The organism is Ruegeria sp. AL12, assembly GCF_056540885.1.
This window is the reverse complement of record NZ_JBQFXN010000005.1, coordinates 1-224,563: the sequence shown is the minus strand read 5'-3', so window position 1 is coordinate 224,563 and position 224,563 is coordinate 1. Positions and strand designations below refer to the sequence as shown.

Sequence of the window (224,563 nt, the reverse complement as noted above, 5' to 3'; positions counted from 1 at the left end):
AGGACGAATATGATGCGGGCAAGGCGGCTGGTGAAAAGCTGGCCTCGATGGGTGGAACCAATGCGATCTGTGTCAACCACGAGGTCGGCAACGTATCACTTGACCTGCGCTGTGAAGGCTTCACCGAAGGGTTCGGCGGTAAAGTAACCGTTCTGCCGACCTCGAACGATCCGTCCGAGATCGAGTCCAAAGTTGCCGCCGCGCTGGCCGCTGACGAAAGCGTCGATACCGTTATGGCGCTGGGCGCAAGCTCGGCCGGCGAGCCTTCGGTCGCTGCGGCCAAAGCCTCGGGGCGGGATTTGAATGTTGCCTCTTTCGACCTGTCGGCCAACTTCCTCCAGTCAATCGTGGATGGTGACGCGGCCTTTGCCATCGACCAGCAGCAGTACCTTCAGGGCTACCTGTCGGTGAACTTCATGGGTCTGCACGCCAAATACGGCCTGATGCCGGGCGGCGACGTGCCTTCGGGTCCAAACCTGATCACGCAGGACAAGGCCGCACAGGTCATCGAACTGTCCGCGCAAGGTATCCGCTGATTTCGGCGCGGCTCGACAAACAACAGGATCGGCGCCAACGCGCCGGTCTCACCGAATTGGGAGGAAACCATGAGTGAATCAGCGCCCGTCCTGTCGGACGAAAGGGTCAAGAAAGAACCATTCCTGACCAAACTGATGAAAAGACCCGAGCTGGGCGCCATTGCAGGCGCGGTTCTGGTATTCGTGTTCTTTGCGATTACCGCAGATGAATCGATGTTCACTCTGGCCGGTGTCATGAACTTCATGACCCCCGCGGCACAGTTGGGTATCCTGGCGATCGGTGCGGCACTGCTGATGATCGGTGGAGAGTTCGACCTGTCGATTGGATCGATGGTCGCGTTCTCGGGGCTGTTTTTCGGCGTCTGCGTCGTGACCTGGCAATTGCCGCTGATCTTTGCCATCCCGATGACATTCGTATTTGCGGCCTGTGTCGGTGCGATTAACGGCAACATCGTGATCCGCTCGGGCCTGCCTTCGTTCATTGTAACGCTGGCGTTTCTGTTCATCCTTCGTGGCCTGTCACTGGTGGGTCTGAAAATGGCGACAGGCGGTTCGACCCAGTTGCGCGGTGTGCGCGACGCGGTCGAAAACGACTGGCTGGCCCCGTTCTTTTCGGGCGAAGCATTCGGCAGCCTGTTCGCATGGCTGGCCGCCAACGGCATGATCGATACATTCAAAAGCGGCGCGCCCAAGGTCCCGGGAATTCCGGTCGAAATCCTGTGGTTCATCGTCATTACACTGGCGGCAACCTACGTGCTGCTGCGCACCCCGGTGGGGAACTGGATTTTCGCCTCGGGTGGGGACAGCACGGCTGCATCCAATTCAGGTGTTCCGGTGAATCGCGTCAAGGTTTCACTGTTCATGCTGACGGCCTGCTGCGCCGCCCTTGTGGCGATCATTACCGTCATGGACGCGGGCTCGACCGATGCGCGGCGGGGGTTCCAGAAAGAATTCGAGGCGATCATCGCTGCGGTGATCGGCGGCTGCCTGCTGACCGGCGGGTACGGCTCGGCCATCGGGGCTTTCTTCGGCTCGATCATCTTTGGAATGGTCGTCATCGGACTGACCTATACCGACTTTGATCAGGATTGGTTCCAGGTCTTCCTGGGGGCCATGCTGTTGATTGCCGTTCTGTTCAACAACGCGATCCGCAAGCGCGTAACCGGGGAGCGCTGATATGACCGAAGACACCAAGTTCCACCATGGCGATGCCGTCGACGATCAGGCGCCCATCGTTCAGATGAAAGACATCGAAAAGCACTTTGGCAATATCATCGCGCTTGCTGGCGTCAGCTTTGACGTCAAGCCCGGGGAATGCCATTGCCTGCTGGGCGACAACGGCGCGGGCAAGTCCACCTTCATCAAGACCATGTCCGGGGTGCACAAACCCACCAAGGGCGAGATTTTGTTCGAAGGTCAGCCGCTGCATTTCGACACGCCGCGTGACGCGATGGAAGCGGGCATCGCGACCGTGTTTCAGGATCTTGCGATGATCCCGCTGATGAGCGTAACGCGCAATTTCTTCATGGGGCGCGAACCCACCAAGGGCAAAGGGTTGTTCAAGCGGTTCGATGTGGATCATGCAAACGAAGTCTGCATGGAAGAGATGCGCAAGATGGGCATCAATCTGCGCGCGCCGGATCAGGCGGTTGGGACATTGTCCGGCGGCGAACGTCAGACGGTGGCCATCGCGCGGGCGGTGTATTTCGGTGCCAAGATCCTGATCCTCGACGAACCGACCTCGGCGCTTGGTGTGCGTCAGACGTCGAATGTTCTTGCCACGATCGACCGGGTGCGCAGCCAGGGTGTCGGCGTGGTTTTCATCAGCCACAACGTGCGCCATGCGCTGGCGGTGGGTGATCGTTTTACCGTACTGAACCGCGGCAAAACTCTGGGCACTGCCAAACGCGGTGAAATCACACCCGAAGAGTTGCAGGACCTGATGGCCGGCGGTCAGGAAATGGCCGAGCTTGAGGGATCGCTGGGCGGTACTGTCTAAAGCAAAACGCTCGGATGCCCTCACGGGGGCATCCATCGGGCGGTGGCACCTGACGCCACTCTGATTTCAGGCTCTGACAAAAGGCCTGACACCTTCGAAAATGAGAAAACCCGCGGACCGCCGATGGCGGCTCCGAGTTGAAAGGGATCATGATGAGCAAAACAGTCCGATTGACCGCGGCGCAGGCTCTGGTGCGCTATCTCGGGGCGCAGATGAACGAGGCCGGAGAGCCGTTCATCGCAGGTGTGTGGGCGATCTTCGGCCATGGCAACGTGGCAGGTCTGGGCGAGGCGCTGCATGGGGTGAAAGACCGTCTTCCCACCTATCGCGGTCACAACGAACAGACCATGGCACACAGCGCGATTGCTTATGCCAAGCAGTTGGGCCGGCGGCGCGCCATGGCGGTGACGTCATCAATCGGACCGGGGGCCACCAACATGGTTACGGCCGCTGCTCTGGCCCACGTGAACCGTCTGCCTGTTCTGTTGCTGCCCGGCGATGTATTTGCGACGCGTGGCCCCGATCCGGTTTTGCAGCAACCCGAAGTGTTCTCGGATGGAACCATCAGTGCGAATGATTGTTTCAGACCGGTCAGCCGGTATTTCGACCGCATCACCCGCCCGGAACATCTGCTGACGGCTCTGCCGCGCGCCTTCCGCACGATGACGGACCCGGCGGATTGCGGCCCGGCGACGCTGGCCTTTTGTCAGGATGTGCAGGCCGAAGCATATGACTATCCCGAAAGCTTCTTTGAGCCACGCGTTTGGTATCAGCGCCGCATTCGCCCGGATGAGGGGGAACTGGCGCGCGCCGTCGCCGCGATCAAGGCCGCCAAGCGCCCCGTTATCGTTGCTGGCGGAGGTGTGCATTATTCGGACGCAACCGCCACATTGCAGCGTTTTGCCGAGGCACACAATGTCCCCGTGGCCGAGACACAGGCCGGCAAGTCCGCATTGGCCTGGGATCATCCGCTCAACCTTGGCCCTGTTGGTGTGACCGGGGGCGAACCTGCCAACGACATCTGCGCAAAGGCGGATCTTGTGCTGGGCGTCGGCACCCGGTTTCAGGACTTCACCACCGGGTCATGGGGTTTGTTCGCGAACCCCGAGCGCGAGTTGATTAGCTTGAACACTGCCGCCTATGACGCCGAAAAGCACGGAGCGATGCCGTTGCAGGCCGACGCTCGGGTTGGTCTGGATGAGCTCAGAGAAGCGCTGGGCGGCCATCGCGCGCCGGATCTGCCTGCGGCATTGAAATCTGATTGGTTTGGCAAAGTTGATGCGCTGACGGATGCCCCGACGGACAGCAATGCGCTGCCAACGGATATGCAGGTGATCGGCGCCGTGCAGCGGGCCGCCAAGGAAAACACTGTTGCGATGTGCGCTGCCGGCACGATGCCGGGTGAGCTGCACAAGCTTTGGAAGGCACCACGCCCCGGTGCCTATCACATGGAATATGGTTTCAGCTGCATGGGGTACGAGATCGCTGGTGCCATGGGCATCAAGATGGCCCAGCCCGACCGCGACGTGATCTGCTTTACCGGTGATGGCACTTATATGATGGCCAACTCGGAAATGGCGACGGCGGCGATGATGGGGATTTCGTTCACCGTTGTCGTCACGGACAACCGCGGGTTTGGTTGCATCAACCGTCTGCAAATGGGGACAGGCGGGGCCGAGTTCAACAACCTTCTCGACCACACTGTGCATGAGACAAAATCAGCCATCGATTTTGCCGCCCATGCGGCAGCGATGGGGGCGACTTCGGTCAAGGTCAGTTCGATTGCCGAACTTGAAGACGCGCTGGCCAAACGCGATGAGGTCAAAGGCCCCTATGTCGTGGTGATCGACACCGATCCCTACCCATCGACCGAATATGGCGGAACCTGGTGGGAAGTGGCGGTGCCCGAGGTCAGCACCCGCCCCGAAGTGAATGAAAAGCGCGCGGCCTATGAAGCCGCCATCAAGGAAAGAAACACGAAATGAGCGTGAAGATCGGCATCTCTCCGATTGCCTGGCAGAATGACGACCTGCCGGACCTGACCGCAGCTTACACGATGGAGCAGGCGCTGAAAGAAGCGCGCGAGATCGGCTATACAGGTGTCGAACGAGGCCAGAGGATGCCCGCCGACACCGAAGGGTTGCGGGCCTATCTGGACGCAAATGACATCGCGCTGTGCGGGGGGTGGTGCTCGGGCAGCACGCTGGTCAACGACCTGCACGCCGAGATCGCCGTGGTGCGTGAACAGGTCGAACAATTCGTTGCGCTGAACAGCCCGTGCATCGTCTATGCCGAATGTTCCAATACCGTCCAGGGACAGATCGGAACGCCTGTCAATGATCGCCCCAAATTGTCGCGGGACGAGGTTCTGGCCTATGCGGGCAGGCTGACCGAACTTGCCAAGTGGATGGCAGATCAGGGCATGCCCATGGCCTATCACCATCACATGGGCACGATCATCGAAAGTGAAGATGAGGTGAACTGGCTGATGGAGGGGTCAGGCCCCGAATTGAGCCTGTGTTTCGATACGGGCCATCTGCTGTTTGGTGGCGGCGATGTGATGGCCACGCTGAACCGTTGGGGCGATCGGGTGCATCACGTGCATTTCAAGGATATCCGCCCTGAAATCGTACAGGACACGCGTGAGAACAATCGCAGTTTTCTGGATGCGGTGATCGCGGGCGCGTTCACCGTGCCGGGTGACGGTTGCATCGACTTTCAGGCCGTGGCCAATGCGCTGAAAGCAATGGATTACAGCGGCTGGATCGTGGTCGAGGCAGAGCAGGACCCGGCCAAGGCGCCGCCCTATGAGTACTCGAAAATGGGCTTTGACCACATCGTCGAGGTTTGCGGTCAGGCAGGATTGGAGATCAAAGCGTAACAACCCGCCTTTCGGGGCAACACCGAAGCCATGAAAGAGGAGAAAAATCATGGTGAATCAAGAACTCAGTTTCGTCGGCTATTTCGACCGGGAATCCTGTGATCTGGACGAATTCAAGGTGTTGACCTCGCAGACTCTTTCCGCCGAGACGGTGCCTTTTGCCGCCTCGGTAGAAAAGAACGTGCCCGTCTATGATATGCAGGCACTGAGTCCCGGTTTGGAACGGCCTGATACGCGCAGGGCCTTGCTGGCGGAATGGGGCCGGGTACTGGGCAAATCCGCCGGTGTGATCGCCCTGAAAGGGGCGTATCCCGACACGTCGATCATTGATCGGGCGACGGATGTGTTTCGTGAAATCATCGAAGAAGAACGCCAGGGTGGCGCCGGTGAGGGCGATCATTTTGCCGCGTCCGGCGCGAATGACCGGGTGTGGAACGCGCTGCAAAAGCAATGCCTGCGCGACCCCGAGGGCTTTGCGCTCTATTTCGGGAACACGGTGGTTGCGGCGGCATGTGAAGCGTGGCTTGGCCCGAACTATCAGGTTACTGCTCAGATCAATCAGGTGCGCCCCGGTGGCAAGGCGCAACAGGCGCATCGGGATTATCACCTTGGGTTTCAAAGCGCCGAAAACGCGGCCAGGTATCCTGCACAGGCTCATCTGGTGACGGCCTCGCTGACCCTGCAAGGGGCGGTTGCGCATTGTGACATGCCGGTGGAAAGCGGGCCGACCAAGTTGTTGCCGTTTTCGCAGCTCTACCCGCCGGGCTATCTGGCGTTCCACGATGAAGCACACCGGGCGCATTTCGAAGACAGCTGTATCCAGTTGCCATTGGAAAAGGGGGACGCGGTGTTCTTCAATCCGGCGCTGTTCCATGCGGCGGGCGCGAACAGCAGCGCCGACATCAATCGCATGGCAAACCTGCTGCAAATCTCATCTGCCTTCGGGCGCGCGATGGAGTCGGTGGATCGGCGGGCGATGTCCTTGGCGCTGTTCCCGTCTCTGATCGCCTTGAAACAGCGCGGGGCGCTGGACGCAGCGCAGGTGGAGGCTGCAATTGCGGCCACGGCTGAGGGCTATCCCTTCCCGACCAATCTGGACACGGACCCGCCTGTGGGAGGTAACGCACCGGAAAGCCAGGCGGATATTCTGCGTCGCGCGGTTGCAGAAGGATGGACCGAGGCGCAGCTGGCCCAGTCCCTATCGGCCCGGAACCAAAGGCAAGCTGCCTGAATTCAACACAGGCGGGCACTCGGGGGCCGCCCAAGAAGGAGAACAAGAATGGCAGACCTGCTGAAGAAACCGATCGGAACCCACGGCAAGGTACATGACATCACTCCGTCAAGCGCTGGATGGAATTATGTGGGCTTCGGGCTTTATCATTTAAAGGCCGGGGATCGCGCAAACGAAGTGACCGCAGATCGCGAAGTCATTCTGGTGATGGTCGAAGGCAAGGCGCGGATCACCGGGGCCGGACAGGATTGGGGCATTTTGGGCGACCGGATGAGTGTATTCGAAAAAACACCGCCGCATTGCCTGTATCTGCCCAACGGAACCGAGTGGGAGGCCGTGGCGGAAACCGACTGCGTTGTGGCCATCTGTTCGGCGCCGGGTAAGGGCGGTCATACGGCGCGGCGCATTGGACCCGATGGCATAACCCTGACTGAACGTGGAAAGGGCGTAAACACACGCTATATCAACAACATCGCGATGGAGGCCGAGGATTACGCCGACAGCCTGCTTGTGACCGAGGTGTTCACGCCGAATGGCCACTGGTCGTCCTATCCCAGCCACCGCCACGACGAGGATGACTATCCCCGCATCACCTATCTGGAAGAGACCTACTACCACCGCCTGAACCCGTCGAACGGGTTTGGGATCCAGCGGGTTTACACCGATGACGGCCAGTTGGATGAGACGATGGCGGTATCCGATGGCGACGTTGTCACTGTCCCGCGTGGCCATCACCCTTGCGGTGCGCCCTATGGGTTCGAGATGTACTATCTGAACGTCATGGCCGGACCGCTGCGGAAATGGCGGTTCGTGCCGGCCCCCGAGGTCGAATGGATCATGGAGCGTGACGGATGAGCCATACTTTCGCCAATTACCCAAGCCTTGCAGGTAAGACGGTTTTCATCACCGGAGGCGCCGGCGGAATTGGCGCGGAAACCGTTCGGGCCTTTGCCGAACAGGGGGCAAAGGTTGGGTTTTTGGACCTCAACGCCGATGCCGGACTTGCTTTGCTTTCCGAGCTGGACGGAGAGCATGCATTCGCCCAATGCGATCTGCGCAACATTGACGAGATGAACGCCGCAATAGGGCAACTGGTGGAAGAGCTGTGCGAGGCGGATGTGCTGGTGAACAACGCGGCCCGGGATGACCGGCACGACTGGCGCGACGTTACGCCCGACTATTGGGATGAGCGCATGGCGACCAATATCCGCCATATGTTCTTTGCCATTCAGTCGGTGGCACCCGGAATGATCGCCAAAGGTGCAGGTTCGATCATCAATATCGGGTCGAATTCGTGGTGGGAGGCCGGGGCGGGTTTCCCTGCCTATGCCACTGCGAAATCGGCGGTGCATGGACTGACCCGTACCATGGCGCGCGAACTGGGCGATCACCGCATCCGCGTCAACACGGTCGTGCCCGGCTGGATCATGACGCAGCGCCAGAAAGACCTGTGGGTCACACCCGAGGCGCTGGCCAAGCAGATCGACCGTCAGTGCCTGCCCGACCCGATCGACCCGGTCTATGTGGCGCGGATGGTGCTGTTTCTGGCCTCGGACGACGCGGCCATGTGCAGCGCCGGGAACTTCATGGTCGAAGGCGGGTCGATCTGAGCCCTCACATTCCGAAAGGTGGTTCGATGACTCAACCGTTCGAACTGGCAGCTTGCGCCGAGATGCTGTGGCTGGACAGGCCGATGGATTGGCGTGCCGCCCGGCTGGCCGAGATGGGGTTCGGCGTCGGGCTGTGGAACTGGCCGGAGCTCGATATTCCCAGGCTGGTCGCAACCGGTGCCCGTTTCACCATCATGAACGGCTATCTTCAAGGGCGGCTGGCTGATGATGACGGGGCCGAGATGCTGCTGGCCTCGGCCGCCGAAACAATTCAGGTCGGCAAGCGTCTGGGCGTTGCGCGTCTGAACCTGCACGGCACCGGGTTGGGTGACGGTGGCATACCGATCTGGCAGCATGACGAGGTCACAGGGCCGATGTGGCTCAAGGCCAGGGACACCCTGAACCGGATCTGTGATCTGGCCGAGGCCAACAATGTGGTGTTCACGCTTGAAAACCTGAACCTGCTGGACCATCCCGGCTGTCCGTTCGGGTCAACGGCGGACGTGCTTTCATTGGTTTCGTCGGTTGATCGTCCGCAGTTGCGGATCAATCTCGACCTCTACCATACCCAGATCGGCGAGGGGGATCTGATCCGCTGGTGTGAAAAATGCCTGCCCTGGATCGGAGAGGTGCAGGTGGCCGACAATCCCGGTCGGTGCGAGCCCGGAACCGGCGAGATCAACTATGCCGCCGTGGCGCGTGCGTTGAACGAATTGGGTTATCGTGGCCCTGTCGGGATGGAAGCCTTCGCCGCAGGCGACCCGGAAGACGCGCTAAACGCCTTCCGGTCGGCATTCACGCTCTGAGCGTCACCGCTGCGGTGGCGCACCAAAGGCGCGGATCACGGTGCGGGCAGCGGCCATGACCGGATCGTGAGTTTCCTTCAGGATCGTCACCCGGTCGAACCGGTCGGGGTCGCGGTTCACGGCGTCGCGCAGCGCGGCGCCGAAGGCCATGCGCAGCTCGGTCCCGATATTGAATTTGCAGATGGAGGTCTCGCGCGCCAGCCGTGCGCGCTGTTCCACGGGCACGCCCGATCCGCCATGGATCACCAGCGGCACGTTGGTCATGGAGTCGATCTGGCGGATACGGTCCTCGTCCAGACCGCCTTCCTTGTTTTCCTGCAAATGCACGTTCCCGACCGAGATCGCCATCGCATCCACGCCGGTCTGGGCGGCGAAGGTCGCTGCCTCGTCCGGGTCGGTTCCGGCCGAGCCTTCGCCCCCGGAATAGCCGACGAAGCCGATCTCGCCCTCGCACGAGATCCCGGCGGCATGGGCCATTTCGGCAATCGCGGCGGTTTCATCGATGTTCTGCTGCAAGGGCTTGCGCGACCCGTCGAACATCAGCGATGTGAACCCGCTGTCCAGCGCGATCTTGCAATCCTCGAAGGTGTAGCCGTGATCCAGATGCGCCACCACGGGCACCGAGGCGTTTTCGGCCAGATACCGGAACATCTTGCCCAGGATCGGCAGCGGCGTGTGCTCGCGGCAGCTGGGTCCGGCTTGCAGGATCACCGGGGCGTTCTCGGCCTCGGCGGCGGCGACATAGGCGCGCATGTCCTCCCAGCCCAGCGTCACCAGGCCGCCGACGGCATAGCCCTGTTCGTAGGCGGGTTGCAGGACGTCTTTGAGCGTAACAAGGGTCATTTGAACTTGGCGATCATGTCTTTGATGCCCGGGATCGTTTCGATCTGATAGGCATGGGTGGGTTGGAAATACTGCACCAGCGACCGCTGGGTCAGCCCGCCGAGGATGGTGAAGTAATACATCTCGTATCCCGGCAGCACGCAGCAGGGGTGATAGCCCTTGTCGATGCAGATCGTGGAGCCATCGACGATGTGATAGGCATCGCCCGGCTCGTTGTCCTCGCGTTGCAGCATCTGTAGACCCGAGCCCCAGTTGGGTTTGAAGCGGAAATTGTAGGTTTCGTCATGCCGGGTCTCGTCCGGCAGGCGGTTGGTGTCGTGCTTGTGGCTGGGAAAGCCCGACCAGCCGCCCTGACCCACGGTGAACAACTCGCTGACCAACAGGCGGCCGACCTTGTCATGCTGCTTCTGGCCCAGGATATGCTTGATCTTGCGATGGGTCTTGGTGTCGTCGCTGCCATATTGCACCAGGTCATGCTCGCGCACGTCGAACGGATCCAGCACCTTGTCATACTTTGCGCCTGCCACGAACACCTCGGCCGTCTCTGACACGCAGACCATCTGCGCCCGTGCCCCCGACGGGACATAGGCGCCCTCGGGCTCGCCATCCCAGACATCTTCGCCCCGGTTGCCCAGATGAGCAAAGCGCACGCCTTCGACGTCCACGTCGACGCTGCCGGTGGCGGGCACGATGCAGGTTTCGTAACCCGGGACCTTGTATTCGAAGGCCTCGCCCTTTTTCAGTTTGACGATGTTGAAATAGTTCAGCGGAACCGTCGGATCATCGGCGTCTACGATGGGTTTGTTCTGATTGTCATAGGGCGCGATATGCATGGTACTCTCCTATGTGGTCGGGCCGGGATGCGAAGCGAGGAACGCGTCCAGTTCTGGTGTCGTTGGCATGGCGGGTGCGCAACCGGGATGCGACACCACGATCGACGCGCAGGCCGAACCGCGCATGACCGCGTCTTTCAGATCGTGCCCCGCCGCGATCGAGGCCAGCAGCCCGGCCATGAAACTGTCGCCAGCCCCGTTGGGTTTGACGGCCGTAACCGGGTAAATACCGGTTCGCAGCTCTTGCCCGTCCACAAAGGTGACAGCACCTTTTTCGCCCATCTTGTAGATGACGATCCGACCCGGTTTTTGGGCAAGTTCCTGCGCTTTGGCAAAACCCTTTTCGATGCCGCCGGCCATGAATCCGAATTCTTCGTCGTTGCCGACGATCAGGTTGCTGGCTTCGCCAGCCCGCGACAGAACTTCGGCAGCCACCTCGGCCGAGGGCCAGCTGTATGGGCGGTAATCGATGTCGAAGATGATCGGCAGGCCTGCGCTTCGGGCGCTCTCGAAGGCCCGGAATGTGGCGCTGCGCGACGGTTCGGACGCAAAGACCGTTCCAGCCGAGATGATTGCCGAGAATGACGAATAATCGACCCTGTCCATGTCCTCTTTGGTGACCTGGAAATCAACGGCCCCGTTGCGATAGATCACATTCTGAAAATCCTCGGTCCGGCTTTCGTAAACCGCCAGAGACATGCGGTATTCGCCGCCCAGAACGCGGATGTAGGATGTGTCCACACCGTAATGCCGCAACCGGTTCAGACAGAACCGCCCAATCGCATCGTCCGAGACCGACGTGATCAGCGACGCCTCGCTGCCCAACTTGACCAGCCCGGCACAAATATTGGCGGAGGAACCACCAAGGTCGGCATGAAACGTGCTGGCATCCTCGCTTTTGACGCCGATCGGGTCGGCGTACAGGTCCATGCCTGCGCGACCCAGAACGGCGAAGCGGTTTCCTTTGATACCATCCATCAAAGCGCTCAAGTTTTGTCCTCCGGCAGAAAGGGTCGGCAAAGTTTGGACCTTGCGTTGAATCGATTCACACGATACTGATTTTGCAACCGGTTGCAAATGATATGTTCGGAGCCGTTGCAGATGCCTAAAATCGGAATTGGAATCGTCGGCGGCGGCTATATGGGCAAGGCCCATTCCGTGGCCATGTCAGCGGTCGGTGCGGTGTTCAACACGGCATTGCGACCCCGGCTCGAGGTCATTTGTGCGTCCAGCCCTGAAAGCGCCGAACGTTACAGGACAGCCTATGGGTTTGACAAAGCGACCGATGATTGGCGGGTATTGGTTGAGGATCCTAGGGTCGAGGCAATTGTCATCGCCTCTCCTCAATCGACACATCGCCAGATTGCCGAAGCGGCGTTTGAATTGGGTAAACCGGTCTTGTGTGAAAAACCACTGGGCGCATCCCTTGACGACAGTCTGGCCATGGTTGCTGCTGCCGAAGCGTCTGGCGCGGTCAACATGGTGGGGTTCAACTATGTTCGTACACCTGCGACCCAATACGCCCGCCAGCTTATTGCCAATGGTGAAATCGGGGATATCACCTGGTTCCGGGGGGAGCACACCGAGGATTTCTATGCCGACCCGCACGCTCCTGCCTCCTGGCGTACGACGGGCATGGCCAATGGCACCATCGGAGATCTGGCACCGCATATGGTCAACGGTGCATTGGCGCTGGTTGGTCCGATCGCGCAAGTGATGGCGGATGTTGAAACGGTTCACAAAACCCGACCGGGCGGTGAGGTGACAAATGACGACCATGCCCAGATGATGTGCCGTTTTGAAAATGGCGTTATGGGCAACCTGTATTTCAGCCGCGTCGCGACGGGGCGAAAAATGGGCTATGCTTATGAAATATCGGGAACAAAGGGCGCCATCCGGTTCGACCAGGAGGACCAGAACGCGCTGTGGTTGTATAAGCGGGAAGGGCCCGAAGCGTCCCGTGGGTTCACAAAAATCCTGACAAGCCCGGCGCATCCGGATTACGAGCCTTTCTGCCAGGGTCCGGGCCACGGAACAGGCTATCAGGACCAGATCATTATCGAGGCCAAAGATTTTCTTCAGGCCATCCACACCGAAAAAGCCGCTTGGCCGACCTTTCGCGACGGGCATGAGGTCAACCGGGTGCTTGCCGCCGCCTTGGCATCGTCAGAGCAGCGGCAGTGGAAAGACATCCGCGATTTCTGATCGCTCAAACAAAAAAGTTCTAATGAGAGACGATGACCATGGCTAAGTTGAGATGGGGCATGATCGGTGGTGGTGAAGGCAGCCAGATTGGCCCCGCGCACCGCTTGGGGGCACAGGCTGACGGGCTGTTTGAATTTGCTGCTGGTGCGCTGGATCACCGGCCCGAAGCGGGCCGGGAATACGCGCAGCGATTGGGCGTTGCCGCCGATCGTGCCTATGGCGACTGGCAAGAGATGCTGGCGGGTGAGAAGGACCGAGAAGACCGGATCGATCTGGTGACAATCGCCACGCCGAATTCGACACATTTCGAGATCGCCAAGGCCTATCTTGAAGCGGGCTTCAATGTCTTGTGTGAAAAACCGATGACAATGACTGTGGAAGAGGGTGAGGAAATAGTCAGCGTCGCCGAAGCATCGGGAAAGATCTGCGCGGTGAACTACTGCTATTCCGCCTATCCGATGGTGCGGCAGGCCCGCGCTATGGTGCGCTCGGGCGAGATCGGACGGGTGCGTCTTGTGGTGACCAATTTCAGCCACGGCCATCATGGGGATGCCACCGATGCGGACAATCCGCGCGTGCGCTGGCGCTATGACCCTGCGATGGCAGGGGTTTCCGGGCAGTTCGCCGATTGCGGTATCCACGCCCTGCATATGGCCAGCTTTATCTGTGATGACGAGGTGAAGACGCTTTCGGCTGATATGGCCTCAACGATCGCAAGCCGGGAACTGGAAGACGATGCAATGATCAACTTCCGTATGGAAGGCGGCACAGTCGGGCGTCTTTGGACATCTTCCGTGGCGATCGGGCGCCAGCATGGCTTTGACATACAGGTCTTTGGCGAAACCGGCGGGTTGCGCTGGGCGTCAGAGCAACCCAACCAGTTGATCTACACCCCGGTAGGAGGGCGCACCCAGATCATCGAAAAAGGCGAGGGGGGTCTGCATGATGAAGTGCGACGCCTGTCTCGGGTCGCCATCGCGCACCCCGAGGGATTCCCGCTGGCCGTTGCCAATATCTATTGCGATCTGGCGGATGCGATCCGCGGTGAAAGCCGGGATGGCCTGCCCAACGCAGCGGATGGCGTGCGATCGATCGCAGCGGTGCACGCGGCTGTTGCGTCGGGCAAAGCAGATGGTGCCTGGCAGGACGCCCGCCCGCCGATGTTCCGCTGATCAGGGGCAGGGCCGCAACGTGCCCCGCTCGACCACCCGACAGGGGAAAATCCGTGCCTCGGGGTAGCGATCGGGCGTCTTCAGCATCTCTTCGACCAGATCGACCGACGAGGTGATGATCTGCTTGATCGGCTGATGGATGGTCGTCAGGTTGATATATTCCCAGCGCGACATCTCCATGTCGTTCAGGCCGATGATCCCGATATCGGTGCCCGGTTTCAGCCCGTGATCGGCCAGCGCCGACAGCGCCCCAATCGACAGGATGTCGTCGCCGCAGAAATAGGCCTGCGCCGGCTCACCGGCCAGCAGGCGCAGCATCTCGGCCCGGCCGGCCTCGAAGGAATAAGCCCCGGCGAAGGAGTGGTTGACCGGAATCTGCGGATGGTTGGCCATTTCTTCGATAAAGCCCCGCTGCCGGTCCAGGGACGAGGTCGCATCCTGCGGCCCGCCCAGATAGCCCACGCTGGCATAACCCCGGGCGACCAGCTCGCGCGCGGCCATGCGCCCGCATTCCACATTGTCGATCCCGACCACATGCACCTCGGGCGAGGTGGCAGACCGGCCGAACGTGTGCACCACCGGTACGCCAGCATCGTGGAACGCCTTGGCAAAGCTGGGCGGCAAGGTCGACGAGGCGACGATCACCGCATCCACCGAGTATTGCCGCAGCATGCGTACGGAATTGGCGGGCTCGGTCTCGTCCGTCAGGTTCACGATCAGTGGTCGCAGGCCGCGTTCCTGCAAGGCGCGTGTAAACTGGTCGAAGACTTCCAGAAAGATCGGGTTGTGAAAGTTGTTCGAAATCAACCCGATCAGCTTGGTGCGCCCGGTCGTCAGAGACGAAGCCAGAGCATTGGGGCTGTAGCCCAGCTCACGGGCCGCCTTTTCAACCTTGCTGCGCGTTTTTGCGGAAACCGAGGCACCTTCGGTAAAGGTGCGCGACACGGCGGACCGTGAAACGCCAGCCAAGGCGGCCACGTCTTTCAGGGTCACACTCACGCTGCGGGACTCCGATAACAGCGAGGCAGGAAAGCAGGTAAGTTTGGCATTGCCCCAGCATTATGCATCATCGACCTGAACTTGCAACCGGTTGCAACGCCGCCACGTCGATTCAACCGTGTTTGAGCGTCGAAATTCAGAAGGTAAAAAGGTGGGTGAAGAGACACTCGAACTCCTGACATCTTCAGCGTAACCGAAGCGCCTTTTCCAATCCGCAGATGTACCCAAGCGCCGTCTTGCACTGCCGCCAAGCGCACAGGTTCCCAGAGATGCCTGGTGTTGTCAGCGATTTGAAGTTGCACAAACTGCGGAACGGTTCAAGGGCATATCCTTTCCTGCCGCTTTCAAGATCACGTCCGATCGAGCCGCAACAGGCATGCGTGACGGCGCATGCGTTGCCAAAAGGGCCATCGGGCAATTGCTTTTTCAACCTTTGGTATTGATCCATGAACGTGGCGCAAATCATGGCCATCCCTTGGTGGACATACATGAGAGAGGCAGTGGAACGCCAACCCGCCCATTCGCAGCGCAGTTGCTATCCAAGACGGAATTTTGTTGGCGTCACACCGGTCTGGCTTCGAAAAAACCGAGTGAAGTGGGACTTGTCGGAATAGCCAAGCATGAGGCCGATCTCGGCAACTGTCATTTTGCTTTCTCTGAGGTGCTCCTTGGCGACATCGACCCGCAGACGCCTTACCTCTCGGGGAAGTGTTGTCTGATGTTTCTGAAGTGCTTTCAGGAACCGCTCGGGCTGGATACCCAGCAATCCGGCCACAACCTCCGGCCCCAGCTCTGACTCATCCAGTTTTCCGCGCAGGACAGACCGCAAAGCGGCCACTACGGTGACGTCTTCATTGTGTCGAATCGTGTCTGTCGGCGTTTCGGACTCCTCTGCCGCATGGTGTAGAAACAACCATTCCACGGGAAAACTGATCTGCATTCCGGGGTTGGGTCCAAGGCCGACTTCGATACCTTTGTAACCGCGTGGCAAGCCAAGGATGTATCTGCTTTCCCATCGCACCCGGGACGGATCCCACGCGTTTCCGACCACGCTTTGCAACAGGCGCACATAGATGGCAGCTCCAAACCCGGTAACCTGAACGGGCGGAACGGTTGGTTCTTGTTGCCGTGCGATCCGATAGATCGCTTTGTCTGCTTCCACGACAAGACTGTGCCGGACGGCGTTGGACTCTTGTGGAACAAGCCTTACGAACCGGGCAAAAAACTCGAACAGAGTGTTCGAGGATTGCAGCGACCGGGCGAATGGCGGCCATCCTTGCAGGTCAAATGTCTCTCCTACATTCAGGCCAAGGTATCGATCCCCTGACAACTCTGAGAAGGCATTCAACAGACCATAGACCAGTTCTGAGTGGACATAGACAGATGGGTCGGACAGCAGGTCGGCCTTCAAGCCGACCTGATCCAAGGCCGGTTGCGGATTGATCCCGCGGTCGGTGAGATATTGCAGAAACGGGGCGGCCAGCGCGAGGCGGATAAAGCCTTCGCTATGCGCTTCAGAAGTGGAGCTGAGTGGCACGCCCGTCACCCTTGTTAAAACCGATGGTTTCGTTCAGTGGCCTTTTTTGCGGTCACATTCGCACATGTTAGTCCAAAAGTGGCAACCCGCCCAAGAGTTTTCGGGCTACGTTTGGTAAAACGTGAATGTGAAGGGAAGACCTATGACCAACATGCGAATGTCCATTTGCCCGGCGGTAGTGGTCGCGGCAGTTTTTGGTTTTTCGGCGGCTGCGCAGGCTCAGGATCAAGAAGATCCTCAAACGCTGTTTACCAATGTGCACGTCTTTGATGGCGTGAATGAGCAACGTATCGAGAATGCAAATGTTCTGGTCGAGGGCAACCTGATCAAGACTGTTTCAACCGAAGCGGTGGACGCGCCCAACGCCGTTGTGATTGACGGCGGGGGGCGGACGTTGAGCCCGGGCTTTGTCGAGAACCATGCCCATTTGATGTTGATGGGGCCTACGCTGCCAGCGATGGAAGCCAACACAACATGGGAGGACTTCGCCATTCACGGTGCACGAATGGCTGAGATGTATCTCATGCAAGGTTTTACCACGGTCAGAGACGCCGGGGGGGCCAATGGTGGGTTGCGCAGGGCAATTGACTCGGGGCAAATCGATGGCCCCCGTTATTACCCGTCTGGCGCATTTATAGGAACGCGAGGTGGTCACGCTGACTTTGCGAATTTCACCGCGCCGCCGGGTTCAGAGACCAACATGAGCCGCCTAAACTTGGCGCAAGAGGTTAGCGGCGTCGATGACGTTTATAAATTCGCGCGTAACAATTTCCGCATGGGCGCAACGCAGTTGAAATTCATGCAATCCGGCGGTGTCGTTTCAGCCTTCGATCCATGGCAATTGCTTGCTGGATCGCCCGAGGAAATCAGGGCCGCCGTGCAGGTCGCCAATGAATATGGCAGCTATGTCATGGCGCATTCCTATCGTAAGGAGGCAATCCTTAGTGCGCTGGACGCGGGTGTGATGTCGATTGAACATGGTTTCTCGTTCGACTGTGACATTGCCCAGGTCATGAACGAAAAAGGGGCCTACATTACCACGAACCTGACAGCCTTCGATCCCGGATTGCTCGATATTCCGGCAGTGGCAAACGTTCCCTCGAGCCTTGCCAAAGCAAAATCGGCCTCGGCGACATTTGCAGGCTACATCGATAATATGAAAGAATGCCCGGTAAAGCGGGGGTTCCAGACTGACTGTGTTGGCTCAGTCGAAGCGTGCAATATTCAGATTGCCTACGAGAAACACCTGAACAATGAATTTTTTGGGCCCTATCAGTCGATGGTCACTTTGACGTCGATCGGTGGCGAGATCGTGGCGCTGTCCGGCGATTTCATGAACCCGTATACGGACGGAAAACTGGGTGTGATCGAGGAAGGGGCTTATGCGGATATCCTGCTGATCGACGGAAACCCTCTTGAAGACTTTTCCGTCGTTGGAACCGGGGATCAATGGTTTGGCGCCGACCCGAGGCCGGAAAGCCCGGAAACGATCCGACTGATTATGAAGGACGGTGTGATATACAAGAACACACTGGACTAACCAAAAAAACGGTTGGAGAGATTTGATGTTCCCTTGGTTTCGCGCCGCAGTTTTCGCTGGCTTGGTCCTGAGCGGTCATTCCGCAATGGCAACGCCCCATGCGACGCTTGACTGGTCTGACCTTCCGGACCCGTCGGTGCAGGTGTTCGATGACCCTTATCGTGATCTGAGCCCTGAACAGTTTGACGATGTGCTCTTCGTCGTGCGCTTGCGCGGCAGGTTGCAGCAGGATGTCGGCAGCCTTGAGGAAAGACAGAAATGGCATGAGCTTCTGACCGAGACTGAAGACGCCTTGGCCGAGGGGGGCGTTGATGTCGACTGGCTGCTCGATCAGCGAGAGTATGTGAAAGAGCGGCGAAGAAAGGCAGGAACAAACGGAAATCCGCAACTCGATGGCCAGAGTGTTACGCTGACCGGCTTTGCCATTCCCGCGCCGAACGATCCGGACGGGCGAGCGGTTGCATATTTGGTGCCAGAACGCGGGATGTGCAGCCACATGCCCCCGCCTCCGCCCAATCAGATGATCCGGGTGCGGTTGAACGGCGACTGGGCCCCCAGTTACTTCCATGAACCCGTTCGGCTCACAGGTAGGCTGACGATTGAACCCTCGGTTCAGAACATGATGGTCGTGGATGGGCTCGTGCCGATGAATGCAACCTTCAAATTGGAGACGGACAGCGTTGAAACGCTGGAAAACAAGGCCGACGGTCTGGAATGGAGACAGCGCGCAGCCGATCGCGTCCGAGCTGCTGGCAATCGTAAAACTGGCGGCGCAAAGGCGTCGGAATGATAAGGCGCCTTGTTGCCGCATTGAGTATTACCTGCGCGGGTACGGCGTCTGCGCAGGGGTTGTCCGGGCCTTCTTCGGTCGAGGCCGAGCTGAAACCTGGCGATGGCCTGACCGATCCGCAATACCGTTCCGAATTTCCGCGCAACATCGCGCCGGGTTGGTTTCGGTGGAAAGACAGGCTGGCCGAGAGCGGATTTCGGTTCAGCGTGGATTACCTGGCGTTGGGTCAATCCACGAACGCCGATTTGGGAACTGGTGAAGCCGCAGGTGGAATCGCTCGTATCTACGGCAGTTGGCAGGCAACCGAGCGGGGCTCTCTGACATTCAAAATCGAAGATCGGCACGGATACACCGACGTTGCCCCGCAATTCCTTGGGCTGGACGGGGGCGCATTGTCGATCACCGGGACGGCCTTCAACGACAGTGGTTTGTTGCTGACCAACCTGTTCTGGACCCAAAGGGCCGAAAACGGCGCATGGACGCTGCAAGTCGGCCAGATCGATGTGACGGACTTTGTGGATATCTATGGGTTGGTCAGCCCCTACAGCGGGTTCCAAAACCTGTCGTTCAACACCAATCCGACAATCAACACGCCCAACCAGGGAATTGGCATTGCCGGTGGGATAAAGCTGAACGAAAACTTCTACGCCGTTGCCAGCGTTGCAGACGCAAACGCCGATCCGTCTGATCCAAGTCTTGACGTGTTCAGCGACGGCAATCTCTTCAAATCGTTTGAGATTGGCTACACGTCCGGCTTTGATCGCATCTATTTCGACAATGTCCACCTGACCCTCTGGCATGCAGATGCGGCCGACGATGGCAGCCGTGCAGAAGATTATGGGGCCGTGTTTTCCGCGGCTTGGTTTGTCGAAAACAAATGGATGCCGTTCTTTCGGGCAGGGGCGTCGAAAGGCACGGCAGCGCTGTATGATCGTTCGGTTTCTGCCGGGCTGGGCTATTACGGTCGAAACACCGATCTGGCCGGTTTGGGTTTGAACTGGGCCGAAGCAAGAAACATCGACGGCGATCAGTTCACGCTGGAAGCATTCTATCGCTTTTCAATCTCACCCGGTCTGCAAATTACGCCGTCACTACAGTTCATTTCCAATCCGCTGCTGAACCCCAATCAGGATAGCATCACGTTGTTCAGCCTGCGAACCCGGATCGTTTTTTGATGCGGCTCGAAAGCAGCAACTCACACGAAACCAATTTGGGAGGCTCAGTCATGAAAACTTGGTTGGCCGCAAGCGCCATTGCAATCGTATCCGGCGCCGCGCTGCACGCGAGCGAGGAAAGCAAGACATGGGATGCGTCGGATGAGGCGAAGCAATTTGTGAAGGACACAATCGTGCTTGGCATGTTGGCCAGCCCCTACGGCACAGGCTGGACTGAAGACGAACAACTGCACACTTACTTCGCGCGGGCTCGGGACAACGGAATAACAGGTCATGAGATGACGCTGGCCGCAGCGGATATGTCTTTTGAGACCTTTCTTGATCAGCACTACCACTTCCGGTCGGCGATGGCGCAACAGCCAGAGAATTACCTGATCGTGAATGAAACCCGCGATATCGAAGCCGCCCATATTCAAGGCAAGACGGCGGTCATCTGGAACAGCCAGACGGCGACGATTCTGGATGGCGACCTGAGGAAGATGGCGTTGCTCAAGGATGTGGGGATCAAGAGTATGATCCTGGCCTACAACGATATCTTCCGCACCGGGTCGGGGCAGTTGGCGGCCTATAACGGGCGCGATATCGGTCTGACCCCTTGGGGCAAGTCGGTGATCGATGAAATGGTGCGTTTCGGCATCCTACTGGACCTTAGCCACACGGGTTCCAAAACGGCCAACGACGCCATGGACTACATGGACGAAAACTATCCCGGCGTGCCTTATGTTTACACGCATTCGGTTCCTGCCGGCCTTTACGCAAACGAACCCGGTGCGACGCCACGCGGGTGTTATCGGGCCATTCCCGATGACGAGGCCCTGCGTGCGGCCAAATCGGGCGGCTATGTGTCTCCGACATTCACTGAATGGATGATGGACGGCGTTTGGCCTGAAGATATCTCACCCAAGCAAGCCGCCGACATGATCGACTACTATGTCCAACTTGTTGGGGTCGACCACGTTGGGATCGCAACCGACGACATGTTCTCGACTGAATTGGTTGTGCAGTTCGCGACTGCATACGCAAGCATGTATGATGATGGCGGCTACATGATCGACGCGTTCAACAAAGGGGCGACCGGCAACGGTGAGCTGGCCAAAATCCTTGCGGCAATCACCGATGATCTCTGGGCCAGGGGTTATTCCGATGAAGACCTCGAAAAGATCTATGGCGGCAACAAGATGCGGGTTTACGCGCAAGTCTGGGAAGGCAAGCCCCCCGAACAATTTCTGAAAGAATACCCCGAGCGTCTGCGTCTCAGACAGGAACTGCGAGAAGGGTTTTATTCGCGATAGACGTTCAGGACCCGCATCAAAGATGTTTGGCCCCGGCCGGGGAAATGATCAGCAATTTTGGGGGAATGATGGTGGGTAATGAGAGATTCGAACTCCCATGCCTACCCAACAAAGAACCTATTTTATAGCGCTTTTTAGCCGCTGCCTTGATTGTTATGTGCTCCTCCAATGTACCGAAGGTCAACACTCGTCGGCTGGCCAGCATCAACAATCAAAAGCGCGTAACCTGACTAGATGAGGCGCTTAGGTGCAATGTGTGGAACGGAATACAGTTCCGAACCTGCTTAAAAGTGACTTAACTGAGGGTATTTCCAAGTGTCTTTGTGGCTCGATATTTGCTACCAAGTGTCCATTGCGACAAGTTGCTACTTGGCTCTACTCATCAACAATTGTTAGTCTCATTTCGAGACCGTTTGAGAGTTTTCGCGTCAGTGCTTACTTTCGGGTTTCAAAAAGCAAAAAACAAAAAATTTGATAGTGGAAAATGTTCAAGCGACTAGTTTTCGCCGGGGTATTTCTCGTGCTTTCAGGCTGCGCTGAGTCAATAATGCAATCATATGTCGGGCGAGATATTACAGACGTAATACTCGACTACGGTCAGCCAGATAACGTGGTCAAGCTCCCAGATGGACGTTTTGCGTTTCAGTGGAGCAACACGACGTCCCATACGGCATCAACGACAACAAATGTCTACGGCTACGGAAACAACGCTACCGCCTACACGTACGGTGGTGGAACGACTTATTCGGAGTGCCTGTACACCTTATTCGCGAAACCAAATCCACAAGATAGCTTTACAGTGATCGGCTATAAAAAACCGACTTTGATGTGTGCATAGTTTAACCTGTATCGCTAGAGCGGGACTGCCAAAGTTAGAGACGGTCCCTTTTGGCTTTGTGGCACTCCAAAATGAAAAATGTGTAGATATGACGGGTCGCTTGTGTGGCTGACGCTTGAAGCGCGTTGGGCGGACGCAAGCCGGTGCTACGGCCAATCAAGTATCGGAAGTATCGGTGCAAAGGACAGTTTCTAGGCTCCAAACTCAGTGATTTACAGCCAGAATGGGACTGTAGCAGCGAGAGCGATGCCCGAAGATCTCCCCCTCAGCAAGCGCTCTCGCGGTAACCGTTCTGTCTTAGCTGTAAATCGATGAGCCGGGAGCCTAAGAAATTGCGCCTGCGCTTGCGTTCGGCCCAACTTGCGCACCGCCTTCAAACGATTTGCCAGCTTTGACCGAAGCCAGACCAAAGGCTGTTTTGGGCAGGCTGTGTTCTTTACGCCAGACTTGGGTCAGGCGTCAATCGCGTACAAGATGGCCGCCATCCACATCCAGAACGGAGCCGGTTAAAAACCTGTTCGTCATCGCCATGATCACGGCTTGCGCGATGTCCTCGGCCTCTCCGACGCGTCCCACAGGCAGGCTGCCACCAACCTGCGCATACATGCCTTCACGTGCCTCTTCCGACATTGCGGCATAGGCTTCGGTTGCGACCATGCCGGGGCTGATGCAATTCACCCGCGCCCGTCCGGACAGCTCCAGCGCCAACCCCTTCGCCAACGCCTCGACCGCGGCATTTACGGCGCCGAGGCCCGTGGCCCCGGCGGATGGGCGACGGCTGAGCACACCGGAAAAGAATGTGATGGAGCCGCCTTTGACCAACACGGGCAACACTTCGCGCGCAGCCAAATAGGGGCCGACAAACTTGGCCTCAAACATGGCGCGCAGATTGTCTGTGGGCAGATCGGTGAACGCACCATGCGCAGCACTTGAGGCTGAGATCACCAGGTGATCCACCGGGCCCAGTACAACAGCCCATGATTTCACGCCGGTCTCATCGGTTGTATCGACCGGTGCAATCTGCACCCCGCCGCCGATCTCGTCTGCCGCCGCATGCAGCTTGGCAGCACTGCGGCTTGCGATTGTGATCTTTGCCCCGAGGGCGGTGGCCATCTTTGCAGTTGCCTTCCCCATACCGCTGCTACCGCCGACAATCACAATGTGCTTGCCTTTCAGGGCGGTTTCGAAAACCGTGCTCATTTCTATGGCTCCTTTTTTGTTGGATTGATCAGTCGATACTCAGCACCAGCTTGCCGGTGGTTTCACCGGCTTCCAGTCGGCGGTGCGCCTCGGCGGCTTGGGCAATGGGCAGGGCGGTGACCTGCGGGCGCAGAATTCCCGTCTCAAGCAGATCAAACACTGTGGCCATATCCGCGCTAAACTGATCGGGGCGATTGACGAGATAGGTGTATATATCGCTGACACGGACCGAGACGGATTTCTGGAAGTGCTTCGCCAAGTCCTTGGCAAAACTGCCTGCGGGCGGACCGGCAAGAAATCCGAACAAAACTGCGGTACCCAGAGGCGCCAGCACATCGAAATCTGATTTCAGAGACTCTCCGGAAACCGGGTTCAGCGTCAGGTCCACGCCGCACCCGCCGGTGATTTCCATCACTCGCTCGGTGACGTTCTCAGTGCGATAATCAATGACGTGATCGGCACCTTGATCTTTGGCATACCCAACCTTGTCGGTGCTGGTCGAGGCGATCGCCGTCATGCCCAGATGTTTCGCGATCTGTAGGGCCATAGTCCCTACGCCCCCGGCTGCCGCGTGAACCAGCACGGACTTGCCTGCCATTGCGCCACCCAAATTGACCAGCATGTGATAGGCGGTCATCCCGTTGACAGGGATAGCGGCCGCGGTTTCGAAGTCCTTGGTTTCGGCCAGCCGGGTGACATAGGGCGCTGCGATCACCGAATGGGTCCCGTACCCACCGGCACCAATCGGCCCCATCCACGCCACTCGGTCTCCGACAGAGAAGCCTTCGACCCCCTCACCCAGCGCCTCTACAATTCCGGCCCCCTCGACACCAGGTACATGAGGCAGCTCAGGCATCATGCCCTCGGGCATCTCACCGCGACGGATGATCGTGTCGATGAAGTTGACCGCCCCGGCCTTGTTGCGGATCAGGATTTCTCCGGCATCGGGGGTCGGGGTCGCCTTGTCAGTTTCGCGCAAAACGTCCGGTTTGCCGGTCTGGGTGATTTCAACGGCGAAAGGCATGAGCTGTCTCCTTCTGTTGCGCAGAAGGTAGAGGTCACGTCATCGGAAGATAATAGTTGATATCGGAAGATATAATCCCAAAATTAGAATAATGATCTACAACGACCTTGCCCTGTTTGCTGTCGTCGCCAACCATCTCAGCTTTTCCAGGGCTGCGGACCGCCTGGGTATACCCCTCAGCCGGGTCAGCCGAAGGATTGCAGAGTTGGAAGGCCATCTGGGCACCAAACTGTTCGAGCGGACAACCCGCCAGGTTCGCCTGACGGAAGAGGGCCGCCGCCTTCTGGATCGATGCCAGGACCCGATTGAGTCGTTGCAGGGTATCGCGGGTTTTACCGACGATACCAGACGCCAGAGCATCCGCATCACGGCGCCTCCGTTGGCCGCGCGCACGACCATAGGCCCTCGGCTGTTGGATTTTGCGGAGCAGAATCCGGATGTGGCACTTGAGGTGACCACGACCAACATCATGTTGGATTTCTTTCGCGACAATATCGACCTGGCCTTTCGGGTCGGCCCGTTGACAGATTCCAGCCTTGTCGCGAAACGGCTCTGGTCGGTTCCCTATTGCTTTTGTGCGGGACAGGGCTTCATTCGGGAGCGTGCGTTGGACGGGCCGATATACAGACCGGACTTTCTTGCTTTGCCCGCCCTGACAGCTGGTCAGCCCTGGGTGCTTGAGAGCGGGGAAACTCTGCAACTGAAGCACACCGCGCACAGTTTAACGGACCTTGATGTCATTGCTCAGGCGGCCCGCCGCAACCTGGGTGTCGCGATGCTGCCTTTGGATATGGTGGACGGAGACCTGCAACGGCTTGAGGTCACGGACACTATCCCTTTGACGCGGGATATGTTCGCAGTCTACCCCAGTCGTCGCCTTTTGCCCGCGCGGGTGAGGAAGCTGATTGATTTTATGGCGCCAGGATAAACCTACCAATCAATCGCAACGCCGTCGCGAAAGAACCCTCCGGTCGGGCCGCCTTTCGGCAAGGTCGCGGCCCAGACAACGCCCTTGGCACCCTCAGAAATCGGACGTCCTCCGCCGCCCATATCTGTTGCGACCCAACCGGGGCACACGGCGTTAACGAGAATGTCCTGAGGTTTCAACGCGGCAGCGGTCTTGAGGGTGAGCGCGTTCAAAGCCGCTTTGGAAACGCCGTAACCGGGTGTGCCGGCGGACATGCTGTTCAGCGACCCCGCGCCAGATGAGACGTTGACGATCCGGGCATCCGTGACGCGTTGCAACAGTGGCACCGCCGCAATCGTGGTATCCCAAGGGCCGAAAAGGTTCGTATCAAACGCGCGGCGAACCCGATCCAGATCGGCGAGGTGGACCTGTTGGTCGGTGTCATAGTCCACACCCGCATTGTTCACCAGAACATCAAGACGACCGTAGCTAGGTTCAACCATCAAAAAGAAGGCGGCAGCGACAGAGTCCGGACTTGAGACATCCAATTCCAAGGCTTCCGCCGCATATCCGATTTCATCCGCAGCAGCCTGCCCTTTCGCCAGATCGCGCGCACCGATCAGAACCCTCATGCCGTGGTCTTGCGCCAATTGGCGGGAAACTTCTTTACCGATACCGCGATTGGCGCCGGTCACGAGTGCGATGCGCTGACTGGTCATGGTTACTCCTTCAATTCGCCTCGGCCGCGCGCTGGCCGGCAAGAGCCACAAGCCCACGGTCACCGGATTCCCAGATTGCCGTCATGGTCATTGATGTGACAACCCAGCGATCGTCTGATTTTTCAAGCTCATAGTCATAGCGGCCGCCCAGCACCCACAAGCCGTCATCAAGACGATGGGTTGCTGTGAAATCAGCCTGTGCCGTGGCGGATGTATCGGACAGAGAGGTGATCGTATGATTGGTCACCATATGATGCGTCGCGTCGAAACCGGGCAAGAAAGCGGACCAACCCGCCACAAGCTCATCAGCGGGTTGCGTGACTGCGTCTCCGCCCCAGAGGCTGGTATAATCCGTCGTGACAGTATCGGAAAACGCGCCGCGCACGCGGGTCCAGTCGTGGCGGTCAGCACCTGCCGCGATACCGGTGATTGCGGTCGAGATGTCCGCTTGCTGTTCAGCAAAAGCCGCGGTTCCGATCATGGAGACGGCAGCAAGAGTCGATGTGAGTTTTCTACGCATGGGGATGCTCCGAATAGATGAAGGTGGACGCCGAATGACTGCTCGGCGTCCAGACAGGGCTTAGTTGCTCGAACCGGCGCGGAAGTGGTCAGCGACGGTATCGGCCGCGCGGGTGACATCCTCAGGATTGTCGTAGAAGTCGAACTGCGTGACATCCTCCAGCCATTGCGCGGTCGCATCGCCTGTGAAACCGGCAAGGAAGGTTTGAACGCCCTGTGGGATCGCCGCGCTTTCCGAGTGCACAATGGCCAGTGGCTTATCCAATCGCTGCGGATTGTCGGCGGGATGATAGGTCAGCCAGCCTTCCCAGCCTGCATTGTTCCACTTGTCGTCATATTCCGGGATCGCGCCACGGTCGGCCTCATAGTAGTATCCGCCGATCGGCATCAGCACGCCCTCGGCGCCCTCTGGGCCTGCCGCCGGAATGATCTGGCCACCAGCGGCCTCGGCGGCGTGGGACACCTCAATCAGCCCGGCGACACCTTCTGCACCGCCATAGACTGCCTCGACGATCTCTTCATTCTGCAACCATGGTGCAACCAAGCCCAGCCGCTGAACCAGCGGGTTGCCGGAGACCGCATCGACCATGTAGCCAGCCGAGGCGCAGATCCCCAGACCGTTGATGTGATCGGCGTCCACTTCGGGAAGGGTCGCGACGAAATCGATTGCGGCTTTGATGTCCGATGTCTTGGCCTCGGGGCTTTCAACAAAGCGCACGTTGTTCGGCAGATCGCCCGATTTTCCCCAACCGCGGAAATCAAAGGTGAAGGCGGCAAAGCCGCGCTCGGCCATCTCGCGCGCATAGTTGGCGGGCATCTGTTCCTGAACCGAGGTCCAGGCCCCGGTCACGACGACCGTCGGCAGCGGTTCAGATCCGCGCTCTTCCGGCAGGTACAGTGTGCCGGACAGGGTGGCGCCTTCGTTCTCGAATGTAACGGTGCGGGTTTCAACCTGCGCGACGGCGGCCGTCGACGCCATAAGTGCTGCGGCGGTGTTCAAAGCGAGGGTGTTCATAGCGATATCTCCCAAAGTCTTTCTGGATGGGCACAAGCCCGATGACACCTGAGATACGCTGTCGACGGCAGGCATACTTGTACCGGACTGCCGCGTTTTTGAAAGATTCTGCTTCAGACAGCATTTGCCGCACGAAATGCGCGGGGGGTCTGCCCTACTACCTGTTTGAAACTGCGCGTGAAATGCGCCTGATCTGAGAACCCACAGGCCATGGCGATATCCCCCAGAGGGCGCGCCGGGTCTTCCATCATCTTCATCGCCTGCTCGACCCGGTAGGCCATGACATATTGTATGGGAGTCGAGCCCAGCGTCTCCTTGAAAACCCGCGCGAAATGCGAGGGGCTCATGCCCGCCTCGGACGCCATCTGATCGACGGTGATCGTCTGATCCAAACGGTCCTGAACGTAGGCCAGCACCCGTTGATAGTGCTGAGAGGTAAAGCGCGCGGACAGCTCGACCTCTTCAGCGCGGCGTTTGCCGTATTTCTGCAGCAGCTTGACCAGAAATACCCGGCTCATGGCTTCGAACATTACCGCAGATGACATATCGTCCGTTGCAAGTGCATCGCGCAAAATGACGCCTGCAGCACATAGGTCAGGGTCGTAAAACTGCGGCTGATCGTGAAACTGCTCCGGCGCCAACAGCATACCGAGTTCCGACTGCGCAAAGCGCTGGACTTTGCCCGGATGCAAGGTGATCACGATCACGTCGGACTGTCCGTACCACCGCCAACCTGACCGCATGCCTGCCGGGGTCACGATGACTTCGTCCTTGCGAAAGGTGAAATCACGCAGTGTCCCATCTCGCCAGTTTTGAACACGATGCCCATTTTCCTGAAGGTTCAGAAGGACATGATGTTCTGCAAAAACTTCCTCGGGCATCCGATCAGGTTCGGCCCGAAAATACCGCACTGACATCAAACCAGCCGCCGAAGGGCGCTGCATCGCATCGCTGTTCAAAAGCGGTTCTGACGGATAGATATCAGCGTATCTCAAAGGCAATGAACGGCTCCGGCTGGCAACATAGATAGATTTGCAGGTATCCGCATCGCGGACAACATTCGATAAGTTGGGCCAACTGGTACAGGATCAAACACCTTGCTGGCGTTATATGTGGTCGTTGAACAGCCTACGCGACATCATTGATCAGCACTGACGGGGGACATACATGAAAAAAACGGGTGTGAGACTCTGGTGGTCGTCAGGAACGGGTTTATGTCTGAAAGCATAACACCGGCGTCTCAGAAGAGCGCTAGCTTTGTTCCGCCAGGCAGCCTTTCGTACTCGTTCCACCGAACGGCCACAACTCAACCATAGATCGCTTGACCCAACATCGGTTTTATCGACGTTGGCGGTTTGTTATGACGCGGAAAATTAGCCGACGGTTGCGAGGCCGGTCGTTCAGAACATAGTCCGGCAACAACCGCAATGCGCAACGAAGCACCAGTTCGCTGCAACCGCAAAGAGTACCCTTTGATATTGAAGAGTTTAGGGCTTCTAAATGCTGGAAACGACTTACAGGGCTATGGGAAGCTCAAGTGTAACGCTTGCTCCTTTTCCGACTTGGTTGATTGCAACCACTCCTCCATGGCGTTTTGCCACCGCTGAGACAATTGACAATCCAAGGCCGCTGCCTTCCGAGTACTCTAGCTGCGAAAACCGACTGAATGCTGCTTCGCTTTGGGCGGGTGAAAGACCAGTTCCGTCATCGGCCACAGTAAGATTGACATTTCCTCCGTCACAGAAGAGCACAATTGAAATTCGGCTCAACTTAGCGCCACCATGCTTAACTGCATTGTCCAGCAGGTTTTTGATGGCCTCAGTCAAAAATACCCGATCCCCTGTTAACATGATTGCAGACTCCGGCATCGTGACCTCAAAATCGATCCCATTTGCCAGAATGTGTACGCCCATCTCTGCACAAGCTTCTTCCACGACCAAGCGGAAATCAATCTTTTCCATCTGATCCTGATGCGTAGGTTGCCGCAGCCGTTCCAGTGATAACAGCTGTTCTGCCACAGTGGCCGAGTTCTTTGCTGCTGCCACAAGCTCGACAATGCGTTTGTCCCTGTCTTCATCCGTTTTTGCATCTCGCAGCGCCTCGGCCATGGACTGGACTGCGGCTGCTGGATTTCGCAGTTGATGCGCAGCTTCTGAGATAAACACTTGATGGGCGTTAATACTGTCTTCGACCTGCCCAAACAGCCGGTTCAGGGTCTGAACAATGCCACGGACTTCGGTCGGGACCGGGCGTTTTATCTTGCTGAGGTCGTCGGGCGAACGCAGGTCAATGGCGTCCTGCAAATCCAGCAACGGTCGCAGGCCGCGCGCTACGCCGAACCAGACGACAAAGCCAAGGGTGGCCATTAGGATGCCCATAAGTATAGCTGCTCGGATCGACAATTCGTTGGCAAACGCGTTGCGATCCGCGATGCGTTGCCATGCGGTGACCGTCGCATCTCCTACCAGGTTATCCAGTGTGACCCGTTCGGTCATTTTCAATACGCGCACCGGCTCGTTACGATAGACAGCTTCGAAAAACTGGGGTTGGTAAACGTCCTGTTCTGTCGGGTTTGCCGAGGCAGGTGGATATGCGTAACCGGTTACGTAGATACCGCCGGGTCCGGTCACGTGGTAAAAAATCTCTCCCCCCGATGCATCGCGGATTAAGCTGCGGGTGGTGGGCGATAAAGCATCGCCGTCTGACACCGCCACATCGCGCGAGATCGCCAGACCAGCAGATAACAGGCTGTCGTCAAAAAGCTCTTGCGCCGTTTCCCGGGCAACCGTGTAGCGCCAATATCCAAGCAGAATCGCGAGCAACACCAAGGGTGTCAGGATCAGAATGAACAGCCTAAGCCGGAGCGAACCATGCCTGATCACTTCTGCACCTCAAGCAGATACCCAAGACCGCGGGCGGTTTTGATCCTAATGCCAAGGTTCTGAAGGCGTTTGCGCAATCGCGATACATGAGGTTCAACGGCAGAGTCTTCGACATCCGCACCCACGCCATAGACATAGTCAGTCAGTTGGCCCTTGGGGACAATTCTGCCGCGCCGTTCCAGCAGGCATTCAAGCACAGCCATTTCTCGGCGTGGCACGTCAAGCACCTGTCCCTTTACGCTGACCTGCCGCGCGGTGCGGTCAAATTCCAGTTCTCCGATGGTCTCTTGCGAGCCGTAATCCAGTTGCTTGCGACGAGACAGGGCGCGGATGCGCGCCTCGAGCTCGTCCATCTCGAAAGGTTTGACCAGGTAGTCGTCAGCGCCCATATCCAGACCAGACACTCGGTCACTGGTCTCGGTGCGCGCGGTCAGCAGAATAACCGGGGCGCTGTCACCCCGGTTGCGCAACGACCGCAAGATTTCAAGCCCTGACCGACCCGGAAGGTTGATGTCCAGAACGATCAGGTCCGCGCCTTCCTGCTCTAGATACAGTTCGGCTGCATCGCCATCTGTCAGTACATCAGCAGCATGGCCCCGATCCCGCAAGCGATAGGCAATGGCGTTGGCGAGGGTCTCATTATCCTCGACGATGACGATCCGCATTCGGGCTCCCGCAAGTTTCGCGCAAGGTTGGCGCTCCATGATTGCCAGATGGGAGGGAGAATCAACCCCACAGTTCTATTTGCGATCACGGTGGCGCGGAGGGCGCCGACGTGGTTGTCTGGTCAACAGGGAGGAACCAATGGCCATTTCCAACTTCACCCGTCGCGCCGTCGTGGGGCTGATCGCCGCCGCCGGTATCGCAGCACCCGCCGCAGCCGAGGTCGATTTCTCGGGCAAGACCATTGAATGGGTCATCCCGTTTTCGGAAACCGGCGGGTCTGCCAAATGGGCCAACTTCTTTGCGCCGCTTCTGTCCGAGGCGCTGCCGGGTCAACCGACCGTGGTCGTGAAATTCATGCCGGGCGCTGGTTCGACCAAGGGTGCGAACTGGTTTCAGGAGCAAAGCCATGATGACGGTACGCTGCTGTTCGGTACCTCGGGTTCAACTCAATTCCCGTATCTGCTGAACGATCCGCGCGTGCGTTATGAATATAACGACTGGATTCCGGTCATGGCATCGGGAACCGGTGGCGTCGCCTATCTGAACGCAGAAGATGGTGCCAAGTTTGATGGATCGGCAAATGCACTGAAAGACACAAATTTCATCTATGGCTCTCAAGGCGCAACCCGTCTGGACCTTGTGCCGTTGCTTGCATGGCAGATGCTAGGCATGAACGTTGAGCCTGTCTTTGGCATCAAAGGCCGTGGAGACGGACGCCTGATGTTCGAACGTGGAGAGGCCAACATCGATTATCAAACCTCCTCGGGCTATCTGGGCGGTTCGGCGCCGCTGGTCGAGGCTGGTCAGGCCGTGCCGATGATGACATGGGGTGCCTTGGATGCAGACGGCAACATCGTGCGCGATCCGACTTTCCCGGATATCCCGACTTTCAAAGAGGTCTGCGAGGCGACCGATGGCTGTGAAACCAGCGGTGAAGCATGGGACGCATGGAAAGCCTTCTTCGTGGCGGGCTTCCCGGTTCAGAAACTGGCCTTCTTGCCCGGTGACACGCCACAAGAGGTCGTCGATGCCTACACCGCGGCGTTCCAAGCTGTAACCGAGCGTGGTGACTTTGCAGACATTTCGTCCAAACGCGTAGGCAAGTATCCGGTGTTCGTCGGCGACGGCTCAAAAGCTGCGCTGCAAACCGCGACCAATGTGGATGACAATGCCAAGCAATATGTCCTGAACTGGCTGAAGGAAGCCTATGGTGTCGAGTTGAACTAAGCCGACACGTCGTCGCGCGCCCAACGAAGGGCGCGCGCTTTTCTACATACAAGACAATTTATGAAAGGCGGCCGCTATGGAGGTTTTCGCCACCGCTCTACCTGCGCTTGGTGATGCGTGGGGTCTGATCCTGCAACCCATCGTTCTGGGCTATCTCGTGCTCGGCGTCGTTATGGGGCTGGCCGTAGGTGTTTTCCCGGGGCTTGGAGGCATTGCCGGCCTGTCGCTCTTGCTCCCTTTCATGTTCGGCATGGACCCGATCCTGGGTCTGGCCCTGATGATCGGGATGGTGGCGGTGGTTCCGACCTCTGACACTTTCGCATCGGTTCTGATGGGCATCCCCGGCAGTTCGGCATCGCAGGCCACAGTGCTGGATGGCTTCCCCATGGCCAAAAAGGGCGAGGCCGCGCGGGCGCTGTCGGCGGCCTTTTCCTCGTCCCTGTTCGGAGGGCTGGTCGGCGCGACCTTTCTGACCATGTTCATTCTGATCGCGCGCCCAATCGTTCTGGCCTTTGGACTGCCCGAGATGTTGATGATCACTATTCTCGGCCTGTCGATGGTCGCCATTTTGGCAGGACGTATCCCACTGAAAGGCGTCGCCGCCGCCGGTCTGGGCCTGATGGTAGGCACAATTGGCGAGGCCGATGCTGGTGGATCGCTTCGGATGGCGACCTATGACATTCCCTATCTGACCGATGGCTTGAAACTTGTCATTGTCGGTTTGGGTATTTTTGCGGTGCCCGAAATCGTCTCGCTGCTGCGGCAGGATCGGTCGATTGCGAAAGGCGCCTCGATAGGTGCTGGATGGCTGGACGGCGTCAAAGACTGGTTTGCGAATATCTGGCTGTCGGTCCGCTGTTCGATCATCGGGGTCGTCGTCGGCGTCATTCCGGGCCTCGGCGGTTCGGTCGTTGACTGGATCGCTTATGGTCATTCGGTTCAAACCACCAAGGACAAAAGTAATTTCGGCAAAGGCGAAGTGCGCGGGGTCATCGGCCCGGAAAGCTCGAACAACGCCAAGGAAGGCGGCGGTCTGGTGCCGACGCTTCTGTTCGGAATTCCGGGCTCGGGCTCGATGGCAATCTTCATTGGTGCGGTTGCGTTGCTGGGGTCGGGAGATATCGAAGTCGGTCCGAGCATGCTTCAGGACAATCTCGACATCACCTATTCGATCGTCTGGCTGTTGGCGCTGGCCAACGTGGTGGGCACCATCCTGTGCATCGCGGCCTCGGGCGGGATCGCCAAGCTGACCACGATCCGCTTTACCTATCTGGCGCCGTTCCTGTTCATGTTGATCAGCTTTGCAGCCTTCCAATCCGGTCAGAACTTCGAAGACCTGCTGGCCTTGTTTGTGATTGGTTTGATCGGCATCTTCTTGCGTCGGTTCGACTGGTCGCGCCCGGCTTTCCTGATCGGCTTTGTTCTGTCGAACCCGGTTGAAAAGTTCACCAATCAGGCCTTCCAGATAGCATCGTTCCGTTTCCGAAAGAGCTTTGGCGAAGGGATGGAATATGTCTTCAGCCCCATCGTCATTGTCTTGATCGTCGTCACGGTTGCCTCGGTTATTCTGGGCATCCGGCAAGCCAAGATGATCATGGCCGAGGGTGAGGTTCAGGCAGGTACAAAGCGTGCGCCATTGGTCTTTCTACTGGTGATCATGGCCTATCTGATCGTGGCTTTGGTCAATGCTAACATGATCCCTGACTACAACATGACCGACAAAATCATCCCCCTAGTGATCGGCTGTATCTCTTTGTTCTGCTGCGTGATCCTGCTGATCCAGATGATGCGGCGGCCCGAGGGCGACGCGATCTTTGCGGACAAGGAAATTGCGGGTGAGGACGCCAGTGCCCCCCATGGATTGTGGTCCACGCTGGCTTGGTTCGCTGGTCTCATCGCGGCGACATGGGTGGTGGGGTTCATCCTTGCATTGCTGGGTTTCCTGATGGCGTTTTTCCGCATTCGGGCGGGGGCCAGCTGGCAGATGGCGCTGATCCTGACCGCCTGCGGTATCGGCTTTATGTGCCTGATGGCGGGTGCTCTGAACCGCGATTTCCCACCTGGACTGTTACAGGACATGGTCAGTTTGCCCTGGCCATTGAAATGAGCAGCCCGATGACATCGCTCGGCCTGTGTACCGGGCCGGGCAGAAGAAACACCACTCAGTCTTGGCCAGGGGGGACCCGATGACCCAAACAGCAATCCCATATGTATTCATGCGGGGCGGAACCTCTCGGGGCCCGTATTTCCGCCGCTCGGATTTGCCCGAGGATCTGGACACTTTGGCCAAAGTGCTGATCGCTGCCCTCGGGGCCGGGCAATCGCTGAACATTGATGGCATCGGCGGTGGCGCGGCGGTCACGACCAAGGTCGCGATGCTGTCGGTCAGCGAGGATGACTGGGCCGATATCGACTATTTCTTCGCGCAGGTTGCGGTCGAGGATAAGTTGGTCGACTTCAAACCAACTTGCGGCAACATCCTGTCCGGTGTCGCCCCCGCTGCAATCGAAATGGGGTTGTTTGAGCCCCAAGGCGATGAAACCGAAATCCGTATCCGGGCGGTCAACACCGGGGCCCGTGTAGTGGCCCGGATTCAGACACCCGGGGGAAGGCTGACCTATGAGGGTGATACAGGCATTGCCGGGGTGCCCGGCCAATCTGCACCGGTGCAGCTGAGTTTCATGGGGGTGGTTGGGTCAGCAACCGGTGCTTTCCTGCCCACCGGCAACCTGCGTGACACAGTACAGGGGATCGAACTGACTTGCATGGACGTCGCTATGCCAATGGCCATTGCCTGCGCCGCCGACTTCGGACTGACGGGTTATGAAAGCGCCGAGGATCTGGACGCCAACCGCGCCTTTTTTGACCGGATGGAAGCCGTTCGGATCGAAGCCGGGGAACGGATGGGGATGGGGGATGTGTCCAAATCCGTGACCCCCAAATTCGGCCTTGTAGCTCCTGCCAAAGCGGGCGGAACGCTTGCAGTGCGGTATTTCATGCCGTGGAAGACCCACCCGACCATGGCGGTTACCGGTGCGCAGTGCATGGCGTCCTGCGCTTTGACGCCCGGCACGGTCGCGGACGGTTTGCTGGATCGCCCGACGACAAGCCCGGCTGAAGTCATATTGGAACATGCCTCGGGCACGATCGACGTATTGGTGGATTTCACCACTGAGAATGGGTTCACTGTAAACGCAGCAGGCTTGGTTCGTACCGCGCGCAAGTTGGCAGACGGCCATGTGTACGTTCCACAATCCGTGTGGAAAGGGAGTTGATTTGGCATTTCCAAATTGGTATACCTTTGTATACAAATGGGAGGGGTTATGGTGGACGACTACTCGGAATGCCTCGATATCGCGCGTCAGGAGCTCCGGTTGGCGCAAGCTGCCTTGCGGCGGGATATGGCCGAATACCCCACGCCAATCGCGGGATGCGACGAGCAATTCAATCATCTGTTGGACCAAAGCGAACGCGTCCGAAACGCGCTGGGAGCACTCGACCTGCAGCATTTTGTGCCGACACCCAGACAACTGACCACCGGGCAGAGTATAGAAAGCCGATGAAAGTACACATTCTGGACGATTGGTTCGACACGCTGCGTGGGCTGCCATGTTTTGAGAGGCTCAACGGTCATGAAGTGACGGTGTGGACGGATCATGTCGAGGATCTTGACATCTTGGCCAAGCGTTTGCAGGAGGCTCAGGTGCTGGTGCTGTTCCGAGAGCGGACCAAAGTCACGCGCGCCTTGCTGGAAAAGTTGCCGAATTTGCAGCTGATCAGCCAGCGCAGCGTCTATCCCCATGTTGATGTGCCGGCCTGTACAGATCAGGGTGTTTTATTGTGTTCGAATATGCATAGCGGCACGCCGTCTTATGCTGCGGCGGAACTCACATGGGCGCTGATCATGGCTGGGATGCGGGATTTGCCCGCTCAGATGGCCTCGGTCAAGGCAGGGCACTGGCAGGCAGGGGTAGGCAAGACACTACGCGGTCGTCAATTGGGGCTCTATGGTTACGGCCGTATCGCGCGTGCGGTTGCGGGTTATGCCGAGGCGTTCGGAATGAATGTCGTTTGGTGGTCGTCCGATGAAGGTCGGTCGCGTGCGCAAGCGGATGGCGCTAGGGTCGCGCCGAGCCGCGAGGCGTTTTTTGCCGATAGTGATGTTGTTTCGATCCATGTGCGCCTGAAACCGGACACGCGTGCGATCATTACCGCATCGGATTTTGCGCAGATGCAGCCCGGGGCGATCTTCGTGAACACTTCACGGGCCGGGCTGATTGCTCCGGGCGCTTTGCTTGAAGCGCTAAACGCCGGTCGCCCCGGCAAAGCCGCGATTGATGTATTCGATTCCGAGCCACTGACTGACGCGACCGATCCTTTGCTGGCACATCCCAACCTGCTCGCGACGCCGCATATTGGTTTTGTGACCGAGGATGAGTTCGACCTGCAATTTGCCGATATCTTCGATCAGGTAAATGCTTACGCAGACGGCGCGCCGATCCACATGATCAACCCCGAGGTTTGGACCACCGTAGAATAAGATTGGCGGCGATGGGCGCGCCGATGATCACCAGCACAATCCTTGTCAGATGGTGAGTGATCACAAAGCCCAGGTCCGCGCCTGAAACGATGGCCAGAACTGTCATCTCGGCCTGCCCGCCGGGCGCGAAGGCCAGAAACGCCTCGACCGGCTTGCCAAGCCCTAACGTGGTGACAACAGCAGTGAAGGCCGCCGCCAACACGGCCAGGACAACCACATAGGCGCAACCCGCTGCCACGACCTTGCGCAATTCCACCCAGGTGACACCGACAAACTTCACTCCGATTCCGCAACCGATGAAGAATTGCGCGGCCAGGATGGCCTCGCGCGGGGGGCGGGTATGGATGAAGTCCCCGAGTGACAAAGCAGCTGTCAGGATCATCGGTCCCAGGATCGACGCGCCGAAGAGACCGATGCGCTCGCCGCCCTTCCAGCCGATAAAGGCGGCCAACACCATCAGGGCCAGTTCGTGAACCGGCAGGGCGTGTGCGGGTTCACCGATTGGGTTGGTCAATTCAGCGCCATAGAAAACAGTCAGAAATAGCGGGGCCAACGTCACTATGATCAGCACGCGTGTGCCGTGGATCAGCGACAACGTGCGCGGATTGGCACCCGCCTCGGATCCGAAGATGATCATGTCCTGCAACCCGCCGGGCATGGCAGCATAAAAAGCGGTTGTAGTATCGAAGCCCCAAACCTTGCGGAAGAATGGCACTCCGACCAGTGCGATCAGCAGGATAAAGAACGGAACCAGCGCAATCGACGCGGCCATTTTCGGCAATTCGGCAAACAGGGCCGGAGTGATCGATGCTCCCACGGCAACGCCCAGGATAGTGCGTGCCGCCACCGAGACCTGCCCGAATCCCTCCATCGGCGCATGCGCCAGGGCTGCAATCAGACAGGCGCTCATTGGGCCGAACAGGAAGGGCAGGGGCAAATTCATTAACCAGAATGCTCCGGTGCCCAACACTGCAAGTGCGAAGGTCACTGCACGTTTTTTCGCTGAGGAGGGTGCGTTGATCTGGGTGGACAAAATGTAGATTCCGGTGCGGTTGACTTAGTGTGTATCCAAATGTATACAAATGGACGCAATAACACAAGTGAGCGCGTGATGACCCTGCAGGACGACCCGTTACAGCCAGGCCCACAAGGCAATTCCGCCTATCAGCGCCTGCTGGATGAGATTCGCGAAGGTAGCCTGCCGCCCGGCGAACGCCTGCGCGAGATAGAGTTGTCCGAGAGGTTGGGAGTTAGCCGCACGCCTGTGCGCGAAGCGATCCGACAGCTGGAAGCGGATGGCTTGGTAACACATATCCCCCGTCAAGGCGCGACGGTACGCAGCCTGGATTACGCCGAAGTGATGGAGCTCTATGAGATGCGCGCTGTGCTCGAGGGAACTGCGGCCCGTCTGGCGGCAAGGGCGGCGTCCGATGTCGAACTGGATGAGCTGGATGTGCTGAATGACCGGCTGGCCGAGGCAGGCACCGGCCCGGAGGCCGCGCGGATCAATCGGATTTTCCATGCGACGCTTCTGGATGCGGCCAAGAACCGGTTTCTGGCTAAATCCATGTTGTCTTTACAAAAGGCGTTGCTGATCCTGGGCCCGTCGCAATTGTTGGACGGCGACCGAGCCGAGGCCGCAGTAGCCGAACACCGCCTTATCATGGCCGCCTTGAAAGCCCGGGATGGCGCGGCGGCTGAAAATGAGATGCGCGCTCATATCCACGCAGCACAACGCATGCGCATTCGCGCCTTGCAGGAGCGCGACCGAACAACGGACCAAACTCAATAGGCGGAAACCACATGGCCACCCAAAAGGAAGCCTACGATATCGCTGTGATTGGCGGAGGTAACGCCGCCCTGTGCGCTGCGATGACCGCCGCCGAAGCAGGCGCGCGCGTTCTGATCCTTGAAACGGCGCCCAAACCCTATCGTGGCGGAAACTCGCGCCATACCCGAAACTTTCGCTGCATGCATTCCAGCCCTTTAGGCCCGCTGGTCGAGGAATACAGCGAAGACGAATACCTGTCAGATTTGCTCAAGGTTACCGGGGGTAAAACCGACAAAGATCTGGCGCGCCTCGCAATTCGCACGTCTGAGGAATGTCTTCCCTGGATGGAGGAGCACGGGGTTCGGTTCCAGCCCTCTTTGTCGGGGACGCTATCGCTGGCGCGGACGAATGCGTTCTTTATGGGCGGCGGTAAATCGCTGGTAAATGCCTATTACCGGACAGCAGCGAAGCTGGGCGTCGAAGTCCTGTACGAAGCCGCCGTCACGCATCTTGAATTGAACGGAGACCGGATTGAATGGGTAGACTTCACCTGCGAAGGCCAATCCCATCGCATAACGCCCAAAGCGGTCATCGTCGCTTCGGGCGGCTTTCAGGCTGACACCGATTGGCTGACGCGTGCGTGGGGACCTGCGGCACGCAACTTCCTGATCCGGGGCACACCCTATAACCGGGGTGTCGTGCTGGCCGATCTTCTGGATCAAGGCGTTGAGAGCGTTGGAGACCCGACCCAATGCCACGCCGTTGCCGTCGACGGGCGTGCTCCGAAATTCGATGGCGGCATCGTCACCCGCCTGGACTGCGTTCCATTCTCAATTGTTGTCAACAAAGATGCCGAGCGGTTCTATGACGAGGGCGAGGACGTCTGGCCAAAGCGTTACGCGATCTGGGGTCGCTTGGTCGCAGCCCAGCCGGATCAGGTGGGCTATGTGATCATTGATGCCAAATCGCTGAATCTGTTCATGCCGTCGGTTTTTCCGCCGTTAAAGGCGGACACGCTCGAGGAACTGGCCAAAGCGATGGGTCTGCCCGCCGATAAACTGACCACGACCGTCGCAGAATTCAATGCCGCCTGCGGTGACACAAGTGGCTTTCATCCAACAGAATTGGACGGAGTTTCAACTACCGGCCTGACGCCACCCAAAACCAATTGGGCGCGCCCGATCACCGAACCTCCTTACTATGGCTACTCGCTGCGCACCGGTGTGACCTTCACATATCTGGGGCTCAAGGTGGATGAATCTGCGCAATGTTCATTGTCAAACGGCAAAATCCAGAACCTCTGGGCGGCAGGCGAAACCATGGCTGGGTCGATTTTGGGGCAGGGTTATCTGGCCGGGTTCGGCATGACCATCGGAACCGTCTTCGGACGCATTGCAGGACGAGAGGCCGCTTCTTATGCGAACTGAACTGATACAGGAAGCCCGCCGTCAGGCTGAGATCTGCAATGCCTGCCGGTATTGCGAAGGCTATTGCTCGGTCTTTCCGTCGCTTCACGCTGAACGCGCATTCTCGGACGGCGATATCACGCAATTGGCCAATCTCTGCCATAACTGCAGAGGATGTTACTATGCCTGCCAATATACGGCGCCGCATGAGTTCGACCTCAACCTGCCGAAGGCTCTGGCCGAGGTCCGGCGCGACAGTTGGGAAAGCTTCGCCTGGCCGCAACCAGTGGCGCGCTGCTTCCATAGCCATGGTGGAGCGATCGCCCTGGCTCTGGTCGTCGGCTTCACGCTTATTTTTTGGGCCATTCGCGCGATCGGCTCGACCGGAGGCGAAGGCTTCTACTCTGTCCTCTCTCACAATGCGATGGTGTTGATTTTTGCTCCGGCATTCCTTCTGCCGTTGTTCAGCATTGGCATCAGCTTGCGGCGCTATTGGCACGCAGTTGGAGGCCAGCCGATCCAACTGGGCGACTTGAAAGCCGCGCTAAGTCGAACGGCCAAAATGCAGGACCTGGCTGCTGGCCACGGGGAGGGTTGCAATTTCGAGGACGAAGACCGTTTTAGCCAGGCCCGCCGCCACGTGCATCATGCGATAATGTACGGGTTTCTGCTGTGTTTTGCTTCGACTTCGGTGGCGACGATCATGCATTATGGGTTCGATCTGCACGCACCTTACCGGTTCTGGTCATTGCCGAAGCTGTTTGGAGTCACAGGGGGCGTTTTGCTCACTGTTGGCTGCTACATGATGGTCCGGCTGAAACACAAGTCAGACCGCAATCTCGGCGATGTTTCAGCTTGGGGCGGAGAAATCGGATTTATACTACTGCTTGGGTTTGTAGCGTTGAGCGGGCTTGTTCTTTACGCTTTCGGTTCATCCGCAGTAATGCCTGCGCTGCTTGCCGTCCATCTGGGGTCGGTCCTCGCGTTCTTCCTTCTTACGCCTTACACAAAAATGGCGCACGGTTTCTATCGGCTTGCTGCCCTTGTCAGGGATGCACAACGAAAAAGAGATGTGTCGGTGGTCCGCTAGCAGCCCGCATTTCCTGAGTGAGGCAAAGGAAAACGCATTTATTATCGAAGGACGCGGTGTCGCGGGTGGCAGCCAACGTCCCGAAGGGTTCGCGTGAATATTTCTCAGCGGCACTGAAAGATACCGCCACGAAAGGTGCGGAATTGATGGAAAAGCTTGGAGTCGCGCGTGGTAAAGCCTTTGCGCCAATCGAAAACAGAATGACGAAAAATCTATGAATTAGGTGCCTCTGAACGGCAGAGCCGATGACAGGTGTCGACAGATTGGCATCTTCGTTCTGAGCGTTAATTCCTTTCTGGAATCATTAACCCCCCCTTCTTCACTAAAAGGTCGACAATTGCGCCGACTCCTTTTTTGTGACGAAGGGACGTGAACAAAAAGGGCCGCCCTTTGCGCATTCTGGCTGCATCTCTATCCATGACCTCCAGTGAAGCGCCAACATGCGGCGCCAGATCGGTCTTGTTTATGACCAGGATGTCGGATTTCGTTATTGCCGGTCCGCCTTTTCGCGGGATTTCCTCTCCTGCTGCGACGTCGATCACATAGATTGTAAGGTCTGCGAGTTCTGGACTGAATGTAGCCGACAGGTTGTCGCCGCCACTTTCGATCAGAACGATGTCAAGATCGGGATGCCGGTTTCGCATTTCAGCGACCGCTGCAAGGTTTATCGATGCATCTTCACGGATAGCTGTATGTGGGCAACCCCCCGTTTCGACACCGATGATCCTGTCTCTTGGCAAGACCTGCAAGCGCATCAGCGCCTCGGCGTCTTCCTGAGTGTAAATATCATTGGTGATAACGCCCACTGAACAAACATCGCGCAGGGTTTCAGATAGGGCAGCCGTCAAGGTGGTCTTTCCGGCTCCAACCGGACCACCGATGCCAACGCGAAGAGGGCCGTTCATACTGCTCATGTTCGGAATATCCTTGAATACTGTATTTCGTGTCTCATCGACGCGATGTCCGTCAGGAACGCAGTCGAACTCAATTCGTTCAAGCCTGCCATTTGCGCTTGTTCAGCGATACGAGCACATAGCGGTGTCAAATTACGGATCAGTTTTTGAGCGTCGGTTTGCCCCAGCGGCACAAGGCGCGTTGCGCACGCGACCAAGTTGCTTGCAAATGCTTGTAGATACAGCTGTGTCGTTAACAGTATGGGAAGGCTCTGCAGATGCGCGGCGTAGCCCACAGACACTGGGTAGGAAAGCCGTTGGATGTCTAAATCCCAGACGTCTCCTGTGACGGTCCCGAATGCCTGCCCCAGCAATTCGGTTTCCATTTTTCTTTCCGATGATGCGCAGATCGCCCGTGCCTTGGTATCAACGCTGATAAGCTCATCATTATCCTGGGCGTTGTAAGCGGACACTACGAACAGAGCGTCATTCCATCCCGACCCATGTTCCAGCACATCAGAAATCCAGGCTTCGGCGTCTTGGGAGCTGGCGACTGCTCCTTCGTCAATTGCAGCTTCCAACCCATGAGAATAAGCAAAGCCCCCCACAGGGTATGCCGGAGACAACCACTGGGTCAGAGTCAGGATATCGGCGTCAGTGGGCGTGGCCATGTGTTCTGCCATGGCCATAGGCTCCGCCTTCGGGGTTGAACGGTTCGTGCACCTCGCGCACTGTGGCCCCGATTTTCAAAAGCATGTCTCGGATCACATGATCGACCTGGATCAACAGACGATCCTTTTCGATCTGGCAGGGCGTGTGGCGATTGCCGATATGCCATGCGATACGTGCCAGATCAGGAGCCGAGACCTCCAGCAAGGCTTCGGGCGCGGCCTGGATTTCAACCGCGCGCCCGTCGTCCAAGATCAGCGCGCCGCCGTGATCCAGTGAGGTTGTCTGAGCCAGGTCGACCAGAATCTGTTCGCCGCTTTCGCATGTTAAAACCTTTCGGCGCAAAAACCGATCGTCATAGGTCAACGACAGGCAATCGGCAGTGTCGTCGTGCATGTGATCCGAGTAACGGCGTGCGGTGCAGAGCAGGGCGGTCATACCGTCGCCTCCTCTGGAGCAGAAATGGTCAGAGCCAGATCGAATCCGAAAACACCCGATGCACGATCCGTTCGCGTGATAGGCCGCGTTTTTGCAACTCTTCGTCGCTGAGCGATTGCAGGAATTCGACTTGCCGCACGCGCGATTGAGCTTCGGCCACACTGATCAGAGCCCCATAGATTGATGATCCGATGGACGCGATCAGACCGGGCAGCGAAAAGCCTGCGTGTGATTGTGTTGCTGAGTGTGCCATTTGGACCCTCGTAAACGTTGGTCCTCCCTTGAGCATTAATATCTGTCATATCGGCCTCACGTTGAAGTGGGTGTTTGGTCATTTCTGCCTTGCGCACGGTGCAATGCAGCATAATTTTTAGTCAGAACATAAAATATCGCTGTGCCATCGGCAGCACTTCGGCCGGTTGGCAGGTCAGCAATTCACCGTCTGCCCGGACCTCATAGGTTTCCGGATCAACTTCAACATGCGGCGTCGCGTTGTTGAGCAAAAGATCCTGTTTGCCAATCTCTCGTGTGTTTTGGACAGCGACGGTCTGCTTCGCCAAGCCCAGTGTATCGCCAATCCTGTCGGCCTGTGCGGCCTCAGAGACAAATGTGATTGCCGAATGCTCGACCGAGCGGCCATAGGCCCCGAACATCGGGCGGCTATAGACTGGTTGCGGTGTGGGGATCGACGCGTTTGGGTCACCCATTTGGGCACAAGCAATCGTACCGCCCAGCAAAACCATCTCGGGTTTCACACCAAAAAAGGCAGGGTTCCATAGAACAAGATCAGCACGTTTGCCTTCTTCGATACTGCCAATCTCGCGGCTCAGGCCATGAGCAATGGCCGGGTTGATCGTGTATTTGGCGATATAGCGTCTGACGCGCAGGTTGTCGTTTTCGCCTGTTTCCTCGGGAAGGCGCCCGCGCTGTTTCTTCATTTTGTCGGCGGTTTGCCACGTCCGGATCAACACCTCGCCCACGCGGCCCATAGCCTGACTGTCGGACGCAATGATGCTGAACGCGCCCATGTCGTGCAGGATATCTTCAGCCGCGATGGTCTCACGCCGGATGCGGCTTTCAGCAAAAGCCACGTCCTCGGGGATGGATTTGTCGAGGTGATGGCAGACCATCAGCATGTCCAGATGTTCCTCGACCGTGTTCACCGTAAAAGGCCGCGTGGGGTTGGTAGAGGAGGGCAGGACATGGTCCTCACCGCAGATTTTGATGATATCTGGTGCGTGGCCGCCGCCCGCGCCTTCAGTGTGGAAAGCGTGGATAGTCCGACCCTTTATCGCGGCAACCGTGTTTTCAACAAACCCGGATTCGTTGAGCGTGTCAGTGTGGATCATCACCTGAACGTCCATCGCGTCAGCGACCGAAAGGCAGCAATCGATGGCCGCCGGGGTCGTACCCCAGTCCTCGTGCAGTTTCAGGGCACAAGCCCCGGCTTTGACCTGTTCCTCCAAAGCAGCGGGAAGCGAAGCATTTCCCTTGCCTGCAAAAGCAAGATTCATGGGAAAAGCATCCGCCGCCTGCAACATCCGGCCAATATGCCACGGGCCCGGGGTACATGTGGTCGCCAGAGTGCCATGTGCCGGGCCGGTGCCACCGCCAAGCATGGTCGTCAGGCCAGAATGCAGCGCGTCCTCGATCTGTTGCGGGCAGATGAAGTGAATATGGCTGTCGAACCCGCCAGCCGTCAGGATGCGACCTTCGCCCGCGATGGCCTCTGTGCCGGGACCGATGATGATGTCTACTCCGGGTTGCGTATCTGGATTTCCGGCCTTGCCGATCTTGGCGATGCACCCGTCCTTCAGACCGACATCCGCCTTGTAGATGCCCGAGTGATCCACGATCAGAGCATTGGTGATCACAGTGTCCACGGCACCTTCGGCACGCGTGGTCTGAGACTGCCCCATCCCATCTCGAATGACTTTGCCGCCACCGAACTTGACCTCTTCACCATAGACATCTTCGCGGTGGCCCGTTTCACTGAAACGCGCAGTTGTTGCGCGCTCCACGATAAGGTCTTTTTCTACCTCGATGATCAGATCGGTATCTGCCAATCGTACTTTGTCGCCGACCGTTGGGCCGAACATGGAGGCATAGTCACTCCGACTGATCTTGCCCGGCATCTTTCAGAGCCCCCATGATATGCATATTGAAACCGTAAATGTGCCGGCGCCCTTCAAATGGCACCAGAATAACTTCGCGAGTTTGGCCTGGCTCAAATCGCACCGCGGTACCCGCCGGGATGTCCAGCCGCATACCCAAAGCTGCATACCGATCAAAATCCAGGGCCGAGTTTGCTTCAGAAAAATGGTAGTGGCTGCCGACCTGTATGGGTCGATCGCCGGTATTGGCGACAATAACAAGACGGGTGCTGCGTCCCGCGTTCAACGTCAGAGAGCCTTCGGCAGGAATGATCTCGCCCGGAATCATTTCGGCAGCTTCAAAATCACGGTTATGGCGATGACCCCAATCAAAGCCAACCCAACTGCAAGCGCGGTGTAATCGCTGCCATGGGCGTGAATATGGGTATCCGAATGGGCCGTGGCCGGACCAGCCAGAATGAGAGCGGGAAACAGCATGCGGATCATGGGTGACTCCTTTGGAAATTAGCGAATGGGGTTGTGGACAGTCACAAGTTTTGTGCCATCCGGGAAAGTGGCTTCGACCTGCACCTCGTGGATCATCTCGGGCACGCCTTCCATGCAGTGTTCCCGAGAGATCACTTCAGCCCCAGCTTGCATCATGTCGGCGACCGAACGGCCATCGCGCGCGCCTTCGACCACGGCATCGGTAATCAACGCAATGGCCTCGGGGTGATTCAGCTTGACGCCACGCGCCAGCCGTTTGCGAGCGACCTCGGCGGCCATGGCCACCAGTAGTTTGTCTTTTTCACGAGGGGTCAGGTTCATGTCAAAGCATCCAGCATCGGGGTAATGTGTCGTTGTTCAGCCGGCGCAGAACCGGCATCAATGTGCGGCGCAGTGCAAAGCTGTCGCCGGCCAGAATGCGAATGACCAGTAGGTCTTTCCGGATCAGAGTTGCCCCGGCGGCGTCCGGTAGCAATTCCCTGACAGGCTCCAGATGACCTTCGGCGGAACCCGACATTAAGACGATCAGGGCCATCGCCCCTGCGCCGTTTGCAATATGCCGCTTAGCCAAGTGAGTGTGCCAATCACCAGCAAACCTAATCGCATCGAGAAACACCGGCGTTCCTTCGCGCCAAATCTCGATTTGATCGCGCAAGCGGATTTCAGTCAACGTTTCACCCATGGCGACGCGTCCAAAAACAAGCGGTTCCACCATCAGCATTTCGGCATCCGGTGACAGGTCGATCCTGAGGCGCCGGTCCAACGCACTGCCATTGTAAAGAATGGTCTCTTGCGGCAACCAGTTCAGCCGGGCTCCAGCCTCTACCGTCAAATGATTTGTAACCTGGCCCCATTCTTTGGGCTGGGCCTTGTAAGCGCGCTCGCAAGCTTGCGTAGTCAAGTTCAGTGCCGTGCCTTTTGCTGCCTTGCAAGAAAACCGAAATGAATCTCCTCCGGTCACTCCGCCTGCCGAGTTTAGCAGAACCGCATCAAGTTCAGGTGTCGTGGTTCTGGGGAATAGGCATTTGAAAGACCCAGATTGGCGAAACTTATTCAGCACGGTCCTGTTGCCCAATTGCGTGGTGCTTAAGCTGACGGTGCCTGCTGCGCGCGGTGGTACTGCGCTGTGCGCGGGTAATATGGTTGCAACTTGTGTAATAGGGCACCTACAGCGCTTCGGTTTGCTGCCACCTGTTTCTCTGTTGAAGTATCGGAACACTAACTTGCAGCGTCGGAATCTGCTTAATTTCCCATCATATGATTAAATTTTAGACAGCAACCATTGGCTTGGATGAAAAAATATGCGCATCTCGCCGATTTCCCAAATTGGGTTAAAGGTAAGTTGGGGAGGCTTCGTTTTCCTGAAGGATGGGCGGAAAGCTGTACTCAGCTATCCGCACGATTGCCACAGTGCGTCTTCCCGTTCGCAGGCTTTCATCAGCTTCAGGTAAACGCGCAACACAGGCTTCATTGACGCGCCAGCAGCGAGCTCAGAATGAAATCCTCCATGCTTCCAGCGATTTTGCTCATGGGCGTTTCCGACAGGACGCTGCGATACGCGCTTCCTTCCAGAACCTCTATCACCAATTGCGACGCCTGTAGCGGATCCGGAACAGCGCGCAGATCTCCTGCGTCAACTCCGCGTTTCACTACTTCTTCAAGCGCCTCGGTCAGTCTGGCTCGGTTTTCGACGAACAGTCGCGCGATATCCGGTTGACGAACGGCTTCGCTCGAAATCTCCAAGGTGAGGATGACGTTCTCCGGCGCAGCCAGATAGTTGGCGTAGGCCTTGATGAACTTTTTCAACACTTTGGGTGCGGGTGCATTTGAATTCAGGACTTTCAGAAACGGCTCCAGCTCGCGGCGTTCAAGCATCGCGATTTCCACAAGCACGTCATGCTTGCCGCGAAAATGGTTGTAGAGGTTTCCAAGGCTGACGCCCGCCCGCGATGCGATATCGCGGACGCCGGTCTGATGATAGCCGCGTTCGAGAAAACACATAACGGCGGCCTCCAAAATCTGGTTGCGGCGCTTGGCTGTTGCCTTTTCCCGGGTGGACCCTGGTTTTTTGGTGTTTTCGGGCATTTTGGTTTTTTCATATTGAACGAACGATCGTTCACAATATATGACATCCAATCGTGCCCCACAAGGCGCAATGGTTCAGGCGGCTCAGGAAAAACAGGACAATGACAGACAAAACCTCAGAAGCTCAGCGAAGACCAGCCCGACGATGGCTCTGGATTGGATTGTCGCTGATGCTGTTTGTGGCGGTCGTCATCCTGTTATTTGACGCGGAAGATACGGTTGATGTTCAGGCAGCAAACACCTCACCTCCGCCACCGACCGTCTCTGTCGTAACTGTTGTTCCGGAAACCGTGCAGGCGCGTGTTTCTGCATTTGCCGAAGTTCGGCCTCGTTGGGATGCCGAGCTGCGGTCTGCTGTGTCCGGGCGCATCACCGCAGTCCATGCCGGCGCTTTGGCCGGGACACAGGTGGAAGGGGGCGACCCTTTGTTTTCAATCGAAAATGCCCCCTATCAAAGCGCCGTTGCAGCCGCCGAGATGGAGCTTGAGCGAGCGGAGCTTGCACTGTTGCGCGCGCAGAACAACGTAACCGTCGCGAAACGGCAGTTCGAACGAGACGGGGTGGAACCGCCAAACAAATTGGCCGTGAACCTGCCGCAATTGCGCGTCGCCGAAAAAACCGTTGCAGCGGCGCAGGCACGCCTGAATGCGGCGAGAAATGACCTGAAGGACGCAGAAATTGTTGCCCCGTTTTCAGGCTTTGTCACCCGTCGTTTTGCCAGCCTTGGCCAGACGGTCAACCCGGGCGATCCCCTGATACACCTGTCGGACAACCGGCAATTCGAACTGGTTGCCGGGTTCAGCCAAGCGGATTGGGCGCTGTTCGATCATCCGATCTCTGGCGTTGCTGCTGACCTGACGCACCGTTCGGGCGAAAACCTGGGTCAGGCACGCGTCCGGCGTGGAGGCGGTTTTCTGGATCAGGACACACGACAGGTGCGCGTCTTTTTGGATGTCGCAAACCCCGGTGACGGCATACTCGCCGGAGACTTTCTGAAAGTGCACATTCCCGGACGGCGAATTGCTGACACCGTGACCCTGCCGGAAAGCGCCCTGACGCGCGCGGGGTACATTTGGATAGTGGATGAAAACGACCACCTTGAGAGGTTCAGCCCGAACATCCTGTTCCGCAGCGAAGGTGCTGTCACGATACAGACGCCCGACGGGAACGGCCCATGGCGCGTGGCCAAGACACCTTTGGCCTCGTTTCTGCCGGGTCAGCGCGTCACGCCGCTGTCGGATGGGGGTTGAGCCATGCACGCGCTGACATCCTGGTTTATCCGCAACCCTGTCGCCGCCAATCTGATGATGGCGCTGATCCTCTTTCTTGGGGTGCAGACGCTGCTGAATATTCGGATCGAGGGCTTCCCTCGCATACCTGCGGAAAGCGTTACGATTTCGATCGAGTTCCCGGACGCCACTGCCGAACAGGTCGATGAATTGGTGACCCACAAAGTTGAGCAGGCGCTGGAAGGGTTGGAGGGCGTGCGCAGTGTGACTTCGCGATCCCAAAACGATCTGAGTGTCGTGACCGTCCGCCGCGCGGGTGGCCAGAAACTGCAAGCCGTTCTGGATCGTGTCCGCATTCGCATCGATGGGTTGACCGATCTGCCCGATACCGCGCGCCGCCCTGTGATCGAAGCGTCGGGTTTCGATTTTCCAGCGCTCTATCTGAACCTTTACGGCGAAACAGACCCGGCCACATTGCAGAGCCTGGCGCAGCGCCTGAAAGAAGAGCTGCTGGCGCAACCGGAATTGTCCCGGCTGCAAATCTGGGGTCTGATCCCGCGGGAACTGCGCATCGAAATCGACCCTGCGCTGCTGCGCCACTATGGCCTGACCGTCGCGGATGTGACCCGCGCAATCGAGGAAAACTCGGTGGCATTTCAGGCAGGCCGTTTGCGGACCGAGGGCGGCACGATCTATCTGCGGGCCGATGATCGCGCAAAATACGCTCCTGAATACGCGGCCCTGCCGATCATCGAACGTGACGACGGGTCTTTTGTGCCCTTGGGTGATATCGCCAAGATCGAAGACGGGTTTCAGGACGGCGAGTACCTGTTTCGGCTGAACGGCAAGCCAACCGTCGGGATGGAGGTTCTGGTCGGGCAGAAAGAGAACCTGCTGACGATCAGTGACGTTGTGCGCCGCACGGTGGATGAGTTCAGCCGCCAGTTGCCGTCGCAGGTTCAGGTCGAGGTCTGGGGCGACAGCGCCGGCTATATCTCGGACCGGCTGGCGCTGTTGCGGTCCAACGGGGTGCAGGGGCTGATCCTTGTGACCTTGATGCTGTCGGTGTTTCTGAACGTGCGCCTGGCCTTCTGGGTCGCCATGGGCATTCCGGTTTCGGTCATGGGGGCCATAGCCGTTTCGGGTTCAAAATGGGTGGATTATTCTCTGAACGATGTCACCACCTTTGGTCTGATCATCGCCTTGGGCATTCTGGTTGATGACGCCGTTGTGGTTGGTGAAAGCGTTTTCGAAGAACGCCGCAATGGCAAAGACCCGATAAGAGACACGGAACGCGGCGTGCATCGCGTGGCGGTTGCGACTGTCTTTGGCGTGCTGACCACAATCGCGGCCTTTTTCCCGATGCTGTTAATCGACAATCCGCTGGGTAAGGTGCTGGCCGGGTTTGCGGGGATCGTGATCCTGACGCTGATCTTCTCGCTCATCGAAAGCAAATTCATCCTGCCCGCCCATCTGGCGCAGGTTTCGATGGGGCAAGATCGTAGGTACCTTTTGACCCGCCTCTGGGGTCAGGTACAGGATATTGCACAGGGCGGCTTGGACTGGGTGCGGGATTGCATCTACCAGCCTTTACTCGTTGCGGCGGTGCGACAGCGTTACGCCGTACTGATCCTGTTCATTGCCGCTGCAACGTTGGGGCTTGGCCTTATGTACAAGGGCAAAGTCAAGACGGTGTTCTTTCCCGAGGTGCCCGGACAGGTCATCACGATGAATCTGGAAATGGACGCCCGCGCGCCCTTTGCTTTGACCCGCACTAATGTGGACCGGATCGAAGCTACGTTGAATGGCCTGAACGCCGAGCTTGCCGAGGACGCAGGTATGGCCACGCCACCCGTTCAGACGGTGTTCAGCATCATCAACAGCGCTGGTAGCGCGCAAATATACGCCGAGATGATCCCGGTGGCCGAACGCCCGGACGTTCCGATCCTGACTGTTGTTCGTGAATGGCGCGACCGGGTTGGTGCGGTCGAAGGCGCGACCGAGTTGGAGTTCACCGGATCGGAAACGCTCGCCGGGGGCTTCCGCATACGGTTGGCGTCAAAAGACGAAGACCTGCTGCGACAAGCCAGCGTCGAGATGAAAGACTTTCTGTCGAAAATCGAGGGCGTGGCGAATGTGCGGGATGGGCTGGCGGGCGGCCAGCCCGAGCTGAAACTCCGCCTGCGCCCGGACGCACGGCATCTAGGATTCAATGCCGAGGCTCTGGCCCGACAGATTGGCTATGGGTTTGGCGGGGCCGAGGTGACCAAGGTCAGGCGCGATTGGGCCGAAGTTCGCGTGGTCGTACAGAACGCGCGGGAAAACCGCGATACTCTGGCCGATCTGATGCAGACCCAATTGCGCAGCGCATCCGGTGCTTGGGTACCGCTCGAGACGGTTGCTGAGATCGAAGGCGCCTACACTTCTGGCACTGTCGATCGCCGCGACGGCAAGCGCATGAACATCGTGGCCGCGTCCATCGACCGCGATCGTGTCGCCCCCGAAGAGGTTGGTCAGGCGGTGTTCGATCAGCTGGTTCCGAAACTCCGCGCCAAGTATCCCAGCCTAGCAGTCCTGCCTGCCGGCGAACTGGAAGAGATGGCTGATATCAGCGATGGCCTGAAACGTGCGCTGCTGCTGGCGGCGGTTCTGATTTATGTGCTGATGGCCGTGCCGCTGAAAAGCTATTGGCAGCCGTTCGTCATTCTAGCCATTGTCCCCTTTGGCTTTATCGCGGCCGCCGTCGGGCACCTGATCATGGATGTTTCACTGTCGCTGTTTTCGTTTTTCGGCATGCTGGCGCTGACCGGTGTGATCGTGAACGACAGTCTGGTCATGATCACCCGATACAATCAGGCGCGCGAGGAAGGCCAGCCCGTGGATCTGTCCCTGAAGAGCGCAGGTATTGGACGTTTCAAGGCAATATTTCTGACCACCGCAACGACGGTGATCGGCCTGCTGCCTTTGCTGACCGAAACATCCGAGCAGGCGCAGTATCTGATCCCTGCCGCCATTTCTCTGGCTTTTGGGGAACTGTTCGGCACCGCCCTCATGCTGCTGCTGGTGCCGGTGCTGATTGCCATTACCGAAGATGTCCTTGTCGTCTTCAAGCCAGCCCCGCCGCACCCTTCCGGAGAAAGGACACAGTCATGACACGTAGCATTCTGGCCCCCGCATTCGCCCTGATGGCGCTTGCAACGCCTGCCGCATCTGATGGTCTGAACGTGATTGTGGAGGGTATCCGCAACGCCAAGGGAAACATTGTGATCCTCGTTTTCGACGACGCGCGCGCCTTTGACGGTTTGGATGTCCAGAGCGCGATTGACTACGCCCAGGTTCCGTCCCGCAAAGGCAGTGTCAGCCATGAGTTTCCCGACCTGACGGCCGGCCCTTATGCTGTGCTGCTGTTTCACGACGAAAACAAGGACGAAGACCTGAACATGACCGAGACGAAGCTTTTGGAGGGGCTGGGTTCAACCGGCGCCCCGAACCCTCAGGACTTGCCTGATTTCAGGGCCGCCTCGGTCTGGCCGGGCGATGTCCGCGTTCGTGTCCACTATGATCCGTGATGCCGCATGCTGAGGAATAGAAAACTGACTATAGGCACGTTGCTGAGCGTGTTTCGGTGGCGTGTCGGGATCACCTGGTTTCTGATACTGTCGGAAACTGCATTAACCGTGTTGATCCCGCTGTTCATCGGCTTTGCCATCGATGGATTGCTGCGCGGACAGTTTCAGCCCTTTGTGCATTTGGGCGCTCTCATGGTCGCCCTCACGCTGATCGGCGTGATCCGGCGGATATACGATACGCGCGTCTACGGAACGATCCGCGTCGAGCTGGGCAAGGCGCTTGCTGCGCGTTTTTCAAACCTGCCGATTTCTTCGTTGAACGCCCGGATCGGAATGGGGCGCGAACTGGCCGACTTTCTGGAAGAGATCCTGCCTTCGGCAATTTCAGGAATCATCCAGTTCGTCGTCTCAGCAATATTGCTGTTTTACTTCTCGCCGGTGCTGGCTCTGTCAGCCTGCGGGGTGCTTGTGGGAATGATATGCATCTACGCCCTGTTTCATTCGACGTTCTGGCAATGGAACCGGGCCCTGAATGAGCAGATGGAACATCAGGTCAGCATTCTGGAGCAACGCCGCGTCCGCCCGGTGCTTGTCCACCTGACGAAACTGCGTCGTTTCGAAGTGAAGCTCTCGGATACCGAAGCCTACCTGTACGGTGTGATCTTCGTTCTGCTGATAGGTCTGATCCTGTTCAACCTGTGGTTCGCGACGCAAAATCTGGATGCGACACCCGGAATGATCTTTTCGATTGTCAGCTACTCATGGGAATTTGCTGAAGCCGCGCTTGCTTTGCCGATCACGTTCCAATCCTGGTCCCGGCTGTCCGAAATCACGGTCCGATTGCAGAGAGGATGATCAGATTTTCAAACTGCAAGTTGCGTGGAACAGGTGTTGCAATAAGGTGTTGGTCTTCTCGTGACCGCTGTTGAACCACCCTCCAGCATGCGGCAGGGCAGCTTTTTGTGGCAAATACCCTGTGCGATTGCTCTGCGGCAAAACTGTCAGAGGCCTGTAACGCGGGAAAAGCAGATTTCGAAACAATGGCAGTGTCTCTGCGCAGGTCAGAGTGTTGAATGGAATGTCGTATAGGCTGTAGCTTTGCCAAGACAGCGTCGGCGGGATCTTTCCGGCCGGGAAGGATCAGCCAAGCCAGCCTATCTGCAATTGCTTAGGTTCAGGCTGTATAACGCCTGAGAACGTTATGCGTGATTTGCTGAGTGGTGCGATCCTTCCACTTGAGACCCAGGAACCAATAGATGGTGCCCGCGCAGAAGACCTCGCCCTGGCCTTCGATCAGCTGCGCCCAACCAGTTTGCGAAACCGTGTCCTAGCGCGATACGATGTATTGCTCGGCCACCGTGGCGCCTATGCTGGGCGATGTGATACGGGCCGCGTTCGGATCAATATCTTTGTTGAAAGCGCTGACCTTGATTTCGATCCCGTCTCCTCGACGGCAGCAGAACCGTGAGGAGTACCCGATCAAAGGTCATTCAAGCCCCGGTTCGGACTGTCGGGCCTCAACCTTGGTTGTGACGTTGTTGCAGGCAGCGCCCAGCATCGCAGGCGATGCGGCCACGCTCATGGAGGCTTTCAAAAAGCCGCGGCGGCTAAGGTGGTCAGTAATCAAAGCAGAGGTTTTTTGTGCACGGTGATTTGTCCAGCTGGGTTGGAATGCGGTTGGCACATCGGTCAATCGATCCGCAAAAAAACCACACCAGGTCAAAGCCTAAAAAGCCAGTTGCTACCGGGTTGAACAATATCGGGGCAAACACTGGCGCCGATGCGTTCAAAGATTGCCTTAGAACATTACCTTCCTCGGCATTCCATTGGCTTGTGCCTCGCGGAATCTTGTCCAAGCCTTGGGGAGTGGCCCAGTGTTGTCTTGACTGCATAGGTTGTCGTTGGCGCGCGGGCAGGTTCCGCGTGCCATCCAGGCTTCACTCTTGCCAGCTCATGAAGACCTGCCGCGCCTTTTCGCTTTCGGGGCGCAGGTTCTCGATGCCGCCATAGGGGACGTCTTTACCGATTTCCGAGTTCGGATACTTGGCGATCATCTTCTGATGTCGCTTGATCATGTCCTGGAACGATGCGCCGGCCCAGAGGGAATACCCGACCAGCGGATGCAGTTCGCGCGGGTCGCGGTAGATGTTGTACGTTGGCGCGGCGGCTCCGGGCGCGCCCGGCGCAGGCAGGTGCATCTTGAACTCCTGTTTCACGACCGAGCGAAGAACCGGGCCCTCGTACACATAAACGTAGTCGCGGCGTCCATTGCCTTCGCCTTCCAGCAGCAGGGCCGTCTGATCGATCCCATCGATCACCCGATCACGCGGGATATAGTCAGTGGCGCCAGCGATACGCGCCATCGTCGTGTAGATATCCGAGACATGAAAAATGTCACCGGCGGCGCTGTCAGCCTCGATCACACCGGGCCAGCGAATGAATGCATCCGTGCGCACACCCCCTTCGAGATGTTGGGTCTTGCCGCCGCGATAGATCAGTTGGTTCAGCCCGGATGTTCCTTCGTAATGGTACATCAACCCGTTGTCGGCCATGATCATGACGATGGTGTTGCCCGCCTCGCCGGTCTTCTCCAGCGTGTCGAGAATTTCGCCGATCCAACCGTCCAGAAGCTGCAACTTGTCCGCGTGGAAGCCTCCGTTGCGTGACAGCGCCTGATCGGGATAGACAAAGTTCAGCGGATAAAGCGGCCAGTATTGCAGGAAAAACGGCTCATCCAAGGCTGCGACACGCCCGAGCTGTTCAATGGCCTGCGTCTGGTAGCGCTCGTTCATCTCTTCGTATTTGGCTTGGGTCCATTCTTCACCTGCGGCCATGTCAACCTCGCGGGCTTGCCCTCCGGCCTCGGCTTCGACACCTGTAACCAAACCATAGGGCTTGAAACGCTCATCCAGCAGAAGGGCATTGTTCTGTCCCGACGCGTGGTATCCCAACATGTTGTTCGCCTGCATCGCCTCGCGGGTCATCAGGCTCAGCTGCACCTGCTGATGCAGCGGGAAGGCCGCCCAGTCAAAGCCCTGATTGTGCGGATAGGCCTCTTCGATATCGCCCTGATGCCATTTGCCGACATGCGAGGTGTTGTAGCCTGCCTGTTTCAGGATTTCCGGCAGCGTCACTTCGCTGGCAGGAAGCCCTTCCCCCACCAAAGCCACTTTCACCTCTTCCACGCCGGCCCGGATCGGGTGGCGCCCGGTCAGCATGGCCGTTCGAGTGGGCGTGCACGACGGCTCGGTATACATCCGCATCAACGACATGCCTTCGCTGGCAAAGTCATTGATATTCGGGGTTTCAATGCCCATCACATAGTTGAGTTTGCGTTCGCCCATCTGGCCAAAGCTGATGTCATCGATGAGGATGTACAGGAAATTCGGGGATTTGCCGCCGTTGGCTTCCCGAATTTCAGCCAGCCTCGCATCAATCTCGACGTCCTGCGCATCCCATTGCTCGCCAAATTGGGCGCGCAGGAACGCGAATTCACCGTCATGCACAATCGCGTCTTGTTGTGCGGCCGATTGTGTGGTGCTCAACGCTGCTAGCAAACAGGCTGCGATGCCAGTCCTTTGGACAACATTAGTCATTCTTCGTTCCCCCTTTGGTGCTCCGGAAGTTCATTGCCTGAACAATCAGGTCGCGACACTTTGCTGAAAGAGATTGGTTTGAATGATGCGCCAGCTCAGATAACCGCTGGTGTTCTGGTGGCGTTAGAAACGTCACCACGCGCTCTGATCGGGCATCAGCCTCCGGAAGCCGTGGTCGGCCCATGGTGGCGAGGTTTGTAGTTTTTGCTGACACTTGACTCCCCGCGGTTCGAATTCGCTACATTACCGGTAAAGTGTCAGGCTCTGGGAATGGACCACATCAAGAATTCGCCAAATTCGCAAAAGGGTGTCCCTTCCGTATCAGACGGGGTTACGCCCACAGCCGTGCTGAATTTCGAACACCCCAACAAAATCGGGGAAATCACGCCGTGGGAGATAGACTTCCGACAGCTCGATCCCGGTCGGTTGTCGACGTCCATAAGGGTGCGCTCAGGGCGATCGGTCTCCGCTCTCAGCATCGCGATGAACCAACGCGTTCATCAACGTGGTGTTTCGCCCAAGGGCTGGATGACGTTCGGGATTCCGTCAAATGGTGCGGTCGACAAATGGCAGGCAAAGGACGTAACCGATAACGCATTCCTGTCCTTCGGTGACAGTGATGGGTTTGACGGTATTTCGACGGCCGGTTTCACGGGAAATGTCATTTCCTTCCAAACCCAAAGATTGGAGAATTTTGCAGAGTCCTGCGGATTTCACCTGGCGCGCGACAACCCGGATGCCCACAGACTGAGGTCCAAAGCAGGTTTGGCCAGCATGGCGAATCTGGAGGGTCGCGTAGCCGGGCTTCTTAACAGTGTTGATGCGCAGTGGTCTGAGGCGGCTGAGCAGGCCCTGATGCTTGAAGCCTTGGTTATCCTGACCGACGACGAAGCGCATTTTGACAGAAGTCAGGCGGGCACCAGGCGGCGTGCCCTAGATCGCGCAACCGATCTTATGGTTGCCAATCTGGAAGACCCGATTTCAATTGAAGAGATTTGTAAAGAAAGCGGGGCGTCTTGGCGAACTCTGGATCGCGCGTTCAAGGAACAGTTCGGACAAAGCCCCAAGTCGTATTATATGCGTCTCAGGTTGAATCGTGTTCGCGAGGACCTTCTAACGGGGTCTTTCAACGGAACGATAACCGATGCTGCAAACCGGCTCGGATTTTGGCATATGGGCCAGTTCGCGCGCGACTACAGGCTGTTTTTCCGAGAGCTGCCGTCTGAAACAAGGGGCGTGCAGAAATAGGTTTCCCATACCAATTCCGCTCTTCAGCACCCGGAAGTATCAGGGCAGGGGCCAATCTTTGCAGAACCGTCTCATTTTGATCTTTGTCAAGGTTGGATGCGGCCCGACGAGATACAGTCACCAATGTATCAGGAGGTCTTGCATGGAAAGACTGGTTGAAATTGGGCGGACATTTGTTCAGGCGATGCGTGATCGCAATGGCTTGGCAAGTGTTGACGAGATGTATGCGGAAAACGCTCAATCCATAGAGGCGGTTGTGCCTCCGGTGCGGCAATTTCGGATTACGAAGGGTCGCGACGCCATCAAAGCAAAGCGGGAAGACTGGCTGAAAACGCATGAAATCCAAACGCTTACGGCAGATGGTCCTTTTGTTCATCCGCCCAATCGCTTTGGCGTGCGTTTCAATGCCGAGGTCGTGCAGAAAGACACCGGACAAAGAATGAACCTTAGCGAGATTGCCATTTATTCCGTTGAGGATGGCAAGATTGTACTCGAAGAGTTCTTTATGTTGCCAAAATAGCGAACGGCGCCCGGCAACACGGGTTCCCAAGCGCTTGCGTCCATTTCAGGAAGCCTCGCTAGGACCGTCGTTGCAATCAAGTACGTCCAATCAAAATGGGCGGTTGACTGGTCGGTCCGGGGCTTGGTGGACAGATGGATTAAGGCTTGCAGCATTTTAGCACTCTGCCCGGATCGGAGAACCTAGATGACCGAACTCTCACCTGACAAGCTGTCTGCCGAGGCCGGGGTTTGTGCGGCAGATACCGACGAGAATGCCCCGCCACACCCCTATGAGAAACTTGACCGCGCAACGCGCGCGGCCCTTGCCCGTGCCACCGCCGGTGTTTCCCCGCATTCGATAATGGCCACCTGGATGGATTGGGCCCTGCACCTGGGTCGTTCACCCGGACGCCAGCTTGAACTGACAGAACGCGCGGCACGCGATGCGGCCAAGCTCTGGGTCTATGCCAGCGAGATGGCGACCGGCGCGAAGGCCACTCCGCCTTTTCAGCCACGTAAGCAGGATCACCGTTTCAATGCTCCCGGCTGGCACAAGGCGCCATTTTCCCTTTGGCAGCAGGCTTTTCTGAGCGCACAGGATTGGTGGCAGGCCGCAACGGACGAAATGCCCGGCATCGCCCCCCGCGACGCCGAACGCGCGCAATTTCAGGTTCGCCAGGCACTTGATCTTGTCTCTCCTTCGAATTTCCCGTGGTCAAACCCGGAAATCATCAATCGAACGTTCCAGACCGGCGGTCGCAATTTGATGGAGGGCGCCGCGCACTTTCTTGAGGATGTTGCCCATACCATAACGCAACAGCACGAACCTGCCCCTCAGGGGTATGAAATCGGTAAAGACATTGCCGCGACCCCCGGCAGGGTCGTTTATCGCAACGCGCTGTTCGAGCTGATTCAATACACTCCACGCACCAAGCGCGTACAGGCCGAACCGATCCTTTTCGTGCCTGCCTGGATCATGAAATACTATGTGCTCGACCTTTCTCCGGAAAACTCCATGGTGCGGTATCTGGTCGAGCAGGGCTTTACCGTGTTCATGATCTCCTGGGTCAATCCCACCGCTGATCAGGCGGATCTCAGCCTTGAGGATTATCGCCTGAACGGTGTCATGGCCGCGATCGAGGCCATCGAGAAAATCGTTCCGGGTAAAAAGATCCACGCCAATGGGTATTGCCTCGGCGGCACACTTCTGGCGATTGCAGCGGCGGTGATGCAACGCGATGGTGATGACCGGCTTGCAAGCGTTACGCTGATGGCGGCGCAGGTTGATTTTGCCGAAGCCGGTGAGCTTTTGCTGTTTATCGATGACAGCCAGGTCGCTTTTGTCGAAGATCTGATGTGGTTGCAGGGCTATCTTGACCGCCCTCAGATGACGCGAACTTTCACGACAATCCGCGCCGAAGATCTGATCTATGCCCGGGCTGTGCGCCGCTATTTTCTGGGTGAAGACGACCTGCCTACGGATCTGACCGTCTGGAACAATGACACGACCCGGATGCCGGCGCGAATGCATTCCGAATATTTGCGCGGTCTGTTCTTGGAAAACCGGCTGAGCGCCGGGCGCTTTTCTGTCGAAGGTCGGGTTGTTGCGCTCAAGGACATACGCGTACCCATGTTTGTGGTCGGAACGGAATCCGACCACATTGCTCCGTGGCGATCAGTGTATAAAATTCGGCTGTTTACCGACGGAGACCTCACCTTCGTGCTGACCAACGGTGGTCACAATGGCGGTATCCTCAGCGAGCCGGGGCACAAGCACCGCCACTATCGGTTGGGCCACAGGCCGGCGGACGCGCTATATACCTCGCCGGATGAGTGGTTTGAGTCGGCCGAAGAAAAGCAAGGTTCCTGGTGGCCTGCGATGGTGGGTTGGATCAAAGACCGTTCATCGGGCGAAACTGCGCCGCCGCCGATGGGCGGAAAACGAAGGGGAGCTGAAAACCTGCCCAAAGCGCCGGGCAGCTACATTCATCTGACCTGAAACCGGTGGCGAGGGTCAGACCCGTCAGTGGCTGGTCGATCTCCTTTGGACATCCTGCGCAAGCCCTTCTAGTGCAGTTGAGATTTTGGTCGCTCGGTCAGATCTGGGACTTTGCGATGGATCAAGCCTTGCTGCGGCGCAGGTGTGTTATCGTTCAGGTCGTCGGAACCCAGTGCCACATTTGCGGTTTTGTCGAAGGCCGAGCCCGCAATTTGCAACGAAAAGAGGCAATACACAGATGATTTCGGGCGGATGTATCTGGAGAGTTGGACCATGACACGCGCAATGGTTTTGAACGAGGCCGGCCGCGCCCTGAGACTGGAAGACATCGAACTTCCGGCGCCGGGCCCTCATGACATCGAGATCCAGATCGAGGCTTGTGGTGTTTGCCGAACGGATCTTCACATCGTCGATGGTGACCTCGAACATCCTGAACTTCCACTGGTTCCGGGCCACGAAATCGTTGGGCGGATCGTGCGAAAGGGGGATGCCGTAACAGGGCTGGAAACCGGTCAGCGCGTGGGTGTGCCTTGGCTTGGGTCCACTTGTGGGAAATGTCCGTATTGCCGCCGCGCACAGGAAAACCTGTGTGACGCGCCGGTGTTCACGGGATACACGCGAAACGGAGGATTTGCCGAAGCCTGCCTTGCGGATGCACGGTATGTCTTTGCCTTGCCAGAGAATGCCGATCCGGTTGCACTGGCGCCGTTGTTATGTGCCGGGCTTATCGGGTTTCGCTGTCTGCGAATGGCCCAGGATGCCAAGGAAATCGGCTTTTATGGCTTCGGAGCTGCCGCGCATATCCTTGCACAACTGGCCGTCTGGCAGGACCGGAAAGTATATGCACTGACCCGGCCCGGCGATATCGAGGCGCAGGAGTTTGCGCGTGAGCTTGGCGCGGTATGGTCTGGTGGATCCGACGAACGACCACCGGCGGAACTGGATGCTGCAATCATATTCGCACCTGTCGGAGCCCTTGTGCCCAAAGCGCTGCAAGCTGTCCGCAAGGGCGGCCGCGTGGTTTGCGGCGGAATTCACATGAGCGATATTCCTTCCTTTCCCTACAGAGATCTTTGGGGGGAGCGTCAAATCCTGTCTGTCGCAAACCTGACGCGTCAGGATGGTGAGGAGTTTTTTGCAATGGCTCAAGCCGCAGGCATCCAGACACGGACCCAAAGATATTCACTGAAAGACGCCAACACAGCCCTCGCGGATCTGGGCGCCGGACGATTGCAAGGTGCAGCGGTTTTGGTTCCCTGACCAATGGTCTGTCGCGCCCCGCACCGGCTTGACAAGTCACAGCGGACGTCAGCATCCGAAATTAGGGTGGTGGCTTAGGCAAACGGATCCTGATCGAGGAACGGACGGAACACCGGAGCACGAAAGACCGCTCGGCGCACTGGGATGCCGCCCACCCGTGCCGGGCACGATCATACCGGCAAACCCGTGGACGATCATGCGCCAACAATCAAACTGGACCGTCAGATGAGCGAAGAGCTTGTTTCCATTCAGCGTGCTGAAAATGCTGGCTTTGTATTGCAAATCGGCTTTTGGTGCCGCAGACAACGAATATTGGTGTCATGCCCGACAAATGTGTCACCGATATTTACATTTAAATATATGAAAAATATATGTTTAAACGTAAGAAAACGAAAAAGCTTTTCAAACGATCTTCATTTTCGTCAAGACGTTTACAAAATTTTGTTTCAAATCCAGTAATTTGTTGTGAAATTTTCCACCGCCTTTCCATTATTGAAATGCACATAAGTGCGCTTTCGTCTGCTGGAAGAGGAGCCAGACGACGAGAGAAAGGGAAATGGGAGGAATTAATGACCAACAAATCTGTCACACGCCGCGGCGTGTTGAAGTCTGGTGCCGTTGCAGGCACCGGTCTGGCCCTGCCTACGATCTTCACGGCTTCGTCGGCGGCCGCTTACACCAACGAACCAACCGGAGGGTCCGTGACCCTGGGCTTCAATGTTCCCCAGACCGGTCCGTATGCGGAAGAGGGCAATGACGAGCTGCTGGCGCAACAGCTGGCGGTGGAACACCTGAACGGAGAGGGTGACGGCGGTTGCCTGAACACCTTCACGTCCAAGGCGCTGAAGGGCAATGGCATTCTCGGCAAGAAGGTCGAGTTCGTCACAGGTGACACCCAGACCAAGTCAGACGCCGCACGTGCGTCTGCAAAGTCGATGATCGAAAAAGACGGTGCGATCATGATCAACGGCGGGTCGTCCTCGGGCGTGGCCGTTGCGGTTCAGGGCCTGTGTCAGGAAGCGGGTGTGATCTTTATGGCGGGTCTGACCCACGCCAACGACACGACCGGCAAGGACAAGAAAGCCAATGGTTTCCGCCATTTCTTCAACGCCTACATGTCGGGCGCTGCGCTTGCGCCGGTGCTGGCTGCCGAGATGGGCAATGACCGCCGCGCCTATCACCTGACAGCGGACTACAACTGGGGCTGGACCCAGGAAGAGTCGATCGTCGCCTCGACCGAAGCCCTGGGATGGGAAACGGTCAACACCGTCAAAACGCCACTCGCGTCAACAGACTTCTCGTCCTACATCACTCCGGTTCTGAACTCGGGCGCGGACGTTTTGGTTCTGAACCACTATGGCGGCAACATGGTGAACTCGCTGACCAACGCGATTCAGTTCGGCCTGCTCGACAAAGTCGCCAACGGCAAGGACTTCAAGATCGTCGTGCCGCTGTACTCGGAACTGATGGCCGCCGGTGCTGGCGAGAACATCAAGGGCGTGCTGGGTTCGATGAACTGGAACTGGCAGTTGCAGGATGAAGGCACCAAAGCCTTCGTGAAATCCTTCGGCGAAAAATACGGCAAGCCGCCGTCCAATTCGGCGCAAACCTGCTATGCCCAGGTTTTGCTATATGCTGATGCTTGCGAGCGTGCCGGTACGTTCAACCCATGCGGTGTCGTTGAAGCGCTGGAAGACTTCGAGTTCGACGGCCTGGGCAACGGCCCGACCTGGTATCGCGGCGCGGATCACCAGTGCTTCAAGGACGTACTGGTCGTGCGTGGCAACATGAACCCGACCAACGCCTATGACACGCTGGAGATCGTCGAGATCACCCCACGCGCGCAGGTTGAATACGATCCGGAGCATCCGATGTTCGCCGGTGGCGCACTGGGTGAGTGTAACCCGGGCGCATAAGACCGCGTATCAAAGTCTGGCCGCCAAAATGGTGGCCAGACATCTACAGCAGGGTTGATCCTGTTGTGCCACTCAATTCACACTGACCAACCCTGAGGTGGGCCAATGGACGCCATCCTATTGCAAATTCTGAACGGTCTGGACAAAGGGTCGGCTTATGCGCTGATTGCGCTGGGGCTGACGCTTATTTTTGGGACGCTCGGCGTTGTGAACTTTGCCCACGGGGCCCTGTTCATGATCGGTGCGTTCTGTGCCGTCACTTTGCAAAAGCTCATGAACCTGAGCTTTGTAACCATCGACGAGAGCCAAACCGACTTTCTTGGCAACCCGCTGAAGGTGGAAACACCTTATGTCGAGGCGTGGTTCGGCCCGGAGTTCGGGGCGACGATCATCGACTGGTCCGTTCCATTGGCCATCCTGTTTGCGATCCCGATCATGCTGGCGGTTGGCTATGTGATGGAACGCGGGCTTATCAAGCATTTCTACAAACGCCCCCACGCGGACCAGATCCTTGTCACGTTCGGGCTGGCGATCGTGTTGCAGGAAATCGTAAAGTATTTCTTCGGTGCCAACCCCATCCAGACCCCGCCGCCCGACGCGCTGAGTGGCTCTATCGATCTTGGCACCATGATCGGGTTTGATCCCAACGCGATCATCTACCCGATCTGGCGCCTCGTCTATTTTGGCTTTGCGGTTGCCATTATCGGTGCCGTCTTCTCATTCCTGCAATTCACCACCTTCGGCATGGTTGTGCGTGCCGGCATGGCGGATCGCGAAACTGTGGGCTTGCTGGGGATCAACATCGACCGGCGCTTTACGATCATGTTCGGTATTGCTGCCGCGGTGGCCGGTTTGGCGGGCGTCATGTACGGGCCGCTCAACCCACCAAACTATCACATGGGGATGGATTTTCTGGTCCTCAGCTTCGTTGTGGTTGTCGTTGGGGGCATGGGGTCTCTTCCCGGTGCCGTGCTGGCTGGCTTTCTGCTGGGCATTCTCGAAAGCTTCGCCTCTACGACCTGGGCCACGACGACGATCCCGGGCATCAACCAAATCATCATCTACCTTGTTGCCATTATTGTGCTGCTCACACGCCCGCGCGGTTTGATGGGACGCAAAGGCGTGATGGAGGAATAATCGATGTTGGGACTGAACAAAAAAGACACCAGCCTGCTGATCATCGTCGGCATCCTTACGATGCTGGCGCCCTTCATCCTGAATCCGTTCCCCGAAGGCAGCGCCATGGCGCAATTCAACGCGGGCTATCCGGACCTGATGCAACGTTTCGTGATCTTTGGCATCTTTGCCATCGGCTTCAACATCCTGTTCGGCCTTACCGGATACCTGTCCTTCGGTCACGCGGCCTTTCTGGGCGTTGGATCCTATTCCGCCGTATGGATGTTCAAGCTGCTGAGCTACAACATCATCCCGGCTATCGCACTCAGCGTTGTGGTCGCCGGAGTGTTCTCTTTGCTGATCGGGTTTGTCAGCCTGCGCCGGTCGGGTATTTATTTTTCGATCCTCACGCTGGCTTTCGCGCAGATGAGCTTTGCGTTGGCTTATTCGGTGTTGTCCAACCCCAAGTTCAACCTGACGAACGGGGAAACGGGATTGCAGGTTTACGCGGATGATCCGCAGATTCTGCAAGGGGCGAACTCGCCGGACCTGCCGCATCTGTTCGGGTTGCCGATGCGCGCAACCTACACATTAGACGTGGGTGCGTGGAGTTTTGATTTCAACGCGGGATACTATCTGTGTGCAGTGATTATGATGGTGGTGTTCTATCTGTCCATCCGAATTTTCCGTTCACCTTTCGGGATGATGCTGCGGGCCGTCAAATCAAACCAGCAACGGATGAACTATACCGGCCTGAACTCGAAACCCTACACGCTGGCAGCTTTTGTCATCTCTGGCATGTATGCCGGCCTGGCTGGTGGGCTGATGGCCGCAATGGACCCGCTGGCAGGGGCCGAACGTATGCAGTGGACCGCATCGGGCGAGGTCGTTCTGATGACGATCCTGGGCGGCACCGGCACACTGATCGGGCCGGTGCTGGGTGCGGGCTTCATCAAGTACTTCGAAAATATCTTCTCGAAGATCAACGATAACGTGTTGCACAGCTGGTTTGCATTCCTGCCTGACGGGCTGGAGGACGCGGTGGTTTTCTTGATCCATCCGTTTATCGGCAAGGGCTGGCATCTGACGCTGGGCATTCTTTTCATGCTTGTCGTTATCTACTTGCCGGGTGGTCTTGTCGAAGGTGGTCAGCGTTTGCTGAACCGGCTCAAGCGCAAGAAATCAAAATCCGACGACGCGACGTCGGGCAAAACGGAACCGGCGGAATAAGGGGCGAGCCATGGCAATTCTAAGAGTCAAAGACGTCAGCAAGCGCTTCGGCGGCCTCAAGGCGCTCACGGACGTGAATCTCAGCGTCGAGGAGAATTCGGTCCACGCAATCATCGGGCCCAATGGGGCGGGCAAGTCGACCTTGCTGAATTGTCTGGTTGGCAAGCTCATGCCAGACACCGGGTCCGTATTGTTCGACAACGCGTCGGTCTTGGGGCTTGAACCCTTCCAGATCAACCAGATGGGCATAAGCCGCGTGTTTCAAACACCCGAGATTTTTGGTGAATTGACAGTGATGGAGAACATGTTGATTCCGATCTTCGCCATGCGGGATGGGGCGTTCCGAATGCATGCATACGAGACCATCGCCAACGAAAAGGCTGTTGTTGAACAGGCCGAAGCGATGCTGGTAGAGATGAACATGGCCGACAAGCGTGAGATGCACGCGGCTTCGCTGTCGCGCGGTGACAAGCGCCGGCTCGAGATCGGCATGTGCCTCAGCCAGAATCCGCGGTTGTTGCTGCTGGACGAACCGACGGCGGGGATGGCGAGGGCGGATACCAACAACACGATCGACCTGCTGAAACAGATCAAGGAAGAACGTGATATCACCATCGCGATCATCGAGCATGACATGCATGTTGTCTTCAGCCTTGCCGAACGCATCACTGTTCTGGCACAGGGGACACCCCTGGTTGAGGATACTCCTGAAAACATCCGCGGAAACCCAAAGGTTCGCGAAGCCTATCTGGGCGAGGCTGCGTAAGGAAAAGCTATGAACGAGAAACCTGACTTTTCGAAAAACGCCAATATGGCCAGCACCGCCCCTGCGTTTCTTTCCGTTTGGGATATGCACTCCTATTATGGAGAAAGTTATATCGTGCAGGGTGTCAGCTTCAATGTGCATGAAGGCGAGATCCTTGCTCTTCTTGGGCGCAACGGTGCGGGCAAAACCTCGACACTGCGCTCGATTGCAAGGGTTGGAGAACCCGAAGTAAGACATGGCGAAATCTGGTTGGACCACAAACCGCTGCACAACATGACAAGCTATGAAGCAGCAGCGGCTGGCCTTGGTCTTGTACCGGAAGACAGACGCATTATTCCCGGCCTGACAGTTGAAGAAAACCTGCAACTTGCACAGATTGCTCCTCCGATCGGATGGTCCCTTGAACGGCTTTACGAGCTGTTTCCGCGTCTCGGTGAGCGCAGGAAGCAGGAGGGGATTACATTGTCGGGAGGCGAACAGCAGATGCTGTCAATCGCCCGAGCGCTTGCCAGGGACATCAAGGTGCTGCTTTTGGATGAGCCGTATGAAGGTTTGGCGCCTGTGATCGTCGACGAAATCGAAAAAACCCTCATACATGTCAAGCAGCAGGGCATGACCACGATCATCGTTGAACAGAACGCTGTACGCGCTTTGGAACTGGCGGATCGCGCGATCATTCTTGACACCGGTACCATCGTGTTCGACGGAACGGCAAAAGAAGTGCTTGAGGACACCGGTCTTCGTGAGGAGTATCTGGCGATCTGAGCGTTATTCTGATCGGGAATTCGACCCGAAGGGTATGCCCAGTTCGTGGCCCACCAAGACCCGCGTTCAGGGCAGATACTGCCCCATGCGCGATCAAACCTGTTTCACCTCAAAAAATGATGGTCGTTGGCTCAAACCCGAATGCGGGTTTGCGGCAACAGGTTCTGTCGGGGCTGTGCCGAATGCACGTCTTGTGCAACGGGCCCCAAAGGACGAGGGGGCAAGTTTGCAATGCTTCGTGACATCCGCCACTGCGCCAACCAGACGATTGCGCCGCGGTGTTCCAGGTCGTTGTGCGATGGATAAGAAAGTCAGGCTCTGGCCCTGGGCTGCCAGTGCCTTCGCCGCAGGGGCCTGCAAGCCGAACCTTCCCTAAATCATTTCGGGCAACCGTCTTGATCGTGTGCCCATGGTTTCAATCGGCCTGAAAACGCGCCGACGAAATCTGTGCCCGGAATAGGCCAGTGTGTCTCGCTTCACTTCCGGCTTGTACTATCCGGCCGGCCCATTTCGGCGTCCGGTTCCCAGCACCTTCACTTCCAGCCAGTGGAACATCAGGGCAATAATACCGGCCACGAGAATGTAGAAGACGGCCAGCAGGATGAGCGGCTCGTAGATGATGAACGTGTCGGACCGCACCCGGGATGACACGGCATAGATATCCACCACCGTAATCGTGGCGACCAAGGGCGTCGCCTTCAACTGGAGGATGGTTTCACCGCCCAGGGTGGGCAGAACGTTGCGGATTGCCTGTGGCAGCCAGATGCGGCGGAACATCGTCAGCCTAGGCATGCCGAACGATTTGGCGGCCTCCAGCTGGCCCTTGGCGACGCCTTTGAAGGCTCCGCGCATTACCTCACCTTCATAGCCGGCATAAGAAAGCGTCAAAGCCAGCACCGCATAAGGCCAGGCCTGACGCAGATACGGCCAAAGCTCGGATGATCGTATCCATGGGAATTGAGGGAACAATGAGCCGAGGCCATAGTACAGCAACCAAAGCTGCAAAAGCAGGGGTGTGCCCCGAATGATGGTGCAAAACGCCTTGGCGGGGGCCGCAAGGTACCAGGGCCCAACGGCCTGGGCCAACCCCAGTGGTACGGCCAGCAGAAACCCGAGAACGACGGTGACAACAAGCAGCCAGAGCGTGGTCCAGATTCCCTGCAACGCAAGCGGTGCGTATTTTGGCAACCAGTCCCATCGCAAAGACATGGCACACCAGATCACGATCCCGGCAAAGATCAGCATCATCACGATGCGATGGGGTTGCATCAAGGACCTGAGATCGATCATCTGCCACCTCCTTTCAGAGAAGGTTGACCGCGACGCGCCCATTTTTCGATCCGCGCGAAGATGGCGCCCGAAAACAGGGTGACCATGAGATAGAGAAAACCCGCCGCCAGAAAGAAGGTGAAATAGGCGCGTGTGCTGCTGGCGGCCTGCCGGGTTTCCAGTGTCAGTTCGTTGAATCCCACGACCGCGAGCAGGGCGGTGTCCTTGGTGGCGATCAGCCACAAGTTGGCCAGACCGGGTACGGCAAAGCTCATCATGGCGGGGATCGTCACGCGGCGCATGGTCATGAAGGCGGGCATCCCGTAGGATTTGGCGGCCTCGATCTGTCCGGGTGGAACCGCCTGTATGGCTCCGCGTAGAATCTCGGTTGCATATGCGCCCTGAACGACGCCCAGAACCCAGATGCCCGCGGCGACGCCATTGACCTCGACCCGTCCTCCGCCCATTGCAGCAGAGATTTTGTTGATGATGTCAGATCCCACATAATAGAGGATCAGGATCAGGACCAGTTCCGGCACGGCCCGGATCACGGTCGTGTAGATGGCAAGAAGATCGCGCGTGACCTTCCCGCCGTAAAGCTTGCCATAGGCTCCGAACAATCCGATCACGAGGCCGAGCGCATATGCACCAAAAGCGATCTGCAATGAGTGGGACAATCCGCGCAGCAGATTGCCCCCCCAACCCGGTGGCGACAGCGACAGAAGCTCTGCGCTCTGCGCCAATCCAAGCGATTCCAACAGTCCGGTCACGGCAGTCGCTTAGTAGATGCTGGCCGAGAAATAGTTCGAAGTGATCTTCTCGTGCGTTCCATCGGCAAGAATTGCCGCGATGCCTTTGTTCAGCGCTGCAAGCAGGTCATCGTCGCCCTTGCGAACACCCGCACCAACGCCCCGGCCCAGGATGGCCGGATCATCTGCGACGGCGCCTTTGATTTCACAGCATGCCCCGGCATCCGAATTCACAAAGTCCGCCATGGCGATACTGTCGGCCTGAGTGGCGTCAATACGACCTGCGAACAGGTCCTGGTTGGCCTCATCCTGAGTTTGATAAACCTTCAGTTCGGAATCCTTGAAATATTCCTGCGCATAAGCCTGGTGGATGGTCGACGCCTGAACGCCGACAACCTTACCGGCCAGCGACTCGGGGGTCGCTTCGATATCCATCGATTTGTCCGCGACGATGACGGCAGGTGTGTTGTAGTAAGGATCGCTGAAATCAATGGTTTTCAGCCGCTCTTCGGTGATCGACATAGACGCCATGATGGCGTCGATCTGCTGTCCTGTCAGCGACGGGATGATACCATCCCAGGCGACCGGCGTGATGATACAGTCAAGTTCCGCTGCGGCGCAGACCGCATTGATGACATCGACTTCCCAGCCGACCCAATTGCCTGAACTGTCCAGAGACGCGAATGGCGGATACGGTTCGGCCGCGATGCCGATCTTGACCTCTTCTGCACTGGCGATACCAGCCGAAAGGACAGCGGCGGCAAGGCCGGACGCGAGCAGTTTCTTGACGTTCATTTTGATACTCCCTTTTGGTTCATTTTGTTTTGCTTTTTTGGTTCAGGCGACCGAGCTGAGGAACTGCTTCAGGCGCTCTGATTTCGAGTTTCCGAAGACCTCGGCAGGTGGGCCCTGCTCTTCGATGCGGCCCTCGAAGAGATAGACAACGTGGTCTGCGACTTCGCGTGCGAATTTCATTTCATGGGTGACAAGCAGCATTGTGCGCCCTTCGGCGGCAAGATCGCGGATCACGGTCAGAACTTCGCCAACAAGCTCGGGATCAAGCGCTGACGTGGGTTCATCGAAAAGCATCACCGAAGGATCGACCGCAAGCGCCCGGGCAATGGCGGCGCGCTGTTGCTGACCACCCGAAAGATAGGCCGGATAGGTGTCGGCCTTGTCGCCAAGACCCACCCGCGTCAGCAGCTCATGCGCCCGCGCGATCGCCTGGGCTTTTGGCACCTTGAGCACATGCACCGGCACTTCGATCACGTTCTCCAGAAGCGTGCGGTGTGTCCACAGATTGAACTGCTGGAAAACCATGGCCAGGCGCGTGCGGATACGTTCGATCTGGCGGCGGTTGGACGGGCTGCCATCGGCGTGCATTTCAACCGGTTCCCCGCCGATGATTATCTTTCCGGAACTCGGCGTTTCCAGAAAGTTGATGCAGCGCAGCATGGTGGATTTTCCAGAGCCTGACCCCCCGATAATGGCGACAACATCCCCCTTGTTTGCGGTCAGGGATACGCCTTTCAAAACCTCCAGCGTGCCAAAGGATTTGTGCAGATCCTCAACCTTGATCGCCTCGTCAGACGTGGTTGTTTCGGGTGCGGGTGAAACTGCTTTGGCTGTGTCCATATCCAAGAATCTTCTGATTTCAGCTTGCAGTAAGCCCCGAATCTCGCAATTATGCAAGTGTATAATAACTTCGTGCCATGGATGACACTGACGTGCAGGACGACAGCCGCAAATTCAAACGTGAGTCTGCCGAGTTTCGCCGCGAGGCGCTGATTCTGGCGACTTTGGACCTGATCGCCGAGATGGGCGTTCGGGGTGCCACGGTGCGCGAGATCGCAGCCCGCGCGAATGTGACCCAAGGTTTGATCCGGCACTATTTCTCATCCAAGGACGAACTGGTTCAGGCGGCGTATGAGCACCACATGAATACGCTGACGGACCAGACGGCGGCTTCGTCAGGAACCGGAAGCGCGGTGTCTCAGTTGACCAACTTCGTAGACGCGTCACTGCGACCGCCTATCGTCGATCCAAGCGCCGTGGCGTTGTGGGCGGGTTTCCTGAACAAAGTGCAGCATGACCCGAAAATGCAGCGCATTCACCAGCGAACCTATGACTATTTCCGGGATCACCTCGAGAAGCTGATCGTCGCGGCATTGCAGGAAACCGGGCGTTCGGTTGATGCGTCAGAGGCAATGCAACTGGCCATCGCCTGCAACGCGGTGATCGACGGCCTGTGGCTTGAGGGGGGCGCGCTTCCGGATGCGTTTTCCGAAGGCCAACTGGCGCGGATCGGTTTGGATTCCGTCAGCGCCATCGTCGGCATTCCATTGACCAAAGAGGTGGAGCAGTCATGAAGACCACATCGGTGACAGAACGGTTGGCAGGCTTGGGTGGCGCCAAATGGGGCGTACATCTGAAAGCCCGCGACCTGATCAAGGCCGGAGCGGACATCGTCGAAATGACGATAGGAGAACCGGACGTGCCCGTACCGGACGCGCTGGTCGAAGCCACCGTTGCCTCATTGCGGGCGCAGCGGACAGGGTACTCCAACGGGCGCGGTGAAGCAGGGCTGCTTGACGCGCTGGCTGCGCGCTATTCCGCCTCTCGCGGGCGAGCTTTCGAGCCCGGGAATTTTCTGTGCTTTCCCGGCACGCAAACCGCCCTTTTCGCAGCCATGGCCGGGGTCGCCGAGGCGGGCGACGAAGTTCTGGTCGGCGATCCGATGTACGCGACCTATGAAGGTGTCATTCGTGCATCCGGGGCCGAGATGGTGCCCGTACCGCTGCGGCCCGAGAAAGGGTTTCGCATGCAGGCCGCAGATATCGCGGCCCGCATCACTCCGCGCAGCCGCGCCATTCTTCTGACAACGCCGCATAATCCGACGGGCGCGATCCTGACCGCCGCGGACATTGCCGAGATCGGGCAGCTGGCGATTGCGCGTGATTTGTGGATCATCTCGGACGAGGTCTATGAAGAGCTGATCTTTGACGGTGCCCGATTTGTTTCACCATTGGCAGATCCGGAACTGGCGGATCGTGTCATTGGCGTATCATCCATCTCGAAATCTCATGCCGCTCCGGGGTTCCGCAGTGGCTGGTGTGTCGGGCCTGCCGCGTTCTGCGATGCGCTGCTGCCCTATTCCGAGACTATGCTTTTTGGCAACCAGCCGTTCATCGCGGACATGACCGAAAAGGCGATCCGTGACGGGTCCGAGGTTGCCCCCGGTATGGCCGCCCGCTTTGCTGGCCGCGCGACCCTGTTGGCCGATCGTCTTGAAGCTGAAACGGATCTGATTGTTCACCGGCCCGAGGCGGGAATGTTCGCACTCATCAATGTCTCTGCCACCGGGCTGGATGGCGAAGCCTATGCCTGGGATCTGCTTCAGGCCGGGGTGGCCGTCATGCCGGGATCCGCCTTTGGTGACAGCCTTAAGGACTGGGTGCGGGTTGCTTTGACGATCAATGACACGGACTTTGGTACCGCGGTTTCCCGTATCATCGAACACGCCAACAGCAAATCACGCGAGGTCGCATGAGCGGTATGACAATTGGCGAAGCTCTGGTTGCCGGGCTGCGCCAGCAGGATGTGAACTGCGTCTTCGGAATTCCGGGCGTTCACACGGTGGAACTGTACCGAGGGCTTGCCGCTTCGGGCATACGACATGTGACGCCCAGACACGAACAGGGGGCGGGTTTCATGGCCGATGGCTATGCCCGCGTGTCGGGTAAACCGGGTGTTGCCTTTGTGATCACCGGCCCCGGATTGACCAACACGCTGACGCCTATGGCGCAGGCGCGGGCCGATTCAATACCGATGCTGGTGGTGTCCGGCGTCAACAAAACCGGATCGCTTGGCAAGGGTTTGGGGCATCTGCACGAATTGCCAGACCAAATCGGGTTGGCGAAAACGGTTGCGTTGGTGTCCGAACAGGTCACCGGCCCCAGCGCTCTGGCCCCAGTTTTGGACCGCGTTTTTCACGGCCTCAGCAATGGTCGCTGCGGGCCGGCGCATATCGAGGTTCCATTGGATGTCGCAGCGGCGGACTATCAGGAAACAGCAGTCGAGACGCCTGAACCTGATCCTCCGGTCAGCCCGGCATTGATAAGGCAGGCCGCAGGGCAACTGGCTGAGGCAAAGAAAGTCGTCATTCTGGCGGGCGGCGGCGCGAAACGTACCGAGGCGGGATTGCAGGCACTGGCCGAAGCTCTGGATGCTCCGGTTGTGCAAACCGTCAACGCGCGCGGCCTGATGCACGGACATGCCCTGACCGTTCCGGCCAGTCCCAGCCTGAACGCGGTGCGCGCATTGTTGGAAAGCGTCGATTGCGTTCTGGCCTTGGGAACCGAGCTGGGGCCAACCGATTATGACATGTATGCCACCGGTCAGTTTGCGAAACTGCCAAACCTGATACGGGTTGATCGGTGCAGCGATCAGCTTTCACGGCATGATGCAGCGATTGCCATTCAAGGTGACGTCGGCTTGGTTTTGCCAGCGCTGTGTAAGGTCCTGCCGCAGAGGGCACGGCAAAGCGACGGTGCGGACCGTGCCAAAAAAACGCGCGATGCAGCCTGGCAGGAGATTGGTCCGGATTATCGCCAACAGGTGGAGATACTGAATGCGATGCGCTCGGCGTCTCCGGATGCTCTGATGGTCGGGGATTCCACCCAGCCTATTTATGCCGGCAATCTTTACTATGACCACGACCGGGCTGGTGGCTGGTTCAATGCGGCAACGGGGTATGGTGCGCTTGGCTATGGCATACCCGCAGCCATCGGTGCGTCGATTGCCGATCCAACGGCGCGGGTAATATGCATCACCGGCGATGGCGGGGCGCAGTTTTCAATGCCGGAAGCAATGGCCGCGGTAGACGAAAACCTGTCGGTCACGTTCGTGATCTGGAACAATCACGGGTACCGGGAAATCGCCACATCGATGCAGGATGCAGGCGTGACGGTCATTGGATGTGACCCCACACCCCCCGATTTTGCAGCAACGGCCAGATCCTTTGGCATTCCGCACACCAGGGTTCCCGATAAGCCGCAGGCCATTGCGCAAGCGTTAGGCGAAACTGCCGCCCTGGGCGGGCCCGCGATGATCGAAGTCACCGCCCGAAAATTCGAACCTCAGAGAGATTGAAACATGTCAGACCCAACTTTTGAGTTTTCCCGCGCCATCACTCGCCGCCCGGCACCGACCATTGCTGACGGATTGCGCGCAGAAGATATCGGAAACCCGGATTTCGATGGGATGACGGCCGCGCATGGGGCATACGTGGCAGCACTGAAAAGCACCGGGGCCGAGGTGATCGAGCTTGATCCCCTGGATGCGTTCCCTGACGCGCAGTTTGTGGAAGATACGGCCCTGTGCCTGCCGCAGGGTGCTGTGCTGATGCGGCCGGGCGCGCCTTCGCGAATGGGGGAAGTGGCCGAGATCGCCCCGGCACTGCTGGCCTGCTATGAAACGGTCACACAGATCAATGGTCCCGGCCACATCGAGGGTGGAGACATCCTTGTAACCGGCCGCGAAATTCTTGTGGGCCGGTCAGACCGCACTGACGCGGAAGGTGTTGAGGAACTGGCAAAAATCACCTCGGAATGGGGTCACAAACTGCGGGAAGTGTTCACGCCCGAGGGCGTTTTGCACTTCAAAACGGATTGTTCTCTGATGGATGCCGAGACAATTCTTGCGACCCGGCGATTGGACGCTTCGGGCTGCTTTGAAGGCTACCGGGTGCTGCATGTTGCTGACGGAGAGGAGGCAGCGGCAAACGCGATCCGGTTCAACAATCTGGTGCTGATGGCCGCTGGTTTCCCACGCACCGCAGAGATGCTGGACCGCGAAGGCTATGAGGTCGTTGAAATTGACAATACAGATTGTGCAAAGCTTGATGGTGGCATGTCCTGTCTTTCATTAAGGTTCTGAGGGGCAGCTGCCGGGTTCAGGCCCCAGTGAATTCGGCAGGTCGGCGTGTTGATGGTTCGAAAGACAGGCGGTGAACAAGCTTGATTTCTTCCGGTTGACCGGCGCGCAGGTAGCACTGTTTGAACCCTGTTTCCCAAAGCCCAATGGCTAGGCCCCGCGGCAAGGGTCGGCGGGCCCTGAGTGGGATTGTCTTCCTTGTTCGCATCGGATCGTGCACCGCCGCTGCCATCGCTGCACATTGCGCGCGCACCGGTGTCTGGCCCATCTCTAATGGCCCGAATTCGGAAGCGCCAGAACACTCGTGAGTGTTGCCGTTGTCGCCAGCACCACCAACACCATCAATGCCTCAACCTCGATGGAGCGGGCGAGGCGTTGCGCTGCCTTGACCTCTCCACCTTGCATGGCCGGAACAAATCGGAGCTTGTTTGCGGCGGCAAGAAACAACAGCAGCGCCACAAAAAACACTTTGAGCAACAACGCCTGCCCGTAGCCAGTGAACAGCAGCCCTTGGAGATTGCCGACAAGCAACCAGGCCATCCAAAGACCCGCCACGATTAACGCCGGCACAAGCCAAGTGGCAGCTTGCCCAAAGACATGACCGAGTTCAGAAGCATCCTTCAGATGTTCAGGAGCAAGGGCCATATTCCGCAGCGGGCTGAAGATGCCCACCCAGAAAGCTACACACAACAGGTGCAGCAGGAGCAGGAGCTGGATACCAAAGCTCTCCAGTTCCGGCACGTGCCCGATCTGTGCAAACGACCACAAAGCGATCGTGCCACCCAACAGCGCGATCCACTGACCAAAGCGAGGAACGGACAGCCCCACAAGGATCAACGCTGCGCCTGCAAGGCGGTAAACAAGTGTGTCGCCCACGGATGTCTGCCACAGCAGGCCAAGCATCTGCGGATCGACCATGCCGTCAACCCCGCCTGTCAAGGCGGCTCCACGAAGCAAGAAGCCAACTGCTGTCGCGACAAGAGCAAGCCATGCCAAGGCCCTGGCCTGACGCGTCATCGCAAGGTTCACCGGTGCGACAAGGCCGGAATAGAGGCATCCAACAATCACAAGCCCGGCAGAGCCCGCAAAGCCGATGTAGAGCACCAGCTTTGCGAAGATCGCGGCAATCGCCCAGATGTCTGGCATGCTCATTCCACGGTAAAGGAAAATTCGCCCTGCATCGCATGGCCGTCTTCACCCAAACCCCGCCATTCGATGACATAGGTGCCCGTTCCATTGCTCGGCAGCGGGATCGTGAACGCCTGACCGAAACTTGTCTGGTCGCCCAAATCCAGGCTTACTGCCGAGTGTTCTTCATGGGCCATCTCTATCCGTGTCAGCCGGATGTTTTTCGAGAAGTTGAGGCCAATTTCAGCGGGCACAGTGGTTATCGTGGCACCGTTGGCAGGGGTTGTTTCTTCAATTTTGGAATGCGCCAGTGCGCCGTTGGCAAGCGCAACCATAAGCGCGAATGTCATGATCTTCTTCATTGGGTTACCCTCAGTTTATTCCGTTGGCCCGCTGGATTTCGCGAATGTAGGCGATCACCATGGCAACGTCACCTCGTGTAAGGCCCTCCACGGGGGGCATGTCGCCAAACTGCCAATGGTGGCTTCTTACACCTTGTGAAACCGCCCTGTGAAAGGCTTCATCAGCGTGGTGGCTGGGTTCATATATTTTGTGGATCAAAGGCGGCCCGGCGCCCTCTACGCCGACCGCGTTGGCGCCGTGGCATGACGCGCACGAGACCTCAAAAACACGCTGGCCGATTGCGGCATTGCCTTCGATGGCCGGCATCTGAATTGCGACCATGGCGTCGCCTTTGCGTGTTTCATGCGGTGTGGTCTCTTCAATTGCGCCGGGGCGAAGAGTTACGAAGGCGGCGACGGCAGCGACAGCGCATGCGCCGATTAGCAAGTGACTTTTTTTCATGGATTGGTCCAGACATTTTGGAAGCTGGTAACGCTGGGGCACATCGCGAACAGCCGCACGTGCTGGTCGCTTACGTCCGCAGGGAATTGTGCTGCTTCAAAGGTCAGGGGGCCTGTAGAGCGCGTCTGGTTCACTCAGCTTGACTTGGGTTCCAACATGGAGCTCCGGGTCAGTATCACGCCGACCCTTGGCAACTTCACTGACTTGGAACGGCAATGCAACGGCTTGGCAGATAAAGGGATTGCACTCTCCGGTTTCTGAAGTCTCCGGGTCATGATGCTGACCTGAAGCCAAGACGTCACTGCTGGTTGCCAATGCAGAGTGTTCGGAAGGTTGCATATGGTGCTTACAGTGAAGGCCCACGCATCCATTCGACAGCGCGTGCGCAACACCGCCAAGGCCGGTCAGGATGACCAGAACGCCAACCAATAGAACAAGTGAGTATCGCCGGATGACCATGGTGCCGGACGTTACTGCACGCAAGCGCACGATACAACGCCATACAGTTCATCCCGCCGGAACAAGATCTCTTACTGATGGTCTGCGATGCAAAAAAAGCAAACCGTGACTGCGATGCGGTTTTGTGCACTGCATTCTCACCATAGTCTTCATGGCCCAATTCGCAGTATCGGATGGTATCAATCATGCGCTCCCTCTGAGACTCACTGAAAGGGCTGAGTTTATCCCGCGCGCCTTTGTTCTTGCAAAAGCACTCTTGAGACCCCGGGCATCATTGTGCGTAGTTCATGCCCGACTGTTATTTGTGCTTTATTATTGTGTCGCCGCACACTGCAAGACGCCTTGCCAGGGTACCAGCCTCTTTAGGGCGTCGTGTACGCAAAGACGTACGAAGGGTCCCACGTGTGGTGCTTGGTCTAGTGCGGGGTTTTGGAGTTGTCTCGGGCAGTGACCAACGAAAGTAGTAAATTCCATGTCTGGACAGTGAGAGATACGCATGCTGCTTCATTTTGTGTCACACCTGAGTCTCACACCGCTCTAAAGCTTGCTATCTAGTTGTATTGTTAGGTTTTGGTGGAGCCTAGGGGAGTCGAACCCCTGACCTCTTGCATGCCATGCAAGCGCTCTCCCAACTGAGCTAAGGCCCCATCTAGGTACCACTGAAGCGGTGGACGGACGTTTAGGAGACAGTGACGACGAGTGCAAGTCCAAAAATGGAATCGAACGCGAATTTCCGCACTAAGCTGTCCGTGGAACGAAAAAGGCGACCCTGTGGTCGCCTTTGACATGATCAGTTTTCGTCTTCCGAAGACATGTCGGTGATATCATCCAGCGAAACGTCATCACTGGTGTCATCATCGTCATCCAGCAGATCATCATCCAGTTCGACGTCGACAGAGTCGTCGTCATCCAGTACCAGCTCCTCATCCGACGCGTTTTCACGCGCTTTGACCGAGGCGGCATCTTCTGCATCCGCCGCGATCATGCGGCTTTTGGATGTTTCAAGCTCCACGATCTCGCCAGTGTAGGGGCTGATGATCGGGTCCTTGTTCAGGTCGTAGAATCGCTTACCGGTGGTCGGGCAAACGCGCTTTACGCCCCATTCTTCCTTGGGCATGTCAAATCCCCTTGATATCAGGTGAGTCGTCTAAATGATTCAGCTCACCTGCCACAGGCAGAGGGCACTGTCAAAGTCTTTGCGCAAGAGAGGTCGCGATATGGGAGAGCACGCATTGCCAGGGACACCGCCGGTGCCGCTGAGGCTGCGCAAATCCGCCCGGGCGCGGCGCATAAGTTTGCGAATTTCTCAGCTGGACGGCCGGGTTACGCTGACCTATCCGGTCGGTGTGCCTGAATCCGAGGCGCTGAGTTTCGCACGTACCAAGGAAGAGTGGATTCGTCAGCATTTGCAGGACAGGCCGGAAATGGCCGTGGTGCAGTTCGGACAGAAGATACCGATTGAAGGCGTTGTCCGGCGAATCGTGCCCGCCAAGGGTCGGCGTGTTCAGTTGATGGCGGACGAGGTCGCAGTGCCCGAAGGGGCCGAGGCGCGCAGATTGGCCCGGTTTCTGAAGGAATTGGCGCGGGACCGATTGATTGGCGCGTGTGATGATTACGCTGCAATGCTGGGGCGGTCGTACAGCACGCTCAGCCTGCGCGACACGCGGTCACGCTGGGGATCATGCAGTTCGCAGGGTGGATTGATGTTCTCGTGGCGGCTCATTCTCGCGCCGTCCGAGGTGTTGCACTATGTGGCCGCGCACGAGGTGGCGCATCTTGTCGAGATGAACCACTCGCCCGCGTTCTGGAAACAGGTGGAACGCATTTTCGGCCCCTGTCAGCAACCCCGCCGCTGGTTGCGAGACAATGGGGCAGAGTTGCATCGTTACAGGTTTGACGCAAAGCCGAGTTGACCTTGCGCAGTTTTGTGATCACATAAGCGGATGTTGAGCACACGCCCGTCTGACACCCAAACTGCCACTCATGACCGGGTGTACCGGGCTCTGAGGTCTCGAATCATGCATGGTGAGATGGCGCCGGGTCAGGCGCTGACCTTGCGTGGCATCGGCAAGGAATTCGGCGTCTCGATGACCCCGGCGCGAGAGGCCGTGCGCCGTCTGGCCGCCGAGGGGGCATTGTTCCTGTCCAATTCCGGCCGGGTCTCGACACCTGAATTGACCAACGACCGGATTGAGGAATTGGCGGCTTTGCGCGCGTTGCTGGAAGTCGAGCTGGCCAGCCGGGCTTTGCCCCGGGCGCATATTGCGCTGATCGACCGGTTGCAGACCATCAACATGACCGTTGCCGAGATGGTGACCAAGCGGGACGCGGTTGGGTACATCCGTTCAAATCTGGAATTTCACCGCACCCTTTACCTGCGGGCTCAGGCGCCCGCGATGCTGGCCATTGCCGAAACGGTCTGGCTGCAACTCGGGCCGACGATGAGGGCGCTTTACGGGCGTCTCAGGCGCACTGAGCCGCCGCATTATCACAAGCTGATCATTGCTGCCCTCAAGGCCGGGGACGAACCGGGCTTGCGCCTGGCGGTCCGTTCGGACGTAACGCAGGGATTGCGCTTGCTGGTGAGCTGAGCGGCATCCCGCCGACATTCCCGCGCCCACTGCGCAAGGTTTCACCGTTCTGGCCTGTCCAGCCCGACTGGGTTACTCTTGATGCAAATCACAAACAAGAGCAGACCACAGCCATGATCACTCGACGGACTTTTTCCATTTGCCTTGGATCAACATTGTTGGCCGCCTGCACGGGTGGCGGTGCGCCATCCAGCGCGCCTGCATCGCGTATGCGGGCTGTTCCCAACGCGGGTTGGGATGCCTGGGTTGCCGGGTTCAAGGGCGGGGCGGCATCGCAAGGTATTTCACAATCCACGATTGATCGCGCCTTTCAGGGTGCAGGGTATCTGCCCGATGTGATCGAGCGTGACCGCAATCAGGTAGAGTTCAAGCGTTCGCTCGAAGACTACCTGGCCATTGCCGCCTCGGACGAACGGATCAGCACCGGCCAGAAGATGCTGCGGCAATACAACGGGACGCTGTCGCAGATCGAGGCGCAGTACGGGGTAGACAAGGAAATCGTCGTTGCAGTGTGGGGGCTGGAAAGCCGCTATGGCGCGCGTCGAGGCGATGTGCCCGTTGTATCAGCTCTGTCGACGCTGGCCTATGACGGGCGGCGTGGTCAGTTCTTTGAAAGCCAGTTGATCGCGGCGCTCAAGATTCTTCAGAATGGTGACACCACGCCTGACAAGATGACCGGCAGCTGGGCCGGTGCGATGGGGCACACGCAATTCATTCCAACCTCCTACCTTGCCTATGCCGTGGATTTCACCGGCGACGGGCGGCGCGATATCTGGTCGGACGATCCGACGGATTCGCTGGCTTCGACCGCTGCTTACCTGTCGCGCGCAGGCTGGGTGCGGGGGCAGCCTTGGGGGGGCGAGGTCGGAACCGTTTCCGGTACACCGGTCGCCGTGCTGCAACCACAGAAACCCGGGCCGCGCATTGCCGTCTTCCGCAATTTTCAGGTCATCAAGCGCTATAACAATTCGGACAGTTACGCGATCGGGGTCGGTCATCTGGCGGACAGAATCGCCGGTGGCGCGCCGTTTCAGGCCTCGTTCGGGCCAGATGCAAACGGTCTGACATTGGACGACCGCAAGGAATTGCAACGGCGGCTGACATCCCAAGGGTATGATACGAAAGGCGCGGACGGGGTGATCGGCAAAAACACGACGTCTGCCATCAGCGCGTATCAAAGCGCCAATGGCCTGGCGGTCACCGGAGAGCCCTCGGTTGCGTTGTTGCGCAGATTGGGCGGCTGACGGTTACGCCGCCAACCCTTTCGAGCCGATGTCGAGGAATTTTTGACGGCGGTCCTGTATCAGGGTCGCCGCGTCTTTGCCGTCCAGTTCCGCCAGCATATCCGTGAGAGCCGCGCGAACAGCCTCGACAGCGGCCGGACGATCGCGATGTGCGCCGCCCTTGGGTTCAGGGATGATCCGGTCGCAAACGCCAAGCTTGTGAAGATCCTGAGCAGTCAGACGCAGCGCCTCGGCCGCTTCACGCATCTTTTCTGCATCTTTCCAAAGGATCGATGCGCAACCTTCCGGCGAGATCACTGAATAGACCGAGTGTTCCAGCATTGCCACGCGGTTGGCGGTGGCAAAGGCCACGGCCCCGCCCGAGCCGCCTTCGCCGATGATGACCGACACCAGGGGCACGCCGATCTTCAGACACATCTGGGTCGACCGGGCAATCGCTTCGGATTGACCACGTTCCTCGGCGCCTTTGCCGGGATAGGCGCCGGCGGTATCGATCAGGGTGATCACCGGCAGGCCGAACCGACCGGCCATCTCCATCAGGCGGACTGCCTTGCGATAGCCTTCGGGGCGGGCCATGCCGAAATTGCGTTCGATCCGCGATTTGGTGTCGCTGCCTTTTTCATGGCCGATCACCATGACGGGTTGATCGTTGAAACGTGCAAGCCCGCCGATCACGGCCAGATCATCGGCAAAATTGCGATCTCCGGCCAAAGGGGTGAATTCGGTGAACAGGGCATCGACGTAATCGCTGCAATGCGGGCGTTCCGGATGGCGGGCGACCTGGCATTTCCGCCATGGGGTCAGGTCGGCATAAAGCTCATCCAGAAGCTTGGCGGCTTTGGCGTCCAACGCGGCGGCTTCTTCGGTTACGTCCATCTCTTCGTTGGTTCGGGCCAACGCACGCAGCTCTTCAGCCTTGCCTTCAATTTCAGCCAGCGGTTTTTCGAAATCCAGATACTGGGTCATGACGCCTCTCAACGCGAAAGTTCCCTGCTATATGGCCTGACGGTGCTCCGGATGCAACTCGGCAAGATCCGAGTGGTGAAGATGTTCGATTTCAGATGGGTGAATGGAAAATCGGATACTGATGGCCGCCGCTAAGAAAGACCCCGCGCTGCGCGCTCTGGCCTGCACCCACGACAATCTAACGCGGCGTCTGACCCTGTACCCACCCGACACCGCGCCCGAGGATATGTTGGCCGAAACCTGTCTGGGTCAATTGGGCCAGAGAACGGGATAGAGCGAGGCCACAAGCAGCACCGCCATTGTCCAGTTGAACGCAACCAGCCTGCGCGGGTTCGTCAGCACCCGCGACATCTGCTGTCCTAGAAAGGTCCATGTGCTCACCGATGGCAGGTTGACCGCCCCGAAAACCAACGCCACAAGCGCAATCGCATGCAGGGTCTGGCTGGGCGTGTAAGCGGTTGTGGCGGTCAGGGCCATGGCCCAGGCTTTGGGGTTCACCCACTGAAAGGCGGCGGCTTGCAGAAACGTCATGGGTGTCCCCGCTGCCAAATCGCCTGCGGCTGGCGCGGCATGCGCGATCTTCCATGCCAGATAGAGCAGATAGATCACCGACACGACCTTCAGCACTGAATAGCTGACCGGGTACCGGTCAAAGACCTGAACCAGCCCTGCACCGACCAGCAGCACCATGAGCGTGAAGCCAAGGCCAATGCCCAGCATATGCGGGATCGAACGCCGAAAGCCGAAATTCGCACCCGATGCCATCAGCATCAGATTGTTCGGCCCGGGCGTAATGGATGTCACGAAGGCAAAAGCGATGAGCGCCAGAAGGATGTCGTAAGTCATGCTGCGAAGTATCGTCTGACCGGCAGCAAATGAAATTGCTTTTTCGTGCGCGTTTCCGCTATTTCTGCAACTTATGATGAAGAATGATCAGATAAATCGCCAGATATTGCAGGAACTGACCCGCGATGGGCGCATCAGCAATCTGGAATTGGCCGAACGGGTCGGGCTGTCTCCGTCCGCCTGCCTGCGTCGCGTTCAAGAGTTGGAAAAGGCCGGCGTGATCACCGGTTATCGTGCGGTTCTGAACCCGGCCGCGATGGGTGTCGGCTTTGTCGCCTATATCGGGGTCGGTCTTGGTGAACACACGAAAGCGGCGCAGGAGGGGTTTGAGCGTGCCCTGCAACAAGCCCCCGAAGTGGTCGAATGCCACAACATCACCGGTACGATCGAATACCTGCTGCGCGTCGAATGCGCCGATCTGCCGTCCTACAAGACCTTCCATACCGAGGTGCTGGGAACGCTGCCTCATGTCACGTCGATCACATCCTATGTGGTCATGGGGTCACCCAAGGATCTGCGTGCGTAGCCACTGGAAATGTGAAGCCACACTCTCTTGCAGCGCAAATTTTCAGGGCCTAGTGTCTTTGTAATGACGCTGCCAGGGGATACGCCCAGCCAAAACGGCACGCAAACAGGGAGATTACGATGAAACTCGTTCGAACAGTGGCGACCGCAGTTGCCATGTCGGTCATTGCCGGGGCCGCTTTGTCTGCCCCGCTGAAACTGCAACCTGCCAATCCGCAGCCGTCTCCGAAGGCGGGTTTGAATGTCAAATACTTAGGTACAGGCAATCAACACAAGAAGATCCGGGATTTGAGTCAGGCAAAAAGCATGCTGTCTAAGGCGAAGCCCGGAAAGCCGTTGCGCGGGTTGGATTACAGGGACACCAGCAAGGGTGAGGATGTCTTGACCTTCGACCAGGCCTACAACGTTGCCGCCGAGGTCACAGGCTATATGCGCTTTGACTCACCTGGCGTTTACGAGCTGGAAACGTGGTCGAATGACGGGATAGAGGCTTGGGTTGGCGGTCAGCAGATTGGCCGGGTAAATGGCATTCAGGGCTGTGAAGCCAATCAACGCACCGAAGTGGAAGTGCCCAAGGCGGGTTGGTATCCACTGAAGATCGTCTATTTCCAGAAACTGGGAACCTCTTGCCTGATGATGAAGTCAGGAAAGAAGGGGGAACGCTTCACATGGACGCCCAATGACGTTTTTGGCCGTTGAAGAATTCATGAAAGGGCGCTCGATCGAGCGCCCTTTTTTGGGGGCTTAGCTGCCCGCCGCAATCAGTTCGGCCTGCGCCACGATGACTTCGGCCTGCTTGATTGAGGCGATGTCGACAAGGCGGCCTTTATAGACGGTTGCGCCCTCACCGTTGGCTTTGGCCTGTTCCATTGCGGCCAGGATTTCGCGGGCCTCGGAAACGGCCTCATCCGACGGGGTAAAGACCTGATTGGCCAGTGCAATCTGCTTGGGATGGATCGCCCATTTGCCGACCATACCCAGCGTGGCCGAGCGTTTCGCCTGAGCGATGTAGCCTTCATCATCGCTGAAATCCCCGAATGGCCCATCCACTGGCAGCACCCCATGGGTGCGGCAGGCGGCAACGATGGCGGCCTGGGCCCAGTGCCACGGGTCGGACCAGTGTTTTTCGCCGTCACGCAGCATGTAATAGTTTTCCTGTGTGCCGCCGATGCCTGTAGTCTGCATCCCCATCGAGGCCGCAAAATCTGCAGCCCCAAGGCTCATGGCCTGCAAACGGGGAGAGGAGGCTGCGATCTCTTCCACATGCGCGATACCGGCAGCGGATTCGATAATGACCTCGAAGCTGATAGGTTTGGTCCGGCCCTTGGCGCGTTCAATGGCGGTGACAAGGGCATCCACGGCATAGACATCCGATGCGCAGCCGACTTTGGGAATCATGATCTGGTCCAGACTGTCGCCTGCCTGCTCCAACACGTCGACAACGTCACGATACCAATAGGGGGTATCCAATCCGTTTATGCGAACGGACATGTATTTGCTGCCCCAATCAACAGTGTTTAGGGCTTCGATGACATTGGCGCGGGCGATGTCCTTGTCCGAAGGCGCAACCGAATCCTCGAGGTCAAGGTTGATCACATCCGCAGCAGAAGCTGCCATTTTCGGGAACAGTTTGGTATTCGATCCCGGACCAAACAGTTGGCAGCGATTGGGTCGTGCAGGCGCGGCGGGTTGGATGCGAAAGCTCATCTGGACCTCGTGTGGGTAATGAAATTGCGATTTTCTCGTCCAATGAGGTATTAAATTGCGCAACCTGGCGCAAGGGAGATTGTGCATCTGCGGCAATGCGGTTGCAGAATGCTGCGTGCCAGCGGCTGGGAAGTGGTGATTAAAGTTTAATCACTTTGGAAACTTCGAATAATTTTGCGCCTTTTGTGTCAATCGTGCAAGAAACTCGCGTACCCGCCGTGTTGGGCGGATCAAAACGCGAAACGCTCGTTTAAACGCTTCTCTAGCTTGGGCCGGAATCAAAGGAGTGACCGCAATGATCGAGACACCGTACCTGCTGTTTTTGGGCGATGCGCCCGACCAATTGGCGGCCAAAGTGGCTGTGGGCATCAAGGATTGGCGCCCGGAAAACGCCGTCGGCCAATATCGTATGGACGGCTGCAAGGCTGATCTGGGCCTGAAGGATATGACCCTGACCGAGGCCAAAGCGGCCGGCGCAAAAACGCTGGTTATTGGTGTCGCCAACCGTGGCGGCGTCATCAGCCAGGAGTGGAAAAAGGTTCTGGTCATGGCGCTTGAGGAAGGGTTTGACTTGGCCTCTGGCCTGCACAACCTGTTGCGCGACGAGCCCGATCTGGTGGCGGTGGCCGAAGCAACGGGGCGAAAGCTGCACGACGTGCGTGTACCCGAGGTTGATTACCCGATCGCCAACGGGATCAAGCGCAGGGGCAAACGTTGTCTGGCCGTCGGCACCGACTGCTCTGTGGGCAAGATGTACACTGCAATGGCGATGGATGCCGAAATGCGCAAGCGTGGTATGAAGTCGACCTTCCGCGCGACCGGCCAGACGGGCATTCTGATCACCGGCGATGGCGTGCCGCTGGACGCCGTTGTTGCGGATTTCATGGCCGGCTCGATCGAATGGTTGACACCGGACAATGATGACGACCACTGGGATCTGATCGAAGGTCAGGGATCGCTGTTCCATGTGTCCTATTCCGGCGTGACCATGGCGTTGATCCACGGCGGCCAGCCGGACGCGCTGATCCTGAGCCATGAACCGACCCGCGCGCATATGCGTGGTCTGCCGACCTATCAGCTGCCGACGCTCGAAACCTTGCGCGACACCGCGCTGGCCCTGGCCAAAGTGGCGAACCCCGATTGTCAGGTCGTCGGCGTTTCGGTCAACACGCAGCACATGTCCGAAGAGGACGCGACGGCATATCTGGCCAAGATCGAAGCAGATATGGGGCTGCCGGCGACCGATCCGTTCCGGTTCGGCTCGGGCAAGTTGGTGGACGCGTTGGCCGCGATGTGATCCAACCGGCCCGCCGGTGGCGGGCCGGTTCCGCCTCTGGCGGGAGTATTTGGGAAAAGATGAAGGAGCAGGTGCGTGCAGATAGAGGTCTCTCGCGATGTGTTTCAGTTGGCGCAGGTGTTTACCATTTCGCGCGGGTCACGGACCGAAGCAAAGGTGCTGACGGTGCGGGTGTCGGACGGAACGCATCAGGGCTGGGGCGAATGCGTTCCTTATGCGCGTTATGACGAAACGCTCGAGTCGGTCGAGGCCGAGATCGCCGGCTTGCCTGCTGAGTTCAGCCGTCGGTCGCTGATGGATCTGCTGCCTGCCGGTGCCGCCCGGAACGCCGTGGATTGTGCTTTGTGGGATCTGGAAAGCAAGCGCGCCGGCAAGCGCGCCTGGGATTTGGCGGGCCTGCCGGTGCCCGGACCCGAGATCACGGCCTATACTCTGTCGCTGGATACTCCGGAGGCAATGCAGGCTCAGGCGGCCGAGAACGCGCACCGCCCGCTTCTGAAGATCAAGCTGGGCACGCCAGATGACATGCCCCGGCTTGAGGCCGTGCGCGCCGGTGCGCCGAACGCCAGGATCATCGTGGATGCAAACGAAGGCTGGTCGGCCGAGGTTTACGCCGACCTCGCCCCGCATCTGGTGCGTTTGGGCGTGGCGCTGGTCGAGCAGCCATTGCCGGCCGGTGATGACGATGCGTTGATCGGAATGGCCCGCCCGGTGCCCGTCTGCGCCGACGAGTCCTGCCATGATCGCGCCAGCCTGCCCGGGCTGAAGGGGAAATACGATGTCATCAACATCAAACTCGACAAGACTGGGGGCCTGACCGAGGCGCTTGAATTGCGCAAAGCCGCAATCGCGGAAGGGTATGACATCATGGTCGGCTGCATGGTCGGCAGTTCGCTTGCCATGGCGCCCGCGACACTGTTGGCGCAGGGTGCGATGGTGACGGACCTTGACGGCCCGCTTCTGTTGGCCGAAGACCGCGACACCCCGCTGATTTTTGACGACGCCGGAGTTCACCCGCCCGAAGCGGCGCTCTGGGGCTGAGGAGACAAACATGACCCGAACCGTTTATGTGAATGGCGAATACCTGCTCGAGACCGAGGCCAAGGTATCCATCTTTGACCGTGGCTTCCTGTTTGCAGACGCGGTTTACGAAGTGACCAGTGTACTGGATGGCAAGCTGATCGATTTCGAGGGCCACGCGGTGCGCCTGAAGCGGTCTCTGGACGAGCTGGAGATGGCCGAGCCCTGCACCAAGGAAGAACTGCTGGAAATCCACCGCAAGCTGGTTGATCTGAACGGCATCGAAGAAGGGCTGGTCTACCTTCAGGTTTCGCGCGGCAGTGACGGTGACCGGGATTTTGTCTTCCCTTCGGCCGATACCAAGCCAAGCCTGGTTCTGTTCACCCAGAACAAGCCCGGGCTGGCTGACAGCCCGGCGGCACGGAAAGGTGCCAAGATCATCTCGATCGAGGACATCCGTTGGGGTCGCCGCGACATAAAGACCGTGCAACTGCTTTACCCTTCGATGGGCAAGATGATGGCCAAGAAAGCGAGCTGCGACGATGCATGGCTGGTCGAGGACGGCTTTGTGACCGAGGGCACCAGCAACAACGCCTATTTCGTCAAGAACGGCAAGATCGTGACCCGCCCGCTGTCCAACGACATCCTGCACGGGATCACTCGCAAGGCCGTGCTGCGCATGGCAGCCGAAGCACAGATGGAAGTTGAAGAGCGGCTGTTTACCATCGACGAAGCCAAAGAGGCTGACGAGGCGTTCACGACCTCGGCCAGTGCTTTCGTGATGCCGGTAGTGGAAATTGACGGAGTCACGCTGGGTGATGGTACACCCGGTCCGATTGCCAAACGCCTTCGTGAAATATACCTGGATGAAAGCCGAAAGGCCGCGATCTGAAGAACCACCACGTTGGACAGCGTTGCAGCAGGCTGCTGCGGCGCCGTGCCAAACTCAGTCGGGCCCCGGGGCAGGACGAGGAATTTCGCTGTAGATCCCGCCGAGCATGAGCAGATCACATGCGACTTTCTGGCGGGACACCGGTCTTGTTGTGGGACCAGTTCCTGCTTTGTAACAGGAATATGGTTGAAGGCGGGGCTACCCGACCTTGAAAGGGCTCAGGCTTTCCTGAAACTGTTCGATGAATTCCAGCGTTACCAATGACGGTTGCTTCAGAATTGGACGCACCAACGAAAGGGTATGCGTCAAAGACGGCTTGAACGGCCGATAACTCAATCCCCTCGACGTGTATTGGACAGCATCCAGCTCGCTAACGACCGAGACACCGACACCCTCCAGCGCCAACTCACATGCTGCCGTGAACTGCCTGACCTCGATATGCGAGTTCAATTCGACATTGGCATGTTGAAACACTTTCGAAAGCCGCCCGAAAAAGTCGCTGTCGCGTCGCGTGTGGATGATTTTGCTGTGTGCAAGATCCGCCGGTGTAATTTCGGACAGGCCTTCCAACTCGTGCCCGGTGGGGAACACGCACACCGTGCGAACGTCGATGTCCCTGCTTTCTACCGCCGGATGACCGTGAAAGCTGTCAGTGATTCCGAAATCATACTGCTCACCGATCATCCATTCCAGAATGCGTTCAGGTCTGTCTGGTTCGATCGTCAGGGTGACACCGGGCCGATCCTTCAGGAAACCGGCGACGACTTTGGGCAAATGGCTGGTGGCAAATCCCGGCAGGCAAGCGACACGGATGTGCCCTGCTTTGCGTTGTGTGATATCCTGACTGACATCCGAAATTTGTCTCATCAATTCGAGAACGCGCTCGACGCTGGGCAAGAGATAGCGAACCTCCTGCGTTGGTACTAATCGGCCTTCCCGACGGTCAAAAAGCTGAAACCCGAGCGACTTTTCAAGATCGGACAGCAATCTGCTGACAGCTGGCTGGGTCACGCCCAGATCAGCCGCCGCGGCCGTGACAGACCCGTTGGTGGTCACGGCCATCAGGGCCTCCAACTGCCGAACTCTCAGAATTTGACTCATTGCTGATCCCGATCTGCCGCGCCATTTCATAACACTATGTTATTTTTTCACCAAGTAGATAGGCCTTGAATTATATTTTTGTAACGTTAACGTCGTGAAATCGTCATGTGTGCCGTTTACGCGTTGCGGTCGGTATTCAACGAAGCATCAACCCTGATGCATGGGAGGAATCATGAAAAAGAATCTGCTTGGCGCGATTGCCATCACCACAGCCTTGTCCCCCTTGGCGGCAATGGCGCAAACCGAAGTCCAGTTCTGGCACGCCTTCACCGGTCGCCTAGGGGAACTTGTCAAAGGACAGGTTGAAGAATTCAACGCCAGTCAGGATGAGTTCGTCGTGGTCGAAAGCCACAAGGGCAACTACTCGGAAACCCTGAATGCCGGGATTGCAGCATTCCGGGCCGGTGAACAGCCACATATCCTGATGGTGTTCGAAGTCGGCACGGCGACAATGATGTCAGCCAAAGGGGCGATCAAGCCGGTCTATGAAGTGATGGCCGAAAGCGGCGCGTCTTTTGATCCCGACGCGTATATTGGCGCCGTCAAAGGCTACTACACAACCACTGACGGAGAGATGCTGTCGCTTCCCTTCAACTCCTCGACGCCGGTCCTGTGGGTCAACCGCGATGCCATGCAAGCAGCAGGCGTTGATCCGGACACGGATCTGTCCACTTGGGAAAAAGTCGGCGAAGTGCTCGAGCAGCTGAAGGCAGGTGGCGAAGATTGCCCGCTGGTGACAGCATGGCAAAGCTGGATTCACCTTGAAAACCTTTCAGCTTATCACGATGTTCCGTTTGCCTCACGGGACAACGGATTTGCCGGTCTGGATACCGAGCTGATGCTGAACGGTCCGGTGCAGGTTGCACATCTGACCGCGATGGGTGACTGGGCCAAGGACGGCAAGTTCATCTATACCGGCCGCAGAAACGAAGGTGGTGCGAACTTCCGGTCAGGCGAGTGCGCATTGTTCACCGAAAGTTCGGCCGGATACGCCGGCATCAAGGCAGAGGCCGAGTTCGATTTCGACGTGCGTCCGCTGCCCTATTGGGAATCCGTTACCAGTGAGCCGCAAAACACCATCATCGGTGGCGCGTCTCTTTGGGTAATGGAGGGTCATGAGCCCGAAGAGTACAAGGGCGTCGGAGAGTTCCTGAGCTTCCTGTCATCACCTGATGTACAAGCGGCATGGCACCAGAACACCGGTTATCTTCCAATCACGACAGAAGCGGGTGAGGTTACGCGTGCCGCAGGTTTTTATGACGAAAACCCGGGTACCGACGTCGCAGTGATCCAGATGACCGCGAAAGAGCCGACCGCAAATTCGAAAGGCTTGCGTCTGGGATCGTTCGACCAGATCCGGGGCATCATCGACGAAGAGCTTGAGGCGATCTGGTCCGGTGAGAAGACCGCTCAGGAAGCGATGGACAGCGCGAAGGAACGCGGTGATGCGTTGCTGCGCCGGTTCGAATCCGCCAATCAATAAGTCGTAACGTTATGCGGGCCCTTTCGGGGCCCGCATTTTCTTTCTTCGGTGGGTTTTCAGGATGGAAAAACGCGTCACCTTTCGCGGCTGGCTGTTGCCATTGGCGTTGATCGCCCCTCAGGTCATCATTTCCGCTGTTTTCTTTTTCTACCCCGCCGGTCAGGCCATCTGGCAGTCGCTGTTCATACCAGACCCGTTCGGGCTGTCGTCCCAGTTCGTGGGGCTCGGCAACTTTGAATTCCTGCTGAGTGACAAGTTTTATCGCGCCTCTTTCGTAACAACGGCGGTGTTTTCCACGTTGGTCACGTTGTGCTCGATGATCCCTGCCTTGTTTCTTGCGGTCATTGCGGATCGATTGATCAAAGGGTCCGGGGTCTATCGGACGTTGCTGATCTGGCCCTACGCTGTTGCCCCTGCGGTCGCGGGCGTTCTGTGGCTTTTCATGTTCAACACGCGCGTCGGCGTCGTGTCATGGTATCTTGGCCAGCTTGGATATGACTGGAACCACGTTCTGAACGGCACCGAAGCCATGGGGCTGGTGGTCGTTGCTTCGGCCTGGGGGCGCATAAGCTATAACTTCCTGTTCTTTTTCGCTGCCCTGCAATCCGTTCCAAGATCCGTGATCGAGGCGGCGGCGATTGACGGCGCGCATTTCTGGCGCCGATTCTTCACGATCGTACTGCCGCTGCTGTCGCCGACGGCGTTCTTCTTGCTGGTGGTGAACGTCGTTTATGCCTTCTTCGAAACCTTTGGCGTGATCCACACGATCACCGGCGGCGGGCCGCAACAGTCGACGACAATCCTTGTCTACAAGGTATTTTCGGACGGGTTTGTGGGGCAGGACCTCGGCTCGTCTTCGGCGCAATCAGTCATCTTGCTGATCGTCGTGGGACTGTTGACGGTCATCCAGTTCAAATACGTGGAAAAGAGGGTGCATTACTGATGGCGGCCCAACAACACGGAATGGTCGAAAAACGCGGCGCGGGCATCTGGTTGTCCCATGCCCTCATGATCCTCGGTGTCCTGATCATATTTTTCCCGATATGGCTTGCCTTCGTGGCTTCGACCGTGACCCAGGCCGAGATCGTCTCGCCACCGATGCCTGTCGTGCCCGGCGATCAGTTCTGGGTGAACTACAAGGCGGCGCTGTTCTCGGGGGTAAATGTGCCCGTTGCCACGATGCTGTTCAACAGCCTGGTGATGGCAATCGGAATTGCAGTCGGCAAAATCATCATCTCTCTGCTGTCGGCTTTCGCGATTGTCTATTTCCGCTTTCCCGGGCGAACGACGTTCTTCTGGCTGATCTTCCTGACCCTGATGCTGCCGGTCGAAGTCCGCATCGTTCCGACGTTCGAAGTTGTCGCCGGGTTCGGCATGCTCAACAGCTATTACGGGCTGATCTTTCCCCTGATCGCCTCGGCCACGGCAACCTTCCTGTTCCGCCAGTTCTTTCTGACCATCCCCGATGAGCTTGCCGAGGCAGCCCGGGTCGACGGCGCGCGACCGATGCGGTTCTTCATCGATATCGTCGTCCCCATGAGCCGGACCAACATCGCCGCACTGTTCGTGATCCTGTTCATCTATGGGTGGAACCAGTACCTTTGGCCGCTGCTGATCACGACCGATCCCGAAATGAATACCATCGTGATGGGTATCAAGCAGATGTTCCCGTCCGGTGACGACTTTGCGCATTGGCCGACGATCATGGCGACGTCCATTCTGGCGATGATCCCGCCGGTCATCGTGGTGGTGTCGATGCAAAAGCTCTTTGTCCGTGGCCTTGTCGATAGCGAGAAGTAAGAAATGGCAACAGTTACTCTAGAGAATGTCAAAAAGAGCTTTGGCCCGACGGATGTGATCCACGGCGTTGATGTCGATATCGCCGATGGAGAGTTCATCGTGATCGTCGGCCCGTCAGGCTGCGGCAAGTCCACATTGTTGCGGATGGTGGCGGGGCTGGAAACGGTCACGTCCGGGGAAATCCGGATCGGTGGCGAACGCGCCAATGACAAAGAGCCCATGGATCGCGACATCGCCATGGTGTTCCAGAACTACGCGCTCTATCCACATATGTCCGTGCGTCAGAACATGGGGTATGGCCTGAAGATCGCGGGGCTGCTCAAGGCTCAGATCGATCAAAAGGTGGCCCAGGCGGCGAAGCTGTTGCAGCTTGAACCTTTGCTGGATCGCAAGCCCAGGCAGTTGTCCGGCGGTCAGCGCCAGAGGGTCGCGATGGGCCGGGCCATTGTCCGCGAGCCCGCTGTTTTCCTGTTTGACGAGCCGCTCTCGAATCTGGATGCCAAGCTTCGTGTTCAGATGCGTCTGGAAATACGCGAGCTTCAGGAAAAACTTGGGATCACGTCACTTTACGTCACGCATGATCAGGTCGAAGCAATGACAATGGCGGACAGGATGATCGTGATGAACGGCGGCATCGCCGAACAGATCGGCACGCCGCTCGAGGTCTATGAAACTCCGCAGACGCTGTTTGCCGCGCAGTTCATCGGCAGCCCGGCAATGAACATTTTCGAAGCGCGCCGCGAAAACGGGACGGTCAAGATCGGAGAAATCGAAGTCGGCCCCTCTGGGGGTCCGGACTGCGCCGTGAAGCTTGGCATAAGGCCAGAGCACCTGTTGTTGGATGACAATGGCCCGCTTGAAGCCGCGATTCAGATGGCTGAACCGCTTGGGGCCAACACGTTGCTGCACGGTCACCTGTCGGGCTCTGAAAGCGCGATCACGGCAAGCCTTCCCGGTGTTCACCCGATCGAAGGTCGCCATCCGATTATGCGGTTCTCGGTGGCACCGGAGAACATGCATTTGTTTGACCACGCGACAGGCAAAAGGCTGGAAGGCTGATGGCGTTTCAACAGGTTGAGTCCTTTCGCGGTGGGGAGAACCTGATCCGGGTCGTGGGGCATCGTGGGGCACGGGGCGTGTTGCCTGAAAACAGCATGATCGGCTTTGACTTTTCACTTTCCATCGGCGTCCCGCTTCTTGAGTTTGACGTTGTCCTGACAGCCGACGAAGTGCCGGTCATTACGCACAATCATCGCCTGCATTCGGCCAGTTTCCGCGATGGCAATGGCCTGTTTCTGACCGGGGAAGAGCCGAAAGTATCCTCGCTGACTTACGAACAGATACGACAATTCGATATCGGGCGTCTGGACGGGCATTCCGCCTATGGCCAACGTTTCCCGGATCAGGCGCAAATAGACGATGTTCGTGTTCCAAGGCTGTTGGATCTGCTGGATTTGGTCGATGACCCGAAATACCGTGATGCCCATCTGATGCTCGAGCTGAAGTCGGACCCCGACCTGGCCCATGATGCGCTGTACCGAGAGAACTTTGTCCGCCGAGTACTTCGGGATGTTCGCGGCAAAGGGTTATCTTCGCGCGCGGTGCTTCACAGTTTTGATTGGAACCTGTTGGCGGAGTGTCAGAGGCAAGCCCCGGATATGCCTTCATCCTACCTGACGCAACTTCCGGACAATGCCGACGATGTTGGCGAGGATTCCTCAAAATCCGTTTGCCCGGATTTTCGTGGCCGTCGCGACGAAATTCCAAACTTGGTAAAGCAGGCTGGCGGTTCGCTTTGGTGCCCGTACTTTGCGGATGTAACGCCCGAAAATGTCATGCGCGCAAAAGAGCTGGGCCTGTGCGTCGTCGTGTGGACAGTCAACGAACATGACGATATCGGCAGGATGATCGATCTGGGCGTAGACGCAATCGTATCCGACTATCCCGGGCGGGTTCAAAGACAACTGTCGAAGTCAGGCTTCCGTTGGCAGTAGCGCACCGGTGATCCCGACACCCCGAGGGTGACGTGGATGAATTTCTTTCGCCATTTGAAATTTGCCTCAAACAAAGGCCCTTCAGCCCGTTGACGCTCAGGACCCGCGTGTTTTTGCGGCCTGATTTGATGAGAGCCTTATCTCAGGAAACCGTTCTTGGGCGCGCGGCTGACGGAAATCCGGAACACTGCCCCCATTGCTCTGAGCGTTGTACCCGCAGTTGTCGGGACAGCGTTCCACACGCTCTCCGATGAATTGGAATTGATATCTGGCATCGGTTTCGGCCATCGCTGACCACAACCGTCATCGACGGGCCGTCACCCCTGACGGATGGCGCCAAATATTGAGTCACATTAACAACAATCTTGTGATTGCTGCAGTTCTGTCTCTTTTCCGCCGGAATTTGTGCTGATAAGGATAAAATTAAGTGTTGGGGTGTTGTAAGTGCGAGTGGGCAGATGAGAGCCGGAACAAACGGTCAAATAGCTATTTCCTGGTGTCAGACGGAAATTGACGGGCTTGAAGACGCTCCTCTTTCCTGTTTGGCGATCGGATCGGCATGGTCATGGCGTGGTCAAGCAATCGTCATGAGCGAGGCTGCCGAGCAAAGCATCGGAAAAATAGGAAATGTCGGGGGCGCTGCCAGCCAGGTGAACAGCCACTTTCCAATTGTCCGTGACATTCCAGGCCATGTGGCCGGAACCCTTACCCTTACCAATGGTGCGCAGAAGTTCTCTGCCAAGCTTGTTGCCGATGGCAACGATACGTCGCGGGCTCTCGTGTTCGAAGGCGCTTGCCCGCCACGGGACGAAGAGTTCTGGATTGTCGAAGTGACCGAGCTTGCGATGATCCCAAACCCCGCCGCGAAAAGCAGCGCGACGGTCGTTTCTTTCCCGACCTCAAACTAAGTTTTCAAGGTGCCGCCAGACGGTTTCGGCGCGCTGCCGGGTTCGCTGGCTGTCTGCCCTGATCGTTTTTCTGAACTTTGCGGAATGCTGTGTTGACTCCGCGCGCATTGCGGATATAAGCGCGGCTTCATTGGTGTTGGTGGCCCCCGCAAGGGGATGCCTGTCATGGGGGAGACCTCAAGAGGACAACGCCCTTCATAGTGGCCCGTCAGGGCTTCGACCTAACGAAGGAGATCAGCCGTGACCAAACGCACGTCTGCCAAGTACAAAATCGACCGCCGGATGGGCGAAAACATCTGGGGTCGTCCGAAATCCCCGGTCAACCGTCGTGAATATGGCCCCGGCCAGCACGGCCAGCGCCGCAAGGGCAAACTGTCGGACTTCGGTCTGCAACTGCGTGCCAAGCAGAAGCTGAAAGGCTATTACGGCGACCTGACCGAGAAGCAGTTCCGCCGCATCTACGCCGAAGCCGAGCGTGTGAAGGGCGACACCGGTGAGAACCTGATCGGCCTGCTGGAGCGCCGCCTGGACGCTGTGGTCTACCGCGCCAAGTTTGTCGCAACTGTTTTTGCCGCACGCCAGTTCGTGAACCACGGCCACGTCAAAGTGAACGGAAAGCGGGTCAACATCCCGTCCTACCGAGTCAAAGAAGGCGACGTGATCGAGGTGCGCGACAAGTCCAAGCAACTGGCTGTTGTCCTGGAAGCCGCTGCGCTGGCCGAGCGTGACGTTCCTGACTACATCGACGCTGACCACTCGAAAATGACCGCGACGTTCGTGCGCGCGCCGGGCCTCAGCGATGTGCCGTACCCGGTCGTCATGGAACCGAACCTGGTCGTCGAATTCTACGCGAAGAACTGATCTTCGCCGCAATCGAATTCTGAAAGGCCGCGCTTTTGGCGCGGTCTTTTTTTATGGTTTGTCCATGGCGAAGCCGTCATCGCGACATTGCCCGCGACTCCTTAGGGTGTTTTTGGGCAAATGTTTTTGGGCAAATGAAGTGCGTGTCAGATCGGCAGGGGCCTGCCTTCGGCGATCGCTTCCATCGCGAAATACGAGGTTACGCTGTCCAGCTCGACCTTTTCGATCAATCGTTGATAGACCTTGTCATATGACGACATGTCCTGCGTTACGACTTTCAGCTGATAGTCGTAATCCCCTCCGATCCGATGAAAATCCACGACTTCCGGGATTGTCAGAACATGGCTCCGAAAAGCCTGAAGCCACTGGGCAGAGTGGTGTCGGGTGCGGAGCATGACGAAGACCACAAGGCTCAACCCCAGTTCTTCTCGTGCGATGCGGGCCGTGGATCCGATCAGCACACCGTTTTCGTTCAGGGCCTTCAAGCGCCGCCAGCAGGCATTCTGGGACAGGCCAACCCGATCCGCCAATTCCCGCTGTGACAGGGTGGCGTCCTTTTGCAGCTCTTTCAGAATGCGTGTATCAATTTGATCTATTTTTGATGTCATAACTGATCATATGACACAAATTTTTTAAAATCCACGCAAAGATATGTGAAGTTTACTCGGGTCAGAAATATCACATTGGTATGGCAGTAAGGAGCCAATGTCATGACCCTGTCCAAATTTCGTGCGGAACTCTGTTCCACCGCTCACAATTCAAATCTGCGCGATGGGCTGATCGGCGAGAACGTTCTGATCCCGGGTCTGCTTGGAGACGTGCCGCTTGTCTATGCGGATTACGTCGCTTCGGGCCGCGCGTTGCGGCAGGTCGAGGATTTTGTGGCGCAGGACGTTTTGCCGTTTTACGCAAACAGTCACACCGAGGCCTCCTACTGTGGGTCCTACATAACACGTCTGCGCCGCGAAGCGCGGGCGGAAATAGCCCGCATTGTTGGTGCTCGGGAAGAGGACGCGGTGATCTTTACCGGGTCCGGCGCCACTGCGGGGCTCAATCGGCTGGTCAGCCTGCTAGGGGTGGCAGAGGCTGACCAGCCGATTGTCTTGATCGGCCCGTACGAGCATCACTCGAACATTCTGCCCTGGCGCGAAAGCAAGGCACGTGTCATCGAAATCCCCGAAGCCGAGGGCGGTGGCGTGGACCTGCATGCGCTGAAAGCCGCTCTGGAGGCCCATGTGGATGCCGATTTGGTGGTCGGATCGTTTTCTGCCGCGTCCAACGTAACGGGCATTGTCACCGATCCTGATCCGGTCACGCGGATGCTCAAGGCGTATGGTGCCTTGGCCGTTTGGGACTATGCCGGTGGTGGGCCCTACCTGCCGATGGACATGGGGCCCGAAGGGGCCCGAAAGGATGCGATCGTGGTTTCGCCGCACAAGTTTCCCGGTGGCCCGGGCGCGTCAGGCGTTTTGGTTGTGAACCAATCGGCCGTGAAACGGACGTGCCCCAGCTGGCCCGGCGGTGGAACCGTCAGTTTCGTGTCACCGTGGCGGCATGACTACAGCACCGATCTGTCCACCCGGGAAGAGGCCGGAACGCCCAACGTGATCGGAGACATTCGTGCGGCGCTGGCCTTCATCGTCAAGGATGTCGTCGGAACGGACGAAATCGCCCGGCGTGAGGCGCAGTACAATCAAATGGCGCTGGACGGCTGGCAAAACAACCCGAACCTGACCCTGCTTGGGGTCGAGAAAGCGCACCGTCTGCCGATCTTTTCCTTCCTGGTGCGCGACAATGCGGGCCAGCCCGTGCATCAGCAGCTGTTCACGCGGATGCTGAGCGATATCTACGGCATTCAGGCACGGGGCGGCTGTGCCTGTGCCGGACCCTACGCCCACCACTTGCTGGGGATCGATCGGACAACGTCTGAGGCGCTGCACGCTGCCTTGTCCGCCGGGGAAGAAATGAAAAAACCCGGCTGGGTGCGTCTGAATTTCTCATATCTGATGAGCGAAGAGACGGTTCAGTTCATCATCGACAGCGTCAATGACCTGTCGCACCGGACCGAAGAATTCACGCCTTACTACAACGCGGACCCGGCAACAGCGCGCTTCAAGGCCGCATGAGGGAATTGCCGCTTTTCTCAACCCTTTGAGACAGGTATGAGAGGCCCATTCAACGGAGCCTCTCATGACCAAGATCACCCCACAACCCGGCATTATGGACATCGCGCTGTATCAGGGCGGCCAGTCGCATGTGGCAGGAGTGGAGCATGTGATCAAGCTGAGCTCGAACGAGAACCCGTTTGGACCCAGCCCCAAGGCCATAGAGGCGGTGCGCGACAGCGCGGCCACTCTGCATCGTTATCCCAGCACCGACCACGCGAGCCTGCGCGCAGCCATCGGCGCACGCCATGGGCTGGATCCGGCGCGGATCATCTGTGGTGTCGGCAGCGACGAGGTATTGCAATTCGTCGCCCAGGCCTACGCGGGGCCGGGGGACGAGGTGATCTATACCGAGCACGGGTTTTCCATGTACCCGATCATCGCCCGCATGGCCGGCGCGACGCCGGTCATGGTGGCCGAACGTGACCGCAGGGTGGATGTGGATGCCATTCTCGCCGCGGTGACGGGGCAGACGCGGATCGTGTTTGTCACCAACCCCGGCAATCCAACTTCGACCATGATCCCGAACGACGAACTGGAACGTCTGGCGTTGGGTCTGCCCGACGCCTGCCTGATGGTTCTTGATGGCGCTTATGCGGAGTTTGTCGAGGCGTTCGATGGCGGGGCGTCGCTGGTTGACGCCCATGAGAATGTGATCATGACGCGCACCTTCTCAAAAGTGTATGGGCTGGGCGGTATGCGTGTCGGATGGGGCTATGCGCACCGCCCGATCATCGACGTGCTGAACCGGGTGCGCCAGCCCTTCAACCTGTCAATGACCGCATTGGCGGCGGCTGAAGCTGCGGTAAACGATGTGGAATTCCTGACCTTCTGTCAGGCTGAAAACGCGCGCCTTCGTGTGTGGCTGGCCGATCAATTGGCCAGGACAGGCGTGCCGTCGGACCCGTCTTGCACCAACTTCATCCTAGCGCGCTTCGCCGATCGGGCCGAGGCCGAGGCCTGCGATGACTACCTGAAAACGCAGGGTTTGATTGTCCGGCGGGTTGCAGGCTACAACCTGCCGAACGCCTTGCGGATCACCGTGGGCGACGAAGAAGCCTGCCGCCGTGTGGTTGCGGCGATCACTGCATTCAAAGAGGGCGCAGCATGAGCCAGATTTACGACCGCGTTGCGCTGATCGGGCTGGGCCTGATTGCTTCGTCCATGTTCTGGGCGATGAAACGTGCAGGGCTGGCCGGGGAAGTGACGGGTTATGCCCGGTCTGAAAAGTCCCGTGAAGCCGCGCGCAGGATCGGATTGTGTGACCGTGTTTGCGACACGGCACGCGAGGCGGTCGAAGGCGCCGATCTTGTCGTACTCTGCGTGCCTGTGGGGGCTATGGGCGCGGTTGCAGAAGAAATTGCACCCGTTCTGAAACCCGGTGCCACCGTTTCGGATGTGGGTTCGGTCAAGCGGGGCGTCATTCGGGCGGTGCAACCGCATATCCCCGACGGTGTGCATTTCGTTCCCGCGCATCCCTTGGCAGGGACCGAGCATTCCGGCCCTGAATCCGGGTTTGCCGAACTCTTTGACAATCGCTGGTGCCTGTTGGTCCCGGTCGAGGGGTCGGACCCGGATGCCATTGCCCGTCTGCGCGCGCTTTGGGAGGGCATGGGGTCGAATGTCGATGAGATGGATGCGGATCACCACGATCTGGTTCTCGCCGTAACGTCCCATGCGCCGCACCTGATTGCCTACACGATGGTTGGCGTGGCCGACGATCTGCGACGGGTAACCGACAGCGAAGTCATCAAATATTCGGCCGCCGGCTTCCGGGACTTCACCCGGATTGCCGCGTCCGACCCGACCATGTGGCGGGATGTGTTCCTGTCCAACAAGGATGCGACGCTGGAAATCCTTGGCCGGTTCACCGAAGAGCTTTTTGCCCTGCAACGCGCCATACGCACCGGGGACGGCGATCATTTGTTTGACTACTTCACCCGCACCCGTGCTATTCGTCGCGGCATCATCGATGCCGGGCAGGATACGGATGCACCGGACTTTGGGCGGGGAAAGGCAAGTTCATGAGACTGCGCTGGGGGCATATTCTGATCGGGGTCGTGGCTTTGGGTGCCGCGCCAGTTCAGGCGGCGCCCCTTGACCAGTCTTTGGTGCCTCTCATGCGTCCCTCGCTTGTTCAGAAGGCTGTCAGCACGCCTGCCCCCTCTGACACTGCCAACCTGCGTCCGGTTTCGCGCCCGGTTTCCCCGCAAGTCACCGCCGCGGCGGCGCGCCCGTCGGAACTGCCACTTCTGGGGCCGGACACGTCCTTGATGCCTTATTTGCGACCCGAGTCCGTCGAACAGCAGGTGTTGTTCAAAAGGCGCAAGCTGCGCAAAGGGTCTGTTTGCGGGGATATTGCCATTCAGGGCAAGCCTGTTGGCCGCGTGGGCAGCAAGAATTCAGCCTGCGGTGTCAAGGACGCGGTGCAGATCACCTCGGTTTCGGGTGTGACGCTCAGCCGTCCCTCGACTATGGATTGTGGCACCGCCATTGCGTTGAACAAGTGGGTCGACAAGACCGTCAAACCCACCTTCAAACGCCGCGGGCCCGTGGTCGAATTGCAAATCGCCGCCCATTATGCCTGCCGAACCCGCAACAACCGCAAAGGCGCGCGGATATCCGAACACGGCAAGGGGCGTGCGATCGATATCTCAGGTTTCAAAATGGCCGACGGTGAGGTGGTGACCGTCCTGAACGGGTGGCGCAAGAACCCGTCTCAGAAACAGCTCAAGAAAATCTGGCGCGGGGCGTGCGGTCCGTTCGGCACCGTGCTGGGGCCAAATTCAGATCGTTATCACAAGGATCATTTCCACCTTGATACGGCCCGCTATCGCAGCGGACCCTACTGCCGTTAACGCAGGATCAGGCGCGGGGCAGGGCCCAAAGGCAGCGGCCCGAGCGCCACGAAACCATCGCGGAAATTCAGTTGCAGATCCAGCGCGTTGGGGTTTCCGCCCAGCCCTGCCAGAAAGTTCAGCCCTCGGGTGACGGGATCTACGGCCTGATCAGGAAGGGCTCCTGCCGCGTTTGCCATTGCGATCATATCCCGCCAGTTTTCGGCTTTGACGGCAATCTCTCCAGTCGGGATACCTTGGGCGTCCACGTCCAGATCGCCGGTCGCGAACAGGCGCAGCTCACCCCATTTGATCTCGGCCAGACGCAGATCGATGGCCACGGGCTGCGGACGGCTGTCTTCGAGGGCGGACCGGCTCCAAACCTTGTCGAATGTGGTGACCATATCCAGTTCCAGCGTCTCAAAGCTCTGCGGTAACGAACTTGCGGAATGCATCAGGGCCCGCAGTTTTTCCCCCGGTGTGAACCCATCCGCGCGGGCCGTGATGGAATAGGCTTGGGAAATTGGCGTTTGTTCCATGATCAGGCTCAGCGTGTCGCCCGAGGCCAGCTTGGTGGAGTTTTCCGTCACCGACCAGGCTCCGGCCGTCAAAGCCATTTTCTCCAGCACGAGCGAGACGCCGGGCTGCAATTGCAGCTCGGCAAGCAACTCGTCGGCCACAATTGTTGACGTCTGGTCGAAATACGAAAGGCGTTGCGGTGTGTCCGCGAACCGCAATACCTGACGACCGGGCCAGATGGCGGGGCTTTTGAATTCGATCCAATCCGCGCTCCATGCCGTGCCGTTCACCGGATCCGCAAGCGCCGGATTGTTAAGATGGGTCATGTGGTGGGTCGGATAGCCTGCCGTTGCGACATTCGAGAAATCCGCTTGCCAGCCGCGCGCCTCCTGCTGTTCGAACCAGCCAGTGATCGCAGAGCGCAGGCCATATCCGGCCACGAACCAATAGGCGCTCCATGCCAGGGAAACAAAAATCAACACTCGTATCAGACGCATCCGAAAGGCCCTTTTTCCCGCCTTGGAATTGATGTTTATAGGTCGAAACAGGCAAGGACCAGTGCAATGACGATGTGGGTATTCGGATATGGATCACTGCTGTGGAATCCGGGCTTTCCGGTGGCACGCAGTGAACGCGCGACACTTCATGGTTATTCCCGGTCCTTCTGCATGAGCTCGATCCACCATCGCGGGACCGAAGAAAAACCCGGCCTGGTGCTGGCACTGGACGAACAGGAGAACGCCAGTTGCACCGGTTTGGCCCTTGCGGTCGAGGCCGGTCACGAAGACCGTACGCTGCACGAGCTGCGCGAGCGCGAGCTGATTTCCTCGGCCTATGTTGAACGTATGCTGGATGTGCACCTGGAAAACGGCGAAATCGTCAATGCCGTTACCTATGTGATCGATGCCGACCACGTTCAGTATTGCGGCGGGATGCCGTTGGAGGAACAGGCCCGGATCATCGCCCATGCGGTTGGCGGGCGCGGTCCGAATGACGAATATCTTTACAACACCGTAGAACATCTGGCCGAGATCGGGCTGCGTGACCATGATCTTGAGTGGTTGGCGCAACGGGTGCGGGACATCACCGCATAAACTCTTGGCGTCACGCGCGGAATCCCGCTAGATTCGACGCAAAGCAGGCAAATACCGGGAACCACGCGCATGGCGCAGGCACATCAGGGCGCGAGACCCCATTTCTCGCATCCCATTCGACAAATTCTGTTGATGTTGATGGCGATCGGCTTGTCCGGGCTGGGCGTGTTTCTGGCACTGCCTTACGTATTGCCGGTTTTCTATGCCAATCCGTATCTGAATGGTTTCATTCTGATCGTATTTCTTATCGGCGTCCTCGCTTGTTTTTATCAGGTCACGCAACTGATCGGGTCTGTGCGCTGGATCGAGGCCTTTGTCGGGGGCGTCGTTCGCGAAGATGCGCGCACACCGCAATTGCTGGCGCCTTTGGCTTCGCTGCTGCGCGAGCGAGGCGCGCGCTCACAGATCAGTTCCACCTCAACCCGGTCCATTCTGGATTCCGTGGCCGAGCGTGTCGAAGAAGAACGGGAAATCACGCGTTATATTACCAACGTTCTGATCTACTTGGGTCTGCTGGGTACATTCTTTGGCCTGGCGACAACCGTTCCAGCCATTGTCGACACCATCCGCAGCCTGAACCCGCAGGAAGGCGAAGAGGGGCTGGCCGTTTTCAATCGCCTGATGACGGGGCTCGAGGCGCAGTTGCAGGGGATGGGTGTTGCGTTCGGGTCGTCTCTGCTGGGCTTGGCGGGATCGCTGATCGTTGGTCTGCTCGAAGTGTTTGCCGGGCATGGGCAGAACCGCTTTTATCGCGAGCTCGAAGAATGGCTGTCCACGATCACCCGCGTTGGATTCGCCGGTGGTGAAGAAGGCGGGGCAGAGATCGCCGTACTGACACCTGTGCTGGATGCCATGTCCGAACAGATGGATGCGTTGCAGGATCTGTTTGCCGCTCAGGAAAGCGAGCGGGCCGAGGTTTCGGCCAAGCTGGGGCAACTGGTCGATGTGATTGCCGAGATGAACAATCGCCAGGCCAATACCGAAAGCGTCACTTCGGCTCTGGAGCGTGTTGCGCTGGGGCAGGATGCGTTGCTTGACCACATGCGCGAACACGGTGCAGGCGATGGCATCGATGCCGAAAGCCGGATGCGCCTGCGCTCGATGGACGTGCAGTTGCTGCGCATTCTCGAAGAGATTTCGGCGGGTCGTCAGGAAAGCATGAACGAATTCCGCAAGGATATAGAACTGCTGGTCAAGGCCCTGACCCTGCCGCGGGGCGCGGTGCGCACCGCGCCGGAAGGAGAGTAGTCTATGGCGCTGTCCCGCCGCACCGGTCAACGCTTCCAGGGCTCGGTCTGGCCCGGATTCGTGGACGCGATGACCGGGCTGTTGATGGTGCTGACATTCGTTCTGACCATTTTCATGGTGATTCAGTTTGTTCTGCGCGAAACTATTTCGGGGCAGGAAGACGAACTGACGACACTGGCAGACGAAGTTGCTGCGCTTGCGGGCGCGCTGGGTTTGGAAGAGCGTGAAAACAGCCGCTTGCAGGCTAGGCTGGGCGCGTTGAACACGACGCTGTCGCAGGCCGAAGACGATCTGGCGCAAGCGCAGTCGCTGATCGCCTCACTGACCACCGAACGCGACCGTCAGGCCGCCGCGCTGGATCAGGCGCAGACCCGTATCACGAATTTCGAAGCACAGGTTGCGGCGCTGCTTGCCGAGCAGGAACAGGCTTTGGGCGACATCGCAGCGCTTGAGACTGAGCGCGAGCAATTGCTGACGGAACAAGAGGCGCTGAACCTTGCCCTTGCACAAAGTCGCGAGGAAATCGATGCGCAGACGGAAGCGGCCCGATTGGCAGCCGCCCGCCGCGAGGCGCTGGAAGCAATGGTTGCGGATCTGGAGCAAAGCGGCAAGGAACGCGCGGCGGAAATTGCCACCCTTGAACAGCAACTGAGCGATGAAGAAGCCGCCCGCCTGGTCGAAGCCGCTGCTGCCGAGGCATTGCGAAACCGTCTTCAGGATGCGGATGCCGAACTGACGGCCATGACGCTCGCGTTGGAGGCACAACGCAAAGAGGCCGAAGACACGCTGACTCTTCTGGCCGCCGCGCAAGCCGCGCGGGCTGAGCTTGAGCGACAATTCGGCGACGTGAATCCTGATGAATTGCGCGCCCAGCTTGAAGCCGCCCTGGAGGCGCAAACGCAAGCGCAGGCGGATGCTGATGAACAACGCACCTTGGCCGAACAACGGCAGGCCTTGCTGGCTCTGGCCGAATCGACATTGTCAGAAGAGAAAGAAATCTCAGCCGAGGCCCAGCGTGAGGCGGCTTTGCTGAACCAGCAGATTGCCGCCCTGCGCGGGCAGTTGGGGTCCTTCCAGGCCCTGCTGGATGATTTCGAAGAACGCAACGAGGCCGCCGAAATCCAAATCCAGACTTTGGGTCAGGACCTGAATGCCGCGCTGGCCCGTGCCGCTTCGGAAGAACGCCGCCGCCGCCTGCTGGAAGAAGCCGAACGCCTGCGTCTCGAGGCCGAGGCCGAAGCACTGGCCGGTCAGAATGAGGAACTGGCAGCGCAAGCGGAAGATCTGCAACGCTATCGTTCGGAATTTTTCGGACGTCTTCGGGATGTCCTTGGCGATCAGGAAGGCGTGCGGATTGAAGGCGACCGTTTTGTCTTTTCGTCCGAGGTTTTGTTTCCGACAGGATCAGCCGTGCTGTCCGCGGAAGGGCAGCAGGAGGTTGCGAAAGTTGCCAACATCCTGCGCAGTGTCGCCGCCGAAATTCCACCCGGTCTGAACTGGGTGATCCGGGTCGACGGCCATACCGACAACGTTCCGCTGGCAGGTTCGGGCCGATACCGGGACAACTGGGAACTCAGCCAGGGTCGCGCGTTGTCTGTTGTGCGCTATATGGTCGACGCGCTGGGCATCCCGCCCAATCGTCTGGCGGCAAACGGGTTTGGTGAGTTCCAGCCGGTCAATCCGGCTGACACGCCCGAGGCGCGGGCGCAGAATCGCCGGATCGAGCTGAAACTCACGGAAAGATAGCAAAACCCTTGCCTCTTGCCTGGGTAATCTGCGTGATGGGGTCAAACCGATTACCGTCTGCCAAAGCGAAAGCTTTGATCCGGAGTGCCCATGAAACACCGGGGTACCACGGGGTAATCCTCGGTCAGAAAATACGCATAGGTTCCTGAAGGGTATTCTGCTGAAACGGTGAAGGCGCCGTTGCATTGGTCCAAATTGCCGTGACCCTGAACAAAAACGTAGTCTTCGTTGAAAGTGCCGTCATGCCGCCCGCCCGGCGCAGCGCCACCCGGCCGGTTGCCGGTTTTCAGACGATAGGACGACGTCATTTCGGTCACTTTGCCCCCTACGACGCCAGTGACGGCATATATCGGGAAACCATCTGCCGCATAGCCGATCAGAGGTGAATGCTCGGACGGTGACCATCCCAGCAGCTTGACCAACCCTGTCGGTACACCGTGATAGTGATATTTTCCATTCGGCTGTACATGGGCAAAATTGGCGTCCAATCCCAAGGAAACAGCGCCACCCAAGGCATTGTAGGACCACCCGGATCCGGGGTCGCCATGCCAGAACTCGGCCGCCAGCGGGTCGAACACAACCCCGTTGAGTGACACGCCAAAGTTCCACCCCATTTGCAGCGGTGTGATTGCACCTTTGGCCGTTGGATTTGCAGGCAATTTCAACCTGACCTTCTGCTGTTCGATCTGGTGCGGATTGCCTTGGTTTGGAAACCGGCCAACCAGATGATCAGGAATACCATTGCCCGTCACTTTGATTTTTCCGCCTTTTTCTTTCACCGAGGCGCTGCTTTTCCCGGGGTTTTCGGTTGCGGGCACCAACCTCAACGGTTCTGCGGTCGTTTCGTCGTGATAGCGAAACCTGTGCTGTGCAGTTGCCACAGCGGCAACGGCGGATAGGGCAAAGGCGGCGCCCCAGAGGATTGAAATTTTGCTCACGTGTCGATCCCTGTCTTGCGTTCATCATTGAAGATGACACGCAACAGACGTCTTTTTCCGTCGCATTTTATTGTGCCGCCACTTAAAAAGCCCGGCGATGGGGATCGCCGGGCTTTGAAGGAGTTGTCTGTTTTCCGGTCAGTCTGCCGTCAACAGAGGTGGCTTGTCTCCTGAAATGCGCCGTTGGTCCGGGCCAAGAATTTCAAGATCCAGTTCGCCTTTCTTGACCGAGACACGCACCACGCCGCCCTTGGCCAGCTTGCCGAACAACAGCTCTTCGGCCAGCGGCTTCTTGATGTGCTCCTGAATGACACGACCCAGCGGGCGTGCACCCATCTTGTCGTCATATCCCTTGTCGGCCAGCCACTCGGCAGCTTTCGGGGTCAGGTCGATGGTCACGCCACGATCCAGCAGTTGTGCCTCAAGCTGTAGGACGAATTTCTCGACCACCTGCAAAATGACCTCTTTCGGCAGCGGTGCGAAGGAGATCACGGCATCCAGACGGTTGCGGAATTCCGGTGTGAACATGCGCTCGATCGCGGCCGTGTCTTCGCCTTCGCGCCGATCGCGACCGAAGCCGATGGCGGCCTTGGCCTGTTCCTGCGCGCCCGCGTTCGAGGTCATGATCAGCACCACGTTGCGGAAATTCACCGTGCGCCCGTTGTGATCGGTCAGCTCGCCATGGTCCATCACCTGCAACAGGATGTTGAACACGTCCGGGTGGGCCTTTTCGATTTCGTCCAGCAGCAATACGCAATGCGGATGCTGGTCGACACCGTCGGTCAGCAGACCACCCTGATCAAACCCGACATAGCCCGGAGGGGCACCGATCAGGCGGGAAACCGCATGTTTCTCCATGTATTCCGACATGTCGAAACGCAGCAGTTCTACACCCAAGGTATCCGCCAGCTGTTTCGCCACCTCGGTTTTGCCAACCCCCGTCGGACCGGCAAACAGATAGTTGCCGATGGGTTTTTCAGGTTCGCGCAGACCGGCACGGGCCAGTTTGATCGCACTGGACAGCGCCTCGATGGCCAGATCCTGACCAAACACCACCCGTTTCAGCGATGCTTCGAGGTCTTTCAGCACCAACGCATCATCCTTGGTGACGTTCTTGGGCGGAATACGCGCGATCTTAGCGACAACCGCCTCGATCTCTTTGACGCCAATGGTCTTGCGCCGCTTGCTTTCCGCGACCAGATGCTGCGCCGCGCCGGCCTCGTCGATCACATCGATGGCCTTGTCGGGCAGCTTGCGGTCGTTGATGTAACGCGCCGACAGCTCGACCGCCGTCTTGATCGCATCGGCGGTGTATTTGATGTCATGATGCTCTTCGAAATAAGGCTTCAGCCCGCGCAAAATCTTTACGCTGTCTTCCACCGAAGGTTCGTTCACGTCGATCTTCTGGAACCGGCGGCTCAGCGCTCGGTCCTTTTCGAAGTGCTGACGGAACTCTTTGTAGGTGGTCGAGCCCATGGTGCGCAGTTTGCCGCCCTGAAGCGCAGGCTTCAGCAGGTTCGAGGCATCCATAGCCCCGCCCGAGGTCGCCCCGGCACCGATCACGGTATGAATCTCGTCGATGAACAACACCGCGTCCGGGTGATCCTCCAGTTCGGTCACAACCGCTTTCAGACGTTCTTCGAAATCACCGCGATAGCGGGTTCCGGCCAGCAGCGCGCCCATGTCCAACGAATAGATCGTGGTATTGGCCAGCACATCGGGGGCCTCGCCACCGACGATCTTGTGCGCAAGGCCTTCTGCGATGGCGGTCTTGCCCACACCCGGATCCCCCACCAGCAGCGGGTTGTTCTTGCGGCGGCGGCACAGCACCTGGATGCAGCGTTCCACCTCATCCGAGCGTCCGATCAGCGGATCGACATCGCCAGCTCGAGCCTTGGCGTTCAGATCCACGCAGTATTTTCCCAGCGCGCTTTCTTTCTGTTCGGCTTCGCCGGATGCGGTCTGGGCGTCTTCTTCCACCTGATCCGCACCGGATACCGAGCGGCTTTCGCCATAGGCAGGATCCTTGGCGACGCCATGCGCGATGAAATTGACCGCGTCGTAACGGGTCATGTCCTGCTCTTGCAGGAAATAGGCGGCATTGCTTTCGCGTTCGGCGAATATGGCGACCAGAACGTTGGCGCCGGTCACTTCGGTCCGGCCCGAGCTTTGCACGTGGATCGCGGCGCGCTGAATGACGCGCTGGAACGCTGCGGTGGGTACGGCTTCGGATCCGTCGATATCTGTTACCAGATTCGAAAGATCCTCGTCGATGAACTCCACCAAAGTGCTGCGCAACTCGTCCAGATCGACACTGCACGCTTTCATGACGCGCACGGCATCGGGTTCTTCCAGAAGGGCCAGCAGCAAATGCTCCAGCGTTGCGAATTCATGGCGCCGTTCATTTGCAGCCGCCAGGGCCGCGTGGATGGCTTGTTCCAATGTGCTCGAGAATGAAGGCACGCGGGTGCTCCTCTGTCTTGGGTCAGAAGGGGGCGGTTTCTTGGCCGGAACCCCATCCCAACCATGTCCTCATAATACTAGAGTTTGGTTGATCGTGGCCCGGCTTCAAGGGTTTTCTTTCACTTGACAGTCACATTTGTTGTGACCGTGGCCCTGAAGAGGAGCAAATAGGCATCAGAACCGGTCTTTTCTAGCCCGAATTTCGGCAAAAACGGCCTCGGGGTCAGCGCCCACCATACCCAATTTCGCCTGAATCGCCGGATCGGTGGCCCGCAGAAACGGATTTGTGGCCTTTTCGAGGGCCAAAGTGGACGGAACAGTGGCTTTTCCGGCCGCACGCGCGCGGTCGATATCCGCAATGCGATCTTTCAGGGCCTGGTTTTCGGGATCGACTGTAATCGCGAATTTGGCATTGGATTGTGTATATTCGTGCCCTGAACAGACCAAAGTGTCGTCCGGCAGGGCGGCCAGTTTGTTCAAAGAGGCCCACATTTGCGCGGGTGTGCCCTCGAACAGGCGCCCACAACCCAGCGCCATCAGGCTGTCGGCGGTGAACACGGCGGAACTCTGAGGCATGTAGAACGCGATATGGCCATCCGTATGCCCGGAAACGTCCAGAACCTGAACCGGTTCGCCGCCGATCTCGAAACTGTCCCCCTCGGTAACTTGCTGATCCAGCGGCGGCAGGCGATTTGCGTCAGCGGCGGCCCCGATGACTTTTGCCGGCTGTTTGGCCAAAATTCCCGCAAGCCCGTCCACGTGATCCCAGTGATGATGGGTCAACAGCACATGTGACAGTGTCCACCCCCGATCATCCAGCGCCTTCAGGACCGGTGTGGCCTCGGGCGCGTCGATCAGAGCGGTCTGGCCAGTGACGGCGTCATGCGCCAGAAAGGCGTAATTGTCGCTGAGGCACGGGATTGTAACGATTTCAAGAGGCATGGCCTTTTGCCCTTTCATTGCTAGACTGCGCCCAGCTAAGCCGATTGACCGGATGTCCGCAATGCATCTTGATGTACAGGATCTGAGGAACTTCTATTACCGCAGCACATTGGGGCGTGCGGCGCAGGCGGCTATTCGCGGGCGTCTGATCGAGCTTTGGCCCGAAGCAAAAGGGCAGACAGTGGCGGGATTCGGTTTTGCGGTGCCTTTGCTGCGCCCTTACCTGTCGGATGCGCGCCGGGTCATCGGGTTGATGCCGGGGCCACAGGGCGTGATGCCATGGCCGGCAGGCATGCCCAACGTTTCGGTCCTGACCGAAGAAACCCTCTGGCCGATCGAGACCGGCCACGTGGACAAGCTTGTGGTGATGCATGGGCTGGAAACGTCGGAACGGCCAAACCAGTTGCTTGACGAATGCTGGCGCGTGCTGGGCCCCGGTGGCCGGGCCGTCTTCATAGTACCCAACCGGGCGGGCCTGTGGTCACGGTCGGACAAGACCCCGTTCGGGTTCGGGCGCCCGTACTCGGCAACTCAGTTGGAAAACCAGCTCAAGGCGCATCACTTCCTGCCCGAGGTGCATTGCTCGGCCTTGTACATGCCTCCGTCGTTCCGGCGATTCTGGTTGAAATCCGGCAACCTGATCGAAAAGACCGGCCAGCGGATTCCGACGGTCATGGCCGGTGGGGTGCTGATGGTCGAAGTCAGCAAGCATATCCGCCCGCCAAGCGGCAGCGTGACCAAGGACGCGGTCAAAAAGCCGATCAAGGCACTGGACGGCTTGCTGAAGCCCGCCTGAGACCCCTGCAATTCCATGCGAAAATTTGAGGAAAAAAAGTCACAGGAATCGCAAAAACCTGCATATTCGTAACATTTTTCAACTGGGCCAATGTGTTCAAACCGTCGCACTTGCCGTAAGTTAATGAAAAATAACAATTTGTGGATAAATCTGTTACCGCTATAGCGTATTGCTTGGTTGGTTCGGCTCTGCTACATCCCCGGTGATTTTGATCCCCGACCGTCTGGCCGGGGTTTCTTCACGCCCCCGGGGTAGCTGCCGCACGCGAATTCGGGGCCCAAAATATCGGAAGGGTGGACGTGTCCGAACCAGCTTCGATTTCCACTGGCATCGCCGAGCGCTATGCCACCGCGATCTTCGAGATCGCAAAAGAGAACAACGACCTTGCAGGTCTGGAATCCGGCATCAATGATCTGGCAGCCGCGCTGGACGACAGTGCAGAGCTGCGCGACCTGATCGCATCGCCGCTGGTTTCCCGCGCTGAACAGGAAGGCGCGATCACCGCGATCGCAGACAAGATGGGTCTGAACCCCATCCTGCGCAACACGCTGGGTCTGATGGCGCAAAAGCGCCGCCTGTTCGTCGTGCCGCAACTGCTGAAGGTTCTGCGCGACATGCTGGCCGAAGAGCGCGGCGAAGTGACCGCCGAGGTTGCCTCGGCCAAGGCGCTGACCAAGACCCAGATGGAAAAACTGTCCAAGACACTGTCCGAGCGCGTGGGCAAGACGGTGACAATCAACGCGACCGTGGATGAAAGCCTCATCGGCGGTCTTGTCGTTAAAGTGGGCTCGAAAATGATCGACAGTTCGATCCGTTCGAAGCTGAACTCCCTACAGAATGCAATGAAAGAGGTCGGATAAATGGGAATCCAAGCTGCAGAGATTTCTGCAATCCTGAAGGACCAGATCAAGAATTTTGGTCAGGAAGCCGAAGTGGCCGAGATCGGTCGCGTGCTGAGCGTCGGTGACGGGATTGCCCGTGTATACGGTCTGGACAATGTGCAAGCCGGTGAGATGGTCGAATTCCCCGGCGGCATCATGGGCATGGCGCTGAACCTGGAAAGCGACAACGTCGGTGTCGTTATCTTCGGTTCCGACCGTGACATCAAAGAAGGTGACACCGTCAAGCGCACCAACTCGATCGTGGACGTTCCGATCGGTGACGAGCTGCTGGGCCGCGTTGTGGACGGTCTGGGCAACCCGCTGGACGGCAAAGGCCCGATCAACGCAACCAAGCGTGGCGTTGCAGACGTAAAAGCGCCCGGCATCATCCCGCGTAAATCGGTTCACGAGCCGATGGCAACCGGCCTGAAATCGGTTGACGCGATGATCCCGATCGGCCGTGGCCAGCGTGAGCTGATCATTGGTGACCGTCAGACCGGCAAAACCGCCGTTGCTCTGGACGCAATCCTGAACCAGAAAACCTACAACGACGCAGCAGGCGACGACGAGTCGAAGAAACTGTACTGCGTTTACGTAGCGATCGGTCAAAAGCGTTCGACCGTTGCACAGCTGGTGAAGAAACTGGAAGAATCCGGTGCGATTGAATACTCGATCGTTGTGGCCGCAACCGCTTCGGACCCGGCTCCGATGCAGTTCCTGGCGCCCTACGCCGCAACTGCGATGGCCGAATACTTCCGCGACAACGGCCGCCACGCGCTGATCATCTATGATGACCTGTCGAAACAGGCTGTGTCCTATCGTCAGATGTCGCTGCTGCTGCGTCGTCCGCCCGGACGTGAAGCCTATCCTGGCGACGTTTTCTACCTCCACTCCCGTCTGCTGGAACGTTCGGCGAAGCTGAACGAAGACTTTGGTGCGGGCTCGCTGACCGCTCTGCCGGTTATCGAAACGCAAGGTGGTGACGTTTCGGCGTTTATTCCGACCAACGTGATCTCGATCACCGACGGCCAGATCTTCCTGGAAACCGAACTGTTCTATCAGGGCATCCGTCCTGCCGTGAACACCGGTCTGTCGGTTTCGCGTGTGGGCTCTTCGGCTCAGACCAACTCGATGAAGTCGGTTGCCGGTCCGGTTAAGCTGGAACTGGCTCAGTACCGCGAAATGGCGGCCTTCGCGCAGTTCGGTTCCGACCTCGACGCCGCAACCCAGCAGCTGCTGAACCGTGGTGCGCGTCTGACCGAGCTGATGAAACAGCCGCAGTACTCGCCGCTGACCAACGCTGAAATCGTCTGCGTCATCTTCGCAGGTACCAACGGTTACCTCGACAAGATCGATGTTTCCGACGTTGGCCGTTACGAAGCTGGCCTGCTGGCACACCTGCGTGGCAAGCACGCGGATCTGCTTCAGTGGATCACGGACGAAGACCCCAAGATCAAGGGTGACGCTTCCGACAAGATCAAGGCTGCGCTGGACGAATACGCCGCAACCTTCGCTTAAGGGAGAGGCGGGCATATGCCAAATCTTAAGGACCTTAAAAACAGGATCGAGTCGGTCAAATCGACCCGCAAGATCACCAAGGCCATGCAGATGGTCGCGGCTGCAAAACTGCGCCGCGCCCAGGAATCTGCCGAAGCCTCGCGTCCATATGCCGAACGGTTCAATGCCGTGATGGCAGGGCTGGCGGCTTCGGTCGGGGGCAGCGACAGCGCCCCCAAGCTGCTCCGTGGTACGGGCAGTGATGATGTCCATCTGCTGGTTGTCATGACAGCTGAACGCGGCCTTTGCGGCGGCTTCAACTCGAACATCGCCAAGCTGGCCCGTGTCAAAGCGGAAGAGCTGCGCCTGAAAGGCAAGACAGTCAAGGTTTTGACCGTCGGCAAGAAAGGTCGCGACGCGCTCAAGCGTGATTTTGGCGATCTGTTCGTTGGACATATCGACCTGAGCGAGGTCAAGCGCATCGGTTACACCAACGCGCAGGACATCGCGAAGGACATCCTGTCCCGCTTTGACGGGGGTGAGTTCGACGTTGCCACGATCTTCTACTCGAAGTTTGTAAACGTTGTGACCCAGATCCCGACGGCACAGCAGGTCATTCCCGCCTCGTTCGAGGAAACTGAGGGTGACGACAGCGGTGCGGTATTCGACTACGAGCCCAGCGAAGAGGCCATTCTGGCCGATTTGCTGCCCAAGGGGGTTGCGACCGCGATCTTCTCGGCTCTGCTCGAAAACGGGGCGTCTGAACAGGGTGCACGGATGTCCGCGATGGACAACGCGACACGCAACGCGGGCGAGATGATCGACAAGCTGACGATCCAGTTCAACCGTTCGCGTCAGGCCGTGATCACCAACGAGCTGATTGAAATTATTTCCGGCGCCGAAGCGCTGTAAGAAAACCGGAGACGAAACATGGCGAATGCAAAAGGCAAAGTCACACAGATCATCGGGGCCGTCGTCGACGTGCACTTCGAAGATCAGCTGCCTGAAATTCTGAACGCGCTGGAAACCACCAACAACGGCAAACGTCTGGTGTTGGAAGTTGCTCAGCACTTGGGTGAAAACACTGTCCGCACCATCGCGATGGACGCAACCGAAGGTCTGGTCCGTGGCGAGGAAGTAACCGACACAGGCGCACCGATTTCGGTTCCGGTTGGCAATGCTACCCTGGGCCGTATCCTGAACGTTGTCGGCGAGCCGATCGACGAAAAGGGCGACGTCGTTGCATCTGAAACCCGCGCAATCCACCAGCCCGCACCTGCGTTCGACGAACAGTCGACCGAGTCGGAAATCCTGGTGACCGGCATCAAGGTTGTTGACCTGCTGGCCCCTTACGCCAAAGGCGGTAAGATCGGCCTGTTCGGCGGCGCCGGCGTTGGCAAAACCGTTCTGATCATGGAACTGATCAACAACATCGCAAAAGTGCACTCGGGCTTCTCGGTGTTCGCGGGTGTTGGTGAACGTACCCGTGAAGGGAACGACCTGTACCACGAGATGATCGAATCGAACGTTATTAAGCCGGACAACCTGTCGGAATCGCAGGTGGCCCTGGTTTACGGTCAGATGAACGAACCTCCGGGAGCACGTGCACGTGTTGCTCTGACTGGTCTGACACTGGCCGAACAGTTCCGCGACCAGTCCGGTACCGACGTTCTGTTCTTCGTCGACAACATCTTCCGCTTTACGCAGGCGGGCTCTGAGGTTTCGGCTCTGCTGGGTCGTATTCCTTCGGCGGTGGGTTATCAGCCGACACTGGCCACCGACATGGGCGCCCTGCAGGAACGCATCACCTCGACCAAGTCGGGCTCGATCACCTCGGTTCAGGCGATCTACGTGCCTGCGGACGACCTTACCGACCCTGCGCCGGCAACCTCGTTTGCTCACTTGGACGCGACCACCGTTCTTAACCGTGCGATCTCGGAAAAGGGTATCTACCCTGCGGTTGACCCGCTCGACTCGACCTCGCGTCTGCTCGACCCGGCCATCGTTGGTGAAGAGCACTACAAGGTTGCGACCGACGTTCAGCAGATCCTCCAGCGCTACAAGTCGCTGCAGGACATCATCGCCATCCTCGGCATGGACGAACTGTCGGAAGAGGACAAACTGACCGTGGCACGTGCCCGTAAGATCGAGCGCTTCCTGTCGCAGCCGTTCGACGTGGCCGAAGTCTTTACCGGTTCGCCGGGCGTTCAGGTTCCTCTGGATGTGACCATCGCGTCGTTCAAGGCCGTTGTGGCCGGCGAATACGATCACCTGCCCGAAGCGGCCTTCCTGATGGTTGGCGGCATCGACGAAGTGATCGCCAAAGCGGAGAAGATGGCCGCAGAAGCCGCCTAAGGAGTATCCCTGATGGCAAACACGATGCAATTCGACCTCGTCAGCCCCGAGCGGAGCCTTGCTTCGCTTCAGGCGAGCGCGGTCCAGATTCCCGGCGCGGACGGGGACATGACGGCAATGCCCGATCATGCCCCCACCATCACCACGCTGCGCCCCGGTCTGCTCAAGGTCGAGGCACCCGAAGGGTCCAGCGAATACCTGGTCACCGGCGGGTTTGCCCAGATCAACGGCGACAGCCTGTCGGTTCTGGCCGAAAAGGCCATCCCGGTGGCGGAAGTAACCCGCGCGCATCTGGATGAGCTGATCGCCGAGGCGCGCGCCTCGCACGAGGTGGCGAAGGAAAACGGCGAACAGACCATTGTCGACGATGCAGCCAAGCTGCTGGCCGACATGGAAGCGCTTGGAACGCATATGAGCCTGTAACGGGCCCACTGGTGAAAAATTTGAGCGGCCTCGCAATTGCGGGGCCGTTTTTTTGTCGTGCTTTTGCCGAAATGCCGGGGTAAGTTGCGGGAATTCAAGAATAATGATGATAAGATGAAAAAGTTCCTATCCCATCCTATTGGAATTGCGCAGGGTGAAGATGTCCTGTTCTCGGAGTTTGCCGACGGCGGCGATATGTGGACCGGGCAGGGGCCGCGCGAACGCCGCACCCCCATTCGATTCAAAGAAGCATTTCGAACCCCGCCCATGGTGCAGATCGGGATCTCGCTGTGGGATGTCGACACGTCCTCGGCGCTGCGCGCAGAGGTTCAGGCCGAACATATCACCGCCGAGGGTTTTGACGCAGTATTCCGGACCTGGTCCGACACTCGGATTGCCCGCATTCGGGCAAGCTGGACCGCGATAGGAGAGGTGGCACACCCGGACGACTGGAATATTTCCTGATCCGGGTCCGCCATGTTTTCAGGCGTTTGAACGATTGATTGGGCTCAGTCGTCCTGCGCTTCGATCATGTCCACGCGCGTGGCGTGGCGGCCGCCTTCGAATTCGGCACCCAGAAACGCGTCAACGATGTCCAGTGCCAGACCTTCGCCGACAACCCGCGCGCCAATCGACAGCATGTTGGCGTTGTTGTGCTGGCGGATCATGCGGGCCGAGAATGTGTCGGAACAAACGCCGCAGCGGATGCCGGGCACTTTGTTCGCAGCCATCATGATACCCTGTCCGGTGCCGCAGAGGACGATACCCAAGCTGCAATCGCCCGAGGCAACGACCTGCGCCGCGGCCTTGCCGTGCTTGGGGTAATGGGTGCTTTCCGGGGTTGTCGGGCCGATATCAACCACGTCCCAACCTTGTTGCGCGATGTGTTTGGCCACGGACAGGCGCAGCTCGATTGCCGCGTGATCGCTGGAAAGAACAATACGTTTGTTGGCAGTCATGGGGGTGTTTCCACTTGTGTCGCCGATCGCGCCCCATGGTCAGATACCTGCGCAATCGGTATTCCGGAAATCAGGCGGCGACATGTTCGGTCGCCTCCTGTTGCTCAATCCATCTGATACATGGATTCGTAGATAGGGGTCAGCGTCTTGTCTTCGAACAGCGAAGACACACTGGTTCCGTTCCAGATGTTCAGGATCGCCTGGGTGAAGATCGGCGCAGTCGGAACGATGCGGATATTCTTTGCCTTCAAAATCTCTTTGGTCGGCTGGATCGTATCGGTCAGCACCAGCGACTTCATGACCGAGTTCGTCACCCGTTCGACCGCGGGGCCGCTCATGACGCCATGCGTGATGTACGAATGAACTTCCTTGGCGCCATTGTCCAACAGGACCTGCGCGGCCTTGCAAAGTGTTCCGGCGGTGTCACACATATCGTCGACGATCAGGCAGATCTTGTCCTTCACATCCCCGATAACGGTCATTTCCGCGACTTCGCCTGCTTTCTCGCGCCGCTTGTCAACGATCGACAAGGGGGCATTGATGCGCTTGGCCAATTCACGTGCGCGCGCCACGCCGCCCACGTCGGGTGAAACCACCATGATCTCATCCAGATTGTCCTTGAACTGGTTTTTGACATCCAGCGCAAAGATCGGCGAGGCGTACAGGTTGTCGACGGGCATATCGAAAAAGCCCTGAATCTGCGCGGCATGAAGATCCATCGTCAGAATCCGCTCGATCCCTGCGCCGGTCAGCATATTGGCCACCAGCTTGGCGCTGATGGGCGTGCGGGCCTTGGTACGGCGGTCCTGACGGGCATAGCCGAAATAGGGGATCACGGCCGTGATCCGTTGCGCCGACGAGCGGCGCAGTGCGTCGGCGATGATCAGCAGCTCCATCAGGTTGTCGTTGGCCGGGTTCGAGGTCGGCTGGATAATGAACATATCCTCGCCGCGAACGTTCTCGAACACTTCGACGAAGATCTCGCCGTCATTGAAACGTTCGACGCGCGCATCGACCAATCCCTGGTCGACACCGCGATACAGGCTCATGCGGCGGGCGATGGTTTCGGCAAGTGGAAGGTTGGCGTTCCCAGCGATAAGCTTGGGTTCGTGAAGTGTCGGCATCGGCTGAGGTCCCCGGGCAGCAATGGCAATGTGACAGATTCGTGATGTTGACACCGCTTAGCATGGCCTTACCGTCCCGCAAAGGTAACGCAGCGGAGAAAGTGAACATGACCCGGATTGACTACTTTTTTGCGACAATTTCGCCCTACAGCTATCTTGCGGGGAACCGGTTGGAAGAGATTGCGGCGAAACACGAAGCAACGATCAACTACAAGCCGCTGGACATCATGGCTCTGTTCGCACGCACCGGGGGCACGCCGCCGAAGGACCGTCATGTATCGCGCATCGAATACCGCGCTCAGGAGCTGCTGCGTCAATCGAAGAACCTGGGGATGGAGTTCAACCTGCAACCGGCGCACTGGCCGACCAACATGGCGCCGTCTTCCTATGCGATCATCGCCGCGATCAAGGATGGTTCGGGCGACGTGGGTAAGTTGTGCCAGTTGATCCTGCGCGCCTGCTGGGCCGAAGAAAAGGACGTCGCTCAGGATGATGTGATCCGGGACTGCCTGGCAAATGCCGGGTTTGACCCGGAACTGGCCAACAGCGGTCTGCTGGTCGGGGCCGAAACCTATGCCGCCAATCTGGAAGAAGCGGTGGATCGCGGCGTGTTCGGCGCGCCGTTCTACATCACGCCGGATGGTCAACGGTTCTGGGGGCAGGATCGCCTGGACGACCTGGATCGACATCTGTCCGAGATGAAAGGATGACAGCCTCGACGGAGATGCAATCCGGTTTCGTCAGACGATTGGGCGATGGTGGGCGCAAATTGCTTGCCCTTCATTGCACCATTGCGCATTCCGGTGCGTGGTCCGGCCTGGCCAAGGCATTGGATGACAGCGTGTGTCTTGTTGCGCCGGACATGCTGTCTCATGGGCGCAGTCCGGATTGGGACGGTCAAAGCGATTTCTTTCACGCTGTGACAGGGCTGGCGGCGGTCGAATTGACCGAGCCCACGGATCTGGTCGGCCATTCCTTTGGGGCGATCGTTGCGCTCAGACTGGCCATCGAGCACCCGGACCGTATACGAAGTTTGACCCTGATCGAGCCTGTGTTCTTTGCCGTGGCAAAACAGGACGCGCCCGATTTGTTCGATCGGCACCTGCGAGAGTCCCAGCCGATTGAAGCAGCGTTCCAAGCAGGCGACGAAGCGCTAGCCGCGCGGTTGTTCAACCGGATGTGGAGCACTGACATCAGCCCCAAATGGCCTGACCTGCCAGAGCGGACGCGCGCCAGCATGGTGCGTGGAATTCATGTTGTTCCTGCGTCTTATCCCGTTCTGTACGATGACCGCGCCGGGTTGCTTGACCCCGACGGATGTAAACGCGTATCGATGCCAACCCTGTTGCTGAGCGGATCAAAGACCCACCCGACGATCCCCGCAATCTGTAAGGGATTGCAGCGCCGTCTGCCGAACGCACGCCATGAGGTCGTTCAAGGTGCGGGGCACATGCTGCCCATTTCGCACCCCCGTGAAACCAGCGTGCTGCTTCGAAAGCTTTGGAAAGCTGGCCAAGAGACGGGTGTTACAACAGGCTGAGAAACTGATCGATCTCGGCTGTTCCGATCGACCAGTCGCAGACCAGTCTGCATGCAAGGCTTTCATCGTCATCATCACCTTCCAGCTCTGCCCCCCAGAGGTGGTAGATCGCCCCGGCCTCATGCAGCTGTTTGTGCTTTGCGCGTGAAAAAGCGGCAAAGATCATATTGGCCTGTGGTTCGTGTAGGAACTCGGCACCTTTTGCACGCAAGCCATCGGCCAGCCGGGCACAGTTTGCATTGGCCTGACGTGCCAATTGCAGCCACAGATCATCCTCAAGATAGGCCGCCATCTGAGCGGACAGGTAGCGATGCTTGGAGAACAGATGCGCCCCGCGTTTGCGCCGCAGCTCGAATTCCCAGGCCTTGCTCTCATCAAAGAATACCACGGCCTCGACGCCCATCAGGCCGTTTTTGGTGCCGCCGAAGCTGACCGCGTCCACGCCAGCTTTCCATGTCATGTCAGCCGGAGAGCAATTCAGGGCCACCAGGGCATTGCTGAACCGGGCCCCATCCAGATGGACCGGCAAGCCATATTCCTTTGCGACCCCGCACACCGCCTGCAACTCCTCCAGCGAATAGACCGATCCGCGCTCGGTGACCTGGGTGATCGACACCGGCCCGCGTTGCGGCCCGTGAACACCACGGGTTTCTTCGCCCAGGATGGACCCGCGCAGCGCGTCCGGCGCCATCTTGTCGCCACCGGGAACAAGGGTCAGCTTGGCGCCGGTGTAAAACTCGGGTGCGTTGCACTCGTCTTCGTGAATATGGGCAACCGGAGAGCAGAAGATCGTTTCCCAGGGGTTGGACAATGTGGCAAGGGCCAGCGAATTTGCCGCTGTCCCCGTCGCCACCAGATAGACGGCCGCCCCCGGAGCTTCAAAGATGCTGCGAATGCGGTCACGCACCTCGTTCATCATCGTGTCGGCGCCATAGGCCATCTGGTAGCCCTGATTGGCCTCGGCCAGTTTGGCCATGACCTGCGGGTGAACCGGCCCGGAATTGTCAGATGCGAAATACATCAGCTAGGCTCCTCGATAATGTAGTCTTCCCACTCTTCCATGGGGGTTTCGAACTCGGACACCGTGCGCCCCTGAACTGAAACGCCTGCGGCATGCACGGTTTCCGGCGTACCAGACAACAATGGGTGCCAGTCGTAAAGCGTTTTGCCTTCCCACAGCAGCCGATACGCGCAGGTTTGCGGCAACCAATAGGCGTATTCGTCAATATTGTCGGGTGTCATGACGATGCATTCAGGCACGAATTGATGCCGGATGTCATATTGCGTGCAGCGGCAGCTTTCATCGTCCAGCAGGCGGCAGGCGACGCAGGTCAGGGCCACTTCGCCCGAGTCTTCATCTTCCAGCTTGTTGAGGCAGCACTTGCCGCAGCCGTCACACAGGGCCTCCCACTCGCGCTGGTTCATCTTGCGCAGGGGTTTGCGTTCCCAGAACCGGGCGGGCAGGCCGGTGCGTTCAATCGGATCGGCGCTCATAGGGCGGCCAGAATGCCCCGGGCCTGTTCACAATCGGCATTCATCTGCGCGATCAGACCATCCAGCCCGTCAAATGTCATTTCAGGGCGCAGAAATTCGATCAGCCCCACCGACAAGGTCGCCCCGTACAGGTCGCCGGAAAAGTCGAACAGGAAGGTTTCGATATTTGGCACTTCGCCATGGAACATCGGGCGCATCCCAACCGAGGCCGCGCCGTGATAACTGCCCTGATGCGGGCCATCCAGCACGTCGACCAATCCCGCGTAGACACCGAATTTCGGCGGGTGGAGCCCTTCGATGGACATGTTCGCGGTTGGGAAACCCAGTTCCCGCCCGCGTTGCTCGCCGCCGATCACCTCGCCTTCGATCCTGTGCCAATGGCCAAGCATCGCGGCGGCATCCCTTGGGCGACCCTCGCTCAATGCGGTGCGGATGGCGGTTGACGAGACCACGTTTTCCGACCGCTGCATCAAAGGGGCAATCGTCACGCCAAATCCCATCTCTTGCCCGAACCGAACCAGATCGTCAGCCGTCCCACTGCGGCCCCTGCCAAAACAGAAATCGGCCCCGACCACGACATGGGACAGACCCAGACCGTCACAAATCACGTTGCGCGCGAATTCATCAGGGGAAAGCCCGGCCAGCGCCGCGTTGAACGGCAGCTCGTACAGTTTCTCCACACCCAGCTTCTCAAGCCGATGCGCCCGCGCATTGCCGCGCATCAGGCGGAACGGAGGAGAGTCCGGCGCAAAGTATTCACGTGGATGCGGCTCGAATGTCATGACCCCCAGTGGCGCATCCGGGGCCGCGTCGCGGGCCAGTTCGATGACCGACTGGTGCCCCAAATGGACGCCATCAAAATTCCCGATCGCAACGCTGGCGCCGCGATCTTCTGGCTCGACAAACTGGAAATCCCGGATGATGTGCATAGGCGATTGCGTAGCGTTGCGTTGCGATTTGTTCAAGCGGCAGTTTGAATTCAAGGCACGGGTCCTGGCGAAACACACCAAAACCATTTGTCAGACCTGATTGCACACAGGGCATCCCCGGAATGCTGTGCGACATTCGGCCAACTGCTTGATCCAAAAAAAATACTGGGTGTAGACTGGGTTTCCGGCCCTCGGACCACGCTGGGGGGGCGGACGATGGCCCGGCCAGGTTCAAATGGACCCAGCACAGGAGGCAGACCATGTATCGATTGCGACTGTTCGCGATTCGCAACGCCCGTGCGTTCGAGTGGATTTACAAATGTGTCGAACGGGGCATGGTCGCGATGGATCCGGTCTTTGCAAGGATCGGCTACAACCGCGTTGAACGCCCCATCGCGCTGGTCGAAAAAGGCGTCAAAAGTCTTTTGTTTGATTGCAAGATGTGCGGACAATGCGTTTTGTCTTCGACGGGTATGTCTTGCCCGATGAACTGCCCCAAGCAACTGCGCAACGGCCCATGCGGCGGCGTACGTCCCGGTGAGTTCTGCGAGGTGAAGCCCGATATGAAATGCGTCTGGGCTTTGGCCTGGGACGGGGCCAGCCGCATGCAACACGGGGGCGACAAGATAAAAGAGGTTCTTCCACCCGTGGAACACACGTTGAAAGGGTCATCATCCTGGCTGCGGGTCAGCCGCGAGATCGCTGCACAGGAACGCGAGGCCCGGGACGCTGCCCGCGAAACGCTTGCGCAGGCGTTCCCGGAGGCGCGCGAAAACGAACCCTCTGCGGCACCTCTGGCTGCTGAACCCCCCAACGCGGTGAACCGGGAGCTGAAGAAATGAATGATGCCCATCGCAGCGAGGTCGAGCCGATCGGCTATGTGCCTGTTCCCGAAGGCTATGTTTCGCACAGTCGATTGGAAAGAGTTCTGCGTTCGGGCCGCTTTGCGGTGACCGCTGAACTGAACCCGCCAGACAGCGCTGACCCCGAGGATGTTTTTCAGGCGGCGCAGCCGCTGGGTGAAGTGGCGGATGCGATCAATGCAACCGATGCGTCTGGTGCCAACTGCCACATGTCTTCGATAGGGATCTGTGCGTTGTTGACCCGCGCGGGGTATTCTCCGGTCTATCAGATTTCCTGCCGAGACCGGAACCGGATCGCCATTCAGGGGGATGTTCTGGGGGCTGCGGCGCTGGGCGTCAGCAACGTGCTGTGCCTGACGGGCGACGGTGTCGGTGTTGGGGATCAACCGGGGGCAAAACCGGTGTTCGACTTTGATTCCCTGACCTTGCTGCGGACGATCCGAACGATGTGCGATCAGGGAAAGTTTCTTTCCGGCCGCAAGATCACGCGCCCCCCTCAACTGTTTTTGGGTGCGGCGGAAAACCCCTGTATACCGCCCTATGACTGGCGCCCGGAACGTCTTGCAAAGAAGGTCGAGGCGGGGGCCGAGTTTATTCAGACCAACTATATCTACGACATTCCGCTCTTTGAAAGGTTCATGGATCGGGTTCGGGATGCCGGTCTGGATGAAAAAGTATTCATCATCGCCGGTGTGGGGCCCATCGCTTCGGCACGCGCGGCACGCTGGATGCGCAGCAATGTGCCCGGAATTCACATCCCGGATCATGTCATCGAGCGGATGGAGAAGGCCGAAAAGCCCGCGGAAGAGGGCAAGAAGATCTGTATCGAACTGATCCAGCAGATCCGGGACATCGCTGGTGTTTCCGGGGTTCACGTGATGGCCTACAGGCGTGAACACGTGGTGTCGGAAATCATTCTGGAATCAGGTGCGCTGAAGGGGCGAAAACGAACCCGTTCTTCCTGACGACCTTTTGTGCAGTTGAGTGCACAAACAAAAAAGGCGCCGGTCCGGCGCCTTTTGCAAGACTGTGTTTGCCAGTCAGTCGAACTTGCGCGACGGGGCAAGCACCATGGCTTCGCCGATCAGGACCTTCTTGCCCTCGACCGAACAATGGCAGTCCAGCTTGACGCGGCGCTTGGCAAAATCGATGTCGATCACTTTCACCTCGGCATAGACCATGTCACCCGGACGCACAGGCGCCAGGAACTTCAGTGACTGACCCATGTAAACGGTACCGTGACCCGGCAGTTGTTCACCAATCACGGCCGAGATCAGACCCGCCGTCAGCATTCCGTGGGCAATACGGCCTTCGAAGATCGTATCGCGGGCATAGTCGTCGTCCAGATGCACCGGATTCCGGTCGGTCGAGACCTGCGCGAACATTTCGATATCTTCATCCGTCACCACTTTGCGCAGGTGGCGGGACATGCCCATTTCGATGTCTTCGATACAGATCGTTCCGCGCGGAAGATTGTCCAACATGTTGCCCTCACTCGAAATCGGCCGTGAAAGAAAAAACCATCATTTGGCCAAGGTTGGCAACTTTATTACTTCGCAGTTGCAGAAAATCAAGTCTTTTCTTGCTACCTCAAGCGCCCGATCGTGTAGGTTGGATTGATCTTTTCCCTTTCAATATAGGCGGTTAGGGATTCGTGATGCGGATGATGCGACGTTTTTGTTTCTGCCGCGGCCAATCCGCCCGAGATGAACAGAGAATCAATGCCCTCTCCCATGCCGCCCAGAATGTCCGTGTGGGGGCCGTCGCCGATCACCAGAATGTCACTGTCGGGGATATCGTACCCCAGTTCCTGCAACCTGCGACGGGCCAGATCATAGATCGGGGGATGCGGTTTGCCGAAATACAGGCTCTCGCCGCCCATTTCGGTGTACAGCCTGGCCAAAGCACCGGCACACCATTCGCGCACCTCGCCGCGGTCCACGACAATGTCAGGGTTCGCACAAAGCAGTTTCATGCCCATCTGCTTGGCGTACAGGAAATCCGGCCGGTTCACATCCGGGTCGGCCATCGGGTCGAACGGGCCGCAGCAGACAATACCCTCGGCTTCCTTCAGCGGCACACGCTCGATATGGATGGGGTGATCCAGCAGTTTCAGCGGTTCGAAAAAGCCCGCATCGCGCTGCCACTCGCCCATGAAATAAACCTTGTGCCCCACAGCACCCCGGAACATCGCAGATCGCGCGGAATCCCCGCTGGTGGCGATGGTGTCATACGCGTCGGCGGGGACGTTGAATTGCACGAGTTGCTCTGCCACCCCGGCGCGGGGTTTGGGAGAGTTCGTGACCAAGACCACCAGTCCACCCTTGGCGCGATAGGCCTTCAGCGCTTCGACGGCCTCGGGGTAGGCCGTGATGCCGTTGTGAACACAGCCCCAAAGGTCGACGAACAATGCTTTGTAACGGTCCGAGATCTCGGAAAGCGAGGAAACGATCTGGGTCATGGGGGCCTCTGGGTCTGATATCGCGCTGGCGACAGCTATGGCAAAGCTTGGGCCCGAACACCATCCCGCATTCCCGTTTGCGCGAAGGAACGGGTGAAACTGCTACTCGTCTTCGGTAATTTCCGTGACGTCCGGGGCCTGCTGAACGTTTTCCGTTCCCAGGATGATCTGGGCCCCGATACGCGGCTGATACCGGATAATGGCTAGGTATCCGGGTCCAAGCTCCTCTTCCAGCACCCCGACCAGAGGGGTCTCACGCAGCTTGGGTGGCAGCAAACCGGCAATGGAAGAAACCTTGAACTGCGCTTCGGCGGGCAGATCGACGATCAGCCAAACCTCGGCCCGCTTGCGCTGAGCGTTGACGTCGATGCGGATGATTTCCACGGAAACCGGATCGGCCCATGCGCGAATGGCATCGGCCAGTTGCGCCTCGGTGCGCGTCTCCAGATAACGGTTGTAGGTGGACTTCCCAAGTTGCAGGACGACGACGACCAAAAACGCGATCGCGACAAAGACGCTGGCGGTAAAGTTCAGCTTGCGCTTTCCCTTGCTGAAAACCACGGACCGCGCGGCATAGACAAGATAAACCGCGCAGGCTGACAGAATGATCGCGCCAAGGTTCGTTGCGAAAAGCAGCCCTGCCTCATAGGCTTCGGCGGGTTCGTCAAAATACAACAGAATGCCCGAAGCCGACAGCGGGGGAACAAGCGAAACGCCGATGGCCGCGCCGGGTAGAAGGCTCAATTCGGATTTGTTGATCTGGACATAGGCCCCGGCCACACCGGCAGCGAGCGCGACGATCAGGTCTTCGGTGCCGGGATCGGTGCGCGCCAGGACCTGGTCGGGGATCAAAATGCCACGGGGAACATCGGCGACATAGACCAGAAACCATGCCATCATCACGCAGACAATGGCAGCCAGGCACACCGTAAACGCCAGCGTCACCGCGCGTTTCAGCCATCCCATGACCATCGCGGCGGCCACCCCGAGGATCGGGGTCATCAGCGGCGCCACAAGCATGGCCGCGATCACGACAGCGCCGGAGTTGCGCAGCAACCCCATGGTGGCAATCACGACCGACAGCGTCAGCAGCATTGCAAAGCGTCGCCAATACGCCGCCTTGTCGGCACCTTCAAAAAGAAGAATGCTGCGGGTGGTGCTCAGTTTTCGTACGACCATTGCATTTACCTGACCTGGGATGGGCTTTTGACCCCCGGTCAGACTAACAACCGACAACGCGTCCGCAAATGGCTGTCAGCAAAGAAAAAAGGCGCCCGAATTGGACGCCTTCAGATTTGGGTCGTTTGAGGATCAGACCTTCAGGTTCGGAATGATCTGCTTTTTGCGGCTCATGATACCGGGCAGAACGACGGCGTCGCCGTCCACGGTTGCGCCAAAGCTTTTCTCGGCCACGGTTTTGACCAGATCATTGGGGACCAGCAGCGTGGCCTCTTCGTTCAGGATATCAACCACGAACAGCAGCACCTGATCGACGCCGTCTTCCTTGGCAACGTCCACCATCGAGTCCGCCAGGCTGGCCTTGCGGTCCAGAACGACGCCGGGGGCGGTGGTTTCCAGAACCGAGACCCGGAATTTGGTGCCGTCGACCTCGTATTCTTTGCTGTCCATGCGGATCAACTCGGCGTCCGAGAAGGACGAGACATCCGATTTCGCCGCGAACATGTCTGCCGCATATGCCGAAATGTCCAGCTCGAGCTCGGCCGCCAGACGTTCTGCAACCTCGCGGTCATGCGCCGTGGTGGTGGGAGAGCGGAACTCCAGAGTATCCGACAGAATGCAGGTAAGCGCGGCGCCCTTGATGGCGTCGGGCATCTTGGCCGCATCTTCGCCCATCAGATCAACCATGATGGTGGCGGTGCAGGCCAGGGGGCGCACGGTGATGTCGATCGGGCCTTTGGTTTCCAGGCCACCGACCAGCTTGTGATGGTCGATGATGGCGCGGATGTCCGCGTCGTTGATGTTGGCCGGCAGTTCGGCGGGGTTGTTGGTGTCGACGATAACCACCGGAGTTTCCGCAGGCAGGTCCTCAAGGATCCGCGGCTTGGGCAGGTCCCAGTTTTCCAGCATGAATGTTGCTTCGGTGTTGGGTTCACCCAGCAGCACGGGTTCGGTCTGCTCACCCTTGACCTCGTTCAGGTACCACGACCACAGGATCGGCGAACCTGTGGAATCTGTGTCGGGGGATTTGTGGCCAAATACTAGCGTCGTCATGTCAGTGTCCTGCGGAATGGAAATTTGCGCGCCTTATAGGGCGGCTAAAAGCCGTTGTCACGCCGCTGAGCACTGTCTGCGACGCTTGGTCTGAAAACCGCTGGGTCCGTTCAGAATTCGGCGCGTGTCAGAACGTATCCGGCTTCTTCCAGTTGGTTCAGCAGGCCGTAATCATCGCTCAGGTGTCCCGCGCCGACCGCAATTACAACTGTCTGATCCCTGATGTCCAGAATCTGCGCCATCCAGTTGGCATTTCGCTGCACCAGCAACTGCTGCTCGAAATTTTGCCATTCCGCATCAAAGGCTTCGGGGCTCAAGCCCGACTGCTCAAGCCCCTGTAGGCGGGCAAGCTGTATGATCTCGGCGTGCTTTTCTTCCAGATACGCGTTGGCCATGGTGGCCAACTGGTCTGCATTGCCCTGCATCGCCCCGGACAGGCGCACAAGCGACTCGACCTGTTTCTCGAGCGGATAACTGTCGAACATGGCCATCAGGTCTTCGATTCGTTCCAGCGAGTGCTGCGGAATACCTTTTTCAACGGCCAGATCGTTCAAGCGGGCGTCCATTCCGTAAGTTGAATTCGGGTCCTCGATCATGCAGGGCGGAATGCTCAGCATCATGGTCAGGAACCACGGACGCATCTTCGCAGCCATCCAGCCGGGGATGCCGCGCTGGGCCAGGGCTGCGGACAGCGCATCCCATTCGTCTTCCGCCATCAGATCGATCAACGTAGGGCCCGAGGTAATCATTACCGCACTCAGGTCGTTGGCCATGGTCTTTTCGAAAGCGTCCATGTCGCGCTGAGTGACTTCGAAAAAAAAGGCGTCCGCTTTGCTGAGTTCGGGCGAAAGGCGGTCAATCACGTCTTCCATGCGCGGATCGTAACTGTGCAAAGTGCCGATGATGTGCAAAACCGTGTCGCCCTTGCGTGCAATCCAGTGATTGCCTTCAGGATAAGCGATCTGGGCCACTGCACTTTGCAATTTGGTCCGGGTTTCCTCGGGCAGTTGTGGCCGCAGATCCACCCCCTCGCATGCGGCCTGAGCCGAGATCGGAAACAGAAGGAACGCAAGAAAAGTGAGCAAACGCATGGGGCCAGCCTGAATGGTGTCAAGAAGTTGAACCCAGACTTAGCCACGCCACCTGCCGATGTTCAAGCCGCCCGTCTGGTATTCCCCGACAATCTGCGTAGCATGGCCACATGAACCGCGAGCAGGATCTCTATCCCCCGGTCAAGGCGCTGCTGGAGCGTCAGGGGTACACCGTCAAGGGCGAAGTCGGCGCAGCCGACATCGTTGCGGTGCGCGATGGGGATGCGCCGGTGATTGTCGAACTGAAACTGCGGTTCACGCTGTCCCTGTTTCATCAGGCGATCACCCGGCTGAAACTCACCGATCTGGTCTATGTTGCCGTCTGCAAACCCACGGGCCGAACGGCCCGGCGGGCGCTCAAGGATAATCTGGCACTGTGTCGTAGGCTTGGCTTGGGCCTGATCACCGTGCGGGCTGATGGCACGGTCGAGGTTCAGTGCGATCCCGGCCCCTACGCGCCCCGTAAGAACAAAGCCAGGGCCGCACGGTTGCTGCGCGAATTCGACCGGCTGCAAGGCGACCCGAACGCCGGAGGCGCGACGCGCCATGGTATCGTGACGGCGTATCGGCAGGATGCGCTGAAATGTGCGGCCTATCTGGCCGAGAATGGCCCGTCCAAGGGGGCGGACGTCGCCAGATCGGTCGCGGTCCCGGTCGCCACCCGGCTTATGCGGGAAAACCACTACGGGTGGTTCGAGAAGGTTGAAAAAGGCATCTATGGGCTTACGTCAGAGGGCGCAGAAGGGTTGAAGCATTGGGCCTATAGCTGGGAACAGGCTGACTGATCCATTTTGCAAAAAAAATCTCTCACAAATTGTTGACTCGGACTTTTAGACTCCCTAGCTATGCGTCGTTATCACTCACACACCCCGAGTGCTAACGCCTCGTCGGAAGGCGGGGGGAGGATAGATAAACTTTGAGCCCAAGGAGCTACAAAGATGGCATTGAAACCGCTTCATGACCGTGTGCTGGTTCGCCGCGTAGAGAGCGAAGAGAAAACCGCAGGCGGCCTGATCATCCCTGACAGCGCAAAAGAAAAGCCGAGCGAAGGCGAAGTCGTCGCAACCGGCGAAGGTGCGCGCAAGGACAGCGGCGAACTGATCGCAATGGCTGTCAAAGCTGGGGACAAGATCCTGTTCGGCAAATGGTCGGGCACCGAGGTCAACGTCAACGGCGAAGAGCTGCTGATGATGAAAGAAAGCGACATCATGGGGATCATCGAGTAAGCGAGCGCTTTCTCTGATCTTCATTTCAAACTTATTTCTCAAGGAGAAACGACATGGCTGCAAAGGACGTCAAATTCGACACCGATGCCCGCAACCGTATGCTGAAGGGTGTGAACATCCTGGCCGACGCGGTTAAAGTGACCCTGGGCCCCAAAGGCCGCAACGTGGTTCTGGACAAATCCTTCGGCGCACCGCGCATCACCAAGGACGGTGTTTCGGTTGCCAAGGAAATCGAACTGGAAGACAAGTTCGAAAACATGGGCGCGCAGATGGTGAAAGAAGTCGCCAGCCGCACCAATGACGAAGCCGGCGACGGCACCACCACCGCAACCGTTCTGGCACAGGCGATCGTAAAAGAAGGCCTGAAGCAGGTTGCAGCTGGCCTGAACCCGATGGACCTGAAGCGCGGCATCGACTTGGCAACCGCCAAGGTTGTTGAAGGCATCAAAGAAGCCTCGCGCGAAGTCAAAGACTCGGCAGAAGTTGCCCAGGTTGGCACCATCTCGGCCAACGGCGAAGCCGAAATCGGTCAGCAGATCGCAGACGCGATGCAGAAGGTTGGCAACGAAGGTGTCATCACCGTCGAAGAAAACAAAGGTCTGGAAACCGAGACCGACGTTGTCGAAGGTATGCAGTTCGACCGCGGCTACCTGTCGCCCTACTTCGTCACCAACGCAGACAAGATGATTGCAGAGCTCGACGACTGCATGATCCTGCTGCACGAGAAGAAACTCTCGTCGCTACAGCCGATGGTTCCGCTGCTGGAACAAGTGATCCAGTCGCAGAAGCCGCTGCTGATCATCGCGGAAGACGTTGAAGGCGAAGCGCTGGCAACTCTGGTTGTCAACAAACTGCGCGGCGGCCTGAAAATTGCTGCTGTCAAAGCACCCGGCTTCGGCGATCGCCGTAAGGCCATGTTGCAGGACATCGCAATCCTGACCGGCGGTCAGGTTATCAGCGAAGATCTGGGCATGAAGCTCGAGTCCGTCACCATGGACATGCTGGGCACCGCCAAGAAAATCGAAATCACCAAAGACGAAACCACCATCGTCGATGGTGCTGGCGAGAAAGCCGAGATCGAAGCACGTGTTGCTCAGATCCGCACCCAGATCGAAGAAACCACCAGCGACTACGACCGTGAGAAGCTGCAAGAGCGCGTTGCCAAACTGGCTGGCGGTGTTGCCGTTATCCGCGTCGGCGGCATGACCGAAGTCGAAGTGAAAGAGCGTAAGGACCGTGTTGACGATGCTCTGAACGCAACACGCGCTGCCGTTCAGGAAGGCGTTGTTGTGGGCGGTGGTGTTGCTCTGGTCCAGGCCGGTAAAGCACTGGAAGCTCTGAAAGGTGCAAACGCCGATCAGGACGCAGGTATCAACATCGTTCGCAAGGCAATCGAAGCGCCGCTGCGCCAGATCGCCGAGAACGCGGGTGTCGACGGCGCGGTTGTAGCCGGTAAGGTCCGTGAATCGTCGGACGCAGCGTTCGGCTTCAACGCGCAGACCGAAGAATATGGCGACATGTTCTCGTTCGGTGTGATTGACCCGGCCAAAGTGGTTCGGACTGCTCTGGAAGACGCTGCATCGGTTGCTGGCCTGCTGGTCACCACCGAAGCAATGGTTGCCGACAAGCCGGCCAAGGAAGGCGCGGCACCTGCCGGCGGCATGCCCGACATGGGCGGCATGGGCGGCATGATGTAAGCACGCCGAATTCGCCTCTGGCGAATTCTGGCGACCCGACAGGCGCTTGGCGGTATCGCCAAGCTGCCGAGGGGGGAGCCTTGGAGCTTGAGAACGGGGTCGCCTTCGGGCGGCCCCGTTTTGTGTTGACAGTTCTGTTTTCAAGGCGTGTTTAGACGCTGCTTTGTCCGCGCCGGATGTCTGTTCCCACAACCTTCGCGAAAGTGAGTGTGCAAATCCCGCCCGAACGGCTATGCGGATGGCATGAGATTGTTTTTGCTCACCGCCCTGACCATGTGTGCCTTTGCGGCGAACTCCATTCTGAACCGGCTGGCCATCGACAGCGGAGCCAGCGATCCGACCGGATTTGCCATCGTTCGGGTTTTGGCGGGGGCCGTGGTCCTGGCCGCTCTTGTGCTGGCACGCGGAGGGCGCCTTCCGCTGCGCAATCGAAGGCGGATCATTGGCGCGGGGTCGTTGACGCTCTACATGATCGGATTTTCAATCGCCTACCTGACGCTGGATGCAGGCTTGGGTGCATTGATTCTGTTCGGCGTGGTGCAAATTACGATGTTTTCTGTGGGCGCATTGACGGGCGCGACTCCGACCGCCCGGCAGGTGGCGGGGGCAGGGGTTGCGCTTGCTGGTCTTGCCTATGTGCTGTGGCCGACTGGCGCCGTTCAGGTCGACTTGGCTGGCGCGGCTCTGATGGCCGCCGCCGGTATTGGTTGGGCCCTCTACTCGATAGCGGGTCGATCAGAAACAAACCCGCTGGAGGGAACGGCCGCAAATTTCATTGTCGCATTGCCGTTGACCGCCCTGGCGATGCTTGCCGGCGGCAGCGCCTGGCAGATGAGCGGGGCGGGATATCTGCTGGCCGTCCTGTCCGGCGCGGTAACATCCGGGCTTGGTTATGCTTTGTGGTACCGTGTTTTGCCTCAACTGGCCCCGTCCGTGGCGGCTGTCGTTCAACTCAGCGTGCCGGTGATCGCAATTCTCGGCGGTGTCGCCTTTCTGGGCGAGATTGCCGGAGCACGGCTGATCGTCGGGGCCACGCTTGTTTTGGGCGGTATTGCGCTGGCCGTGCTGCGACGTCACCGGGGCTAGGGCTTTTATCAAAGGCTGATAGGCTTTATCTGGCGGTTATGAAACTTTTGATTGCCTTGCTCTTCTGCCTCGTTCCCGCCGCAGCCAGTGCGAAATGCGTGATCCTTCTGCATGGTCTCGCGCGCACCGAGGCCTCGTTCACCGTGATGGAGCAGCTGTTCAAGGCGCATGACTATACCGTTGTGCGCCACGGGTATCCATCGACCGAAATCGGTATTCCGGAACTGGCAAGGCAAACCATACCGGACGCGCTTGCGGCATGTGGCGATGACAAAGCCAATGTCGTTGCGCATTCCATGGGCGGTATCCTGTTGCGCTATTGGCTCAAGGACCATCGGCCCGAAAACCTGGGTCGTGTCGTCATGCTCGGCCCGCCCAATCAGGGCAGCCAGTTGGTCGATGAGCTGAGCGCATGGGAAGTGTTCGGGTATCTGAACGGCCCGGCGGGCCTGCAATTGGGCACAGGTCCCGAAGGCATTCCGCGCCGCCTGCCGCGGGTGGATTTTGAACTGGGGGTGATCGCGGGTGAGAATTCGCTCAACCCGCTGTTTTCATCGCTGATCGACGGGCCGGATGACGGCAAGGTTTCGGTTGAAACCACCAAGGTCGAAGGGATGAAGGATCATCTTGTTTTGCCGGTGACCCACACCTTCATGATGAACAACCCACGCGTTATGGCACAGGCGCTGCATTTCATCGAATTCGGCCGCTTCGATCGACAGATCACCTGGCTGGACGGGGTGATGGAGATAATCGATGAGATCTGCATCGGGCAGGATTGCTCGGAACCTGACTCGGAGCCCACACGATGACCTCTCTGGATCTGACTTTGACCGGCGCAGAGGTCCTGTTGCCGGGGGATGGTCTGTCGCGCTGCGATCTCTCGATGGCGGAGGGCGTCATTCAGCAAGATCGGACCGGGCGCAAGGTTGACCTGACCGGTTATCTTGTCCTGCCCGGTATCGTCGACCTGCACGGGGACGGGTTCGAACGCCACATCGCCCCGCGCCGGGGCGCAATGAAGCAAATGAGCGAAGGCATTCTGGCAGCCGAAGCCGAACTGGCCGCCAATGGCATCACCACCGCCGTTCTGGCCCAGTTCTACAGCTGGGAAGGTGGCGTGCGTGGCCCCGAGTTTGCCGCGCAGGTGTTTCAGGCCATCGCTGCGGTCAAGAACAGCACCGTCACGGATCTGATCCCGCAATTGCGGTTCGAGACTAACATGCTAGGGGATTACGAGGGTCTGGCCCATCGCATCGCCGAATGGCAGGTGCCCTATGTGGTGTTCAATGATCACCTGCCGCATGATCGTTTGGCGCAGGGCAAAAAGCCGCCGCGCCTGACCGGGCAGGCGTTGAAGGCCGGACGCAATCCGGATGCGCATTTTGAGATGCTGCTCCATATGCATGCCCGTAGGAACGAGGTTCCCGCTGCCGTCGAAGCACTCAGCGCCGAACTTGTCTCAATGGGGGTGCGTTTGGGCAGCCATGATGACGCGACCGCCGAGACTAGGGCATGGTGGCACGACCGGGGCGTGCGCATTGCCGAATTCCCCGAAAAGCTTGAAGCCGCCGAAGCCGCGCGTTCCGCCGGGGATCACGTTATCCTCGGCTCTCCCAACGTTGTGCGGGGCGGATCACACAAGGGGAACGCAAGCGCCGTCGAACTGATCGCCATGGGGCTCTGTGATGCGTTGGCCTCGGATTATCACTATCCCAGCCCGCGCCGCGCAGCGTTGATGCTGGCCAAAACCGGTCTGCTGGATCTGGCCGGTGCCTGGGCGCTGGTCTCGTCCGGCCCCGCGCGGGTGCTGGACATGCAGGACAGGGGCACGCTCGCGCCGGGAAAACGCGCGGATCTGGTCATCCTGGATGCGGACACCCATCGCGTTGCAGCCACCTTGGCCGGTGGGCGCGTCAGTTACATGTCAGGCGACATCGCCGCCCGGTTTCTGGGTTAGGCCCCGAAAAACCTTTATCTTTTCCCAAATTCTCTCGCCGAAGGCGTCGCGCGCAGGCGCGACAGCCTCAACGTTTGATGCGGTTGAAATGCCCCATCTTGCGCCCGGCCTTTACCTCGGCCTTGCCATAGAGATGCAGCGCCACATCCCGCTCGCGGGCCAGCTCAGGTACACGGTCCATGTCGTCGCCGATCAGGTTCTCCATCACGACGTCGGAGTGGCGTTGCCCGTCCCCCAAAGGCCAGCCCGCCACCGCACGGATATGCTGTTCGAACTGATCCACGGCACAGCCGTTCTGCGTCCAGTGCCCCGAATTGTGAACCCGCGGAGCGATTTCATTCACGATCAGGCCGCCGGGCGTCACGAACAGCTCAACACCCATCACGCCAACATATTCGAGAGCGTTCAGGATGTTCGCCGCCAGCAGGATTGCATCTGTGCGCTGGGCCGGGGACAGGCGGGCGGGGATGGTGGTGGTGCGCAGGATGCCATCGTGGTGCTCATTCTCACCCGGATCGAAACAGGCGACCTGACCGTCCAGACCACGGGCCGCGATGATCGACACCTCGTGCGAGAAATCCACGAACCCTTCCAGAATGGCTGGTGCCCCGGCCATATCGGCCAGAGCGGCCTCGGCATCCTCGGGCTCGCGCAGCCGGGCCTGCCCCTTGCCGTCATAGCCGAAGCGGCGGGTTTTCAGGATGGCGGGTGTCCCGATCTGTTCGATCGCCGCATTCAGGCTGTTCAGGTCGGCGATATCCGCAAACGGGGCCGTCTTCAGGCCCAGCTCTTGCAGAAATGTCTTCTCGGTCAACCTGTCCTGGCTGACCCGCAAGGCCTCGCGCCCGGGGCGGATCGGGCGGTGCGCTTCCAGAATGTCCAGCGCTTCGGTCGGGATGTTCTCGAACTCATAGGTGATGACATCGACCGCATCGGCAAAGGCTTTCAGCGCATCTGCATCGTCATAAGCAGCAGTGGTGACGCGATCCGCAACCTGCCCCGCCGGTGGGTTCGCACCCGGCTCATAGATATGGCTGACAAAACCCAGCCTGGCGGCTGCCACGGACAGCATCCGGCCCAGCTGACCGCCCCCCAGAATCCCGATCACTGCACCTTGGGCGAGCATTTCCGCCATCTTCAACTCTCCAAACGTTTGCCAATTGCCCCAAGCGCGGACCGCAGCGCCTCGTGCGCGCCCCCGTCTTTCAGGGCGTCCGTCATTTGCAGGCTCAGCGTGCCCTCGGTCGCCAGGGCGTCACGCTCCTGCGCCAATCGTCCGGCGGCGCCTTTTTCCATCGAGGCCAGAAAACCCGCCATCAACTGCGTTGTATAGAACTCAGCCCCGTCCGCATCACCGGTTGCGTCACCCAGCCATTCGGCACCGGTGGCCATCAGGTCCAGAATGCCGGGAACCATGGCACAAATGGCGAAATGCGCGTTCAGCGCGGCTTCATCCGCAACCTTGACCACGGGGTTTTCCGGTTCAAACAGATCCGCCAGCAGGCGATCATTGCCAAAAGCCGCCATCGGGCAGCCGCCGGTTTCCAGAAAGCCCAGCGGGATGGTCTGCACGAAATCCGACGCCGGGGCGCAAAGCGCGGCCAGATGCTCGGCCGAAACCGCCGCCATGACCGACACGATCTGCTGATCGGCGCGGAATGTCAGCGGGTCCAGAACGTCGGCCGCGATATGCGGGCGCAGGCACAGGAACACGATGTCCGAGGTGTCAATCACGGCCTGAGGCGCAGCTACGGTTACGCCCAGTTCCGCCTTCAATGCGGCTGAAACCTTGGCGTTGCGCTCGGTCACGCTGATCTGGTGCCCCTTGGCGGCCATCAGCCGCGCAATCGGCGCGGCGATATGGCCGGTTCCGATAAAGCCGATCCGGTTCATCCCTGCGGTTCCTGGGGGATCGAGGCTGACAACGCGTCACGCCAGCTGTCCAGCCTTTCGGCCAAAGCATCATCCTGCAATGCAAGAATGCCCGCCGCCATCAGGCCGGCATTGGCCCCGCCGGCGGACCCGATCGCCATGGTCGCCACCGGAAACCCTTTGGGCATCTGCACGATGGAATACAGCGAATCCACGCCCGACAAGGCTCGGGTCTGCACCGGGACGCCAATCACAGGCACCCGCGTTTTCGACGCCATCATGCCCGGAAGATGCGCAGCCCCACCTGCACCTGCAATGATCACCTGCAACCCACGCGAAACGGCGGTCTTGCCATAATCCCACAGCCGGTCCGGCGTGCGGTGGGCGGATACGATGCGCGCTTCGTAGGCGACGCCCAGTTCGTCCAGAATATCCGCGGCTTCCTTCATCGTGGGCCAGTCCGACTGGCTGCCCATGATGATCCCCACTTTCACATCGCTCATCCGCATACGTCCCCGCGCTCAGAAAGAGCGCGCACTATAGCCAAATCCGGTTGGCTGGCAATGCGGTACAGGGCGTTCAGGCGATGATATCGGGCGTCAGGCGGTCTTCGATCAGGCGGATGATGTCTTTCAGGCGCAGTTTCTCTTTTTTCAGGCGCCGCAAGGTCAGTTGATCGGCCGTTCCCTTGTCATGCAATGCCTGAATCGCCTCATCCAGATCGCGGTGCTGTCGGCGGAAGACCTCAAGCTCAACACGCAATACTTCATCTGTTTTCATCGAAAGATCGGTAGGCGCGTTCATTGGCGACTCGAGTTGGTTGTGGTGCTTGGCCAACAAGATAGTGTGTCAGACGTTATCGCGCCAGACCTTGTGGACATCCTGGTTTCTTCCCATATTCTATTGCAGGCGGTTGCCAGAACGGGGCCGCACACCACGTCGCTTTTACAAAGAAGGACGAAAATACGTGTCGAAACTTACTCTTGGCTCATACCCGCATCTTTTGGGGTTCGAGCAGTTGGAACGCCTTCTGGAACGGTCTGCAAAGGCCGGAAATGAGGGATACCCGCCCTATAACATCGAACAGACCTCGGATTTTTCCTATCGCATCACTCTTGCGGTGGCCGGGTTTGCCGAAGAGGATCTGTCAATCACGATCGAGGATCGCCAGTTGGTGATCCGGGGCCGTCAGCGCGACGACAGCGAGGGGCGCATCTTCCTGCATCGCGGCATTGCGGCGCGTCAGTTCCAGCGCATGTTCGTGCTGGCCGATGGCGTCGAAGTGGGCGAGGCGATCATGGAAAACGGTCTGCTGCATGTGGATCTGACCCGCGCCGTGCCGGAAACTGTGGTTCAGACGATCAACATACGGAAGGGGTAAGAGCAATGAATACACCGATTGAAATCAACGCCCAAGGCAACCGTATTGTCTATGTCAAAACGGTTGAAGTATCTGAATTGCCTCGGGAAGTTCGTGAACAGGCCGGCGATCTGGATCAGCTTTACGCCGTCCACGATTCCGACGGGCAGCAACTGGCGCTGGTCGCCGACCGCAAGCTGGCCTTCGTGCTGGCGCGCGAACATGACCTGTCTCCGGTGGCCGTTCACTAGGCGGCCTGAAACTCTGCTGAAAAGACGTGACATTTTCTGCCTATGCAGTGATCGTGCCACAAATGCTAAAGCAGGAGTGGCATTATGGGCTGGTTTGACTTTGACTGGGTGGACGCCTTCAGTGATCGCGCCTTTGGTGGCAACGGATGTGCCGTCGTCCATGAAGGTGCGCGCCGGACGCAAGAGGTCTGCATGGCCTATGTGCGCGAAACCTCTCTGGTCGAATGCACCTTTACCGGGCCGTCCGACGTGGCCGACATCCGCGTCCGCTACTTTCTGGCCAGCCGCGAAATTCCCTTTGCGGGGCATCCGACTATCGCCACCGTCGCGGCGATGCGATCCCGCGGAATGATCTCGCGCGATCGTCTGACGCTGGAAACCGGTGCCGGCCTGGTGTCGATCCGTTTGCAGGGGGATCAGATCGAAATGACTCAGGTCGCACCGCAATTCGGTACGCGCGTCCCAGCGGAACTGGTGGCGGAAGCGGTCAGCCTGCCACCGGAGGCCATCATTTCTCCGCCTCAAATGGTTTCAACCGGCTTACCGTTCTGCATCACCGTTCTGCGGGATCATGCGGCCTTGCGGGCCGCTCAACTGGTTGAAGGCCCGTTGCGCAAAGTGGCTGAAACTGCGGGGTATTCCGGCTCGGACATGGCCGAGCCGTTTCTTGTCACGCTGCAAGGGGCAACCGATGAGGGGGATACGTTTTCACGCCTTCTCTTAGCACCGCCCAGCCCGCCCGAAGATCCGTTTACCGGGTCTGCCACCGGTGCGATGGCCGCCTATTTGTGGAAACATGGCTTGATGCAAAAGGAAAGCTTCATCGCCCAGCAGGGTCACGATATGGGCCGCCCCGGGAAAGCCATCGTGACGCGTGTCGGCCCGTCTGATGCGATGACGGGCATCAAGGTTTCTGGTCAGGGGCATATCCTTATGCGCGGGCAGGTCGACCTTCCGGAAATGCCGATAAACTAGGCGGGAGCCGACCAAGGGCTGACCCGCGAAACCCTGGCCGGATGCCACGGGCTACATCCAGGCCAACCGCAGAATCGGGGCCGTACTTGGTTCGATCCCGTGTCGTTTACACAACCTGTCCAGATATGACCCTGAAACCGGCAGCCCGGCCATCCGGTTGGCCATCAGTTTCTTCTGATGGCCGTAGATGTGTACCGAATGCACGGCTTCGGTTTCGATTTCGTTCGTCGCGATGCGCGGATCATGGAGCTTCCACAATTCCTCCTGGGCCAGCGGATAAAAGGTTTCGGCAGCCATGGCATGGTGGTCTTCTGCCGTCTGGCGCAGGAAATGGCCAAAGGCTTTGGGCCCCGAACTGGCCCAGGGCAGGGCTTCGATGCCCCAGCGTTCCCCTCTGGCGGTTCGTTCCCGATTGTGGCGCTGCAATCTGCGTCCACGCCAGGGTTGGGACGGGTTAGACGACATGACAAATTTCAGCATCTGTTCCAGGGTCGCCGATCTTGTGGGCAGGCGCAGCACACCAGTTGGGAAGTCACCCCGCCTGGAGCGACCGAACACGAAATCCGTCGAAAATTCAAACGCCCGTACGCAATAGGCATCCAGATCGACCCAGATCATCTCGCCTTGCCGCATCAGGTGCAGCCGGAAAATATCCGAGAAGACGGCAACGCCCTGTCTGTCTTCGGCCTTGACCACAAAAGGCGGGGGCCAGAAAACGTCGCTGGCAGGGCGGGTTTCGACGCCTGCCGGAATGCCTTTTACCTCGTGCGCGACATACAGGACGAAGCGGTGGCCATGATCCAGAAAGGACTGAAGGCAGAGTTGCTCCAACCAACTCAGATCGGATCCAAACCAGAAACTGGCAATGGTCGGAGACCTGTTCGTCATCTCAGTTTCACACCCGCCTTGAGGTCCTGAAAACCATCAGGACCAGCGGCAATTGTCAATCGAAGACCAAAAAAAGGAACGGCCCCCGGAATGACCGGAGGCCGCCAAACAAAGTCTGATGAGACCGTTATCCGTTTGCTGCGATCAGGCCCATGCTTTCCAGTTTCAGCAGCACCTGATGGGCGCAGTTGTCGACCTCGACATTTTCGGTTTCGACGCGCAGCTCGGGGTTTTCCGGAACATCGTAAGGGTCCGAGATGCCCGTGAACTCCTTGATCTTGCCCTCGCGCGCAAGCTTGTACAGACCCTTGCGATCGCGGCGTTCGCATTCCTCGATGCTGGTGGCCACATGCACCTCGCAGAAGGCTCCGAACTGTTCGATCTCTTCCCGCACGGCACGGCGTGTGGTGGCATAGGGCGCAATCGGGGCGCAGATGGCGATGCCGCCGTTCTTGGTGATCTCGGACGCCACATATCCGATGCGACGGATGTTCAGGTCGCGGTGTTCCTTCGAGAAGCCCAGTTCCGAGCTGAGATTCTTGCGAACGATGTCGCCATCCAGTAGCGTCACCGGGCGGTCGCCCATCTCCATCAGCTTGACCATCAGCGCGTTTGCGATGGTCGACTTGCCCGAGCCCGAAAAGCCAGTGAAGAAGACGGTGAAACCCTGCTTGGAGCGCGGCGGGAAGCGGCGGCGCAGTTCCTCGACCACCTCGGGGAACGAGAACCACTCGGGGATTTCCAGCCCTTCACGCAGGCGGCGGCGCAGTTCGGTGCCCGAGATGTTCAGGATCGTGACGTTGTCCTTGTCGAGAATCTCGTCATTCGGTTCGTACTGGGCGCGTTCCTGCACATAGACCATGTGCTTGAAGTCCACCATTTCAACGCCGATTTCGTCCTGGAACTGTCGGAACAGATCCTGCGCGTCATAGGGGCCGTAGAAATCCTCACCTTTGCTGTTCTTGCCGGGGCCCGCGTGGTCGCGGCCGACGATGAAGTGGGTGCAGCCGTGGTTGGCGCGGATCAGGCCGTGCCAGACGGCCTCGCGCGGGCCAGCCATGCGCATGGCCAGGTTCAGCAGGCTCATAGAGGTGGTCGAGGCGGGGTACTTGTCCAGCACCGCCTCGTAACAGCGCACGCGGGTAAAATGATCGACGTCGCCCGGTTTGGTCATGCCCACGACCGGGTGGATCAGCAGGTTGGCCTGTGCCTCTTTGGCGGCGCGGAAGGTCAGCTCCTGATGCGCGCGGTGCAGCGGGTTGCGGGTCTGGAAGGCCACGATGCGGCGCCAGCCCAGCTTGCGGAAATAGGCGCGCAATTCATTCGGGGTGTCGCGGCGCCCACGAAAATCGTAATGCACCGGTTGTTGGATTCCGACCACCGGTCCGCCCAGATAGACCTTGCCGGCCACGTTGTGCAGATAGTTCACTGCCGGGTGGGCATCGTCATCGGCGCCAAAGACCTTCTCGGCCTCGCGCGACTTGTCCGGAGTCCAGCGGTCGGTCACGGTCATGGTGCCCAAGATCACGCCTTCCTGATCACGCAGAGCGATATCCTGCCCAAGTTCGATCTGATCCGCGAAGTCTTCGCTGACATCCAATGTGATGGGCATTGGCCAAAGCGTTCCATCGGCCAGGCGCATATTCTCGACCACATTGTCGTAATCCGCTTCGCTCAGAAATCCCTTGAGCGGGTTGAACCCGCCATTCATCAGCAGTTCCAGGTCGCAGATCTGACGCGGGCTCAGATCCCAGCTGGTCAGGTCGGCCGCTTCCACCTTCAGCTTCTGCGCCGAATCGTATGACACATACAGTTCGGGGATCGGGGCCAGATTGCTTAACATCGTCATTGGAATTCTCTTGTCGCAGTGTTGATTTGCCAGTGGATATCAGGCGGTTTCGAGGCGTTTGCACCGACTGACAGGCGAAGTCCACAGGCGTGAATGTAACAAAGGAGGATATGCGCCGAATATTTTTGAATTGGAAGGAATTTCTAATTCACGGGTCAAATCGATGATCTGATCCTTGCGATCAGAGGTTATTGGTTCATGCAGAGAATTTCTGTTCCTGTTTTGTGGCGTTCTGCTCAAGTGTGGACGCACGGCTGACGGGCAGGGCGGGAATCGGTTCAGACACGCCGCGCAGCTGGAACAATCTGATGCCGTTCTGGGGCACGACGACACCTGCGGCCTTCAGCAACTCTTCCGAGACCAGCAGTTCGACCTTCAGCGCCTTGGTTTCGCTTTCCAGACGGCTGGCGACATTGACGGCGTCGCCGATTATGGTTTTCGACGCATGGCCCGCAGCTCCGATCTCACCCACCACCAGATCCCCAAGATGCAGACCCATCCCGATGCGAATGCCGGGGCTGCCTTCGGCCTCGAGCTGTGCGTTGAATTCATCAAGGGCGTGACTGATGTCGATGGCGGCTTTCAACCCGGCACGGGCGGACGCCGCCGCATTCGGCTTTTCAAAAACGGCAAGCAGCCCGTCTCCCATATATTTGTCCACGACACCGCCTTCCTTGGTGATGGCAGGCACGACGGCGTCGAAAAACCGGTTCAACAGGAACACGATGTCATAAGGCAATTGACCGGTCGTGCGCGCGGTAAAGCTGCGCATGTCCAGAAACAGCACAGCCAACTGACGTTCCTGACCCTGGCTGGCATGTCCGCGTATGCGCCCGCCATCTGGCCTGAAAACCCGAAAAACGGTGGTGGGTTCCGTAGGGCGTATCTGGCAGGCCAATCGCGTCTGCGGCGAGGCGCCCACAGCGGCAAGGCTGCGTGCTTCGACGTCGCCGGGCGGCGGCAGGGCGTCGCTGCCATCCTCGACGATGACCCGGCATGTGGTGCAGCGCCCCTTTCCACCGCACAGGGCGGCGTGCGGCACGCCGTTCACCTGCGAAATCTCAAGCAAGGTCATGCCTTTTTCCGCGACCACCTCGGGCCCTTTGGCGTAATTCACGCGCACTGAATGCCTGCGCCGCCACAGTTTGCGCCCGATGTAAACCAGACCCGTCACCCCCAGAGCCAGCCAGAAGATCAAAAGGCCATAGTCTTTTACACTGAACAGGGTCTGGAAGGCTTCGGGTGATGGCCAGTTGTAATGCTCGATATATTGCTCGCGCAGGAATTCATCAGCAAAGTCTGCCCAGATGCGACGCCCTTCGGTCAGCAATCCGGCCAGCGCGAAAAACGGAACGAAAACTGCAACGCCGATCAGATAGGGTACGACCCGCGGCCACCACCGGGTCAGCCGCAACCACATATGCAAGCCGATGCAGCCGTGTATCCAAACGATCAGCAGCAAGGCGCTTTGCATCCATACGGCGATACTGGGCCACATCAGAATGATGATATATCCCATCTCGTCATTGACGTCATAGATCTCGTGCGCGACCCGCGTCTGCACGATGTGCGAGATCAGTTGCAGCGGAATCAACAAGCCCAGAACGACCTGCAATGCCGTGCTGAAGGGCATGCGCAGGGTTCTGCGTTGCGCGATCGATGTCAGGGCCAGACCTGCATGCGTGAACAGGGCAGCGTAAAAAAGCACGCTCATGACATCGTGGCGTGTGACGGCCTTTCGACCATCCTGCATCCCGTGCAGGTAATCCGTGTGAAACAGGCCCAGGCCAATATTTATGAAGTGAAAGAACGCGAACACAAACAACACAAGACCACTGACGATCCTGAGTCGGGTTGACCACCCGCCGCGCCAAAGAGCGTTGTTCAAATGTTCACCTGTTTTTCGCTTTTCCCTCGGCAATCCTGATACGCCGCCGGCTGGGGGTCAAGGGATTGGCGGTCGGCATCGGCCGTCGATCAGGGATCGCGCCGCAACCTGTGCCCTGCGGCGCCCCCTGCAACCCCGGGGGGCTGCCGCGAAAAGGCTGGCGATCTTCGGATCTGAATTCACCGGGGCAGCCCCGCAACATTCAGAATTCGCGTTATTCGTTTTCCGCCAGGAACCGTTCGGCATCCAGTGCCGCCATGCAGCCCATACCGGCGCTTGTGACCGCCTGACGATAGACGTGATCGGTCAGATCGCCCGCTGCGAACACGCCCGGAACCGAGGTTTCCGTGCTGCCCGGTTTGGTGACGACATAGCCACCCATATGCGTTTCAAGCGTGTCCTTGACCAGCTCGTTCGCGGGCGCGTGGCCGATGGCAACAAACACGCCTTTACAGGGGATTTCAGTGATCTCTCCGGTTTTGACATGCTTGACGCGAACGCCCTCGACGCCCAGCGGCGCGTCGGTGCCGATCACTTCGTCCAACTCGTGGAACCACAGCGGCTCGATTTTGTCGTTCTTCATCAGCCGGTCTTGCAGGATCTTTTCCGCGCGCAGCTCATCGCGGCGATGGATCAGAGTCACCTTGCTGGCGAAATTGGTCAGGAACAGGGCCTCTTCCACGGCCGTGTTGCCGCCGCCGATCACCACGATTTCCTGTCCGCGATAGAAGAACCCGTCGCAAGTGGCGCAGGCTGAAACGCCAAAGCCCTTGAACTTTTCTTCCGACGGCAGGCCCAGCCACTTGGCGCGCGCGCCGGTCGCCAGAATGACGGCGTCCGCCGTGTAGGTAGTGCCGCTGTCGCCCTTGGCGGTGAAGGGGCGCTGGCTGAGGTCCAGATCGTTGATGATGTCGCCAATCACTTCGCAACCCATGGCCTTGGCATGATCCTGCATCCGGATCATCAGGTCCGGGCCCTGTACCTCGGTGTCGCCGGGCCAGTTCTCGACCTCGGTCGTTGTCGTCAGCTGGCCGCCGGGCTCGATACCCTGCACCAGGATGGGTTCCAGCATGGCGCGGCTTGCGTAAACGCCCGCAGTGTATCCTGCCGGCCCCGATCCGATGATCAGAACCTTGGTGTGTCGTGTGTCGGCCATGGTAACTCCGCTCGAATTGCCTGAATTGGGCTTTTGGCCCGTCGCCCCGATATAGCGACCGACAGACCCGGCTTAAAGCCCCTTACTGTTCAAGGCCGTTCAAGCCACCTTGCGCAGGGTCAGGGCGAAATGAGAGATTTGAAAACAAAGAAAATTGCGCATGTACGAAACATTATTGCGCGCGCGTGGGGGGCTGATATAAGAACCGCAATAATCAGGAGCATTTGATGGTCACGACTCGGCTGGATGATATCGACCGCAAGATTCTGGCGGAACTACAGGCAGACGGTCGTATGACCAATGTGGAACTTGCCAAACGGGTCGGAATTTCGGCGCCGCCCTGTCTGCGCCGCGTGCGCACACTGGAAGAATCCGGCTATATCACCGGTTACCACGCCGAGGTGAATTCCCGTGAGTTGGGATTCGAAGTGCAGGTGTTCGCCATGGTCGGTCTTGACAGTCAGGCCGAGACCGAGCTGCGCGCGTTCGAAGAACGCTGCCGCGAATGGCCGCTTGTCCGTGAATGCCACATGCTGAACGGCGAGGTTGACTTCATCCTGAAATGCGTCGCACCCGATCTCAGCAGTTTTCAGCAGTTTCTGACCGGTGAACTGCTGACCACGCCAAACGTGGCCAGCGTCAAGACTTCGCTTGTTATCCGCGGCGCAAAAGACGAACCAGGCGTGCCGTTCGACGTTCTGGAAGAACGAATGAACCGGACGGCGTAACCCCCAGACGTTTTGCAGGTGCGGTGTTCGGTGGCAGCATGGCAGCCACCGCCAAGGATAGAATCCAACTTAGTAACAGCTGCATGATGCCCCCCATAATGCAGTAATCGCTATCGTACTCAGGCTGTCATCGCGTCGATTTCTCCGTCCCCGGCACGCGGCATCAGCAGCGGACCAAAATCGTTGAGCGACTCGATATGCGCAAACAGGTTCAGATAAACCGACCGCAACGAGTGGCTGATCATCCGGACCGCGTTCACACCTGGGTGATACGTTTCGAACTGTAAACCATCTACCCGAATAACGGAATGCCGTTTCAGACAAATGTGAAACAGTTCAACTGGCGTCGGCGGCATTGTTTCAATCACGCCCGTTCCATCCTGAAATTCGGATACAGGTGTCAGAATCGGGTCATTTCCGTACAAATGCCGTAAATGTGTCGGTGTGCCCACGATCCGTGCCGCAGGCCCGGCGATTACACCCGACATCGGTTTTTGCATCCCGAATGTATCTGCCGTGACGCGCGTAAGCGGCCGCGTGCGGCCCCGCGAATCCGGACGTCCCGGGATCAGAGTGACAGATCCCTTCCAAAGCACGGTTTCCGACGCGCCATCCTGCGTCAGGACAGTATCCCCTGGCATCAGGTCTTCGATGGCCATGGGACCATGTTCCGTTTCAACCAGCGATCCGCGCGTGAAGGCACAAAAAGCGTCTTCGAACATTGGCAGAGCGGGCGCGATGTGTCTGGTCTGAACCACGTTTCCGTTTTTCAACAGGCTGCTGACTTCATACCGGCGCAGCTGAGCCTTTGGTTTCGCAACCGGCCGCGGTGCTTCCCGCAGCATGGCTGTCGTTTCGATCGCATTTCTGGCCGCACGGGCCAGTGAACTAGGAATAGTCATAAATATTCCTTCCCCTCAAATTGTCCGGTCAGGCGCGGCGTATCCCCGTACAGGCCAACCTGGCGAACTGGTTCTTTGTCTTGAAACAAATGGGTGACCCTTGGGCGGCGGTCGGTCGGACCCCGCATTGCGACAAAATCTCGCTTTCCAATGGTCAACACATTGACCCCCCAGACAAACTCGTACTTCACGGGCGAAAATTGCCCGCACACACACAACTCCTGAATCCGTCTCGACCCCCTCAGATCGCGACACGCCACGCATCGGGCAGGAGCAAGCCCGAAGCGCCTTCACCCAATCGAGACCGGCAGCTTGGCCTCAGGGTGTTTCTGTCTCAGCGTCGTGCCGCGATGCGGCTGGCGACCCTGACAGAATGGCTTGATACCCGCTTCCACGGCATTTCCAGCTTCTGGCTCCGCGTGGCGGCAACCATGGCTTTGAGAAAGCGAGATTTGGTTTTCATTTTCTGGTCCTGCTCTGAACGGGTTTGTTTCCCGCATCCGTTATGAACCTTTTGTGACGCACGTTTGCGGCATGGATAAGGCTTATCCGGGATGTTTTGCAGACAAGAAATTTATAGTCGGTCCATCCTTCCACTCAACACGCCAGCGTCCGAAACAAGGACGTCAGAAGACCATCTGATAGCTGGCAAAACTCGTTACGATTCTGAGCCCGGTAAACACAACAAATGTGGCGGAAAAGTGGCGCAGCGCCTAAATCTGGGCCAAAATCACAATCTTATGACCGAGATCAACCGCCCGTAATCGGCCTCGTTTGCATGTGTTGTGCGGCGATAGGAATAGAACCGGTCCGGGTCGGAATATGTGCAGTGCCGGGTCCATTCCGCCTGCCCGACACCGGCCTGCCGCAATCGGTGCAAGCCAAAGGCGGGCAGGTCGAATTGCAGCCGGTCATCCTGTCCGTTTGCAAAGAACCGGGTGTTGTCTGGAGAATCGGCGATAAATGCGTCCAGAAACTCGGGGCCCACTTCGTAGGCGCGTTGCGAAATGCTGGGGCCGATGACGGCGTTGATATTCCGGCGTGTTGCGCCAAGCGCTTCCATGGCGTCCAGCGTCGCCTCCAGCACACCGTCAAGCGCGCCGCGCCAGCCCGCATGGGCTGCTCCGATCACATTGGCCGCGGGATCGGCAAACAGAACTGGCTGACAATCTGCCGTCAGAATCGTCAGCGCCAGACCGGGTGTCGCCGTCACGACCGCGTCCGCGCGCGGTTTTTCACCTTCCAGGGGCTGTTCAACCGTCAGAACTGTTGGGGAATGAACTTGATGCACGCCGATCATCGCCTCGGGCGCGACGCCCATCGCATCGGCAACCCGCCGGCGGTTCAGCGCGACAATTTCGGTTTGATCTGACGATCCATAACCGCAATTCAACCCGTCGAAGATACCAGAGGACGCCCCGCCGCGACGGGTGAAGAACCCGTGCCGAAATGGGGAAAGCAAGTCCGAAGTCAGAATTTCCAGTGTCATGGCTCTAATCCCGGCGGTGGTGCAGCATAGGCCGGATAGAGGCCCATCACCTTGAACAGATTTCCCATTTCGGCCGGATGCGTCAACCGGCGATGCGCGGCAGCCAGGGCATCCAGCTCGGAACCGCTCAGCGACCGGGACAAAGCCTGCGCCCGGGCGGTTATGCCAAGCCGTTCCAGAAACACGCCCTGCGGTGTCAGGCGTGTGTGCCTGGCTCCACAAGCGCGGGTCGCAATGGCCAGAGGCTCAAAATCCACATGTGCCGTCAGGTCGGCCTGACCGGGTGACGCCAGCGGATCAGCGGGCTCGTGGTTTTGCAGGGCTTGCAGCGTATCACCCAACGAATGCCAGTCGCCATAATCGGCGATCAGCGCGGCACCTCCGTGGCTGGCGATCCGACCGGCAATCACGGTCAGAATGGGGATCGCTGCAGCGCATAGCTCGACCAGATCACCATCCTTGGTGTCCGAAAGCCTGTCTGCCAGCGCCACTTGCGGCCCGTTGGGGCCCCGTCCAAACAGCAATTCGCCGTCGCGTTCGCCGACCAGACGTTCACTCCAGCCGTCACCGTCGCGCAGGAACTGCCGGACGGGCAGCGCGTCGAAGAACTCATTCGCCACCAGCAGCAGTGGCTGGTCCGGCAACTCTGCGACGCTGTCAGCCCAGTTCGGTGTGTAGCCCTTCAGGGTGTCCGCCTGCACCTGCTTCAGGGCAGGCGAGGCCTCGACCAGCACAATCCGGGCAGCATCGTGAAATCCCTGCACGGTTCGGGTGGCACGCAATATATCACTCATCAGAGTGCCGCGCCCGGGCCCCAATTCGCACAGGGTGAATGGCGCGGGACGGCCCTGATCCATCCAGCATTGCGCAAGGCACAGCCCGATCAGTTCGCCAAACATCTGGCTGATTTCCGGTGCCGTGGTGAAATCTCCGGCAGCCCCCAGCGGATCGCGCGTCGTGTAATAGCCCAGCGTGGGATGCAGAAGGCATTCGGCCATGTAGTCGGCCACGCTCATCGGTCCATCCTGTCGGATGCGGGCGATCAGGTGATCGGTCAGGCTCATTTTGCCCGCCCTGCGCGAAAGACAAACCACAGGCCAAGCGCGATCATGGGCAATGACAGGATCTGGCCCATGGTCAGGCCATATCCGCCCACATGCCATGCAAGCCCTAGCGGATTGCCGGGCGACACGAACTGCGCATCCGGCTGGCGGAAGAATTCAACAATAAAGCGCGATGCGCCGTAACCGGCCAGAAACGTGCCCATGATCAGGCCGGGTTTCTGAAAGGCCCCCCGGCGATAGACCAGCCACAGCAACAACGCACCCAGCAACACGCCTTCCAGCGCCGCTTCGTACAGCTGCGAGGGGTGCCGGGCGCACATTCCCGCAACCACGCCGGGGCAGTCCTGCGCGGCAAAACCGGGAAAGATGACGGCCCAGGGCAGCTCGCTCGGGCGGCCCCACAGCTCGGCATTGACGAAATTGGCAAGCCGCCCCAACAGCAGGCCGGGTGGCACGGTGTAGGCAACCAGGTCGCCCAGCGACAGGGCGGGGATCTGATGGCGGCGGGCAAACAGGTACGAGGCCAGGATCACGCCCAGCAGACCCCCATGAAACGCCATGCCGCCTTGCCAGACCTTCACGATCTCAAGCGGATGCGACAGGTAATAGCCGGGTTGGTAAAACAGCACAAAGCCAAGCCGCCCGCCCAGGATCACGCCCAGAATGATCCAAGTGACCAGATCCTCCAGTTGGTTTGGTTTCATCGGCGGGCCGTCCGCAGGCCACAGGGCAGGGCGGCGCAACGCCACGACCGCCAGCCGCCACGCAATCAGGATGCCCGCGATATAGGCCAGCGCATACCACCTCAACGCGAACTCCATCCCGAACAGCGAGATCGAGAACAATTCGGGCGACAGATCGGGGAAATTCAGAACAGCCTGCATGTGCGTCTCATTGCCCGGGGTTTGCAGGGCAAGTCAACCTTGAGCCTGCGGCATTCTTTCCCCATATAGAGATCAACCGCGATACCGGAGTAGTGATATGCAAACCCGCAACAAGATACTGGACGACATGTCCCAGCTGATGACCAACGCCATGGGTGTCGCGCAGGGCGCGCGGGAAGAGGCCGAGAACGCGATGAAGTCGATGATCGACCGCTGGCTGGCCGACCGCGATTTCGTCACCCGCGAAGAATTCGACGCCGTCCGCGCCATGGCACAGAAAGCGCGCGAAGAAAACGCCGCACTCGAAGCCCGCATTGCCGCGCTCGAGGCGAAACTGGACAAGTAACGCCGCGGGCGTTCCCTGATTTCACAGTTTTGGACAAACTCTGACGCCGCGCAATCCGACCGGGATTGTGCGGTGTCGTGCATTCTGACGCATTGCGGGATTTAATCAAGACAAAGCTGACCCGGCAGCCAATATTTTGATCCCCGTTGCCTTCTGTCCACAACTTATTGCTGTTATCCCCAACAAATAGGGTTGCCAGAACACACGCCACATCGCACCATATTTAGTACAGGCCAATGGGGGAAGCCCGGTTTGTAGAGCAGGCAACTAGCGCTGGGGCGCTGCCAGCCCCAAAATGCTAGAGATTAGTGAGGTGGCATTATGGCCCTTTCCGAGCAGTATCTCGAAGAAGACATTCATCCGATCGACATTGTTGAACATCTGGCCGAACATCACGACTGGGATTTTGACCGCATTGGGGATGATCAGATCGCCATGGCTGTCGAGGGCCAGTGGCGGACGTATTCGATTACCCTCGCCTGGTCCAACTATGACGAAACGTTGCGGATGGTGTGTTCGTTCGAAATGGAACCACCGGCCGAGCGGGAAATGCAGCTCTATGAGCTGCTCAACAAGATGAATGATCAGTGCTGGGCAGGTGCCTTTACCTATTGGGCGAACCAGAAGCTGATGGTGTACCGGTACGGGTTGGTCCTTGCCGGGGGGCAGACAGCTAGCGCCGAACAGATCGACACGATGATCACCGCCGCCGTCATGAGCGCGGAACGGTACTATCCGGCGATTCAACTGGTCACCTGGGGCAATCGAGAGCCAGAAGAAGCCATGCAAGTGGCCATTGCAGAGGCCTACGGCCGGGCGTAAAGCTTTGCCCCGAACCGATATGTAACGCGGGAGGGGCAAATGGACATGACGCGTGTGGCCGAACAGGGGCTTGTGCTTCTGGGGTGCGGAAAGATGGGGTCCGCAATGCTGGCGGGATGGCTGGAACACGGCCTCCCGCCAGCGTCCGTTTGGGTGATCGATCCGCACCCGTCCGACTGGCTGAAGGCGCAGGGCGTCAATATCAACACACCTTTGCCCGAAGCCCCTGCCGTAGTGTTGGTCGCGGTCAAGCCGCAGATGATGGGCGAGGCCTTGCCCGCCATTCAGGCGCTGGGCGGTGGCAGCACGCTGTTTGTTTCGGTCGCGGCGGGCACCTCGATTGCCACGTTCGAATCCGTTCTGGGCAGCGATACGCCGATCATTCGCGCCATGCCCAACACCCCCGCTGCCATCCGTCAGGGCATCACCGCGCTGATCGGCAACAGCCACGCCTCGGCCGAGGATCTGGCTCTGGCCGAAAATCTGCTGTCGGCGGTAGGTGAGACGGTTCGTCTTGAAGACGAGACGCAGATGGATGCGGTCACCGGCCTCAGCGGATCCGGTCCTGCCTATGTGTTCCATCTGATTGAAACACTTGCCAAAGCCGGCGAGGCACAGGGTCTGCCGCGTGACCTTGCGATGAAACTGGCCAAATCCACGGTGGCCGGGGCCGGCGCACTGGCGATGGCCGCTGATGAGGATCCGTCTCAACTGCGGATCAATGTAACATCGCCGAACGGCACGACCCAGGCCGCGCTTGAGGTGCTGATGCATGAAGAACGCGGCTTCCCTGACTTGCTGCACCGTGCCGTCAAGGCCGCAACCGACCGATCCAAGGAGCTGTCACGTGAATGAGATTTCTTTCGACGATTTTCTCAAGGTCGATATCCGCGTGGGCGAGGTGATCCGCGCCGAACCTTATCCCGAAGCCCGCAAACCCGCGATCAAAATGTGGATCGACTTTGGCGATGAGATCGGCGAGCGCAAGACGTCGGCCCAGATCACCGCGCATTATGATCCGTCGACCTTGGTGGGCAAACAGGTCATGGCCGTGGTCAATTTCCCCCCTCGCCAGATCGGCAGGTTCATGTCCGAAGTTCTGGTGCTGGGTCTGCCCGATGAAAACGGCGAGATTGTTCTGATCGGTCCCGACGGCCGAGTTCCGACAGGCGGGCGGATGCATTGATGAACCTGCTGATCACACGCCCGATGACGCCGGAAGTCGAGGCCCGCGCCCGCGCCGCGTTTGACGTCGAGATTCGAGAAAATACGGCGCCCATGTCGGGGCAGGAAATGCTGTCGGCGCTGACGGATTTCGACGTGGTCGTGCCCACGCTGGGGGATCAGTTTTCGGCTCGGATTTTTGCGGATGCAGGCGCGCCTCGGTGCAAGCTTCTGGCCAATTTCGGCGTCGGCTACAACCACATTGATGTCGAGGCCGCGCGCGCAGCGTCGGTCGAGGTGACCAACACGCCCGGCGCAGTCACCGACGCCACGGCGGATATCGCCATGACCCTGCTGTTGAGCACGGCCCGACGCGCGGGCGAAGGCGAACGGCTGGTCCGCGCAGGCCAATGGCAAGGCTGGCATCCCACGCAGATGCTGGGCCATCATGTAACGGGCAAACGCGTCGGTATCGTCGGGATGGGCCGTATCGGGCAGGCCATCGCGCGCCGGTGCCATTTCGGTTTCGAAATGCAGGTGGCCTATCAATCCCGCAGCGCCAAGCAACTGGACTTTCCGGCCGAGTTCACACCTGAACTTGAATCACTCGCCGCATCGGTCGATTTCCTTGTGCTCGCCGTTCCCGGCGGTGCCAAAACCCGACATCTGATCGACGCGCAGGTTCTTCAGGCGATGAATCCTTCGGCCATTCTGGTCAATATCGCGCGGGGCGAGGTCGTGGACGAAGCGGCCCTGATCGCGGCGCTGCAATCGGGTCAGATTGCCGGGGCCGGGCTGGATGTCTACGAGTTCGAACCCGAAGTACCCCGGGCCCTTTGTGAAATGGAAAACGTCACCCTGCTGCCCCATCTGGGCACGGCCACCGAAGAGGTGCGCAGCAGCATGGGACACATGGCCCTGGATAACGTGGCGGCCTTTGTGGCGGGCGAGGCGTTGCCCAACCCGGTCTAGTCGCCCACCGCCTCGCGCCAGTGTTTGCGGCAAAGCGAAACATAGGTCTCGTTGCCACCGATCTGCACCTGGGCGCCTTCGGTGATGGCGTTGCCGTTTTCGTCCTGACGTATCACCATCGTGGCCTTGCGTCCGCATTTGCAAATGGTGCGGACCTCGCGCATCTCATCAGCCAGGGCCAGCAGCGCCGCTGATCCCGGAAACAACTTGCCCTGAAAATCCACCCGCAGCCCGTAGGCCAGCACCGGTACGTCCAGATCGTCGACGGCGCGCGCCAATTGCCAGACCTGCGCTTCGGACAGGAACTGGGCCTCATCGATGAACACGCAGGTTACCGGGCCGTCGTCCAGGCGGTTTCGGATCATCGCGAAGACATCGTCGCCGGGCGTGAAGGTATCGGCCTCCTCCGAGATGCCGATGCGCGATGCGATCCGTCCGGCACCCGCCCTTCCGTCAATGGCCGCGGTCATCAGGTAGGTCTGCATCCCACGCTCGCGGTAGTTGTGCGAGGCTTGCAGCAACACGGTCGATTTCCCCGCGTTCATGGTTGAATAGTTGAAATACAGCTTTGCCATGACGCGGGTCTAAAACGCTTGGGGAAAAGGAACAAGATATCAATCGTTTTGATGGAGCGACGTCGCCGTTGCGTTCGCAGAGGCCGAGCTACGCTCTAGGGGATGGAACCCCCACATCTGCAACAGCGACGCCGTCGGCCAACATGTGGCCAAAACGCAGCAAGGTTTAACAATATCACCCTGCAATCACTCGTTACCGGCTTGAACTGCCGCCACTCACTCACAAAATCCCCCGCATATCTGAGGGATAGCCAATGTATGACATTTCAATTATGACTTAGTTATGGGAAATTTACCCACGCTTTCCCCCGTTTGGACATCGGGCAGGCGTTTGCAGGTAACAAAGGTAAAACAATGGCAGATATCGGGGCCTATCTGAAAAAACACACAGAAGCGCTGGTCAAGGATGTTGGAATCGAAGCCGCGTGTGAAATTACAGGGAAATCCAAGGCCACTTTAGGACGATACTATTCCGACAATGCTGAACACGAGGACCGGTTCATGCCAGTGGACGCGGTGGCCCGCCTTGAAAACGCGGCGACGTATCCGCATGTGACGTCGGCTTTGGCGGATCTGAAGAACATCACCTTGTCTTATAGCGATCGCAACACCTCTACCCCCCGCACCGGTGGTGTCAATTCGGATGTCATTGCGCTCAGCCAGCGGTTTGCGATGTTGATGACCGAGTATCAGGCCGCAATCGAAGACGGAATCATCACCGTCAACGAAGCAAAACGGTTGCTGAAAGAAACCAGTTTGCTGCAACAGGTTCTGATCGAGATGAAGCTGCATCTGGAAGAAGAAAGCGTCAGCTAGCCGGGGTCGGGAACCTTTGCGCCCATGACTGGCCAGTTTTCGCCTGTGCGGCGTACCTCTTTTCATGCTCGAAAAGATACAAACGCTGACCGTGCCTGTTGCCTCAATTCAGTCACGTCTGTCCTGTAAGGTCCGTCGCGGGCAAGAACGTCAAGGGCAGTGGACCATGCAGAAATCGCAGGGAACATACAGCATTTTCGCAGACCGGGTGGTGCTGCGTTTTTTTGTATGCGCCTCTGCGGCACTTCTGGTGTTGATGGTCCTAAGTGGTCATCAGGAAGGCTCTGACGACGTGATGCGCTGGGTGGTCGTGCAGGATCTGTTGCAGGGGCAGGGCTGGTTCGACAGCCATCAGTACCGGCTGGGCCCCGAGGGCGGTACGTTGATGCATTGGTCTCGATTGATCGACGCGCCGATTGCCTTGCTTTACGGAACATTCGGGTTGGTTTTGCCGCCCGATATGGCCCTTCAGGTAACGGCATTCGTCTGGCCCTCACTTTTGGCGGGTCTGACCTTGGGGGCCTTTGCGGTGACGGGCAGCGTTTTGGGCGCGCGGGAAGGCGCTGTTTCGGCGCTGGTTGTAGGGGTGCTTGCGCTCGAACACTCCAGGAAGTTCGACTATTTTTCGTTTGATCACCACAATGCTCAGATTCTTCTGTTCGTCACGGCCCTGATGCTGTTTGCTTTGCGCAGGGACAAACCATATGCCGGATGGCTGCTGGGTGCCTGCCTGGCGCTTTCGGTATCGATAGGGACCGAATCGATATTGCAGATCGCACTTGTCGCCGTGTTTTTTGTCATTGACTGGGTCGTCAACGGCGAACCGGCCCGTCGCCGGACCATGGCGTTTGGTATCGGGCTGGTCGTGACGCTTGTGCTGACCAGCCTTGCAACAACGGGACACGAGGCCTTTCTGTTTCCAAGCTGTGACGCCCTGACTCTCAGCGTGGCATTGCCGGCGAGCGTTGCCGCGGCAGGGCTTTGCATTGCGGCATGGATCGGGTCTGGCTGGTCACTTTGGGGTCGCATCGGCGCATGCGTTGCGGTTGGTATGGTGACATTGGCGTGCGCTTACGGCTTCGCCCCGCATTGTCTCAGCAACCCGATCGAAGCCCTGCCACAGGACATGCGCGACTATTGGTTGAGCCAGGTGGCGGAAGCCCAGAAAATCAACGTCATTCTGCAACTGCACCGGGGCGAAGCGCTGGCCCTGATCGCGATGTCGATCCTGTGCATGGCAGCCGCCCTGATCTTTGCAGTCAGATCGCCTTTCAGACTGGAATACGCCCTGTTTCTGGCTCTGATCGTGACCGGCCTGGTGGTGTTCCTCTATCAGTCCAGAATGATGACATTCCTGGGTGTTTCGCTGGTGGCTGTCCAGGCGCAGATCCTGCGTGCCCTGTACAGCTCTTATGCAAGCAGTCGCCGCGCGTTGTCAGGGTTTGCGATGGTTGCTTTCATCCTCTGCATCTCGCCGAAAACCGGCGCCAGCATCGATGAGCAGCTGGGGCGTTTTGCCGGGCCGTCCCTTGCCGCTTCCGCGAAGCCGGCCCGACAGTCACAGCAAAACTCGGGCGCATCCTGCAAAACGCCCGAAGCCTATGCGGCCCTGCGTGATCTTCCAGCCGGCAGATTCCTTGTTGATTTCGACTTTGCCGCAAACGTGCTGCGCCATACCGACCATTCCGTTCTGGCGGGCAATTATCACCGGAATCAGGCTGGAATTCTGGCGCAGATCGAACTGTTCCGATCGGACGCGGACCAGATCGGATCTCGCCTGACCGAGCTGGACGTGGATTACGTCATGCTCTGTACGTCCGCGCCGCGTGCCGAATTCTGGTCCTGGGCGTCACAGGGTCGTGGTTTGCAGTCGCGATTGATTGCGAGTGAAATCCCGGCCTATCTCAGGCAGATACAAGGCGCGGAAGGTGCAGCCTTTCAGGTCTTCCAAGTGACTGGGGCAGGCTAGGCCAGACAAGATCAACCGTCAGGCGTGGCGCTTCACGATCACCGACCCGACCGAATACCCGGCGCCGAAAGAACAGATCAGGCCCAGATCACCCTCCTGCAAGTCGTCGGAATACTTCGAAAACGCGATGATCGACCCCGCAGATGACGTGTTGGCATAATCCTGAAGGATGTTGGGTTGCTCGCCCGGCTCGGGTTCGCGGCCCAGAACTTTCTTGCCGATGAAGTCGTTCATCGTCTTGTTGGCCTGATGCAGCCACAGGCGTTTCAGATCAGAGTTTCCGACCCCTTCGGCATCCATGTGGTCGCTAATATGCTTGCTGACCATCGGCAGTACTTCCTTGAATACTTTCCGACCGTTCTGCATGAACTGCATGTCGCGCCGGTCGGTCAGCCCGTCTGGGCGCGAGCGGCGCAGAAAGCCGTTGTTGTTGCGGATATTGTTGGAAAACGCAGTGGCGCAGCGCGTCGACAGAATTTCGAAATGCGGCCCTTGTGCGTCTTCGATCCGTTCGATCAGCGTTGCCGTCGCCACATCGCCAAAAATGAAATGGCAATCGCGGTCGCGCCACTCCAGATGGCCCGAGCAGATTTCGGGGTTCACCACCAACGCCGCCCGCACCGATCCCGACCGCACCATATCCGCCGCGGCCTGAATGCCGAACGTGGCTGACGAACAGGCGACGTTCATATCAAAGCCGAACCCGTTGATCCCCAGTTCCTGCTGGATTTCGATCGCAATCGCCGGATAGGCGCGCTCGTGGTTCGAAGCCGCGCAGATTACCAGATCAACATCCGCCGCCGTACGCCCCGCCTGTGCCAGCGCCTTGTTGCAGGCATCCACCGCCATTTCGGTCATGATGCCGGGTTCATCATCGCTGCGCTGCCGCAGCAGTGGATGCATCACGTCCGGGTCCAGCACGCCGCTCTTGTCCATCACGTAGCGGTTTTCGATCCCCGATGCCTTGACGATGAACTCTTCCGATGAATGCTGCATCGGCTCCATCCGTCCGGCGGCGATGGCTTCTGCATTCTTGGCGTTCTGCTTGTCGGCATAAGCGTTGAATGCCTCGACAAGCTCGGCATTGGTGATGACGTTCTGAGGCGTGAAGACACCGGTACCGGTGATGGCGGGGGTATACATGGCGAGCCCTGAATGTTTCGGATTTGCCCAAAATGCAGTCACGTTGTGATTTGATCAAGGTATGTTGACCTAAGGGAATGTGCGCAAAGCCGCAACTTCATATCTTGAATAGTTCAGAAACTGAAGTATATGACCCCTCCAAACGCGCGGAGATCCCCGATGCCCGACGATATCAGCACCAGACTTGGCCGCCTCAGCCCCGAGATTCAGGCGATCATGGGGGTGTATGCCCTGTACTGGAAACTGGAAGAGACATTCGACAGCATCGAAACCGACCTGAGCCACCCCGAATGCCACATGCTGATCAAGCTGGATCAGCCGAAACGCATGGGGGTTCTGGCTGCGGATATGCTGAGCGTACCGTCCACAATCACCGCCACCGCGGATTCGCTGGAAAAAGCCGGCTTTCTCACGCGCGAGCGTGACCCCGAAGACCGCCGCGCCTGGTTGCTGGTGCTGACCGAGCGTGGCGAAGAAGCCCGCAACATGCTGGTGGCCGAGGCCGGAGACCTGTTTCACAGGGCCTCGGGCCTGAACGACGAAGAAACAGCCGAATTCGCGCGACTGGCGCGCAAAATCCGTGACAACGTTTTGAAAACGGGAATTCCCGAGGGACTGAAGAAATGAAACTCCTGACCTCTCTGGGCCTTGCACTGGCCGTTCTGGCAACTCCGATTGTCGCTCAAGATACTCCGAAACCGGTCAAGCTGATGCAGGTGCGCGAAACAACACCCGGCTTCACCCGCCAGTTCTTCGGTCGTGTTGCCGCACGGCAGACGGTCGATCTTGCCTTTCAGGTCGCCGGTCAGATCGTCGAAATGCCGGTCAACGAAGGGTTTGTCATCCCCAAAGGAGGCCTGATTGCGCGACTGGATCAGGAGCCGTTCGAACTGCGGCTCGAACGGGCGCAGCTGCAAAAGGAACAGGCCGACCGAACCGTCGCACGCCTGTCGCGGTTGCGGGGCACCACGGCCAGCCAGGTGGCGGTCGATGACGCAGAGACCGAAGCGCAACTGGCCGCGATCGCACTGCGCGATGCCGAATACGAACTGGAACACGCGACTTTGACCGCACCATTCGACGCGCTGGTCTCCAGCCGCGCGGTCGAGGCTTTTACCACCGTATCGGCCGGCACGCCGATCGTCCGCATCCACGACATGTCCGAATTGCGCATCGAGGTGGATGTGCCCGAGATCCTGTTTCAACGCTCGGGCCAGAACGACGACATCACCATCACCGCCAAATTCCCCGTAAGTGATGAAGTCTTCCCGCTGGAAATCCGTGAATTCGACGCTGAAACTTCCAGCGTCGGGCAGACCTTCCGCATTCAGTTCGGCCTGACCCCACCCGAGGGGCTTCAAATTCTTCCCGGCTCGTCCGTCACCGTCAACGTAAAGGTCCAGGACGAGCGCACAGGCATCATTGTGCCGGCGACGGCCGTCATCGCGGATGCAACAGGTGAGCTGAGCGTCGTGGTGTTCTCTCCCGCTGGCGCGGATGAAGGCACGGTCCGCCGCGTTCCGGTGACAATCGAACCCACGCAGTCGGGCGATGTTCGGGTGTTGAAGGGCTTGTCCGACGGTGACGAAGTTGTTGTGGCTGGCGGTGCTGTGCTGACAGACGGCCAGCCCGTGCGCCGGTTCACCGGCTTCGCGAACTGAGGGCAGACAGATGAACATCGCGCGCGCCTCGATTGATCGACCGCTTTACACATGGCTGATCATCCTCATTGCCCTCTTCGGTGGCATCTGGGGATTCACGTCGCTTGGTCGTTTGGAAGACCCGGCTTTCACCATCAAGAACGCGGTCATCGCCACGCAATATCCCGGTGCCACGGCGGAACAGGTGGCGCTTGAAGTGTCCGAACCCCTTGAATCCGCGATCCAGCAGATGGGTGAGGTGGATGTCATCACCTCGGTCAACCAACCCGGACAATCGCTGATCGAAGTAGAGATCAAGTCGACCTACGACGGCACCGAACTGCCCGATATCTGGACCCGCCTGCGGGCCAAGGTGCGCGATGCCGCCCGCGGGCTTCCGTCGGGTGTCAGCCAACCCTACGTGAATGACGGGTTCGGTGATGTGTTCGGCCTGTTTTATGCGGTGACTGCCGAAGGGTTTTCTGACGCCGAAAAGCATGAACTGGCAACGTTTCTGCGTCGCGAACTGCTGACCGTGGACGGCGTCGCCGATGTCGAGGTTCAGGGCTTGCCGGACGAGGCGATTTTTGTAGAGCCCGACCTGGCGATCTCGGTGAACCAGAACGTCCCGCTCCAAGCGATCAACGAAGCCATTGCCAATGCGGATTCGGTGAATTCCTCGGGGTCTTTGCGGTCTGAAGATGCCCGCACCACCATTCTGACGGCCGAGGGTTCGGACAGTGTCTCGGCCATTGCGGGCCTGTCTGTCGGCTCGCAAGGGCAGGTGATCAACCTGTTCGACATGTCCGATGTCTATCGCGCCCGTCAGAACGATCCGGACATCATGATCCGCTACAACGGGACCGAAGCCTTTACCCTCGGCATCGCCGGTCTGGCGACGGAAAACATCGTCGAGGTCGGCAAGCGGGCTGACGCCAAATTCGCCGAGCTGGATGCGAATATCCCCTTCGGTGTCGATATTCTGCCGATCTATCAGCAACATGTGGTGGTCGAGCAGGCCTCGAACGACTTTCTGGTGAATCTGGCCATGTCAGTGGCCATCGTGGTCGCCGTACTGGGAATCTTCATGGGCTGGCGCGCGGCCATCGTCGTCGGTTCGACCCTGTTGCTGACCGTGGTCGGCACGCTTCTGTTCATGTCACTGTTCTCGATCGAGATGGAACGGATTTCCCTGGGTGCGCTGATCATTGCCATGGGTATGCTTGTGGACAATGCTATCGTGGTGGCCGAAGGGATGCAGATCGCGATGTTGCGAGGAAAACCTTCGCGCGATGCGGCTGAAGATGTGGCGTCAAAAACCCAGATTCCCCTGCTTGGAGCCACCGTGATCGGCATCATGGCCTTTGCCGGGATCGGGCTCAGCCCGGATGCGACGGGCGAGTTTCTGTTTTCCCTGTTTGCGGTGATCGGCATTTCGCTGCTGCTCAGCTGGATACTTGCCATCACGGTCACGCCTTTGCTGGGGCACTATTTCTTCAAGCAGGGCAAGGAGGGTGAGATCGACGCCTACGGGGGCATCCTGTTCCGCACATATGGCGCGATCCTGCGGTTTGCGCTCCGTTTCCGGTGGCTGGTTGTTGCGGGTCTCATCGGCGTAACCGTTGCGTGCTATGCCGGGTTCGGGTTGATGAAACAACAATTCTTCCCCAACTCGAACACGCCTTTGTTCTTTGTGCATTACAAGCTGCCTCAGGGCACGCCGATTGCCCGCACGGCACAGGACATGGCGGTTTTCGAAGATTGGCTGACCCAACGCGATGACGTGGTTTCGGTCACGACATTCGTCGGTCAGGGGGCAACCCGGTTCATGCTGACCTATTCGGCAGAGAAACCGAACCCGAGCTATGGTCACATGATCATCCGTACGGAAAGTCTGGATGACATCCCGGCCTTGCAAGCGGATCTGGAAGCGTTCGGGTCGGTCCAGTTCCCCGAAGGCGAGTTCGGAACCAAGCGCCTGGTGTTTGGCCCCGGTGGCGGTGATCCGATTCAGGCCCGGTTCTCGGGCAGCGATCCGGTGGTACTGCGACAACTTGCGGACGAGGCCGTGCAGCGCATGGCGGCGGCGTCGCCCAACGCCCTGCTCGTTCATCATGACTGGCGCGAACAGGAACTGGCGGTGCAGCCGATCTATGCCACGGAACGGGCCCAAACCGCGGGCGTCACGCGCGAAGATATTGCGGCCACGCTGCAATTTTCGACCGATGGCATCACGGGCGGTGTGCTGCGGGAACGTGACCGCCTGATCCCCATCATCCTGCGTCGTCCGGCGGACGGAGATTATTCCATCGTCGATCAGGTGGTGTATTCGGACCAGTCCGGGAAATTTGTACCAATCGAACAGATGGTCGATGGATTCGAGTACAAATCCCTCAATACGCTGGTTCATCGCCGCGATCGTGTACTGACCATCACTGTCGGCGCGGACATCCCGCCCGACCTGACGGCGGCTCAGGTACACGCCGAAGTTCGGGACGCCATCGAGGCCATCGAACTGCCACCGGGCTACAAGATGGAGTGGGGCGGTGAGTTCGAAAACTCGCGCGACGCGCAGGAAAGCCTGGGTAAACAGTTGCCGCTGAGCCTGCTGATCATGGTGCTGATCTCGGTCCTGCTGTTCAACGCGATCCGTCAGCCGATCATCATCTGGCTGCTGGTTCCGATGTCGGTCAACGGCGTCGTCATCGGCCTGTTGGGAACTGGGCTGCCCTTCACCTTTACAGCCCTTCTGGGCCTGCTCAGCCTGTCGGGCATGCTGATCAAGAACGGCATCGTGCTGGTGGAAGAGATCGACCTGGTTCGCGCCACGGGCAAACCCCTGCGCGAATCCATCGTCGAAGCCTCGGTCTCGCGTTTGCGCCCGGTGATGCTGGCTGCGATCACGACCATTCTGGGCATGGCGCCGCTGCTGACCGATGCGTTCTTCGTCTCGATGGCGGTGACGATCATGGGCGGGCTGGCTTTTGCGACCGTCCTGACAATGGTCGCCGCGCCGGTGTTCTACCTGCTCTTCTTTGCGCGCGATGAAAAACGCGAGGCGCTGGCAGCCTGAACACTGGCCTCTTGTGGGTCCAGCTGAAAAGCTGGGTCCAATCAGGTTAGATCAAAGGAACAAACGGCACGTCACAGGCGGCCAGTGCAGTGAAGATTGCGAGAACCAGAAATGTGCGCATTGTTTCATTCTCCTTATGCCTGAACGAAATGCGCGCCCGTTGAGTTCAGGTCAACGGGCGCGCCTCTTTTCGTTCACTTATGAGCCAATTGTGGCTCAGGCGGGTTAGCCCTGTAACGACTTCACCTCGACATCCCCTTCGGCCTGCGCCTTGATCGCCAGAGCGGCAGCATGACTTGCGGCGGCCGTGGTGTAATACGGGATCTTGTCATAAAGCGCGATGGACCGGATGGCCTTGCTGTCCTCGACGGCCTGCGCGCCTTCGGTGGTGTTCATCAGCAGTTGAACCTGACCGTCTTTCAGCATGTCGACCACGTCCGGGCGGCCCTCATAGACCTTGTTGACCACGTCGCATGGCACACCCTGTTCCGCCAGCCAGCTTTGCGTGCCGCGGGTGGCGACCAGCGTGAAGCCTTGTTCGACCAAAACCTGTGCGGCCTCGAGCATCGCCGCGCCCTTGTCGGCATCCTTGATCGAAATGAAGGCGCGGCCCGAGGTCGGCAGCACCATGCCCGCGCCCATCTGCGCCTTGAGGAAGGCGCGCGGAAAATCGCGGTCCCAGCCCATGACCTCGCCGGTCGAGCGCATTTCCGGGCCCAGGATGGTATCGACGCCCGGAAAACGGGCGAAGGGCAGGACCGCCTCTTTCACCGAGAACCATGGCATGTCCGGGTCGGCCAGCGTCATCTGATCTGCGATCTTGGTGTCGTCCACGGTCTTGTAGGGCGGACGCTGCGGGAAGCTCGCCAGCTTTTCGCCTGCCATGACACGCGCGGCGATGGACGCAATCGCACTGTCGGTGGCCTTTGCCACGAACGGCACGGTGCGCGAAGCGCGCGGGTTGACCTCGATCAGGTAGATCTCGTCATCCTTGATCGCGAACTGAACATTCATCAGGCCGACAACGTTCAGCGCCTTGGCCAGCTTGAACGCCTGATCTTTGATCTGCGCGATGATCTCTTTCGACAGCGAATAGGGCGGCAGCGAACAGGCCGAGTCGCCCGAGTGCACGCCGGCCTCTTCGATATGCTGCATGATGCCTGCCACATGCACATCGGTGCCGTCGCACAGCGCGTCCACGTCCAGCTCGACCGCGCCAGCCAGATAGCTGTCCAGCAGAACGGGGCTGTCGCCCGAGACCACCACGGCCTCGTTGATGTAGCGTTTCAGCTGGTCCATGTCGCGCACGATCTCCATCGCGCGGCCGCCCAGAACGTAGGACGGGCGGATCACCAGCGGAAAGCCGATCTCTTCTGCAATCTCCAGCGCCTGCGCGTCGGTCGAGGCGATGCCGTTCTTGGGCTGTTTCAGCCCCAGTTCGTTGACAAGTGCCTGGAAACGTTCGCGATCTTCGGCCAGGTCGATCGCGTCGGGCGTGGTGCCCAGGATCGGGATGCCCTCGGCTTCAAGCGCGTTGGCCAGTTTCAGCGGAGTTTGACCGCCAAACTGAACAATGACGCCGTGCAGCGTGCCGTTTTCCTGTTCCTTCGTCAGGATTTCCATGACGTGTTCAAAGGTCAGCGGCTCGAAATACAAGCGATCCGAAGTGTCATAATCGGTCGAAACCGTCTCGGGGTTGCAGTTGATCATGATGGTTTCATAACCCGCTTCGGTCAGCGCGAAGCAGGCGTGGCAGCAGCAATAGTCGAACTCGATGCCCTGACCGATGCGGTTTGGGCCGCCGCCAAGAATGACGACCTTTTTGCGGTCGCTCGGGCGCGCCTCGCATTCGACCTCGCCCATCATGGGCGCTTCGTAGGTCGAATACATGTAAGGTGTCTGCGCCTCGAACTCGGCCGCGCAGGTGTCGATGCGTTTGAACACCGCTGAAACGCCCAGATTGCGGCGCGCTCGGCGGACGTTGTCCTCGTCACGGCCCGTCAGCTTGCCCAGACGCGCATCGGTGAAGCCCAGCATTTTCAGCTTGCGGATGCCGTCCTCGGTGACCGGCAGGCCGTCCTTGCGGAGTTGACGCTCGGCCTCGACGATCTCGCGGATACGGGCCAGAAACCAAGGGTCAAACTTGGTGACGCCGAAAATCTCGTCATCGCTCAGGCCATGGCGCATCGCTTGCGCAATGGTGCGCAGGCGGTCAGGTGTCTGCTGGCTGATCGCCTTGATCACGGCGGCCTTGTCGTCGGCCTCGTCCCAGAGGCCCACGTTCAGGCCGGGGATTTCGACCTCATCAAAGCCGGTCAGGCCCGATTCCATCGAGGCCAGTGCCTTTTGCATCGATTCGTGGATCGTACGGCCAATCGACATCGCCTCGCCCACCGACTTCATCGCGGTGGTCAGGTAGGGCTCGGAACCGGGGAACTTCTCGAAGGCGAATTTCGGAATTTTTGTCACGACATAGTCGATGGTCGGTTCGAACGAAGCCGGTGTGACCTTGGTGATGTCGTTGTCCAGTTCGTCCAGCGTGTAACCCACGGCCAGTTTCGCAGCGATCTTCGCGATCGGGAAACCGGTGGCCTTGGATGCCAGCGCCGACGAGCGCGACACGCGCGGGTTCATCTCGATCACGACCATGCGGCCATCGACCGGGTTGATCGCCCATTGCACGTTTGAGCCGCCGGTTTCGACACCGATTTCACGCAGCACGGCAATCGAGTGATTGCGCATGATCTGGTATTCTTTGTCGGTTAGCGTAAGGGCAGGGGCCACGGTGATCGAGTCACCCGTATGTACGCCCATCGGATCGACGTTTTCGATGGAACATACGATGATGGCGTTGTCGGCAGTGTCGCGCACCACCTCCATTTCGTATTCTTTCCAGCCCAGTAGGCTTTCGTCGATCAGGATTTGACCCACGGGCGAGGCATCCATACCCGAGCGGCAAATATGGATGTAATCCTCACGGTTATATGCCACGCCGCCACCCGTGCCGCCCAGTGTAAAGGCTGGGCGGATGATGGCAGGAAGCCCCACGGTTTCAAGGGTTTCAAGGGCCAGCGCCACACCGGCGTCCAGGTCTTTCTTGCCGCTCTCGTCCTTGGGGGCGGTAACGATCTCGGCCTTGGGGTTTTCGATGCCCAGCCGGTCCATCGCCTCGCGGAACAAGGCGCGGTCTTCGGCCATTTCGATGGCATCGCGCTTGGCGCCGATCATCTCGACGCCGAATTTTTCCAGCACACCCATTTCTTCCAGTGCCAGCGAGGTGTTCAGGCCGGTCTGTCCACCCATAGTGGGCAGCAGGGCATCAGGGCGTTCTTTCTCGATGATCTTGGCGACCACTTCGGGTGTGATCGGCTCGATATAGGTGGCGTCGGCCAGACCGGGGTCGGTCATGATCGTCGCCGGGTTCGAGTTCACCAGAATGACCCGGTATCCTTCCTCGCGCAGGGCCTTGCAGGCCTGGGCACCGGAATAGTCGAATTCACAGGCCTGACCGATAACAATGGGGCCCGCCCCAATGATCATGATCGACTGGATGTCGGTTCTTCTCGGCATGGCCTTGTTCCTTCGATTGTCCGCGAGTCAGGGCACCGCCCCAGCGCCCAAATTGTCCTGCGTTATAGGGACCGCGCAAAAAGGTGCAAGAGGTATCGGAAACAGGGGCGAAATTGCCGCTTTCCCCTCTTTCACTTGGCAGAGTATTCTCTATATGGCCCCTCACGGCAAATGAGGATGCAAGTGCGTATTCGTTTCGATCAGGGACCGGCCGGGCGAGGAACCCGGTTTCAGCGTCCGTCTCAGGTGATCCGCGCGGATGTGGCGGAGGACGTGCCCCAGGCTGTGGCGGCGCTGGACGAGGCGCGCGCAGCTGGTGCCTGGCTGGCAGGGTATGCCAGTTACGAGCTGGGCTATGCGCTTGAACCCCGGCTCAATGGTCTTTTGCCGGAAGAACGACGTCTGCCTTTGTTGTGCTTTGGGGTCTATGATGCACCGGATCGGGTCGCCCTTCCGTCGCCTGCGGGCGAAGTGGGCGCATTCCGGCCGCGCTGGGATGAAGCGCGATACGGCAAGGCCTTCAGGGCCGTGCATGACGCCATCGGTGCCGGCGACATCTATCAGGCCAACCTGACCTTTCCGATTGATCTGACCGTCTCGGGCAACAGCGAAACGCTCTACGCCGCGCTGGCGGCGGGGCAGCCGGTGGGCCACGGAGCACTGGTGCAACAGGATGGGCTGCCCGATCTGCTCAGCCGCTCGCCGGAGTTGTTTTTCCGCACCGATGAGGGTGGGAGGATCGAAACCCGGCCGATGAAGGGCACGCAACCGCGCAGTGAAGACCCAGATGAGGATGCGCGCCGCCGGGCTTTTCTGAGCGCGGACGAAAAGAATCGGGCCGAGAACCTGATGATTGTTGATTTGCTGCGCAACGATATCAGCCGCGTCGCGCTGCCCGGATCCGTTCATGTGCCTGACCTGTTCCGGGTGGAAACCTATGCCACCGTACATCAGATGGTCTCGCTGGTGCGGGCGCAGCTGCACAAATGCGTGGGGTTGGGTGAAATACTGACAGCACTGTTTCCCTGCGGGTCGATCACCGGAGCCCCCAAGATCCGCGCGATGGAAATTCTGACGGAACTGGAGCCATGGGCGCGCGACATTTATTGCGGGACGATTGGCTGGGCCGCACCTGATGGTCGGTCCGAGTTCAACGTGGCCATCCGCACCTTGATGCTTGAGGATGATCAGGCCACTCTGAACGTAGGCGGCGGTGTCGTTTGGGACAGCACCGCCCCGTCAGAGTATGAGGAGGCGTTATGGAAAGCCCGCTTCGCCCGCCAGCTGAACCTGATTTCAGCCTGATTGAAACACTGGCCTTCCGCCCGGATCAGGGCTTTGTCAGGCTGGACCGCCATCTTGCACGAATGGCCCGTACTGCGCGGGTGTTCGAGATTCCTTTCAACCCCGATGAAGCGACCGCCAGACTGAATGGCGCTGCTTGTGACACCCCGCTGCGTTGCCGCCTTACGCTGGATGTGTCGGGCTCGTTCGATCTGTCGACCGGCGAACTGGTGGACAATCCCAGAATCTGGCGCGTCGCTCTGTCAGATCAACGTCTGGCTTCGAATGACCTGTGGTTGCGTCACAAGACCACGCGCCGTGCGCTCTATGATTCCGCGCGCGCAGCGCTGCCCGAAGGGGTGGACGAACTGTTGTTTCTGAATGAACTGGATGAGCTTTGTGAAGGCACCATCACGAACCTGTTTCTGGAAATGCCTGATGGCCGGGTTCTGACGCCCGCTTTGTCCTGTGGGCTCTTGCCGGGGATACTGCGCGAAGAACTGCTGGAAAACAAAGCGGTCACCGAAGCCGTGCTGACCTTGACCGACCTGAAAAATGCGCAAACTGTGCGGATCGGAAATTCACTGCGCGGACTGATCGAGGTGGAGCTGATAGACGGGTGACAAAAAACAGCACGATGATCGGACCGCCGGTTGCAATGCGACGGCTGCGGCTTGAATTTGGCCTGTTCTATATTGGCTTGCCGCTGCTGATCGCTGTTCTTTTACCTCCGAACTGGATGTTTCCGGCGCTGTTTGCGCTGACCGGGCTTGGTATCGTGCTGCTGCACCGGACGCCCGGGTTTCAATGGGCCGAGCTTTGTTACGACTGGGCCAACTGGACCCTGCGCGAGGTGGCTTTGTTCTCTGCCATCGTGGCTGCCTTTTGTGTTGGTCTGATTGAGATCACACGCCCGGAGGCCGCGTTCTTCCTGCTTGTGCACCGGCCCGAGATGCTGGCGTTCATCTGGGTCGGCTATCCATTGCTGTCGGCCCTGCCGCAAGAGCTGCTGTTCCGCCCTTTGTTCTTTCGCCGCTATCACGCGATCCTGCCCGAGGGGCGCGCGGCCTATCTGCTGAATGCGGCCATATTCTCGTTCGCGCATCTGATGTATTGGAGCTGGATCGTCGCCCTCATGACATTCGCGGGCGGGCTGCTGTTCACATGGGCCTACCGGCAGCGGGGCTCCTTCTTTTATGCGGTGCTGCTGCATGCAATAGCGGGCAATATCATCTTTGCGGTGGGGCTGGGCGTCTATTTCTACTCAGGCAATGTGCAAAGGCCGTTTTGACGGGGCGACCCGCCTTGACTTTCCAAGCCTGACAGGGTGTATCGGCGCGACGAATTCTGCGCCCGAAGGGATATGATCCATGCACGCCTATCGCAGCCACACCTGCGCCGCTCTGACCGCCGCCAATGTCGGTGAAACCGTCCGCCTGTCCGGTTGGGTGCATCGGGTTCGAGATCATGGGGGCGTGCTGTTCATCGATCTTCGCGACCATTTCGGCGTAACCCAGATCCTGTGCGACGGCGACAGCGCCGCCTTTGCCGAGCTGGAAAAGGTGCGGTCCGAATGGTGCATCCGTATCGACGGCACCGTCAAAGCCCGTGACCCGGACCTGGTGAACCCGAAACTGCCCACCGGCGAGATCGAGGTTTACGTACGCGAACTGGAAGTTCTGGGGGCCGCCGACGAATTGCCGCTGATGGTATTTGGCGAACAGGAGTACCCCGAGGAAACCCGCCTGCGCTATCGCTATCTGGACCTGCGCCGCGAGGCGATGCAACGGAACATGACCTTGCGCTCGGACGTGGTTGCGTCCATGCGTAAACGGATGTGGGATCAGGGCTTTCGCGAGTATCAGACGCCGATCATCACCGCCTCGTCGCCCGAAGGCGCGCGCGACTTCCTGGTGCCTTCGCGCCTGCATCCGGGCAAATTCTATGCCTTGCCGCAAGCCCCGCAGCAGTTCAAGCAGCTGATCATGGTGTCGGGCTTCGACAAGTATTTCCAGATTGCACCCTGTTTCCGGGACGAAGATCCACGGGCAGACAGGTCGCCCACCGACTTCTACCAGCTGGATCTCGAGATGTCCTTTGTAGAGCAGCAGGACGTGTTCGACGTCATTCAACCTGTTCTGACCGGCGTGTTCGAAGAATTTGGCGGCGGTCGCAAGGTTGATCAGGACTGGCCGCAAATTTCCTACAAGGACGCGGCGCTGTGGTACGGCACCGACAAGCCGGACCTGCGGAACCCCATCAAGATGCAGGTGGTATCCGAGCATTTCCGCGGTTCCGGTTTCGCGATCTTCGCCAAGCTGCTTGAACAGGAAGGCACCGAGATCCGCGCGATCCCCGCGCCGGGCGGCGGCAGCCGCAAGTTCTGCGACCGCATGAACGCCTTTGCCCAGAAAGAGGGTCTGCCAGGCATGGGCTATATCTTCTGGCGCGATCAGGGTGAAGGGATGGAGGCTGCGGGACCGCTGGCCAAGAACATCGGCCCCGAACGCACCGAGGCAATCCGTCAGCAACTGGGTCTGGGTGTCGGCGATGCAGCCTTCTTCCTGGGCGGCAAGCCAAAAGCCTTTGAAAAGGTTGCCGGCAAGGCGCGTGACGTGATCGGTGAGGAATTGAACCTGACCGAAAAAGACCGTTTTGCCTTTGCCTGGATCGTGGACTTCCCGATCTATGAGCAAGACGAAGAAACCGGCGCGATCGACTTTGAGCACAACCCGTTCTCGATGCCGCAGGGCGGTATGGAGGCGTTGCAGGGCAACCCGCTGGATGTGCGCGGCTACCAGTATGATCTGGCGTGCAACGGGTACGAGCTGGTTTCAGGCGCGATCCGGAACCACAAGCCGGAAATCATGCTGAAGGCCTTTGAACTGGCGGGCTATGGCGAGGATGAAGTGAAATCCCGCTTTGGTGCCCTGTTCAATGCCTTCCACTACGGCGCCCCGCCACACGGTGGATGCGCGGCTGGTATCGACCGGATCGTGATGCTGTTGGCAGATGAGGCCAATATCCGCGAAGTCATGATGTTCCCGATGAACCAGCGTGCCGAAGATCTGATGATGGACGCACCTTCGGACCCGACCTCGGATCAGTTGATGGAGCTGGGTCTTCGCATTATCCCTCAGGACCAGTAAAAAAATCCGCCCGCGTATCGCGGGCGGTTTTTTTTGCACGCAGGCAGCCTGTGTCAGTCCAGCGGATCTTTCAGATTGGTTCGGTTGACGCGGATGGAACGCGCGGCCTGCCGTGTTTGGCGGTACAGCCAGATGCACAAAAGGGTTGCAGTGATGAAATAGGCTGTCACCATTTCAAAGCGCCTCTCGCTGTTCCAGTCGGTTCTGCACCATCCCGGCAACCTGCGCCGCCTGCGCCATGATCGGCGTCCCGTTCGCGCGTGACAATGCCAGCTTTCGCGCTGCTTCCGCCAAGGGCCTGTCATTTGCCTCGCGCGCGACGCCGTGCAGGAACTGTGCGGCGTAGTCCAATGTGCGGTGATCGTTGGGACCAGCGAGCACATCGGCGATATGGGCCATGTCGTCCTGATAGGCCAGAGGGTCAGGGCGGATGATTTCATCGCGCACGGCATGAAGCCCGCTGGGCCGCCGGTCCTCTGGCAGGCGTTCCAGAATGGATTTTTGAAAATGTGACATTGATTTTAGCGGCTTGGACAAAAACCCATCCGCGCCGGCCGCCAGAGCCATGTCTTCGCTGCCGTCATCGCCCGAAAGGCCCATGATGACACTGATACGGGGCGTGGCCTCGGCCAATTCGGCGATCAGGTCGGCGCCGGAACCGTCCGGCAGGCCCATATCGACCAGAATGACCGAAGGCCGATAGATCTGTAGATGCCTTCGGGCCGATTTCAGGCAATCCGCACGGCGAATGCGCGCGCCGCTGTGTAGGCACATCAGGCGGATGGCATCGCAAGCGTACCGGCTGTCTTCGACAACCAATATGGTCTGACCCAGCAAGGGTCGAGTCGCGGTGGGCGCGGCGGTGGTGGTGGCAAGTAGGCCCGAATCGTCCATGGCAGCTCTCCTATGCAGCAGATGCTTCACGCTAGGAACTTCTGGCTAACACGACGTTAACGCGCGATTTGGCGCACTTGTCCTTTGGCGGATCAGCCCCCATAACCCATGCAACGCAGGACAGCAGGAGTGAGACATGATTGGACGTCTGAACCACGTCGCCATCGCCGTACCGGATCTTGATGCGGCGTCCGAGCAATACCGCAACGCGCTGGGCGCCAAAGTCGGCGCGCCGCAGGACGAGCCGGATCATGGTGTCACGGTCGTGTTCATTGAACTGCCCAACACCAAGATCGAACTTCTGTATCCGCTGGGTGATGACAGCCCGATCAACGGGTTTTTGGAAAAGAACCCGGCCGGCGGCATCCACCATGTGTGTTACGAGGTCGAGGATATCATCGCGGCCCGTGATCATCTGAAAGCGACCGGAGCCCGTGTTCTGGGATCAGGTGAGCCCAAGATCGGTGCGCATGGTAAACCGGTTCTGTTTCTGCACCCCAAGGATTTCAACGGCTGCCTGGTCGAGCTGGAGCAGGTATAACCCCCAGCCCCGGAGGGCCTGAAATGACCATTACTGCCGCGCTGGTGTTGTTTGCCGTCATCTGGTTCATGACGTTGTTGGTGGTGCTGCCCATTCGCATCAAAACCCAGGGCGATCTGGGTGACATCGTTCCCGGCACGCATGCGGGCGCGCCGGAAGTGCATCACATGAAAAGAAAGATGTGGATCACCACCGGTATCACTTTGATTCTGTGGGCGATCATCGCCGGAATCATCCTGTCGGGCGTGATCTCGGTGCGGGATTTCGACTGGCTGAACCAGTTGGAGCCAAGGTAATCCCCGTCAGGCCTTTTGGCCTGACAAGGCATGATAGATATGGGTGAACGTGGCGGCCCCGATGATCGGGATCACCAGGTTCACCAGCGGCACTGAAAGCGGAATGGCCATCAATGTGCCCGCCACCCAGATCGTCGTTGAATGTTTGGCCCGCAGCTTGCGCGCGCCATCGCGCCCGATCCTTCGCATCGCGGCAAGGGTAAAATATTCACGCCCCAGCAAGAACCCGTTCATCGCCCAGAAGATGAAAGGCGCAAGCGGGGTGAAAATCGCATAGAGGATCAGGGCCAGCAGGTTTGCCACAAACAGAACGCCAAGGAAGCTGAGACCGTCCATAAGCGCCTCTGAGACCGGGATGTGCCGTGCGGGCGGCAACGCCGGAAAATGCTTGTCCTCAACCGCCTGTGCCACCTCGTCCAGAAAGATCGAGGTGATGGCCGACGCGACCGGCACCATCAGAAAAACGGGCAGGATCAGAACGAGCACGATACCGGAATAGTTCAGAACGTCGTTCAGCCACGGCACAGCCCCCACAAACGGCAGTGAGATTTCGCTGCCGGACAGCCAGTTGATCAACCAGATCGCACCTGCACAGGCCAGAACCAGCAGCAGAATGGTCAGACCCACGCCGCGCAGCAATACGGCGCGAAACCTGGGGTCTCCGGTCTGGCCAAGTGCGCTGAAAAAGGCGTTCGGGATGATCATTCCGTAACCCACTCTGTCAACGCGGCCACGTCGGGCCGGGGGCGTTCCGGAGGGGTCGCTCCCTCGGTGGCGATATGAATCAAACCGGCCACGCGTTCGTTTTCGGCAAGCCCGAAAGCATCGACACAGAATTCGCGATCATGTGTTTGCCAACCCGACAGCCAATTGGCGCCCCAGCCCGCAGCCAGCGCGGCATTCAGCAGCGCCAGACAGACCGCGCCAGCAGAGTAGGATTGTTCGATGGCCGGAATCTTTTCGGATTGTTTGCGAACCTCGATGACCGCGACGGCCAGATGCCCCATATCGAACTGGCTGCGCGCCTTGGCGATGTCTTCCGCGCTTTTGTTCAGCCTTTGTCCGCAGGCCTCTGTCAGGGTTGCCAGGCGTGGCATCGCGCCCTTTTCCAGAACGATAAATCGCCAGGGCTCCAGTTTGCCGTGATCGGGGCTGCGGGCTGCGGCCGTCAGCAACGGCAGCAACTCTTCCCGGGTTGGGGCCGGAGCAACCAGTGTCTTGGCCGGCCGGGACCGGCGCGACTGCAAAAACTCCAGAGCGGCGGGGTTTTTCAGGGACATATGTTAACTTCCTTTACATCGAGACTCTGTATCTTGGTCGGTATTCTGCCCGTTTCAAGGGCACGCCAATGGATTGCTTGGATCAATTTCATTACGACGTGCTTCGTGCAAGACTTTGAGAAAAAAGAGGAGACAATGGCGAAACCCAAACTGCGCGATCTGCCGGATCTCAGCGCGATGGCGCAGGCCGGGGCCGTTTTCAAACTGAAGGTGACGCCCAAGGCGGCCCGCGATCGGGTGAGCGTCGAAGACGGTCAGATCAAGGTATCCGTTACGGCCCCGCCGGAAAACGGCAAGGCCAACAGGGCCGTGCAGTTGCTGCTTGCAGAATGTCTTGGCGTCGCGCCCTCGACCCTGATGCTGAAGCAGGGGCAAGCCGCACGGATCAAGCTGTTTTCCTATGACCCCTGAGGTCCGGTTTCGCGAATTTGATAAACACCTTCGGGCAGATCCAGCGCGGCCGCCAGATCCCGCACCTGCTCGGGCGACAACGTGATCTTCTGTATTTGATCGGTGCGGGGATCAAGTTGTTCCAGCGTGACGCATTCCGCGAAATTGTTGATCACCACATCTTCCTGCAAAGGTTGTTCGCCTTCGTCCACAAGCGTAATGACCGTCGAGTCGAATTCATGCTCAATCGTAAACATGAGGCCAGAGTGCAAGCCGCCGGGGCGCAATGCAAGCCGTTCGTTGAACCGGCGGTGTGGTTTCGCCGGCACGGTCGTACTATGTTGAAATCACGGCCATTCGGTCTCAAAGGATATGACATGCACAGATGGTTTGTTTTTTTGCTGTCCCTGCTGCTTGCGGCATGTGGAGAGGGGGCCTTGCGCGTCCAACCCGCCGAGGAATGGCGGGGGGATGAGCCAGAGGCCGAACCGATGGTGCAAACCTTCCGAGAGGTCAGTCGGGCCGTTGGGGCGGAAGCCCGCAGACAGTGTCTGAAACAGACGACCGGGCAGAATTGCGACTTTCGGATTCTTGTCGACTTGAACCCTCAGGCTTCGGTCAATGCATTCCAGACGCTGGATGAGAACAAGCAGCCGGTGATCATTTTCACCCGCTCGATGATCGAATCCACCCAGAACGCGGATGAACTGGCGTTTGTCATGGGGCATGAAGCAGCCCACCACGTGTTGGGGCATATCGGCAGGCAGAGTGAAATCGCCAGCGCCAGCGCGGCTGAGTTCGGGCGGGTGGCAGAGTTGCGCGGCGGGGACGCCGCCGCCATTGAAGAGGCGCAAAAGCTGGGCGCGCAGGTCGGCGTTCAGGCTTATGTGAAAGACTTTGAGCTGGAGGCAGACCAGTTGGGAACCATCATCACGTATAATGCGGGATACAATCCGTTGGTCGGGGCAAGATTCTTTGATCGCATCCCGGATCCCGGTGACAGGTTTTTGGGAACCCACCCACCAAATGCACAACGTGTGCAGATCGTGCGGGAAACGGCAGAGCAGTTGGGTTTGTCCCAATGAGCCGGTTCACATGCCTAGGTGTCGTCCTGACGGATCGCGGCTCGAAATACGCGGTGTCCGGGGCGCAGGTCACAACGCGGGCTGAAATCGACGCCGTTTTGAACGATTTGAAATCCGACAAAAGCTATGCCAGGGCCACCCACAACACCTGGGCTGCGGCTTTGCCGACCGGCGCGTTGAAAGCTGACGACGGGGAAAGCGGCGCGGGCATGGTGATCCTTCGGATGATCGAACGCGCCGGGCTGAAAAATCACGTAATTATCGTGACGCGCTGGTATGGCGGCAAGAAACTGGGCGGTGACCGCTTTCGCCGCGTTCAGGATGCCACGCGGGCCTATCTGGATCACATCGGCGTCCAATCTTGACCTGAGTCAATGTTTGCCTTCGCGGATGCGCTACCCTTTGGACACAGCGTGAAAGCGAAAGGAAACAGCATGCCCACACACGAGACCCTTCGGCTGCATGCCGGATTGGTGGACGATATGGCCAGAATGCTGGACATTGATCTTGAGGAAGCCGCCATTGATGGTTCCGTTTCCGTGGACCAGATCTCTGATGCTGTTTTGCGCTGTACCGACTGCCCGAACCCGGATCACTGCAAAAGTTTGCTGAACGATCCCGGATCTGCTCGGCGTACGCCCGAATACTGCCGAAATCAGGAATTGCTTCACAATCTCCTGCCTTGACACAAAGGTCTGCCATGACACATCTGGGCGAAATCATGACCCATCTGCGCTTGGTGTTGCGTATGGGGCAAGCAACCGGAACCGACTTGGCCGCGGCCTATCGGAAAGGTCATCTGAAACAGGAAGAATGGGCTGAAATCGTGCAGCAGTGTCGCGGCTGTTCCTGGGCCAAGGACTGCCCGGAATGGTTGGAACGGCGTGAGCAGGTTGAACAGGCGCCGTCGACATGCCCGAATCGCAAATACTTTGCAGCCCTCAAAACCAAGCAGGTGGGGAACGCTTGATGTCTCAGGTCGCGTTAGGGGAAATCGAAAAGCACTTTTGGCTTACACGCTCGGTTTCACGCTGCATGGGTATTTCAATGACCGAAGCGATGGCCGAAGGACGTCTTTCACCCGAAAAATACGTCGAGCTTGTCACACGGTGCCGCGCTGCCGGATGTGATGTGCAATGCGAGTTTTGGCTTGCCCGGCAACAGGGCACAGCGACCACTGCCCCGGATTTTTGCCCCAATGCCGAGATACTGAATGGGTTGAAAACCTGATCAAAGCCCGCTGTGCGTTCCGTCGCACAAAGGCGGTTTCGAACTGTGTTTGCAGCCACAAAAGAAGACCTTTTTGCTGCTTTCCGCTGTATATTTCACGGGCTCTGACCCGGTGCCTTTGTGCGATCCGTCGCAAAACGGCTGGCGGCTGGATTTGCCGCAGGCACACCAGAAATAAGTTTTCCCTTCGACGACCTCGACCGGAAATGGCGATTTCTGGGCAACAATGGGCGCGTTTGACATATGGCTTCTCCGTCTTTAGCTGAATTCGCTGCAACAGTTTAGGGCGCCGGAGTCAGAAGAATAGGTTTCACGCCTCAAAGAACATCATTGCGCCATTTGATTGGCATGGATTCGCTGTGACTCACGAAGACGTGATCGATTCAGTTGCCAGATTGCCGTTCAGCCCGTATTCTTAACCTGGCCCCGAAAAGCTGGGCAATATCAGAAAAGTAATAAAGGATTGACGGACATGAAACTGAAACTCGCTGCCGTTGGCGCATTTGCACTGATCCTGACTGCCTGTGCGCAGCAGGAAGAACCGACACCTGTTTACGTTCAGCCCAGCTATGACAAAGCCGGCACACCCAGCTGTCCGGGTGGTTATCAATTGGCCACAACCGAGGCTGGCCAGACGGTCTGTGACCCAATCACTCAGTAAGCCATTCGCAGGCGGCCCGGACCCGGACCGCCTGTACGCTTTCGGGAAAGACCGTCACCAGTTGTGGCGGTTTTTTCTTGCCTGCGATTTCGCGGCTATCGGACAATTTGCGTTCTTCGCGTTGCGCGAACCCTGTTCAGTGCCTTTTTAGGCCGTAGTTATGCTTGAACTTGAATGACTTGAATTTCTGTCGCTTGACCGACCCGTAGGGGATATGCCCGATGACACGCCGTTTGGGGGCGGTGTATCGATAAACCGGGGCCGGCTTTTTGTTATGCGCCTTGGGCCGCTTGGCATATGACTTGGCCTTCGGGGCCACGTAATACCGGTTTATCTTGTGACGGCCGTTTTTGTGAAAGCTTAGATGTTTGCCGCCAACCGCAATGACTCCGGCAGAGCCGACCTGTGTACGCTGGGCGTAACCGGGGGTGGCCACGAAATGCGCGGCCATCAGGAAAACCACGTAGTTCAGGCTAGGCTTGAAGATACGAGACATGAAAACCTCCATGATTGGCTTTCAGTCCAAGATCGGGTCTGACCGCGTGTTCGGCCAATAAACTCGGTTCACGCTTTGCCCATATTCCGTGTGCTCGACGCGGTGTCAGACCTTAGACGGGCTTGCCCCACAAATCGTATTCTCCGGCCTCGTCCACTTCGACCGTGACGATGTCACCGGGCCTGAGGTTTTCGAACCCCTCATCGATGAACAGGTTGCCGTCGATCTCGGGCGCGTCTGCTTTGGTGCGGCAGGTGGCGGCCTCGTCATCGATCTCGTCCACGATCACCTCAAGCGTCTGTCCGACCTTTGCCCGCAACTTGGCCTCCGAGATCGCCTGTGCCTTTTCCATGAAGCGGTCCCAGCGTTCCTGCTTGATTTCGGCCGGAACGTGATCGGGCAGGTCATTTGACCGCGCGCCATCCACGTTTTCATACTGAAAACACCCGACACGATCCAACTGCGCCTCGTCCATCCAGTCCAGAAGGGTCTGGAATTCCGACTCCGTCTCACCCGGATAGCCGACGATAAAGGTCGACCGCAGGGTGATATCCGGGCAGATCGCGCGCCAGGCCTTGATTTCATCCAGCGTTCTGGCCGACGCGGCCGGGCGGGCCATGCGTTTCAGCACATCCGGGTGGGCGTGTTGAAACGGGATATCCAGATAAGGCAGCACGTTGCACCCGGCATCCGCCATCAGCGGAATCAGGTCTCGCACATGCGGATAGGGATACACATAGTGCAGCCGCACCCAGGCATCGAGCTGCCCCAGCTCGCGCGCCAGATCGGTGATATGGCTGCGCACTTCACCGTCTTTCCACGGGTTGATGTCGTATTTCCGGTCCAAGCCATAGGCCGAGGTGTCCTGCGAAATCACCAGCAGCTCACGCACGCCGTTTTGCACCAGCTTTTCCGCCTCGCGCAGAACCGCATGCGCCGGGCGGCTGGCCAGTTTTCCGCGCATGTCGGGGATGATGCAGAACTTGCACTTGTGGTTGCAGCCCTCGGAAATTTTCAGATAGCTGTAATGGCGCGGCGTCAACTGCACGCTGCTGGCGGGCAACAGGTCCACGAACGGATCAGGATCGGGGGGCACGGCGGCGTGCACCGCATCCAGAACTTGCTCGTATTGGTGTGGGCCGGTGACAGCCATGATGCGGGGGTGATGTTCGCGAATGTAATCCGGCTCGGCCCCCAGACAGCCGGTCACGATGACCTTGCCGTTTTCCACCAGCGCCTCTCCGATCGCGTCCAGCGATTCCGCCTTGGCGCTGTCGAGGAACCCGCAGGTGTTCACAATGACGGCATCGGCCCCGGCATAATCTGGCGAAATGCCGTATCCTTCGGCACGTAGCCGGGTGAGAATGCGTTCACTGTCGACCAACGCCTTCGGGCAGCCCAACGACACCATGCCGATGGTCGGCTGGTTCGATTGGGGCGTCTCGGTGATCCGGGCAGAAGGTGCCAGGTCGGGGCGGAGGTTCGGCGGGTTTGTCGTCATGCGCGGCATATAGTCGGGAAAGCTTGCCCTTGCAAATGTGATGCGTGATTTGAATGATCACGGCAATGACAAGCCAAAAGGCGGAGAGCAGAATATGAAATGGCTGATGCGCATCCTGTTTATCGTTGTCGCCGTGATCGCGTTGATCATTGGCGCACTGTTGCTGATGCCGGGGGAAAAGCTTGCCGCGATTCTGGCCGAGCAGGTCAAGGCCCAGACCGGGCGTGATCTGACGCTGACCGGAGATGTGCGCATTTCCTTCTGGCCGGTGGTCGGGATGGAAACCGGGCCGGTGCGTTTCGGCAACGCAAGCTGGGCCGGACCGGAGCCGATGCTCAGCGCGGATAGCCTGGCCGTCGGAGTGGACGCTGCCGGGCTGTTGAATGGGGATCTGCGGATCAAACGAGTTTTTGCAGACAATCCCGTGTTGCGGTTGGAACGATCAGATGGGCGCGGCAATTGGGAATTGAGCGCCCCGACAACCGCGACAACTGCGGTCGCGACCGGGGGGGGCACGCCCGCTGAGCCCTCGGGGCAGGTCACGCTGGATCGGTTGGAGCTGACAAATGCACGGCTGATTTACGTTGAAAATGGTTCGACGCAGATGGATTTCTCGGGCGTGACACTATCTGCAAGCTGGCCCGAGGTGGCGGCCCCATTGGTGATGGAGGCCGCCATGCCAGTGCCTGGAGGGGCGGTTCAGGTTGACCTGAAAATCCCGGACTTACCGGCATTTGCCGCCGGGTCAGTGACTGATCTGGAACTGGTTTTGACGGCCCCGGGCGGAGAGGTCGGATTTGACGGGCGCGTCAATCTTGCGGGTGAAATGGATGGAACGACCAAGGTCGTGACGCTGGACACCGAAAGGATGCTTGCCGCCTTCGGTCAGGCTGGCACATCCGTACCGCCCGGATTGGGCAAGACTGCCGACATTTCAGCGCATATGACGTATACGCAGGACGGGCGGATTTCCATGCGGAACATGGTTGCGCAATTGGATGACAACCGGTTCGTGGGCGAGGCGGATATCACCAACTCGGACCCGCCGCGTATCGTGGCCCGTCTGGATGCCGGTGATCTGGATCTGTCGCGGATTTCCGAAACCGCTTCTGCCTCAGGCGGCACGTCCCAGGCAAGCGCTCCTGCACCTGAGGGGTGGTCGAAGGACCCTATCGAAGCGTCTGCTCTGGCATTGGCGAACGGTAAGATCCGTCTGACGGCGAACTCGATCGCCGTGCCCGGGATGACGTTCGGCAAAAGCGATCTGACCCTGTCGCTGGATCGGTCGCGGGCCGTTCTGGAAATGCACCCGGCCACGCTGTTTGCGGGTCAGTTGCACGGTCAGGTGGTGGCCAACAACCGCAACGGCCTGTCTGTCGGCGGCAACGTGACCGCCACCGGGCTCGATCTGGAACAGGCACTGACCACGATGGCCGGGGTCAAACGCCTGTCGGGAACCGCTGCGGGCGCATTTGAGTTTCTGGGCGTCGGCCAGTCCGAGGATCAGATCATGCGGTCCCTCAGCGGCAAGGGAAACCTGGATGTCGGTCCCGGAGTGATTTCCGGGCTCGATCTGGACCGATTGATGGGGCAGGGCACCGGATCAGGCGGAACCACCGTGTTCAACAGCCTGACGGCCAGTTTCACCATCGACCAGGGCGTGTTGACGAACAGCGATCTGCTCATGTCACTGAAGAATTTCCGCGCAGATGGCACCGGCACCGTGGATCTGGGGGGGCGCAACATCGACTATCTGTTCACGCCCGTGGCGCTGCGGGCCAATTCCGGGCAGGGGATATCGGTTCCCGTTCACATCAAAGGCCCCTGGAGCGATCCGTCGATCAAGCCGGACCTGACCAAGGTGATCGAGGCGGCCGCGGATGTGAAAGTCAAGGAACTGGAGGACGACGCCAAACAGAAGGTTTTTGAAAAGGTCGGCAACGAATTGGATACGACGATCACCGACAGTGATCAGATCGAAGACGCCATCAAGAATAAACTTGAAGAAGAGGCAAAAAAAGGTCTGCTCAAATTATTCGGCGGCGACTGAGCAACCATCGTGCTTGGGGCATCAGGATATGCCCCAAGCAGTTGTCTTCAGATGGTTTGGTCGTAATCGCCGACACCGGGCTCGGTCCGGATGACGGCGTCAATGTCCGCGAAAATGGCGCGCATCTCAGCCTCGCTTTCGCTGCTTTCACAGACGACGACCAGATTGGGGGTATTGGACGAAGCCCGCACCAGACCCCAGCTTCCGTTGTCCAGAATCACGCGTGCGCCGTTCACCGTGACCACTTCTTTGATTGCGCGGCCAGCGAGTGTTTCGCCCGCATCTCCCTTGGCGACCAGCTTGTCGACCAGCCGCTGAAGGATATCATATTTCTCGGTATCGGCGGCGTGGGGCGACATCGTGGGGGTGGACCAGGTCTTGGGCAGGGCCTTGCGCAGGTCCGACATGCTCTTGCCCGGGTTGCGGTCCATCAGTTTGCAGATTTCGACTGCGACACGCATTCCACAGTCGTATCCACGCCCGATCGGTTCGGCCAAAAAGTAGTGGCCTGATTTTTCGAACCCTGCCAGTGCCCCGATTTCCTTGACGCGGCGCTTCATGTGGCTGTGGCCGGTCTTCCAGTAATCGGCTTTGACACCCAGTGCCTGCAACTCGGGGTCGCTGGCAAACAGACCGGTGGATTTGACATCGGCCACAAAGGTCGATCCGGGATGAAGTTTGGCCAGATCACGCGCCATAATCACGCCAACCTTGTCGGCAAAGATCTCCTCACCCTCATCATCGACGACGCCGCAGCGGTCTCCGTCACCGTCAAACCCAAGCGCCAGATCGGCACCGCTGGATTTCACCGTGGCGGCCATGTCGTGCAACATCTCCATGGCTTCCGGGTTCGGGTTGTAGTTGGGGAACGTATAGTCCAGCCGGTTATGGCTGGGCACGAGCTCAACCCCGATCCGTTCGAAAATCTCGGGCGCAAAGGCCGAAGCCGTACCATTCCCGGTTGCGCAAACCACTTTCAGCGGGCGGGACATTTTGAAATCGCCGACCAGATCGTCGATATAGGCCTCTTTGACGCCATCGACGAACTCGTACGAGCCGCCTTCGCGCGCGACGCCCTCGCCGTTCAGTACGATGTCCCGCAGTTCCGACATTTCATCCGGGCCATGGGTCAGCGGGCGGTCAAATCCCATTTTGACCCCGGTCCAGCCGTTCGGGTTGTGGCTGGCGGTGACCATGGCCACTGCGGGCACATCCAGATGGAACTGCGCAAAATAGGCCATGGGGCTTAGCGCAGGGCCGATGTCTTTGACACGGATACCAGCCTGCATCAGGCCCAGCATCAGGGCATTCTTGATCGCCAATGAATAATCGCGATAGTCGTTTCCGACCGCGATCACAGGCTCGATCCCGCGCCTGTGCATCTGTGTGCCAAGCCCCAGCCCAAGCGCGGTCATGCCGGGCAGGTTGATCTCTTCGGGATATTTCCAACGGGCATCGTATTCACGGAACCCGGTGGGCGTGATCATCGCGTCGCGCAGAAAGTTCCAGCTGTTGGGTGTTACCTCGGTGAGGGGTTTGATCATAAGAAAACTCAATCGTTAAATCTGAATCGGATTCGCTTTAGCAAGCGCATCAAATCGCATCAATGTGTCAACAAGTAGGGGCATCTGGTCGAGCGGGATCATATTTGGCCCGTCCGATGGGGCCGAGTCCGGATCCTGATGGGTTTCAATGAACACGGCCCCGACACCCAGAGAAACCGCGGCGCGGGCCATCACCGGTGCAAATTCGCGTTGTCCGCCCGAAGACCCGCCCTTGCCTCCGGGTTGCTGCACGGAATGGGTGGCGTCCATCACCACCGGATAGCCGGTTTTCGCCATTTGGGGCAGCGCACGCATATCGGCAACCAGCGTGTTGTAGCCAAATGAGGTTCCACGTTCGGTCAGCAGTATATTCTGATTTCCGGTGCTTTCGATTTTGTCGACGATGTTGGTCATTTCCCAAGGTGCAAGGAATTGCCCCTTTTTCACATTGACCGCTTTGCCGGTGTTGCCGGCCGCCAGCAACATGTCGGTCTGACGGCACAGGAACGCCGGAATTTGCAGAACGTCCACCGCCTCGGCGGCGATGGCGCATTGCGCCTCGGTATGAACATCGGTCAGAACCGGGATACCCATCGTTTTACGGATGTCATCCAGTACTTTCAGCCCCGCATCGATGCCCATGCCACGCTTGCCCGACAGGGATGTCCGGTTCGCCTTGTCATAAGACGCCTTGAAGACGTATTGCGCCCCGGCTGCGTCGCAGGCTTCTTTCATTTTGCTCGCAATCATCTGCGCATGGTCTGCCGTTTCAAGCTGACATGGCCCAGCTATGATGGTCAGCGGAAGGTCGTTGCCGACTGTCAGGTCGGAGATTTTAACATGTTTCATGAGTTTTATGAGGATACCTGTTCACGAAGGACCGACGCAGTAAGCGAGATCATCAGGTAGATACCAGCAAACAACAGGAATGCCAAAATCGTATTTTCGAACTTGCGCGGATAACTGGGTTCCTGACTGGGAACGGGGTTGACCGAGACGGTCAGATAGCGCACCTGCCGGTTGGCTTCGGACCGGGTCGCTTCCATTTGCTGCATTGCCGTTTGCAGCATCATGTCGCGCGCCGCAAGGTCCGCCTGCGCGATCTGGATACGCACGCTCAGCCGCGCCAGCGAGTTTTCGCCGTCCGAGGCATCCTGCATCTCGGCATTCAGTTCTCTCAGAACTTTTTCCAGGCGGGCGATATCTGCCTTGACGCCATCAACCTTTGCCTTGTTCGGGCGCAGGTTGTCCTGAAGCGCGGCGAGCTCAAGCTCTTTGTCCTGAACCAGTATTTCGATTTCGTTGATGCGGGCACGCAGGCTGGCAATGACGTTTTCGGGGTCAAGAACCGCGCCCTGAAGCTGAAGCTCGATCAACTCTTCCTGAGCCTGCCTGCGCGCTTCCTGCGCCGCTTCGAAACTTTGCAGCGCGTCGCGCATCTGGTCTTCGCGTTTTTTTCCAGACAAGGCGTTCACCCTGTCTTCGGCATAAGAGATCAGGCGTTCGGAAAATTCGGTCGATGTCTGCGCGTCGGGGGCGGCAACCTCCATCCGAATGACCCCTTCGGTCGGGTCATAGCCGATGGTGATCATGCGTTTGAACAGCTTATAGGCGTCTTCAAGCGAGGCGTCCGGCGCCAGCCTTTGAATCGGGTCGATCCACTCCTGCTTGAAGACATCGGAAAACCCGGCATCGCGGTCCAGCAACAGCAAAGCTTCTTTCGATTCCAGGAAGGACTGAACCGAGATCGAATCCTGCGTGGTGGCGAATTGCGTGCCGGCAAGCAGACCGCCGATATTGCCCGGTCCGCCATCCGCTTGCAGGATCAGGAATTCGGAATCGCTGGCATACATCGGCGTGGCGATGCGGTAGAAATAGAAGCCGACAATGAAGGTCGGCAGGAACACAAAGGCCGCCAGACGCGCAAACAGTCCAAACAATTTACGCTTGCGACGGCGGGCGATGTCCTTTTGGATTTGGCTGATTTCATAATTGCGCCGTTCAGCCGGGCTGAGCTCGGGCCCGGGCAGGTTCGTTTTCTCGGCACCCATGGCCTGCGGCAGTTGAACGTTGACTCTGTCCTTGGGTTTGTCACCCTCGTCCGATGGCCTAGCGGCGGCAAGGTCCAGAAGATTGGTGCGCTGGAAGGGGTCGATGCCCTTTTTGCGCAGCAATCGCACCGCGTCATAGTCCGACGTCGCGGCCAGACCGTGTTTCTGCGCCAGACGTCGTGCGATACGCAATTGACGGCCCGTCAGGCCTTCGCGCTTGATGTCATCCAGCTGCGTGCCGGGCTGCGCTTCGCCGGCGGCCTCGGGGCCCTGCGTCGCGTTGCGAATACGCGAGATGGCGTCCGATCGCGCCTCGGCCGAACTTTCCGTCTGGCGTCTGCGGCGCCAGTTGTATTTTCTAACCTTGGGTTTCGTAGTCATAAAGCTGCTTTGCCTCTTCCAAGGAGTCAAACATATACAATTGCCCGTCCAGAAGTACGGCCGCTTTCTGGGCGAATTTCTCCAACACGGACGGGCTGTGCGATACGATCACCAAAGTCGTCGTGCGCAACCTTTCCTTCAGGATCGCCCCTGCCTTTTCGTTGAATTCGACATCTGTTGTCGCCGGCATCCCTTCGTCGATGAGATACATGTCAAAGTCCAGCGCCAGCATCAAAGAAAAGGTGAAACGCGCCCTCATCCCAGAGGAGTAAGTGGCAAGGGGCTGGTCGAAATATTCGCCCAGACCGCAGAGCCATTTGCAGTAGGCCTCGATATAGTCGGGGTCCATACCGTAGATCTTGGCGATGTAGCGCGCGTTCTCAAGCGCTGACAGTTTTCCCGACACGCCACCGGTGAACCCCATGGGGAAAGAAACCCGGCATTCGCGACGGACCACGCCTTCGTCGGGTTTCTCCAGGCCGGCCATCATGTTGATCAACGTGGTTTTTCCGGTTCCGTTCGGGGCCAGAACGCCCAGTGAGGTACCCAGTTCGACCCGAAACGAGACCCGATCCAGAATCACCTTGCGGCGCGTTCCGGTCCAGAAGGATTTGCTGACGTTGTCGAATTCTAGCATTCGGGGTCTGCTGCTCGTTTCGTTCGTGTTGTCGCACTTGCGGGCGGCCAGAAAGGGTATTTTTTACCGTCCCATGTTGGCTACATTATGTCGAATTATGAAACAAATGATCAATGCGGTCCGGTTGCGCGCATGAATGTCTGATTGGGTGCAGCAAAGGTTATCGGTCACTTGGTGCCGCGTCAGGTCGTTACTATCTGTTTTGGCAGCCAACAACAGACCGGATGGGCAGGGGCCTTCAGGATCAGATGAACGCGTTACGTCAGGAAATCCGCGCCTGCCGCTTGTGTGCCGACAGGTTCGCGCAAACAGAAACCGCACACGAGCCGCGCCCGGTGGTCTGGTTCCGCCCCGGAACACCGATCCTTGTCGCGGGGCAGGCACCGGGCGCCCGTGTGCACGAGTCGGGGCGGCCCTTCACCGACCCGTCCGGCGACAGGCTGCGGCACTGGCTGGGGATTGATGAGACGGTTTTTTACGATCGCGACCGTGTTTCGATCGTACCGATGGCGTTCTGCTTTCCGGGGTATGATGCGCGCAATGCTGATCTTCCGCCACCTGCGATTTGCCGCAAGACCTGGCATGACCGGGTGATGCAGGACCTGGGGCGTGTGCCGCTGACCGTTTTGGTCGGAGGTCATGCACACAAGTTTCATCTTGGCGCGCGCGGGTCGGTTACGGACACCGTCCGCAATTGGCGGGACCATGCGCCGCGGGTCTTTGCCTTGCCTCACCCGTCCTGGCGCAATACGGCATGGTTGAAGAAAAACCCGTGGTTCGAGGCTGAACTGCTGCCTGTTTTGCGTACACGGGTCCAAGAGGTGCTGAATGACTGAATCCACGGCGTTGGACACTGCGCATGCCGCGATGCAGGCGGACCCGACAAGTGATGCCGCCCGTCTGCGTTTCTTTGAACGGCTTGCGGATAGCGAGCTGTTTCTGATGCTGACCGAAGAAGCGCGGGACGAAAATATCTCGCCCGAATTGTTCGATGTGGCTGACGGGCGCTTTGTTCTGGCTTTTGATCGTGAGGACCGGCTGGCGCAGTTTGCCGGGCGGCCCGTGCCTTATGTGGCGCTGTCGGGGCGGGTGCTTTCGGGGATGCTGTCGGGGCAGGACATCGGGCTTGGTCTGAACCTGGAGACTGCGCCATCTTCGATGCTGGTCCCGGCGGAAGCCTTGGAATGGTTAGCTGAAACGTTGCAGCACAGCCCGCAAGAGGTCGAGGAAGAGCTTGCCGAGTTTTTACCCCCTGCCGGTCTGCCGCAGAACCTGCTGACCGCGCTGGATACGAAACTAGCGACGGCGGGCGGACTTGCCAGCGCAGCCTATCTGGTTGCCACCAAGTCCAAATCGGGCGCGCAGGGCCATCTGTTGGGATTTGTCGATGCGATTGAAGGGGCCAAGCCCGCTTTGGCCAAAGCCGCGTCCGAGGCGCTGACCTTTTCCGGGATTGAGGCAGGCGCGATGGATGTCGGGTTTTTCACCGCAAGCGAGGCCGCCGCCGCGCTTCTGGCCAAGGTGGGCCTTCGGTTTGATCTGCCCCAGCCGCAAATTGCCGAAGCGGTCCGCGAAGCCCCCGGCAGCAATCCGGACAACCCACCCATTCTGAAGTAACCATCCAAACGCGAACACGCGGCACAAGCTGCACCGCGTGTCGTTGCGCCTAGGATATGTTTATTCCGCCGCCGCTTCCAGCTTGTCCTGCGTGCGGGTTTCGAAATCGCTGGCGTCGTGGCGTTCGTGAAGCTGCGTGTGCGGCTCGCCAAAGGCGCGGTTGACCATGCGGCCGCGCTGAACCGCCGGGCGCGCGTCGATTGCCTTGGCCCATCGCATGACGTTCTTGTAGGATTCCACGTCCAAGAACTCTGCCGCGCTGTAAAGGCGGCCCAGAACCAACTGGCCATACCAGGGCCAAATCGCCATGTCTGCGATGGAATAGTCTTCGCCCGCGATGAAGGTTTTTCCCGCCAGTTCACGATCCAGAACATCCAGTTGGCGCTTGGTCTCCATGGCGAAACGGTTGATCGGGTATTCCCATTTCTCGGGTGCATAGGCGTAGAAATGCCCGAACCCACCGCCCAGGTAAGGCGCGCTGCCCATCTGCCAGAACACCCAGTTCATTACCTCGGTCCGCTCGGGGCCGGATGCGGGCAGAAACGCGCCGAACTTTTCAGCCAGATGGAACAGGATCGAGGCGCTTTCAAAAACACGAACAGGTTTGTCTCCCGACCGATCCCAAAGCGCGGGGATTTTCGAGTTCGGGTTGGCCTCAACAAAGCCCGAGCTGAATTGATCGCCTTCTCCGATATTGATCAGCCAGGCGTTGTATTCAGCGCCTTCATGACCAAGTGCCAACAGCTCTTCCAGCATCACCGTGACTTTCACGCCATTGGGTGTCGCGAGCGAGTACAGCTGAAGAGGATGCCGTCCGACCGGCAGGTCCTTGTCATGGGTCGCTCCGGCGATCGGTCGGTTGATGTTGGCGAATTGTCCGCCACTTTTACTGTCCCAGGTCCAGACCGTTGGAGGGGTATACGAGGATTGGTCGCTCATCACTTGCCTTTCTTGCCTATGTCAGGGCTGCCATACAGCTAATATTGCAAACCGCCGAGTCCAACCCCACTCAACTGGCGTATTCTGTAACAATCCGCCGCCAAACTCTCACGTTTTCTCGTGTCGGGTCACAGCGGCGTTAGGGGGACTACGCAGCGCTTGGGAATCGCATATTGTCCTGTCAGACCTGCCCCAAGGCATCACGGATTTAGTTGACCCGAAAAGGATGGACGACATGAAACGCTTTGCATTGACACTCGCTGCGGCCATAGCTCTGGCGGTTCCGGCTTTTGCCGGCCCTCAATATATCGACGGCACAGGTTTTGCTGTTTCGGGTTATGATGTCGTTGCCTATCGCAGCCTGGATCAGATGCCAGTTGGCCAGTCGCAGCCCGAAGGTGTGCGTGGAAATACCAACATCACCGCCGAGTACAACGGTGCGACCTGGGCATTTGCGACCGAGGAAAACCGCGACAAATTCCTTGAAAACCCAGCATACTACGCGCCGCAATATGATGGGCACTGCGCTTACGGCGTGTCGCGTGGTGGCAAGGTTCCTGCAAATCCAAACCTGTGGCGGATCGTGGATGACAAGCTGTATCTCAACATCACCGACGTGGTTGTCGGATTTTTCGAGGAAGACATTCCAGGCAATATCAATCTTGCCGAAGGCAACTGGCCCGGTATCGAACCAAGCGACGCCTCGACCAATGTGATCCCGAAATTCACGTCGGAAGGCCCGGTTTCAAACTGATCCGGCATCAAAAGAACCAAGCCCGGCTGGTCAAGCCGGGCTGAGGCCGTTACCCCGCAAGCCAGAATTGATCCCGAATATCCTGATCGGCATCAAACCTGATCCGAACACTTTTGGCCCCCGGAAACTTCCGTTCGCGGATCGTATCGGGGATGATGACTTCTCCGGCGCCGGTATCTTTTGACTGGAAGCTCAGAATTTCAGCCTCGGTGTGACGCGCGTTGGTCAGGACGGTCGTTGGCAAGGCCACGCGATTTGCCCCATGATGCACGGGCGTGGTGACAAAATAGGTCAGATGCCGCCCGTAACACCCGACCGCGTCGGGAACGTGATCCGAAACACATGCATCAGATGTGTCCTGAGTATCGGCTTCATCGTGCATTTGCGGCAACCTCTGGTCGGGATTCAGAATCGCCTTGCAGGCGGCGATATCTTCCAGCGGAAGTTCGATGATGCGCTTTTTCAAACGGGGGCGGCGCGGTTGCGGAGGGCCGGAACTGGCACCACCTTTTGTAACCAACCCTTCCTTGCGCAGAAAATCATATGCTGCCTTGGCGCGCGAAAAACCGGAACTGTCCCCATCCGTATGATCGGGATGCGACTGGAAGGCGATCTGCCTCCAGGCGTCTCTAATCTCTTGGGAACCGGCGCAGGGACTCAACCCCAGATCCGCCAACGCATCCGCGCGCGCCCGCACTTTATCGACAGGTTCCATACTCAAAACACTCTTTACAAACTACACAGAACCAGTGTGGTCACAGTCATAGTTTTGTCAAATTTCAGGGATGATTTGCCGGGCTGGGGACAACAATCGCGATGCTGAGATTCAATTGTCCCTCAAAGGCGCCGTTTCAGGGGCGGGGTTGTGAAACAGTGCACATCTTCTGAAACGACAAACGCCCGGGCGTAAACGTAACCCGGGCGAATCATTGGGTTTTTTGAAAGTCAGGCGACGTTTTCCAACTCAACGCTCGGTGTAATGCCCAGTGCAAAGCAGACATCGCGCGTCAGTTCGGGACGGTTCAGGGTATAGAAGTGCAGCTTGTCCACGCCGCCTTCGATCAGGTCCGAACACAGCTCTGTGCAGATTGCCGTGGCCAACAGATCCTCACGCTCGTCGCGCACCGCCTTTTCAAACGCCTGTTCGACCCACAGGGGAATATGCGTGCCACAGCGCTTGGCGAAGTTGCGAGCACCTGCCCAGTTCTCGATCGGCAAGATGCCCGGCACGATCGGTTTGTCGATGCCGGCCTTGGCGCAAGCATCGCGGAACCGGAAAAAGGTTTCGGCTTCGAAAAAGAACTGCGTCAGCGCTTCGTCTGCGCCTGCGTCCAGCTTGGCCTTCAGCCAGTCCACATCCGCAGCCATGTTTGCGGCCTCGGGGTGGGTGTCGGGATAGGCCCCGACACGAATGCTGAACATTTCGGTTTCGGCCAGAGCCTCGATCAGTTCGACCGAACTGGAAAACCCGTCGGGGTGCGGCACAAACTTGTCCTGACCCTTCGGCGGGTCGCCGCGCAGGGCGACGATGTCCTGCACGCCGGCGCGGGCAAAGGTGTCTGCGATCTCCAGCGTTTCCTGCCGCGAAGCATCGACGCAGGTCAGATGAGCGGCCACGTTCAGGCCCGATGACTTGTGCAGGGTCGAAACCGCGTCGCGCGTCAGTTCACGCGTCGTGCCGCCAGCGCCGTAGGTGACGGAAACAAAGCGGGGATCCAAAGGGGCCAATGTCTGGACCGTGTCCCAAAGGCGGAAAGAGGCTTCCAGAGTTTTGGGTGGAAAGAACTCGAAGGAAATTTCAGGTTTGGACATCGTGGCCTCACTGGATCAACTGAGCCTCTTGTGCCATGGCAAGCATTGTGAAACAAACTCATATTACTCAACAACAACATGAACGCTGTTTGAAATGCATATTGAATTCCGGCACCTGCGCACCATCAAGGCGATCCATGAATGCGGCGGGTTGGCCCGCGCCGCGGATCAGTTGAACATCACCCAGTCCGCATTGAGCCATCAAATCAAAGGGTTGGAGGATCAGGCCGGGGTCGAGCTGTTTCTGCGCCGCTCCAAACCCATGAAACTGTCGGCTGCCGGTTTGCGCCTGTTGCGATTGGCCGAGCAGATTCTGCCGCAGGTCGAAGCCGCCCAGAATGAATTTTCTTCGCTGCGGGACGGGCGCACAGGGCGGATGCATATAGCCATCGAGTGCCACGCCTGTTTCGAATGGCTGTTCCCGGTGCTCGAATCTTTCAGGAAATCCTGGGGTGACGTCGATGTCGATATCCGCCCCGGTCTGGCCTTCGACGCGCTTCCGGCCTTGCAGAAGGAAGAGGTCGATCTGGTGGTCTCGTCCGATCCCGAAGACCTGCCGGGCGTCGAATTTGTCGAACTTTTTGATTATAACGCTGTGTTTGTGGCCGCTTCGACCCATCCCCTGGCCAAGAAAGACTATATCGAGGCCGAGGATTTTCGCGGTCAGACCCTGATCACCTATCCGGTGGAACGCACGCGTCTGGATGTGTTCAGCCAGCTGTTGATCCCGGCGCGGGTTGAGCCTGCAACGATCCGGCAGGTGGAACTGACCGCCGTCATCCTGCTGCTGGTCGCATCGAACCGGGGCATTTCAGTGCTGCCGGATTGGGTCGTGCGCGAGGTCAAATACAACTCGGACTACGTTACCCGACCCTTGACGAAAGAGGGCATTACACGGCGTCTCTATGCCGCCGTCCGGTCGGAAGATCTGGAGAAACCCTTTGTGCAGGAACTGGTGAAACTGGCTCGGGAAGAAGCGCGCAAGCTGCAATCCCAGTAACGGCGTTTCCTGCGGGTCTGTTATGCGCATCATTCCTCTTGGCAAGGGCGCATTGCGGCAGTATACGCGCGGTTTGACCGGACAGGAGCCTTTTGACAATGGTTGGCAGCGCAAATCTCAACATCATGATCAAGGCCGCGCGCAAGGCGGGGCGTTCTTTGGTCAAGGATTTCCGTGAAGTCGAGAATCTGCAGGTGTCGATGAAAGGCGCCGGAGATTTCGTCTCGAAGGCCGACATTGCCGCCGAAGCCATCCTGAAAGAAGAGCTGCTGGGCGCACGGCCGACCTATGGCTGGCTGGCCGAAGAGGGCGGTTCCATCGATGGCGAGGATCCGACCCGCCGCTGGATCGTCGACCCGCTGGACGGCACCACCAATTTCCTGCACGGCCTGCCGCATTGGGCGATTTCCATAGCCCTGGAACACAAGGGCAAGATCGTTGCCGGCGTGATCTATGACGCCGCCAAGGACGAGATGTTCTTTGCTGAAAAAGGTGAGGGCGCCTGGATGAACGACACCCGTATTCGCGTGTCGGGTCGTCATCGCATGATTGAATCGGTCTTCGCGACCGGTCTGCCCTTTGGTGGCCGCTCGGACCTGCCTGCGACTTTGCAGGATCTGGCGCGTCTGATGCCCGCCTGCGCCGGTGTGCGTCGTTGGGGCGCCGCCGCGCTGGACATGGCATATGTGGCCGCGGGCCGGTACGAAGGCTTCTGGGAGCGCCGCCTGAATGCGTGGGATCTGGCCGCCGGTGTGATCATCGTCAAAGAGGCTGGCGGTTTCGTGCAGGCGCTGAACCCTGAAGGCAACGTGCTGGACGATGGTGAAGTGATCTGTTCGAACGAACCGATCTTCGATCAGTTCGCCAAGGTGATCCGGGGCTAGGCGCCCTTTGAACCGGCTTTAGCGGCGCGGAACGCGCGGAATGCGGGATTGTGACAACTTGTACTTCGCCTCCGGGTGGGGCGGGTGTCCATGGGTGCGATCCCAGAACTGAATTCCGCCGCGTCTCAGCCACAGCGGTATGCACAGGATCAGGCCAACGGCAAACCCCCCGGTATGGGCCCAATAGGCGATGCCGCCTTCGTCCGGATTGCTGGTGACGCTGCCAAAGAACTGTATCGCCAGCCAGACGCCCAGCATGATGAAGGCGGGAATGGTAAAGACCCTGAAATAGACGATCAGGATCAGCAGGATATCCACCCGTGCTTTCGGGAACAGCAACAGATACCCGCCCATCACGCCCGCAATCGCGCCCGAGGCCCCAACAGTGGGAACTTGGGACTCGGGCCCGGTGATTACGTGAAACAGGCCCGCGCCGATTCCTGCCGCCATGTAAAACAGCAGGAAGGGCAGATGGCCCATCTCGTCTTCCAGATTGTCACCGAAGATCCACAGAAACAGCATGTTGCCGGCCAGGTGCATCCAGCCCCCGTGCAGGAACATGGATGTCACCAGGGTTTCCAGCCCGAACCCGTCGCTGACCCGCGCCGGGATGATGGCGTAGTCGAAAAACAGCCTGCCGATCCGTGGGCCATCATCCATGATCCCGGCATAGCTGAGGAAGATCAGGATATTGGCCGCCAGCAAGGCATAGACAACATAAGGTGTGCGCCCCGAGGGGTTATGGTCGCGGATCGGAAACATGCCTTGACGCTGGGCTTTTGTGCGCCCAGCGTCAAGGCAAGCTTATGCCGCACCTCCCAACAAAGCGGCGTTTCCGCCCGCCGCGGTCGTGTCGACGCAGACATGGCGTTCACCCAGAACACGCGCGCGGTCGGGCTTGCCGGGTATAAGCGGCAGAATCGGGCCGTCGCGGCGCGCCAGATGCTGTTCGATCTGCCGCGCTGTTTCGTCGTCTCCCCACCACAACACGCCCGAAATGCCGGTCAGGTTTTCCAACCGGTGCAGGTCAAGCATCCCGGTCGCCTGAATGGCGGTGCCACCCAGCGCGTGTACAGCATCGGCCTGCGCACGCGCTGCGGCCTCTCCGGGCCCCATGCACAACAAGGGCGGGCGTGGGTATTCGCTCAGGCGGTTTGATTCACCGGTCGGGCCGGGCAGGGACCGGGTTTTGACCTGCGCAGGTTGACCTTGTGCCGCAGGCAGATCAGCCACGGCGCCCCAGGTATCCGCCGTGCTTTGACGGTCGGGAGCGCAGAACCGGATCATGTAGTTCGGCCCGCCCGCCTTGGGGCCCGTGCCTGACAATCCTTCGCCACCAAAGGGCTGAGACCCGACGATGGCGCCGATCTGGTTGCGGTTCACATAGATGTTGCCCGCATGGATCGCCTCGGTCACATGCTGCACACGGTCGTCGATGCGGGTGTGCAGACCGAAGGTCAGGCCGTATCCGGTGGCGTTGATATCGGCGATGATCTTGTCGATCTCTTGCGATTTGAACCGGGCGACGTGCAGCACCGGGCCGAACACCTCGCGTTCCAGCGCGGCGATGCCGGGGATCTCGATCAGTGTCGGCGCAACAAAGATACCTTCGGGCGGCAACGGAAGCTCTTTCAGCACCCGCCCTTCGTGGCGCGCTTTGGTCACATGCTCGGCGATGCCCTGACGGGCCTGTTCGTCGATCACCGGTCCGCAATCCGTCGACAAAAGCCAAGGGTCGCCGACCGACAGCGCATCCATCGCCCCTTTGAGCATGGTCAGAACGTCATCGGCGATGTCTTCCTGCAAATACAGGCAGCGCAGGGCAGAGCAGCGCTGGCCCGCCGACTGAAAGGCGCTTTCGATGATCGACTGCACGGCTTGTTCGGGAAGGGCGGTGCTGTCGACGATCATCGCATTCAGACCGCCGGTTTCCGCGATCAGCGGCGTACCGGGGCGCATGGATCCGGCCATCGCCGCACGGATTTTCAGCGCGGTGGCTGTTGACCCTGTGAAGGCCACGCCCGAGATGCGCGGATCCGACGTCAGCGCCGCACCCACGGCGGGCCCACCCGGCAACAGTTGCAGCACATCGCGTGGCACCCCCGCCTCGTGCAGCAGCTGCACGGCCCGGTGGGCGATCAGGGGCGTCTGGGGCGCAGGCTTGGCCAGAACCGCGTTTCCGGTAGCCAGCGCGGCGGAGATCTGTCCTGAGAAAATCGCCAGCGGGAAGTTCCACGGGCTGATGCAGGTGAAAATCCCCGCGGGTTCGGCATCGGGGATGTTGGCTGCATAGTAACGCAGGAAATCCACCGCCTCGCGCAGTTCGGCCACCGCATCGGGCAGCGACTTCCCGGCCTCACGTGCCAGCAGGGCAAACAACTCGCCATAATGGGCTTCGTAAAGATCGGCTGCGGCATTGAGGATGCGGGCGCGTTCGGCAGCGGGGGCATCCCAGGGGTTGGCCGAGGCCAATGCCATTTCCACATCCGCCGCGCTGGCTGGGGCCACCGCGCCGGGCCTGTCCTGCGGCCGTGCCGGATTGATCACCGGCTCATCCGCGTCGGGTTTGGCCGCATCGGCCAGCAAGGGTTGCGCATACCAGTGATGGGCGCGGAACTGATCCCGTGCCGCATCAATCTGATCCAGGGTTGGTGTGTGATGCAGGTCAAAACCCTTGGAATTCGGTCTTTCAGGCTGGAACAATTCCGGCCCGGTCGGCAGTGCGGGCGGAGGGGTCCGGATCGCAACAAACGGATCGGCGGCGACCACTTCCGGTGGCACATCCTCGTCCACAATCTGGTTGACGAAGGATGAATTCGCACCGTTCTCCAACAGGCGCCGAACCAGATAAGCCAGCAAGTCGCGATGCGCCCCCACAGGTGCGTAGATGCGGCACCGGGTGCTCTGCTTGTCCATCACGATCTGATGCAAGGTCTCGCCCATGCCGTGCAGGCGCTGAAACTCGAACGGTTGATCCTTGGCCATGTGAAGGATGGCGCTGACCGTGTGCGCGTTGTGCGTGGCAAATTGCGGATAGATCCGATCGGTCATGCCCAGCAGTTTGCGTGCATTGGCGATATAGGAGACGTCGGTTGCCGCCTTGTGCGTGAAGACGGGAAAGCCATCTACCCCCTCGACCTGCGCGCGTTTGATCTCGGTATCCCAATAGGCGCCTTTGACCAATCGCACCATAATTTGGCGATCGTGACGTTCGGCCATGCCATACAGCGTATCCAGGACCAGGCCTGCGCGCGGGCCATAGGCCTGAACCACGATGCCAAACCCGTGCCAGCCGGCAAGGGCCGGGTCGGACATCACCGCCTCTATCACCTGCAACGACAGCGACAGGCGATCCGCCTCTTCTGCATCGACGTTCAGGCCCATTCCGGCCGCCTTGGCCAGCAGGGCCAGCGCCCGCAGCCGCGGCACCAGCTCGTCCATCACACGCTGTTCCTGTGCCAGCTCATAACGGGGATGCAGGGCGGACAGTTTTACCGAAATGCCCGGGTTGGCGCGGATATCGTCATGGGTGCAGGCCTCGGCAATGGCCGAGATGGCGCGGGAATAGGACAGGTGATAGCGCGCCGCGTCCGCTTCGGTCCGGGCCGCTTCGCCCAGCATGTCGTAGGAATAGGTATAGCCTTTCTCCTCCATCCCGCGTGCGCGGTCCATGGCGGACTGAATGGTTTCCCCCAGAACGAACTGCCGGCCCATCTCTTTCATCGCGCGTGCCACGGCAGTGCGGATCACCGGCTCGCCCAGCCGCTTGATCGCACCGCGCAGCGCCCCGACCGGAGACGCCTTGCCCTCGTCCAGCACCTTTCCGGTCAACATCAGCGCCCATGTCGAGGCGTTCACCAGCGAGGACGAGGATTGCCCCAGATGCTTGCCCCAATCGGAGGGCGCGATCTTGTCTTCGATCAGCGCGTCAATTGTGTCGGCATCCGGCACGCGCAGCAACGCTTCGGCCAGACACATCAGGGCGATGCCTTCGTCGGTGGATAGGCCATATTCGGCCAGAAACACCTCCATCAACCCCGGAGAAGTGCTGGACCGGATGTCGCGCACAAGCTGCGCAGCCGCGGCGCCAATGGCGCTGCGATCCGTGTCCGTCAGGCTGGCCTGAGAGATCAGTGTCTCAAGAACTGCCGACTGATCGGCATAGGTGGAAGTATCGATGAGGGTGCGCAGGCTGTGTGACATATGTCCTCCGGTCTTTGCGATAATATAATGTGGAAAAATCAGGACAACGGACTGAGTTTGATGTAATTGAAGGAGAACGATCTGAATTTTTGGTAGCGGACAGTTCAAATGAGTTTTCCTGATCTTGATCGGTTTGACCGGTCGATTCTAAGGATTCTGGCCGAGGACGGCCGTATCTCGGTGGCCGATCTTGCGCGCGAGATCGGGCTGTCGAAATCTCCGACGCAGGCGCGGCTCAAACGGCTGGAGGCGAGCGGAGTGATCACGGGCTATCGGGCGATGCTGGATCCGATCCGGCTGGGGCTGGATCACGTCGCGTTTGTCGAGGTGCGTTTGACCGATACCCGCGAAAAGGCGCTGGCCGAGTTCAACGCAGCCGTCCGCAAAACCGCCGAGGTCGAGCAGGCGCATATGATCGCGTCCAATTTTGACTATCTTCTGAAAGTGCGCACCGCCACGATGTCGGAATACCGCCGTGTATTGGCCGAGAAGATCTCGTCTCTGCCGCATGTCGCCAATACCTCAACTTTTGTTGCGATGGAGGCCGTGAAGGAAACCGGTATGCTGGGCGGTTTTGAACATCAGCCTTGACGCGGCGGAATTATGGCCCACCCTTGTTTCGTGATGCGAACCTGTGCTGCAACGTTTTTACTGATCACGTGTTCATGCTCGGCCATGGCCGAGACATGCCCTACGGCTCCGGATCATATCGAAGGTGTGGATGCGCTGATCAAGCAGGTCCAAAAGGCGCAATCGCAAAGCGACGCCCGGGTCATCTCGAATCAAATGTGGGAACTTTGGACAGACGCGCCGGATGCCCGATCGCAGACATTGCTGGATCGGGGAATGGCGCGACGAGAGGCGTGGGATTTGTCGAGCGCATTGGACGATTTCAACCAACTTGTCGAATATTGCCCGGATTACGCCGAAGGCTACAATCAGCGGGCTTTCGTAAACTACCTGAGGCAGGATTTTGACGCGGCATTGCGCGACCTGAATGTCACGATCGAAATGTCGCCAAACCATATCGGTGCGCTGAGTGGGCGAGCTTTGTCCCTGTTGGGGTTGAGGCGCCTGGAAGATGCGCGCGCAGCACTGTCCGAGGCGCTTGAGCTCAACCCGTGGCTGTCCGAGCGGGCCTTGTTGGAGCCAGGCGGCCTTCTGGAACCGCCCGGAGAAGATATCTGACAGCCGGATCGGGCAAGTTTGGAAACCGGTCGCAAATCGCCAAACAGGTGCCTTTCGCGGCCACCTCGGGGACTGGGGCCCCGCAATCAGAAGGGCAAATGGGTGGCAAAGCCGTCAGCGTGACAGTATCCGGCGCTTTTCGGCCATGGCTTCGCGTCGCCGCTGCTCGATCCCGAGTTTGAAAGATTCTTCAACAAAGTCGATGTGATCCTTTGCCGCTTTTTCGGCCCGCTTCTCATCCCCTTCGATCACCGCGCGTCCAAGTTCGAGATGTTGTTGCAGCAGCTTTTCGCCGGTCCCGTCAATCGTGCGCAAGAAGTCGCGATTGTAGAAAACGCCCTTGCGGGTGAGTTCGTAGATCGACGCCATCATGTGGATCAGGGTCGCGTTCTGGCTGGCATCCACAATCGCGGAATGCAGCGCAAAGTCCGCCTCTTGCGAAGCCTTGGCGTCCTGCTCCTGCCAGGCACGCTCGTTTTCATCAAGGATCTCGGAAATCCGTTCCTTGTCTGCCTTGGTGGCGCGACGTGCGGCAAGCCGGGCCGCGAAACCTTCCTGCTCGCGGCGATACTCCAGATAGTCGAAGAAAGCCGGCTCGTGGCGTTCGTACAAAGCAAGAAGCGCGGGCATCATGGCTTGTCCGGTCAGGGCCGCGACGAATGTTCCCTCACCGTGTTGCGTTGTGACCAGCCCGCGTTCTTCCAGCACCTGAAGGGCCTCGCGCAACTTCGGGCGCGACACGCGCAACATCTCGGCCAGATCGCGCTCGGAAGGCAGTTTTCGGCCCTGCTTCAGGATGCCCGAAGCGATCAGGTCCTCGACCTGTGAAACCACCGCATCAGCCAGCGATTCGTGTCCAACCGGTTCAAAAATCGCCGTGGTGTTCATGAGATATTGCCCCGTGTGACGCTGAAATAACCAGAATAACTGGTAAACAAAGATAACCATATCCGTTCAGATTTCAAGCGCGAGGCTGTTCTTCCCGGATGTGAATTACATGTCTGTTTTTGAATGATTTTTGGAGAATCTGTTGGTTTTTGAGGCAGTCGTATCGGGATTTCGCAGGGCTTGCAGAAGGCGAGATTCCAGTTTCGATCGGCGCCAGTGGTAAACAAAGTTATTGACTGGTTTAAGCTGGTAAAGTTAGTTTACCACCGGAGCGGCGCTGGAAGAGCCTGCGCCACTGATCGGAGAAAACCCGACCAACCCTGGAGGAGATTTCATGAAGAAGACCCTGACAAGCCTGGCCGTGGCCGCCAGCCTGCTGGCGGCACCCGCAGTTGCGGCGGACAAGCTACTGCTGAAAACACCGATTGCCTTTTCGACCGAACTGCCGGGCCTGGGTTCGCCTATTCCACGTGTGGCTGATCAGCTGGAACTGATGTCCGGCGGCACGCTGAAGATGAAGGTGTACGAGCCGGGAAAACTGGTGCCGCCCTTCGAAATTCTGGACGCCGTGTCCACCGGCAAGATCAACTCGGGTTACACCACGGCCGGTTACTGGGCCGGAAAAATCCCGGCTGCGCCGCTGTTCTCGGCCGTGCCGTTCGGCCCCGAGGCGGGCGAATACATGGCTTGGCTGTATTATGGCAACGGCATGACCCTGTATCAGGAGATGTATGATCAGGCCGGTTACAACGTCAAAGTACTGCCCTGTGCCATCATCGCGCCGGAAACCTCGGGCTGGTTCGCGTCCGAAATCAATTCGCCCGAGGACCTGAACGGGCTGAAGATGCGTTTCTTTGGTCTGGGCGGCAAGGTGATGCAAAAACTGGGTGTGGCGACCTCGCTGCTGCCAGGTGGCGAGATCTTCCCCGCATTGGAAAAAGGCGCGATTGACGCGACCGAGTTTTCAATGCCTGCCATCGACGCGCGCCTGGGCTTCCACAAGCTGGTCAAGTTCAACTATTTCCCCGGCTGGCATCAGCAGGCGACCGTGTTTGAACTGCTGATCAACAAGGACGTCTGGAACGAAACCAGCGATCAGCACAAGGCAATCATCGAAAGCGCCTGCAAGGCTTCGATGGCGGACAGCTTTGCCGAAGGCGAAGCCATCCAGCACGCGGCCCTGATCGACAACGTTGAAAACAACGGCGTCACCATCAAGCAGTGGTCGCCCGAGATGCTGGATACCTTCCGCGCGACCTGGGAAGAGGTTGCCGCAGAAGAAGCCGCCAATGATGCCTTCTTTGCCAAGGTTCTGGCCGACATGAACGAATTCCGTGACGGCTATAACCTCTGGAAGACGAACGCCTTCCTCCCACGTCAGTAATCTCTCCCTCACTGACGTTGCCGGGGCGGCCCGATCCGCCGCTCCGGTTCCTGCTTTTCGATCTTCGGACTTTCTAACCTTTCACTGCCCGTATTCCGGGTTGCTGAGCGAGGAATGACCATGACCACCCAAAAGAACCTCAACGATCCGGTCGAAGCCTATGAAGGCATCCTGGAACACCCCGATTCCGACCGCCAGAAAATCGCCGTCGCGATCGATGCCGGGGTAAAGGCTGTGGGTCATGTCGTCATGTGGGCCAATGTCCTGCTGATGGGCGCGATCTTCGCACAGGTCTCGTTGCGCTACCTGCTCAGCCAGAACTACCCGAAACTGGATGAGATCCAGTGGCATTTCTATGGAATCGTCACGATGATCGGCATCTCGTATGCCTTGATCACCGACAGCCATGTGCGTGTGGACGTCCTGCATATGCAGCTTTCGCGCCGCGCGCAGCGGATCATCGAGGTGATCGGCATCCTGACCCTGCTGACCCCGTTCATCTATCTGATGGTCGATCAGGGCTATGATTATTTCTACGAAAGCTTCCGCGTCAACGAACGCTCGGACAGCCCAACCGGCCTGCCTGCGCGTTGGGCTTTCAAGGCGGTCATTCCGATCAGCTTTGTGCTGTTGGCGCTGGCCGCGTTGGCACGGTTGATCCATGACGGGCACGCGCTGATCTACGGGCCGGCCTCAGAACGTGAAGGCGCGCCGCTGCGCCGTATTCTTCTGGTACTGGCGGTATTCGCTGCCGTCTGCGTCGGCCTGACCTTCCTGGTCGAAACGACCGAGGAAAAGCTGGTCATCGCGATGTTCCTGACCTTCATCGCGCTTTTGTTCACCGGTTACCCGGTGGCGTGGGTGCTGGCCGGTGTCGGCGTCGCCTATTGCGGTCTGGCTTATCTGTTCGACAACGATCTGATGCTGTGGACCGGGTTGGAAAGCACCTTTACCGGGCTTGATTACCTGACCCTGGGTGCTGTGGTGAACCGGGTCTACGCGACCATGTCCAACGCGGTTCTGGTTGCGCTCCCGATGTTCATCTTCATGGGGCTGATGCTGGACGAATCCGGAGTGGCCGAGCGTCTGATGTCCTCGATGCAGCGCCTGTTCGGGACGGTGCGCGGAGGACTGGCCATCACCGTGACCCTGATCGGGATCATTCTGGCGGCCTCGACCGGCATCATTGGTGCCTCGGTTGTTCTGCTGGGCGTGCTGTCGCTGCCGTCGATGATGCAGCAGAAGTACCAGCCGACGCTGGCGGCGGGCGTGGTTTCGGCCTCGGGGACATTGGGCATCCTTATCCCGCCCTCGATCATGCTGGTGATCATGGCCGATCAAATGGCCCTGTCAGTCGGTGACCTGTTCATGGCCGCGGTTTTCCCGGGCGTGATCATCGGCGCCTTGTATCTGACCTACATCTTCATTCTGGCTCTGGTGAAACGCGACGCGGCCCCCGTACCCGAAGGCGCGAAAGCCCCCGACTGGGCAGCCGTGAAGGACGTGCTGATCGCAGTCATCCCGACGCTGATGCTGATCCTTGCCGTGTTGGGGTCGATCTTTGCCGGTCTGACCACGCCAACCGAAGCGTCCGGCATCGGTGCCTTGGGTGCGACCCTGCTGGCGCTGGGCTATCGCAAGCTGACCTTTGCCAAGCTGTGGAACGTGCTGGTGTCGACCTTCAACACCACCGCCTATATCTTTGCGATCTTCCTCGGTGCGACCGTGTTCTCATACGTGCTGCGCGAGTTGGGCGGGGATGAGCTGATCGAACACGTGGTGCAATCCACCGGCTTTGGCGCCAACGGGACAATTCTGTTCATCCTGTTCATCGTCTTCCTGCTGGGCTTCGTACTGGACTGGATCGAGATCACGCTGATCGTGCTGCCCCTGATGCGCCCCATCGTGAACGGTCTGGGCATCGACATCCCCGGCTTTGGCGTTCTGGATGAACCGGCGCTGGTGTGGTTCGTGATCCTGGTTGCGGTGACGCTGCAAACCAGCTTCCTGACGCCGCCCGTTGGCTTTGCCTTGTTCTATCTCAAAGGTGTTTGCCCGCCCGAGATCAAGCTGACGCATATCTACAAGGGCATCATCCCATTTGTCCTGCTGCAATTGACCGGATTGGCGCTAGTGTTCCTGTGGCCGACCCTCGCCACCTGGTTGCCCTCGGTCGCCTACTAAGGAGCTTATCGGATGCGTCTGAGCCAATGTCATAACTTCCACGACTTCCGGCGGCTGGCCAAGCAACGACTGCCGGGGCCGATCTTCAACTACATCGACGGTGGCGCGGATGATGAGGTGACGTATCGGGAAAACACCAAGGCGTTCGACCGCTGCGACCTGTTGCCTTCGGTTCTGCGTGGGGTTTCGGACGTGGACATGTCCGTCACGGTGATGGGGCAGAAACTGGACATGCCTGTCTATTGCTCACCCACCGCGTTGCAGCGCCTGTTCCACCATCAGGGTGAACGCGCCGTCGCGGCGGCGGCCGAGAAATACGGAACCATGTTCGGAGTTTCCTCTCTGGGCACCGTCTCGCTGGAGGAGCTGCGCCAAAAACACAAGAACCCGCAGGTCTATCAATTCTACTTTCACAAGGATCGCGGGTTGAACGCCGCCATGATGCAGCGCGCCAAAGAGGCGGGTGTCGAGGTCATGATGCTGACCGTCGACAGCATCACCGGCGGCAACCGCGAGCGTGATCTGCGCACGGGGTTCTCGATCCCGTTCCGGTTGACGCTGGGCGGGATGATCCAATTTGCGATCAAGCCGATGTGGGGGATCAACTATGTCACCCATGAAAAGTTCCGGCTGCCTCAGCTTGAGGAACACGTGGATATGGGCGGTGGGGCCAGCTCGATCGGCGGGTATTTCACCGATATGCTCGATCCGTCGATGAACTGGGATGACGTGGCGCAGATGGTGCGCGACTGGGATGGTCAATTCTGCCTGAAGGGGATCATGACCGTCGAGGATGCCAAACGCGCGGCCGGGATCGGGTGCACCGGCATCATCCTGTCGAACCACGGTGGCCGCCAACTGGACGGATCGCGCACGCCGTTCGATCAACTGGCCGAGATTGTCGATGCCGTCGGCGACAAGCTGGACGTGATGATGGACAGCGGCATTCAGCGTGGCACCCATGTGCTCAAGGCGCTGTCGATCGGGGCCAAAGCCGTGGGTATCGGGCGGCACTACCTGTATCCTCTGGCTGCCGCGGGGCAGGCTGGGGTCGAACGGGCCCTTGGGCTGATGCGTGCCGAGATCGAGCGCGACATGAAGCTGATGGGTGTCACCAGTGTTGGCCAGCTCAGCCGCGAGAATATTCGTTTCCGCAATCCCTAACCCGAAACGGGGGCCGATATGACCAATGACGCGTTGATCAAACATTTCCGCTCTATCGTCGGTACGCGTCACGTGCTGATCGGAGCGCGCGCGACAGAGCGCTTTCGGCGCGGTTTCCGCTCGGGCGAGGGTGAGGCGCTGTGCGTCGTTCAGCCGGGGACCCTGCTGGAGCAATGGAAGATCCTGCAAGCCTGCGTTGCAGCCGACAAGATCGTCATCATGCAGGCGGCCAATACTGGCCTGACCGAAGGGTCTACGCCGTCCGGCACCTATGACCGTGACGTAGTTCTGATCAACACGCGCCGGATGGATACTCTGGTGCCCTTGAACGACGCAGATCAGATCGTCAGCTTTCCGGGCGCCACGCTTTTTGCGTTGGAAAAACTGTTGGCCCCGTTCGGACGCGAGCCGCATTCGGTGATCGGTTCGTCCTGCATCGGCGCGTCGATCGTGGGTGGGGTATGCAACAATTCCGGCGGTTCTCTGGTAGAGCGCGGTCCGGTTTACACGGAACTTTCCGTCTATGCGCAAATCACCGAACAGGGTAAATTGGAACTGGTCAACCATCTGGGCATCGATCTGGGCAGCACGCCGGAAGAGATCCTTGCAAACCTCGATGCAGGCAGGTTCGAACGCAATCCCGGGGCAACCAACAAACGTGCATCGGCCAGCGACTACGCACAGATCGTGCGGGATGTGAATGCGGAAACGCCTGCGCGGTTCAATGCGGACAAGGCCAAGCTTTTCGAATCTTCGGGCTCGGCCGGGAAGCTGGCCGTTTTTGCCGTGCGCCTTGACACCTTTCCCAAGAACGAGGTCGAGAAGGTGTTCTATGTGGGCACCAACAATCCCGACGATCTGGCGGACCTGCGGCGCCACATATTGTCAGAGTTCAAATCGCTGCCGGTTTCGGCCGAATACATGCATCGCGAAGCGTTCGATATTGCAGCACGCTATGGCAAGGACACGGTCGTGATGATCGACAAGCTTGGCACGGACCGTCTGCCAATGTTCTTTGCGATGAAAGGCGCCGTGGATGCCCGCCTGCGGCGCATTCCGTTTTTGCGAAATTTCACTGATCGTTTCATGCAGGCAGCAATAGCTTTGTGGCCCCGTGTCCTGCCCAAACGGATGACGGATTTTCGCGACAAGTTCGAACATCACTTGATCCTGAAAATGAAGGATGACGGTGTGTCCGAGGCTGCTGCGTGGTTGCCGCGATTTCTGAGTGGCCGGGATGGCGGATTTTTCGAATGTGATGCGCGAGAGGCAAGGATCGCGGGCCTTCATCGTTTTGCGGCGGCAGGCGCGGCGGTGCGTTACATGGCGATCCATTCGGACGACGTCGAAGATATCATTGCACTTGACGTCGCACTGCGCCGCAACGACCAGGACTGGCTAGAGAAGCTGCCGCCTGAGATCGAAGACCAGTTGGTTCACAAACTCTATTACGGGCACTTCATGTGCCACGTGATGCATCAGGACTACATAGTCAAAAAAGGGGCTGACCCAAAAGCTCTGAAGGCCGCAATGTTGAAACTGTTTGACGAACGCGGCGCGGAATACCCTGCTGAACATAACGTGGGGCACCTTTACAAGGCCAAGCCGGACCTGGCGGCACATTACAAATGCTGTGACCCGACCAACGCGTTCAATCCGGGTATCGGCAAAATGTCCAAGGCGAAGAATTACCAATAGCCGGTTTTCCTGCGCGGCAGGGTGCTGTGAAAACGGCCGACAGATTCGTCGGGTTGTGATGAACAGGGTGTTGGTGCCCGACAGCCTGATATCCTGAGCGCAACCCCGCACGCATCTGCCGCGCAGAAGGCTGCTAGAACCGATTGAACGTCGCGTGCCAGGTGTAGGGAAGATTCGGAAAGCGCAGTCGGGGTCGACGGAGTCGGCAAGGAATCTCGCGTTGAGGCGCGGAATTCAGCCGCGTTTGGCGCAGATCGTTTGGTTTTGAGTATCACAAACACGCATTTGTCAGGCTGTCCGGGATTTGAACCGGCGGGTTCATGCGGTCAATTGACCGAGCACCGTTCTGTTCAGGTAATTTCAGGGTCGCGTGATTTCTGACAGGTTTTCCTAGGGTTACCCTTGGCTTGCAATCGGCTTGCAGATCATCCCTGCGAAGCTGCGGGCCAGAAGCCCGTCTTGCATGCGAAAACTTGCAGATGACCGGGGTCGGAAAAACGCCATTTATCCCTTATTTATCGCGTTTTTTGGGGAACTACGGGAAACCCCCAATTTCGCGCCGCAACAAACAGGGGTAAACGTAACTTACCGTACTTACCACACAAACACACACGGTATTAACTTTCCCCGATGAGGGGCTGGCCACACCCCCTCGGCCGGCCCCTCTTAACTTTTGGGGGGCATGGCAGTCGGGGTCAGTGGCCATGCTGATCGTTACGGGCGTCGAAGGGCGCGATGATCTTTGCGCCCGGCGTCAGCTTTTGATCAATTCGGCGACGAGGGCGGGCAAATCTTGTGATGCGCCATAGGCCACGGTGTGTGGAATTTCGGCGACCGGTGTTTTGCGGTATCCTTCTGTAAACAGCAAAAACGGGATCTTCGCACGCGCAGCCGTTTCCGCGTCAACTTCGCTGTCGCCGACGAACAGACGCGGGCCGGACGCCCTAAGCGCATCGAAGCTTGCGAACAGATGGTTGGGGTCCGGTTTTCGCGTCGAAAGGCTGTCGCCACCCAGAACCGCGTCGAAATACCGGGACAGGTTCAGTGCTTCCAGCACATGCCGCGCCGGTGTTTCGGGTTTGTTGGTGCAGACGCCCAGAACGCATCCCATTTGCTGCAATTTGGCCAATGCCTCTGGGATGCCGGGGTAGGGAACAGTCGTTTCGCTGGCCGCGGAATTGTAGTGTTTGAGGGTCAGTTGGGTCAGTTCCGCGTGGCGATCCAGCGGCAGCTCGCAATGCCGGATCATGCGTTCGACCAGCTTGGGTAAACCGTTGCCAACGAATCCTTTGATGATATCCGTCGCCAATGGATCATGCCCAACGTCGTTCAGCGTGCGGTTGGCCGCCGCCGCCAGATCGCCCAGGCTGTCCACCAGCGTTCCGTCAAGATCGAATACAACTGCTGCGGTCATGTTTGCTTGCCCTTCATCGCCCGACCCAAGACCTAACCCGCCCTGTACCGGGGGGCAATCGCCTGTTTCAAAACGATGCTTGACAATCCTTACTAAAATAATCAGATTAAGCGACAGGAACAGAAAGCCAGCCCTTTCGGGGTCAGCCAAATCAATTGAAACGCGATAGATATGGCACCATGCCGAAACGCTCTGGAGATGTCCCGATGAACGTACAGAACCCGACCCCAACCCAAGGTTACGCTGTCTCGATGCTTCCCGCGCACAAGGCCGAGGATCTGACCAAGGGCGGCAACCTGGCCCATATAGAACTTGGCGATCAACTCTATACCCTGCGCATCACCCGTGCAGGCAAACTGATCCTGACGAAATGAGCGCGCCTTTGAAGCGCGGCGGCGCAGCGGTTGGCCGCCTTGCCGATCTCGATCCCATCGAAGCGGGTGCCGTGATGTACCTGCGGATGTGGAGCGAAGGCGAGGGCGGTCGTGCCGACGCTGCCAGCGATTTCCAAGTCGCGCTGGGCGCGGATTGCGGGCGGGCGGCAATGCTGACTTTGGATCGCTTGTGCTCGCTATGCGCCACCCATGGCCGCCGCCCCCTGATCCGGCATGGTCTTGGATGTGCATGCCTTGGCGCGGATGAGAATTGCTTTGCCCAGATGATCGCGGCAGCGTCGGAAGGGGCGCGTGAAGATGCGATGATGCTGGCGTCTTTGATCGTACGTCCGGATTTTGCCCCCGCGCTGGCATCTCTGTCGGAAGAACTGGGGCTGACTCTCAGACGTATGACCGCAGGTTTCAAAATGCCGACCACCGGCCACCAGACCCCCTCGGCCGTGCTCCACTGACCCTGAGTGTGAAACGGTTGAACCCCGGCGATGCGCCGGGGTTTTTTCGTTCAGCAGCACCCGCATCCGGCATGGTGATGGTCATGATCGCAAACAGGGGCAGGGGTAAAGTCGCCCACCTCGGACAACACATCCCGCAGCGCCCACAGGATCATGTCAACATCCTCGGCCTCGATGGTCAGGGGCGGGCGGATTTTCAGGATGTTGTCTTTGGGCCCTTCGCTGCCGATCAGGATGCGATGATCGCGCATCCGGTTTTTGACATAGCTGCAAATCTCGGTGCCTTCGCTTCCATCGGGGTTGATCAGTTCCACGCCAAGAAACAGCCCCATACCCCGCACGTCGCCAACGCAACCAAAGTCGGCTTCGATCTGGCGCAGCCCCGCCATCAGACGATCCCCCATCCGGCGGGCATTGTCCTGCAACCCTTCGTCATCGACGATATCCAGCACCTCTTTGCCGATCCGGCAGGACAGGGTTGAACCGCCAAAGGTCGAAAAGAACTCGATCCCGTTGTTGAAGCTGTCCGCGATCTCGCGGGTTGTCACCAGCACGCCCAGCGGGTGCCCGTTTCCGATTGGCTTGCCCATCACCACGATATCGGGAACCGCGCCCTGGTGTTCGAAGCCAAAGTAATACTCACCCAGCCGTCCCAGACCTGTCTGCACCTCATCGGCGATGCAAACACCCCCCGCAGCACGTATTTTTTCGTAAACCGCAGGCAGATAGCCCTTGGGCGGAATGATCTGTCCGCCGACGGACGGGAAGGTTTCCGCGATGAAACCGGCCACGCCCTGTCCCCGATCCCGAAGGGCGGCAATCGCCGGATCGACAAGATCAGCAAATTTTTGTGCCCGGTCCGCATCGTCACGCCTGAATGACCCGCGATAGTCATCGGCAACCTCGACCAGTTCAACCCAGTCGGCTTTCCCGATGCCGCCCGGTTTGTTGAATTTGTAGGCCGAGATCGCCACCGCAGCGTTCGTGTTCCCGTGATAGCCGTGATCCGGCGTCACGATCCCCTTTGCGCCGGTATGGGCGCGGGCCAGCCGCAGGGCTAGTTCGTTTGCCTCGGTTCCCGAATTGACGAAAAAGCAGACCTGTAGGTGATCCGGCATCTTCGACAGGATCTTGTCGGCAAATTCCACCTGTGCCGGATGCAGATAGCGGGTGTTCGAGTTCATCCGCTTCAACTGGTCCGCAGCCACGGCCTGAATGCGCGGATGGGCATGGCCCACATGCGGGACGTTGTTGTAGGCATCCAGATAGGGGCGTCCCCATTCGTCGAACAGGTGATGCTTCCAGCCGCGCACCAGCATGACCGGATCGTCATAGGTCAGGGACAGGTTGCCCCCGAAATGCGCCCGCCGTTTGTGCAGGATGTCCGCTTTGTCAGTTGGGTGATAGAACACCTTGTCATCCGGCAGGTTCAGCAACGCCGCCGGGTTCGGGCAGACCGCGTGCCACAGCTCCAGCTCGTCCGGGTCTCCGACACCGGGCCAGTCCGCTTCCATGCCATCGGTGGTCAGGGCCAGCTGGAAATGCACATGCGGGGCCCATCCGCCATTCTGGCCGGCATCGCCCAACCGCGCAAACGCGGCCCCCTGTGCCACCGGGTCGCCGGGTTTCAGCCGGTCACAGCATTCCGGGTCCAGATGGCCATAGAGCGTATAGAACGGGTCGCCTTCGGGCGTTTCGTGATGCAGGATGATCGCCCCGCCGTAATCAAGGTGCTGGTCGCGGTTCTCGACCACTTCGACCCGCCCGCTCATCGGCGCATGCAGAACCGTCCCGGCAGGCGCAAACACGTCCACGGCCAGATGCACCGTCCGCCGGTCCGAGGCTTTCCAGGGGCCCTTGCGGAACCCCGGCTCGGCATAGATCAGGCGGGGCTCGTTGTAGTAACCCAGCCACAGGTCCTGCCCGTATTCCTCGCCAACGCGCGCGGCCTCGGCCAAAGGCATGTGGAACGGGTCTTGCGGCCAGACGCAGTTTTCGACCGAAAGCGAGCCCATGGGCACATCGCCCAGGTCCTGGCCGAACATGTCGGCAAAATGTCCCCGGTGTTCCTGAAGATAGGTGTGGATGCGTTCAGCCCCATCAACCACGGGCAAGCCGCAAGCCGCCCGCAACCGCGCCGACATCAGCCCGCCATTGACTGACGTGTTCTCAAGGAACCGCCAAGCAGGCGCCTGAGAGATCGTCACATAAGGATCATCCGGATTCTCGGCCGCCATCAGGGTCGAGTTGACGACCGACACGGCAAGCCGCATCCTCAGCAACGGCCAGATCAGGTCAACCTCATCCGCCCGCAGCCGGTTGGCCGCGTGATAGCCCTTTACCAACGCAGCCAGCGCCCGTTCCGGCTTGGGGTGATCCAGCACGACATACGCGCCGGCAATTGCCAGATCGCAGATGCGCGGCGCGGCGCACATGTCGCCCAGATCTATCAGGCCCGAAATCCGCCGCCGCTCGCCCAGTTCTCCTTCGACCAGAATGTTGTAGTCATTGGCGTCATTGTGGATGGCCTGTTTCGGCAGGTCCGCAAGGACATCCGCGATTGCAGCGAACCCCTCACAGATTTCCGTCAGCAGTGCCCGCTGCGCGGGGTCAGAGATCGCGTTTAACTTGTCAGCAATCCAGCCCGCCTGCATCAGGTCCCATTTGAAACCGGCCCGGTGCAACCCTTCATGCTCAAACCCTTCCAGGGCCCGGTCGGTTGCCCCCAATACACGGCCCAGTTTCAGGATCAGCTCTTCGGATTTTGGAGCGGCCTTCGCGTAACACTGGCCCGGCAGGCACTCCAACAGCCAAACCAGCCTGCGCTGTCCTTCAGAATCGGCAATCTCGGGCAGCATTGCGCCGGTCAGATCAGGGAACACCTTGGGAAACGGCAGCCCCGGTGCCTCAGAAGCGATATGTGCCAGCGCCTTGATTTGCAGATCAACCAGATCCACATCGCATCCGGCCCGCATGGCCTTAAGCACATAATCCTGACCATTGGTGGCGTGCACCAGAAAGTTCAGATCATATTCACCATCCAACCGCGTCAAACGGGCGTCCAACCCCCAGAGCTGCCGCAGCGCGGCCGTCCAAAAAGCACTCAAATCGTCCATTCCCGTCTCCGCTCCGAACGCGCCGGAGCCCTCTTCATCTGGCCAAAAATATCCTCGGGGGGAATCGCGCCTTGGCGCGATGGGGGGCAGACAGCCCCCCCGCGTTACCCCATGGCCCGCAGGCGCTTGATCAAAGACGAGGTGTCCCAGCGGCCACCACCCAGTTTCTGCACATCCTTGTAAAACTGATCGACCAGAGCGGTGACGGGCAGGGACGCACCGGTTTCATTGGCGGTATCCAGACAGATACCCAGATCCTTGCGCATCCAGTCGACGGCAAAGCCATGTTCGAACTGATCATCCAGCATGGTCTCATACCGGTTTGCCATCTGCCAGCTGCCCGCCGCGCCCTGGCTGATCACCTCGACCACGGCCCTTCCGTCCAGCCCGGCCTTCTCGGCGAAGTGCAATGCTTCGCTCAGGCCCTGAACCAACCCTGCGATGGCGATCTGGTTGCACATCTTGGTCATCTGGCCCGCGCCGCTGTCCCCGATTCGGCGGCAGATCTTAGCATAGACCTGCATCACCGGTTCAGCCGCATCATACGCCGCCTGATCTCCGCCGCACATGATTGACAGAACACCGTTTTCGGCGCCTGCCTGGCCGCCCGAGATCGGCGCGTCCACGAAGGCGATACCCTGTGATTGGCCGGCAGCGTACAATTCCCGCGTGACCTTTGCAGAAACCGTGGTGTGGTCGACGAAAACAGCCCCGTTGGACATGCCGCGAAATGCGCCGTCCTCGCCCGTGCAAACCATGCGCAGATCGTCGTCATTGCCGACGCAGGCCATCACAAATTCGGCGCCTTCAGCCGCGTCTTTCGGGGTGGCCGCCATCGATCCGCCATGCTGCTTTACCCAGGCTTCGGACTTGGCAGCCGTGCGGTTGTAGACGGTAACGTCATGACCTGCGGCCTGAAGATGCCCAGCCATGGGATAGCCCATGACGCCCAGGCCAAGGAACGCGACTTTTGCCATTTTGAGATCCTCTCCGCTGTTCGGTCGGCTTCAGCGGTGCGTGCCTGGCCGAAATGTTTGGCGAAGACAAAGCAAAGCTGCGCCCAAAGGGCAACCCCAAGTCAGCCCTTCCCGCCCAGATCCTGCAGGATCGGGCAATCCGGCCTGTCATCCCCGGCGCAGGCGTCGATCAGGTGGCTCAGCGTCTCGCGCATCGCGTTCAGGTCGGCGATCTTGGCTTCGATCTGCGCCAGATGATCCCGCGCGACCTGTTTCACATCTGCACTGGCGCGGGTTTCATCCTCGTAAAGCGCCAGCAATGTCCGGCAATCCCCGATGGTGAATCCCAGAGCCCGGGCCCGGCCCAGAAAGTTCAGCTTGTGCACATCCTGATCGCGAAATCGGCGATAGCCGTTGTCGTCGCGCAGCGGTTTGATCAGGTCGATGTCTTCATAGTACCGGATCGTCTTTGCAGGCAGGCCAGTGCGGGCGGACACATCTCCGATATTCATGCGTGCACCTCCTTGGCGGGCGGGATCGGGGTTTCCGGCACGCTGGCTTGAACGCGACGCAGACGCAGCGCGTTCGAGACGACAAAGACGCTCGAAAGCGCCATTGCGCCCGCCGCCAGTGCCGGAGACAACAGATGGCCTCCGAAAGGGTACAGCGCACCAGCGGCGACCGGGATCAGCAGGACATTGTAACCGAATGCCCATCCCAGGTTCTGGCGTATGTTCCGCATCGTTCTGCGGCTGATCTCGGTTGCATTTGCAACCCCGCGCAGATCGCCGGACATCAGAACGACATCAGCCGTTTCGATGGCCACATCGGTGCCCGTCCCGATGGCGATGCCGATGTCAGCCGTTGCCAGCGCCGGGGCGTCATTTATGCCGTCGCCGACGAAAGCCAGCGTTCCGAACTGGTCCCGCAAGGCGGTGATCGCATCCACCTTGCCGTCGGGCAGCACTTCGGCGGTGACGTGATCAATCCCCAGCCGATCAGCCAAGGCCTGCGCGGTGCGCGCGTTGTCTCCGGTGACCATGGCCACGGTCAGACCCATTTGGTGGAGCCGCTCCAGCGCCTCTTCGGTGCCGGGTTTGACCGGGTCGGACACAGACAACGTGGCTGCGGCCTGCCCATCCAATGCGACGAACAATGGTGTAGCCCCTTCGGCGGCGCGGGCCTCTGCCTCGCTTGCCAGGGGGCCAAGGTCGATCCCGCGTTGTTGCATAAGCCGGTGCGACCCGATCAACACGTTGCGACCTTCAACCCGCCCTTGCATGCCAAGCCCGGTAAGCGACAGGACCTCCGTCGCCTGTGGCAGCGTCGCAGGCCCGGCCCGGGTGATCGCCGAAGCTATCGGGTGTTCCGACCGCGCCTCGAGGGCGGCGGCCAGCCGCACAACCTCATCCCTGTCAAACCCGTTCGCCGTCAGAACATTGTCCAGTTCTGGACGGCCCAGTGTCAGGGTCCCGGTCTTGTCCAGCGCGATGACGCGTGCCTGCTGAAGCTGCTGCAAGGCATCGCCCTTGCGGAACAGCACCCCCAGTTCGGCCGCGCGCCCGGTGCCGACCATGATCGAGGTCGGAGTGGCCAGACCCATGGCGCAGGGGCAGGCTATGATCAGCACGGAAACCCCGGCGACAAGCGCCAGCGGCAGGGCGGGGCTTGGGCCGAAGATCAGCCAGGCCGCGACGGTGATCACGGCGACCAGGATGACCGCCGGGACAAAGCGATATGTAATCCGATCGACCATGCCCTGGATCGGCAGCTTGGCCCCCTGCGCCTGCTGCACCATGCGAACGACCTGGGCCAGCACCGTGTCGCCTCCCACGCGCGTCGCCCGAACCCGCAAGGCGCCGGTGCCATTCACGGTTCCTCCGACAACAGCCGCGCCAGCTGATTTTCCAACGGGTATCGGCTCGCCCGTGATCATGCTTTCATCGACGTAAGAGGTGCCCTCGAGCACTTCGGCATCCACCGGCACACGTTCGCCCGGGCGGATGTGCAGGATGTCGCCCACCGCAATCTCGGCGATAGGGCGGTCTTCTATCCGGCCATCGATTTCGACCCGCGCGCTTTTGGGCTGAAGGCCCGCCAGTTTACGAATCGCGGCCCCGGTTTTGCCCTTGGCGCGCGCCTCCATCAGCCGGCCCAGAAGGATCAGAACGACAATCACAGCCGCCGCCTCGTAATAGACGTTGGCAGTTCCGATCGGTAACGCGCCGGGGGCAAATGTGGCCACGACCGAATACAGATAGGCCGCACCGGTTCCCAGCGCGACCAGCGCGTTCATATCCGGCGTGCCCCTCAGCAACGACGGGATGCCCTTGCGATAGAACACGCGACCGGGTCCCAGCAGCAGGGCCGTTGTCAGGGCGAACTGAATCAACTGGCTGGTCTGCGTACCGATGGTGGCGTGTACCCAATGGTGGAAGGCGGGGATCATGTGCCCGCCCATCTCAAGTATGAACACCGGCAGGGCAAGAGCGGCCGCCAGCAAAGTGGCCCGGGTCAGCCCTGCTGTTTCAGTGTCTGCGCGGTCTTCGGGTGTCGCAGCGGCTTGAGGCCGCGCCGGGTATCCGGTGTCGGTGACCACCTGTGCCAGCGCCTGTGGCGTCGTTGTCCCAGCAGCGTAAGTCACCGCGGCAGTTTGTGTCGCCAGATTGACCTGCGCTTCGATCACACCGGGGCTGGCCGCCAGCGCGCGCTCGATCTTGGCCACGCACGAGGCGCAGTTCATACCTTCAATGATCAGATCCGCCCGGCTGGTCTCGGCCGGATACCCTGCCGCGTCCAATGCCTTGGTCAGCGCCGAAACCGGCCCGTCAAAAGCCACCTGTGCGGACTTGGTTGCAAAGTTGACCGAGGCCGTTTCAACCCCGGGCACATCACGCAGCGCCTCTTCAACGCGTCCCACGCAGGATGCGCATCCCATGCCCGTGATTTTCAGCTCTGCCAGTGCTTTTTGCGCCATGCGACTCGCCCATGAAGTTTCCTTACTCACCAGATGGGGGTTCCAGTGACAGGAAGGTCAAGGGCCTGGGGCAGCTTTTTAATGCCCCGAGCCGCGCATGTTTCGTTCCATCATGCGCTGATAGAGGCGCGGTGACAGACGGTTGAGCCACCAGGACAGGCGCGCCACGCGGCCAACCGGGATCATGGGCTGCGATTTGTCCAGCCCGCGCAGGATCGTTTCGGCGGCGGCCTCGGGGCTCATCTCGTCCATCCCGTCCTTCGCCGATCCGGGCCGCGCTGTGCCATCCGCCTGCTCTTGTGCGTTGCCGGGGTTGGTGGCCACAAAGGACGGTGCAGCGATCAGAACCTCAACGCCATGAGGGGCTTCTTCCGAGCGCAGCGATTTGAAGAACCCCTCCAGCGCGTGTTTCGAGGCAGCATAGGCCGTCCGATGGTAAAGCGGTGCAAACCCGGCCACCGATGAGATGGCCAGATGTGTCCCCTTTGACGTCCGAACCGGGTGCAAGAACGCGCGGGCCATTTCAACGGCCGCAAAATAGTTGATGTCAAACAGAGTTCGGTGGCTGGCCGCGTCGGACTTTTCAAAGGCCCGGATTTGCGTGACACCGGCGTTGTAGATGACCAGATCGATACTGTCGCTGGTCGCGATCACCTTTTGAGTTGCCATGGCAAGCTGGTCGGGATCCGTCAGGTCGCAGCCAACAGGCAACTGGTTCGGCCCGGTGTCCAGACCTGAAACATCGAGATCCAGCAGCACTACCCGCCACCCGCGACTTTGTAGAGCATGGCTGAGGGCCCGCCCCAAACCGCCCGCCCCGCCGGATATGACAGCCGTCTTCATAGCCCCGCCTGCTTTTGCCAGAGCGCGAATACCTGGGCGCTGGTTTTTTCCGGCGTGTAACCGAAGTCGGATTTCAGGGCGGTGTTGTCCAGAACCGGTCGATATTGCAGAAATCGCACCTGTTCCGGCCCATAGCGGGACAGACCCAGCGGACGTGCAGCGGCCAAAGCCGATTTCAGCGCCCAAGCGGGCAGGCGCAGAACCGGTTTCCCCATCGCACGCGCCAGATCGGTCACGCCCATCGCGCCGTCCCCGGCGACGTTGTAAACGCCATCCGGCCCGTCGGTTGCCGCGCGCTTCAGGATGCGTGCCAGATCATGCGTCCAAATGAACACAAACGGGCTTTCGCTGCCGACCACGGCCAGCAGGCGGGGTTTGTGAAACAGGGCGGTGATCTGGTTTTCGGACCCGGCCCCCAGAACCGTGCCCACGCGCAGCACGACCTGTTCCAGATCGGGGGCGGCTTTGCGAACCTCGGCCAGCATCTCTTCGACCTGCCTTTTGTGATCGGAATACGGGAACTCGGGGTTGCCGCGCAACGGATCATCCTCGCGCAGGGGCACGGGGTTGTCCGCGTGATAGCCGTAGGCTGCACCCGAGGATGTGACCACCAATCTACGTACTCCGTTGGCAAGGGCCGCGTTCACCACCTTGCGGGTGCCCTCGACATCAACCGCATATGCCGCCGCCCGTTCCATTTTTGGCGGAGGCGTCACGATGGAGGCCAGATGCACTATGACTTCAGGCTTCACGTTGGAGATCGCGCGCGCGGGCGCGTCGGTCGTTACATCCAAGGGCAGATAGTGGACGTTTTCCGGCATGCTGATGGGGCGTTTGATATCCGTTGCAAAAACATCGTGCCCCTTGAGTTCGGGCAACAGTGCCTGCCCGACCATACCGCCGGCGCCCGTGATGAGGATACGGCTCATCGCGCGGCCTCGGTTCGGGCCATGACCGACGCCAGGGCAATCCCCGAGATCGCGTGCCAGATGCCCCAGAATGCGGCCACGACGGCCATGCCGCCCAGCCCGTGGAAAAAGGCAAAGATCAGCACCAGCCCAAGGCCGGAATTCTGAATTCCTGTTTCGATGGTGATGGCGCGGCGATCGAAAGGGGACAGCCGGGTCAGAGTGGCCACAACCCAACCGCCCCCCAGCGCCAGGGCGTTGTGAAGGATCACAAGCCCGGCAACAGCCCCGGCAAAGCTGAGGAAGAACCCCCAGTTCGCGCCCAGGGCAAGTAAGATGAAAGCCGTAAAAATACCCATCGACAGGTATTGCAGCGGCGCACGCAACCGTGCGGTCAGGGCCGGGCGGCGCTGGTTCAGTGCGATGCCCAGAACCAGAGGCAGGATCAGCATCAACCCGACAAGGATTGCGATTTGAACCGGGTCAATCTGGGTCTGTTGCAGGATCGCGCGTGTCGGCGGATACAACCCGCCCCAAAGCGCAATGTTGAAGGGCGTCATGAAAATCGCGCCAATGGTGGCAAAGGCGGTCATCGACACCGACAGCGCCGCATTGCCACCGGCGCGGTGCGTAATGAAGTTCGAGATATTGCCGCCCGGACAGGCTGCGACAAGGATCAGCCCAAGCGCAATTGACGGTCGCGGGGCCGTCACCCACACAAGCGCAAAAGTCAGCGCCGGCAGGACCAGGAATTGGGATACCAGCCCGACGATCACTGGCTTCGGCGCGCGTCTGAGGCGATCAAAATCCCTTGGTGTCAGATCGATCGCAATCGAGAACATCACGATCGCCAGTATCGCATTCAACAGCGTCAGAGAGGCCGGGCTGAAATTCAGCGTAATTTCGTCGATACCACTCATACCGTGGCTTTCCGCAGCCGTTCGATCCACCCGGTGACAGCCTTTCTGTAGGTGGCCTTGTCGACGTAGTAAGCCATTCGCGGCAGATCGATATAGCTCATGCCTCCGGTGGCGCGCTTATAGTCTTTTTGTTTTGCAGCCTTCAGATCGGCCGCCACCGGGCAGCCCTTTTGAAGACCTTTGATATAGCGCGCCACCATTTCGGCCTGCTCGTGCCTGCCTTGCCAGCCCAGACCCGTGGCCTCGACCATGCCCAGCACAAAAAGATCGTCCCGTTCGGGGTGCATCGCGTTCAGGTACAGATGTGGGGCATCGCCCTGCCAGTTCAGCAGGACCCGGTCGATGAACGGATAGTGCAGCTTGTATCCGGTCGCGGCGAGAATCATGTCATACTCTGCGCGCGCGCCGTCCTTGAAATGCACGGTTTTGCCTTCCAGGCGGTCGATATCGGGGCGAATGCGCAGGTCGCCATGGCCCGCGTGATACAGGACCAGCGAATTGACCACCGGGTGGCTTTCGTACAGCTGGTAATCGGGCTTGGGAAAGCCGTATTTCTGCGGATCACCGACAAACCAACTGAGGATGAGGCTGTCCAGCTTGCGCTTCAACCACATGGGCAGGCGGATCTTGCCGCCCATCGTGTCGGCCGGTTTGCCGAAAACGTATTTGGGCACGAAGTAATAGCCGCGGCGCATGGACAGATCGCAGCGTTCTGCGTGATGGATTGCGTCAACCGCAATGTCACAGCCGGAATTGCCCGCGCCCACGACCAACACGCGCTTGCCGTCGAACTGACTGGGGTACCGATATTGCGAGGCGTGGATCAACTCGCCGTCAAACGTGCCGGGAAAGCTGGGCATATTCGGTTCCGACAAGGTGCCGTTTGCAATCAGAACCCCCGCGAATTCGGCCTGATGCTCACCTTCGGCGTCCCGCCAGCCAACACGCCAACCGTCACCGGATTTGCCCAGCGGAGTGATCCGGGTGACTTCTGCATTGAACCTGTAGCTTTCACGCAGGCCGAAATGATCGGCAAAGGCCCGGAAATAGTCGCGCATCGCCCGATGCGAGGGGTACTCGGCCACCGCCTCATCCATCGGGAAATCCTCGAATTCGGTCATGCGTTTTGAAGAGATCAGATGCGCCGATTCATACATGGTTGATCTGGGGGCATCGATATCCCACAGACCGCCCACATCCGAATGCAATTCGAACCCCTGAAAGGCGATGCCCTGTTCCTGGAGCACCTTGGCTGCGGCCAAACCCATCGGCCCCGCCCCGATCAGGGCGAATGCGTTGCGTGTCTGTGTCATGAACCCTCCCGAAGTTCGTGATGCTTAACTTGAACGAACGACCAAAATAAGGCAAGATGAAATTCATGAGTCCAAAAAACATAGAAAAACCAAGGCAAAGAGCACCGTCCAAGCGATCGCTTGAAACCAAGGCGCGGATCATGGATGCTGCTGAAACCGTCTTTGCCGAACGGGGATTCGAGGGTGCGTCGATCCGGGATATCGCGGCCTTGGCGGGGGTTCAGATTGGTCTTGTGCACCATCATGGTGGTGGCAAGGAGGAGTTGTTTTACAAAACCGTGGCGCGGCGCGCGGACGCGCTGGCGCAGCTTCGGATCGACGCGTTGAACAGGGCCAAGGCCGCCGCTCCGCTGACGCTTCACAGCATTCTGGACAGCTTTATCCGACCCTATGTGGACCTGGCAGAAACGGGTGGGCCCGGGTGGATGGCATATGGGCGGTTGGTGGCCCACGTATCGGTTGACCCCAGGTGGCGCGATATCGCAGCGGAGTGTTTCGACCCTACCGCCCAGCTGTTCATCACCGAGATCGCCACGCTTTACCCGGATGTCGATCCTGCGGTTTTGGCAAGTGGCCAGGTTTATTCGGTCTCGGCGATGCTGGCCCATCTCAACAGTGGATGGCGGGTCAAAGCCCTGTCGCAGGGCGGTGACGTATCAGGTATGGACCGTCTGGTGGACTTTTGCGCCGCCGGTATCGAAGCAATGGTCCGATCCGGTCGCAAATGAGCCCTCACTCGGCGCCCGGTTGCGTGTTCAATCGTTCAGATGGCGCCTTGTATCCGAAGTATCTGTTTCCAAAAGTTGGACAATTGGCGCAGGCCAGATGATTGTGTCCTTTTCGGCGCTCTTTGCGGCGTCATTCGCCTGGATTGAGGTAAAAACGTGGCGTCAATGTGGCGCGTGAGCTAGAAATATGGTTCTGTTGTGCTACTCTGTCACAGAGTGGTTTGTAACGAGTATTAGTAAGTAAGGTGGGCACATGACATTCATACGAAACATAGCTGCGATCGCTGTTGCAGGTGTGATGACTGCAAGCGGTGCGTCGGCGCTGACCATTTCCAGCATCTCGCCCTCTTGGCAAAACGTAAATCCAAGTTCCGGCGTTACTGAAAGCACCTCTGGTTCTACGATTTCTCTTCGCTGGGGAAGTGGCAGCAGCTCGAGTGGTTACGATTTCACGCCAACTGGCACGCCAATTTCAGGTCTGATGCCTGGAACTGCTTTTGCTCTGGGTCAGTTCTCGCATCTGAATTTCCCGATCACGGGAACAACCCTAAGCTCCGTCGACCTTCTTGTTGACATATTGATCAGCGGTGGCCCTTTGGTGTCTTCGTCGTTTGCCCTGACGCATAACGAGACATTGAATCGCCCAGCGAACTGTCCGGCGGACTCTACCCCTTGTGATGACATCGTGACCATTACCAACAATTTGGGCTCTCAGAGCTTTAATTTTCGTGGACAGAATTATGTGTTCTCGGTCCTCGGTTTCTCTCAGGACGGCGGCAGCACCATTTCGAACGGCTTCAGCACAACGGAAAACATGCAAAACGTCGCAACGCTGTATGGGGAATACACGGTAGCCCCCGTGCCGCTGCCCGCAGCTGGCTGGCTGCTTCTTGGCGGCATCAGCGGTTTGTTTGTGATGGGGCGCCGGAAAAAGCGCAGCACGGCCTGATCTGGCTTATTTATGCTCTCACCATTCTTGGTGGTGAGAGCAGACCTGGAACCGGGCCGCTTTTTGGCCAGGTTCTTCAGCCTTTCAGCCTAAGCGCCCCATGAGCCCGAGTTGATGGCATTGGCTTGAAACGACAAGCGCGCTTGCCGGGTTCCTGCCGCAGTGACGCTCGGTCATCATTCTTGCTGCAAATGTTCGAACAAAATCTTGCTGAATACCGATGGCGGCGACGTTCGTACGGCGCTGGGCGAGACGAAAAAACCGAACATGATGATCAGAATGATCAGGGCAGTACCGGCAAGGCAAGCCGCCGAGAGGTGAAAGACCGAGCGAACCATTGCGACGCTCCCTTCTCTTGAAATCCGTAAATTCTGTGAGGGCTGAAACGTCAACCTGACTTTGCCAATTGCTGTTTCAGCCTTTGGTTTTCCGCCTGCAACTCTGCCAACTGCTGCCCCAGCCTGTTCAGATGAGGGCGCAACTCTGCTTCGGTGAAGCGCGGCGTGATGTGGCTTGGGCAGTTCCAGTCCAATGCCTCGACGCGGATGATCACGGCCCGTTCGGCCGGTCCCTCGGCCTCTTCCGGGTAAAGGGTGGCGGCCGCTGTTTCGCCTTCCGTGAACTCTACGCGCCCAAGGATCTTGAGGCGGCGTCGGTTGGCGTAATCCATCAGGATCATTGCAATACGATCATTGCCGTCCAGATTCCCGCGCGAGATATACTGTTTATTGCCCGAAAAATCCGCATATCCGATGGTCTGAGGGCCAAGTACCTTCAGAAATCCTGTCGGCCCGCCCCGATACTGCACATAGGGCCAGCCGGTCTCGGACACTGTGGATTGATAGAACCCGTCCCGCGCCTGAATGAACTCTTTCTCGGGGTCTCCGATCAGATGGCCTTGCCGCGGGCCACCTGCAATGAACTTGGCATAGGTTCTGGCCGATCCCATCCTTTCTTGATGGGCGCGGACAGCGGGTGTGAAGGTCAGTTCGGAAAAAGCGCGGGGCATTGGAAAATCCTTTCAAAGACCCAATTCGGACAACCCGGGGTGGTCATGAGGGCGTTCGCCCAAGGGCCAATGGAACAGCCTGTCATCTTCAGCTATCGGAAGATCGTTGAGCGAGGCATGGCGATGTGACATGCGCCCGTCATCGGCGTATTCCCAGTTTTCATTGCCATAGGATCGGAACCACTGACCGCTGTCGTCGCGCCATTCATAGGCATAGCGTACGGCAATGCGATTTCCGGCAAAGGCCCACAGTTCCTTGATCAGACGATAATCCAGTTCCTTCCGCCATTTGCGGGTCAGAAAGGCGTGTATGTCGGCGTGGCCGGACAGGAATTCAGCCCGATTCCGCCATTGACTGTCATCCGTATAGGCGGGCGTCACGCGGTCGGGATCGCGACTGTTCCAGGCATCTTCCGCCGCGCGCACTTTTTGAGCGGCAGTTTCCAACGTGAAGGGGGGCAAGGGGGGTCTGGACATTCCGCAAAGGCTTTCAGGTGAGAGAGGCGGCAAGAAGAGCCATGGTCAGAAGGAAGGGGACGTACTGAGGTGGAAAAATGCTGGCGCGACGTTTCATCGGTCAAATCCTCGGGTGTACAGATCAGTTAACTTACAGGTAAAGTGTACCGATCTGTAAACTTTTTCAAGTGGAAATTTCATGGTGAGACAAGGCGCCTGGCAAAACTATTTCAAAACAATGCCTTGGCCTGGGGTCATTGTGCTTCACGCTTCATGATAATATGTACAGAACGGTACACCATGGAGCCGAATCATGCGTCCAAACAAACGGGATGAGTTGGTCAGCAAGGCCCTGAAGGTCTTTTACCGCGACGGGTTTCACGCAACCGGCATGGACAAGCTGGTTGTGGAAACGGGCGTGTCCAAGACGTCGATGTACAAGCATTTCCGCACCAAGGAAGACCTGATCGTCGCCGCGCTGCGCTTGCGGGATGAGAACTTTCGCAACTGGTTCTTTCAGCGCATCGACGAGATGGCGGAAACTCCGGCCGATCAGATCATCGTCAGTTTCGATGCCCTGAAAGAGTGGTTCGAAGAGGACGGGTTCCGGGGCTGCATGTTCATCAAGGCCGGGGCCGAGTATCAGGACAAGGATCACCCGATCCATGTGCAGGCCGCCGAACACAAACAGCTTTTGCTGGAACACTTCACGGCCATAGCCCAACAGGCCGGCGCGCATGATCCGCAGAAGCTTGCGAGTCAGATCGTGTTGTTGCAAGAAGGAGCAATCGTTTCCGCCGTTCTGCTCAAGAATTGCGATCCAGCGGAAGACGCCAAGGATGCGGCCAGGCACCTTGTGGCCAAAGCACTGGCTTAACCCCGCCAGTCAAAAGGTATTCTCTGACGTCGCAGGTCGAGGAACGTTGCGTTGTTCCTCAAAGGGACGCCGCGTCACAAGGATTGGCGTGAACCGAACACGGCGCTAGCCTTTCCCCAAGAGACCGATTGGAGGGCGTACAATGTCACTTTTCACTTCGACTGCGGCATGGGTCACTGATGAACACCGCATGTTCGCGGAAATGGCGGGTCGGTTCATGGATGACGAACTGTCGCCCAATATCGAAACCTGGGTTGAAAACGGTGTTGTGGATCGCGATTTCTGGCGCAAGGCCGGCGAAACCGGGCTGATGGCGGGTGCGATCCCCGAAGAATATGGCGGTGTCGGCGGCGGCATGGGTTTTGACGCCATCACGGCCTACGAACAGGGCGCGCGGGGTGATGCGGGTTGGGGCTATGGCATTCAGTCGATCGTGACCCACTATCTCACCGCTTATGGCAGCGAAGATCAGAAGAAGAAGTGGTTGCCCAAACTGGCGTCGGGTGAATTGGTCGGCGCGCTGGCAATGACCGAACCCAGCACCGGTTCGGACGTACAGGCGGTGCGGACGACGGCCGAGAAGGACGGCAATTCCTACCGGTTGAACGGGTCCAAAATCTTCATCACGAACGGACAGACTGCGGATCTGATCATCGTGGCCGCCAAGACCGACAAGACCGCCGGCGCACGCGGCGTTTCGTTGATCGTGGTGGAAACCGACGGGTGTGAAGGTTTTCGCAGGGGGCGGAACCTCAAGAAACTGGGCATGAAGGGCAATGACACTGCCGAGCTGTTTTTCGAAGATGTCAAAGTGCCGATGACAAACCTGTTGGGCCCCGAAGAAGGGCAGGGTTTCTATCAGCTGATGAAACAGCTGCCGTGGGAACGGCTGAATATCGCGATCATGGCGCTGGGCGCGATCGATTTCGCCATCGGCGAAACCGTGAAATACGTGCAGGAACGCAAAGCCTTCGGGAAGCGGGTGATGGATTTTCAGAATACCCGGTTCAAACTGGCGGAATGCAAGACCAAGGCCGAGGTTCTGCGCAGTTTCATCAATGATTGTATCGGGAAACTGGAAGCAGGCGAGCTGGACGCGGCAACTGCTTCGATGGCCAAATACTGGGGATCCGAGGTGCAGAACGAGATCATGCATGAATGCCTGCAACTGTTCGGCGGCTACGGGTTCATGATGGAATACCCGATTGCGCGTCTTTACGCGGATGCCAGGGTGCAGATGATCTATGGCGGCACCAATGAGGTCATGAAAGAGCTGATCGCGCGATCGCTTGACGTCTGAGCCCACCACGCGGGCCCTCCCGCCCGTCGTCATCATTCCTGACGGAATGACTCCTCCGGTTGGGCCCGGCAGGCCCGGGCAAAGCCCGGGCC

The 224,563-nt window shown here is 58.8% G+C and carries 227 protein-coding genes, 1 tRNA gene and 1 pseudogene (1 of these 229 cut by a window edge); 130 read left to right on the top strand and 99 right to left on the bottom strand.

Features of this window, described 5'->3' with window-relative positions; all coding sequences use genetic code 11:
• The 9 genes from ACR0C6_RS14875 to ACR0C6_RS14835 all read left to right on the top strand — a co-directional run.
• Window positions 1–536 carry the 3' portion of a sugar ABC transporter substrate-binding protein gene (locus ACR0C6_RS14875; protein WP_171638033.1) on the top strand. 385 nt of this gene lie to the left of the window's left edge, so the window shows 536 of its 921 coding nt (coding positions 386–921); its start codon lies off the left edge, out of view; its stop codon occupies window positions 534–536.
• A 69-nt stretch (window positions 537–605) separates the two neighbouring features.
• A complete protein-coding gene (locus ACR0C6_RS14870) occupies window positions 606–1,712 on the top strand; it encodes an ABC transporter permease (RefSeq protein ID WP_152459132.1) in 1,107 nt (368 codons plus the stop codon).
• A gap of 1 nt (window position 1,713) precedes the next feature.
• Window positions 1,714–2,535, top strand: a complete 822-nt coding sequence (locus ACR0C6_RS14865) for an ATP-binding cassette domain-containing protein (protein WP_480446136.1) — start codon at window positions 1,714–1,716, stop codon at window positions 2,533–2,535.
• A gap of 152 nt (window positions 2,536–2,687) precedes the next feature.
• On the top strand, window positions 2,688–4,520 hold the full coding sequence (gene iolD, locus ACR0C6_RS14860) for a 3D-(3,5/4)-trihydroxycyclohexane-1,2-dione acylhydrolase (decyclizing) (protein ID WP_480619986.1): 1,833 nt from the start codon (window positions 2,688–2,690) through the stop codon (window positions 4,518–4,520).
• Window positions 4,517–5,416: a myo-inosose-2 dehydratase gene (gene iolE / locus ACR0C6_RS14855; protein WP_480619984.1), complete on the top strand. Its 900-nt coding sequence runs from the start codon at window positions 4,517–4,519 to the stop codon at window positions 5,414–5,416. The genes iolD and iolE overlap by 4 nt, the downstream gene beginning before the upstream one ends.
• Before the next feature lie 49 nt (window positions 5,417–5,465).
• Window positions 5,466–6,647 carry a phytanoyl-CoA dioxygenase family protein gene (locus ACR0C6_RS14850; RefSeq protein ID WP_480619982.1) on the top strand — a complete coding sequence of 394 codons (1,182 nt, stop codon included), beginning with the start codon at window positions 5,466–5,468 and terminating at the stop codon, window positions 6,645–6,647.
• Between the two features lie 48 nt (window positions 6,648–6,695).
• Window positions 6,696–7,502, top strand: coding sequence for a 5-deoxy-glucuronate isomerase (gene iolB, locus ACR0C6_RS14845; RefSeq protein WP_480619980.1), 807 nt, complete (start codon window positions 6,696–6,698; stop codon window positions 7,500–7,502).
• The gene (locus ACR0C6_RS14840) at window positions 7,499–8,257 is read left to right on the top strand and encodes an SDR family NAD(P)-dependent oxidoreductase (protein WP_480619978.1); all 759 of its coding nucleotides are present in this window, start codon (window positions 7,499–7,501) and stop codon (window positions 8,255–8,257) included. Before iolB ends, ACR0C6_RS14840 begins: the two co-directional genes overlap by 4 nt.
• 26 nt (window positions 8,258–8,283) lie before the next feature.
• Window positions 8,284–9,063, top strand: coding sequence for a TIM barrel protein (locus ACR0C6_RS14835; RefSeq protein WP_480619976.1), 780 nt, complete (start codon window positions 8,284–8,286; stop codon window positions 9,061–9,063).
• Between the two features lie 3 nt (window positions 9,064–9,066).
• Here ACR0C6_RS14835 and ACR0C6_RS14830 read toward each other — a convergent pair whose 3' ends face one another.
• From ACR0C6_RS14830 to iolC, 3 genes are read right to left on the bottom strand one after another with little or no spacing between them, the layout of a single operon-like run.
• Window positions 9,067–9,906: a class II fructose-bisphosphate aldolase gene (locus tag ACR0C6_RS14830; RefSeq protein WP_480619974.1), complete on the bottom strand. Its 840-nt coding sequence runs from the start codon at window positions 9,904–9,906 to the stop codon at window positions 9,067–9,069.
• Window positions 9,903–10,739: a 5-deoxy-glucuronate isomerase gene (locus tag ACR0C6_RS14825; protein WP_171118976.1), complete on the bottom strand. Its 837-nt coding sequence runs from the start codon at window positions 10,737–10,739 to the stop codon at window positions 9,903–9,905. The genes ACR0C6_RS14830 and ACR0C6_RS14825 overlap by 4 nt, the downstream gene beginning before the upstream one ends.
• A 9-nt stretch (window positions 10,740–10,748) precedes the next feature.
• Window positions 10,749–11,717, bottom strand: coding sequence for a 5-dehydro-2-deoxygluconokinase (gene iolC, locus ACR0C6_RS14820; protein ID WP_480619995.1), 969 nt, complete (start codon window positions 11,715–11,717; stop codon window positions 10,749–10,751).
• Window positions 11,718–11,840: 123 nt separating this feature from the next.
• Here iolC and ACR0C6_RS14815 point away from each other — a divergent pair, with 123 nt between their 5' ends.
• Complete coding sequence (locus ACR0C6_RS14815) at window positions 11,841–12,944, top strand: Gfo/Idh/MocA family protein (protein ID WP_480619972.1); 1,104 nt, start codon at window positions 11,841–11,843, stop codon at window positions 12,942–12,944.
• 38 nt (window positions 12,945–12,982) lie between these two features.
• Window positions 12,983–14,116: a Gfo/Idh/MocA family protein gene (locus ACR0C6_RS14810; protein ID WP_480446127.1), complete on the top strand. Its 1,134-nt coding sequence runs from the start codon at window positions 12,983–12,985 to the stop codon at window positions 14,114–14,116.
• Here the strand turns inward: ACR0C6_RS14810 and ACR0C6_RS14805 are convergent, their stop codons facing one another.
• Both ACR0C6_RS14805 and ACR0C6_RS14800 read right to left on the bottom strand, forming a co-directional pair.
• Entirely contained in the window at window positions 14,117–15,115 is a 999-nt protein-coding gene (locus tag ACR0C6_RS14805; RefSeq protein ID WP_480446126.1) for a LacI family DNA-binding transcriptional regulator, read from the bottom strand.
• Window positions 15,116–15,650: 535 nt separating this feature from the next.
• Window positions 15,651–16,652: a helix-turn-helix transcriptional regulator gene (locus ACR0C6_RS14800; RefSeq protein WP_480619970.1), complete on the bottom strand. Its 1,002-nt coding sequence runs from the start codon at window positions 16,650–16,652 to the stop codon at window positions 15,651–15,653.
• 142 nt (window positions 16,653–16,794) lie between these two features.
• Here ACR0C6_RS14800 and ACR0C6_RS14795 point away from each other — a divergent pair, with 142 nt between their 5' ends.
• The 4 genes from ACR0C6_RS14795 to ACR0C6_RS14780 are packed head-to-tail and all read left to right on the top strand — an operon-like array spanning window position 16,795 to window position 21,449.
• On the top strand, window positions 16,795–18,192 hold the full coding sequence (locus ACR0C6_RS14795; RefSeq protein ID WP_171615406.1) for an amidohydrolase family protein: 1,398 nt from the start codon (window positions 16,795–16,797) through the stop codon (window positions 18,190–18,192).
• A 25-nt stretch (window positions 18,193–18,217) separates the two neighbouring features.
• Window positions 18,218–18,982, top strand: coding sequence for a DUF3299 domain-containing protein (locus ACR0C6_RS14790; RefSeq protein ID WP_480619968.1), 765 nt, complete (start codon window positions 18,218–18,220; stop codon window positions 18,980–18,982).
• Window positions 18,979–20,157, top strand: coding sequence for a carbohydrate porin (locus ACR0C6_RS14785; protein ID WP_480619966.1), 1,179 nt, complete (start codon window positions 18,979–18,981; stop codon window positions 20,155–20,157). The genes ACR0C6_RS14790 and ACR0C6_RS14785 overlap by 4 nt, the downstream gene beginning before the upstream one ends.
• A 50-nt stretch (window positions 20,158–20,207) precedes the next feature.
• Window positions 20,208–21,449 (top strand): membrane dipeptidase, encoded by a 1,242-nt coding sequence (locus ACR0C6_RS14780; protein ID WP_480619964.1) that lies wholly within the window; start codon window positions 20,208–20,210, stop codon window positions 21,447–21,449.
• Between the two features lie 1,297 nt (window positions 21,450–22,746).
• Here ACR0C6_RS14780 and ACR0C6_RS14775 read toward each other — a convergent pair.
• Window positions 22,747–23,487 carry an SDR family oxidoreductase gene (locus tag ACR0C6_RS14775; protein WP_480619962.1) on the bottom strand — a complete coding sequence of 247 codons (741 nt, stop codon included), beginning with the start codon at window positions 23,485–23,487 and terminating at the stop codon, window positions 22,747–22,749.
• 28 nt (window positions 23,488–23,515) lie between these two features.
• Entirely contained in the window at window positions 23,516–24,511 is a 996-nt protein-coding gene (locus tag ACR0C6_RS14770; protein WP_480619960.1) for a quinone oxidoreductase family protein, read from the bottom strand.
• A 91-nt stretch (window positions 24,512–24,602) separates the two neighbouring features.
• Here ACR0C6_RS14770 and ACR0C6_RS14765 point away from each other — a divergent pair, with 91 nt between their 5' ends.
• Window positions 24,603–25,439: a LysR family transcriptional regulator gene (locus ACR0C6_RS14765; protein ID WP_480619958.1), complete on the top strand. Its 837-nt coding sequence runs from the start codon at window positions 24,603–24,605 to the stop codon at window positions 25,437–25,439.
• A gap of 2 nt (window positions 25,440–25,441) precedes the next feature.
• Here ACR0C6_RS14765 and ACR0C6_RS14760 read toward each other — a convergent pair whose 3' ends face one another.
• The 6 genes from ACR0C6_RS14760 to ACR0C6_RS14735 form a co-directional block, all read right to left on the bottom strand.
• Window positions 25,442–26,137 (bottom strand): SDR family oxidoreductase, encoded by a 696-nt coding sequence (locus ACR0C6_RS14760; RefSeq protein ID WP_480619956.1) that lies wholly within the window; start codon window positions 26,135–26,137, stop codon window positions 25,442–25,444.
• A 10-nt stretch (window positions 26,138–26,147) separates the two neighbouring features.
• A complete protein-coding gene (locus tag ACR0C6_RS14755; protein ID WP_480619954.1) occupies window positions 26,148–26,657 on the bottom strand; it encodes a nuclear transport factor 2 family protein in 510 nt (169 codons plus the stop codon).
• Between the two features lie 60 nt (window positions 26,658–26,717).
• Window positions 26,718–27,671, bottom strand: a complete 954-nt coding sequence (locus ACR0C6_RS14750; RefSeq protein ID WP_480619952.1) for an alpha/beta hydrolase — start codon at window positions 27,669–27,671, stop codon at window positions 26,718–26,720.
• A gap of 113 nt (window positions 27,672–27,784) precedes the next feature.
• Entirely contained in the window at window positions 27,785–28,672 is an 888-nt protein-coding gene (locus tag ACR0C6_RS14745) for a helix-turn-helix domain-containing protein (RefSeq protein ID WP_480619950.1), read from the bottom strand.
• A gap of 513 nt (window positions 28,673–29,185) precedes the next feature.
• Window positions 29,186–30,496 (bottom strand): sensor histidine kinase, encoded by a 1,311-nt coding sequence (locus ACR0C6_RS14740; protein WP_480619948.1) that lies wholly within the window; start codon window positions 30,494–30,496, stop codon window positions 29,186–29,188.
• Between the two features lie 53 nt (window positions 30,497–30,549).
• Window positions 30,550–31,218, bottom strand: a complete 669-nt coding sequence (locus ACR0C6_RS14735) for a response regulator transcription factor (protein WP_171638856.1) — start codon at window positions 31,216–31,218, stop codon at window positions 30,550–30,552.
• A gap of 139 nt (window positions 31,219–31,357) precedes the next feature.
• Here ACR0C6_RS14735 and ACR0C6_RS14730 point away from each other — a divergent pair, with 139 nt between their 5' ends.
• From ACR0C6_RS14730 to ACR0C6_RS14710, 5 genes are all read left to right on the top strand, one after another.
• Window positions 31,358–32,446 (top strand): type 2 periplasmic-binding domain-containing protein, encoded by a 1,089-nt coding sequence (locus ACR0C6_RS14730; RefSeq protein WP_171118945.1) that lies wholly within the window; start codon window positions 31,358–31,360, stop codon window positions 32,444–32,446.
• A gap of 76 nt (window positions 32,447–32,522) precedes the next feature.
• A complete protein-coding gene (locus ACR0C6_RS14725; RefSeq protein WP_480446113.1) occupies window positions 32,523–34,553 on the top strand; it encodes a tripartite tricarboxylate transporter permease in 2,031 nt (676 codons plus the stop codon).
• 79 nt (window positions 34,554–34,632) lie between these two features.
• Window positions 34,633–35,721, top strand: coding sequence for a 4-oxalomesaconate tautomerase (locus tag ACR0C6_RS14720; protein ID WP_152459103.1), 1,089 nt, complete (start codon window positions 34,633–34,635; stop codon window positions 35,719–35,721).
• Window positions 35,722–35,769: 48 nt separating this feature from the next.
• Window positions 35,770–36,009: a hypothetical protein gene (locus ACR0C6_RS14715; RefSeq protein WP_480619946.1), complete on the top strand. Its 240-nt coding sequence runs from the start codon at window positions 35,770–35,772 to the stop codon at window positions 36,007–36,009.
• Window positions 36,006–36,986: a D-2-hydroxyacid dehydrogenase family protein gene (locus ACR0C6_RS14710; RefSeq protein ID WP_480619944.1), complete on the top strand. Its 981-nt coding sequence runs from the start codon at window positions 36,006–36,008 to the stop codon at window positions 36,984–36,986. Before ACR0C6_RS14715 ends, ACR0C6_RS14710 begins: the two co-directional genes overlap by 4 nt.
• Here the strand turns inward: ACR0C6_RS14710 and ACR0C6_RS14705 are convergent.
• Complete coding sequence (locus ACR0C6_RS14705) at window positions 36,955–37,929, bottom strand: AbrB family transcriptional regulator (protein WP_253284204.1); 975 nt, start codon at window positions 37,927–37,929, stop codon at window positions 36,955–36,957. The genes ACR0C6_RS14710 and ACR0C6_RS14705 overlap by 32 nt on opposite strands.
• A gap of 168 nt (window positions 37,930–38,097) precedes the next feature.
• On the opposite strand from ACR0C6_RS14705, the gene ACR0C6_RS14700 reads away from it, so the two are divergent.
• From ACR0C6_RS14700 to ACR0C6_RS14685, 4 genes are all read left to right on the top strand, one after another.
• Window positions 38,098–38,778, top strand: a complete 681-nt coding sequence (locus tag ACR0C6_RS14700; RefSeq protein ID WP_152459099.1) for a GntR family transcriptional regulator — start codon at window positions 38,098–38,100, stop codon at window positions 38,776–38,778.
• 11 nt (window positions 38,779–38,789) lie between these two features.
• Window positions 38,790–40,184 (top strand): FAD-dependent tricarballylate dehydrogenase TcuA, encoded by a 1,395-nt coding sequence (gene tcuA / locus ACR0C6_RS14695; RefSeq protein WP_480446111.1) that lies wholly within the window; start codon window positions 38,790–38,792, stop codon window positions 40,182–40,184.
• A complete protein-coding gene (tcuB, locus tag ACR0C6_RS14690) occupies window positions 40,174–41,253 on the top strand; it encodes a tricarballylate utilization 4Fe-4S protein TcuB (protein WP_480619942.1) in 1,080 nt (359 codons plus the stop codon). The genes tcuA and tcuB overlap by 11 nt, the downstream gene beginning before the upstream one ends.
• Before the next feature lie 65 nt (window positions 41,254–41,318).
• The gene (locus ACR0C6_RS14685; protein ID WP_480446109.1) at window positions 41,319–41,471 is read left to right on the top strand and encodes a hypothetical protein; all 153 of its coding nucleotides are present in this window, start codon (window positions 41,319–41,321) and stop codon (window positions 41,469–41,471) included.
• A 66-nt stretch (window positions 41,472–41,537) separates the two neighbouring features.
• On the opposite strand, the gene ureG is transcribed toward ACR0C6_RS14685, so the two are convergent.
• The 10 genes from ureG to ACR0C6_RS14635 all read right to left on the bottom strand — a co-directional run bounded on the left by ureG (window position 41,538) and on the right by ACR0C6_RS14635 (window position 47,938).
• Entirely contained in the window at window positions 41,538–42,167 is a 630-nt protein-coding gene (ureG, locus tag ACR0C6_RS14680) for an urease accessory protein UreG (protein WP_152459096.1), read from the bottom strand.
• Window positions 42,164–42,817: an urease accessory protein UreF gene (locus ACR0C6_RS14675; protein WP_480619940.1), complete on the bottom strand. Its 654-nt coding sequence runs from the start codon at window positions 42,815–42,817 to the stop codon at window positions 42,164–42,166. The genes ureG and ACR0C6_RS14675 overlap by 4 nt, the downstream gene beginning before the upstream one ends.
• A complete protein-coding gene (gene ureE, locus ACR0C6_RS14670) occupies window positions 42,801–43,253 on the bottom strand; it encodes an urease accessory protein UreE (protein WP_171725862.1) in 453 nt (150 codons plus the stop codon). The genes ACR0C6_RS14675 and ureE overlap by 17 nt, the downstream gene beginning before the upstream one ends.
• A 28-nt stretch (window positions 43,254–43,281) precedes the next feature.
• Window positions 43,282–43,506 carry a DUF1127 domain-containing protein gene (locus ACR0C6_RS14665; RefSeq protein WP_171725861.1) on the bottom strand — a complete coding sequence of 75 codons (225 nt, stop codon included), beginning with the start codon at window positions 43,504–43,506 and terminating at the stop codon, window positions 43,282–43,284.
• A gap of 121 nt (window positions 43,507–43,627) precedes the next feature.
• Complete coding sequence (gene ureC / locus ACR0C6_RS14660) at window positions 43,628–45,388, bottom strand: urease subunit alpha (protein WP_480619938.1); 1,761 nt, start codon at window positions 45,386–45,388, stop codon at window positions 43,628–43,630.
• Entirely contained in the window at window positions 45,363–45,695 is a 333-nt protein-coding gene (locus tag ACR0C6_RS14655) for an urease subunit beta (RefSeq protein ID WP_480446106.1), read from the bottom strand. The genes ureC and ACR0C6_RS14655 overlap by 26 nt, the downstream gene beginning before the upstream one ends.
• Window positions 45,692–45,853, bottom strand: a complete 162-nt coding sequence (locus ACR0C6_RS14650; RefSeq protein ID WP_171169025.1) for a hypothetical protein — start codon at window positions 45,851–45,853, stop codon at window positions 45,692–45,694. Before ACR0C6_RS14650 ends, ACR0C6_RS14655 begins: the two co-directional genes overlap by 4 nt.
• Before the next feature lie 18 nt (window positions 45,854–45,871).
• Window positions 45,872–46,174 (bottom strand): urease subunit gamma, encoded by a 303-nt coding sequence (locus ACR0C6_RS14645; protein ID WP_152459090.1) that lies wholly within the window; start codon window positions 46,172–46,174, stop codon window positions 45,872–45,874.
• 1 nt (window position 46,175) lies between these two features.
• Window positions 46,176–46,913, bottom strand: coding sequence for an urease accessory protein UreD (locus ACR0C6_RS14640; RefSeq protein ID WP_480619936.1), 738 nt, complete (start codon window positions 46,911–46,913; stop codon window positions 46,176–46,178).
• A gap of 407 nt (window positions 46,914–47,320) precedes the next feature.
• Entirely contained in the window at window positions 47,321–47,938 is a 618-nt protein-coding gene (locus ACR0C6_RS14635; RefSeq protein ID WP_480446104.1) for a TetR/AcrR family transcriptional regulator, read from the bottom strand.
• A gap of 101 nt (window positions 47,939–48,039) precedes the next feature.
• Here ACR0C6_RS14635 and ACR0C6_RS14630 point away from each other — a divergent pair, with 101 nt between their 5' ends.
• The 5 genes from ACR0C6_RS14630 (at window position 48,040) to ACR0C6_RS14610 (ending at window position 54,204) form a co-directional block, all read left to right on the top strand.
• A complete protein-coding gene (locus ACR0C6_RS14630) occupies window positions 48,040–49,188 on the top strand; it encodes an efflux RND transporter periplasmic adaptor subunit (RefSeq protein ID WP_480446103.1) in 1,149 nt (382 codons plus the stop codon).
• Window positions 49,189–49,191: 3 nt separating this feature from the next.
• A complete protein-coding gene (locus ACR0C6_RS14625) occupies window positions 49,192–52,320 on the top strand; it encodes an efflux RND transporter permease subunit (protein WP_480619934.1) in 3,129 nt (1,042 codons plus the stop codon).
• Entirely contained in the window at window positions 52,317–52,736 is a 420-nt protein-coding gene (locus tag ACR0C6_RS14620; RefSeq protein WP_171118908.1) for a DUF2141 domain-containing protein, read from the top strand. Before ACR0C6_RS14625 ends, ACR0C6_RS14620 begins: the two co-directional genes overlap by 4 nt.
• Before the next feature lie 6 nt (window positions 52,737–52,742).
• Entirely contained in the window at window positions 52,743–53,591 is an 849-nt protein-coding gene (locus ACR0C6_RS14615) for an ABC transporter six-transmembrane domain-containing protein (protein ID WP_480446101.1), read from the top strand.
• Between the two features lie 346 nt (window positions 53,592–53,937).
• Window positions 53,938–54,204 (top strand): hypothetical protein, encoded by a 267-nt coding sequence (locus tag ACR0C6_RS14610; protein ID WP_480619932.1) that lies wholly within the window; start codon window positions 53,938–53,940, stop codon window positions 54,202–54,204.
• Window positions 54,205–54,222: 18 nt separating this feature from the next.
• Here ACR0C6_RS14610 and ACR0C6_RS14605 read toward each other — a convergent pair whose 3' ends face one another.
• Together ACR0C6_RS14605 and ACR0C6_RS14600 are read right to left on the bottom strand one after the other, a co-directional pair.
• Window positions 54,223–54,420, bottom strand: coding sequence for a twin-arginine translocation signal domain-containing protein (locus ACR0C6_RS14605; protein WP_480619993.1), 198 nt, complete (start codon window positions 54,418–54,420; stop codon window positions 54,223–54,225).
• Window positions 54,421–54,673: 253 nt separating this feature from the next.
• Window positions 54,674–56,281, bottom strand: a complete 1,608-nt coding sequence (locus tag ACR0C6_RS14600; RefSeq protein ID WP_480619930.1) for a sulfatase-like hydrolase/transferase — start codon at window positions 56,279–56,281, stop codon at window positions 54,674–54,676.
• 84 nt (window positions 56,282–56,365) lie between these two features.
• Between ACR0C6_RS14600 and ACR0C6_RS14595 the strand changes: the two genes are divergently transcribed.
• The 11 genes from ACR0C6_RS14595 (at window position 56,366) to ACR0C6_RS14545 (ending at window position 67,133) form a co-directional block, all read left to right on the top strand.
• Window positions 56,366–56,533, top strand: coding sequence for a hypothetical protein (locus ACR0C6_RS14595; RefSeq protein WP_480619928.1), 168 nt, complete (start codon window positions 56,366–56,368; stop codon window positions 56,531–56,533).
• Between the two features lie 282 nt (window positions 56,534–56,815).
• Entirely contained in the window at window positions 56,816–57,580 is a 765-nt protein-coding gene (locus tag ACR0C6_RS14590; RefSeq protein WP_480619926.1) for a helix-turn-helix domain-containing protein, read from the top strand.
• A 142-nt stretch (window positions 57,581–57,722) separates the two neighbouring features.
• The gene (locus ACR0C6_RS14585) at window positions 57,723–58,100 is read left to right on the top strand and encodes a nuclear transport factor 2 family protein (RefSeq protein ID WP_171118898.1); all 378 of its coding nucleotides are present in this window, start codon (window positions 57,723–57,725) and stop codon (window positions 58,098–58,100) included.
• A gap of 186 nt (window positions 58,101–58,286) precedes the next feature.
• Window positions 58,287–60,080: a PHA/PHB synthase family protein gene (locus tag ACR0C6_RS14580; RefSeq protein ID WP_480619924.1), complete on the top strand. Its 1,794-nt coding sequence runs from the start codon at window positions 58,287–58,289 to the stop codon at window positions 60,078–60,080.
• Between the two features lie 273 nt (window positions 60,081–60,353).
• Complete coding sequence (locus tag ACR0C6_RS14575) at window positions 60,354–61,340, top strand: zinc-dependent alcohol dehydrogenase family protein (RefSeq protein ID WP_480619922.1); 987 nt, start codon at window positions 60,354–60,356, stop codon at window positions 61,338–61,340.
• A 144-nt stretch (window positions 61,341–61,484) separates the two neighbouring features.
• On the top strand, window positions 61,485–61,799 hold the full coding sequence (locus ACR0C6_RS14570) for a hypothetical protein (RefSeq protein ID WP_171229049.1): 315 nt from the start codon (window positions 61,485–61,487) through the stop codon (window positions 61,797–61,799).
• 110 nt (window positions 61,800–61,909) lie between these two features.
• Window positions 61,910–63,256: a substrate-binding protein gene (locus tag ACR0C6_RS14565; protein ID WP_152459077.1), complete on the top strand. Its 1,347-nt coding sequence runs from the start codon at window positions 61,910–61,912 to the stop codon at window positions 63,254–63,256.
• A gap of 105 nt (window positions 63,257–63,361) precedes the next feature.
• Window positions 63,362–64,393 (top strand): branched-chain amino acid ABC transporter permease, encoded by a 1,032-nt coding sequence (locus ACR0C6_RS14560; protein ID WP_171118891.1) that lies wholly within the window; start codon window positions 63,362–63,364, stop codon window positions 64,391–64,393.
• Between the two features lie 3 nt (window positions 64,394–64,396).
• Complete coding sequence (locus ACR0C6_RS14555) at window positions 64,397–65,602, top strand: branched-chain amino acid ABC transporter permease (protein ID WP_171118889.1); 1,206 nt, start codon at window positions 64,397–64,399, stop codon at window positions 65,600–65,602.
• A 10-nt stretch (window positions 65,603–65,612) separates the two neighbouring features.
• On the top strand, window positions 65,613–66,368 hold the full coding sequence (locus ACR0C6_RS14550) for an ABC transporter ATP-binding protein (RefSeq protein ID WP_480619920.1): 756 nt from the start codon (window positions 65,613–65,615) through the stop codon (window positions 66,366–66,368).
• 9 nt (window positions 66,369–66,377) lie between these two features.
• On the top strand, window positions 66,378–67,133 hold the full coding sequence (locus ACR0C6_RS14545; protein WP_152459073.1) for an ABC transporter ATP-binding protein: 756 nt from the start codon (window positions 66,378–66,380) through the stop codon (window positions 67,131–67,133).
• 492 nt (window positions 67,134–67,625) lie between these two features.
• Here the strand turns inward: ACR0C6_RS14545 and ACR0C6_RS14540 are convergent, their stop codons facing one another.
• From ACR0C6_RS14540 to ACR0C6_RS14525, 4 genes are read right to left on the bottom strand one after another with little or no spacing between them, the layout of a single operon-like run.
• Window positions 67,626–68,423, bottom strand: coding sequence for an ABC transporter permease (locus ACR0C6_RS14540; protein WP_171615472.1), 798 nt, complete (start codon window positions 68,421–68,423; stop codon window positions 67,626–67,628).
• Complete coding sequence (locus tag ACR0C6_RS14535; RefSeq protein WP_152459071.1) at window positions 68,420–69,172, bottom strand: ABC transporter permease; 753 nt, start codon at window positions 69,170–69,172, stop codon at window positions 68,420–68,422. The genes ACR0C6_RS14540 and ACR0C6_RS14535 overlap by 4 nt, the downstream gene beginning before the upstream one ends.
• Before the next feature lie 9 nt (window positions 69,173–69,181).
• Window positions 69,182–69,946, bottom strand: coding sequence for a transporter substrate-binding domain-containing protein (locus tag ACR0C6_RS14530; RefSeq protein WP_171229047.1), 765 nt, complete (start codon window positions 69,944–69,946; stop codon window positions 69,182–69,184).
• A 42-nt stretch (window positions 69,947–69,988) separates the two neighbouring features.
• Window positions 69,989–70,786, bottom strand: coding sequence for an ABC transporter ATP-binding protein (locus tag ACR0C6_RS14525; RefSeq protein WP_480446093.1), 798 nt, complete (start codon window positions 70,784–70,786; stop codon window positions 69,989–69,991).
• A gap of 77 nt (window positions 70,787–70,863) precedes the next feature.
• Between ACR0C6_RS14525 and ACR0C6_RS14520 the strand changes: the two genes are divergently transcribed.
• From ACR0C6_RS14520 to ACR0C6_RS14505, 4 genes are read left to right on the top strand one after another with little or no spacing between them, the layout of a single operon-like run.
• Window positions 70,864–71,520, top strand: coding sequence for a TetR/AcrR family transcriptional regulator (locus ACR0C6_RS14520; RefSeq protein WP_480619918.1), 657 nt, complete (start codon window positions 70,864–70,866; stop codon window positions 71,518–71,520).
• Complete coding sequence (locus ACR0C6_RS14515; protein ID WP_480619916.1) at window positions 71,517–72,701, top strand: pyridoxal phosphate-dependent aminotransferase; 1,185 nt, start codon at window positions 71,517–71,519, stop codon at window positions 72,699–72,701. The genes ACR0C6_RS14520 and ACR0C6_RS14515 overlap by 4 nt, the downstream gene beginning before the upstream one ends.
• Window positions 72,698–74,302: a 5-guanidino-2-oxopentanoate decarboxylase gene (locus tag ACR0C6_RS14510; protein ID WP_480619914.1), complete on the top strand. Its 1,605-nt coding sequence runs from the start codon at window positions 72,698–72,700 to the stop codon at window positions 74,300–74,302. Before ACR0C6_RS14515 ends, ACR0C6_RS14510 begins: the two co-directional genes overlap by 4 nt.
• A 3-nt stretch (window positions 74,303–74,305) precedes the next feature.
• Window positions 74,306–75,088 carry a dimethylarginine dimethylaminohydrolase family protein gene (locus ACR0C6_RS14505; protein WP_480619912.1) on the top strand — a complete coding sequence of 261 codons (783 nt, stop codon included), beginning with the start codon at window positions 74,306–74,308 and terminating at the stop codon, window positions 75,086–75,088.
• A 267-nt stretch (window positions 75,089–75,355) separates the two neighbouring features.
• On the opposite strand, the gene ACR0C6_RS14500 is transcribed toward ACR0C6_RS14505, so the two are convergent.
• The 5 genes from ACR0C6_RS14500 to ACR0C6_RS14480 form a co-directional block, all read right to left on the bottom strand.
• The gene (locus ACR0C6_RS14500; RefSeq protein ID WP_480619910.1) at window positions 75,356–76,231 is read right to left on the bottom strand and encodes a copper resistance D family protein; all 876 of its coding nucleotides are present in this window, start codon (window positions 76,229–76,231) and stop codon (window positions 75,356–75,358) included.
• 2 nt (window positions 76,232–76,233) lie between these two features.
• Complete coding sequence (locus ACR0C6_RS14495) at window positions 76,234–76,563, bottom strand: copper resistance CopC family protein (protein ID WP_254442736.1); 330 nt, start codon at window positions 76,561–76,563, stop codon at window positions 76,234–76,236.
• Window positions 76,564–76,585: 22 nt separating this feature from the next.
• Window positions 76,586–77,017, bottom strand: a complete 432-nt coding sequence (locus tag ACR0C6_RS14490) for a c-type cytochrome (RefSeq protein ID WP_171168996.1) — start codon at window positions 77,015–77,017, stop codon at window positions 76,586–76,588.
• A 1,030-nt stretch (window positions 77,018–78,047) separates the two neighbouring features.
• Window positions 78,048–78,123 (bottom strand) — tRNA-Ala (locus ACR0C6_RS14485).
• 143 nt (window positions 78,124–78,266) lie between these two features.
• Window positions 78,267–78,593 (bottom strand): TIGR02300 family protein, encoded by a 327-nt coding sequence (locus ACR0C6_RS14480; RefSeq protein ID WP_152459046.1) that lies wholly within the window; start codon window positions 78,591–78,593, stop codon window positions 78,267–78,269.
• 100 nt (window positions 78,594–78,693) lie between these two features.
• Between ACR0C6_RS14480 and ACR0C6_RS14475 the strand changes: the two genes are divergently transcribed.
• The 3 genes from ACR0C6_RS14475 to ACR0C6_RS14465 all read left to right on the top strand — a co-directional run bounded on the left by ACR0C6_RS14475 (window position 78,694) and on the right by ACR0C6_RS14465 (window position 81,311).
• Entirely contained in the window at window positions 78,694–79,389 is a 696-nt protein-coding gene (locus ACR0C6_RS14475; protein WP_480619908.1) for a M48 family metallopeptidase, read from the top strand.
• Window positions 79,390–79,419: 30 nt separating this feature from the next.
• Window positions 79,420–80,067, top strand: a complete 648-nt coding sequence (locus tag ACR0C6_RS14470) for a GntR family transcriptional regulator (protein WP_170346010.1) — start codon at window positions 79,420–79,422, stop codon at window positions 80,065–80,067.
• Window positions 80,068–80,180: 113 nt separating this feature from the next.
• Window positions 80,181–81,311, top strand: coding sequence for a lytic murein transglycosylase (locus ACR0C6_RS14465; RefSeq protein WP_480619906.1), 1,131 nt, complete (start codon window positions 80,181–80,183; stop codon window positions 81,309–81,311).
• A 3-nt stretch (window positions 81,312–81,314) separates the two neighbouring features.
• On the opposite strand, the gene ACR0C6_RS14460 is transcribed toward ACR0C6_RS14465, so the two are convergent.
• A complete protein-coding gene (locus ACR0C6_RS14460; RefSeq protein ID WP_152459042.1) occupies window positions 81,315–82,277 on the bottom strand; it encodes an acetyl-CoA carboxylase carboxyltransferase subunit alpha in 963 nt (320 codons plus the stop codon).
• 121 nt (window positions 82,278–82,398) lie between these two features.
• On the opposite strand from ACR0C6_RS14460, the gene ACR0C6_RS14455 reads away from it, so the two are divergent.
• On the top strand, window positions 82,399–82,551 hold the full coding sequence (locus ACR0C6_RS14455; protein WP_480619904.1) for a hypothetical protein: 153 nt from the start codon (window positions 82,399–82,401) through the stop codon (window positions 82,549–82,551).
• Here ACR0C6_RS14455 and ACR0C6_RS14450 read toward each other — a convergent pair.
• The gene (locus tag ACR0C6_RS14450) at window positions 82,527–83,123 is read right to left on the bottom strand and encodes a LysE family translocator (protein WP_480446083.1); all 597 of its coding nucleotides are present in this window, start codon (window positions 83,121–83,123) and stop codon (window positions 82,527–82,529) included. The genes ACR0C6_RS14455 and ACR0C6_RS14450 overlap by 25 nt on opposite strands.
• A 73-nt stretch (window positions 83,124–83,196) precedes the next feature.
• On the opposite strand from ACR0C6_RS14450, the gene ACR0C6_RS14445 reads away from it, so the two are divergent.
• Together ACR0C6_RS14445 and ACR0C6_RS14440 are read left to right on the top strand one after the other, a co-directional pair.
• Window positions 83,197–83,649, top strand: coding sequence for an Lrp/AsnC family transcriptional regulator (locus tag ACR0C6_RS14445; protein ID WP_171118856.1), 453 nt, complete (start codon window positions 83,197–83,199; stop codon window positions 83,647–83,649).
• 119 nt (window positions 83,650–83,768) lie between these two features.
• Complete coding sequence (locus ACR0C6_RS14440) at window positions 83,769–84,347, top strand: PA14 domain-containing protein (RefSeq protein WP_152459039.1); 579 nt, start codon at window positions 83,769–83,771, stop codon at window positions 84,345–84,347.
• 45 nt (window positions 84,348–84,392) lie between these two features.
• Here the strand turns inward: ACR0C6_RS14440 and ACR0C6_RS14435 are convergent, their stop codons facing one another.
• Window positions 84,393–85,355 carry an L-malyl-CoA/beta-methylmalyl-CoA lyase gene (locus tag ACR0C6_RS14435; protein ID WP_480619902.1) on the bottom strand — a complete coding sequence of 321 codons (963 nt, stop codon included), beginning with the start codon at window positions 85,353–85,355 and terminating at the stop codon, window positions 84,393–84,395.
• A 295-nt stretch (window positions 85,356–85,650) separates the two neighbouring features.
• On the opposite strand from ACR0C6_RS14435, the gene dgcN reads away from it, so the two are divergent.
• The 3 genes from dgcN (at window position 85,651) to ACR0C6_RS14420 (ending at window position 88,564) form a co-directional block, all read left to right on the top strand.
• Window positions 85,651–86,652 (top strand): N-acetyltransferase DgcN, encoded by a 1,002-nt coding sequence (gene dgcN / locus ACR0C6_RS14430; protein WP_171232903.1) that lies wholly within the window; start codon window positions 85,651–85,653, stop codon window positions 86,650–86,652.
• Between the two features lie 75 nt (window positions 86,653–86,727).
• Window positions 86,728–87,693, top strand: a complete 966-nt coding sequence (dgcA, locus tag ACR0C6_RS14425) for an N-acetyl-D-Glu racemase DgcA (protein ID WP_480619900.1) — start codon at window positions 86,728–86,730, stop codon at window positions 87,691–87,693.
• A gap of 10 nt (window positions 87,694–87,703) precedes the next feature.
• Window positions 87,704–88,564: a D-amino-acid transaminase gene (locus tag ACR0C6_RS14420; protein WP_480619898.1), complete on the top strand. Its 861-nt coding sequence runs from the start codon at window positions 87,704–87,706 to the stop codon at window positions 88,562–88,564.
• 198 nt (window positions 88,565–88,762) lie between these two features.
• Here ACR0C6_RS14420 and ACR0C6_RS14415 read toward each other — a convergent pair whose 3' ends face one another.
• Window positions 88,763–89,665, bottom strand: coding sequence for a LysR substrate-binding domain-containing protein (locus tag ACR0C6_RS14415; protein WP_171206284.1), 903 nt, complete (start codon window positions 89,663–89,665; stop codon window positions 88,763–88,765).
• 172 nt (window positions 89,666–89,837) lie between these two features.
• Between ACR0C6_RS14415 and ugpB the strand changes: the two genes are divergently transcribed.
• From ugpB to rpsD, 7 genes are all read left to right on the top strand, one after another.
• Window positions 89,838–91,148, top strand: a complete 1,311-nt coding sequence (ugpB, locus tag ACR0C6_RS14410) for a sn-glycerol-3-phosphate ABC transporter substrate-binding protein UgpB (protein WP_171232901.1) — start codon at window positions 89,838–89,840, stop codon at window positions 91,146–91,148.
• Between the two features lie 61 nt (window positions 91,149–91,209).
• Window positions 91,210–92,091: a sn-glycerol-3-phosphate ABC transporter permease UgpA gene (ugpA, locus tag ACR0C6_RS14405; RefSeq protein WP_152459032.1), complete on the top strand. Its 882-nt coding sequence runs from the start codon at window positions 91,210–91,212 to the stop codon at window positions 92,089–92,091.
• A gap of 20 nt (window positions 92,092–92,111) precedes the next feature.
• Complete coding sequence (gene ugpE / locus ACR0C6_RS14400) at window positions 92,112–92,948, top strand: sn-glycerol-3-phosphate ABC transporter permease UgpE (RefSeq protein ID WP_152459916.1); 837 nt, start codon at window positions 92,112–92,114, stop codon at window positions 92,946–92,948.
• A gap of 3 nt (window positions 92,949–92,951) precedes the next feature.
• The gene (ugpC, locus tag ACR0C6_RS14395; protein ID WP_480619896.1) at window positions 92,952–94,007 is read left to right on the top strand and encodes a sn-glycerol-3-phosphate ABC transporter ATP-binding protein UgpC; all 1,056 of its coding nucleotides are present in this window, start codon (window positions 92,952–92,954) and stop codon (window positions 94,005–94,007) included.
• Window positions 94,007–94,942, top strand: a complete 936-nt coding sequence (locus tag ACR0C6_RS14390; protein ID WP_480619894.1) for a glycerophosphodiester phosphodiesterase family protein — start codon at window positions 94,007–94,009, stop codon at window positions 94,940–94,942. The genes ugpC and ACR0C6_RS14390 overlap by 1 nt, the downstream gene beginning before the upstream one ends.
• Before the next feature lie 587 nt (window positions 94,943–95,529).
• A complete protein-coding gene (locus ACR0C6_RS14385) occupies window positions 95,530–95,850 on the top strand; it encodes a hypothetical protein (RefSeq protein ID WP_480619892.1) in 321 nt (106 codons plus the stop codon).
• 240 nt (window positions 95,851–96,090) lie between these two features.
• Window positions 96,091–96,711, top strand: a complete 621-nt coding sequence (rpsD, locus tag ACR0C6_RS14380) for a 30S ribosomal protein S4 (RefSeq protein ID WP_171725844.1) — start codon at window positions 96,091–96,093, stop codon at window positions 96,709–96,711.
• A 146-nt stretch (window positions 96,712–96,857) separates the two neighbouring features.
• Here rpsD and ACR0C6_RS14375 read toward each other — a convergent pair whose 3' ends face one another.
• A complete protein-coding gene (locus ACR0C6_RS14375) occupies window positions 96,858–97,319 on the bottom strand; it encodes an Lrp/AsnC family transcriptional regulator (RefSeq protein ID WP_152459027.1) in 462 nt (153 codons plus the stop codon).
• A gap of 102 nt (window positions 97,320–97,421) precedes the next feature.
• On the opposite strand from ACR0C6_RS14375, the gene ACR0C6_RS14370 reads away from it, so the two are divergent.
• The 4 genes from ACR0C6_RS14370 (at window position 97,422) to ACR0C6_RS14355 (ending at window position 101,734) form a co-directional block, all read left to right on the top strand.
• Window positions 97,422–98,837: an aminotransferase class V-fold PLP-dependent enzyme gene (locus tag ACR0C6_RS14370; protein WP_480446075.1), complete on the top strand. Its 1,416-nt coding sequence runs from the start codon at window positions 97,422–97,424 to the stop codon at window positions 98,835–98,837.
• Between the two features lie 64 nt (window positions 98,838–98,901).
• Window positions 98,902–99,987 (top strand): histidinol-phosphate transaminase, encoded by a 1,086-nt coding sequence (gene hisC / locus ACR0C6_RS14365; protein ID WP_480619889.1) that lies wholly within the window; start codon window positions 98,902–98,904, stop codon window positions 99,985–99,987.
• Window positions 99,984–100,904 carry a prephenate/arogenate dehydrogenase family protein gene (locus ACR0C6_RS14360; RefSeq protein ID WP_171229017.1) on the top strand — a complete coding sequence of 307 codons (921 nt, stop codon included), beginning with the start codon at window positions 99,984–99,986 and terminating at the stop codon, window positions 100,902–100,904. Before hisC ends, ACR0C6_RS14360 begins: the two co-directional genes overlap by 4 nt.
• Complete coding sequence (locus tag ACR0C6_RS14355) at window positions 100,901–101,734, top strand: extensin-like domain-containing protein (RefSeq protein ID WP_480619887.1); 834 nt, start codon at window positions 100,901–100,903, stop codon at window positions 101,732–101,734. The genes ACR0C6_RS14360 and ACR0C6_RS14355 overlap by 4 nt, the downstream gene beginning before the upstream one ends.
• Here the strand turns inward: ACR0C6_RS14355 and ACR0C6_RS14350 are convergent.
• Complete coding sequence (locus ACR0C6_RS14350; protein ID WP_480619885.1) at window positions 101,731–102,729, bottom strand: DUF2125 domain-containing protein; 999 nt, start codon at window positions 102,727–102,729, stop codon at window positions 101,731–101,733. The two genes, ACR0C6_RS14355 and ACR0C6_RS14350, sit on opposite strands and share 4 nt — an antisense overlap.
• 66 nt (window positions 102,730–102,795) lie before the next feature.
• On the opposite strand from ACR0C6_RS14350, the gene ACR0C6_RS14345 reads away from it, so the two are divergent.
• From ACR0C6_RS14345 to ACR0C6_RS14335, 3 genes are all read left to right on the top strand, one after another.
• A complete protein-coding gene (locus ACR0C6_RS14345; protein ID WP_152459021.1) occupies window positions 102,796–103,326 on the top strand; it encodes a gamma-glutamylcyclotransferase in 531 nt (176 codons plus the stop codon).
• A 69-nt stretch (window positions 103,327–103,395) separates the two neighbouring features.
• A complete protein-coding gene (locus tag ACR0C6_RS14340; RefSeq protein ID WP_480619883.1) occupies window positions 103,396–104,574 on the top strand; it encodes a biopolymer transporter ExbB in 1,179 nt (392 codons plus the stop codon).
• Between the two features lie 3 nt (window positions 104,575–104,577).
• Entirely contained in the window at window positions 104,578–106,320 is a 1,743-nt protein-coding gene (locus ACR0C6_RS14335; RefSeq protein WP_480619881.1) for a peptidoglycan -binding protein, read from the top strand.
• Between the two features lie 50 nt (window positions 106,321–106,370).
• On the opposite strand, the gene ACR0C6_RS14330 is transcribed toward ACR0C6_RS14335, so the two are convergent.
• The 3 genes from ACR0C6_RS14330 to gloB all read right to left on the bottom strand — a co-directional run bounded on the left by ACR0C6_RS14330 (window position 106,371) and on the right by gloB (window position 110,663).
• Window positions 106,371–107,258, bottom strand: a complete 888-nt coding sequence (locus ACR0C6_RS14330) for a YHYH protein (protein ID WP_171725840.1) — start codon at window positions 107,256–107,258, stop codon at window positions 106,371–106,373.
• Window positions 107,259–107,396: 138 nt separating this feature from the next.
• Window positions 107,397–109,721, bottom strand: coding sequence for an ATP-dependent Clp protease ATP-binding subunit ClpA (clpA, locus tag ACR0C6_RS14325; RefSeq protein WP_171118822.1), 2,325 nt, complete (start codon window positions 109,719–109,721; stop codon window positions 107,397–107,399).
• Window positions 109,722–109,895: 174 nt separating this feature from the next.
• Window positions 109,896–110,663: a hydroxyacylglutathione hydrolase gene (gene gloB / locus ACR0C6_RS14320; RefSeq protein ID WP_480446070.1), complete on the bottom strand. Its 768-nt coding sequence runs from the start codon at window positions 110,661–110,663 to the stop codon at window positions 109,896–109,898.
• Window positions 110,664–110,724: 61 nt separating this feature from the next.
• On the opposite strand from gloB, the gene ACR0C6_RS14315 reads away from it, so the two are divergent.
• The 7 genes from ACR0C6_RS14315 (at window position 110,725) to ACR0C6_RS14285 (ending at window position 117,080) form a co-directional block, all read left to right on the top strand.
• Window positions 110,725–111,459, top strand: a complete 735-nt coding sequence (locus ACR0C6_RS14315) for a class I SAM-dependent methyltransferase (RefSeq protein WP_152459015.1) — start codon at window positions 110,725–110,727, stop codon at window positions 111,457–111,459.
• Between the two features lie 299 nt (window positions 111,460–111,758).
• On the top strand, window positions 111,759–112,319 hold the full coding sequence (locus ACR0C6_RS14310) for a F0F1 ATP synthase subunit delta (RefSeq protein ID WP_171118817.1): 561 nt from the start codon (window positions 111,759–111,761) through the stop codon (window positions 112,317–112,319).
• Complete coding sequence (atpA, locus tag ACR0C6_RS14305) at window positions 112,320–113,858, top strand: F0F1 ATP synthase subunit alpha (protein ID WP_152459013.1); 1,539 nt, start codon at window positions 112,320–112,322, stop codon at window positions 113,856–113,858. It begins immediately after the preceding gene.
• A 15-nt stretch (window positions 113,859–113,873) separates the two neighbouring features.
• Complete coding sequence (locus ACR0C6_RS14300) at window positions 113,874–114,749, top strand: F0F1 ATP synthase subunit gamma (protein WP_155144879.1); 876 nt, start codon at window positions 113,874–113,876, stop codon at window positions 114,747–114,749.
• An 18-nt stretch (window positions 114,750–114,767) separates the two neighbouring features.
• Window positions 114,768–116,192, top strand: coding sequence for a F0F1 ATP synthase subunit beta (gene atpD / locus ACR0C6_RS14295; protein ID WP_480619879.1), 1,425 nt, complete (start codon window positions 114,768–114,770; stop codon window positions 116,190–116,192).
• A gap of 12 nt (window positions 116,193–116,204) precedes the next feature.
• A complete protein-coding gene (locus ACR0C6_RS14290) occupies window positions 116,205–116,615 on the top strand; it encodes a F0F1 ATP synthase subunit epsilon (protein WP_171168948.1) in 411 nt (136 codons plus the stop codon).
• A 114-nt stretch (window positions 116,616–116,729) separates the two neighbouring features.
• On the top strand, window positions 116,730–117,080 hold the full coding sequence (locus tag ACR0C6_RS14285) for an H-type lectin domain-containing protein (RefSeq protein ID WP_480619877.1): 351 nt from the start codon (window positions 116,730–116,732) through the stop codon (window positions 117,078–117,080).
• A 44-nt stretch (window positions 117,081–117,124) separates the two neighbouring features.
• On the opposite strand, the gene rpiB is transcribed toward ACR0C6_RS14285, so the two are convergent.
• Both rpiB and ACR0C6_RS14275 read right to left on the bottom strand, forming a co-directional pair.
• Entirely contained in the window at window positions 117,125–117,574 is a 450-nt protein-coding gene (gene rpiB, locus ACR0C6_RS14280; protein WP_170346044.1) for a ribose 5-phosphate isomerase B, read from the bottom strand.
• Between the two features lie 104 nt (window positions 117,575–117,678).
• Complete coding sequence (locus ACR0C6_RS14275) at window positions 117,679–118,698, bottom strand: ribose-phosphate pyrophosphokinase (RefSeq protein ID WP_152459007.1); 1,020 nt, start codon at window positions 118,696–118,698, stop codon at window positions 117,679–117,681.
• A 107-nt stretch (window positions 118,699–118,805) separates the two neighbouring features.
• Between ACR0C6_RS14275 and ACR0C6_RS14270 the strand changes: the two genes are divergently transcribed.
• Entirely contained in the window at window positions 118,806–119,408 is a 603-nt protein-coding gene (locus ACR0C6_RS14270; RefSeq protein ID WP_480619875.1) for a DsbA family protein, read from the top strand.
• A complete protein-coding gene (locus ACR0C6_RS14265; protein ID WP_480619873.1) occupies window positions 119,405–120,238 on the top strand; it encodes an alpha/beta fold hydrolase in 834 nt (277 codons plus the stop codon). Before ACR0C6_RS14270 ends, ACR0C6_RS14265 begins: the two co-directional genes overlap by 4 nt.
• On the opposite strand, the gene ACR0C6_RS14260 is transcribed toward ACR0C6_RS14265, so the two are convergent.
• The 3 genes from ACR0C6_RS14260 to ACR0C6_RS14250 are packed head-to-tail and all read right to left on the bottom strand — an operon-like array spanning window position 120,225 to window position 122,661.
• Entirely contained in the window at window positions 120,225–121,259 is a 1,035-nt protein-coding gene (locus ACR0C6_RS14260) for a threonine aldolase family protein (protein WP_480619871.1), read from the bottom strand. The two genes, ACR0C6_RS14265 and ACR0C6_RS14260, sit on opposite strands and share 14 nt — an antisense overlap.
• On the bottom strand, window positions 121,259–121,732 hold the full coding sequence (locus ACR0C6_RS14255; RefSeq protein ID WP_480619869.1) for a YcgN family cysteine cluster protein: 474 nt from the start codon (window positions 121,730–121,732) through the stop codon (window positions 121,259–121,261). Before ACR0C6_RS14255 ends, ACR0C6_RS14260 begins: the two co-directional genes overlap by 1 nt.
• On the bottom strand, window positions 121,729–122,661 hold the full coding sequence (locus ACR0C6_RS14250; RefSeq protein ID WP_480619867.1) for a bifunctional riboflavin kinase/FAD synthetase: 933 nt from the start codon (window positions 122,659–122,661) through the stop codon (window positions 121,729–121,731). The genes ACR0C6_RS14255 and ACR0C6_RS14250 overlap by 4 nt, the downstream gene beginning before the upstream one ends.
• Before the next feature lie 260 nt (window positions 122,662–122,921).
• On the opposite strand from ACR0C6_RS14250, the gene ACR0C6_RS14245 reads away from it, so the two are divergent.
• Both ACR0C6_RS14245 and ACR0C6_RS14240 read left to right on the top strand, forming a co-directional pair.
• Window positions 122,922–123,503: a methylenetetrahydrofolate reductase C-terminal domain-containing protein gene (locus tag ACR0C6_RS14245; protein ID WP_171118794.1), complete on the top strand. Its 582-nt coding sequence runs from the start codon at window positions 122,922–122,924 to the stop codon at window positions 123,501–123,503.
• On the top strand, window positions 123,500–124,489 hold the full coding sequence (locus ACR0C6_RS14240; RefSeq protein WP_480619865.1) for a methylenetetrahydrofolate reductase: 990 nt from the start codon (window positions 123,500–123,502) through the stop codon (window positions 124,487–124,489). The genes ACR0C6_RS14245 and ACR0C6_RS14240 overlap by 4 nt, the downstream gene beginning before the upstream one ends.
• Window positions 124,490–124,564: 75 nt before the next feature.
• Here the strand turns inward: ACR0C6_RS14240 and ACR0C6_RS14235 are convergent, their stop codons facing one another.
• The 5 genes from ACR0C6_RS14235 to ACR0C6_RS14215 form a co-directional block, all read right to left on the bottom strand.
• The gene (locus ACR0C6_RS14235) at window positions 124,565–125,008 is read right to left on the bottom strand and encodes a MaoC family dehydratase (RefSeq protein WP_117872517.1); all 444 of its coding nucleotides are present in this window, start codon (window positions 125,006–125,008) and stop codon (window positions 124,565–124,567) included.
• 101 nt (window positions 125,009–125,109) lie between these two features.
• Window positions 125,110–125,985, bottom strand: coding sequence for a TIGR01459 family HAD-type hydrolase (locus ACR0C6_RS14230; protein WP_152458999.1), 876 nt, complete (start codon window positions 125,983–125,985; stop codon window positions 125,110–125,112).
• Window positions 125,986–126,087: 102 nt separating this feature from the next.
• The gene (locus ACR0C6_RS14225; RefSeq protein WP_480446063.1) at window positions 126,088–127,164 is read right to left on the bottom strand and encodes a DUF389 domain-containing protein; all 1,077 of its coding nucleotides are present in this window, start codon (window positions 127,162–127,164) and stop codon (window positions 126,088–126,090) included.
• Between the two features lie 132 nt (window positions 127,165–127,296).
• Window positions 127,297–128,217 (bottom strand): manganese-dependent inorganic pyrophosphatase, encoded by a 921-nt coding sequence (locus tag ACR0C6_RS14220; RefSeq protein WP_171229002.1) that lies wholly within the window; start codon window positions 128,215–128,217, stop codon window positions 127,297–127,299.
• Between the two features lie 110 nt (window positions 128,218–128,327).
• Window positions 128,328–129,308, bottom strand: a complete 981-nt coding sequence (locus tag ACR0C6_RS14215) for a TraB/GumN family protein (RefSeq protein WP_480446062.1) — start codon at window positions 129,306–129,308, stop codon at window positions 128,328–128,330.
• 110 nt (window positions 129,309–129,418) lie between these two features.
• On the opposite strand from ACR0C6_RS14215, the gene ACR0C6_RS14210 reads away from it, so the two are divergent.
• From ACR0C6_RS14210 to ACR0C6_RS14185, 6 genes are all read left to right on the top strand, one after another.
• Complete coding sequence (locus ACR0C6_RS14210; protein WP_171118784.1) at window positions 129,419–130,093, top strand: DUF2161 domain-containing phosphodiesterase; 675 nt, start codon at window positions 129,419–129,421, stop codon at window positions 130,091–130,093.
• Window positions 130,094–130,246: 153 nt separating this feature from the next.
• Entirely contained in the window at window positions 130,247–130,534 is a 288-nt protein-coding gene (gene groES, locus ACR0C6_RS14205) for a co-chaperone GroES (RefSeq protein WP_152458994.1), read from the top strand.
• Between the two features lie 53 nt (window positions 130,535–130,587).
• Window positions 130,588–132,231: a chaperonin GroEL gene (groL, locus tag ACR0C6_RS14200; protein WP_152458993.1), complete on the top strand. Its 1,644-nt coding sequence runs from the start codon at window positions 130,588–130,590 to the stop codon at window positions 132,229–132,231.
• 243 nt (window positions 132,232–132,474) lie between these two features.
• Window positions 132,475–133,317, top strand: coding sequence for a DMT family transporter (locus tag ACR0C6_RS14195; protein ID WP_480619863.1), 843 nt, complete (start codon window positions 132,475–132,477; stop codon window positions 133,315–133,317).
• Between the two features lie 38 nt (window positions 133,318–133,355).
• On the top strand, window positions 133,356–134,129 hold the full coding sequence (locus ACR0C6_RS14190; RefSeq protein WP_480446060.1) for an alpha/beta fold hydrolase: 774 nt from the start codon (window positions 133,356–133,358) through the stop codon (window positions 134,127–134,129).
• Window positions 134,126–135,277, top strand: coding sequence for an alpha-D-ribose 1-methylphosphonate 5-triphosphate diphosphatase (locus ACR0C6_RS14185; RefSeq protein ID WP_480446059.1), 1,152 nt, complete (start codon window positions 134,126–134,128; stop codon window positions 135,275–135,277). The genes ACR0C6_RS14190 and ACR0C6_RS14185 overlap by 4 nt, the downstream gene beginning before the upstream one ends.
• A gap of 67 nt (window positions 135,278–135,344) precedes the next feature.
• Here the strand turns inward: ACR0C6_RS14185 and ACR0C6_RS14180 are convergent, their stop codons facing one another.
• The 4 genes from ACR0C6_RS14180 to ACR0C6_RS14165 form a co-directional block, all read right to left on the bottom strand.
• Window positions 135,345–136,412, bottom strand: coding sequence for a 5-(carboxyamino)imidazole ribonucleotide synthase (locus tag ACR0C6_RS14180; RefSeq protein ID WP_480619861.1), 1,068 nt, complete (start codon window positions 136,410–136,412; stop codon window positions 135,345–135,347).
• 2 nt (window positions 136,413–136,414) lie between these two features.
• Entirely contained in the window at window positions 136,415–137,170 is a 756-nt protein-coding gene (locus ACR0C6_RS14175) for an NAD(P)-binding domain-containing protein (RefSeq protein WP_480446057.1), read from the bottom strand.
• The gene (gene purE / locus ACR0C6_RS14170; protein WP_152458987.1) at window positions 137,167–137,652 is read right to left on the bottom strand and encodes a 5-(carboxyamino)imidazole ribonucleotide mutase; all 486 of its coding nucleotides are present in this window, start codon (window positions 137,650–137,652) and stop codon (window positions 137,167–137,169) included. The genes ACR0C6_RS14175 and purE overlap by 4 nt, the downstream gene beginning before the upstream one ends.
• A 76-nt stretch (window positions 137,653–137,728) precedes the next feature.
• Window positions 137,729–137,953 (bottom strand): YdcH family protein, encoded by a 225-nt coding sequence (locus ACR0C6_RS14165; RefSeq protein ID WP_152458986.1) that lies wholly within the window; start codon window positions 137,951–137,953, stop codon window positions 137,729–137,731.
• Window positions 137,954–138,116: 163 nt separating this feature from the next.
• Between ACR0C6_RS14165 and ACR0C6_RS14160 the strand changes: the two genes are divergently transcribed.
• From ACR0C6_RS14160 to ACR0C6_RS14150, 3 genes are all read left to right on the top strand, one after another.
• Window positions 138,117–138,530: an Hsp20 family protein gene (locus ACR0C6_RS14160; protein WP_058275530.1), complete on the top strand. Its 414-nt coding sequence runs from the start codon at window positions 138,117–138,119 to the stop codon at window positions 138,528–138,530.
• Window positions 138,531–138,535: 5 nt separating this feature from the next.
• The gene (locus ACR0C6_RS14155; RefSeq protein WP_171168916.1) at window positions 138,536–138,760 is read left to right on the top strand and encodes a DUF1150 family protein; all 225 of its coding nucleotides are present in this window, start codon (window positions 138,536–138,538) and stop codon (window positions 138,758–138,760) included.
• Between the two features lie 84 nt (window positions 138,761–138,844).
• The gene (locus ACR0C6_RS14150; protein WP_480619858.1) at window positions 138,845–139,735 is read left to right on the top strand and encodes a PhzF family phenazine biosynthesis protein; all 891 of its coding nucleotides are present in this window, start codon (window positions 138,845–138,847) and stop codon (window positions 139,733–139,735) included.
• Window positions 139,736–139,786: 51 nt separating this feature from the next.
• Here the strand turns inward: ACR0C6_RS14150 and ACR0C6_RS14145 are convergent, their stop codons facing one another.
• From ACR0C6_RS14145 to trxB, 4 genes are all read right to left on the bottom strand, one after another.
• The gene (locus ACR0C6_RS14145) at window positions 139,787–140,623 is read right to left on the bottom strand and encodes a hypothetical protein (RefSeq protein ID WP_171228994.1); all 837 of its coding nucleotides are present in this window, start codon (window positions 140,621–140,623) and stop codon (window positions 139,787–139,789) included.
• Between the two features lie 127 nt (window positions 140,624–140,750).
• Window positions 140,751–142,472: a bifunctional sulfate adenylyltransferase/adenylylsulfate kinase gene (locus ACR0C6_RS14140; RefSeq protein ID WP_152458982.1), complete on the bottom strand. Its 1,722-nt coding sequence runs from the start codon at window positions 142,470–142,472 to the stop codon at window positions 140,751–140,753.
• A gap of 196 nt (window positions 142,473–142,668) precedes the next feature.
• The gene (locus ACR0C6_RS14135; protein WP_480619856.1) at window positions 142,669–144,360 is read right to left on the bottom strand and encodes an adenylate/guanylate cyclase domain-containing protein; all 1,692 of its coding nucleotides are present in this window, start codon (window positions 144,358–144,360) and stop codon (window positions 142,669–142,671) included.
• 214 nt (window positions 144,361–144,574) lie between these two features.
• Window positions 144,575–145,516, bottom strand: a complete 942-nt coding sequence (gene trxB, locus ACR0C6_RS14130; protein WP_171638927.1) for a thioredoxin-disulfide reductase — start codon at window positions 145,514–145,516, stop codon at window positions 144,575–144,577.
• A gap of 227 nt (window positions 145,517–145,743) precedes the next feature.
• Here trxB and ACR0C6_RS14125 point away from each other — a divergent pair, with 227 nt between their 5' ends.
• The gene (locus tag ACR0C6_RS14125) at window positions 145,744–146,244 is read left to right on the top strand and encodes an Lrp/AsnC family transcriptional regulator (protein WP_152458979.1); all 501 of its coding nucleotides are present in this window, start codon (window positions 145,744–145,746) and stop codon (window positions 146,242–146,244) included.
• Window positions 146,245–146,363: 119 nt separating this feature from the next.
• Here the strand turns inward: ACR0C6_RS14125 and ACR0C6_RS14120 are convergent, their stop codons facing one another.
• The 5 genes from ACR0C6_RS14120 to lgt all read right to left on the bottom strand — a co-directional run bounded on the left by ACR0C6_RS14120 (window position 146,364) and on the right by lgt (window position 150,583).
• Window positions 146,364–147,146, bottom strand: coding sequence for a Hint domain-containing protein (locus tag ACR0C6_RS14120; protein WP_171168906.1), 783 nt, complete (start codon window positions 147,144–147,146; stop codon window positions 146,364–146,366).
• A gap of 334 nt (window positions 147,147–147,480) precedes the next feature.
• On the bottom strand, window positions 147,481–147,609 hold the full coding sequence (locus tag ACR0C6_RS14115; protein ID WP_256367481.1) for a hypothetical protein: 129 nt from the start codon (window positions 147,607–147,609) through the stop codon (window positions 147,481–147,483).
• A 267-nt stretch (window positions 147,610–147,876) separates the two neighbouring features.
• On the bottom strand, window positions 147,877–148,635 hold the full coding sequence (pgeF, locus tag ACR0C6_RS14110; protein WP_480446054.1) for a peptidoglycan editing factor PgeF: 759 nt from the start codon (window positions 148,633–148,635) through the stop codon (window positions 147,877–147,879).
• Window positions 148,632–149,699 carry a class I SAM-dependent methyltransferase gene (locus tag ACR0C6_RS14105; RefSeq protein WP_480619854.1) on the bottom strand — a complete coding sequence of 356 codons (1,068 nt, stop codon included), beginning with the start codon at window positions 149,697–149,699 and terminating at the stop codon, window positions 148,632–148,634. Before ACR0C6_RS14105 ends, pgeF begins: the two co-directional genes overlap by 4 nt.
• Window positions 149,696–150,583 (bottom strand): prolipoprotein diacylglyceryl transferase, encoded by an 888-nt coding sequence (lgt, locus tag ACR0C6_RS14100; RefSeq protein WP_480619852.1) that lies wholly within the window; start codon window positions 150,581–150,583, stop codon window positions 149,696–149,698. The genes ACR0C6_RS14105 and lgt overlap by 4 nt, the downstream gene beginning before the upstream one ends.
• 97 nt (window positions 150,584–150,680) lie before the next feature.
• Here lgt and ACR0C6_RS14095 point away from each other — a divergent pair, with 97 nt between their 5' ends.
• From ACR0C6_RS14095 to ACR0C6_RS14075, 5 genes are all read left to right on the top strand, one after another.
• Window positions 150,681–150,929 carry an accessory factor UbiK family protein gene (locus ACR0C6_RS14095; RefSeq protein WP_152458974.1) on the top strand — a complete coding sequence of 83 codons (249 nt, stop codon included), beginning with the start codon at window positions 150,681–150,683 and terminating at the stop codon, window positions 150,927–150,929.
• 321 nt (window positions 150,930–151,250) lie between these two features.
• A complete protein-coding gene (locus tag ACR0C6_RS14090) occupies window positions 151,251–151,751 on the top strand; it encodes a type III secretion system chaperone family protein (protein WP_152458973.1) in 501 nt (166 codons plus the stop codon).
• 39 nt (window positions 151,752–151,790) lie between these two features.
• On the top strand, window positions 151,791–152,606 hold the full coding sequence (proC, locus tag ACR0C6_RS14085) for a pyrroline-5-carboxylate reductase (RefSeq protein ID WP_480619850.1): 816 nt from the start codon (window positions 151,791–151,793) through the stop codon (window positions 152,604–152,606).
• Window positions 152,599–152,937: a tRNA-binding protein gene (locus ACR0C6_RS14080; RefSeq protein ID WP_480446049.1), complete on the top strand. Its 339-nt coding sequence runs from the start codon at window positions 152,599–152,601 to the stop codon at window positions 152,935–152,937. Before proC ends, ACR0C6_RS14080 begins: the two co-directional genes overlap by 8 nt.
• A complete protein-coding gene (locus ACR0C6_RS14075) occupies window positions 152,937–153,887 on the top strand; it encodes a 2-hydroxyacid dehydrogenase (RefSeq protein WP_480619848.1) in 951 nt (316 codons plus the stop codon). Before ACR0C6_RS14080 ends, ACR0C6_RS14075 begins: the two co-directional genes overlap by 1 nt.
• Here ACR0C6_RS14075 and ACR0C6_RS14070 read toward each other — a convergent pair.
• On the bottom strand, window positions 153,884–154,462 hold the full coding sequence (locus ACR0C6_RS14070; RefSeq protein ID WP_152458970.1) for a thymidine kinase: 579 nt from the start codon (window positions 154,460–154,462) through the stop codon (window positions 153,884–153,886). The genes ACR0C6_RS14075 and ACR0C6_RS14070 overlap by 4 nt on opposite strands.
• A gap of 354 nt (window positions 154,463–154,816) precedes the next feature.
• Here ACR0C6_RS14070 and ACR0C6_RS14065 point away from each other — a divergent pair, with 354 nt between their 5' ends.
• Window positions 154,817–155,278, top strand: a complete 462-nt coding sequence (locus ACR0C6_RS14065) for a hypothetical protein (protein ID WP_152458969.1) — start codon at window positions 154,817–154,819, stop codon at window positions 155,276–155,278.
• A gap of 166 nt (window positions 155,279–155,444) precedes the next feature.
• On the top strand, window positions 155,445–157,247 hold the full coding sequence (locus tag ACR0C6_RS14060) for a hypothetical protein (RefSeq protein WP_480619846.1): 1,803 nt from the start codon (window positions 155,445–155,447) through the stop codon (window positions 157,245–157,247).
• A gap of 18 nt (window positions 157,248–157,265) precedes the next feature.
• Here ACR0C6_RS14060 and ACR0C6_RS14055 read toward each other — a convergent pair whose 3' ends face one another.
• Window positions 157,266–158,390, bottom strand: coding sequence for a beta-ketoacyl-ACP synthase III (locus ACR0C6_RS14055; protein WP_480619844.1), 1,125 nt, complete (start codon window positions 158,388–158,390; stop codon window positions 157,266–157,268).
• Window positions 158,391–158,549: 159 nt separating this feature from the next.
• Here ACR0C6_RS14055 and ACR0C6_RS14050 point away from each other — a divergent pair, with 159 nt between their 5' ends.
• The 3 genes from ACR0C6_RS14050 to ACR0C6_RS14040 are packed head-to-tail and all read left to right on the top strand — an operon-like array spanning window position 158,550 to window position 163,103.
• The gene (locus ACR0C6_RS14050; RefSeq protein WP_480619842.1) at window positions 158,550–159,017 is read left to right on the top strand and encodes a MarR family winged helix-turn-helix transcriptional regulator; all 468 of its coding nucleotides are present in this window, start codon (window positions 158,550–158,552) and stop codon (window positions 159,015–159,017) included.
• Complete coding sequence (locus ACR0C6_RS14045; protein ID WP_480619840.1) at window positions 159,014–160,051, top strand: efflux RND transporter periplasmic adaptor subunit; 1,038 nt, start codon at window positions 159,014–159,016, stop codon at window positions 160,049–160,051. Before ACR0C6_RS14050 ends, ACR0C6_RS14045 begins: the two co-directional genes overlap by 4 nt.
• A gap of 10 nt (window positions 160,052–160,061) precedes the next feature.
• Window positions 160,062–163,103 (top strand): efflux RND transporter permease subunit, encoded by a 3,042-nt coding sequence (locus tag ACR0C6_RS14040; RefSeq protein WP_171168886.1) that lies wholly within the window; start codon window positions 160,062–160,064, stop codon window positions 163,101–163,103.
• A 225-nt stretch (window positions 163,104–163,328) separates the two neighbouring features.
• Here the strand turns inward: ACR0C6_RS14040 and carB are convergent, their stop codons facing one another.
• The gene (gene carB, locus ACR0C6_RS14035; protein WP_480619838.1) at window positions 163,329–166,673 is read right to left on the bottom strand and encodes a carbamoyl-phosphate synthase large subunit; all 3,345 of its coding nucleotides are present in this window, start codon (window positions 166,671–166,673) and stop codon (window positions 163,329–163,331) included.
• 177 nt (window positions 166,674–166,850) lie between these two features.
• On the opposite strand from carB, the gene ACR0C6_RS14030 reads away from it, so the two are divergent.
• From ACR0C6_RS14030 to aspS, 4 genes are all read left to right on the top strand, one after another.
• Window positions 166,851–167,978, top strand: coding sequence for an aminodeoxychorismate synthase component I (locus ACR0C6_RS14030; RefSeq protein ID WP_480619991.1), 1,128 nt, complete (start codon window positions 166,851–166,853; stop codon window positions 167,976–167,978).
• Window positions 167,933–168,580 (top strand): aminotransferase class IV family protein, encoded by a 648-nt coding sequence (locus ACR0C6_RS14025; protein WP_480619836.1) that lies wholly within the window; start codon window positions 167,933–167,935, stop codon window positions 168,578–168,580. Before ACR0C6_RS14030 ends, ACR0C6_RS14025 begins: the two co-directional genes overlap by 46 nt.
• Before the next feature lie 14 nt (window positions 168,581–168,594).
• On the top strand, window positions 168,595–169,248 hold the full coding sequence (locus tag ACR0C6_RS14020; RefSeq protein WP_480619834.1) for a CPBP family intramembrane glutamic endopeptidase: 654 nt from the start codon (window positions 168,595–168,597) through the stop codon (window positions 169,246–169,248).
• 79 nt (window positions 169,249–169,327) lie between these two features.
• Complete coding sequence (gene aspS / locus ACR0C6_RS14015) at window positions 169,328–171,106, top strand: aspartate--tRNA ligase (protein ID WP_480446042.1); 1,779 nt, start codon at window positions 169,328–169,330, stop codon at window positions 171,104–171,106.
• A gap of 174 nt (window positions 171,107–171,280) precedes the next feature.
• On the opposite strand, the gene ACR0C6_RS14010 is transcribed toward aspS, so the two are convergent.
• A complete protein-coding gene (locus tag ACR0C6_RS14010) occupies window positions 171,281–172,000 on the bottom strand; it encodes a response regulator (protein WP_480446041.1) in 720 nt (239 codons plus the stop codon).
• 136 nt (window positions 172,001–172,136) lie between these two features.
• Here ACR0C6_RS14010 and mce point away from each other — a divergent pair, with 136 nt between their 5' ends.
• Together mce and ACR0C6_RS14000 are read left to right on the top strand one after the other, a co-directional pair.
• Window positions 172,137–172,541, top strand: coding sequence for a methylmalonyl-CoA epimerase (mce, locus tag ACR0C6_RS14005; RefSeq protein ID WP_171232862.1), 405 nt, complete (start codon window positions 172,137–172,139; stop codon window positions 172,539–172,541).
• Window positions 172,542–172,564: 23 nt separating this feature from the next.
• Entirely contained in the window at window positions 172,565–172,837 is a 273-nt protein-coding gene (locus ACR0C6_RS14000) for a DUF1467 family protein (RefSeq protein WP_480619832.1), read from the top strand.
• Between the two features lie 6 nt (window positions 172,838–172,843).
• Here the strand turns inward: ACR0C6_RS14000 and ACR0C6_RS13995 are convergent, their stop codons facing one another.
• Both ACR0C6_RS13995 and ACR0C6_RS13990 read right to left on the bottom strand, forming a co-directional pair.
• Window positions 172,844–173,542 carry an EI24 domain-containing protein gene (locus ACR0C6_RS13995; protein ID WP_480619830.1) on the bottom strand — a complete coding sequence of 233 codons (699 nt, stop codon included), beginning with the start codon at window positions 173,540–173,542 and terminating at the stop codon, window positions 172,844–172,846.
• Window positions 173,539–174,117, bottom strand: coding sequence for a nitroreductase family protein (locus ACR0C6_RS13990; RefSeq protein WP_480619828.1), 579 nt, complete (start codon window positions 174,115–174,117; stop codon window positions 173,539–173,541). Before ACR0C6_RS13990 ends, ACR0C6_RS13995 begins: the two co-directional genes overlap by 4 nt.
• 135 nt (window positions 174,118–174,252) lie before the next feature.
• On the opposite strand from ACR0C6_RS13990, the gene ACR0C6_RS13985 reads away from it, so the two are divergent.
• Complete coding sequence (locus ACR0C6_RS13985; RefSeq protein ID WP_171168874.1) at window positions 174,253–174,528, top strand: DUF167 domain-containing protein; 276 nt, start codon at window positions 174,253–174,255, stop codon at window positions 174,526–174,528.
• Here ACR0C6_RS13985 and ACR0C6_RS13980 read toward each other — a convergent pair.
• Complete coding sequence (locus ACR0C6_RS13980; RefSeq protein ID WP_170346090.1) at window positions 174,516–174,764, bottom strand: hypothetical protein; 249 nt, start codon at window positions 174,762–174,764, stop codon at window positions 174,516–174,518. The genes ACR0C6_RS13985 and ACR0C6_RS13980 overlap by 13 nt on opposite strands.
• A gap of 120 nt (window positions 174,765–174,884) precedes the next feature.
• Between ACR0C6_RS13980 and ACR0C6_RS13975 the strand changes: the two genes are divergently transcribed.
• The 5 genes from ACR0C6_RS13975 (at window position 174,885) to ACR0C6_RS13955 (ending at window position 176,822) form a co-directional block, all read left to right on the top strand.
• Complete coding sequence (locus tag ACR0C6_RS13975; RefSeq protein ID WP_480619826.1) at window positions 174,885–175,592, top strand: M48 family metallopeptidase; 708 nt, start codon at window positions 174,885–174,887, stop codon at window positions 175,590–175,592.
• Window positions 175,589–175,957: a YigZ family protein gene (locus ACR0C6_RS13970; protein ID WP_480619824.1), complete on the top strand. Its 369-nt coding sequence runs from the start codon at window positions 175,589–175,591 to the stop codon at window positions 175,955–175,957. The genes ACR0C6_RS13975 and ACR0C6_RS13970 overlap by 4 nt, the downstream gene beginning before the upstream one ends.
• 69 nt (window positions 175,958–176,026) lie before the next feature.
• Window positions 176,027–176,278 carry a DUF6455 family protein gene (locus tag ACR0C6_RS13965; protein ID WP_152458952.1) on the top strand — a complete coding sequence of 84 codons (252 nt, stop codon included), beginning with the start codon at window positions 176,027–176,029 and terminating at the stop codon, window positions 176,276–176,278.
• 14 nt (window positions 176,279–176,292) lie between these two features.
• Entirely contained in the window at window positions 176,293–176,562 is a 270-nt protein-coding gene (locus ACR0C6_RS13960) for a DUF6455 family protein (protein ID WP_480446035.1), read from the top strand.
• On the top strand, window positions 176,562–176,822 hold the full coding sequence (locus ACR0C6_RS13955) for a DUF6455 family protein (protein WP_480619822.1): 261 nt from the start codon (window positions 176,562–176,564) through the stop codon (window positions 176,820–176,822). The genes ACR0C6_RS13960 and ACR0C6_RS13955 overlap by 1 nt, the downstream gene beginning before the upstream one ends.
• Here the strand turns inward: ACR0C6_RS13955 and ACR0C6_RS13950 are convergent, their stop codons facing one another.
• Entirely contained in the window at window positions 176,823–177,065 is a 243-nt protein-coding gene (locus ACR0C6_RS13950) for a CDGSH iron-sulfur domain-containing protein (protein ID WP_480446034.1), read from the bottom strand. It lies immediately after the preceding gene.
• Between the two features lie 229 nt (window positions 177,066–177,294).
• Here ACR0C6_RS13950 and ACR0C6_RS13945 point away from each other — a divergent pair, with 229 nt between their 5' ends.
• On the top strand, window positions 177,295–177,483 hold the full coding sequence (locus ACR0C6_RS13945; protein ID WP_050604769.1) for a hypothetical protein: 189 nt from the start codon (window positions 177,295–177,297) through the stop codon (window positions 177,481–177,483).
• Between the two features lie 136 nt (window positions 177,484–177,619).
• Here the strand turns inward: ACR0C6_RS13945 and ACR0C6_RS13940 are convergent, their stop codons facing one another.
• Window positions 177,620–177,979 carry a hypothetical protein gene (locus ACR0C6_RS13940; RefSeq protein WP_480619820.1) on the bottom strand — a complete coding sequence of 120 codons (360 nt, stop codon included), beginning with the start codon at window positions 177,977–177,979 and terminating at the stop codon, window positions 177,620–177,622.
• A gap of 112 nt (window positions 177,980–178,091) precedes the next feature.
• Window positions 178,092–179,480, bottom strand: coding sequence for a 30S ribosomal protein S12 methylthiotransferase RimO (gene rimO, locus ACR0C6_RS13935; protein WP_480619818.1), 1,389 nt, complete (start codon window positions 179,478–179,480; stop codon window positions 178,092–178,094).
• 40 nt (window positions 179,481–179,520) lie between these two features.
• Here rimO and ACR0C6_RS13930 point away from each other — a divergent pair, with 40 nt between their 5' ends.
• Window positions 179,521–181,530, top strand: coding sequence for an AsmA family protein (locus tag ACR0C6_RS13930; protein WP_480619816.1), 2,010 nt, complete (start codon window positions 179,521–179,523; stop codon window positions 181,528–181,530).
• A gap of 47 nt (window positions 181,531–181,577) precedes the next feature.
• Here the strand turns inward: ACR0C6_RS13930 and ACR0C6_RS13925 are convergent, their stop codons facing one another.
• From ACR0C6_RS13925 to ACR0C6_RS13910, 4 genes are read right to left on the bottom strand one after another with little or no spacing between them, the layout of a single operon-like run.
• The gene (locus ACR0C6_RS13925; RefSeq protein ID WP_480619814.1) at window positions 181,578–183,074 is read right to left on the bottom strand and encodes a phosphomannomutase/phosphoglucomutase; all 1,497 of its coding nucleotides are present in this window, start codon (window positions 183,072–183,074) and stop codon (window positions 181,578–181,580) included.
• A 15-nt stretch (window positions 183,075–183,089) separates the two neighbouring features.
• Window positions 183,090–183,923 (bottom strand): 3-deoxy-8-phosphooctulonate synthase, encoded by an 834-nt coding sequence (gene kdsA / locus ACR0C6_RS13920; protein ID WP_480619813.1) that lies wholly within the window; start codon window positions 183,921–183,923, stop codon window positions 183,090–183,092.
• Between the two features lie 5 nt (window positions 183,924–183,928).
• Complete coding sequence (locus ACR0C6_RS13915; RefSeq protein ID WP_480619812.1) at window positions 183,929–185,506, bottom strand: KpsE/RkpR family capsule polysaccharide export protein; 1,578 nt, start codon at window positions 185,504–185,506, stop codon at window positions 183,929–183,931.
• Complete coding sequence (locus tag ACR0C6_RS13910) at window positions 185,484–186,143, bottom strand: ABC transporter ATP-binding protein (protein ID WP_152458943.1); 660 nt, start codon at window positions 186,141–186,143, stop codon at window positions 185,484–185,486. The genes ACR0C6_RS13915 and ACR0C6_RS13910 overlap by 23 nt, the downstream gene beginning before the upstream one ends.
• A 224-nt stretch (window positions 186,144–186,367) precedes the next feature.
• On the opposite strand from ACR0C6_RS13910, the gene ACR0C6_RS13905 reads away from it, so the two are divergent.
• Together ACR0C6_RS13905 and ACR0C6_RS13900 are read left to right on the top strand one after the other, a co-directional pair.
• Complete coding sequence (locus ACR0C6_RS13905; RefSeq protein WP_480619810.1) at window positions 186,368–186,979, top strand: uracil-DNA glycosylase family protein; 612 nt, start codon at window positions 186,368–186,370, stop codon at window positions 186,977–186,979.
• A complete protein-coding gene (locus ACR0C6_RS13900) occupies window positions 186,972–187,760 on the top strand; it encodes an SseB family protein (protein ID WP_480619808.1) in 789 nt (262 codons plus the stop codon). The genes ACR0C6_RS13905 and ACR0C6_RS13900 overlap by 8 nt, the downstream gene beginning before the upstream one ends.
• A 60-nt stretch (window positions 187,761–187,820) precedes the next feature.
• Here ACR0C6_RS13900 and yghU read toward each other — a convergent pair whose 3' ends face one another.
• Window positions 187,821–188,699 carry a glutathione-dependent disulfide-bond oxidoreductase gene (gene yghU, locus ACR0C6_RS13895; RefSeq protein ID WP_480619806.1) on the bottom strand — a complete coding sequence of 293 codons (879 nt, stop codon included), beginning with the start codon at window positions 188,697–188,699 and terminating at the stop codon, window positions 187,821–187,823.
• A 235-nt stretch (window positions 188,700–188,934) separates the two neighbouring features.
• Between yghU and ACR0C6_RS13890 the strand changes: the two genes are divergently transcribed.
• A complete protein-coding gene (locus tag ACR0C6_RS13890) occupies window positions 188,935–189,453 on the top strand; it encodes a YHS domain-containing (seleno)protein (protein ID WP_171638951.1) in 519 nt (172 codons plus the stop codon).
• 49 nt (window positions 189,454–189,502) lie between these two features.
• Here the strand turns inward: ACR0C6_RS13890 and ACR0C6_RS13885 are convergent, their stop codons facing one another.
• Both ACR0C6_RS13885 and metF read right to left on the bottom strand, forming a co-directional pair.
• Entirely contained in the window at window positions 189,503–190,168 is a 666-nt protein-coding gene (locus tag ACR0C6_RS13885) for a J domain-containing protein (protein WP_480619804.1), read from the bottom strand.
• 230 nt (window positions 190,169–190,398) lie between these two features.
• Window positions 190,399–191,265 (bottom strand): methylenetetrahydrofolate reductase [NAD(P)H], encoded by an 867-nt coding sequence (metF, locus tag ACR0C6_RS13880; RefSeq protein WP_171232846.1) that lies wholly within the window; start codon window positions 191,263–191,265, stop codon window positions 190,399–190,401.
• A gap of 94 nt (window positions 191,266–191,359) precedes the next feature.
• Between metF and ACR0C6_RS13875 the strand changes: the two genes are divergently transcribed.
• Together ACR0C6_RS13875 and ACR0C6_RS13870 are read left to right on the top strand one after the other, a co-directional pair.
• Window positions 191,360–192,265: a LysR family transcriptional regulator gene (locus ACR0C6_RS13875; protein WP_171725953.1), complete on the top strand. Its 906-nt coding sequence runs from the start codon at window positions 191,360–191,362 to the stop codon at window positions 192,263–192,265.
• Window positions 192,266–192,363: 98 nt separating this feature from the next.
• A complete protein-coding gene (locus tag ACR0C6_RS13870; protein ID WP_480446021.1) occupies window positions 192,364–193,149 on the top strand; it encodes an inositol monophosphatase family protein in 786 nt (261 codons plus the stop codon).
• A gap of 18 nt (window positions 193,150–193,167) precedes the next feature.
• Here the strand turns inward: ACR0C6_RS13870 and ACR0C6_RS13865 are convergent, their stop codons facing one another.
• Both ACR0C6_RS13865 and putA read right to left on the bottom strand, forming a co-directional pair.
• On the bottom strand, window positions 193,168–193,911 hold the full coding sequence (locus ACR0C6_RS13865) for a rhomboid family intramembrane serine protease (RefSeq protein ID WP_480619802.1): 744 nt from the start codon (window positions 193,909–193,911) through the stop codon (window positions 193,168–193,170).
• Window positions 193,912–193,953: 42 nt separating this feature from the next.
• The gene (gene putA / locus ACR0C6_RS13860) at window positions 193,954–197,352 is read right to left on the bottom strand and encodes a bifunctional proline dehydrogenase/L-glutamate gamma-semialdehyde dehydrogenase PutA (RefSeq protein WP_480619800.1); all 3,399 of its coding nucleotides are present in this window, start codon (window positions 197,350–197,352) and stop codon (window positions 193,954–193,956) included.
• A gap of 108 nt (window positions 197,353–197,460) precedes the next feature.
• Between putA and ACR0C6_RS13855 the strand changes: the two genes are divergently transcribed.
• Window positions 197,461–197,943: an Lrp/AsnC family transcriptional regulator gene (locus tag ACR0C6_RS13855; protein WP_152458934.1), complete on the top strand. Its 483-nt coding sequence runs from the start codon at window positions 197,461–197,463 to the stop codon at window positions 197,941–197,943.
• An 84-nt stretch (window positions 197,944–198,027) separates the two neighbouring features.
• Window positions 198,028–198,540, top strand: a complete 513-nt coding sequence (locus ACR0C6_RS13850; protein ID WP_480619798.1) for a tetratricopeptide repeat protein — start codon at window positions 198,028–198,030, stop codon at window positions 198,538–198,540.
• Between the two features lie 114 nt (window positions 198,541–198,654).
• Here ACR0C6_RS13850 and ACR0C6_RS13845 read toward each other — a convergent pair whose 3' ends face one another.
• A complete protein-coding gene (locus tag ACR0C6_RS13845; protein WP_152458933.1) occupies window positions 198,655–199,428 on the bottom strand; it encodes a FadR/GntR family transcriptional regulator in 774 nt (257 codons plus the stop codon).
• A 334-nt stretch (window positions 199,429–199,762) separates the two neighbouring features.
• On the opposite strand from ACR0C6_RS13845, the gene ACR0C6_RS13840 reads away from it, so the two are divergent.
• The 4 genes from ACR0C6_RS13840 (at window position 199,763) to dld (ending at window position 205,858) form a co-directional block, all read left to right on the top strand.
• Window positions 199,763–200,812: a TRAP transporter substrate-binding protein gene (locus ACR0C6_RS13840; RefSeq protein ID WP_152458932.1), complete on the top strand. Its 1,050-nt coding sequence runs from the start codon at window positions 199,763–199,765 to the stop codon at window positions 200,810–200,812.
• Window positions 200,813–200,932: 120 nt separating this feature from the next.
• The gene (locus ACR0C6_RS13835; RefSeq protein ID WP_152458931.1) at window positions 200,933–202,996 is read left to right on the top strand and encodes a TRAP transporter large permease subunit; all 2,064 of its coding nucleotides are present in this window, start codon (window positions 200,933–200,935) and stop codon (window positions 202,994–202,996) included.
• 12 nt (window positions 202,997–203,008) lie between these two features.
• Complete coding sequence (locus ACR0C6_RS13830) at window positions 203,009–204,160, top strand: alpha-hydroxy acid oxidase (protein ID WP_224853979.1); 1,152 nt, start codon at window positions 203,009–203,011, stop codon at window positions 204,158–204,160.
• 18 nt (window positions 204,161–204,178) lie between these two features.
• Window positions 204,179–205,858, top strand: coding sequence for a D-lactate dehydrogenase (gene dld, locus ACR0C6_RS13825; protein ID WP_480619796.1), 1,680 nt, complete (start codon window positions 204,179–204,181; stop codon window positions 205,856–205,858).
• A gap of 754 nt (window positions 205,859–206,612) precedes the next feature.
• On the opposite strand, the gene gph is transcribed toward dld, so the two are convergent.
• Complete coding sequence (gph, locus tag ACR0C6_RS13820) at window positions 206,613–207,272, bottom strand: phosphoglycolate phosphatase (RefSeq protein WP_171118672.1); 660 nt, start codon at window positions 207,270–207,272, stop codon at window positions 206,613–206,615.
• Window positions 207,273–207,478: 206 nt separating this feature from the next.
• Between gph and hemP the strand changes: the two genes are divergently transcribed.
• Window positions 207,479–207,646 (top strand): hemin uptake protein HemP, encoded by a 168-nt coding sequence (gene hemP, locus ACR0C6_RS13815; protein WP_083445319.1) that lies wholly within the window; start codon window positions 207,479–207,481, stop codon window positions 207,644–207,646.
• Window positions 207,643–208,119, top strand: coding sequence for a hypothetical protein (locus tag ACR0C6_RS13810; protein ID WP_171232842.1), 477 nt, complete (start codon window positions 207,643–207,645; stop codon window positions 208,117–208,119). Before hemP ends, ACR0C6_RS13810 begins: the two co-directional genes overlap by 4 nt.
• A 50-nt stretch (window positions 208,120–208,169) precedes the next feature.
• Here the strand turns inward: ACR0C6_RS13810 and ACR0C6_RS13805 are convergent, their stop codons facing one another.
• The 8 genes and pseudogenes from ACR0C6_RS13805 to ACR0C6_RS13770 all read right to left on the bottom strand — a co-directional run bounded on the left by ACR0C6_RS13805 (window position 208,170) and on the right by ACR0C6_RS13770 (window position 219,152).
• The gene (locus ACR0C6_RS13805) at window positions 208,170–211,235 is read right to left on the bottom strand and encodes an aminotransferase class III-fold pyridoxal phosphate-dependent enzyme (RefSeq protein WP_480619793.1); all 3,066 of its coding nucleotides are present in this window, start codon (window positions 211,233–211,235) and stop codon (window positions 208,170–208,172) included.
• Window positions 211,236–211,339: 104 nt separating this feature from the next.
• Window positions 211,340–212,218, bottom strand: a pseudogene (locus ACR0C6_RS13800) (NAD(P)-dependent oxidoreductase); the annotation flags it as partial.
• Window positions 212,219–212,313: 95 nt separating this feature from the next.
• The gene (gene cueR / locus ACR0C6_RS13795) at window positions 212,314–212,703 is read right to left on the bottom strand and encodes a Cu(I)-responsive transcriptional regulator (RefSeq protein WP_171118663.1); all 390 of its coding nucleotides are present in this window, start codon (window positions 212,701–212,703) and stop codon (window positions 212,314–212,316) included.
• A complete protein-coding gene (locus ACR0C6_RS13790; RefSeq protein ID WP_480619791.1) occupies window positions 212,700–215,168 on the bottom strand; it encodes a heavy metal translocating P-type ATPase in 2,469 nt (822 codons plus the stop codon). The genes cueR and ACR0C6_RS13790 overlap by 4 nt, the downstream gene beginning before the upstream one ends.
• A gap of 78 nt (window positions 215,169–215,246) precedes the next feature.
• Window positions 215,247–216,011, bottom strand: coding sequence for an SDR family NAD(P)-dependent oxidoreductase (locus ACR0C6_RS13785; RefSeq protein WP_480619789.1), 765 nt, complete (start codon window positions 216,009–216,011; stop codon window positions 215,247–215,249).
• Complete coding sequence (locus ACR0C6_RS13780) at window positions 216,008–216,940, bottom strand: SDR family oxidoreductase (protein ID WP_480619787.1); 933 nt, start codon at window positions 216,938–216,940, stop codon at window positions 216,008–216,010. Before ACR0C6_RS13780 ends, ACR0C6_RS13785 begins: the two co-directional genes overlap by 4 nt.
• A complete protein-coding gene (locus ACR0C6_RS13775) occupies window positions 216,937–217,839 on the bottom strand; it encodes a bile acid:sodium symporter family protein (protein WP_171228946.1) in 903 nt (300 codons plus the stop codon). Before ACR0C6_RS13775 ends, ACR0C6_RS13780 begins: the two co-directional genes overlap by 4 nt.
• Window positions 217,836–219,152: a flavin-containing monooxygenase gene (locus ACR0C6_RS13770; RefSeq protein ID WP_480619785.1), complete on the bottom strand. Its 1,317-nt coding sequence runs from the start codon at window positions 219,150–219,152 to the stop codon at window positions 217,836–217,838. The genes ACR0C6_RS13775 and ACR0C6_RS13770 overlap by 4 nt, the downstream gene beginning before the upstream one ends.
• Before the next feature lie 65 nt (window positions 219,153–219,217).
• Between ACR0C6_RS13770 and ACR0C6_RS13765 the strand changes: the two genes are divergently transcribed.
• Both ACR0C6_RS13765 and ACR0C6_RS13760 read left to right on the top strand, forming a co-directional pair.
• Window positions 219,218–219,880 (top strand): TetR/AcrR family transcriptional regulator, encoded by a 663-nt coding sequence (locus ACR0C6_RS13765; RefSeq protein ID WP_480446010.1) that lies wholly within the window; start codon window positions 219,218–219,220, stop codon window positions 219,878–219,880.
• A 253-nt stretch (window positions 219,881–220,133) separates the two neighbouring features.
• Complete coding sequence (locus tag ACR0C6_RS13760) at window positions 220,134–220,829, top strand: THxN family PEP-CTERM protein (RefSeq protein ID WP_171363876.1); 696 nt, start codon at window positions 220,134–220,136, stop codon at window positions 220,827–220,829.
• A 176-nt stretch (window positions 220,830–221,005) separates the two neighbouring features.
• On the opposite strand, the gene ACR0C6_RS13755 is transcribed toward ACR0C6_RS13760, so the two are convergent.
• The 3 genes from ACR0C6_RS13755 to ACR0C6_RS13745 are packed head-to-tail and all read right to left on the bottom strand — an operon-like array spanning window position 221,006 to window position 222,315.
• Entirely contained in the window at window positions 221,006–221,167 is a 162-nt protein-coding gene (locus tag ACR0C6_RS13755) for a hypothetical protein (RefSeq protein WP_162896721.1), read from the bottom strand.
• A gap of 50 nt (window positions 221,168–221,217) precedes the next feature.
• Window positions 221,218–221,838, bottom strand: a complete 621-nt coding sequence (locus tag ACR0C6_RS13750) for a pyridoxamine 5'-phosphate oxidase family protein (RefSeq protein WP_171118650.1) — start codon at window positions 221,836–221,838, stop codon at window positions 221,218–221,220.
• 12 nt (window positions 221,839–221,850) lie between these two features.
• Window positions 221,851–222,315 (bottom strand): nuclear transport factor 2 family protein, encoded by a 465-nt coding sequence (locus ACR0C6_RS13745; RefSeq protein WP_480446009.1) that lies wholly within the window; start codon window positions 222,313–222,315, stop codon window positions 221,851–221,853.
• Between the two features lie 292 nt (window positions 222,316–222,607).
• Here ACR0C6_RS13745 and ACR0C6_RS13740 point away from each other — a divergent pair, with 292 nt between their 5' ends.
• Together ACR0C6_RS13740 and ACR0C6_RS13735 are read left to right on the top strand one after the other, a co-directional pair.
• Entirely contained in the window at window positions 222,608–223,171 is a 564-nt protein-coding gene (locus tag ACR0C6_RS13740) for a TetR/AcrR family transcriptional regulator (RefSeq protein ID WP_224853939.1), read from the top strand.
• A gap of 142 nt (window positions 223,172–223,313) precedes the next feature.
• Complete coding sequence (locus ACR0C6_RS13735; RefSeq protein ID WP_480619782.1) at window positions 223,314–224,471, top strand: acyl-CoA dehydrogenase family protein; 1,158 nt, start codon at window positions 223,314–223,316, stop codon at window positions 224,469–224,471.
• The last annotated feature ends 92 nt before the right edge of the window (window positions 224,472–224,563 follow it).

Coding starts and splice junctions, on each gene's coding strand:
- iolC (WP_480619995.1), bottom strand. CDS start 11,717: ATGGATGGTATCAAAGGAAACCGCTTCGCCGTTCTGGGTCGCGCAGGC.
- ACR0C6_RS14850 (WP_480619982.1), top strand. CDS start 5,466: ATGGTGAATCAAGAACTCAGTTTCGTCGGCTATTTCGACCGGGAATCC.
- metF (WP_171232846.1), bottom strand. CDS start 191,265: ATGTCCAAACCTGAAATTTCCTTCGAGTTCTTTCCACCCAAAACTCTG.
- ACR0C6_RS14465 (WP_480619906.1), top strand. CDS start 80,181: ATGATCACTCGACGGACTTTTTCCATTTGCCTTGGATCAACATTGTTG.
- ACR0C6_RS14250 (WP_480619867.1), bottom strand. CDS start 122,661: ATGCACATCATCCGGGATTTCCAGTTTGTCGAGCCAGAAGATCGCGGC.
- ureE (WP_171725862.1), bottom strand. CDS start 43,253: ATGACCGCCCTGCTCTGCACCGCACGCCGTTACTCGGATCACATGCAC.
- ACR0C6_RS13850 (WP_480619798.1), top strand. CDS start 198,028: ATGGCCGAGACATGCCCTACGGCTCCGGATCATATCGAAGGTGTGGAT.
- ACR0C6_RS14530 (WP_171229047.1), bottom strand. CDS start 69,946: ATGAACGTCAAGAAACTGCTCGCGTCCGGCCTTGCCGCCGCTGTCCTT.
- mce (WP_171232862.1), top strand. CDS start 172,137: ATGATTGGACGTCTGAACCACGTCGCCATCGCCGTACCGGATCTTGAT.
- ACR0C6_RS14750 (WP_480619952.1), bottom strand. CDS start 27,671: ATGAACACCCTCGCTTTGAACACCGCCGCAGCACTTATGGCGTCGACG.
- ACR0C6_RS13770 (WP_480619785.1), bottom strand. CDS start 219,152: ATGACACAGACACGCAACGCATTCGCCCTGATCGGGGCGGGGCCGATG.
- ACR0C6_RS14290 (WP_171168948.1), top strand. CDS start 116,205: ATGGCAAACACGATGCAATTCGACCTCGTCAGCCCCGAGCGGAGCCTT.
- ACR0C6_RS13750 (WP_171118650.1), bottom strand. CDS start 221,838: ATGCCCCGCGCTTTTTCCGAACTGACCTTCACACCCGCTGTCCGCGCC.
- ACR0C6_RS14165 (WP_152458986.1), bottom strand. CDS start 137,953: ATGAACGCGCCTACCGATCTTTCGATGAAAACAGATGAAGTATTGCGT.
- gph (WP_171118672.1), bottom strand. CDS start 207,272: ATGACCGCAGCAGTTGTATTCGATCTTGACGGAACGCTGGTGGACAGC.
- ACR0C6_RS14540 (WP_171615472.1), bottom strand. CDS start 68,423: ATGATCGATCTCAGGTCCTTGATGCAACCCCATCGCATCGTGATGATG.
- ureC (WP_480619938.1), bottom strand. CDS start 45,388: ATGCCGGGCAAGATCAGTCGGAGTGACTATGCCTCCATGTTCGGCCCA.
- ACR0C6_RS14000 (WP_480619832.1), top strand. CDS start 172,565: ATGACCATTACTGCCGCGCTGGTGTTGTTTGCCGTCATCTGGTTCATG.
- ACR0C6_RS14235 (WP_117872517.1), bottom strand. CDS start 125,008: ATGTTGGACAATCTTCCGCGCGGAACGATCTGTATCGAAGACATCGAA.
- ACR0C6_RS13780 (WP_480619787.1), bottom strand. CDS start 216,940: ATGAGCCGTATCCTCATCACGGGCGCCGGCGGTATGGTCGGGCAGGCA.
- atpA (WP_152459013.1), top strand. CDS start 112,320: ATGGGAATCCAAGCTGCAGAGATTTCTGCAATCCTGAAGGACCAGATC.
- ACR0C6_RS14355 (WP_480619887.1), top strand. CDS start 100,901: ATGAGACTGCGCTGGGGGCATATTCTGATCGGGGTCGTGGCTTTGGGT.
- ACR0C6_RS14735 (WP_171638856.1), bottom strand. CDS start 31,218: ATGCGGATCGTCATCGTCGAGGATAATGAGACCCTCGCCAACGCCATT.
- ACR0C6_RS14340 (WP_480619883.1), top strand. CDS start 103,396: ATGGCGCAGGCACATCAGGGCGCGAGACCCCATTTCTCGCATCCCATT.
- ACR0C6_RS14565 (WP_152459077.1), top strand. CDS start 61,910: ATGACCAACAAATCTGTCACACGCCGCGGCGTGTTGAAGTCTGGTGCC.
- ACR0C6_RS14440 (WP_152459039.1), top strand. CDS start 83,769: ATGAAACTCGTTCGAACAGTGGCGACCGCAGTTGCCATGTCGGTCATT.
- ACR0C6_RS14065 (WP_152458969.1), top strand. CDS start 154,817: ATGGCAGATATCGGGGCCTATCTGAAAAAACACACAGAAGCGCTGGTC.
- ACR0C6_RS14505 (WP_480619912.1), top strand. CDS start 74,306: ATGTCAGACCCAACTTTTGAGTTTTCCCGCGCCATCACTCGCCGCCCG.
- ACR0C6_RS14385 (WP_480619892.1), top strand. CDS start 95,530: ATGAGCGAGGCTGCCGAGCAAAGCATCGGAAAAATAGGAAATGTCGGG.
- ACR0C6_RS13990 (WP_480619828.1), bottom strand. CDS start 174,117: ATGTCCCTGAAAAACCCCGCCGCTCTGGAGTTTTTGCAGTCGCGCCGG.
- ACR0C6_RS14550 (WP_480619920.1), top strand. CDS start 65,613: ATGGCAATTCTAAGAGTCAAAGACGTCAGCAAGCGCTTCGGCGGCCTC.
- ACR0C6_RS14450 (WP_480446083.1), bottom strand. CDS start 83,123: ATGACTTACGACATCCTTCTGGCGCTCATCGCTTTTGCCTTCGTGACA.
- ACR0C6_RS14285 (WP_480619877.1), top strand. CDS start 116,730: ATGAAAAAGTTCCTATCCCATCCTATTGGAATTGCGCAGGGTGAAGAT.
- ACR0C6_RS14720 (WP_152459103.1), top strand. CDS start 34,633: ATGACCCAAACAGCAATCCCATATGTATTCATGCGGGGCGGAACCTCT.
- ACR0C6_RS14865 (WP_480446136.1), top strand. CDS start 1,714: ATGACCGAAGACACCAAGTTCCACCATGGCGATGCCGTCGACGATCAG.
- ugpE (WP_152459916.1), top strand. CDS start 92,112: ATGGTCGAAAAACGCGGCGCGGGCATCTGGTTGTCCCATGCCCTCATG.
- ACR0C6_RS13830 (WP_224853979.1), top strand. CDS start 203,009: ATGCGTCTGAGCCAATGTCATAACTTCCACGACTTCCGGCGGCTGGCC.
- ACR0C6_RS14545 (WP_152459073.1), top strand. CDS start 66,378: ATGAACGAGAAACCTGACTTTTCGAAAAACGCCAATATGGCCAGCACC.
- ACR0C6_RS14445 (WP_171118856.1), top strand. CDS start 83,197: ATGATGAAGAATGATCAGATAAATCGCCAGATATTGCAGGAACTGACC.
- ACR0C6_RS14650 (WP_171169025.1), bottom strand. CDS start 45,853: ATGATCCGCATGCTGTTTCCCGCTCTCATTCTGGCTGGTCCGGCCACG.
- ACR0C6_RS13890 (WP_171638951.1), top strand. CDS start 188,935: ATGAAACGCTTTGCATTGACACTCGCTGCGGCCATAGCTCTGGCGGTT.
- ACR0C6_RS14525 (WP_480446093.1), bottom strand. CDS start 70,786: ATGGACACAGCCAAAGCAGTTTCACCCGCACCCGAAACAACCACGTCT.
- ACR0C6_RS14010 (WP_480446041.1), bottom strand. CDS start 172,000: ATGGACGATTCGGGCCTACTTGCCACCACCACCGCCGCGCCCACCGCG.
- ACR0C6_RS14515 (WP_480619916.1), top strand. CDS start 71,517: ATGAAGACCACATCGGTGACAGAACGGTTGGCAGGCTTGGGTGGCGCC.
- ACR0C6_RS14275 (WP_152459007.1), bottom strand. CDS start 118,698: ATGCCGACACTTCACGAACCCAAGCTTATCGCTGGGAACGCCAACCTT.
- hemP (WP_083445319.1), top strand. CDS start 207,479: ATGAACGTACAGAACCCGACCCCAACCCAAGGTTACGCTGTCTCGATG.
- ACR0C6_RS14715 (WP_480619946.1), top strand. CDS start 35,770: ATGGTGGACGACTACTCGGAATGCCTCGATATCGCGCGTCAGGAGCTC.
- ACR0C6_RS14705 (WP_253284204.1), bottom strand. CDS start 37,929: ATGAATTTGCCCCTGCCCTTCCTGTTCGGCCCAATGAGCGCCTGTCTG.
- pgeF (WP_480446054.1), bottom strand. CDS start 148,635: ATGACACTGGAAATTCTGACTTCGGACTTGCTTTCCCCATTTCGGCAC.
- ACR0C6_RS14575 (WP_480619922.1), top strand. CDS start 60,354: ATGACACGCGCAATGGTTTTGAACGAGGCCGGCCGCGCCCTGAGACTG.
- ACR0C6_RS13845 (WP_152458933.1), bottom strand. CDS start 199,428: ATGAACACCACGGCGATTTTTGAACCGGTTGGACACGAATCGCTGGCT.
- ACR0C6_RS13740 (WP_224853939.1), top strand. CDS start 222,608: ATGCGTCCAAACAAACGGGATGAGTTGGTCAGCAAGGCCCTGAAGGTC.
- groL (WP_152458993.1), top strand. CDS start 130,588: ATGGCTGCAAAGGACGTCAAATTCGACACCGATGCCCGCAACCGTATG.
- ureG (WP_152459096.1), bottom strand. CDS start 42,167: ATGAGCAGTATGAACGGCCCTCTTCGCGTTGGCATCGGTGGTCCGGTT.
- ACR0C6_RS14105 (WP_480619854.1), bottom strand. CDS start 149,699: ATGAGCCTGACCGATCACCTGATCGCCCGCATCCGACAGGATGGACCG.
- lgt (WP_480619852.1), bottom strand. CDS start 150,583: ATGCAGGCTGTTCTGAATTTCCCCGATCTGTCGCCCGAATTGTTCTCG.
- ACR0C6_RS14555 (WP_171118889.1), top strand. CDS start 64,397: ATGTTGGGACTGAACAAAAAAGACACCAGCCTGCTGATCATCGTCGGC.
- ACR0C6_RS13950 (WP_480446034.1), bottom strand. CDS start 177,065: ATGTCAAACGCGCCCATTGTTGCCCAGAAATCGCCATTTCCGGTCGAG.
- ACR0C6_RS14240 (WP_480619865.1), top strand. CDS start 123,500: ATGAATGATGCCCATCGCAGCGAGGTCGAGCCGATCGGCTATGTGCCT.
- ACR0C6_RS14765 (WP_480619958.1), top strand. CDS start 24,603: ATGATCTACAACGACCTTGCCCTGTTTGCTGTCGTCGCCAACCATCTC.
- ACR0C6_RS14245 (WP_171118794.1), top strand. CDS start 122,922: ATGTATCGATTGCGACTGTTCGCGATTCGCAACGCCCGTGCGTTCGAG.
- ACR0C6_RS13790 (WP_480619791.1), bottom strand. CDS start 215,168: ATGGCGCAAAAAGCACTGGCAGAGCTGAAAATCACGGGCATGGGATGC.
- aspS (WP_480446042.1), top strand. CDS start 169,328: ATGCACGCCTATCGCAGCCACACCTGCGCCGCTCTGACCGCCGCCAAT.
- atpD (WP_480619879.1), top strand. CDS start 114,768: ATGGCGAATGCAAAAGGCAAAGTCACACAGATCATCGGGGCCGTCGTC.
- groES (WP_152458994.1), top strand. CDS start 130,247: ATGGCATTGAAACCGCTTCATGACCGTGTGCTGGTTCGCCGCGTAGAG.
- ACR0C6_RS14040 (WP_171168886.1), top strand. CDS start 160,062: ATGAACATCGCGCGCGCCTCGATTGATCGACCGCTTTACACATGGCTG.
- ACR0C6_RS13805 (WP_480619793.1), bottom strand. CDS start 211,235: ATGGACGATTTGAGTGCTTTTTGGACGGCCGCGCTGCGGCAGCTCTGG.
- ACR0C6_RS14760 (WP_480619956.1), bottom strand. CDS start 26,137: ATGACCAGTCAGCGCATCGCACTCGTGACCGGCGCCAATCGCGGTATC.
- ACR0C6_RS14655 (WP_480446106.1), bottom strand. CDS start 45,695: ATGATTCCGGGCGAGATCATTCCTGCCGAAGGCTCTCTGACGTTGAAC.
- gloB (WP_480446070.1), bottom strand. CDS start 110,663: ATGCCTCTTGAAATCGTTACAATCCCGTGCCTCAGCGACAATTACGCC.
- ACR0C6_RS13965 (WP_152458952.1), top strand. CDS start 176,027: ATGCCCACACACGAGACCCTTCGGCTGCATGCCGGATTGGTGGACGAT.
- ACR0C6_RS14790 (WP_480619968.1), top strand. CDS start 18,218: ATGTTCCCTTGGTTTCGCGCCGCAGTTTTCGCTGGCTTGGTCCTGAGC.
- ACR0C6_RS14795 (WP_171615406.1), top strand. CDS start 16,795: ATGACCAACATGCGAATGTCCATTTGCCCGGCGGTAGTGGTCGCGGCA.
- ACR0C6_RS14490 (WP_171168996.1), bottom strand. CDS start 77,017: ATGAAAAAAAGTCACTTGCTAATCGGCGCATGCGCTGTCGCTGCCGTC.
- ACR0C6_RS13745 (WP_480446009.1), bottom strand. CDS start 222,315: ATGTCCAGACCCCCCTTGCCCCCCTTCACGTTGGAAACTGCCGCTCAA.
- ACR0C6_RS14470 (WP_170346010.1), top strand. CDS start 79,420: ATGTTGAGCACACGCCCGTCTGACACCCAAACTGCCACTCATGACCGG.
- ACR0C6_RS14145 (WP_171228994.1), bottom strand. CDS start 140,623: ATGACGAACAGGTCTCCGACCATTGCCAGTTTCTGGTTTGGATCCGAT.
- ACR0C6_RS14020 (WP_480619834.1), top strand. CDS start 168,595: ATGATCGGACCGCCGGTTGCAATGCGACGGCTGCGGCTTGAATTTGGC.
- ACR0C6_RS13960 (WP_480446035.1), top strand. CDS start 176,293: ATGACACATCTGGGCGAAATCATGACCCATCTGCGCTTGGTGTTGCGT.
- ACR0C6_RS14225 (WP_480446063.1), bottom strand. CDS start 127,164: ATGGTCGTACGAAAACTGAGCACCACCCGCAGCATTCTTCTTTTTGAA.
- ACR0C6_RS14730 (WP_171118945.1), top strand. CDS start 31,358: ATGGCCATTTCCAACTTCACCCGTCGCGCCGTCGTGGGGCTGATCGCC.
- ACR0C6_RS14335 (WP_480619881.1), top strand. CDS start 104,578: ATGGCGCTGTCCCGCCGCACCGGTCAACGCTTCCAGGGCTCGGTCTGG.
- ACR0C6_RS14645 (WP_152459090.1), bottom strand. CDS start 46,174: ATGAACCTGACCCCTCGTGAAAAAGACAAACTACTGGTGGCCATGGCC.
- ACR0C6_RS13905 (WP_480619810.1), top strand. CDS start 186,368: ATGGGCAGGGGCCTTCAGGATCAGATGAACGCGTTACGTCAGGAAATC.
- ACR0C6_RS14500 (WP_480619910.1), bottom strand. CDS start 76,231: ATGCCAGACATCTGGGCGATTGCCGCGATCTTCGCAAAGCTGGTGCTC.
- ACR0C6_RS14190 (WP_480446060.1), top strand. CDS start 133,356: ATGAAACTTTTGATTGCCTTGCTCTTCTGCCTCGTTCCCGCCGCAGCC.
- ACR0C6_RS14050 (WP_480619842.1), top strand. CDS start 158,550: ATGCCCGACGATATCAGCACCAGACTTGGCCGCCTCAGCCCCGAGATT.
- ACR0C6_RS13985 (WP_171168874.1), top strand. CDS start 174,253: ATGGCGAAACCCAAACTGCGCGATCTGCCGGATCTCAGCGCGATGGCG.
- ACR0C6_RS14825 (WP_171118976.1), bottom strand. CDS start 10,739: ATGCATATCGCGCCCTATGACAATCAGAACAAACCCATCGTAGACGCC.
- ACR0C6_RS14195 (WP_480619863.1), top strand. CDS start 132,475: ATGAGATTGTTTTTGCTCACCGCCCTGACCATGTGTGCCTTTGCGGCG.
- ACR0C6_RS14315 (WP_152459015.1), top strand. CDS start 110,725: ATGCATCTTGATGTACAGGATCTGAGGAACTTCTATTACCGCAGCACA.
- proC (WP_480619850.1), top strand. CDS start 151,791: ATGGACATGACGCGTGTGGCCGAACAGGGGCTTGTGCTTCTGGGGTGC.
- ACR0C6_RS14870 (WP_152459132.1), top strand. CDS start 606: ATGAGTGAATCAGCGCCCGTCCTGTCGGACGAAAGGGTCAAGAAAGAA.
- ACR0C6_RS14345 (WP_152459021.1), top strand. CDS start 102,796: ATGACGATGTGGGTATTCGGATATGGATCACTGCTGTGGAATCCGGGC.
- ACR0C6_RS14075 (WP_480619848.1), top strand. CDS start 152,937: ATGAACCTGCTGATCACACGCCCGATGACGCCGGAAGTCGAGGCCCGC.
- ACR0C6_RS13870 (WP_480446021.1), top strand. CDS start 192,364: ATGGTTGGCAGCGCAAATCTCAACATCATGATCAAGGCCGCGCGCAAG.
- ACR0C6_RS14070 (WP_152458970.1), bottom strand. CDS start 154,462: ATGGCAAAGCTGTATTTCAACTATTCAACCATGAACGCGGGGAAATCG.
- ACR0C6_RS14455 (WP_480619904.1), top strand. CDS start 82,399: ATGGCCGCCGCTAAGAAAGACCCCGCGCTGCGCGCTCTGGCCTGCACC.
- ACR0C6_RS14360 (WP_171229017.1), top strand. CDS start 99,984: ATGAGCCAGATTTACGACCGCGTTGCGCTGATCGGGCTGGGCCTGATT.
- ACR0C6_RS14260 (WP_480619871.1), bottom strand. CDS start 121,259: ATGTATTTCGCATCTGACAATTCCGGGCCGGTTCACCCGCAGGTCATG.
- ACR0C6_RS14570 (WP_171229049.1), top strand. CDS start 61,485: ATGCCGCCCACCCGTGCCGGGCACGATCATACCGGCAAACCCGTGGAC.
- ACR0C6_RS14180 (WP_480619861.1), bottom strand. CDS start 136,412: ATGGCGGAAATGCTCGCCCAAGGTGCAGTGATCGGGATTCTGGGGGGC.
- ACR0C6_RS14675 (WP_480619940.1), bottom strand. CDS start 42,817: ATGGCCACGCCCACTGACGCCGATATCCTGACTCTGACCCAGTGGTTG.
- carB (WP_480619838.1), bottom strand. CDS start 166,673: ATGCCGAGAAGAACCGACATCCAGTCGATCATGATCATTGGGGCGGGC.
- ACR0C6_RS14590 (WP_480619926.1), top strand. CDS start 56,816: ATGAACCAACGCGTTCATCAACGTGGTGTTTCGCCCAAGGGCTGGATG.
- ACR0C6_RS13760 (WP_171363876.1), top strand. CDS start 220,134: ATGACATTCATACGAAACATAGCTGCGATCGCTGTTGCAGGTGTGATG.
- iolB (WP_480619980.1), top strand. CDS start 6,696: ATGGCAGACCTGCTGAAGAAACCGATCGGAACCCACGGCAAGGTACAT.
- ACR0C6_RS13910 (WP_152458943.1), bottom strand. CDS start 186,143: ATGCTAGAATTCGACAACGTCAGCAAATCCTTCTGGACCGGAACGCGC.
- ACR0C6_RS14725 (WP_480446113.1), top strand. CDS start 32,523: ATGGAGGTTTTCGCCACCGCTCTACCTGCGCTTGGTGATGCGTGGGGT.
- ugpB (WP_171232901.1), top strand. CDS start 89,838: ATGAAAAAGAATCTGCTTGGCGCGATTGCCATCACCACAGCCTTGTCC.
- ACR0C6_RS13865 (WP_480619802.1), bottom strand. CDS start 193,911: ATGTTTCCGATCCGCGACCATAACCCCTCGGGGCGCACACCTTATGTT.
- iolE (WP_480619984.1), top strand. CDS start 4,517: ATGAGCGTGAAGATCGGCATCTCTCCGATTGCCTGGCAGAATGACGAC.
- ACR0C6_RS14815 (WP_480619972.1), top strand. CDS start 11,841: ATGCCTAAAATCGGAATTGGAATCGTCGGCGGCGGCTATATGGGCAAG.
- ACR0C6_RS14475 (WP_480619908.1), top strand. CDS start 78,694: ATGGGAGAGCACGCATTGCCAGGGACACCGCCGGTGCCGCTGAGGCTG.
- dld (WP_480619796.1), top strand. CDS start 204,179: ATGACCAATGACGCGTTGATCAAACATTTCCGCTCTATCGTCGGTACG.
- ACR0C6_RS13810 (WP_171232842.1), top strand. CDS start 207,643: ATGAGCGCGCCTTTGAAGCGCGGCGGCGCAGCGGTTGGCCGCCTTGCC.
- ACR0C6_RS14630 (WP_480446103.1), top strand. CDS start 48,040: ATGACAGACAAAACCTCAGAAGCTCAGCGAAGACCAGCCCGACGATGG.
- ACR0C6_RS14270 (WP_480619875.1), top strand. CDS start 118,806: ATGACCCGGATTGACTACTTTTTTGCGACAATTTCGCCCTACAGCTAT.
- yghU (WP_480619806.1), bottom strand. CDS start 188,699: ATGAGCGACCAATCCTCGTATACCCCTCCAACGGTCTGGACCTGGGAC.
- ACR0C6_RS13855 (WP_152458934.1), top strand. CDS start 197,461: ATGAGTTTTCCTGATCTTGATCGGTTTGACCGGTCGATTCTAAGGATT.
- ACR0C6_RS14840 (WP_480619978.1), top strand. CDS start 7,499: ATGAGCCATACTTTCGCCAATTACCCAAGCCTTGCAGGTAAGACGGTT.
- ACR0C6_RS14115 (WP_256367481.1), bottom strand. CDS start 147,609: ATGAAAACCAAATCTCGCTTTCTCAAAGCCATGGTTGCCGCCACGCGG.
- ACR0C6_RS14150 (WP_480619858.1), top strand. CDS start 138,845: ATGGGCTGGTTTGACTTTGACTGGGTGGACGCCTTCAGTGATCGCGCC.
- tcuB (WP_480619942.1), top strand. CDS start 40,174: ATGCGAACTGAACTGATACAGGAAGCCCGCCGTCAGGCTGAGATCTGC.
- ACR0C6_RS14665 (WP_171725861.1), bottom strand. CDS start 43,506: ATGGCACACTCAGCAACACAATCACACGCAGGCTTTTCGCTGCCCGGT.
- ACR0C6_RS14580 (WP_480619924.1), top strand. CDS start 58,287: ATGACCGAACTCTCACCTGACAAGCTGTCTGCCGAGGCCGGGGTTTGT.
- ACR0C6_RS13925 (WP_480619814.1), bottom strand. CDS start 183,074: ATGATCAAACCCCTCACCGAGGTAACACCCAACAGCTGGAACTTTCTG.
- ACR0C6_RS14835 (WP_480619976.1), top strand. CDS start 8,284: ATGACTCAACCGTTCGAACTGGCAGCTTGCGCCGAGATGCTGTGGCTG.
- ACR0C6_RS14610 (WP_480619932.1), top strand. CDS start 53,938: ATGCGTGATTTGCTGAGTGGTGCGATCCTTCCACTTGAGACCCAGGAA.
- ACR0C6_RS14350 (WP_480619885.1), bottom strand. CDS start 102,729: ATGCGTCTGATACGAGTGTTGATTTTTGTTTCCCTGGCATGGAGCGCC.
- ACR0C6_RS14420 (WP_480619898.1), top strand. CDS start 87,704: ATGACCCGAACCGTTTATGTGAATGGCGAATACCTGCTCGAGACCGAG.
- ACR0C6_RS14140 (WP_152458982.1), bottom strand. CDS start 142,472: ATGACGATGTTAAGCAATCTGGCCCCGATCCCCGAACTGTATGTGTCA.
- ACR0C6_RS13835 (WP_152458931.1), top strand. CDS start 200,933: ATGACCACCCAAAAGAACCTCAACGATCCGGTCGAAGCCTATGAAGGC.
- ACR0C6_RS13735 (WP_480619782.1), top strand. CDS start 223,314: ATGTCACTTTTCACTTCGACTGCGGCATGGGTCACTGATGAACACCGC.
- ACR0C6_RS13945 (WP_050604769.1), top strand. CDS start 177,295: ATGAAACTGAAACTCGCTGCCGTTGGCGCATTTGCACTGATCCTGACT.
- ACR0C6_RS13955 (WP_480619822.1), top strand. CDS start 176,562: ATGTCTCAGGTCGCGTTAGGGGAAATCGAAAAGCACTTTTGGCTTACA.
- ACR0C6_RS13995 (WP_480619830.1), bottom strand. CDS start 173,542: ATGATCATCCCGAACGCCTTTTTCAGCGCACTTGGCCAGACCGGAGAC.
- rimO (WP_480619818.1), bottom strand. CDS start 179,480: ATGACGACAAACCCGCCGAACCTCCGCCCCGACCTGGCACCTTCTGCC.
- ACR0C6_RS14300 (WP_155144879.1), top strand. CDS start 113,874: ATGCCAAATCTTAAGGACCTTAAAAACAGGATCGAGTCGGTCAAATCG.
- ACR0C6_RS14025 (WP_480619836.1), top strand. CDS start 167,933: ATGGAAAGCCCGCTTCGCCCGCCAGCTGAACCTGATTTCAGCCTGATT.
- ugpA (WP_152459032.1), top strand. CDS start 91,210: ATGGAAAAACGCGTCACCTTTCGCGGCTGGCTGTTGCCATTGGCGTTG.
- ACR0C6_RS14090 (WP_152458973.1), top strand. CDS start 151,251: ATGGCCCTTTCCGAGCAGTATCTCGAAGAAGACATTCATCCGATCGAC.
- iolD (WP_480619986.1), top strand. CDS start 2,688: ATGAGCAAAACAGTCCGATTGACCGCGGCGCAGGCTCTGGTGCGCTAT.
- ACR0C6_RS13875 (WP_171725953.1), top strand. CDS start 191,360: ATGCATATTGAATTCCGGCACCTGCGCACCATCAAGGCGATCCATGAA.
- ACR0C6_RS14185 (WP_480446059.1), top strand. CDS start 134,126: ATGACCTCTCTGGATCTGACTTTGACCGGCGCAGAGGTCCTGTTGCCG.
- ACR0C6_RS13765 (WP_480446010.1), top strand. CDS start 219,218: ATGAGTCCAAAAAACATAGAAAAACCAAGGCAAAGAGCACCGTCCAAG.
- ACR0C6_RS14175 (WP_480446057.1), bottom strand. CDS start 137,170: ATGAACCGGATCGGCTTTATCGGAACCGGCCATATCGCCGCGCCGATT.
- ACR0C6_RS14375 (WP_152459027.1), bottom strand. CDS start 97,319: ATGACATCAAAAATAGATCAAATTGATACACGCATTCTGAAAGAGCTG.
- ACR0C6_RS13930 (WP_480619816.1), top strand. CDS start 179,521: ATGCGTGATTTGAATGATCACGGCAATGACAAGCCAAAAGGCGGAGAG.
- ACR0C6_RS14700 (WP_152459099.1), top strand. CDS start 38,098: ATGACCCTGCAGGACGACCCGTTACAGCCAGGCCCACAAGGCAATTCC.
- ACR0C6_RS14585 (WP_171118898.1), top strand. CDS start 57,723: ATGGAAAGACTGGTTGAAATTGGGCGGACATTTGTTCAGGCGATGCGT.
- ugpC (WP_480619896.1), top strand. CDS start 92,952: ATGGCAACAGTTACTCTAGAGAATGTCAAAAAGAGCTTTGGCCCGACG.
- ACR0C6_RS14435 (WP_480619902.1), bottom strand. CDS start 85,355: ATGAGCTTTCGCATCCAACCCGCCGCGCCTGCACGACCCAATCGCTGC.
- ACR0C6_RS13840 (WP_152458932.1), top strand. CDS start 199,763: ATGAAGAAGACCCTGACAAGCCTGGCCGTGGCCGCCAGCCTGCTGGCG.
- ACR0C6_RS14510 (WP_480619914.1), top strand. CDS start 72,698: ATGAGCGGTATGACAATTGGCGAAGCTCTGGTTGCCGGGCTGCGCCAG.
- ACR0C6_RS14030 (WP_480619991.1), top strand. CDS start 166,851: ATGCAAGTGCGTATTCGTTTCGATCAGGGACCGGCCGGGCGAGGAACC.
- ACR0C6_RS14625 (WP_480619934.1), top strand. CDS start 49,192: ATGCACGCGCTGACATCCTGGTTTATCCGCAACCCTGTCGCCGCCAAT.
- cueR (WP_171118663.1), bottom strand. CDS start 212,703: ATGAATATCGGAGATGTGTCCGCCCGCACTGGCCTGCCTGCAAAGACG.
- ACR0C6_RS13915 (WP_480619812.1), bottom strand. CDS start 185,506: ATGACTACGAAACCCAAGGTTAGAAAATACAACTGGCGCCGCAGACGC.
- ACR0C6_RS14125 (WP_152458979.1), top strand. CDS start 145,744: ATGGTCACGACTCGGCTGGATGATATCGACCGCAAGATTCTGGCGGAA.
- ACR0C6_RS14755 (WP_480619954.1), bottom strand. CDS start 26,657: ATGCGTAGAAAACTCACATCGACTCTTGCTGCCGTCTCCATGATCGGA.
- ACR0C6_RS14210 (WP_171118784.1), top strand. CDS start 129,419: ATGAACCGCGAGCAGGATCTCTATCCCCCGGTCAAGGCGCTGCTGGAG.
- ACR0C6_RS13775 (WP_171228946.1), bottom strand. CDS start 217,839: ATGAGTGGTATCGACGAAATTACGCTGAATTTCAGCCCGGCCTCTCTG.
- ACR0C6_RS14480 (WP_152459046.1), bottom strand. CDS start 78,593: ATGCCCAAGGAAGAATGGGGCGTAAAGCGCGTTTGCCCGACCACCGGT.
- ACR0C6_RS13980 (WP_170346090.1), bottom strand. CDS start 174,764: ATGTTTACGATTGAGCATGAATTCGACTCGACGGTCATTACGCTTGTG.
- purE (WP_152458987.1), bottom strand. CDS start 137,652: ATGAGCGATGTGAAAGTGGGGATCATCATGGGCAGCCAGTCGGACTGG.
- ACR0C6_RS14785 (WP_480619966.1), top strand. CDS start 18,979: ATGATAAGGCGCCTTGTTGCCGCATTGAGTATTACCTGCGCGGGTACG.
- ACR0C6_RS14615 (WP_480446101.1), top strand. CDS start 52,743: ATGCTGAGGAATAGAAAACTGACTATAGGCACGTTGCTGAGCGTGTTT.
- rpiB (WP_170346044.1), bottom strand. CDS start 117,574: ATGACTGCCAACAAACGTATTGTTCTTTCCAGCGATCACGCGGCAATC.
- dgcN (WP_171232903.1), top strand. CDS start 85,651: ATGATCGAGACACCGTACCTGCTGTTTTTGGGCGATGCGCCCGACCAA.
- ACR0C6_RS14095 (WP_152458974.1), top strand. CDS start 150,681: ATGCAAACCCGCAACAAGATACTGGACGACATGTCCCAGCTGATGACC.
- ACR0C6_RS14710 (WP_480619944.1), top strand. CDS start 36,006: ATGAAAGTACACATTCTGGACGATTGGTTCGACACGCTGCGTGGGCTG.
- ACR0C6_RS14635 (WP_480446104.1), bottom strand. CDS start 47,938: ATGCCCGAAAACACCAAAAAACCAGGGTCCACCCGGGAAAAGGCAACA.
- hisC (WP_480619889.1), top strand. CDS start 98,902: ATGACCAAGATCACCCCACAACCCGGCATTATGGACATCGCGCTGTAT.
- ACR0C6_RS14215 (WP_480446062.1), bottom strand. CDS start 129,308: ATGCGTTTGCTCACTTTTCTTGCGTTCCTTCTGTTTCCGATCTCGGCT.
- trxB (WP_171638927.1), bottom strand. CDS start 145,516: ATGGCCGACACACGACACACCAAGGTTCTGATCATCGGATCGGGGCCG.
- ACR0C6_RS13885 (WP_480619804.1), bottom strand. CDS start 190,168: ATGGAACCTGTCGATAAAGTGCGGGCGCGCGCGGATGCGTTGGCGGAT.
- ACR0C6_RS14255 (WP_480619869.1), bottom strand. CDS start 121,732: ATGAGCGCCGATCCGATTGAACGCACCGGCCTGCCCGCCCGGTTCTGG.
- ACR0C6_RS13785 (WP_480619789.1), bottom strand. CDS start 216,011: ATGAAGACGGCTGTCATATCCGGCGGGGCGGGCGGTTTGGGGCGGGCC.
- putA (WP_480619800.1), bottom strand. CDS start 197,352: ATGTCACACAGCCTGCGCACCCTCATCGATACTTCCACCTATGCCGAT.
- ACR0C6_RS13970 (WP_480619824.1), top strand. CDS start 175,589: ATGAGCCGGTTCACATGCCTAGGTGTCGTCCTGACGGATCGCGGCTCG.
- ACR0C6_RS14620 (WP_171118908.1), top strand. CDS start 52,317: ATGACACGTAGCATTCTGGCCCCCGCATTCGCCCTGATGGCGCTTGCA.
- ACR0C6_RS14560 (WP_171118891.1), top strand. CDS start 63,362: ATGGACGCCATCCTATTGCAAATTCTGAACGGTCTGGACAAAGGGTCG.
- ACR0C6_RS13755 (WP_162896721.1), bottom strand. CDS start 221,167: ATGGTTCGCTCGGTCTTTCACCTCTCGGCGGCTTGCCTTGCCGGTACT.
- ACR0C6_RS14415 (WP_171206284.1), bottom strand. CDS start 89,665: ATGAGTCAAATTCTGAGAGTTCGGCAGTTGGAGGCCCTGATGGCCGTG.
- ACR0C6_RS14775 (WP_480619962.1), bottom strand. CDS start 23,487: ATGAGCACGGTTTTCGAAACCGCCCTGAAAGGCAAGCACATTGTGATT.
- ACR0C6_RS13940 (WP_480619820.1), bottom strand. CDS start 177,979: ATGTCTCGTATCTTCAAGCCTAGCCTGAACTACGTGGTTTTCCTGATG.
- ACR0C6_RS14045 (WP_480619840.1), top strand. CDS start 159,014: ATGAAACTCCTGACCTCTCTGGGCCTTGCACTGGCCGTTCTGGCAACT.
- ACR0C6_RS14220 (WP_171229002.1), bottom strand. CDS start 128,217: ATGACGACGCTAGTATTTGGCCACAAATCCCCCGACACAGATTCCACA.
- ACR0C6_RS14390 (WP_480619894.1), top strand. CDS start 94,007: ATGGCGTTTCAACAGGTTGAGTCCTTTCGCGGTGGGGAGAACCTGATC.
- ACR0C6_RS14780 (WP_480619964.1), top strand. CDS start 20,208: ATGAAAACTTGGTTGGCCGCAAGCGCCATTGCAATCGTATCCGGCGCC.
- ACR0C6_RS14495 (WP_254442736.1), bottom strand. CDS start 76,563: ATGACATTCGCGCTTATGGTTGCGCTTGCCAACGGCGCACTGGCGCAT.
- ACR0C6_RS14055 (WP_480619844.1), bottom strand. CDS start 158,390: ATGTATACCCCCGCCATCACCGGTACCGGTGTCTTCACGCCTCAGAAC.
- ACR0C6_RS13975 (WP_480619826.1), top strand. CDS start 174,885: ATGCACAGATGGTTTGTTTTTTTGCTGTCCCTGCTGCTTGCGGCATGT.
- ACR0C6_RS14370 (WP_480446075.1), top strand. CDS start 97,422: ATGACCCTGTCCAAATTTCGTGCGGAACTCTGTTCCACCGCTCACAAT.
- ACR0C6_RS14520 (WP_480619918.1), top strand. CDS start 70,864: ATGGATGACACTGACGTGCAGGACGACAGCCGCAAATTCAAACGTGAG.
- ACR0C6_RS14830 (WP_480619974.1), bottom strand. CDS start 9,906: ATGACCCTTGTTACGCTCAAAGACGTCCTGCAACCCGCCTACGAACAG.
- ACR0C6_RS14060 (WP_480619846.1), top strand. CDS start 155,445: ATGCAGAAATCGCAGGGAACATACAGCATTTTCGCAGACCGGGTGGTG.
- ACR0C6_RS14230 (WP_152458999.1), bottom strand. CDS start 125,985: ATGACCCAGATCGTTTCCTCGCTTTCCGAGATCTCGGACCGTTACAAA.
- ACR0C6_RS14120 (WP_171168906.1), bottom strand. CDS start 147,146: ATGACTATTCCTAGTTCACTGGCCCGTGCGGCCAGAAATGCGATCGAA.
- kdsA (WP_480619813.1), bottom strand. CDS start 183,923: ATGAAACATGTTAAAATCTCCGACCTGACAGTCGGCAACGACCTTCCG.
- ACR0C6_RS14155 (WP_171168916.1), top strand. CDS start 138,536: ATGAATACACCGATTGAAATCAACGCCCAAGGCAACCGTATTGTCTAT.
- ACR0C6_RS14810 (WP_480446127.1), top strand. CDS start 12,983: ATGGCTAAGTTGAGATGGGGCATGATCGGTGGTGGTGAAGGCAGCCAG.
- ACR0C6_RS14770 (WP_480619960.1), bottom strand. CDS start 24,511: ATGCCTTTCGCCGTTGAAATCACCCAGACCGGCAAACCGGACGTTTTG.
- ACR0C6_RS13900 (WP_480619808.1), top strand. CDS start 186,972: ATGACTGAATCCACGGCGTTGGACACTGCGCATGCCGCGATGCAGGCG.
- ACR0C6_RS14460 (WP_152459042.1), bottom strand. CDS start 82,277: ATGACCCAGTATCTGGATTTCGAAAAACCGCTGGCTGAAATTGAAGGC.
- tcuA (WP_480446111.1), top strand. CDS start 38,790: ATGGCCACCCAAAAGGAAGCCTACGATATCGCTGTGATTGGCGGAGGT.
- ACR0C6_RS14265 (WP_480619873.1), top strand. CDS start 119,405: ATGACAGCCTCGACGGAGATGCAATCCGGTTTCGTCAGACGATTGGGC.